The organism is Cypionkella aquatica (genome assembly GCF_030161095.1).
Taxonomy (GTDB): Bacteria; Pseudomonadota; Alphaproteobacteria; order Rhodobacterales; family Rhodobacteraceae; genus Cypionkella; species Cypionkella aquatica.
On sequence record NZ_BSPP01000010.1, the window covers coordinates 1 to 226,144 of the forward strand.

Annotated in this window: 218 protein-coding genes, 5 tRNA genes and 1 pseudogene (1 of these 224 cut by a window edge); 78 read left to right on the forward strand and 146 right to left on the reverse strand. The window is 59.8% G+C overall.

Features of this window, described 5'->3' with window-relative positions:
* Nucleotides 1–261: 261 nt before the first annotated feature.
* Nucleotides 262–335: transfer RNA gene (locus QQJ98_RS12920), tRNA-Gly, on the forward strand.
* A 190-nt stretch (nt 336–525) separates the two neighbouring features.
* On the opposite strand, the gene QQJ98_RS12925 is transcribed toward QQJ98_RS12920, so the two are convergent.
* Nucleotides 526–972, reverse strand: a complete 447-nt coding sequence (locus tag QQJ98_RS12925; RefSeq protein ID WP_284325764.1) for a hypothetical protein — start codon at nt 970–972, stop codon at nt 526–528.
* Nucleotides 973–1,199: 227 nt separating this feature from the next.
* Here QQJ98_RS12925 and QQJ98_RS12930 point away from each other — a divergent pair, with 227 nt between their 5' ends.
* Nucleotides 1,200–1,550 carry a RidA family protein gene (locus tag QQJ98_RS12930; protein ID WP_284325765.1) on the forward strand — a complete coding sequence of 117 codons (351 nt, stop codon included), beginning with the start codon at nt 1,200–1,202 and terminating at the stop codon, nt 1,548–1,550.
* An 81-nt stretch (nt 1,551–1,631) separates the two neighbouring features.
* Here the strand turns inward: QQJ98_RS12930 and pgi are convergent, their stop codons facing one another.
* The 4 genes from pgi to QQJ98_RS12950 all read right to left on the reverse strand — a co-directional run bounded on the left by pgi (nt 1,632) and on the right by QQJ98_RS12950 (nt 6,183).
* Nucleotides 1,632–3,233 (reverse strand): glucose-6-phosphate isomerase, encoded by a 1,602-nt coding sequence (gene pgi / locus QQJ98_RS12935; protein ID WP_284325766.1) that lies wholly within the window; start codon nt 3,231–3,233, stop codon nt 1,632–1,634.
* Nucleotides 3,234–3,248: 15 nt separating this feature from the next.
* On the reverse strand, nt 3,249–3,920 hold the full coding sequence (gene pgl / locus QQJ98_RS12940; RefSeq protein ID WP_284325767.1) for a 6-phosphogluconolactonase: 672 nt from the start codon (nt 3,918–3,920) through the stop codon (nt 3,249–3,251).
* The gene (gene zwf, locus QQJ98_RS12945) at nt 3,917–5,371 is read right to left on the reverse strand and encodes a glucose-6-phosphate dehydrogenase (RefSeq protein WP_284325768.1); all 1,455 of its coding nucleotides are present in this window, start codon (nt 5,369–5,371) and stop codon (nt 3,917–3,919) included. The genes pgl and zwf overlap by 4 nt, the downstream gene beginning before the upstream one ends.
* Before the next feature lie 227 nt (nt 5,372–5,598).
* Nucleotides 5,599–6,183 carry an HNH endonuclease gene (locus tag QQJ98_RS12950; protein WP_284325769.1) on the reverse strand — a complete coding sequence of 195 codons (585 nt, stop codon included), beginning with the start codon at nt 6,181–6,183 and terminating at the stop codon, nt 5,599–5,601.
* A gap of 288 nt (nt 6,184–6,471) precedes the next feature.
* On the opposite strand from QQJ98_RS12950, the gene QQJ98_RS12955 reads away from it, so the two are divergent.
* Nucleotides 6,472–6,933: a lytic transglycosylase domain-containing protein gene (locus QQJ98_RS12955; RefSeq protein WP_284325770.1), complete on the forward strand. Its 462-nt coding sequence runs from the start codon at nt 6,472–6,474 to the stop codon at nt 6,931–6,933.
* Between the two features lie 139 nt (nt 6,934–7,072).
* Here the strand turns inward: QQJ98_RS12955 and QQJ98_RS12960 are convergent, their stop codons facing one another.
* From QQJ98_RS12960 to QQJ98_RS13000, 9 genes are all read right to left on the reverse strand, one after another.
* Nucleotides 7,073–8,605 (reverse strand): trimethylamine methyltransferase family protein, encoded by a 1,533-nt coding sequence (locus tag QQJ98_RS12960; RefSeq protein WP_284325771.1) that lies wholly within the window; start codon nt 8,603–8,605, stop codon nt 7,073–7,075.
* A gap of 117 nt (nt 8,606–8,722) precedes the next feature.
* Nucleotides 8,723–10,360, reverse strand: a complete 1,638-nt coding sequence (locus tag QQJ98_RS12965) for an alpha-D-glucose phosphate-specific phosphoglucomutase (protein ID WP_284325772.1) — start codon at nt 10,358–10,360, stop codon at nt 8,723–8,725.
* Nucleotides 10,357–12,447: a glycogen debranching protein GlgX gene (gene glgX, locus QQJ98_RS12970; protein ID WP_284325773.1), complete on the reverse strand. Its 2,091-nt coding sequence runs from the start codon at nt 12,445–12,447 to the stop codon at nt 10,357–10,359. Before glgX ends, QQJ98_RS12965 begins: the two co-directional genes overlap by 4 nt.
* The gene (gene glgA, locus QQJ98_RS12975) at nt 12,444–13,886 is read right to left on the reverse strand and encodes a glycogen synthase GlgA (protein ID WP_431307819.1); all 1,443 of its coding nucleotides are present in this window, start codon (nt 13,884–13,886) and stop codon (nt 12,444–12,446) included. The genes glgX and glgA overlap by 4 nt, the downstream gene beginning before the upstream one ends.
* A gap of 95 nt (nt 13,887–13,981) precedes the next feature.
* Complete coding sequence (gene glgC, locus QQJ98_RS12980; protein ID WP_284325775.1) at nt 13,982–15,253, reverse strand: glucose-1-phosphate adenylyltransferase; 1,272 nt, start codon at nt 15,251–15,253, stop codon at nt 13,982–13,984.
* 48 nt (nt 15,254–15,301) lie between these two features.
* A complete protein-coding gene (gene glgB / locus QQJ98_RS12985; RefSeq protein WP_284325776.1) occupies nt 15,302–17,482 on the reverse strand; it encodes a 1,4-alpha-glucan branching protein GlgB in 2,181 nt (726 codons plus the stop codon).
* 15 nt (nt 17,483–17,497) lie between these two features.
* Nucleotides 17,498–19,888 (reverse strand): glycogen/starch/alpha-glucan phosphorylase, encoded by a 2,391-nt coding sequence (locus tag QQJ98_RS12990; protein ID WP_284325777.1) that lies wholly within the window; start codon nt 19,886–19,888, stop codon nt 17,498–17,500.
* Nucleotides 19,889–20,331: 443 nt separating this feature from the next.
* Entirely contained in the window at nt 20,332–20,727 is a 396-nt protein-coding gene (gene cueR, locus QQJ98_RS12995; protein ID WP_284325778.1) for a Cu(I)-responsive transcriptional regulator, read from the reverse strand.
* 13 nt (nt 20,728–20,740) lie between these two features.
* Nucleotides 20,741–22,933, reverse strand: coding sequence for a heavy metal translocating P-type ATPase (locus QQJ98_RS13000; RefSeq protein ID WP_284325779.1), 2,193 nt, complete (start codon nt 22,931–22,933; stop codon nt 20,741–20,743).
* Between the two features lie 163 nt (nt 22,934–23,096).
* Here QQJ98_RS13000 and QQJ98_RS13005 point away from each other — a divergent pair, with 163 nt between their 5' ends.
* From QQJ98_RS13005 to QQJ98_RS13015, 3 genes are all read left to right on the forward strand, one after another.
* A complete protein-coding gene (locus QQJ98_RS13005; RefSeq protein WP_284325780.1) occupies nt 23,097–23,303 on the forward strand; it encodes a heavy-metal-associated domain-containing protein in 207 nt (68 codons plus the stop codon).
* A 166-nt stretch (nt 23,304–23,469) separates the two neighbouring features.
* Nucleotides 23,470–23,595, forward strand: a complete 126-nt coding sequence (locus tag QQJ98_RS13010) for a hypothetical protein (RefSeq protein ID WP_284325781.1) — start codon at nt 23,470–23,472, stop codon at nt 23,593–23,595.
* A 74-nt stretch (nt 23,596–23,669) separates the two neighbouring features.
* A complete protein-coding gene (locus tag QQJ98_RS13015) occupies nt 23,670–24,014 on the forward strand; it encodes a TfoX/Sxy family protein (protein WP_284325782.1) in 345 nt (114 codons plus the stop codon).
* 47 nt (nt 24,015–24,061) lie between these two features.
* Here QQJ98_RS13015 and ndk read toward each other — a convergent pair whose 3' ends face one another.
* Nucleotides 24,062–24,484, reverse strand: coding sequence for a nucleoside-diphosphate kinase (gene ndk / locus QQJ98_RS13020; RefSeq protein WP_284325783.1), 423 nt, complete (start codon nt 24,482–24,484; stop codon nt 24,062–24,064).
* A gap of 191 nt (nt 24,485–24,675) precedes the next feature.
* Here ndk and QQJ98_RS13025 point away from each other — a divergent pair, with 191 nt between their 5' ends.
* The 3 genes from QQJ98_RS13025 to QQJ98_RS13035 are packed head-to-tail and all read left to right on the forward strand — an operon-like array spanning nt 24,676 to nt 27,765.
* Nucleotides 24,676–26,523 carry an ABC-F family ATP-binding cassette domain-containing protein gene (locus tag QQJ98_RS13025; RefSeq protein WP_284325784.1) on the forward strand — a complete coding sequence of 616 codons (1,848 nt, stop codon included), beginning with the start codon at nt 24,676–24,678 and terminating at the stop codon, nt 26,521–26,523.
* Between the two features lie 55 nt (nt 26,524–26,578).
* Nucleotides 26,579–27,196 carry a MarC family protein gene (locus tag QQJ98_RS13030; RefSeq protein ID WP_284325785.1) on the forward strand — a complete coding sequence of 206 codons (618 nt, stop codon included), beginning with the start codon at nt 26,579–26,581 and terminating at the stop codon, nt 27,194–27,196.
* Complete coding sequence (locus QQJ98_RS13035; protein WP_284325786.1) at nt 27,193–27,765, forward strand: retropepsin-like aspartic protease family protein; 573 nt, start codon at nt 27,193–27,195, stop codon at nt 27,763–27,765. Before QQJ98_RS13030 ends, QQJ98_RS13035 begins: the two co-directional genes overlap by 4 nt.
* Nucleotides 27,766–27,891: 126 nt before the next feature.
* Here the strand turns inward: QQJ98_RS13035 and QQJ98_RS13040 are convergent, their stop codons facing one another.
* Entirely contained in the window at nt 27,892–28,356 is a 465-nt protein-coding gene (locus tag QQJ98_RS13040) for a DNA polymerase III subunit chi (protein WP_284325787.1), read from the reverse strand.
* Nucleotides 28,357–28,429: 73 nt separating this feature from the next.
* Nucleotides 28,430–29,902, reverse strand: coding sequence for a leucyl aminopeptidase (locus QQJ98_RS13045; protein ID WP_284325788.1), 1,473 nt, complete (start codon nt 29,900–29,902; stop codon nt 28,430–28,432).
* 131 nt (nt 29,903–30,033) lie between these two features.
* On the opposite strand from QQJ98_RS13045, the gene lptF reads away from it, so the two are divergent.
* The 6 genes from lptF to rsmA are packed head-to-tail and all read left to right on the forward strand — an operon-like array spanning nt 30,034 to nt 37,526.
* Nucleotides 30,034–31,179, forward strand: coding sequence for an LPS export ABC transporter permease LptF (lptF, locus tag QQJ98_RS13050; protein ID WP_284325789.1), 1,146 nt, complete (start codon nt 30,034–30,036; stop codon nt 31,177–31,179).
* Nucleotides 31,176–32,261: an LPS export ABC transporter permease LptG gene (gene lptG, locus QQJ98_RS13055; protein ID WP_284325790.1), complete on the forward strand. Its 1,086-nt coding sequence runs from the start codon at nt 31,176–31,178 to the stop codon at nt 32,259–32,261. The genes lptF and lptG overlap by 4 nt, the downstream gene beginning before the upstream one ends.
* The gene (locus QQJ98_RS13060) at nt 32,261–34,405 is read left to right on the forward strand and encodes an LPS-assembly protein LptD (protein WP_284325791.1); all 2,145 of its coding nucleotides are present in this window, start codon (nt 32,261–32,263) and stop codon (nt 34,403–34,405) included. Before lptG ends, QQJ98_RS13060 begins: the two co-directional genes overlap by 1 nt.
* Nucleotides 34,406–34,447: 42 nt before the next feature.
* Complete coding sequence (locus QQJ98_RS13065) at nt 34,448–35,647, forward strand: peptidylprolyl isomerase (RefSeq protein ID WP_284325792.1); 1,200 nt, start codon at nt 34,448–34,450, stop codon at nt 35,645–35,647.
* A gap of 10 nt (nt 35,648–35,657) precedes the next feature.
* Nucleotides 35,658–36,626, forward strand: coding sequence for a 4-hydroxythreonine-4-phosphate dehydrogenase PdxA (gene pdxA, locus QQJ98_RS13070; RefSeq protein WP_284325793.1), 969 nt, complete (start codon nt 35,658–35,660; stop codon nt 36,624–36,626).
* A gap of 57 nt (nt 36,627–36,683) precedes the next feature.
* Nucleotides 36,684–37,526 (forward strand): 16S rRNA (adenine(1518)-N(6)/adenine(1519)-N(6))-dimethyltransferase RsmA, encoded by an 843-nt coding sequence (gene rsmA, locus QQJ98_RS13075; RefSeq protein WP_284325794.1) that lies wholly within the window; start codon nt 36,684–36,686, stop codon nt 37,524–37,526.
* An 83-nt stretch (nt 37,527–37,609) separates the two neighbouring features.
* Here the strand turns inward: rsmA and QQJ98_RS13080 are convergent, their stop codons facing one another.
* The 10 genes and pseudogenes from QQJ98_RS13080 to QQJ98_RS13125 all read right to left on the reverse strand — a co-directional run bounded on the left by QQJ98_RS13080 (nt 37,610) and on the right by QQJ98_RS13125 (nt 46,826).
* A complete protein-coding gene (locus QQJ98_RS13080) occupies nt 37,610–37,939 on the reverse strand; it encodes a hypothetical protein (RefSeq protein WP_284326229.1) in 330 nt (109 codons plus the stop codon).
* A gap of 662 nt (nt 37,940–38,601) precedes the next feature.
* Nucleotides 38,602–38,857 (reverse strand): annotated as a pseudogene (locus QQJ98_RS13085) (DUF4167 domain-containing protein); the annotation flags it as partial.
* Between the two features lie 188 nt (nt 38,858–39,045).
* Entirely contained in the window at nt 39,046–39,897 is an 852-nt protein-coding gene (gene prmC / locus QQJ98_RS13090; RefSeq protein ID WP_284325795.1) for a peptide chain release factor N(5)-glutamine methyltransferase, read from the reverse strand.
* Entirely contained in the window at nt 39,894–40,949 is a 1,056-nt protein-coding gene (prfA, locus tag QQJ98_RS13095; protein WP_284325796.1) for a peptide chain release factor 1, read from the reverse strand. The genes prmC and prfA overlap by 4 nt, the downstream gene beginning before the upstream one ends.
* 77 nt (nt 40,950–41,026) lie before the next feature.
* Nucleotides 41,027–41,626, reverse strand: coding sequence for a CHAP domain-containing protein (locus tag QQJ98_RS13100; protein ID WP_284325797.1), 600 nt, complete (start codon nt 41,624–41,626; stop codon nt 41,027–41,029).
* 255 nt (nt 41,627–41,881) lie between these two features.
* On the reverse strand, nt 41,882–42,328 hold the full coding sequence (locus QQJ98_RS13105; protein ID WP_284325798.1) for a DUF1499 domain-containing protein: 447 nt from the start codon (nt 42,326–42,328) through the stop codon (nt 41,882–41,884).
* An 8-nt stretch (nt 42,329–42,336) separates the two neighbouring features.
* Complete coding sequence (speB, locus tag QQJ98_RS13110) at nt 42,337–43,302, reverse strand: agmatinase (protein WP_284325799.1); 966 nt, start codon at nt 43,300–43,302, stop codon at nt 42,337–42,339.
* A 395-nt stretch (nt 43,303–43,697) separates the two neighbouring features.
* Nucleotides 43,698–45,095 (reverse strand): aminotransferase, encoded by a 1,398-nt coding sequence (locus QQJ98_RS13115; protein ID WP_284325800.1) that lies wholly within the window; start codon nt 45,093–45,095, stop codon nt 43,698–43,700.
* 77 nt (nt 45,096–45,172) lie between these two features.
* Nucleotides 45,173–45,589 carry a DUF6636 domain-containing protein gene (locus tag QQJ98_RS13120; protein WP_284325801.1) on the reverse strand — a complete coding sequence of 139 codons (417 nt, stop codon included), beginning with the start codon at nt 45,587–45,589 and terminating at the stop codon, nt 45,173–45,175.
* 73 nt (nt 45,590–45,662) lie between these two features.
* Nucleotides 45,663–46,826 carry a M20 aminoacylase family protein gene (locus QQJ98_RS13125; RefSeq protein WP_284325802.1) on the reverse strand — a complete coding sequence of 388 codons (1,164 nt, stop codon included), beginning with the start codon at nt 46,824–46,826 and terminating at the stop codon, nt 45,663–45,665.
* 55 nt (nt 46,827–46,881) lie between these two features.
* Between QQJ98_RS13125 and mazG the strand changes: the two genes are divergently transcribed.
* The 4 genes from mazG to QQJ98_RS13145 all read left to right on the forward strand — a co-directional run bounded on the left by mazG (nt 46,882) and on the right by QQJ98_RS13145 (nt 51,246).
* Complete coding sequence (gene mazG / locus QQJ98_RS13130; protein WP_284325803.1) at nt 46,882–47,718, forward strand: nucleoside triphosphate pyrophosphohydrolase; 837 nt, start codon at nt 46,882–46,884, stop codon at nt 47,716–47,718.
* 101 nt (nt 47,719–47,819) lie between these two features.
* A complete protein-coding gene (locus tag QQJ98_RS13135; RefSeq protein WP_284325804.1) occupies nt 47,820–48,827 on the forward strand; it encodes a Fe(3+) ABC transporter substrate-binding protein in 1,008 nt (335 codons plus the stop codon).
* A 152-nt stretch (nt 48,828–48,979) separates the two neighbouring features.
* Complete coding sequence (locus QQJ98_RS13140) at nt 48,980–50,110, forward strand: Hint domain-containing protein (protein WP_284325805.1); 1,131 nt, start codon at nt 48,980–48,982, stop codon at nt 50,108–50,110.
* 188 nt (nt 50,111–50,298) lie between these two features.
* Nucleotides 50,299–51,246: a nucleoside hydrolase gene (locus tag QQJ98_RS13145; RefSeq protein ID WP_284325806.1), complete on the forward strand. Its 948-nt coding sequence runs from the start codon at nt 50,299–50,301 to the stop codon at nt 51,244–51,246.
* A 175-nt stretch (nt 51,247–51,421) separates the two neighbouring features.
* Here the strand turns inward: QQJ98_RS13145 and phoB are convergent, their stop codons facing one another.
* The 7 genes from phoB to QQJ98_RS13180 all read right to left on the reverse strand — a co-directional run bounded on the left by phoB (nt 51,422) and on the right by QQJ98_RS13180 (nt 58,907).
* Nucleotides 51,422–52,108, reverse strand: a complete 687-nt coding sequence (phoB, locus tag QQJ98_RS13150; RefSeq protein WP_431307820.1) for a phosphate regulon transcriptional regulator PhoB — start codon at nt 52,106–52,108, stop codon at nt 51,422–51,424.
* Complete coding sequence (gene phoU, locus QQJ98_RS13155; RefSeq protein ID WP_431307826.1) at nt 52,108–52,812, reverse strand: phosphate signaling complex protein PhoU; 705 nt, start codon at nt 52,810–52,812, stop codon at nt 52,108–52,110. Before phoU ends, phoB begins: the two co-directional genes overlap by 1 nt.
* Before the next feature lie 92 nt (nt 52,813–52,904).
* A complete protein-coding gene (pstB, locus tag QQJ98_RS13160) occupies nt 52,905–53,699 on the reverse strand; it encodes a phosphate ABC transporter ATP-binding protein PstB (RefSeq protein ID WP_284325808.1) in 795 nt (264 codons plus the stop codon).
* A gap of 10 nt (nt 53,700–53,709) precedes the next feature.
* The gene (gene pstA / locus QQJ98_RS13165; RefSeq protein WP_284325809.1) at nt 53,710–55,065 is read right to left on the reverse strand and encodes a phosphate ABC transporter permease PstA; all 1,356 of its coding nucleotides are present in this window, start codon (nt 55,063–55,065) and stop codon (nt 53,710–53,712) included.
* Nucleotides 55,062–56,510, reverse strand: coding sequence for a phosphate ABC transporter permease subunit PstC (pstC, locus tag QQJ98_RS13170; RefSeq protein WP_284325810.1), 1,449 nt, complete (start codon nt 56,508–56,510; stop codon nt 55,062–55,064). Before pstC ends, pstA begins: the two co-directional genes overlap by 4 nt.
* 92 nt (nt 56,511–56,602) lie before the next feature.
* Complete coding sequence (locus QQJ98_RS13175) at nt 56,603–57,658, reverse strand: substrate-binding domain-containing protein (RefSeq protein WP_284325811.1); 1,056 nt, start codon at nt 57,656–57,658, stop codon at nt 56,603–56,605.
* A gap of 220 nt (nt 57,659–57,878) precedes the next feature.
* Nucleotides 57,879–58,907 carry a sensor histidine kinase gene (locus QQJ98_RS13180; protein ID WP_284325812.1) on the reverse strand — a complete coding sequence of 343 codons (1,029 nt, stop codon included), beginning with the start codon at nt 58,905–58,907 and terminating at the stop codon, nt 57,879–57,881.
* A 184-nt stretch (nt 58,908–59,091) separates the two neighbouring features.
* Between QQJ98_RS13180 and QQJ98_RS13185 the strand changes: the two genes are divergently transcribed.
* Nucleotides 59,092–59,451 carry a hypothetical protein gene (locus tag QQJ98_RS13185; RefSeq protein WP_284325813.1) on the forward strand — a complete coding sequence of 120 codons (360 nt, stop codon included), beginning with the start codon at nt 59,092–59,094 and terminating at the stop codon, nt 59,449–59,451.
* 49 nt (nt 59,452–59,500) lie between these two features.
* On the opposite strand, the gene iolB is transcribed toward QQJ98_RS13185, so the two are convergent.
* The 7 genes from iolB to QQJ98_RS13220 form a co-directional block, all read right to left on the reverse strand.
* Nucleotides 59,501–60,316: a 5-deoxy-glucuronate isomerase gene (gene iolB / locus QQJ98_RS13190; RefSeq protein WP_284325814.1), complete on the reverse strand. Its 816-nt coding sequence runs from the start codon at nt 60,314–60,316 to the stop codon at nt 59,501–59,503.
* Between the two features lie 45 nt (nt 60,317–60,361).
* On the reverse strand, nt 60,362–62,185 hold the full coding sequence (gene iolD / locus QQJ98_RS13195; RefSeq protein WP_284325815.1) for a 3D-(3,5/4)-trihydroxycyclohexane-1,2-dione acylhydrolase (decyclizing): 1,824 nt from the start codon (nt 62,183–62,185) through the stop codon (nt 60,362–60,364).
* Nucleotides 62,182–64,095, reverse strand: a complete 1,914-nt coding sequence (locus tag QQJ98_RS13200) for a bifunctional 5-dehydro-2-deoxygluconokinase/5-dehydro-2-deoxyphosphogluconate aldolase (RefSeq protein ID WP_284325816.1) — start codon at nt 64,093–64,095, stop codon at nt 62,182–62,184. Before QQJ98_RS13200 ends, iolD begins: the two co-directional genes overlap by 4 nt.
* A gap of 124 nt (nt 64,096–64,219) precedes the next feature.
* Nucleotides 64,220–65,047 carry a MurR/RpiR family transcriptional regulator gene (locus QQJ98_RS13205; protein WP_284325817.1) on the reverse strand — a complete coding sequence of 276 codons (828 nt, stop codon included), beginning with the start codon at nt 65,045–65,047 and terminating at the stop codon, nt 64,220–64,222.
* 71 nt (nt 65,048–65,118) lie between these two features.
* Nucleotides 65,119–65,622, reverse strand: coding sequence for a pantetheine-phosphate adenylyltransferase (gene coaD, locus QQJ98_RS13210; RefSeq protein ID WP_284325818.1), 504 nt, complete (start codon nt 65,620–65,622; stop codon nt 65,119–65,121).
* Nucleotides 65,623–65,769: 147 nt separating this feature from the next.
* A complete protein-coding gene (locus tag QQJ98_RS13215; RefSeq protein WP_284325819.1) occupies nt 65,770–66,204 on the reverse strand; it encodes a CBS domain-containing protein in 435 nt (144 codons plus the stop codon).
* Nucleotides 66,205–66,256: 52 nt separating this feature from the next.
* Nucleotides 66,257–67,144 (reverse strand): LysR family transcriptional regulator, encoded by an 888-nt coding sequence (locus tag QQJ98_RS13220; RefSeq protein ID WP_284325820.1) that lies wholly within the window; start codon nt 67,142–67,144, stop codon nt 66,257–66,259.
* A 209-nt stretch (nt 67,145–67,353) separates the two neighbouring features.
* Between QQJ98_RS13220 and QQJ98_RS13225 the strand changes: the two genes are divergently transcribed.
* Complete coding sequence (locus tag QQJ98_RS13225; RefSeq protein ID WP_284326212.1) at nt 67,354–68,853, forward strand: CoA-acylating methylmalonate-semialdehyde dehydrogenase; 1,500 nt, start codon at nt 67,354–67,356, stop codon at nt 68,851–68,853.
* A 99-nt stretch (nt 68,854–68,952) separates the two neighbouring features.
* Here QQJ98_RS13225 and QQJ98_RS13230 read toward each other — a convergent pair whose 3' ends face one another.
* Nucleotides 68,953–70,383, reverse strand: coding sequence for an NCS1 family nucleobase:cation symporter-1 (locus QQJ98_RS13230; protein ID WP_284325821.1), 1,431 nt, complete (start codon nt 70,381–70,383; stop codon nt 68,953–68,955).
* A 470-nt stretch (nt 70,384–70,853) separates the two neighbouring features.
* Here QQJ98_RS13230 and QQJ98_RS13235 point away from each other — a divergent pair, with 470 nt between their 5' ends.
* Nucleotides 70,854–71,240 carry a hypothetical protein gene (locus QQJ98_RS13235; protein WP_284325822.1) on the forward strand — a complete coding sequence of 129 codons (387 nt, stop codon included), beginning with the start codon at nt 70,854–70,856 and terminating at the stop codon, nt 71,238–71,240.
* Nucleotides 71,241–71,265: 25 nt separating this feature from the next.
* On the opposite strand, the gene uvrA is transcribed toward QQJ98_RS13235, so the two are convergent.
* The 7 genes from uvrA to QQJ98_RS13270 all read right to left on the reverse strand — a co-directional run bounded on the left by uvrA (nt 71,266) and on the right by QQJ98_RS13270 (nt 83,381).
* Nucleotides 71,266–74,130 (reverse strand): excinuclease ABC subunit UvrA, encoded by a 2,865-nt coding sequence (gene uvrA / locus QQJ98_RS13240; protein ID WP_284325823.1) that lies wholly within the window; start codon nt 74,128–74,130, stop codon nt 71,266–71,268.
* Between the two features lie 92 nt (nt 74,131–74,222).
* A complete protein-coding gene (locus QQJ98_RS13245; RefSeq protein WP_284325824.1) occupies nt 74,223–75,386 on the reverse strand; it encodes an MFS transporter in 1,164 nt (387 codons plus the stop codon).
* Between the two features lie 90 nt (nt 75,387–75,476).
* Complete coding sequence (lpdA, locus tag QQJ98_RS13250) at nt 75,477–76,871, reverse strand: dihydrolipoyl dehydrogenase (protein WP_284325825.1); 1,395 nt, start codon at nt 76,869–76,871, stop codon at nt 75,477–75,479.
* A gap of 75 nt (nt 76,872–76,946) precedes the next feature.
* Complete coding sequence (locus QQJ98_RS13255) at nt 76,947–77,534, reverse strand: DUF924 family protein (RefSeq protein ID WP_284325826.1); 588 nt, start codon at nt 77,532–77,534, stop codon at nt 76,947–76,949.
* 61 nt (nt 77,535–77,595) lie between these two features.
* On the reverse strand, nt 77,596–78,822 hold the full coding sequence (locus QQJ98_RS13260; RefSeq protein ID WP_284325827.1) for an MFS transporter: 1,227 nt from the start codon (nt 78,820–78,822) through the stop codon (nt 77,596–77,598).
* Between the two features lie 99 nt (nt 78,823–78,921).
* Nucleotides 78,922–79,953, reverse strand: coding sequence for a tRNA preQ1(34) S-adenosylmethionine ribosyltransferase-isomerase QueA (gene queA, locus QQJ98_RS13265; RefSeq protein ID WP_284325828.1), 1,032 nt, complete (start codon nt 79,951–79,953; stop codon nt 78,922–78,924).
* Entirely contained in the window at nt 79,950–83,381 is a 3,432-nt protein-coding gene (locus QQJ98_RS13270; RefSeq protein WP_284325829.1) for a YhdP family protein, read from the reverse strand. Before QQJ98_RS13270 ends, queA begins: the two co-directional genes overlap by 4 nt.
* 153 nt (nt 83,382–83,534) lie before the next feature.
* On the opposite strand from QQJ98_RS13270, the gene QQJ98_RS13275 reads away from it, so the two are divergent.
* The 5 genes from QQJ98_RS13275 (at nt 83,535) to QQJ98_RS13295 (ending at nt 88,270) form a co-directional block, all read left to right on the forward strand.
* Nucleotides 83,535–83,996, forward strand: coding sequence for a peroxiredoxin (locus QQJ98_RS13275; protein ID WP_284325830.1), 462 nt, complete (start codon nt 83,535–83,537; stop codon nt 83,994–83,996).
* Nucleotides 83,996–84,805, forward strand: a complete 810-nt coding sequence (locus QQJ98_RS13280; RefSeq protein ID WP_284325831.1) for a ferritin-like domain-containing protein — start codon at nt 83,996–83,998, stop codon at nt 84,803–84,805. The genes QQJ98_RS13275 and QQJ98_RS13280 overlap by 1 nt, the downstream gene beginning before the upstream one ends.
* Before the next feature lie 162 nt (nt 84,806–84,967).
* The gene (locus QQJ98_RS13285; RefSeq protein WP_284325832.1) at nt 84,968–86,296 is read left to right on the forward strand and encodes a M23 family metallopeptidase; all 1,329 of its coding nucleotides are present in this window, start codon (nt 84,968–84,970) and stop codon (nt 86,294–86,296) included.
* Nucleotides 86,286–86,795: a bactofilin family protein gene (locus QQJ98_RS13290; protein ID WP_284325833.1), complete on the forward strand. Its 510-nt coding sequence runs from the start codon at nt 86,286–86,288 to the stop codon at nt 86,793–86,795. Before QQJ98_RS13285 ends, QQJ98_RS13290 begins: the two co-directional genes overlap by 11 nt.
* An 11-nt stretch (nt 86,796–86,806) precedes the next feature.
* Complete coding sequence (locus QQJ98_RS13295) at nt 86,807–88,270, forward strand: MFS transporter (protein WP_284325834.1); 1,464 nt, start codon at nt 86,807–86,809, stop codon at nt 88,268–88,270.
* Nucleotides 88,271–88,273: 3 nt separating this feature from the next.
* Here the strand turns inward: QQJ98_RS13295 and prfB are convergent, their stop codons facing one another.
* The 4 genes from prfB to QQJ98_RS13315 form a co-directional block, all read right to left on the reverse strand.
* Entirely contained in the window at nt 88,274–89,401 is a 1,128-nt protein-coding gene (prfB, locus tag QQJ98_RS13300) for a peptide chain release factor 2 (protein WP_284325835.1), read from the reverse strand.
* A 70-nt stretch (nt 89,402–89,471) separates the two neighbouring features.
* Nucleotides 89,472–92,021, reverse strand: coding sequence for a penicillin-binding protein 1A (locus QQJ98_RS13305; protein WP_284326213.1), 2,550 nt, complete (start codon nt 92,019–92,021; stop codon nt 89,472–89,474).
* A gap of 121 nt (nt 92,022–92,142) precedes the next feature.
* Nucleotides 92,143–93,345: an N-acetylmuramoyl-L-alanine amidase gene (locus QQJ98_RS13310; protein WP_284325836.1), complete on the reverse strand. Its 1,203-nt coding sequence runs from the start codon at nt 93,343–93,345 to the stop codon at nt 92,143–92,145.
* A 37-nt stretch (nt 93,346–93,382) separates the two neighbouring features.
* Nucleotides 93,383–94,525: a pyridoxal phosphate-dependent aminotransferase gene (locus QQJ98_RS13315; protein ID WP_284325837.1), complete on the reverse strand. Its 1,143-nt coding sequence runs from the start codon at nt 94,523–94,525 to the stop codon at nt 93,383–93,385.
* An 89-nt stretch (nt 94,526–94,614) separates the two neighbouring features.
* Here QQJ98_RS13315 and QQJ98_RS13320 point away from each other — a divergent pair, with 89 nt between their 5' ends.
* Nucleotides 94,615–95,361: a DsbA family protein gene (locus tag QQJ98_RS13320; protein ID WP_284325838.1), complete on the forward strand. Its 747-nt coding sequence runs from the start codon at nt 94,615–94,617 to the stop codon at nt 95,359–95,361.
* A gap of 119 nt (nt 95,362–95,480) precedes the next feature.
* Here QQJ98_RS13320 and ispG read toward each other — a convergent pair whose 3' ends face one another.
* The 4 genes from ispG to QQJ98_RS13340 all read right to left on the reverse strand — a co-directional run bounded on the left by ispG (nt 95,481) and on the right by QQJ98_RS13340 (nt 99,799).
* Nucleotides 95,481–96,626, reverse strand: coding sequence for a flavodoxin-dependent (E)-4-hydroxy-3-methylbut-2-enyl-diphosphate synthase (gene ispG / locus QQJ98_RS13325; protein ID WP_284325839.1), 1,146 nt, complete (start codon nt 96,624–96,626; stop codon nt 95,481–95,483).
* A 94-nt stretch (nt 96,627–96,720) separates the two neighbouring features.
* Entirely contained in the window at nt 96,721–97,935 is a 1,215-nt protein-coding gene (locus QQJ98_RS13330) for a helix-turn-helix domain-containing protein (RefSeq protein ID WP_284325840.1), read from the reverse strand.
* A gap of 115 nt (nt 97,936–98,050) precedes the next feature.
* A complete protein-coding gene (gene hemA / locus QQJ98_RS13335) occupies nt 98,051–99,274 on the reverse strand; it encodes a 5-aminolevulinate synthase (protein WP_284325841.1) in 1,224 nt (407 codons plus the stop codon).
* 111 nt (nt 99,275–99,385) lie between these two features.
* Complete coding sequence (locus tag QQJ98_RS13340) at nt 99,386–99,799, reverse strand: hypothetical protein (protein ID WP_284325842.1); 414 nt, start codon at nt 99,797–99,799, stop codon at nt 99,386–99,388.
* 111 nt (nt 99,800–99,910) lie between these two features.
* Between QQJ98_RS13340 and QQJ98_RS13345 the strand changes: the two genes are divergently transcribed.
* The gene (locus QQJ98_RS13345; RefSeq protein ID WP_284325843.1) at nt 99,911–101,281 is read left to right on the forward strand and encodes a M20/M25/M40 family metallo-hydrolase; all 1,371 of its coding nucleotides are present in this window, start codon (nt 99,911–99,913) and stop codon (nt 101,279–101,281) included.
* A 72-nt stretch (nt 101,282–101,353) separates the two neighbouring features.
* On the opposite strand, the gene QQJ98_RS13350 is transcribed toward QQJ98_RS13345, so the two are convergent.
* On the reverse strand, nt 101,354–101,617 hold the full coding sequence (locus tag QQJ98_RS13350) for a DUF1344 domain-containing protein (protein ID WP_284325844.1): 264 nt from the start codon (nt 101,615–101,617) through the stop codon (nt 101,354–101,356).
* A 230-nt stretch (nt 101,618–101,847) separates the two neighbouring features.
* Here QQJ98_RS13350 and QQJ98_RS13355 point away from each other — a divergent pair, with 230 nt between their 5' ends.
* A complete protein-coding gene (locus QQJ98_RS13355) occupies nt 101,848–102,291 on the forward strand; it encodes a GNAT family N-acetyltransferase (RefSeq protein ID WP_284325845.1) in 444 nt (147 codons plus the stop codon).
* Between the two features lie 135 nt (nt 102,292–102,426).
* Here QQJ98_RS13355 and QQJ98_RS13360 read toward each other — a convergent pair.
* From QQJ98_RS13360 to QQJ98_RS13375, 4 genes are all read right to left on the reverse strand, one after another.
* Nucleotides 102,427–102,503, reverse strand: a tRNA-Asp gene (locus QQJ98_RS13360).
* 31 nt (nt 102,504–102,534) lie between these two features.
* Nucleotides 102,535–102,611: transfer RNA gene (locus tag QQJ98_RS13365), tRNA-Asp, on the reverse strand.
* Between the two features lie 97 nt (nt 102,612–102,708).
* Nucleotides 102,709–103,638 (reverse strand): pirin family protein, encoded by a 930-nt coding sequence (locus QQJ98_RS13370; protein WP_284325846.1) that lies wholly within the window; start codon nt 103,636–103,638, stop codon nt 102,709–102,711.
* Between the two features lie 141 nt (nt 103,639–103,779).
* On the reverse strand, nt 103,780–104,916 hold the full coding sequence (locus QQJ98_RS13375) for a phage baseplate protein (protein ID WP_284325847.1): 1,137 nt from the start codon (nt 104,914–104,916) through the stop codon (nt 103,780–103,782).
* A gap of 1,125 nt (nt 104,917–106,041) precedes the next feature.
* Here QQJ98_RS13375 and QQJ98_RS13380 point away from each other — a divergent pair.
* Both QQJ98_RS13380 and QQJ98_RS13385 read left to right on the forward strand, forming a co-directional pair.
* The gene (locus QQJ98_RS13380; protein WP_284325848.1) at nt 106,042–106,971 is read left to right on the forward strand and encodes a calcium-binding protein; all 930 of its coding nucleotides are present in this window, start codon (nt 106,042–106,044) and stop codon (nt 106,969–106,971) included.
* 375 nt (nt 106,972–107,346) lie between these two features.
* Nucleotides 107,347–108,294, forward strand: coding sequence for a hypothetical protein (locus tag QQJ98_RS13385; protein ID WP_284325849.1), 948 nt, complete (start codon nt 107,347–107,349; stop codon nt 108,292–108,294).
* Between the two features lie 227 nt (nt 108,295–108,521).
* Here the strand turns inward: QQJ98_RS13385 and QQJ98_RS13390 are convergent, their stop codons facing one another.
* The 33 genes from QQJ98_RS13390 to QQJ98_RS13550 form a co-directional block, all read right to left on the reverse strand.
* Complete coding sequence (locus tag QQJ98_RS13390; protein ID WP_284325850.1) at nt 108,522–108,815, reverse strand: hypothetical protein; 294 nt, start codon at nt 108,813–108,815, stop codon at nt 108,522–108,524.
* Nucleotides 108,812–109,558, reverse strand: coding sequence for a lysozyme (locus QQJ98_RS13395; protein ID WP_284325851.1), 747 nt, complete (start codon nt 109,556–109,558; stop codon nt 108,812–108,814). The genes QQJ98_RS13390 and QQJ98_RS13395 overlap by 4 nt, the downstream gene beginning before the upstream one ends.
* Nucleotides 109,559–109,636: 78 nt before the next feature.
* Entirely contained in the window at nt 109,637–109,945 is a 309-nt protein-coding gene (locus tag QQJ98_RS13400; RefSeq protein ID WP_284325852.1) for a hypothetical protein, read from the reverse strand.
* Between the two features lie 153 nt (nt 109,946–110,098).
* The gene (locus tag QQJ98_RS13405; RefSeq protein WP_284325853.1) at nt 110,099–113,608 is read right to left on the reverse strand and encodes a hypothetical protein; all 3,510 of its coding nucleotides are present in this window, start codon (nt 113,606–113,608) and stop codon (nt 110,099–110,101) included.
* Between the two features lie 23 nt (nt 113,609–113,631).
* Complete coding sequence (locus QQJ98_RS13410) at nt 113,632–115,665, reverse strand: phage tail protein (RefSeq protein ID WP_284325854.1); 2,034 nt, start codon at nt 115,663–115,665, stop codon at nt 113,632–113,634.
* Nucleotides 115,665–116,051 (reverse strand): hypothetical protein, encoded by a 387-nt coding sequence (locus QQJ98_RS13415; RefSeq protein WP_284325855.1) that lies wholly within the window; start codon nt 116,049–116,051, stop codon nt 115,665–115,667. Before QQJ98_RS13415 ends, QQJ98_RS13410 begins: the two co-directional genes overlap by 1 nt.
* Nucleotides 116,048–116,635, reverse strand: a complete 588-nt coding sequence (locus QQJ98_RS13420) for a hypothetical protein (protein ID WP_284325856.1) — start codon at nt 116,633–116,635, stop codon at nt 116,048–116,050. The genes QQJ98_RS13415 and QQJ98_RS13420 overlap by 4 nt, the downstream gene beginning before the upstream one ends.
* Nucleotides 116,635–117,303 carry a hypothetical protein gene (locus QQJ98_RS13425; protein WP_284325857.1) on the reverse strand — a complete coding sequence of 223 codons (669 nt, stop codon included), beginning with the start codon at nt 117,301–117,303 and terminating at the stop codon, nt 116,635–116,637. The genes QQJ98_RS13420 and QQJ98_RS13425 overlap by 1 nt, the downstream gene beginning before the upstream one ends.
* On the reverse strand, nt 117,303–119,513 hold the full coding sequence (locus QQJ98_RS13430; protein WP_284325858.1) for a hypothetical protein: 2,211 nt from the start codon (nt 119,511–119,513) through the stop codon (nt 117,303–117,305). The genes QQJ98_RS13425 and QQJ98_RS13430 overlap by 1 nt, the downstream gene beginning before the upstream one ends.
* Nucleotides 119,506–120,054 (reverse strand): gene transfer agent family protein, encoded by a 549-nt coding sequence (locus tag QQJ98_RS13435; protein WP_284325859.1) that lies wholly within the window; start codon nt 120,052–120,054, stop codon nt 119,506–119,508. The genes QQJ98_RS13430 and QQJ98_RS13435 overlap by 8 nt, the downstream gene beginning before the upstream one ends.
* Nucleotides 120,054–120,500 carry a phage tail tube protein gene (locus tag QQJ98_RS13440; RefSeq protein ID WP_284325860.1) on the reverse strand — a complete coding sequence of 149 codons (447 nt, stop codon included), beginning with the start codon at nt 120,498–120,500 and terminating at the stop codon, nt 120,054–120,056. The genes QQJ98_RS13435 and QQJ98_RS13440 overlap by 1 nt, the downstream gene beginning before the upstream one ends.
* Nucleotides 120,487–120,672 carry a hypothetical protein gene (locus QQJ98_RS13445; RefSeq protein ID WP_284325861.1) on the reverse strand — a complete coding sequence of 62 codons (186 nt, stop codon included), beginning with the start codon at nt 120,670–120,672 and terminating at the stop codon, nt 120,487–120,489. Before QQJ98_RS13445 ends, QQJ98_RS13440 begins: the two co-directional genes overlap by 14 nt.
* Before the next feature lie 4 nt (nt 120,673–120,676).
* Nucleotides 120,677–121,084: an HK97-gp10 family putative phage morphogenesis protein gene (locus QQJ98_RS13450; RefSeq protein WP_284325862.1), complete on the reverse strand. Its 408-nt coding sequence runs from the start codon at nt 121,082–121,084 to the stop codon at nt 120,677–120,679.
* Nucleotides 121,084–121,488: a DUF3168 domain-containing protein gene (locus tag QQJ98_RS13455; protein ID WP_284325863.1), complete on the reverse strand. Its 405-nt coding sequence runs from the start codon at nt 121,486–121,488 to the stop codon at nt 121,084–121,086. The genes QQJ98_RS13450 and QQJ98_RS13455 overlap by 1 nt, the downstream gene beginning before the upstream one ends.
* Nucleotides 121,485–121,829 (reverse strand): head-tail adaptor protein, encoded by a 345-nt coding sequence (locus QQJ98_RS13460; RefSeq protein WP_284325864.1) that lies wholly within the window; start codon nt 121,827–121,829, stop codon nt 121,485–121,487. The genes QQJ98_RS13455 and QQJ98_RS13460 overlap by 4 nt, the downstream gene beginning before the upstream one ends.
* Entirely contained in the window at nt 121,826–122,389 is a 564-nt protein-coding gene (locus QQJ98_RS13465; RefSeq protein WP_284325865.1) for a head-tail connector protein, read from the reverse strand. The genes QQJ98_RS13460 and QQJ98_RS13465 overlap by 4 nt, the downstream gene beginning before the upstream one ends.
* 64 nt (nt 122,390–122,453) lie before the next feature.
* Complete coding sequence (locus tag QQJ98_RS13470) at nt 122,454–122,915, reverse strand: hypothetical protein (RefSeq protein ID WP_284325866.1); 462 nt, start codon at nt 122,913–122,915, stop codon at nt 122,454–122,456.
* A 60-nt stretch (nt 122,916–122,975) separates the two neighbouring features.
* Nucleotides 122,976–124,265 (reverse strand): phage major capsid protein, encoded by a 1,290-nt coding sequence (locus QQJ98_RS13475; RefSeq protein WP_284325867.1) that lies wholly within the window; start codon nt 124,263–124,265, stop codon nt 122,976–122,978.
* Between the two features lie 84 nt (nt 124,266–124,349).
* The gene (locus QQJ98_RS13480) at nt 124,350–125,270 is read right to left on the reverse strand and encodes a S49 family peptidase (RefSeq protein ID WP_284325868.1); all 921 of its coding nucleotides are present in this window, start codon (nt 125,268–125,270) and stop codon (nt 124,350–124,352) included.
* The gene (locus tag QQJ98_RS13485; RefSeq protein WP_284325869.1) at nt 125,260–126,558 is read right to left on the reverse strand and encodes a phage portal protein; all 1,299 of its coding nucleotides are present in this window, start codon (nt 126,556–126,558) and stop codon (nt 125,260–125,262) included. Before QQJ98_RS13485 ends, QQJ98_RS13480 begins: the two co-directional genes overlap by 11 nt.
* A complete protein-coding gene (locus QQJ98_RS13490; protein ID WP_284325870.1) occupies nt 126,558–128,306 on the reverse strand; it encodes a terminase large subunit in 1,749 nt (582 codons plus the stop codon). The genes QQJ98_RS13485 and QQJ98_RS13490 overlap by 1 nt, the downstream gene beginning before the upstream one ends.
* Nucleotides 128,306–128,800, reverse strand: coding sequence for a hypothetical protein (locus QQJ98_RS13495; protein WP_284325871.1), 495 nt, complete (start codon nt 128,798–128,800; stop codon nt 128,306–128,308). Before QQJ98_RS13495 ends, QQJ98_RS13490 begins: the two co-directional genes overlap by 1 nt.
* Before the next feature lie 96 nt (nt 128,801–128,896).
* Nucleotides 128,897–129,256, reverse strand: a complete 360-nt coding sequence (locus QQJ98_RS13500) for an HNH endonuclease (RefSeq protein ID WP_284325872.1) — start codon at nt 129,254–129,256, stop codon at nt 128,897–128,899.
* Between the two features lie 89 nt (nt 129,257–129,345).
* The gene (locus tag QQJ98_RS13505) at nt 129,346–129,990 is read right to left on the reverse strand and encodes a hypothetical protein (protein WP_284325873.1); all 645 of its coding nucleotides are present in this window, start codon (nt 129,988–129,990) and stop codon (nt 129,346–129,348) included.
* A gap of 432 nt (nt 129,991–130,422) precedes the next feature.
* Nucleotides 130,423–132,270, reverse strand: a complete 1,848-nt coding sequence (locus QQJ98_RS13510) for a phage/plasmid primase, P4 family (RefSeq protein WP_284325874.1) — start codon at nt 132,268–132,270, stop codon at nt 130,423–130,425.
* A 34-nt stretch (nt 132,271–132,304) separates the two neighbouring features.
* Complete coding sequence (locus QQJ98_RS13515) at nt 132,305–132,538, reverse strand: hypothetical protein (RefSeq protein WP_284325875.1); 234 nt, start codon at nt 132,536–132,538, stop codon at nt 132,305–132,307.
* Nucleotides 132,535–133,044 (reverse strand): class I SAM-dependent methyltransferase, encoded by a 510-nt coding sequence (locus QQJ98_RS13520; protein ID WP_284325876.1) that lies wholly within the window; start codon nt 133,042–133,044, stop codon nt 132,535–132,537. The genes QQJ98_RS13515 and QQJ98_RS13520 overlap by 4 nt, the downstream gene beginning before the upstream one ends.
* Complete coding sequence (locus QQJ98_RS13525) at nt 133,037–134,170, reverse strand: DUF7146 domain-containing protein (protein ID WP_284325877.1); 1,134 nt, start codon at nt 134,168–134,170, stop codon at nt 133,037–133,039. Before QQJ98_RS13525 ends, QQJ98_RS13520 begins: the two co-directional genes overlap by 8 nt.
* Nucleotides 134,163–134,456: a hypothetical protein gene (locus QQJ98_RS13530; protein ID WP_284325878.1), complete on the reverse strand. Its 294-nt coding sequence runs from the start codon at nt 134,454–134,456 to the stop codon at nt 134,163–134,165. Before QQJ98_RS13530 ends, QQJ98_RS13525 begins: the two co-directional genes overlap by 8 nt.
* Nucleotides 134,453–135,829, reverse strand: coding sequence for a hypothetical protein (locus tag QQJ98_RS13535; RefSeq protein WP_284325879.1), 1,377 nt, complete (start codon nt 135,827–135,829; stop codon nt 134,453–134,455). The genes QQJ98_RS13530 and QQJ98_RS13535 overlap by 4 nt, the downstream gene beginning before the upstream one ends.
* Before the next feature lie 47 nt (nt 135,830–135,876).
* Nucleotides 135,877–136,908, reverse strand: coding sequence for a helix-turn-helix domain-containing protein (locus QQJ98_RS13540; RefSeq protein WP_284325880.1), 1,032 nt, complete (start codon nt 136,906–136,908; stop codon nt 135,877–135,879).
* Nucleotides 136,909–136,957: 49 nt separating this feature from the next.
* On the reverse strand, nt 136,958–137,305 hold the full coding sequence (locus tag QQJ98_RS13545; RefSeq protein WP_284325881.1) for a hypothetical protein: 348 nt from the start codon (nt 137,303–137,305) through the stop codon (nt 136,958–136,960).
* Nucleotides 137,306–137,659: 354 nt separating this feature from the next.
* Nucleotides 137,660–137,971 carry a hypothetical protein gene (locus QQJ98_RS13550; RefSeq protein ID WP_284325882.1) on the reverse strand — a complete coding sequence of 104 codons (312 nt, stop codon included), beginning with the start codon at nt 137,969–137,971 and terminating at the stop codon, nt 137,660–137,662.
* Between the two features lie 240 nt (nt 137,972–138,211).
* On the opposite strand from QQJ98_RS13550, the gene QQJ98_RS13555 reads away from it, so the two are divergent.
* Nucleotides 138,212–138,502: a hypothetical protein gene (locus QQJ98_RS13555; RefSeq protein ID WP_284325883.1), complete on the forward strand. Its 291-nt coding sequence runs from the start codon at nt 138,212–138,214 to the stop codon at nt 138,500–138,502.
* A 45-nt stretch (nt 138,503–138,547) separates the two neighbouring features.
* Here the strand turns inward: QQJ98_RS13555 and QQJ98_RS13560 are convergent, their stop codons facing one another.
* On the reverse strand, nt 138,548–138,775 hold the full coding sequence (locus tag QQJ98_RS13560) for a helix-turn-helix domain-containing protein (RefSeq protein ID WP_284325884.1): 228 nt from the start codon (nt 138,773–138,775) through the stop codon (nt 138,548–138,550).
* Nucleotides 138,776–138,888: 113 nt separating this feature from the next.
* On the opposite strand from QQJ98_RS13560, the gene QQJ98_RS13565 reads away from it, so the two are divergent.
* Both QQJ98_RS13565 and QQJ98_RS13570 read left to right on the forward strand, forming a co-directional pair.
* Nucleotides 138,889–139,512 carry a helix-turn-helix domain-containing protein gene (locus QQJ98_RS13565; RefSeq protein ID WP_284325885.1) on the forward strand — a complete coding sequence of 208 codons (624 nt, stop codon included), beginning with the start codon at nt 138,889–138,891 and terminating at the stop codon, nt 139,510–139,512.
* 12 nt (nt 139,513–139,524) lie between these two features.
* Nucleotides 139,525–139,812 (forward strand): hypothetical protein, encoded by a 288-nt coding sequence (locus tag QQJ98_RS13570; RefSeq protein ID WP_284325886.1) that lies wholly within the window; start codon nt 139,525–139,527, stop codon nt 139,810–139,812.
* Between the two features lie 195 nt (nt 139,813–140,007).
* Here QQJ98_RS13570 and QQJ98_RS13575 read toward each other — a convergent pair whose 3' ends face one another.
* Nucleotides 140,008–140,649, reverse strand: coding sequence for a hypothetical protein (locus QQJ98_RS13575; RefSeq protein ID WP_284325887.1), 642 nt, complete (start codon nt 140,647–140,649; stop codon nt 140,008–140,010).
* Between the two features lie 250 nt (nt 140,650–140,899).
* Here QQJ98_RS13575 and QQJ98_RS13580 point away from each other — a divergent pair, with 250 nt between their 5' ends.
* From QQJ98_RS13580 to QQJ98_RS13635, 12 genes are all read left to right on the forward strand, one after another.
* On the forward strand, nt 140,900–141,103 hold the full coding sequence (locus QQJ98_RS13580; RefSeq protein WP_284325888.1) for a hypothetical protein: 204 nt from the start codon (nt 140,900–140,902) through the stop codon (nt 141,101–141,103).
* The gene (locus QQJ98_RS13585; RefSeq protein ID WP_284325889.1) at nt 141,100–141,330 is read left to right on the forward strand and encodes a hypothetical protein; all 231 of its coding nucleotides are present in this window, start codon (nt 141,100–141,102) and stop codon (nt 141,328–141,330) included. Before QQJ98_RS13580 ends, QQJ98_RS13585 begins: the two co-directional genes overlap by 4 nt.
* On the forward strand, nt 141,327–141,530 hold the full coding sequence (locus QQJ98_RS13590; RefSeq protein WP_284325890.1) for a hypothetical protein: 204 nt from the start codon (nt 141,327–141,329) through the stop codon (nt 141,528–141,530). The genes QQJ98_RS13585 and QQJ98_RS13590 overlap by 4 nt, the downstream gene beginning before the upstream one ends.
* Before the next feature lie 10 nt (nt 141,531–141,540).
* The gene (locus tag QQJ98_RS13595) at nt 141,541–141,786 is read left to right on the forward strand and encodes a hypothetical protein (protein ID WP_284325891.1); all 246 of its coding nucleotides are present in this window, start codon (nt 141,541–141,543) and stop codon (nt 141,784–141,786) included.
* Nucleotides 141,787–141,842: 56 nt separating this feature from the next.
* Nucleotides 141,843–142,280: a tellurite resistance TerB family protein gene (locus QQJ98_RS13600; protein ID WP_284325892.1), complete on the forward strand. Its 438-nt coding sequence runs from the start codon at nt 141,843–141,845 to the stop codon at nt 142,278–142,280.
* Nucleotides 142,277–142,429, forward strand: a complete 153-nt coding sequence (locus QQJ98_RS13605; RefSeq protein ID WP_284325893.1) for a hypothetical protein — start codon at nt 142,277–142,279, stop codon at nt 142,427–142,429. Before QQJ98_RS13600 ends, QQJ98_RS13605 begins: the two co-directional genes overlap by 4 nt.
* A gap of 58 nt (nt 142,430–142,487) precedes the next feature.
* On the forward strand, nt 142,488–144,374 hold the full coding sequence (locus QQJ98_RS13610) for a ParB/RepB/Spo0J family partition protein (RefSeq protein ID WP_284325894.1): 1,887 nt from the start codon (nt 142,488–142,490) through the stop codon (nt 144,372–144,374).
* Nucleotides 144,371–144,913: an HD domain-containing protein gene (locus tag QQJ98_RS13615; protein ID WP_284325895.1), complete on the forward strand. Its 543-nt coding sequence runs from the start codon at nt 144,371–144,373 to the stop codon at nt 144,911–144,913. Before QQJ98_RS13610 ends, QQJ98_RS13615 begins: the two co-directional genes overlap by 4 nt.
* Nucleotides 144,914–144,915: 2 nt before the next feature.
* Complete coding sequence (locus QQJ98_RS13620) at nt 144,916–145,209, forward strand: Rossmann-fold NAD(P)-binding domain-containing protein (RefSeq protein ID WP_284325896.1); 294 nt, start codon at nt 144,916–144,918, stop codon at nt 145,207–145,209.
* Between the two features lie 236 nt (nt 145,210–145,445).
* Nucleotides 145,446–146,084 (forward strand): hypothetical protein, encoded by a 639-nt coding sequence (locus QQJ98_RS13625; RefSeq protein WP_284325897.1) that lies wholly within the window; start codon nt 145,446–145,448, stop codon nt 146,082–146,084.
* The gene (locus QQJ98_RS13630) at nt 146,084–146,368 is read left to right on the forward strand and encodes a helix-turn-helix transcriptional regulator (protein WP_284325898.1); all 285 of its coding nucleotides are present in this window, start codon (nt 146,084–146,086) and stop codon (nt 146,366–146,368) included. Before QQJ98_RS13625 ends, QQJ98_RS13630 begins: the two co-directional genes overlap by 1 nt.
* 94 nt (nt 146,369–146,462) lie before the next feature.
* Nucleotides 146,463–147,506, forward strand: coding sequence for a tyrosine-type recombinase/integrase (locus tag QQJ98_RS13635; protein WP_284325899.1), 1,044 nt, complete (start codon nt 146,463–146,465; stop codon nt 147,504–147,506).
* A gap of 19 nt (nt 147,507–147,525) precedes the next feature.
* Here the strand turns inward: QQJ98_RS13635 and QQJ98_RS13640 are convergent.
* From QQJ98_RS13640 to tgt, 9 genes are all read right to left on the reverse strand, one after another.
* A tRNA-Val gene (locus QQJ98_RS13640) sits at nt 147,526–147,601 on the reverse strand.
* An 87-nt stretch (nt 147,602–147,688) separates the two neighbouring features.
* Nucleotides 147,689–148,690 carry a 4-hydroxyproline epimerase gene (locus QQJ98_RS13645; protein WP_284325900.1) on the reverse strand — a complete coding sequence of 334 codons (1,002 nt, stop codon included), beginning with the start codon at nt 148,688–148,690 and terminating at the stop codon, nt 147,689–147,691.
* Between the two features lie 74 nt (nt 148,691–148,764).
* Nucleotides 148,765–149,997, reverse strand: a complete 1,233-nt coding sequence (locus QQJ98_RS13650; protein WP_284325901.1) for an NAD(P)/FAD-dependent oxidoreductase — start codon at nt 149,995–149,997, stop codon at nt 148,765–148,767.
* Nucleotides 149,998–150,001: 4 nt separating this feature from the next.
* A complete protein-coding gene (locus QQJ98_RS13655) occupies nt 150,002–150,961 on the reverse strand; it encodes a dihydrodipicolinate synthase family protein (protein ID WP_284325902.1) in 960 nt (319 codons plus the stop codon).
* A gap of 136 nt (nt 150,962–151,097) precedes the next feature.
* Nucleotides 151,098–151,805 carry a GntR family transcriptional regulator gene (locus QQJ98_RS13660; RefSeq protein WP_284325903.1) on the reverse strand — a complete coding sequence of 236 codons (708 nt, stop codon included), beginning with the start codon at nt 151,803–151,805 and terminating at the stop codon, nt 151,098–151,100.
* Nucleotides 151,806–151,906: 101 nt separating this feature from the next.
* Nucleotides 151,907–151,981 (reverse strand) — tRNA-Val (locus tag QQJ98_RS13665).
* A gap of 12 nt (nt 151,982–151,993) precedes the next feature.
* Nucleotides 151,994–152,497 carry an HU family DNA-binding protein gene (locus QQJ98_RS13670; protein ID WP_284325904.1) on the reverse strand — a complete coding sequence of 168 codons (504 nt, stop codon included), beginning with the start codon at nt 152,495–152,497 and terminating at the stop codon, nt 151,994–151,996.
* Between the two features lie 173 nt (nt 152,498–152,670).
* Entirely contained in the window at nt 152,671–155,079 is a 2,409-nt protein-coding gene (lon, locus tag QQJ98_RS13675) for an endopeptidase La (protein WP_284325905.1), read from the reverse strand.
* A gap of 225 nt (nt 155,080–155,304) precedes the next feature.
* On the reverse strand, nt 155,305–156,432 hold the full coding sequence (gene tgt, locus QQJ98_RS13680) for a tRNA guanosine(34) transglycosylase Tgt (protein ID WP_431307821.1): 1,128 nt from the start codon (nt 156,430–156,432) through the stop codon (nt 155,305–155,307).
* A gap of 95 nt (nt 156,433–156,527) precedes the next feature.
* On the opposite strand from tgt, the gene QQJ98_RS13685 reads away from it, so the two are divergent.
* Nucleotides 156,528–157,148 carry a TetR/AcrR family transcriptional regulator gene (locus QQJ98_RS13685; protein WP_284325907.1) on the forward strand — a complete coding sequence of 207 codons (621 nt, stop codon included), beginning with the start codon at nt 156,528–156,530 and terminating at the stop codon, nt 157,146–157,148.
* A 219-nt stretch (nt 157,149–157,367) separates the two neighbouring features.
* Here QQJ98_RS13685 and QQJ98_RS13690 read toward each other — a convergent pair whose 3' ends face one another.
* From QQJ98_RS13690 to QQJ98_RS13715, 6 genes are all read right to left on the reverse strand, one after another.
* On the reverse strand, nt 157,368–158,144 hold the full coding sequence (locus tag QQJ98_RS13690; RefSeq protein WP_284325908.1) for an ABC transporter permease: 777 nt from the start codon (nt 158,142–158,144) through the stop codon (nt 157,368–157,370).
* On the reverse strand, nt 158,144–158,881 hold the full coding sequence (locus QQJ98_RS13695; protein WP_284325909.1) for an ABC transporter permease: 738 nt from the start codon (nt 158,879–158,881) through the stop codon (nt 158,144–158,146). Before QQJ98_RS13695 ends, QQJ98_RS13690 begins: the two co-directional genes overlap by 1 nt.
* The gene (locus QQJ98_RS13700) at nt 158,881–159,645 is read right to left on the reverse strand and encodes a transporter substrate-binding domain-containing protein (RefSeq protein ID WP_284325910.1); all 765 of its coding nucleotides are present in this window, start codon (nt 159,643–159,645) and stop codon (nt 158,881–158,883) included. Before QQJ98_RS13700 ends, QQJ98_RS13695 begins: the two co-directional genes overlap by 1 nt.
* Before the next feature lie 32 nt (nt 159,646–159,677).
* Entirely contained in the window at nt 159,678–160,439 is a 762-nt protein-coding gene (locus QQJ98_RS13705) for an ABC transporter ATP-binding protein (RefSeq protein WP_431307822.1), read from the reverse strand.
* A 169-nt stretch (nt 160,440–160,608) separates the two neighbouring features.
* Nucleotides 160,609–161,727, reverse strand: a complete 1,119-nt coding sequence (gene aroB, locus QQJ98_RS13710) for a 3-dehydroquinate synthase (RefSeq protein ID WP_284325912.1) — start codon at nt 161,725–161,727, stop codon at nt 160,609–160,611.
* 3 nt (nt 161,728–161,730) lie between these two features.
* A complete protein-coding gene (locus tag QQJ98_RS13715; RefSeq protein WP_284325913.1) occupies nt 161,731–162,270 on the reverse strand; it encodes a shikimate kinase in 540 nt (179 codons plus the stop codon).
* 215 nt (nt 162,271–162,485) lie between these two features.
* On the opposite strand from QQJ98_RS13715, the gene QQJ98_RS13720 reads away from it, so the two are divergent.
* From QQJ98_RS13720 to QQJ98_RS13735, 4 genes are read left to right on the forward strand one after another with little or no spacing between them, the layout of a single operon-like run.
* Nucleotides 162,486–162,620: a hypothetical protein gene (locus QQJ98_RS13720; protein ID WP_284325914.1), complete on the forward strand. Its 135-nt coding sequence runs from the start codon at nt 162,486–162,488 to the stop codon at nt 162,618–162,620.
* Nucleotides 162,610–164,247, forward strand: a complete 1,638-nt coding sequence (locus QQJ98_RS13725) for a hypothetical protein (RefSeq protein ID WP_284325915.1) — start codon at nt 162,610–162,612, stop codon at nt 164,245–164,247. The genes QQJ98_RS13720 and QQJ98_RS13725 overlap by 11 nt, the downstream gene beginning before the upstream one ends.
* Complete coding sequence (locus QQJ98_RS13730; protein WP_284325916.1) at nt 164,248–165,219, forward strand: site-specific tyrosine recombinase XerD; 972 nt, start codon at nt 164,248–164,250, stop codon at nt 165,217–165,219. It begins immediately after the preceding gene.
* Nucleotides 165,216–166,475 carry an HlyC/CorC family transporter gene (locus QQJ98_RS13735; RefSeq protein WP_284325917.1) on the forward strand — a complete coding sequence of 420 codons (1,260 nt, stop codon included), beginning with the start codon at nt 165,216–165,218 and terminating at the stop codon, nt 166,473–166,475. The genes QQJ98_RS13730 and QQJ98_RS13735 overlap by 4 nt, the downstream gene beginning before the upstream one ends.
* Before the next feature lie 20 nt (nt 166,476–166,495).
* Here QQJ98_RS13735 and QQJ98_RS13740 read toward each other — a convergent pair whose 3' ends face one another.
* Complete coding sequence (locus QQJ98_RS13740) at nt 166,496–168,052, reverse strand: helicase HerA-like domain-containing protein (protein WP_284325918.1); 1,557 nt, start codon at nt 168,050–168,052, stop codon at nt 166,496–166,498.
* A gap of 567 nt (nt 168,053–168,619) precedes the next feature.
* Here QQJ98_RS13740 and QQJ98_RS13745 point away from each other — a divergent pair.
* Nucleotides 168,620–169,279, forward strand: coding sequence for an invasion associated locus B family protein (locus QQJ98_RS13745; protein ID WP_431307823.1), 660 nt, complete (start codon nt 168,620–168,622; stop codon nt 169,277–169,279).
* 69 nt (nt 169,280–169,348) lie between these two features.
* Here the strand turns inward: QQJ98_RS13745 and QQJ98_RS13750 are convergent, their stop codons facing one another.
* From QQJ98_RS13750 to QQJ98_RS13765, 4 genes are all read right to left on the reverse strand, one after another.
* Nucleotides 169,349–170,560, reverse strand: a complete 1,212-nt coding sequence (locus tag QQJ98_RS13750; RefSeq protein WP_284325919.1) for a beta-ketoacyl-[acyl-carrier-protein] synthase family protein — start codon at nt 170,558–170,560, stop codon at nt 169,349–169,351.
* Entirely contained in the window at nt 170,557–170,838 is a 282-nt protein-coding gene (locus tag QQJ98_RS13755) for an acyl carrier protein (protein WP_431307824.1), read from the reverse strand. Before QQJ98_RS13755 ends, QQJ98_RS13750 begins: the two co-directional genes overlap by 4 nt.
* Nucleotides 170,839–170,872: 34 nt before the next feature.
* Nucleotides 170,873–171,964, reverse strand: coding sequence for a UDP-3-O-(3-hydroxymyristoyl)glucosamine N-acyltransferase (locus QQJ98_RS13760; protein ID WP_284325920.1), 1,092 nt, complete (start codon nt 171,962–171,964; stop codon nt 170,873–170,875).
* Nucleotides 171,965–172,141: 177 nt separating this feature from the next.
* Nucleotides 172,142–173,749, reverse strand: a complete 1,608-nt coding sequence (locus tag QQJ98_RS13765; protein WP_284325921.1) for a L,D-transpeptidase family protein — start codon at nt 173,747–173,749, stop codon at nt 172,142–172,144.
* A 378-nt stretch (nt 173,750–174,127) separates the two neighbouring features.
* Between QQJ98_RS13765 and mepK the strand changes: the two genes are divergently transcribed.
* Nucleotides 174,128–174,697 carry a peptidoglycan L,D-endopeptidase MepK gene (gene mepK / locus QQJ98_RS13770; RefSeq protein WP_284325922.1) on the forward strand — a complete coding sequence of 190 codons (570 nt, stop codon included), beginning with the start codon at nt 174,128–174,130 and terminating at the stop codon, nt 174,695–174,697.
* 126 nt (nt 174,698–174,823) lie between these two features.
* Here the strand turns inward: mepK and QQJ98_RS13775 are convergent, their stop codons facing one another.
* Both QQJ98_RS13775 and QQJ98_RS13780 read right to left on the reverse strand, forming a co-directional pair.
* Complete coding sequence (locus QQJ98_RS13775) at nt 174,824–175,576, reverse strand: RlmE family RNA methyltransferase (protein WP_284325923.1); 753 nt, start codon at nt 175,574–175,576, stop codon at nt 174,824–174,826.
* Complete coding sequence (locus QQJ98_RS13780) at nt 175,573–176,706, reverse strand: Ppx/GppA phosphatase family protein (RefSeq protein WP_284325924.1); 1,134 nt, start codon at nt 176,704–176,706, stop codon at nt 175,573–175,575. Before QQJ98_RS13780 ends, QQJ98_RS13775 begins: the two co-directional genes overlap by 4 nt.
* A 262-nt stretch (nt 176,707–176,968) precedes the next feature.
* Here QQJ98_RS13780 and QQJ98_RS13785 point away from each other — a divergent pair, with 262 nt between their 5' ends.
* The 3 genes from QQJ98_RS13785 to QQJ98_RS13795 are packed head-to-tail and all read left to right on the forward strand — an operon-like array spanning nt 176,969 to nt 179,201.
* A complete protein-coding gene (locus QQJ98_RS13785) occupies nt 176,969–177,271 on the forward strand; it encodes a virulence factor (RefSeq protein WP_284325925.1) in 303 nt (100 codons plus the stop codon).
* A 22-nt stretch (nt 177,272–177,293) separates the two neighbouring features.
* Nucleotides 177,294–178,208 carry a methylenetetrahydrofolate reductase gene (locus QQJ98_RS13790; protein WP_284325926.1) on the forward strand — a complete coding sequence of 305 codons (915 nt, stop codon included), beginning with the start codon at nt 177,294–177,296 and terminating at the stop codon, nt 178,206–178,208.
* 15 nt (nt 178,209–178,223) lie between these two features.
* The gene (locus QQJ98_RS13795; RefSeq protein WP_284325927.1) at nt 178,224–179,201 is read left to right on the forward strand and encodes a methyltetrahydrofolate cobalamin methyltransferase; all 978 of its coding nucleotides are present in this window, start codon (nt 178,224–178,226) and stop codon (nt 179,199–179,201) included.
* Nucleotides 179,202–179,250: 49 nt separating this feature from the next.
* Here the strand turns inward: QQJ98_RS13795 and QQJ98_RS13800 are convergent, their stop codons facing one another.
* The 15 genes from QQJ98_RS13800 to QQJ98_RS13870 all read right to left on the reverse strand — a co-directional run bounded on the left by QQJ98_RS13800 (nt 179,251) and on the right by QQJ98_RS13870 (nt 191,010).
* Nucleotides 179,251–179,454, reverse strand: a complete 204-nt coding sequence (locus QQJ98_RS13800) for a hypothetical protein (RefSeq protein WP_284325928.1) — start codon at nt 179,452–179,454, stop codon at nt 179,251–179,253.
* 4 nt (nt 179,455–179,458) lie between these two features.
* The gene (gene scpB / locus QQJ98_RS13805) at nt 179,459–180,103 is read right to left on the reverse strand and encodes an SMC-Scp complex subunit ScpB (RefSeq protein ID WP_284325929.1); all 645 of its coding nucleotides are present in this window, start codon (nt 180,101–180,103) and stop codon (nt 179,459–179,461) included.
* Nucleotides 180,100–180,897 (reverse strand): segregation and condensation protein A, encoded by a 798-nt coding sequence (locus QQJ98_RS13810; protein WP_284325930.1) that lies wholly within the window; start codon nt 180,895–180,897, stop codon nt 180,100–180,102. The genes scpB and QQJ98_RS13810 overlap by 4 nt, the downstream gene beginning before the upstream one ends.
* Complete coding sequence (locus QQJ98_RS13815) at nt 180,890–181,897, reverse strand: glycoside hydrolase family 3 N-terminal domain-containing protein (protein WP_284325931.1); 1,008 nt, start codon at nt 181,895–181,897, stop codon at nt 180,890–180,892. Before QQJ98_RS13815 ends, QQJ98_RS13810 begins: the two co-directional genes overlap by 8 nt.
* Nucleotides 181,894–182,958 (reverse strand): SPOR domain-containing protein, encoded by a 1,065-nt coding sequence (locus QQJ98_RS13820; RefSeq protein ID WP_284325932.1) that lies wholly within the window; start codon nt 182,956–182,958, stop codon nt 181,894–181,896. The genes QQJ98_RS13815 and QQJ98_RS13820 overlap by 4 nt, the downstream gene beginning before the upstream one ends.
* An 84-nt stretch (nt 182,959–183,042) precedes the next feature.
* On the reverse strand, nt 183,043–184,788 hold the full coding sequence (argS, locus tag QQJ98_RS13825; protein ID WP_284325933.1) for an arginine--tRNA ligase: 1,746 nt from the start codon (nt 184,786–184,788) through the stop codon (nt 183,043–183,045).
* Nucleotides 184,789–184,875: 87 nt separating this feature from the next.
* Nucleotides 184,876–185,304: a holin family protein gene (locus QQJ98_RS13830; RefSeq protein WP_284325934.1), complete on the reverse strand. Its 429-nt coding sequence runs from the start codon at nt 185,302–185,304 to the stop codon at nt 184,876–184,878.
* Between the two features lie 59 nt (nt 185,305–185,363).
* Complete coding sequence (locus tag QQJ98_RS13835; protein WP_284325935.1) at nt 185,364–185,975, reverse strand: holin-associated N-acetylmuramidase; 612 nt, start codon at nt 185,973–185,975, stop codon at nt 185,364–185,366.
* A 71-nt stretch (nt 185,976–186,046) separates the two neighbouring features.
* Nucleotides 186,047–186,490: a cytochrome c maturation protein CcmE gene (gene ccmE, locus QQJ98_RS13840; RefSeq protein WP_284326216.1), complete on the reverse strand. Its 444-nt coding sequence runs from the start codon at nt 186,488–186,490 to the stop codon at nt 186,047–186,049.
* An 18-nt stretch (nt 186,491–186,508) separates the two neighbouring features.
* On the reverse strand, nt 186,509–187,537 hold the full coding sequence (gene argC, locus QQJ98_RS13845) for an N-acetyl-gamma-glutamyl-phosphate reductase (protein WP_284325936.1): 1,029 nt from the start codon (nt 187,535–187,537) through the stop codon (nt 186,509–186,511).
* Nucleotides 187,538–187,597: 60 nt separating this feature from the next.
* On the reverse strand, nt 187,598–188,347 hold the full coding sequence (locus QQJ98_RS13850) for a DUF1684 domain-containing protein (protein WP_284325937.1): 750 nt from the start codon (nt 188,345–188,347) through the stop codon (nt 187,598–187,600).
* A gap of 132 nt (nt 188,348–188,479) precedes the next feature.
* A complete protein-coding gene (locus QQJ98_RS13855; RefSeq protein ID WP_284325938.1) occupies nt 188,480–188,710 on the reverse strand; it encodes a BrnA antitoxin family protein in 231 nt (76 codons plus the stop codon).
* Nucleotides 188,703–188,984, reverse strand: coding sequence for a BrnT family toxin (locus tag QQJ98_RS13860; protein ID WP_284325939.1), 282 nt, complete (start codon nt 188,982–188,984; stop codon nt 188,703–188,705). The genes QQJ98_RS13855 and QQJ98_RS13860 overlap by 8 nt, the downstream gene beginning before the upstream one ends.
* 297 nt (nt 188,985–189,281) lie before the next feature.
* A complete protein-coding gene (gene murI, locus QQJ98_RS13865) occupies nt 189,282–190,094 on the reverse strand; it encodes a glutamate racemase (RefSeq protein ID WP_284325940.1) in 813 nt (270 codons plus the stop codon).
* A gap of 40 nt (nt 190,095–190,134) precedes the next feature.
* Nucleotides 190,135–191,010 (reverse strand): lysophospholipid acyltransferase family protein, encoded by an 876-nt coding sequence (locus QQJ98_RS13870; RefSeq protein WP_284325941.1) that lies wholly within the window; start codon nt 191,008–191,010, stop codon nt 190,135–190,137.
* 201 nt (nt 191,011–191,211) lie between these two features.
* Between QQJ98_RS13870 and QQJ98_RS13875 the strand changes: the two genes are divergently transcribed.
* Nucleotides 191,212–192,105, forward strand: a complete 894-nt coding sequence (locus QQJ98_RS13875) for a LysR family transcriptional regulator (RefSeq protein ID WP_284325942.1) — start codon at nt 191,212–191,214, stop codon at nt 192,103–192,105.
* A 108-nt stretch (nt 192,106–192,213) separates the two neighbouring features.
* Here QQJ98_RS13875 and QQJ98_RS13880 read toward each other — a convergent pair whose 3' ends face one another.
* Nucleotides 192,214–193,020: a hypothetical protein gene (locus tag QQJ98_RS13880; RefSeq protein ID WP_284325943.1), complete on the reverse strand. Its 807-nt coding sequence runs from the start codon at nt 193,018–193,020 to the stop codon at nt 192,214–192,216.
* A gap of 129 nt (nt 193,021–193,149) precedes the next feature.
* Between QQJ98_RS13880 and QQJ98_RS13885 the strand changes: the two genes are divergently transcribed.
* The 6 genes from QQJ98_RS13885 (at nt 193,150) to grxD (ending at nt 197,484) form a co-directional block, all read left to right on the forward strand.
* Entirely contained in the window at nt 193,150–193,362 is a 213-nt protein-coding gene (locus tag QQJ98_RS13885; protein WP_284325944.1) for a hypothetical protein, read from the forward strand.
* A gap of 301 nt (nt 193,363–193,663) precedes the next feature.
* Complete coding sequence (gene purL / locus QQJ98_RS13890) at nt 193,664–195,823, forward strand: phosphoribosylformylglycinamidine synthase subunit PurL (RefSeq protein WP_284325945.1); 2,160 nt, start codon at nt 193,664–193,666, stop codon at nt 195,821–195,823.
* Nucleotides 195,823–196,272, forward strand: coding sequence for a GNAT family N-acetyltransferase (locus QQJ98_RS13895; protein WP_284325946.1), 450 nt, complete (start codon nt 195,823–195,825; stop codon nt 196,270–196,272). The genes purL and QQJ98_RS13895 overlap by 1 nt, the downstream gene beginning before the upstream one ends.
* Entirely contained in the window at nt 196,269–196,751 is a 483-nt protein-coding gene (locus QQJ98_RS13900; protein WP_284325947.1) for a GNAT family N-acetyltransferase, read from the forward strand. Before QQJ98_RS13895 ends, QQJ98_RS13900 begins: the two co-directional genes overlap by 4 nt.
* A 63-nt stretch (nt 196,752–196,814) precedes the next feature.
* Complete coding sequence (locus QQJ98_RS13905) at nt 196,815–197,051, forward strand: BolA/IbaG family iron-sulfur metabolism protein (RefSeq protein ID WP_284325948.1); 237 nt, start codon at nt 196,815–196,817, stop codon at nt 197,049–197,051.
* A gap of 70 nt (nt 197,052–197,121) precedes the next feature.
* Nucleotides 197,122–197,484, forward strand: coding sequence for a Grx4 family monothiol glutaredoxin (grxD, locus tag QQJ98_RS13910; protein ID WP_284325949.1), 363 nt, complete (start codon nt 197,122–197,124; stop codon nt 197,482–197,484).
* Nucleotides 197,485–197,578: 94 nt separating this feature from the next.
* On the opposite strand, the gene QQJ98_RS13915 is transcribed toward grxD, so the two are convergent.
* From QQJ98_RS13915 to QQJ98_RS13925, 3 genes are read right to left on the reverse strand one after another with little or no spacing between them, the layout of a single operon-like run.
* Nucleotides 197,579–197,929 carry an MliC family protein gene (locus QQJ98_RS13915; protein WP_284325950.1) on the reverse strand — a complete coding sequence of 117 codons (351 nt, stop codon included), beginning with the start codon at nt 197,927–197,929 and terminating at the stop codon, nt 197,579–197,581.
* Entirely contained in the window at nt 197,926–198,297 is a 372-nt protein-coding gene (locus QQJ98_RS13920; protein WP_284325951.1) for a cell division protein ZapA, read from the reverse strand. The genes QQJ98_RS13915 and QQJ98_RS13920 overlap by 4 nt, the downstream gene beginning before the upstream one ends.
* Nucleotides 198,290–198,736, reverse strand: a complete 447-nt coding sequence (locus QQJ98_RS13925) for a hypothetical protein (protein WP_284325952.1) — start codon at nt 198,734–198,736, stop codon at nt 198,290–198,292. Before QQJ98_RS13925 ends, QQJ98_RS13920 begins: the two co-directional genes overlap by 8 nt.
* 210 nt (nt 198,737–198,946) lie before the next feature.
* Here QQJ98_RS13925 and tkt point away from each other — a divergent pair, with 210 nt between their 5' ends.
* Nucleotides 198,947–200,962: a transketolase gene (gene tkt / locus QQJ98_RS13930; RefSeq protein ID WP_284325953.1), complete on the forward strand. Its 2,016-nt coding sequence runs from the start codon at nt 198,947–198,949 to the stop codon at nt 200,960–200,962.
* 69 nt (nt 200,963–201,031) lie between these two features.
* On the opposite strand, the gene QQJ98_RS13935 is transcribed toward tkt, so the two are convergent.
* The gene (locus QQJ98_RS13935; protein ID WP_284325954.1) at nt 201,032–202,003 is read right to left on the reverse strand and encodes a DUF808 domain-containing protein; all 972 of its coding nucleotides are present in this window, start codon (nt 202,001–202,003) and stop codon (nt 201,032–201,034) included.
* 190 nt (nt 202,004–202,193) lie between these two features.
* On the opposite strand from QQJ98_RS13935, the gene gap (QQJ98_RS13940) reads away from it, so the two are divergent.
* From gap (QQJ98_RS13940) to QQJ98_RS13955, 4 genes are all read left to right on the forward strand, one after another.
* Complete coding sequence (gap, locus tag QQJ98_RS13940) at nt 202,194–203,192, forward strand: type I glyceraldehyde-3-phosphate dehydrogenase (protein WP_284325955.1); 999 nt, start codon at nt 202,194–202,196, stop codon at nt 203,190–203,192.
* Nucleotides 203,193–203,204: 12 nt separating this feature from the next.
* Entirely contained in the window at nt 203,205–203,348 is a 144-nt protein-coding gene (locus QQJ98_RS13945) for a hypothetical protein (protein ID WP_284325956.1), read from the forward strand.
* A gap of 117 nt (nt 203,349–203,465) precedes the next feature.
* Nucleotides 203,466–204,470, forward strand: a complete 1,005-nt coding sequence (gene gap, locus QQJ98_RS13950) for a type I glyceraldehyde-3-phosphate dehydrogenase (RefSeq protein ID WP_284325957.1) — start codon at nt 203,466–203,468, stop codon at nt 204,468–204,470.
* Between the two features lie 253 nt (nt 204,471–204,723).
* Complete coding sequence (locus tag QQJ98_RS13955) at nt 204,724–204,885, forward strand: DUF1127 domain-containing protein (RefSeq protein ID WP_202905586.1); 162 nt, start codon at nt 204,724–204,726, stop codon at nt 204,883–204,885.
* A 59-nt stretch (nt 204,886–204,944) separates the two neighbouring features.
* Here the strand turns inward: QQJ98_RS13955 and QQJ98_RS13960 are convergent, their stop codons facing one another.
* From QQJ98_RS13960 to QQJ98_RS13970, 3 genes are read right to left on the reverse strand one after another with little or no spacing between them, the layout of a single operon-like run.
* Complete coding sequence (locus QQJ98_RS13960) at nt 204,945–205,466, reverse strand: gamma carbonic anhydrase family protein (protein ID WP_284325958.1); 522 nt, start codon at nt 205,464–205,466, stop codon at nt 204,945–204,947.
* Nucleotides 205,463–206,110 carry a guanylate kinase gene (gene gmk / locus QQJ98_RS13965; RefSeq protein ID WP_284325959.1) on the reverse strand — a complete coding sequence of 216 codons (648 nt, stop codon included), beginning with the start codon at nt 206,108–206,110 and terminating at the stop codon, nt 205,463–205,465. The genes QQJ98_RS13960 and gmk overlap by 4 nt, the downstream gene beginning before the upstream one ends.
* Nucleotides 206,111–206,112: 2 nt before the next feature.
* Complete coding sequence (locus QQJ98_RS13970; protein WP_284325960.1) at nt 206,113–207,012, reverse strand: YicC/YloC family endoribonuclease; 900 nt, start codon at nt 207,010–207,012, stop codon at nt 206,113–206,115.
* A gap of 171 nt (nt 207,013–207,183) precedes the next feature.
* Here QQJ98_RS13970 and QQJ98_RS13975 point away from each other — a divergent pair, with 171 nt between their 5' ends.
* Nucleotides 207,184–207,831, forward strand: coding sequence for a PAS domain-containing protein (locus QQJ98_RS13975; RefSeq protein WP_284325961.1), 648 nt, complete (start codon nt 207,184–207,186; stop codon nt 207,829–207,831).
* 162 nt (nt 207,832–207,993) lie between these two features.
* Here the strand turns inward: QQJ98_RS13975 and QQJ98_RS13980 are convergent, their stop codons facing one another.
* Nucleotides 207,994–209,364 carry a class II 3-deoxy-7-phosphoheptulonate synthase gene (locus QQJ98_RS13980; RefSeq protein WP_284325962.1) on the reverse strand — a complete coding sequence of 457 codons (1,371 nt, stop codon included), beginning with the start codon at nt 209,362–209,364 and terminating at the stop codon, nt 207,994–207,996.
* A 154-nt stretch (nt 209,365–209,518) separates the two neighbouring features.
* Between QQJ98_RS13980 and QQJ98_RS13985 the strand changes: the two genes are divergently transcribed.
* The 7 genes from QQJ98_RS13985 to QQJ98_RS14015 all read left to right on the forward strand — a co-directional run bounded on the left by QQJ98_RS13985 (nt 209,519) and on the right by QQJ98_RS14015 (nt 216,361).
* Entirely contained in the window at nt 209,519–210,544 is a 1,026-nt protein-coding gene (locus tag QQJ98_RS13985) for a GlxA family transcriptional regulator (RefSeq protein WP_284325963.1), read from the forward strand.
* 231 nt (nt 210,545–210,775) lie between these two features.
* On the forward strand, nt 210,776–211,966 hold the full coding sequence (locus QQJ98_RS13990) for an ABC transporter substrate-binding protein (protein ID WP_284325964.1): 1,191 nt from the start codon (nt 210,776–210,778) through the stop codon (nt 211,964–211,966).
* Between the two features lie 224 nt (nt 211,967–212,190).
* Entirely contained in the window at nt 212,191–212,979 is a 789-nt protein-coding gene (locus tag QQJ98_RS13995; protein ID WP_284325965.1) for an ABC transporter ATP-binding protein, read from the forward strand.
* Nucleotides 212,972–213,682 carry an ABC transporter ATP-binding protein gene (locus QQJ98_RS14000; protein WP_284325966.1) on the forward strand — a complete coding sequence of 237 codons (711 nt, stop codon included), beginning with the start codon at nt 212,972–212,974 and terminating at the stop codon, nt 213,680–213,682. The genes QQJ98_RS13995 and QQJ98_RS14000 overlap by 8 nt, the downstream gene beginning before the upstream one ends.
* 9 nt (nt 213,683–213,691) lie before the next feature.
* Nucleotides 213,692–214,045, forward strand: a complete 354-nt coding sequence (locus tag QQJ98_RS14005) for a hypothetical protein (protein ID WP_284325967.1) — start codon at nt 213,692–213,694, stop codon at nt 214,043–214,045.
* A complete protein-coding gene (locus QQJ98_RS14010; RefSeq protein ID WP_284325968.1) occupies nt 214,045–215,049 on the forward strand; it encodes a branched-chain amino acid ABC transporter permease in 1,005 nt (334 codons plus the stop codon). Before QQJ98_RS14005 ends, QQJ98_RS14010 begins: the two co-directional genes overlap by 1 nt.
* A 1-nt stretch (nt 215,050) precedes the next feature.
* The gene (locus QQJ98_RS14015) at nt 215,051–216,361 is read left to right on the forward strand and encodes a branched-chain amino acid ABC transporter permease (RefSeq protein WP_284325969.1); all 1,311 of its coding nucleotides are present in this window, start codon (nt 215,051–215,053) and stop codon (nt 216,359–216,361) included.
* Nucleotides 216,362–216,364: 3 nt separating this feature from the next.
* On the opposite strand, the gene QQJ98_RS14020 is transcribed toward QQJ98_RS14015, so the two are convergent.
* Nucleotides 216,365–217,888, reverse strand: a complete 1,524-nt coding sequence (locus tag QQJ98_RS14020) for an ArnT family glycosyltransferase (RefSeq protein ID WP_284325970.1) — start codon at nt 217,886–217,888, stop codon at nt 216,365–216,367.
* Between the two features lie 171 nt (nt 217,889–218,059).
* On the opposite strand from QQJ98_RS14020, the gene QQJ98_RS14025 reads away from it, so the two are divergent.
* The gene (locus QQJ98_RS14025) at nt 218,060–220,483 is read left to right on the forward strand and encodes a GcvT family protein (protein ID WP_284325971.1); all 2,424 of its coding nucleotides are present in this window, start codon (nt 218,060–218,062) and stop codon (nt 220,481–220,483) included.
* Between the two features lie 130 nt (nt 220,484–220,613).
* Here the strand turns inward: QQJ98_RS14025 and QQJ98_RS14030 are convergent, their stop codons facing one another.
* Both QQJ98_RS14030 and QQJ98_RS14035 read right to left on the reverse strand, forming a co-directional pair.
* Nucleotides 220,614–224,123 carry a Hint domain-containing protein gene (locus QQJ98_RS14030; RefSeq protein WP_284325972.1) on the reverse strand — a complete coding sequence of 1,170 codons (3,510 nt, stop codon included), beginning with the start codon at nt 224,121–224,123 and terminating at the stop codon, nt 220,614–220,616.
* 412 nt (nt 224,124–224,535) lie between these two features.
* Nucleotides 224,536–226,144: the 3' portion of a Hint domain-containing protein gene (locus tag QQJ98_RS14035; protein ID WP_284325973.1), read on the reverse strand. 716 nt of this gene lie beyond the right edge of the window; 1,609 of the gene's 2,325 nt are visible here — the last part of the coding sequence; its start codon lies beyond the right edge, outside the window — the gene reads right to left on this strand; the stop codon is at nt 224,536–224,538.

The window sequence follows — 226,144 nt, forward strand, 5'->3', positions numbered from 1 at the left end:
TCCTTGCTTCCAAAATTACCAAGCAAGGCGTCTACAAATCTAGGGGCTATTCAAGGCCCGTAAGTACAACTTTGTCGCAGGTCAGGCTTGATCCGAATGTAATCGAACGCCATGGACCGGAACGACCTTCGCGACACTTGCTTCCCGCTCACCCTTCTGGTTGGCGAGGTGCAAAGTCCTCATTGAAGGCGTAAATCTGGTAGTAGTTTGGCGCGCGGCGTCTTGCGCTTTCTGTAGTCTGAGGATATTCAGACTGGCAGTGCGGGTGTAGCTCAATGGTAGAGCTTTTGCTTCCCAAGCAAGTGACGAGGGTTCGATTCCCTTCACCCGCTCCAATCCAACACAAACCATTGATAACGCTACGCTATTGCATTGTGATAGCGCATCCGGCTTTGATCACAGCCCAGAAAAAGCGGGCTCTCCATGCCGCCTGCCCCGCCAAATATCCAAGCCAAACATCCCCAACCCACAAAAAAAACCGCGCCCCCTTCAGAGGTCGCCGTTTTAGCTGCACGCAAGCGCGACTTAGAACAACAGTTTGTAGGTGTTGCCTCGGGTATCGGTGGCGGTGCCGGTGCCGCTGGTGGTGCTGGAGCCCATCATGAACTTGCCCTGCACCACGGTGCCATCCTTGCACACCGCATAAATCTCGCCCGGATTGATGCCGCCGACGGATTCGGTCTTGTTGCCCACATTGCCACCCGGGCCACGCAGGCTCAGCGATAGCCCGCGCGAGCGTGACACCACTTTCGGCGCCAAAGCCGACCAAGTGCCGCTGCATTTGGTGCGGTCGGGCAGCCTGAAGCTGAGCGCGCCCGAAGTCCCGTCGCTGGTCTCGGCCGTGGCGTGGATCACCGGTGGCGGTGTCTGCTGCGAAAACGGCCCAGCGGTCGGGTAAAGCTGCATATCGCTGCTAGAGCCGCAAGCGCTTAGGGCCAGAACCGCAACAAGGCTAACAAGGCGCAAGGGCATCGGTCATCTTTCACTGCTTCAATTCGGACAATGCTCGCCTTACGCGATCCTGTGCGTCCACGCAACGCGCCGCAGCAGCAGATCACCCGAATTTGCGCGCCTCGGCACGATCTGGCTTGCCGCCGTAAACCCCGCACACCGTGCCGATTACACCCGCGCGTTTGTGGAACCCTTCCCCTTTGCCGCCAGCTGCGTTAGCAATCGACAGCTTTCAGAAAGGAAATCGAATGACCGAGATCAAACGTATTGGCGCAGGCGCGCGGATGTCCGAGGCGGTGGCCTACAATGGCATCGTCTGGCTGGCTGGCCAAATCGGTACGCCGGGTGCCAGTGTCGCCCAGCAGACCAAGGATTGTCTGGCAGAAGTTGATCGCGTTCTGGCCGAGGCTGGCACCGATAAGACCCGTATCCTGTCCGTCCAGATCTGGCTGGCCGACATTGCCAGCTTTGACGAAATGAATGCGGTTTGGGATGCTTGGGTTCCGGCAGGCAACACTCCGGCGCGTGCCACGGGCGAAGCCAAACTGGCAACGCCAGATTATCTGGTCGAAATCATCGTGACCGCTGCTTTGAAGTGAAACAACAAGGGGGGCTTTCCGCCCCCCTTACCGCCCAAAGGATATTTGCGCACAAAAGATAACCGCAAATCCGCGATGAACTTATACCCGCAGATATTCCACCAAAGCCTGCGTAGAGCCATCCTTGCCGCTGACATCGCCGCCCTCAAGGATCGGCTGCAGTGCAAGCGCCAGCTCTTTGCCCAATTCGACGCCCCATTGATCGAAAGAGTTCAGCCCAAGGATCACGCCTTCGACGAACACCCGATGCTCATAGAGTGCGATGATCTGGCCCAGCACAAACGGCGTAAGCTTCGGATAAACCAAAGTGGTCGAGGGCCGGTTGCCCGGAAACACCCGATGCCGCGCCTGACGTTCCAACTCGTCACCCACTGCACCCTTTTTCTGCATGATTGCGCGGGCCTCATTCAGACTGCGGCCGCGCATCAAAGCCTCGGATTGCGCAAGGCAGTTTGACACCAGCAGCAGGTGCTGATGCGCCAGATCCGGCTCGTGTCCCTGCTTGGCCACCATGAATTCACACGGCACAACCCGGGTGCCTTGGTGGATCAGCTGATAAAACGCATGCTGGCCGTTGGTGCCGGGCTCGCCCCACACCACCGGGCCGGAATGGGTCGGAAGATCCGAGCCATCCATCGCCACCGACTTGCCGTTGCTTTCCATTTCCAGCTGCTGCAAATAGGCAGGCAAGCGGCTAAGCCGTTGATCATAGGGTAGAACCGCGCGGCTGGCATGGCCGCAAACCTGATTGTGCCAGATGCCGACCAAAGCCAGCAACACCGGCATGTTCTGCGCAAACGGCTCGGTCAGGAAATGGTCATCCATTGCGCGGCCACCAGCAAGGAAATCCTCAAACGCTTCCGGCCCGATTGCCAGCATCACCGCGAGACCAATCGGTCCCCAGACCGAATAGCGCCCGCCGACCCAATCTTCAAAGCCGAACACCCGTGTGCTATCAATGCCGAACGCCGCCGTTTTGTCGGCAGCCGTGGACACCGCTGCGAATTGCTTCGCTGGCGTGGTAACTTTCTTCGCCATCCAGGCCCGCGCCGTTTCGGCATTGGTCATGGTTTCAATCGTGGTGAAGGTTTTCGAGGCCACGATCACCAAAGTGGTTTCCGGGTTCAATCCCTTCAGCACGTCCGAAATATGCGCGCCATCGACATTGCTAACGTAATGCACGCGCGGGCCATCGTGGAACGGCGCCAGAGCCAAAGTGACCATCGCCGGGCCCAAGTCTGAACCGCCAATGCCGATATTGACAACATCGGTGATTTTGCCGCCTTGGCCGACGAACTTACCGGTGCGCACTTCGCGGGTGAAAATCGCCATCCGGGCTTTGGTTTTGCGAATCTCGGGCATGACATCAACGCCATCGGTGAACACCTTGGCCTCAATCCCGGCGCGCAACGCGGTATGCAGCACTGCGCGGCCTTCGGTGTCGTTGATTTTCTCGCCGCCAAACATCGCCGCCCGCTTTTCCGCCACGCCCGAGACTTCGGCCAAGGTCAGCAGCATCGCTTTGGTCTGCTCGTCAATATTGGTCTTGGAATAATCAAGACGCGCCGCGCCCGCATCTACGCTGAAAGCCTGCGCCCGTCCGGGTGCCTCAAACAGCGATACAATCGGCCGCCGCGCCACGCTGGTCGCATGATCTCTCAACGCTTGCCATTTTTCCGACATCAGCCACTCCGCTTTCTATTCGGCCCAATGGACCGTTGCATTGTCAAGCACCACCCGGATCGGCGCTTCAAGCGCCGGCAGATGCGCCGCTGCCTCAATCGCCGCGCGCTTTTCAGCGCCGGTGATCAGGATATGAATATTCATCGCCCCGGCCAGAACCGGCACCGTCAGGGTGATGCGCGGCTCGCCCGCAGCCTCGGCCCGCATCGGCATCACCAAGGGCGCATCGGCAGCCATCGCCTCCGCCAACCGGTCAGCGCCCGGAAACAAGCTCGCGGTGTGCATGTCACTGCCCATGCCCAGCAGCAAAACCGTCAGCGGCAGATGCGGCGCGACCCCTTCGGCCAGCGCTCCCAGCACCGATTCCGGCTCGGCCGCTTCAGCGTAAAGCGGCACCAGCATCGCCGCAGCCGCCTTGTTAACCAACAACCGCTCCTTCAGCAGCCGCGTGTTAGAGCGCGGATTGTCCTCGCCCACCCAACGCTCGTCATTCAAGATTACCGAGACATTGGCCCAGTCAAGGTTAACCCCCGACAAAATATCAAAAATAGGCCCCGGCGTCGTGCCCCCCGGCACCGAGAACGAGGCGCGGCCATGCATGCTCAGCGCCTCAGAAAGCTGGCTGGCAATCTTGCCTGCCAGTTCCAGCATCATGAATTCGCGGTCAGGGTAGGATACGAAATTCATCCCTTGATCTCCCGCCAGCGACGCCCATCGCGGTGCATCAACATCAACGCATCCTCTGGCCCGCTTGACCCCGGATCATAGCCCTGCGGCTTGTCGCCCCGCGCTTCCCAGCCTTGGATCAACGGATCTGTCCAGGCCCAAGCAGCCTCTACTTCGTCGCCCCGCATGAACAGGGTCTGATTGCCGCGGATCACATCCATGATCAAGCGCTCATACGCATCCGGCACATCATCGGCCTCATCCCCCAAAGCAGCCGCAAAACTCATGTCCAGCGGCACCTGCATCAGACGCATACCGCCCGGCCCCGGTTCCTTGATCATCACCTGCAATTCCATGCCTTCATTCGGTTGCAGCCGGATCACCAGCACGTTTTCGCGCCAGCCCGAGGCATCGTCAAAGATCGAATGTGGCGGCTCTTTGAAGGTAATCGCGATTTCCGAGGCCCGCGCCCGCAGCCGTTTCCCCGTCCGCAGATAAAACGGCGTGCCCTGCCAGCGCCAGTTCGACACTTTCACCTTCAGCGCGATATAGCTTTCGGTCTTGCTGGAGGGGTCTTCCGAATGTTCGATGTAAGAGCCTTCACCGCCCCCCGCATTATACTGACCGCGCACGATATGTTCGGGCTTCACGGGGTCCAGCGCCCGGATAACTTTCAGCTTTTCGTCGCGCACCGCGTCAGGGTCAAAGTGATAGGGCGGCTCCATCGCAATCAGACACAAAAGCTGCATCATATGGTTCTGCACCATATCTCGCATCGCACCCGACTTGTCGTAATAGGCCCCACGCCCGTCAACCGACACAGTTTCCGCCACGGTAATCTGCACATGATCGACGTATTCAGCCTTCCAGAGCGGCTCGAACAGAATATTGGCGAACCGCACCGCCATCAGATTCTGCACGGTTTCCTTGCCAAGATAATGGTCAATCCGGTAAATCTGCGCTTCGGTGAAATGCTTGGCCAGCACAGCGTTCAACGCCTTGGCCGAGGCCAGATCCCGCCCGAACGGCTTTTCCACCACGATCCGGCTTTGCGCATCTGCGATCTCATTCAGATGCAACCGCTCGGCAATCGCGCCAAACAGGCTGGGCGCAACCGAAAAGTAAAACGCCCGCACCACGCCCTCGCGCATCATCCCGCGCAGTTTGGCCCAGCCACCTTCGCCCGTCGCATCAATCGAGACATAAGCAATCTTTTCAAGGAACTGCGCGATGATCTTCGCATCCTGCCGATCTTTGGGCACGAATTCCTCAATCGCTTCGCCCACCAAAGCCCGGAACGAATCGTCGTTCAGATCGGCACGCGCAGCCCCGATGATCCGGCTGTTTTCCGTCATCTGCCCAGCCATGAAACGGCGATAAAGCCCCGGTAGAATCTTGCGCTTGGCCAGATCGCCGGTGCCGCCAAAGATCACCAGATCAAAAGCATCCACCGGAATGACTCGCGAAACCATTGGCTTACCTCGAAGTTTGGGCCAGATTTGGGCCAGAGCTGCAGTGCGCTGTTAGCGCTAACGACGCTCTTTTAACGCCGCCATCCCCGCAAGTCTAGCACTGCTTCTATGTCAGCCGAAAGCGCTTGCTGCATGGCAGAATAAATCAAACCCTTTCGGCACTGGCCAAATCCACGGTTTGCACGATTGTGCATGGCACAGGCTTGCAAAGCCGACGGCGCGCCGCGTCAAGCATCCAATTCCGCATCCCAATACAGATAATCCATCCAGCTGTCATGCAGATGGTTCGGCGGAAAGCGTCGGCCATGCGCCTGCATCTCATCGGCAGTCGGCATCCGTGGCACTTTCGCCAGATGCAGCCCAGCCTGTTTCAGCGTCCGCGAGCCTTTGCGCAAATTGCAGGGCGAGCATGCCGCCACCACATTCTCCCAACTGGTAACCCCGCCTTTTGATCGCGGCAGCACATGGTCAAAGGTCAGATCGCCCTTGGCTCCGCAATACTGGCAGCAAAACGCGTCACGCAGAAAAAGATTAAAGCGCGTGAAGGCCACGCGCTTTTGGGGTCTTACAAAATCTTTCAACACCACGACCGAAGGTATGCGGAACTCTTGTCGCTGGCTGCGCACCACCTGATCATATTCCGCAAGGATCTGCACCCGGTCCAGCACCGCCGCCTTGATCGCCTCTTGCCAAGGCCACAGCGAAAGCGGGTAATAGCTCAGCGGCCTGAAATCCGCGTTCAGCACCAGCGCCGGAAAATGTTTCAGGCTGGCCGGGTCGCGGGTAAACTGTGTCCTAAAATCGCCATCCATTCCGCAAGAGACTCCGTGTATTAAACAGTCGTCAACAGGCTGTAGTGATCTTTAGCCAACCATATCTGGCGATTTGCGAAGCACAAGCCCAAGATATGCGGCAATCTCGCCTGGCTTGATCACAACAGGATGACAATGCGTGCAATCCGGCCCCACGATCAAGTTTTGGGCGATAAAGGTTTGGGCAATCAGCAACGCCTCTAGCGCATTTCCCGCCTATTGCGGCTCATGGCCCTTCCCACAACCGCCCCGCCCCGCTATCACGCGAAAAACCCAAAGGATGTTCTGATGCAATTGTCGCGCCGCACCCTGCTTTCGCTTGGATTAAGCACCATAGCGCTGGCCGCTTGTGGTGGCCGCAAACCAGAGCCGAAACTGCCGCCCGCATCGGGTGACACGCCACAGATGCACGCGCTGATCGCCAAATGGGCGAAGATACACGAGATCCCCGAAAGCCTGTTGCACCGTCAGATCCGGCGCGAAAGCGGCTATAATGCCGGCGCGCGCAATGGGCCCTATTATGGGCTCTTGCAAATCCACCCGCAAACTGCGGCGACGATGGGTTACAAGGGGCGGCCCGAAGGCTTGCTCGATGCAGAAACCAATCTGCACTACGCTGGCAAATATCTGCGTGGCGCTTGGCTGGTCTCGCGCGGCAATGAGGACCGCGCGATGATGTGGTATGCCAAAGGTTATTACTATGAAGCCAAGCGCATGGGCTTGTTGGATGCGACCGGCCTGCGGGGCTAGGAGGAAAACGCAGCCGTTTTCCGTGCACGATTTCTGTGTCAGAAATCGGTCGCGAGGGGCAGAAGTGTTAATTTTATGTTAAAATGGCAAGGTCAAGCCCTTGTAAAGGCTTGACTTTATTTGGCCCCGAGTTGGGACCTCAATACCAGGCGTCTCCCATCCCGGCCTTTTTCGCAGCCACGAACTCCTGCAAACCCTGGGCAATGCCAGCGTCCAGGCTTGGGGCCTCAAACTCTGCCAGCCGCTTTTTCCACAGCTTGTTCGCCCGATACGCCGCATCATGCGACCCTGCCGCCTCCCACTTTTCAAACGGCTCATTGTCGGACAGATCACTGTCCCAGAACGCGGTTTCATAATGCGCCATCGTGTGCGAGCAGCCAAAGAAATGATTGCCCGGCCCAACCTCTGCAAAGGCGTCAACAGCCAGCTGATCATCGTCGATTTTGACGCCATCCAGATAAGAATGCAGGCTTCCACAAAGGTCCGCATCCAGCATGAATTTCTCGTAAGACATGCTCAGCAAGCCATCAAGGAAGCCCGCCGAATGTAGGATGAAATTCGCCCCGCAATGGATTGCTGCCAGCATCGACATCGTCCCCTCCATCATCGCCTGCGCATCCGGCAGCTTTGAGGTGGTGAAGTTCCCCGAGCAGCGCAACGGCAACCCCAACCGCCGCGCCAACTGCCCGATCACCATGCTGCCGATAGCCGGTTCCGGCGTGCCAAACGTCGGGCTGCCCGACCGCAGACTCATCGAGGACAGAAAGTTGCCGAAAATAACCGGAGCGCCTTTTCTCTCCAACTGCGTCAGCGCACATCCCGCCATCGTCTCAGCCAAAGATTGCGCAATCCCCCCCGCAGACGTCACCGGCCCCATCGCGCCACCAAGGATAAACGGCACAATCACCGCCGCCTGATTTGCCCGCGCATAGGCCCGCAACGCGTTGGTCATGGTGCCGTCCCAGACCAGCGGAGAGTTAACATTGACGTTGCCAAGGATCACGCAATTCTGGTCGACAAAATCGCTGCCAAAGGCAATACGGCCCATCTCGATACTGTCCTCGGCGCGCTCCTCCGAGGTCACCGACCCCATGAACGGACGATCCGACAAGGTCAAATGCGCCATCACCATATCAAGGTGCCGCTTGTTCACCGGAATATCGGTCGGCTCGCAGATCGTGCCGCCAGAGTGGTGGAAATTCGGGCTGGACTGCGCCAGTCTGATAAAATTCTGGAAATCTTCCAAGGTGCCAAACCGCCGCCCACGGTCCAGATCCATCACGAAGGGCGAGCCGTAGGCGGGCGCGAAGACCACGTTTTTGCCGCCGATCCGCACCGAATTGGCCGGGTTGCGGGCATGTTGGGTGAACTCGGACGGGGCGGATTTCAGGATCTCCCGCAACATGCCTGGCTCGAATTTCACCAGCAAGCCGTCTACCTTAGCACCCGCCCGCTTCCAGTGTTCTAGCGCCACGGCATCATCGCGAAACTCGATGCCGGTTTCTGCCAAAATCCGGTCGGCGGCATGTTCCACCTTCAGCAGGTTTTCCTCTGACAGCACATCATACGTTGGGATATTGCGCACGATATAAGGTCGCCCCATACCGCCGCCCTTCTTCGCCCGCTCGACCTGCCGCGCTTGCCGCCCTGATCGCACGCCCTGCACTGTCATCGCTCTCTCCCTCGACACCTGTGTCAAGGATGCGCCGATTGTGGGGCGGGTCGCAGTCAACTCCGACTGTTGAAGGTCAGTTTCCGCCCCTATGCAGCGGAAACCGACATTTGTGCATCAGGTGATGACATCAGGCGCAACGCGGCCCGTAAAGCTTTCGATCTGGGCCAAAGTATGGGCGGCGCGGATTACTGGCGCGAGCGCCATTTGCGGGTCAAGATCAAGCCCATCTGGCCCCGCTGCATAACGCTCCAGATAAAGCCGCAAAGTCGCGCCTTCGGTGCCAGTGCCGGAAAGGCGTAGCACGATGCGGCTACCATCCTCGAACAAAATCCGAACCCCTTGCGCCTTGGAGATCGAGCCGTCGACAGGATCGGTATAGGCGAAATCATCGGCCGCCTGCACGGTCAGGCCTTCAAGCGTTGTGCCGGGAAGCGTGGCCAAAGCGCCGCGCAGCTCAGCCATCATTGCATCGGCTTTGTCAGAGGCTATCGCCTCGAAGTCATGTCGGCTGTAATAGTTGCGGCCAAACTTCGCCCAATGCTCGGCAAGGATCGCTGCAACCGACTGCTTGCGCACGGCAAGGATGTTCAGCCACAATAGGATCGCCCAAAGCCCGTCTTTTTCGCGCACATGGTCCGATCCCGTGCCAAAACTTTCTTCACCGCAGATGGTGGCACGGCCTGCATCCAAGAGGTTTCCGAAAAATTTCCAACCCGTCGGAGTCTCGTACGAGGCAATGCCCAGCGACGCCGCAACCCGGTCCGCAGCAGCGGAAGTTGGCATAGATCGCGCAACACCTTTGAGCCCCGCCTTGTAGCCGGGGGCCAGATGGGCGTTGGCCGCCAGCACCGCGAGACTGTCTGATGGCGAGACATAAGCCCCCGCCCCCACAACCATGTTGCGATCCCCGTCGCCGTCGCTGGCCGCACCGAAATCCGGTGCATTTGGGCCAAACATCTCGTCCATCAGCGCCTTGGCCCAAGTGGGGTTGGGGTCGGGATGCATGCCGCCAAAATCGGGCAACGGTGTTGCATTCACACAGGTTCCAGCCGCAGCGCCAAGGCGTTTTTCAAGGATTTCCACAGCATAGGGCCCGGTGATGGCGCACATACTGTCCATCCGCATCCGAAATCCACCTTTAAACATTGCAGAAATCGCTGGGAAATCGAACAGGCTTTCCATCAGCGCCGCGTAATCAGAAACCGGGTCCACCACATCGACAATCATCTCACCCACCGCGGTGCGGCCAATCTTTGACAGATCAATGTCGGCGGTTTCCAGAATATGATAGGCGGTGATTTCTGTCGTACGTTTGTACATCGCCTCGGTTACGCCTTCTGGCGCGGGTCCGCCATTCGACATATTGAACTTGACGCCGAAATCCTCATTCGGACCGCCGGGATTGTGCGACGCAGACATGATGATGCCGCCATCGGTCTTGTTCAGCCGGATCAGGTGGCTAGCGGCAGGCGTAGACAGCAAAGCCCCCTGCCCGATGATCACCCGATGCGCCCCATTCGCTGCCGCCATCCGCAAGATCACTTGGGCGGCCGTGTCGTTGAAATAGCGCCCGTCACCGCCCAGCACAAAGGTTTTGCCGCGTCCGTCCTGAGTACGGGTGCCCACCACATCAAAAATCGACTGCACGAAATTTTCAAGGTAATGCGGCGCCATGAAAACCGGGGTCTTTTTACGCAGACCGGACGTGCCGGGCTTTTGCCCCGCGATAGGTTTGGTGGAAATAGTGGTCATACGGCACCTCCGGTAAGCAGCGGTTCAAAGACGAAAACAGATTGCGGCGGCATATCAAGCCGCGCGACATGGGGTTCGGGCACAAGCGCCGGTCGCGTGCTGTCCAGCACCAACCGCCATTGCGGCGCCGTTTCGGGCAAGCGCAACGCCGCCTTGCCGCCGCCATTAAACACCAGATACAATGCATCTGCGACATCCGGACCCTCGGCGGCCATGCGCAGCTCTAGTCCGATGCAGCGGAAACTTGGGTCATTCCAATCATTTGGCGTCAGGATTGCCGCATCTGCACGACGCCAAATTGCATCCGGCAGACCATCCGACAACCGTTTTTGCGCATGCAAGAACCGGCGCTGCCGTAACACCGGATGCGCTTTGCGCAGAGCCGTCAATTGGCGCACGAAATCCACCAGTTCGACATCCGCCGAGGCCCAATCAATGCGCGTCAGATCATTATCTTGCGCGTAAGCATTGTTGTTGCCAGCCTGCGAATGGCCCAATTCGTCGCCCGCAAGCAGCATCGGCGTGCCTTGGCTAAGCAGCAGCGTGGCCAGCAGGTTGCGCTTGCGCAGATCACGCGCGGCGCGAATGGTGGGATCAAGGCTTGGCCCTTCGACGCCCATGTTATCGGCGTGATTGTCGTCATGGCCATCGCGGTTTTCCTCGCCATTGGCGAGATTGCGCTTGATGGTATAAGTCACCAGATCTTCCAGCGTGAAACCATCATGCGATGTGATGAAATTCACCGAAGCCGTGGCAGGGCGTCGCGAATGGTCAAACTTATCTGCCGAGCCCATCAGCCGCCGCGAGAATTCAGGTGCAAGGCCCGCGTCATTGCGCCAGAACCGCCGCACACCGTCGCGGTACTTGTCGTTCCATTCCGAAAACGGCGGTGGATAGGCTCCAAGCTGATAGCCACCGGGGCCAATATCCCAAGGCTCGGCAATCAGTTTGACGCGCGCCAGCACCGGATCTTGGCGGATCGCGTCGAAAAAGCCACCCTGCGGATCAAAACCCGCAGGCTCGCGCCCCAATACAGAGCACAGATCAAAGCGGAACCCGTCGATATGCACTTCTTGCACCCAATAGCGCAGTGAATCCATCACCATGCGCAGCACCGCTGGGTTGGTCAGATCAAGCGTATTTCCAGTGCCCGCATCATTTGCATAGTGCCGTCCGCCATGGATCAGGCGGTAATAACTAACATTATCCAAGCCGCGAAACGACAGCGTCGGCCCCCAGGCATCGCCTTCGCCGGTGTGGTTGTAGACTACGTCCAGCACCACTTCGAGCCCGGCGGCATGCAGGGTTTTCACCATCGTCTGCAATTCGCGCAAAGGTGCCGCACCACCATAGCGCTGCTCGGGCGCAAAGAAACCCATTGTCTGATAGCCCCAGTGGTTGCGTAGGCCCTTGGCGACCAGAAAGCGGTCGTCGAAATAGGCCTGCACCGGCAAAAGCTCGATCGTGGTGACGCCAAGGCGCTTGAAATGCTCAATCATCACCGGATGCGCGAGGCCTGCGTAGGTGCCGCGCATCGCCTGCGGAATCGCCGGATGCCGCATGGTCAGCGCTTTGACATGCGCTTCGTAAATGACCGTATCGGCCATTGGCACTTGTGGTGCGCGGTCATTGCCCCAGTGAAAACCGGGGTCCACAACGACCGATTTCGGCACGGCAAAAGCGCTGTCACGCGGATCAAAAGATCCATCACCGCGGGAGGCCCCGATCTTGTAGCCCATCAAAGCATCAGACCAACGCAACCGCCCGGCAAGCCCGCGCGCATAGGGGTCGATCAAAAGCTTGTGCGGGTTAAAGCGTTGACCTTCATCCGGCGCATAGGGTCCAGACGCTCGTAAGCCGTAAAGCTGGCCCGCCGACAAACCCGCCACATGCAGATGCCAGATATCGCCCTCGCGATCCGCGAATTCCAGCCGTGCCTGTTCGCGGCGTCCGTCCGCGGAATATAAGCACAGTTCTAACGCGGTGGCATGCGCGGAAAACACCGCGAAATTTACGCCATCGTCGGTCAACGTGGCCCCCATAGGCCACGGTCGCCCCGCAGATGTCGCGTATCCAGAAAGGCTCACGCCAGCATACCCTCATACAAAGTTGCATAGGCGCTTGCAGAAGCCTCCCATCCGACCGGCTGTTTCATGGCGTTTTTCTGCAGCTGCGCCCAAACGGGCTTATTGCCGTAAAGCTGCACCAATTGCCGCAAAGCCTGACCAAATCCAGTCGCATCAACAGGATGGAACACAACCCCTGTCGCCACGCCTGCCGTCACCGCAGCTGGGCTGGCATGGATCACTGTATCGGCAAGCCCACCCACCAAAGACACAAGTGGCACAGTGCCATAAGCAAGCCCATACATTTGCGTCAGACCACAAGGCTCGAACCGGCTAGGCACCAAAACAGCGTCGCCTGCCGCAAACAAGCGATGACTGTAGGCTTCGTCATAGCCAATGCGCACCGAAACCCGGCCCGGAAACCGCGCTTCAAGCCGGCGCACCGCCGCCTCTAGCGTAGCCTCGCCCGAGCCTAAAATCGCCAATCCCCCCCCGCCCGCGATAAAATCGGGGATGCAAGCCTCCAGCAAATCAATGCCCTTTTGATCGGTCAATCGGCTGACCAGCACAGCCAAAGGCCCTGGCACATCCAAACCCATTTCGGCACAAAATGCCGCGCGATTGGTCGCTTTGCCCTTTAGCGATTTCAGCGTGTAAGGCACGGGTTCCACCTCTGGCGACCACACAGCGGTATCAACACCATTCAAAATGCCAGACACCACCCCCGCCCGCTGCGCCAAAACGCCCTCCATACCCATGCCAAACTCGGGCCGCATCAACTCGGCGGCATAATTTGGCGAAACCGTGGTGATGCGGTCAGCATAGACCAAACCCGCCTTGAGACTGGACAAGCCACCATAATACTCCAAAGCGCCGGGATAAAACTGATCATAGGGCAGCCGCAGATCCGCCAGCGCCTGCGCCGGAGCCCAGCCCTGAAACGCAATATTATGCACGGTCATCACCGACGCCACGCCCCCCGTGCCACCATAGCTCAAATAGGCCGGGGCAAATCCCGATTGCCAGTCGTGGCAGTGCAGGATGTCAGCTTTCCAGCCGTCAATACCATCGCGCGCCATCCGCGCAGCCACCCAGGACAAGGCCGCAAACCGGCGCGCGTTGTCAAACCAATCCCCACCCGGACCCGCATAGGGTCCGCCCTCGCGGTCATAAAGGTGCGGCGCGTCCAGCAGCATCACCTGCAAACCGTCGATCTCACCCGCCATAACGCGCGCATCGCCGCCAAACAGGTTTTGCTCAAACCAAACCTCATCTAATTCCTCAAGACGGGGGCGTAAGCTGCGATAAGCAGGCAATAAAACCCGCATATCCCAACCGACTTTCGCCAATGCCCCCGGGAGCGCTCCAACCACATCCGCCAGACCGCCAGTCTTGATCAGCGGCACACATTCCGACGCCACCGACAACACCCGCCCGCGTATTTCAACCGAGTTCTGCATGATCATCCTCTGTGCTCAAATATCTCAGGGTGAAGACAGGATGGGTGAGGTCTGGAGAGGGTCTAACCCTCTCCAGCCTATCAGCCCTGCGGGCGTCAGGACAATGCCTTCGCCCGAACGTCAAGCATATCCTGCGTGATCAGCACGATGCCAGAATCCGTGCGACGGAACCACTTGGCATCCATCTCGGGATCTTGCCCGACAACCAGCCCGTCCGGGATGATCACGCCGCGATCAATAACGCAGTTCTTCAACTCGGCATTGCGATTGACCACTACCTGCGGCAGCGCCACGACATAATCCAGCGTGCTGAACGAATGGGTGCGACAGCCGGTGAACAGCAGCGAATTGCGCACTTCCGAACCCGAGACGATACAATCCCCCGACACCAGCGACGACACCGCCATCCCACGCCGGGTTTCCTCGTCATGGATGAACTTGGCCGGCGGCAGGATTTCCGAATAGGTCCAGATCGGCCAGCTTTGATCGTAGATGTCGAGCTTCGGCACAAAATCTGTCAGGTCTATATTGGCCTGCCAGAACGCATCGATCGTCCCCACATCACGCCAATAGGGTTCAGTCTCCAACCCAGACTTCACGCAACTGTCGGCAAACTTATGCGCCACGGCCTTGCCGTTTTTCACGATATCAGGGATCAGATCATTGCCGAAATCATGGCTGGAATTGTCATCCGCCATATCGCGGATCAACAGATCACGCAGGAAGGCCCAATCGAAAATATAGATCCCCATTGATGCCAAAGCGTTCTCTGGATCACCGGGGATTGAGGGCGGATCAGCGGGCTTTTCAAGAAACGACGTGATCCTCATGTTCGCATCGACCGCCATGACACCAAATGCCGTGGCCTCCATGCGCGGCACGGTCAGACAGCCGATGGTGACATCCGCTTTGCTGTCAACATGCTGCTGCAACATCACCTCGTAATCCATCTTGTAGATGTGATCACCAGCCAGAACGACGATGTATTTAACGCCATAGGAATCAACGATATCAATGTTTTGCGCCACAGCATCGGCCGTGCCGAGATACCATTTATTTTCATCCACCCGCTGGGACGCCGGCAGAATGTCCAGATATTCGTTACGCTCTGCCCGGAAGAACCCCCAGCCGCGCTGCATGTGGCGGATCAAACTGTGCGCCTTGTACTGCGTCGCAATCGCCATCTTGCGGATGCCGGAATTCAGCGCATTTGACAAAGCAAAGTCGATGATCCGGGTCTTGCCGCCGAAATACACTGCAGGTTTCGCGCGCCGATCGGTCAGCTCTTTCAGCCGAGAGCCGCGCCCCCCGGCCAGAACAAAAGCCATAGCCTGCGATGACAGACGGGCATTGGGTCTTGGTTGCATCGTAGTCCTCCCTTTACGCAGGCTTGCACCCGCTTTTATGCGTTCATCTCAAGCTTGCTTCAGCCAAACCGCCGACAAGGGCGGCAGGTTGACCGAAGCCGAGTGCGCGCGGCCATGATGCGGTATCGCATCTGCCGTAACGCCCCCCAGATTTCCGCGGTTACCTCCTCCGTAAACCGCAGCATCCGTGTTCAAAATCTCAGACCATTGCCCACCCGCAGGCAGGCCAACGCGGTAAGCCCGATCCACCGGGGTCATATTCACCAGCGCCACCACCATCGGATCGCCGGGCTTGCCCTTGCGCAGCCAAGCGTAAACCCCGGCTTCAGCGTCATTGCTTTCGATCCACTCGAAGCCCTCTGGGCGCGTATCATTCACGTGCAGCGCAGGCACATCGCGGTAAACCTTGTTCAGATCACGGACGAGGTTTTGCATGCCCTGATGCGCCGGGATTTCAAGCTGATGCCAATCCAACGATTGATTGTGGTTCCACTCTTTGCCCTGCGCGAACTCGCAGCCCATAAACAACAGCTTTTTGCCCGGATGCGCCCACATGAACCCGTAATAGGCACGCAGATTTGCAAACTTCTGGTCGCCATCGCCCGGCATCTTCTCCAGCATACTGCCTTTGCCGTGCACAACCTCGTCATGGCTGATCGGCAAGATGTAGTTTTCCGACCAAGCGTAGTGCAAACCAAAGGTCATCTGGTGGTGATGGAAGCGGCGATAGATCGGATCTTTGTGCATGTAAGACAGGGTGTCATTCATCCACCCCATGTTCCACTTAAAGCCAAAGCCCAGCCCACCATGGTTCACAGGACGCGATACGCCCGCGAAAGCCGTGCTTTCCTCGGCCACCGTCATCACGCCACCGACCTCACCGTAAGCCGTGATATTCATGGTTTGCAGCACCGCAATCGCTTCGTAATTTTCGCGCCCGCCGTCTTTGTTGGGCACCCACTGGCCTGCCTCGCGGCTGTAGTCCCGGTACAACATAGAGGCCACCGCATCGACGCGCAGCCCATCCATGTGGTATTCTTCTAGCCAATACAGCGCGTTAGAGACAAGATAGTTGGAAACCTCGACCCGGCCATAATTATAGATCAGCGTGTTCCAATCCTGATGGAAACCTTCGCGCGGGTCTTGGTGTTCATACAAAGCCGTGCCGTCAAAGCGGCCCAAACCATGCGCATCGGTCGGAAAATGTCCCGGCACCCAATCCAGCAACACGCCAATGCCGCGCTGATGGGCAACATCCATGAAAGCGCGGAATTCGTTCGGCGTACCGTGCCGGATGGTCGGCGCAAACAGCCCGACAGGCTGATAGCCCCAAGAGCCATCGAACGGATACTCGGAAATCGGCATCAACTCGATATGGGTAAAGCCCATGTCGACGACGTAATCGACGAGCTGTTCTGCAAGCTCGGTGTACGACAACATCCGGTCGCCCGGCGCGCGCTTCCAACTGCCAAGATGTACCTCATACACCGAAATCGGCGCGTCAATTGTCTGCTTTTCGCCGCGCGTCGCCATCCAATCGGCGTCATGCCAAGTCGGATTTTCAATCTGCCGCACGACGCTTGCATTTTTCGGCGCGTGCTCCGATCCGAAACCAACAGGATCGGCCTTCAGCGGCAGCAAGGTCCCGCCCGGCCCACGGATTTCATATTTATAGGCCTCGCCCTCGGCAATGGCGGGCAGGAAAGTCTCCCACACCCCAGTGCCGCCACGACGGCGCATCGGATGGCGGCGGCCATCCCATTGGTTGAAGTTGCCGACCACCGAAACACGTTCTGCATTCGGGGCCCAGACTGCGAAATGCGTACCGGACACGCCCTCATGACTGATCACATGCGCGCCCAGCACTTGCCACAACCGCTTGTGGCTGCCCTCGCCCAGCAGATACTCATCCAACTCGCCCAGAACTGGACCAAAGGCGAAAGGATCTTCACATTCCCATTCTGCGCCATGGCCCTGCCAGCGCAAACGATAGTCCGATTTGCGCGCAAGCTCGGCGACAAACAGTCCCGGCGCGCCGTTGACCGGCGTTGCTTCCACCGGCTTGCCCGCTTTGCCGGGCAAAACGAACAACCGCTCTGCACCGGGATCAAAGCCCAGCACCACCCACTTGCCACCGCGTTTCTGCAACCCCAATACCGAGAAAGGGTCACCATGACGCCCCTCGGCAATCGCACGCGCGGCACCTGGGTCTATAAGCAGATCAGTCATGGCAACCTCTTGATATTAAAGGGCAGATGGGATCGTCCAGACGTCTTTCATATAGCTGCGAATGGTGCGATCCGAACTGAAGAAACCCGAGCGCGCCGTGTTCAATGCCGCCATTTTAATCCAAGCCTGACGATCCGCATAGGCAGTATCCACCTTATCTTGCGCCGCATCGAACGAGTCGAAATCCGCCGCGACAAGGAAATAATCGTGGTGCCAAACCCGGTGTACCAGCCCATGATAGCGGTCCTTCTGATCAGGGCTGAACTGGCCCTCGGCGACGGCCTGCAAGACGTTTTGCAACGCGAGGCTGGCATCAATCGCCTTGCGCGATTGGTCGGGATCTTCACGCCGCTTCATCGCCTCGTCGGTGGTCAGGCCGAACAGGAAGAAGTTCTCGGCACCAACCTCTTGCAAAATCTCAACATTCGCGCCGTCCAGCGTCCCAATCGTTGGCGCACCGTTCATCATAAACTTCATGTTTCCGGTGCCCGATGCTTCCTTGCCGGCTGTCGAGATTTGTTCTGACAGATCGGCCGCAGGCACCAAACGCTCAGCCATGCTGACGTTGTAATTGGCTGGGTAGATCACTTTCAGCAGATCACCAACTTCGGGATCCGCATTAATAACCTGCGCCACATCATTGATAAGATGGATGATTTCCTTAGCAACCGCATAGCCCGGCGCAGATTTGCCACCGAAAATCTTAACGCGTGGCACCCATGTCGCTTTGGGATTCGCCTTGATGCGCTGATAATGCGCGACGGTTTGCAGAATGTTCAGCAGCTGCCGTTTGTATTCGTGGATGCGCTTCACCTGCACGTCAAACAGCGCATCCGGCGAGACTTTGACACCACATTCCTGCGCAATCCAAGCCTCTAGCGCGATTTTATTCGCCCGCTTGGCCGCGTCGAATTTGGCGCGGAAGGCGCTGTCGTCCACCAAAGGCTCAAGCTCTTTCAAGCGATCAAGCTGATCTTCCCAGCCTGCGCCAATCGCTTCGGTGATCAGACCCGACAGAGGGCGGTTGGACATTTTCAACCAACGGCGCGGAGTCACCCCATTGGTTTCATTAATAATCCGACCCGGATGCAGCGCGTCCAACTCGGGGAACAGGTTCTTCTTCACCAAGTCAGAGTGCAGCGCCGAGACGCCATTGACCTTATGCGCCATCACAAACGCAAGCTCGCCCATCCGCACTTCTTGATGCTTGACGATGCCAATGTAATGCGGCGGGCTGAAGGTGCGTCGATGCCAGCTGTCGATCCGTTCGACAATCTGCATATGGCGCGGCAGCGTGTTGCCAAAGGTAAATGTCGCCCACCGCTCCAGAGCCTCGGGCAGCAGCGTATGGTTAGTGTAGCCAAGGCAATCGCGCGCGGTGTCCAGCGCATCGTCAAAGCCCATGCCATTTTCATCGACCAACAGACGGATCAATTCTGGGCCCGCAATCGCAGGATGGGTGTCGTTCATCTGGATTGCCACATGCTTTGGCAAGCTGCGCAGATCAGAATGACGGGTTTTGAAGCGGCGCAGGATATCTTGCAACGCAGCCGAGGTCAGGAAAAACTCTTGTTTCAGGCGCAATTCCTTGCCTTGATATGTGGTGTCATCGGGGTAAAGCACCCGGCTGAGCGTGCGCGCCAAAGCCTCTGGCTCGGCCGCTGCGGCGTAGTCGCCGCGATTGAAACGCTCCAGATCGAATTGCTTTGTTGGTTTTGCCGACCACAAGCGCAGCGTATTTGCCCATTTGCCCTGCCAGCCGATCACCGGCGTATCATAAGCCGACGCCAGCACCGTCTCGCCCGGAACCCAAAACTCTTTGCCGTCCCGCATCTCGACATTGCCCTTGAACGGGATGACATACGCGCTTTCTGGGCGGGCAAATTCCCATGGGTTGGTCTGCGACAGCCAGTCTTCGGGCATCTCAACCTGTTGACCACGCTCAAAACTTTGCCGGAACAGGCCGTGCTCATAGCGGATGCCATAGCCGTAGGCCGGGCAGCCTACCGTTGCCATGCTTTCCATGAAACACGCCGCCAAGCGGCCCAATCCGCCGTTGCCCAAAGCAGCATCAGGCTCGCCTTCGACAAGAGTGTGGAAATCCTGACCCAACTCGCGCATCACCTGCTCAGAGATGTCGCGCAGATCAAGGTTGACGGTGGCATCTTCCAGCAGACGCCCGATCAGAAACTCCATCGACAGGTAGTACACCCGCTTGCGATCCTCGGCCCAGGTCCGGCGGGTCGAGGCAAACCACGGCTCCATAATCCGGTCGCGAATGGCAAACGACAGCGCCATGCGCCAATCATAGCCGCTGGCGTTTGCAGCATCCTTGCCCAGCGTAAAGGTCAGATGCCGCAGCACGTCGGATTTCAGCAGGGCGGGCGTAAAGTTCGTCTCTGTCAAAATGTGTTCCACATCGTATGGTTACTGTTGGCACAAAGCCTATCTCTATCCAAAGTCGGGTCAAGCAAGCACCGCGCCCGTCTCTCAGCACGCCGTCGCAATCCCATTACCCAGTCCGAGTATAAATCTTTCAAACCGCTTTCTTGTTACCGCAAACAATTTCAGAATTCACCATTTTTTTCTAACAACAAGAAAGGCTTTTGCGATCAAACCGCTTTGAGTACAACCAAGTCGCGTGTCAGAAACGCCTCGTACGCTTTGCCAACCGTATTCGGCAGTTGATCTCAATTGCAGCAAAAGCTCTATTTCTGCACAAAACTGCATCACGTTTTGCAAAACCCATCGCACACCGGCCGGTTGCACGGCTCGGTTTTTGCCCAGCACAACCTTGGTCGCTTAAATTTTTGCGCGACAGCAAGAAAACGATGTGCTGACGCTAAAGCTCAGCCAACTGCAGGTTTTGCAAGCCCTGCCAGAATCGGGCAATCTGGGCGCTGATCGCCGTGACAGGCTTGGATCAATTTGGACAAAGTCGCATCCATCGCCCGCAGTTCGTCGATTTTGCTGCGAATCTGCGCCACATGAGTCATCGCAAGTGCCTTGACGTCGCCGCTGGCTCGGCCTTGATCTTCGTAGAGCCCCAGCAATGCCCGACACTCGACAATCGAAAAGCCCAAGGACCGCGCGCGCCCCACAAAAGCCAGCTTGTGCAGATCACTTGCCGAAAAATCGCGGTAGCCGTTTTCGCCCCGCTTGGGATGGATCAAGCCGATGTCCTCGTAATAGCGGATGGTCTTGGCGGGCAGACCGGCGGCCTTTGCAACTTCGGCGATATTCATAGTCTGGCCCAATTCATGGTTTCACTCCGGTAAAACGGCGCAATCTCAGCGCGTTGAACACCACAAACACCGATGACAATGCCATCGCGGCCGCAGCCAGCATCGGGGACAGTTGCGGGCCGCCAAAAGGCACCAACACCCCCGCCGCCACCGGGATTAGGGCGGCGTTGTAGCCGAAGGCCCAAAGCAGATTTTGCCTGATATTTTGCATGGTTGCGCGTGACAGCTGCAAAGCGGTTGCAACGCAGCGCGGGTCTGATGTGATCAGCACTACATCGCCCGCTTCAATCGCCACATCGGTGCCCGAACCCATCGCAAAACCAACCTCTGCCGCGGCCAAAGCAGGCGCGTCATTGATACCATCGCCAACAAACGCAACCCCACTGCCAAAGCGCGCAACCACCGCCGCCTTGCCATCCGGCAGCACGCCTGCGTGAACCTTTGTGATCCCCAACGCCCGCGCCACTGCTTGCGCTGTCGCCTCGGCATCGCCAGTGATCATCGCAACATCTACCCCCGCCGATCGCAGCGCCATGACAGCCGCCGCGGCCTGCGGCTTGATCGGATCCGCCACTGTGATCAGCCCAATCGCGACGTCGCCACGCCCCACAAACAATACACCTTGACCAAGCGCCTGCGCCGCTGCTGCCCGAGCCGAAAGATCACCGTCAATCTGGGCAAACATGCGGGCCGAGCCGACGCTGATCTGCGCGCCCGCCAAACTGGCACGCGCACCCTGCCCCGGCACCGCCTTGAAATCGCTGACGGGTGCCACAAAAACACCCAACCGGGCGGCTTCTGCCACAACAGCCGCGGCAAGTGGATGCTCGGATGCGGCCTCGACTGCGGCGGCCAAGGCCAGCACCTCGGGCCCACCGATCACGGCTTGCACCACAGGTCGCCCAACCGTGAGCGTGCCGGTTTTGTCGAATGCGATCAGCTTGACGCTTTCAAGCCGTTGCAAAGCCTCACCTTTGCGAAACAACACCCCAAGTTCCGCCGCCCGGCCGGTGCCCACAAGGATAGAGACAGGCACCGCCAATCCCATTGCACAGGGGCAGGCGATGATCAGAACCGACACACCTGCCACCAACGCTTGCGCCACGCCCGGCCCAAACGCCAGCCAGAGCAACACCGTCAGCGTGGCCAGCAGCATCACCAGCGGCACGAACCACAATGTGATCTTGTCCACCAGCGCCTGCACAGGCAGCTTGCCGCCCTGCGCCGCTTCCACCATTGCAATGATCCGCGCAAGGACCGTCGCCGCCCCAACCTCGGTAATCTGCATCACCAGCGCGCCAGTGCCATTCACTGTGCCACCCGTCAACCGCGCGCCGGTCTGCTTTTCCTGCCCAATCGCCTCTCCAGTCAGCATGGCTTCATCCACGCTGGAATGGCCCGAAACCACCGTGCCATCGGCCGGGATCCTCTCACCGGGCCGGATTTGCACAAGATCACCGGGCAGCAAGGCAGCAACCTCGACCTCTTGCACACCGCCTTCCATCACCCGGCGCGCGGTCTTTGGCGTCAGCTTGACCAGCCGCGCAATCGCAGCACCAGCCCGACCGCGCGCACGCGCTTCCAACGCCCGGCCCAGCAAGATCAGCACCACAATCACCGCCGCCGCTTCAAAATAAACCGAGCGGGCCGCCTGCGGAAACAGTTCTGGCGCGACAGTCACAAGGCTGGAATAGGCCCAAGCCGCTCCTGCCCCAACGGCCACAAGGCTGTTCATATCTGGCGCGCGGTGCAGCAAGGCAGGCAAGCCTTTAGCAAAAAAGCCATGCCCGGGCCCCAGCAGCACCAGACTGACCAAGACAAACTCGGCCCACCAAAGGGTTTGCAAATCAACCAGCCCGTGCAAGGCCGCATGGAAACCGGGGATGAAATGGCCACCCATTTCCACGATAAAAACCGGCAAGGTCAGGGCGGCGGCCACCCAAACCGCCCGCCACAGCTGGCGCTGTTCGACCAACGGATCATGCGTGGCGGCCTGCGAAAGCGGCTTCGCAGCATAACCCGCCTTGCGCACCGCTGCGGCTAGCGCCTCGACATCCACCATTTCCGATACGGTGATCTCGGCGCGGCGCGTCACAAGATTGGCCACAGCTTGCGTCACTCCCGGTTGCGCTTTCAGCACCCGCTCGACCCGCCCAGTGCAGGCGGCACAAGTCATTCCTTCAACGCTCAGGCTCAGCATATTCATCGCAATCTCCTTCGCCTGATGATATGGGGCTTCCAGCTGCTGGAAGGTCAAGCCCCCGGATAGATTTTCGCCGCGTCTCAATTCTCACACATAAATTTACACCGCCCCCTTGACCTTCCCCTCACCGCAACCCCCATCTTACAGCACAGCAATGGAGCTTAGGATGACACTGATTTCTGTTCCCGATATGAGCTGCGGCCACTGCAAAGCCTCGGTCACCGAGGCACTCACCGCCTTGCCCGGTGCAACTTCCGTCAGCGTCGATCTGACGCTGCGGCGGGTCGAGGTGAAGGGTGCCGCTGATCCCGAATCAATGTTGATTGCCCTGTTGGAAATCGGCTTTCCCGCGCAGATTATCGCGAAAACGTGAGAGCATATCCCTGCCAATCAAGGCAATTTCGCCCAACTTGTATTGCAGGGTACGGCCGACAGGTATAACTGGCCGCAATCCCTCCTTGTTCGGGCCCTATAGTGGTCGCAGGGCGGGTGCAGTCTATCAAACGGCAGAAAGCCAAACCAGCGACCGGAGCAGTCCAATGTCTACCCAAAAGCCCGCCCAACAAAGTGGCGCGCAAACCCCGGCCCCGCAGCAGCAGGGCCAACAAGGCAGCACCACCCAACAGCAAAGCGGCGTTGTGTTCCGCGACTGGGCCTCGATCTAAGCCAACAGCTGAAATCGGATTTTGCAAGACCTGCCGCCAGCCGCTAGGCTTGCTCAAGTGATTTGCAGGACACCATGCCCAAACCGATCTCCAGCATCCCTAACCTTGGCCCCGCATCTGAAGCAGCCTTCGCCAAGGCAGGCATCCTCACCGCAGAACAGCTGCGCGACATCGGCGCAGATGAAGGCTATCGCCGCCTGCTCGATGCCGGCACCACCCCGCATTTCATCGGTTATTACGTGCTGCATATGGCCCTTCAGGGGCGGCCTTGGAATGACTGTAAAGGTGCTGAAAAGCAATCTTTGCGCGCGCGCTTTGACGCCATCAAGGCCGAACGGGTCGGCTCAATAGCACAGGGCCGCTCCGAGTTGGAAGCGGCCCTGCAATTCTTTGGCGTAATCGAGAAACCCCGCGCCTGACCGATGTCTGCCTTTAGAAACGCGGCCCGGAACTTCTCAAACTCCGTTTAGCCAACCAGTTCAAGGCCCGAGAAGAAGAACGAGATCTCGCGTGCAGCCGAAGCTTCGCTGTCCGAACCATGCACCGAATTTTCGCCCATCGACAAAGCGAACTCCTTGCGGATGGTGCCAGCCTCGGCGTTTGCCGGGTTGGTCGCGCCCATCACTTCTCGGTTTTTCGCAATCGCGGATTCGCCTTCCAGCACCTGAACCACAACCGGCTCAGACGCCATGAATTCGCACAGCTCGCCATAGAAACCGCGTGCGGAATGTTCTGCATAGAACGCACCAGCTTGTGCGGGCGACAGATGGATGCGCTTGGATGCGACAACGCGCAGTCCAGCATCTTCAAATTTGGCAACGATTTTGCCGGTCAGGTTGCGCTTGGTTGCATCGGGTTTGATGATCGACAGGGTGCGTTCAACGGCCATTTGGCTCTCCATCAGTAGGGGCGAGATCGCCCGGGAATTCGTCTGCGCGCCTGCTATCACGGGTCCCGCCGCTTGAAAAGCCGTCAAGCGCGCGCCGATCAGCGCCAAATCTACGCAAATCTTGTGCAAACCACGCGACAAGCAGGCTTCCCCGGTTGACGCCGCACCCCCCTTAGGGCAATCCCCGCCGCATGCTTAAAATCGAAGACATCACCTATTCCGTCGAAGGCCGCCCGCTGTTTGAGGGCGCTTCAGCCACGATACCCACCGGCCATAAGGTTGGTCTTGTCGGCCGCAATGGCGTGGGCAAAACCACCTTGTTCCGGCTCATCAAAAAAGAGCTGGCGCTGGAAAGCGGCGATATTTCGATGCCATCGCGCGCTCGTATCGGTGGTGTGGCGCAAGAGGTGCCGTCTTCCTCGACCAGCCTGCTGGATACGGTGCTTGCCGCCGATACCGAGCGTGCGGCTTTGCTGATTGAGGCAGAAACCGCCCACGATCCGCACCGCATTGCAGAAATTCAGCACCGCCTGAACGACATTGACGCATGGTCCGCGGAGGGTCGCGCCTCTAACATCCTGAAAGGCTTAGGCTTTGATGCCGAGGCGCAACTGCGCCCCTGCTCGGATTTCTCGGGCGGCTGGCGGATGCGGGTGGCCCTCGCCGGTGTTCTGTTCGCGCAACCTGACTATCTGTTGCTGGACGAACCCACCAACTATCTCGACCTTGAAGGCGCTTTGTGGCTGGAAAGCTATCTGCAAAAGTACCCCCACACTGTGCTGATCATCAGCCACGACCGCGGCCTGCTGAACCGCGCCGTCACCGGCATTCTGCATCTGGACAACAAAAAGCTGACCTATTGGTCCGGCCCCTATGATCAATTCGCCCGCCAAGTCGCCGAACGACGCGCCGTGCTGCAAGCCGAGGCGCGCAAACAAGCCGACAAGCGCGCGCATCTGCAAGCCTTCGTTGACCGTTTCAAAGCCAAAGCCTCCAAGGCCGCGCAAGCTCAATCCCGCGTGAAAATGCTGGAAAAGATGGAGACGATCACCGCGCCCGAGGATGCGAAAAAGGTCGTGTTCACCTTCCCCGCACCCGAGGAACTTTCGCCGCCGATCATCAATCTGGAAGGTGTGGCCGTCGGCTATGGCGGTCCGCCGATCCTGAAAAAGCTGTCCTTGCGCATTGATCAAGATGACCGCATCGCGCTTTTGGGCCGCAACGGCGAAGGCAAATCGACGCTGTCCAAGTTGCTTGCAGGTAAGCTTCAGCCCGCCGAAGGCAAAATGGTGCAATCCTCCAAGCTGCGCATCGGCTATTTCGCGCAGCATCAGGTGGATGAGTTGATCATTGACGAAACACCGCTGCAACACGTCATGCGCCTGCGCCCAGCCGAGGGCCAACCGCGTCTGCGCGCGCGTCTTGCGGGCTTTGGCCTGATGGCTGACCAAGCCGAAACCGCCGTTGGTCGTTTGTCGGGTGGTCAAAAGGCTCGCCTTTCGCTGCTGCTCGCCACGATCGACGCGCCGCATTTGTTGATCTTGGATGAACCGACCAACCACCTCGACATGGAAAGCCGCGAGGCTTTGGTCGAGGCTTTGACCGAATACTCCGGCGCGGTGGTTCTGGTCAGCCACGATATGCACCTGTTGGGTCTGGTCGCGGATCGCCTGTGGCTGGTCAAAGGCGGCGCAGTCGCCCCCTACACCGAAGATCTTGAGGCTTACCGCCGCCAGCTTTTGGCGGGGGATGAAGAGGCCAAGCCTGTAAAGCCAGTCGAAAAGGTCAAAAAGGTCAGTCAGGATGAAATCAAGGCCCTGCGCTCCGAGGTCAAGAAATCAGAAGAACGGCTTGAAAAGCTGAACGAGATGCGCGACCGACTGGCCAAGAAACTCGCCGATCCCGCGCTTTATGAGGATGCCCGCAAGGGCGAGCTTGACACTTGGAATAAGAAATACGCCGAGGTGATGGAGGCTTTGGACCGCGCCGAAGCGATGTGGGTTTCAGCGCAGGAAAAGCTGGAGGCTGCCAAGGGTTGAGCGCCGGTTCGCAAAACCCCTTGCCCTGACCACGCGGCTGCCCGTAACCTTTGGCATGGACAGCGCTTTTCTGATCACCGCTTTCGCCACTTTGTTCGTGGTGATCGACCCGCCGGGGCTGGTGCCTTTGTTTATCGCTCTTACTCAAGGCATGGAGGCTGGCCACCGTCGCCGGATGGCGCGCAGGGCTTGTGTTATCGCGGCGATTTTGCTGACCCTGTTCGGGTTGATGGGCGAGGCTTTGCTGGGCTTCATCGGTATCTCGATGCCCGCGTTCCGCATTGCGGGCGGGATTTTGCTGTTTCTGACTGCCCTCGATATGCTGTTTGAACGCCGCACTCAGCGGCGTGAGGGGCAGCAGGCGGACCCGGATCACGATCCGTCAGTGTTTCCGCTTTCAACACCTTTGATTGCCGGGCCGGGGGCGATTGCGACGATGATCTTGCTCGTCGGACAATCTGGTCCGGGTTGGGCGGGCACCTTTGCGGTGCTGGCGCTGTTGCTGGTGATGATGGTTGCCACCTATCTGTTCCTGCTCGCCTCGCCGCCGTTGGAGCGGTTGTTGGGGCGGACGGGAACCATTGTGATCACCCGGTTGCTGGGGATGCTGCTGGCTGCGCTTTCGGTGCAGTTTGTGATTGATGGCGTGCGTGGCACTGGGTTGATTGGATGAATGGCGAGGATTTCGGGCGGCTGGCTTATCTGGGGCTGATGCTGGCTGCGGTGGCGGGCTGGATCATGGTCGAGTATCGCCAGCGTTTGGGTCAGGCGATGCGGGTGGCGCTGGCTTGGGGGTTGATCTTTCAGGGCGTGATGGCGGGCTATGGATTATGGAGCGACATCCGCCGCGATATTCTGCCCGAGCAGGTGGTTTCGCCGGGGCGGGTCGAGATTCCGCGGCATCAGGACGGGCATTATTATCTGCGCCTGAAAGTGGACGGGCATGAGATGGAGTTCATGGCCGATACGGGCGCGACCGGGATTGTTTTGTCGGCCGAGGATGCGGCTTCGGTGGGGATTGATCTGGCGGGCCTTGAATATCTGGGTCAGGCCGAGACCGCGAATGGGGTGGTTCGGACGGCGCGGGTATCTTTGGAGAGCGTGGTTTTGGGACCGTTCGAGGATCAGGGCGTCACGGCTTTTGTGAATGAGGCCGCGATGCAGGGTTCGTTGTTGGGGATGGATTATCTGGGACGGTTCTCGATTCAGATCACGGGCGACAGGATGATTTTGACGCGGTGATTTCGGCTGATCTGAATGTGTCCACGCGTGGACACAGGGCCGATTTACAAGAAATCAATGGGTTAGCGGGGGCCCGTTAAGGATTTGTTAAGCTTTTGGCGCTGACAGTGGCGGCTGTCGCCCATCCTAGCGTGCGGCTTTCTCGGTCTTTTTCTCCCACCGTCCCGATTCCTCTGACCAGTATTGCGCCGCAAGTCCTGCAGTGGTCAGCGCCGTCCACAGGCGGCGCGCGCCTGCCAGTGCGACATCATCGGCACCGTCAAACAGCACCCAGACGCGCTGCAGATTGGCAGCCTCGGCTGGTGTTGTCTCGGCCCCGTCCACCAGCATCAAGCCTTCTGCGGCGTTGCCGATGGCACCCTGCCCCAGCAAGATCGGCTGCATCGCGTCATGCGGCCCGCCTGCAAGCCCGTGCGGCAGGAAGCTGTCGTCGCGGTCGGTCCAAAGTGCGGTATCCAAGTTTTGCAGCGCCTCCAGATCGGTGCCGCGCAGCATGACTTTCCAGCCAGCAGACAAAGCCCGCGGCAGAATTGTTGCCATCGTGGCTTGCGGGGTGGAACGGGTCAGATGGTAGAACATCGCCACGCTCATGGCTTTGCCCGCCGCTTTGAAGATGAGTATTTAGAAAAGAGCAACTGGAAGGGCTGGGTCTGGAAGGGTCGCGTCATTTCTCCTCGTACCGATCCCGGATCAAGCGGTTCAGCGCCATCACGCCCCAGCCTGTCGCACCCTTTGGTGCAAGCGTGCTGTCGGTTTTCAGCAACGCCGTGCCTGCGATGTCGAGATGGCACCACGGGGTTTCATCTTTGACGAAGCGGCGCAGGAATTGGGCTGCCGTGATCGAGCCCGCATCGCGGCCGCAAGAATTGACGATATCAGCGACGCGGGATTTCAACTTGTCATCATAGCCTTGGCCCATCGGCATCCGCCATGCGCCTTCGCCTTCTGCGCCTGCGGCTTTCAGGAAAGCGTTGCAGAGCGCGTCATCGTTCGAGAATACGCCGGTATTTTCATGGCCCAAGGCGACGATGACCGCCCCGGTCAGGGTGGCGAGGTTGATCATACCCGTCGGTTTGAAGCGTTCCTGCGCATACCAAAGCACATCAGCCAGCACGAGGCGGCCCTCGGCGTCGGTGTTGATAACCTCGATGGTGACACCTTTCATCGATCGCACCACATCGCCGGGACGTTGGGCGCGACCGTCGGGCATGTTTTCCACGATGCCGACAAGGCCCACGACATTGGCCTTTGCACCGCGCAAGGCAAGTGTGCGCATCACACCCGCGACGGTGCCCGCGCCGCCCATATCCATCGTCATATCCTCCATCCCGCCCGCAGGCTTGATCGAGATACCACCGGTGTCAAACACCACACCTTTGCCCACCAGTGCAAACGGCGGCTGATCTTTCGGACCACCATTCCACTGCATGACGACGACTTTCGACGGGCTTTCCGAGCCTTGACCCACACCCAGCAAAGCGTTCATGCCAAGTTTGGCAAGCTGGTCTTCTTCAAGGATTTCAACCTCTAGCCCCAGTTCCTGCATTGCGGCAAGGCGGGCGGCGAAATCATCTGTGGTCAGGATATTGGCAGGCTCGTTGACCAGATCGCGGGTGAAGAACACGCCCTCGGCAACGGCCGCCATCGGGGCCGCGGCTGCGGCGACGGCTTCGGGGTTTGTCACAGCGATGGTGACGGGACCGGGGGCCTTCGGTTGGCTGGATTTATGCGGGCTGAAATCATAGGCGCGCAGGGCAAGGCCGAACGAGATTTCGGCGGCTTGCGGGTGGTTTTCGGCAATCAGCACAGCGCCTGCCGGGGTCAGCGCGCGGGCCACAGTTGCACCTGCCTTGCGTGCCTCGGCAATCGTTGCGCGGCGTGGCAACTGAATCAGTTGGACCGCGTCGGCGGCAAGCCCGGTGGGAAACGCCAGATCAAGACTTTCGCCGGGTTTCAGCTTGGCTGCCGCCTCGGACGCCATCGCACGCGCCACTGCGCCTTTGGTCAGGGCGTTCAGCTTGCGCGCCGCCGGGCTGGTGGGCTTTTCGGCATCAAACAGCAAGGCGATGCGCCCGGTCTGGGTGGCCAATGCATCAAGGGCGACGGCTTGGAACTGGATGGCGATGGGGTGGGACACCGGGCGTTCTCCGAAATGGGCGCTGTTTCGCGGCAGGCTAGCGAAGCGGGGTTGGGATTGCCAGATACCAGTTTTCCCCGCCGGGGTTTTCCGCTAGGTTCGGGCGCAGTGATTTGGGGCAAGGATGTTCGGTGTCGAGATTCGACCGCTATTTATTATCGCAACTGCTAGCACTTTTCGGGTTTTTCTCGCTAGTGCTGGTGGCGGTCTATTGGGTGAACCGCGCGGTGGGGCTGTTTGACCAGTTGATTGGCGATGGCCAGTCGGCGGTGGTTTTCCTGCAGTTTTCGCTGCTGACCTTGCCGAATGTGATCCGGTTGGTGTTGCCGATTTCGGCCTTTGTCGGGGCGGTTTACGTTGCCAACCGGCTGATGTCGGAATCCGAATTGGTGGTGATGCAGGCGACCGGGTTTTCGGCGTTCCGGCTGGCGCGGCCGGTGTGGTATTTCGGGCTGATCGCCACGGGTATGATGTTGGTGCTGATGCATGTGCTGGTGCCAGCCAGCCGCAGCGCCTTGGCCGAGCGGTCTGAAGCGATCTCGCAAAACGTCTCGGCGCGGTTTTTGAAGGATGGGCAGTTCATTCATCCGTCAGACGGCATCACCTTGTATATCCGCGAGATTGCACCCTCGGGCGAGTTGCTGGACCTGTTTCTGGCAGATGACCGTGATCCTGCGGCGCGCGCGCTATATACCTCGCGCAAGGCGTTGTTCGCGCGCACGGACGACGGGCCAAAGCTGCTGATGGTTGATGGTATGGTGCAACTGCTGGGCACGAAGCGGCAGTTGTCGGTGACGCGGTTTGCGGATTTCACCTATGATATGGCGGGTTTGATCGAGGCTCCGGGTGCGCGCAACCGCAATATGGCAGAGCTTTCGACGCTTGAATTGCTGCAGCCGACGCCCGCGCTGGAGACGGAAGTGAACGAGACCGCGGCCAGTCTGCTGTTTGAGGGCCATAGCCGGATCGGGCAGCCGTTCATGGCGCTGGCTTCGGCGCTGATCGGGTTTTCGTCGTTGCTGCTGGGGGCGTTCAGCCGGTTTGGCTTGTGGCGTCAGGTGGGGGTCGCGGTGGCGTTGCTGCTGGTGGTGCAGGGGATTGCAACCGTGGCGACCAGTGTTGGCGAAAGTGCGCCTCGTGGCTGGATGCTGGCCTATGCTGCACCGCTGATCGGTGTGGCGATTGGCATGTTTGAGTTGTGGTTGACCCAGCGCCCGCGCCGGGTTGGGCCTGCCCAAGCGGCCCCGGATGCGGTATTACCCGAGGGGGCGGCATGACGCTGACGTTTTATATCGCGCGGCGGTTTTTGCAGATGTATCTGCTGGTGTTCAGCGTGTTTGCGGCGATTTTGCTGCTGATCGACGTGATTGATCAGCTGCGCAAGTCTGGGGTGAGCTTGGGCGGCGCGATGTATCTTTCGCTGCTGAATGTGCCGGAAAGCCTGTATCAAATCCTGCCATTGATCATGATTTTGTCAGCGATTGCGCTGTTTTTGGGTCTGGCGCGGTCGTCTGAACTGGTGGTTGTGCGCGCGGCGGGGCGGTCGGGGTTGCAGTTTTTGCTGGCCCCTGTGGTGATGGCCTTGTTGATCGGGGCTGTTGCGGTGGCGGTGTTCAATCCTTTGGTCGCGGCGACCTCGAAAGCCTATGATCGGTTGGCGGCGCAGCGCGGGCAGAATGGCTCGGTCTTGTCGATCTCGGAAGACGGGCTGTGGATGCGGCAGGGCAATGAGGCCGGACAATCGGTGATCAAGGCCGAGCGGAGCAATCCCGCAGCCACCACGTTGCAAGTTGTCACCGTGATCAGCTTTGCCCCCGACGGCACGCCTGTTGAGCGGATTGAGGCCGCGTCTGCAGAGTTGTTGCCCGGAGAATGGCTGCTGAAGGGTGCGAAACGCTGGTCTTTGACCGATCAAAACCCCGAGCTTTCCGCGCAGGCGGCGGCTGCAGACATTCGTCTTCCGACCGATTTGACACAAGACCGCTTACGCGCGGGGTTTGCAGAACCGTCAGCTGTGGCGTTTTGGGCGCTGCCCTCGTATATCAAGGCGTTAGAGCGGGCTGGCTTTTCGGCGCGCAATTATCAGGTGTGGATGCAGATGGAGCTGGCCTTGCCAGTCTTGCTTGCGGCGATGGTGCTGATTGCAGCGGGCTTCACCATGCGCCACGCCCGCTTTGGCAAAACCGGACAGATGGTGCTGCTGGCATTGCTGGGCGGCTTTCTGATCTTCTTTTTGCGCAATTTCGCGCAGGTTCTGGGCCAGAATGGCCAGATCCCGGTGCTGCTAGCCGCGTGGAGCCCACCCATCGCTGCAACCTTTCTGGCGCTTGGTCTGCTGCTACATCTGGAGGATGGCTGATGTTTCGCCTCCTGAGTTTGCTTGTCGCCTTGGGTTTTGCCCTGCCCGCTTTGGCGCAGGATAAGGCCACTTTGGTGGCGGATGCCTTGCAGATCAAAGACAATTCAACCCTGATTGCCAGCGGCCATGTCGAGATTTTCTATCAAGGCCAAAAGCTGACCGCGCAAAGCGTCACCTATGATCAGGCGGCGGATCGTTTGCTGATCGCAGGCCCGATTGTGCTGACCGATGGCAAAGGGGCGGTGATCTTGGCCAATCAGGCCGAGATGGACGCCGATCTGACCCAAGGTGTGCTGACATCGGCGCGGTTGGTTTTGCAGCAACAGTTGCAGATGGCCGCCGCCGAAATCCGGCGCGTGGATGGCCGCTATACGTCGCTGCAGCGGGTGGTGGCCTCGTCTTGCAAGGTCTGCGCGGGCAGTTCTGTGCCGCTGTGGGAAATTCGCGCCCGCCGCGTGGTGCATGATCAGGCCGAGCAACAGCTGTATTTCGATCACGCGCAGTTCCGTCTGGGCCGGCTGCCGGTGATGTATATTCCGCGGCTGCGGATTCCTGACCCAAGCCTGAAACGCGCCTCGGGCTTTTTGCTGCCGGTGTTGAAAAACAACTCTAACTTCGGCACCGGGCTGTTGCTGCCGTATTTCATCAAAATGGGTGATAGCCGCGATCTGACGGTCACGCCGTTCTTTACCACGGATGGCTCTCGCACGGTCAATCTGCGCTACCGTGAAGCCTTTACCACCGGTTTTCTTGAGGTTTCGGGCGGCGTCTCACGCGATCAGCTGATGCCGGGCGAGACGCGCGGCTACGTTCTGGGCACCGGCGCATTTGTGCTACCGCGCGGCTTCAAGCTGGATCTTCGCGTCGAGGCGGTCAGCGATCCGGCTTATATTCTGGATTACGACTACCCAACCGCTGACCGTCTGGAAAGCCGGGTTGAGGTCAGCCGCACCCGCCGCAACGAATATATCTCGGGCCGGCTGATCGCGTTTCACTCGATCCGTGACGGCGAAGACAATGCCACCCTGCCATCGCGCATCGGCGATCTGACCTATCATCGCCGCTTTACCTTGGGCAGCTTGGGCGGTGAAGGCGGGTTCGAGTTTCAGTTGCATGGCCACGAGCGCACCTCGAATGATGCGTTGAACGACGTCAATATGGATGGCATCGCCGATGGCCGCGACATGCAGCGCCTGTCGCTGCGGGCGGATTGGCGCAAGAATATCCTGCTGGACAATGGCATGGAAGCCGCCGTGCTGGGTGAGGCCGCCGCAGATTTCTACCTGATCGGGCAAGATGCAGAATACGATGGCAGCAAGACGCGTCTGCATGGGGCACTGGGCGCTGAATTGCGCTGGCCTTGGGTGAAGTCGCAGGCCAATGGCGTTTCCCAAGTGATTGAACCTGTGGTGCAATTGGTGTTGGCCTCGCGCTCTGGCACCTCGATCCCGAACGAGGACTCGGCGCTGGTTGAATTTGACGAAACCAACCTTTTCGACCTGAGCCGTTTTCCGGGCGCGGATGCTGTTGAAAATGGCACGCGGGCGAATTTGGGCGTCAGCTATCTGCGGCTGGACCCCAATGGCTGGACCTTGGGGGTGACGGTGGGCCGGGTGCTGCGAACCGAAGATCTGGGCCAGTTCAGCACCGCATCGGGTCTGAGCGGCGTCAGCTCTGACTGGATGGCGGCTTGGCAGCTGGAAATGGCCGGGCTTAATCTGACCAACCGGCTGGTGTTCGACGATCAGTTCAACATGACCAAGGCCGAGGTGCAGTTGGCCTATACCGGCGATCGGTTCAACGTGGTGACAGGCTATGTGCATACCGAGGCAGATCGGTTTGAAGACAGTGCGACGCTGATCTCGGACCCAATTTCCGAGCTTACCTTGGCCACTGGCGTCAAGCTGACCGACAATTGGAGCGGGCGCGTCGCCAGCCGTTATGATTTTGAGGCCGAGCGTGCCGCCAAGGCAGGCTTGGGGCTGACCTATCGCAACGAATGTTTGCTGGTCGATCTTTCTCTCTCGCGTCGGTTCACGTCCTCGACTAGTGTGAAGCCGACCACGGATTTCGGGCTTTCGGTGGAACTTCTGGGCTTTGGCGGCAGTTCTGCGCCGGGGCCCGCGCGCCAGTGTCGGCGCTAGACTGCAGAACTGAGCATAATAAACGGACGGCGGCGGGTGATCATGGTGCGACCGGTAAATAGACTGATGGCTTTGGCGGTAGTGGCGCTGGTTGGCTTTGGTGCCCCCGTGGCGGCCGGGCCGTTTTCGCCGATAAAGATCGTCAATGATCAGGCGATCACGCAATTCGAATTTGATCAGCGCGTGTTGTTCATGACGCTGTTGCGCCAACCCGGCGATCTGCAAAAAGCCGCGATGGATACGTTGATCGACGACCGCTTGCGGATGTCGGCGGCCAAGCAGTTCGGCGTCAAGATGAGCCCCGAGCAGTTGAAAGCCGGGATGGACGAATTCGCCTCGCGCGCCAATCTGACCGCCGAGAAATTCGTCGAGATCATTGGCCAGAATGGGGTGCAGCCGGAAACCTTCCGCGATTTCGTGGAATCCGGGCTGGTGTGGCGCGAGATTGTGCGCGGCAAATTCGCAGCCGGGGTGTCGATCTCGGAGACTCAGATCGACCGGGCCCTGGCGAATGGCCGGCCCATGGCGGCGTTGCAGGTCAAACTGTCTGAAATCGTGATCTCTGCAAAGGGTGCGGGCCGGGATGCGGCGTTGCAGCGGGCCGACAAGCTGCGGCTGCAACTGCGCGGTGGCGTGGATTTCGCAACTTTGGCGCGGCAGAATTCCAGTGCAGCCTCGGCTGGGCGCGGTGGCGCGCTGGATTGGATGCTGCTGACCGAGCTGAAACCGGATGCGGCGAAGGCCGTGCGCGCCCTTGCGCCGGGTCAGGTCTCGGCCCCGGTTGTGCTGGATGATCAGGTGGTGATCTATCAGTTGCAGGAGCAAAAACAGGAGATGGTGCAGCCTTCCGGTGCCATCGTTGTGGACTACGCGACGTTTCTGGTGCCGGACGATGGCGTATCGGCTGCCAAGGTGCGTGGGCAAGTGGACAGCTGCAATGATCTTTATGCGGTCGCAAAGGGGCTTCCGGCGGAGCGTTTGACGCGGCAGACAGTGGCGCAAAACCAACTGCCGAAAGATGTCGCGGGCGCCTTGTCGCTGCTGGATGCGGGCGAATCCTCAACCGCGATCACCCGGGGCGGTTGGCGGGTGTTTCTGATGCTGTGCCGTCGTGGCCCGCCGGAAACCGAACAACCGAGCCGGGATGAGGTCAGGCTGCAGCTGACCAACCAGATTTTGGGTGCTCAGGCCGATATCTATCTGGAAGAGCTCCGCACCGAAGCGATGATCCGCACGCCATGAGCCTGCCCGCATGACCTTACCTGTCGCGCTGACCTGCGGAGATCCATCAGGGGTTGGCCCAGAACTGGCGCTGGCGGCCCGCAAGGTTCTGGGCGACGCCGTGCCGTTTTTCTGGATCGGCGATCCGCTGCACTTGGGCGCTGCCGCGTATCAGGAAATCGCCACGCCCGCAGAGGTAGCCACTGTCGCGTGGGATCTGTTGCCCGTGTTGCCGCACCGCTTTGCTGGCCCCGCCCTGCCCGGCCAACCCGCACCTGAAAATGCCGCTGGGGTGATTGCGGTGATCGAGCGCGCGGTGGCCTTGGTGCAATCGGGCCAAGCCTCGGCAGTGTGCACCGCACCGATCCATAAAAAGGTGCTGAAAGACGGCGCGGGCTTTGCCTTTCCCGGCCATACCGAATTTCTGGCGCATCTTGCAGGGGTTGACCGGGTGGTGATGATGCTCGCCTCACCGATGTTGCGGGTGGTGCCGGTGACGATCCATATTGCGGTCGCTGATGTGCCGACCGCATTGACCGATCAGCTGTTGGAAGCCACCATCCGCATCACCGACGCAGGGCTGCGGCAGGACTTTGGCGTCGCACAACCCCGCTTGGCCGTCGCGGGCCTGAACCCGCATGCAGGCGAAGGCGGCGCGATGGGGATGGAAGAAATCACCCTGATCACCCCACTGCTGGAGAGGTTACGGGCCGAGGGCTTTGATCTGCGCGGGCCAGCCTCTGCCGATACGATGTTTCATCCCCGCGCGCGCGAAAGCTATGATGCGGCGATCTGCATGTATCACGACCAAGCCCTGATCCCGATCAAGACGCTGGATTTCGACGGCGGGGTGAATGTGACGTTGGGGCTGCCGTTTGTGCGCACCTCGCCAGATCATGGCACGGCCTATGACATCGCGGGCAAGGGTTTGGCGCGGCCAGACAGTTTGATCGCCGCGCTGCGGATGGCGCATGAGATGGCAGCCGCCCGCTTGCGGTAGACCGCTGGGGCCAGCCCCAGACCCCGGGATATTTAAGAACAGATGAAAGGGCTTTTTGTGAGCACGATTGACGGATTGCCACCTTTGCGAGAGGTGATCAAGGCGCATGATCTGGTGGCGAAAAAGCAGTTGGGGCAGAATTTTCTGCTCGATCTGAACCTGACGGCGAAGATTGCACGGCTGGCGGGCGATCTGTCAGCGTGCGACGTGTTGGAGGTTGGCCCCGGCCCCGGTGGCCTGACGCGCGGGCTGCTGGTCGAGGGCGCACGACGGGTTTTGGCGGTGGAGAAAGACCCGCGCTGCGTGCCTGCGTTGGAAGAGATTGGCGCGGTTTATCCCGGGCGGTTGCAGGTTATCAACGCCGATGCGATGGAAGTGGATGTACTGGGGCATCTGAATGCACCGGTGCGGGTGGTGGCGAACCTTCCGTATAATGTCGGCACCGAGCTGTTGATCCGGTGGCTGACGCCGAAAATCTGGCCGCCATTCTGGCAGAGCCTGACCTTGATGTTTCAGAAAGAAGTGGCCGAGCGGATCGTGGCGAAGCCGCGCAGCGATCACTATGGGCGGCTGGCCTTGTTGGTGGGCTGGCGGTGTGATGCAAAGATCGTGATGCATCTGCCGCCAGAGGCGTTCACGCCCGCGCCCAAGGTCCATTCGGCGGTGGTGCATCTGACCAGGCTGGAGGCCCCGCGATTTGCCGCCGATGAGACGGTGCTGAACCGCATCACCACGATGGCCTTTGGGCAGCGCCGCAAGATGCTACGCTCCAGCCTGAAGGGCATGGGGCCGGCAATAGAGGCGCAGTTGGAGGCGGCGGGGATACCGCCAACCGCGCGCGCCGAAGAGATAGAGTTGGAGCGGTTTTGTGCTTTGGCGCGGATTGTCGCCGCGGGATAAACGGTTGTGTTGCAGCATCTGACAGCAAAAAGCCCGCGTGATGCGGGCTTTTTGTTTGGCTTGATCTGGCTACGGAGCCAGGCTTATTCGGCGGCTTCGGTTTTATCCGAAGGTCCATCCGCTGCGCCATCCGTGCTTTGTGCCGCGGGCTTTTTGCGCGGGGCACGCGTGGTTTTCGGGGCGGCTTCAAAGCCCGGCAAAACCTCGGCAACCGGCTTTGGCGCGCGCGGGGCACGGGTTTTCACCGGGGCAGCGGCGGCGGCTTCGACTTGGGCAACCAAAGCTGCGGGCGATTCAAAGCGGGGTGCTTCTGCGCGGGGGGGTGCAGCAACCGGAGGCTCAGCGCGTGGGGCTTCAGAGCGTGGTGCTTCGGTGCGTGGTGCTTCGGCCGCCGGTTCTTCGCGGCTGGTCACAAAACGAGGCGCTTCACTGCGTGGTTGTTCGTGGCGAGGCTGTTCGTTTCGTGGTTGTTCAGTGCGTGGCTGATCATTGCGCGGCTGATCGCTTGGCGCAGCGTCATTGCGGGGCTGAGACTGGCGCTGTTGATCGTGGCGGGGCTGGCGCTGCTCACGGTTTTTATCATCGCGCGGGCGATTTTCCTGACGATTGTTGTCTTGGCGGCGCGGCTGGTTGTTGTCGCGCGGCTGATTGTTGTCGCGCTGCTGGTTGTTGTCGCGCTGTTGGTTGTTGTCACGCTGCTGATTGTTGTCGCGCTGCTGATTGTTGTCGCGCTGTTGGTTGTTGTCGCGACGATAATTGTCCTGCCGCGGCTGTTGGCGGTTGGCCTCTGGCAGATCGACGAGGGTATGCTCGTCTTCGTCGACCACATTGAAACCGCTGGTATAAGGCTGATCCGCGTCAGAGGCGTCGTTACGCTCGGGGCGGTAATCGCCGCGCTCATTGCGGTACTCTGGCCGATCACGGTTGGCGTTTTGGCCGCCGTTCTGAGCGTTGTTGTTCTGGCCGTTGTTGCCATTCTGGCCGTTGCCACCATTTTGACTGGTGTTGCCAGACTGAGTGGTGTTGCCGGACTGGCCGTTTTGGCCGCCCTGATACTGCTGACGGCTTTCCTGTTCGGCAGCCATCTCGCGCGTGGCTTCGGCCAGCATGCGGGTGTAATGTTCAGCGTGTTGGCTGAAATTCTCGGCAGCCACACGGTCGTTCGAGCGCTGTGCGTCGCCCGCCAGCATCTGATATTTCTCGATGATCTGTTGCGGCGTGCCGCGCACTTTGCCTTCGGGGCCAGAGCTGTCGAAGACGCGGTTGATGATATTGCCGAGGGTGCGCGGGCGATTCGTCTTTGAACGCGAACGGGACTTGGAAGAGCGCATCTTGTCCTTTGATCCAGATAGTCCGGTGGTATGCGCCTGATCCTGTCAGGATCGTCTGCCCTATCGGGGCATGGCAGCAATGACCGGGTTTGCGCGGGTCAGTGCCGAATTGCACCGAATGTCGCGTGGAATTGAATAATCACAGGGGGGGGCTTCTGACAAGGAGATTCTTGTGAGAATCCTCCAAATCAGCCGCAATCAGCGCCACCTTGCGGCTTTTCGCCGCAAACAACGCGGTCGCGGCCGTCAAGGTCTTGGAGGGTGCGGATGTTGATCAACCCCTGTGCGGCCAAGAGCGTGGTGACCGCATGGGCTTGGGTCGGGCCGATCTCGAGGATCAGGCGCCCCCCTGCCAGCAGCCGCGCCGGGGCTTGGGCAGCGATGGCGCGATAGGCATCAAGGCCGTCGCCGCCGGGGGTGAGGGCCGCGTGAGGCTCCCACTGCAGAACGTCGGGGGAAAGGTTTGGCATCTCGGATGCGGCGATGTAGGGCGGGTTTGAGGTGATCAGATCAAAGCGGCCCGAGATGCCTTTCAGCCAATCCGATTGCAGGAATTTCGCGCGGGTGGCGAGGTTCAACGCAGTGGCATTTTCTTGCGCGACGGCAAGCGCTTTGGCGGAGAGGTCACTGCCAACGCCGCTTGCCATCGGCATATCGCCAAGGCAGGACAGCAGGATACAGCCAGTGCCGGTGCCAAGATCCAGCAGTTTGAGGAACGGGCGCGACAGGGCTTCAGCCACCAGAATTTCGGTCTCGGGGCGGGGGTCGAGGGTGTCTTTGGTGACTTTGAAGCTGCGGCCCCAGAACTGCCGCTGCCCGGTGATTTGCGACACCGGCTGATGATTGCTGCGGGCGGTGATGGCTGCATCAAAGGCGGCTTGCGCGGCAATGCTCAAGCCATCGGGGAGATGCAGGGTCAGGCGGTCTGGCGCGATGCCCATTGCGTGCGCCAGCAAAAGGCGCGCGTCGCGGGGGGCGTTTTCGATGCCTGCGGCGGTCAAGCGCGGGATCGCCAAGCGCAGGGCATTTTGCGCCGTCATGCCTCCATCTCGGCCAGTTTGCTGGCTTGATCGTGGGCGACCAGCGCATCGACGACTTCGATCAGATCGCCCTGCATGATCTGGCCCAAGGAATACAGCGTCAGGTTGATGCGGTGGTCGGTCATCCGGCCTTGCGGGAAGTTATAGGTGCGGATGCGTTCTGAGCGATCCCCCGAGCCGACCTGAGATTTGCGTTCCGCCGCGCGGGCGTCATCGACGCGGGCGCGTTCCAGATCGAACAGGCGGGCGCGCAGCACCTGCATGGCAATTTCCTTGTTGCGGTGCTGCGATTTCTGCGCGGAGACCACTATCATCCCGGTGGGAATATGGGTGATCCGCACGGCGCTGTCGGTGGTGTTCACGTGCTGACCACCAGCCCCGGAGGCGCGCATGGTGTCGATGCGGATATCAGAGGCTGGGATCACCAGATCGACCTCTTCGGCCTCGGGCAACACGGCGACAGTGGCGGCAGAGGTATGCACCCTGCCCTGCGCCTCGGTTTCCGGCACACGCTGGACGCGGTGCACGCCGGATTCAAACTTCAGTTTGGCGAACACACCTTCGCCCGCGATATGCACCTGCACATCCTTGATGCCGCCAAGTTCCGAGTCCTGCTGTTCCAGCACTTCAAAGGTCCAGCCCATTTTCTCGGCAAAGCGCTGATACATCCGCAGAAGGTCGGCAGCGAAAAGCGCGGCCTCATCCCCCCCGGTGCCGGGGCGTATTTCAAGGATGGCGGGGCGGGCGTCGGCAGCATCTTTTGGCAAAAGTGCGATTTGCAGCCGCGATTCCATCTCGGGGATACGGGCTTTCAGCGCGGGCATCTCATCCTCCGCCAAAGCCTTCATTTCGGGATCGGCAAGCATGATCTCGGCCTCGGCCAGATCGTCCAAAGCGCGGCGATAGGCCACGATCTCATCCGCGACGGGCTTTAGATCGGAATATTCGCGCGACAAGGTGGCGATTTCAGCCGGCGATGCGCCTGCGTTCAGCTTTGCTTCGAGAAACTCGAAACGCTGGGTGATCTGGGCGAGTTTTTCTAACGGAACCATGCCAGCGGTTTGGCCAATCGCGCGGCTGCGGTCAAGAGGCTGCCGTCACGAGGATGCGGCCAAGAGGCATGGGCGCCTTACGGCGTGGTGGCCAGCAGCGTGGCTTGGGTCGGCGCGTTCCAGATGAAGCCATCAATCGGATAGGCACGGCCCAAGGTATCGCCGACGCTGGCAACCTTGACCACAGACCAATCGTTCTTGGGCGAGACATCCACAACGGTCATGCCCAAGGAAATCTGGCTGGGCTTCCAATTGGCATGGTCGATCAGAATTTCGCGGTCAGATACCACTTCAGAGACAACCGCAACATGGCCCTTTGGCAGCTTGCGGGTTGAGGAAAACGCCATCACAGCGCCCTCAACTGGCGCATGGCCGCGTTGGAACTTGCCTTTTGCCTGATCCCACCAAGTGCCCGCATTGCCCTTGATCTCGACCCCACTGGCATCGCGCGCAAACGGCACGCACCAGACCTTTTGGCCCTTTGCGCGCTTGGCTTTTGCGTTGCCGATGGCTTTTGAGACGAAATTCGGGTTCAGGCCGGGTTCAAGCAGATCAGGGCGGGATGAAAGCATGGTGACTTCCGAGTTGGTCGGCACGCAGGCGGCTGTCAGGGCCAGGATGCCACACAAAGCGGCAAAGCGTGGCACTGCGGCCAAATCGAGGAAGTTTACAGCCATGTTCTGTCCCAAGTCTTTTTGTTTTGCTTTGCCGCGGCGCGTCTTGGTTGATCCAAGCTCACGCTGCACTGCGGCGGACATTCACCGATCCGTGTCAAAGATCAACAAACTGAAATATGGCTTGGCGGTAATCCGCCGCTCAATTCAGCAGATCTGGCAAGAAATGGTCAAAAACGGCCAGTTTTGGCGGCTTTGCGGCTGATATGGGCTGTGCGATGAGCGCTTTTTTTGGGCGGTGGAGGGAACCAGTGCGCGCTAGCGCGGGCCAAGCGCCGCGATCCAGCCCGAGATTCGCGCCGCGTTGACGCCGAAATCGCCTTTGCCAAAGCGCTGGCGGCCATAGAGGGTGATGCCGTCTGGCGTGGCTTCGGCGGTGGTGTAATCGGGAAAGCCCCAGAACAAAGAGCGGGTTTGCCAAGTGATCCGCCCCGTCTCTGCGCTGCCCGCGATGCGGACGGTGCGCGGGGTGGCGAGCGCGGCGCTGTCAAGGGCGGCCAGCATGGCTTGGGTCTGATCGGGGGCTGCAATCAGATCGGTGTAAGCTCCGTTTGGCACTGGGCTGATCTTGTCGGGACTGGGGGTGGCAAGGGCCGCCGGGCGCGGAGCAAGCGCTACGTGCCACTGCGCCGGATCGCTGGGAGACAACCGGATGAAGGCCATGACCCCCGCCAAAGCAACCAAGACTATGATGGCGAAGGTCATGATTTTCCTCATCTTTGTGTTTTGGCCCAGTGGTAAAGGCAGATCAGCTCATACCCCACATGCGCGCCCGCGATGGCGGTGGCGCCTGTGGTATCATAGGGGGGCGAGACTTCGACAATATCGCCGCCGACCATGTTGATGCCCGCCAGATCGCGCAGGATGGCTGCGGCTTGCCAGCTGTGCAGGCCGCCCCACACTGGGGTGCCTGTGCCCGGGGCGACAGATGGGTCAAGCGCGTCGATGTCGAAGGTGAGGTAGGTCTGATGATCGGCCACAATGTCTTTGATGCGGGCGACCGTGGCCGATGTGCCGCTTTCATGCACCCAGCGCGCGTCGATGACGTTGAAGCCAAGGTAGTCTTCGGTGGTGGTGCGGATGCCGATTTGCACCGAGCGCGCGGGGTCGACATAGCCCTGTTTGACCGCCTTATACATCATCGTGCCGTGGTCGATCCTGCTCATGTCGTCATCGGGCCACAGGTCTGAATGGGCGTCGAAATGGATCACTGAAAGCGGCCCGAATTTCTCCGCATAGGCGCGCAGGATCGGCAAAGTGATATAGTGATCGCCACCCAAAGTGATGCTGCCCGCACCTGCGGCGAGGATTTTGGCGATATGCGCGGTCAGCGTGTCCGGGAAAGCGCTGGTCTTGGCATAATCAAACGCGCAATCGCCGTAGTCGATAATATTCATATCTTCCAGCGGGTTGGTTGGCCAACCATAGGGCGGGTCATAGGGCTGCAAACTGCTGGCCTCGCGGATCGCACGGGGCCCGAAGCGGGTGCCTGTGCGGTGGGTCACCGCCTGATCAAAGGCGACGCCGGTGATGGCAAGATCCACCCCGGTGAGGTCTTTGGTATAAGTGCGGCGCAGGAAGCTGGTTGCCCCCGAGAACGCATTCTCAAAGGCATAGCCGCGCTGGGTGGTGCGGGTGAAAGCAGTGTCGATTTCGGATTTGGCGTCTTCTAGGGCCATGATAAACTCGCGGATAAACGCGCTTGCGTCTTTCCCCCGAAGGGCCGGAGACGCGCGGATCCGGGGGTGCAGAGGAAGCCAGCCGCAGGATGTTGTCAAGTCTGATACGGCGGCTTTGGCGGGGCTGTCGAACCCTCCGGGGGGAGTATTTCAAAAAGAGCAAATCGGGGCGCGGGGCGGTGTTGTGCCAAAACGCGGCGAATCAACGGTTAATCGGCTGATTTTCCAGCGGAATCGCTGTCTGGAAAACGGCCATAAACCGTATGGAAAGCGGCCATACTTTTTGCGGGCTTTGGCGGGATTAAGCGGGCGGGCGGTGGGTGTGGGTCTAACCCGCCAGGCGGAGTATTCAGATTGCCCTGAATACTCTGCGCGACGTTGTGCTGCCGTTTCGGTCAGCCCAGACGATGCCCTTCGCGCACCAGATCGTCGCTGACGCGGCGGATGGCGGTTTCGAGCGTATCTACGACAAAATCAACTTCTGCTTCGGTGATGATCAAGGGCGGCGACATCACATTCAGATGGCCGATCGGGCGCACCAGCAGGCCGAGGGATTCGCAGACATCCGAGATGCGTTTGCTTTCATTCACCTCATCGGGCAGCAGCTCTTTGGTGGCTTTATTGGCGACGTTTTCCACGCAAAGCATAAGGCCCTGCCCGCGCACATTGCCAACCAGCGGCAGATCGGCGAGCGTTTGCAGACGGGTGTTGAAATAGGCGCCGACGCGGGCTGCATTGGCCAGCAGGCCCTCGCGGTCGAGAATCTCGATGTTTTTGAGCGCGCAGGCGCAGGAAACCGGATGGCCGGAATAGGTCAGGCCGGTGGTGAACCAGCGATGACCGCCGCTGGCCATCGCGTCCCAGATGCGGTCAGACAAGATCAAAGCGCCCAACGGCAGGTAGCCCGAGGTCAGGCCTTTGGCGCAGGTGATCATATCGGGCTGCACGCCGAACGCATCTTCCGAGGCGAACCAATGGCCGATCCGGCCAAAGGCGGTCACCACCTCGTCCGCAATGAACAGGATGTCGTGGCGCTGGCAGACCTCCCACATCCGGCGCAGATAACCTTGGGGGGGCACGATGATGCCGCCCGAGGCCTGAATCGGTTCTGCGATAAAGCCGCCGATGCGGTCGGCACCGACTTTGGCGATCAGGGCTTCAAATTCCGCGATCAGGTCATCGCAGAATTGCGCTTCGGTCATATGGTCGGGGCGGCGGTAGGGGTTGGGGCAAGACAGATGGTGGATGCCTTCGGTCTTGTAGCGGAATTCCTCGATCCGGTCGCCGTTGCGCTTGCCGACCGATTGGGTCAGGTAGGTCGAGCCGTGGTAAGAGTTTTCCCGCGCCACGATGTCGGTTTTATCAGGGTTGCCGCGCGCGTGGTGGTAATAGCTGACCACACGCACCGCCGTATCGACCGCCGTAGAGCCGCCGGTGGTGAAATGCACGCGGTTCAGATCACCGGGGGCCAGTTCAGCCAGTTTGGCGGCAAGGCGGGCGGCGGGATCATTGGTCATGTCAACAAAGTGGTTGGCGAAGGCCAGACGTTCGGCCTGTTCGGCAATCGCATCGGCCATTTCCCGACGACCCAAGCCGATATTGGTGCACCACATGCCGCCTACGGCGTCGAAATACTCGCGCCCCTGTTCATCCCAGAGTTTCGCCCCCTGCCCGCGTGCGATCACCAAAGAGCCGGCTTTCTCGAACGGCCCGAAGTTTGCCCAAGGGTGCAGGACATGGGCGCGGTCCATCTCAAACGCAGAGGTGTTCGGCAGGCTTGCGGGGGCATTCATTTTGAATCTCCAGTCAATATGATTTGGCCAACATAGCCAAAGCCCATAAAAATGCCAGAGGGTATTTGATCAAAAGTTTAGAACAGGCTTTGCTTTGCTTTCGACAGCTTGAAGCCATGCCCGCCGGGGTTCGTACATTCCATGCCGGATTTTTCAGAGGTGCAGGTGAACGGGCCAAGCGTGATCGACTTGCCATACCCCAACTCGACGCCGCCGGGATCGGCAACGGCATCCGAGACGCATGCCAGATAGCCTTTGCCGCCCGCGTCGACGGCAAAGCTGCTGCCCCAGTCAAATTCGCAATCCGCCGGGGCTTTGCGGTAGGTGGGGGTCAGTGACGCCATATCGCAGCGCACTTGCGCGTAATCGCCGGTCGAGATCGCGCATTGGATATTGCCCGAGGGCGAATGAAAGGCGAGGTAATCGTCGGCACAGGCCGGGGCTGCGATAAACGGGGCTGCGAGCAAAGTGAGGGCAAAGGTGAGGCGGTTCATAATGGCTCCTGTCATATCAATGGCAGCAGCTTAGCGCAGCCGGGGGCGGCTGCGCTAGAAAGTTATGCGGCGATCAGGCCAAGGGTTGCGCGCGTTCAACCAGACGCGCGAAGAACGACGCACCGATTGGGGCGGCTTCGTCGTTGAAATCATAGGCTGCGTGGTGCAGGCCAGCGCCCGGCCCGGTGCCCATGAACAGATAGGCGCCTTTGCGGGCTTCGAGCATGTAAGAGAAATCTTCCGAGCCCATTTCACGCACGGAATTGCCGTTCACCGAGGTTTCGCCAACGACTTCGGCGGCGACTTCGGTGGCGAAAGCGGCTTGCTCTGCGTGGTTGATGGTGGCGGGATAGCCCCAGTCATAGTCGATGCGGGCCTGCACACCGTAAGCGGCCGCATGACCTTCGACGATCTCATAGAAGCGCTTTTTCAGCAGGGCGCGGACTTCGGGTTTGAAGCAGCGGATGGTGGCGGCGAACATCGCCTCTTCGGGGATGATGTTGGAAGCGGTGCCAGAGTTCACCATCGTCACCGACAAAACCGCCTCGTCCAAAGCATAGATGTTGCGCGGGATGATGGTCTGGATTGCCGAGATCATGCCGACCAAAGCCACAATCGGATCAATGGTTTCATGCGGGGTGGCGCCATGGCCGCCCTTGCCGGTGAGATAGACATAGGCGGTATCGACGCTTGCCATCAGCGCGCCGGGGGTCGTCAGGAAATGCCCAAAGGGCACGTTCGGCGCGTTGTGGATGCCGTAGACCTGTTCGACAGCAAAGCGGTCCATCACGCCCTCGTTCACCATCACCATGCCGCCCGCGCCGTCTTCCTCGGCGGGTTGGAACATCAGCGCCACGCGGCCCTTGAAGCGGCGGGTTTCGGCCAGATATTTCGCCGCCCCCAGCAGCATGGTCACATGGCCATCATGGCCGCAGGCGTGCATCTTGCCGGGGATGGTCGAGGCGTATTCGGCCCCGGTGATTTCCTGAATAGGCAACGCATCCATATCGGCGCGCAGGCCGATGGTCGGGCCATCTCCCTGTCCGTTGATGATGGCGACGATGCCGGTCTTGGCGATGCCGGGGTGAATCTCATCAACGCCGATTTCGCGCAAACGCTCGACGATATAAGCAGCGGTGTTGTGGCAATCGAAAGACAGCTCTGGATTCGCGTGCAAATGCCTGCGCCAGCCCTTCATTTCCTCGGCATAAGCGGCGATACGGTTGAGGACGGGCATGCGGGACTCCTGATTTGCTAGCCTTTGATCAAATCTTATCTGGAAGGGATCGGCAATGCCCCTGCCCCATTCTGACGACCGCTCCGATCAACTTGTGCGTGATCCTGATGGCGGCATCGCGCGGCTTTTGGAGATCATGCGGCGGCTGCGCGATCCGGTTTCGGGCTGCCCGTGGGATATCGAGCAGGATTTCGCCAGCATCGTGCCCTATACGATCGAGGAAGCCCATGAGGTAGCGGACGCAGTCGCGCGGCAGGCTTGGGATGAATTGCCGGGCGAATTGGGCGACCTTTTGTTGCAGGTGGTGTTTCATGCCCAGATGGCGACCGATCAGGGGATCTTTGGATTTCAGGACGTGGTTCGGGCGATTTCTGACAAGATGATCGCGCGGCATCCGCATGTGTTTGGCACCGAATCCCGCGACAAATCGTCCGAACAGCAGACGCTGGATTGGGAGAAGATCAAGGCCGCTGAACGCGGTGGCCAGACAGCCCGCGTGCTGGACGGTGTGGCTTTGGGTCTGCCGGGGCTGACCCGCGCGGTGAAACTGCAAAAGCGCGCGGCGCGGGTGGGGTTTGACTGGCCTTCCACCGATGAGGTGGTTGCCAAAATCGCCGAAGAAGCCGCCGAACTGGTCGAGGCGCGCGATCAGTTGACCCAAGCGGAAGTCACTGAAGAATTTGGCGATTTGCTGTTTGTGATGGCCAATCTAGCGCGGCATCTTAAGGTTGACCCAGAAGCTGCCTTGCGTGCGGCCAATGCCAAATTCAGCCGCCGCTTTGCTCGGATTGAGGATTGGCTGGCAGAGGCGGGACGCAGCCCTGCTGACAGCGATCTGGCGGAAATGGATGCGTTGTGGAATCGCGCCAAGGCCGAGGAAAAATCGCGCTAGGCGGCGGGTGGCGCAGCGGTCAAAGCTATTTACTCAGGTATTGACGCATCAGGCCGCATCGGCTTTAAGCGCGCCTAGATACCTGACAAAAGGACTCAACCATGAAGCTGCGTTTCAGCCTTTTTGCGCTTGCACTGGCCAGCACTGCCCTGCCCGCACTGGCCGAGGAAGTGAACATTTATTCGCACCGCCAACCCGAGCTGATCCAGCCGCTGATCGACGCGTTCAGCAAGGAAACCGGCATCACGGTGAATATCGCCTTTGTTGACAAGGGCATGGCGGAACGTCTGGTGGCCGAGGGCGACCGCTCACCCGCCGATCTGATCCTGACGGTGGACATCGCGCGACTGATGGAAGTGGTGAACGCAGGCGTCACCCAGCCCGTCGACTCGGCAGTGCTGGAGAAAAACATCCCCGCCGAATACCGCGATCCGGGCAAGCAATGGTTCGGCCTGACCGCACGGGCGCGGATTGTCTATGCCTCGAAAGAGCGCGTGGCTGATGGCGAAATCACCACCTATGAAGATCTGGTCAACCCGAAGTGGAAGGGCCGGATCTGCACGCGCTCGGGCACCAATGACTATAATGTGGCGCTGACCGGGGCCATTCTTGCGCATCACGACGCGGCCTATACCAAGACCTGGCTTGAAGGTCTGAAGGCCAATCTGGCGCGCAAACCCAATGGCGGCGACCGCGATCAGGTCAAGGCGATCTGGGCTGGGGAATGTGATATTGCTATCGGCAACACCTATTATCTGGGTCAGATGCTGAACGATCCCGAGCAGAAAGAATGGGCAGACTCGGTGCGCCCGGTGTTTGCGGTGTTTGAAGGCGGCGGCACCCATATGAACATCTCGGGGGTGGCGATGACCAAATCGGCGCCGAACCATGATGCCGCGCTGAAGCTGATGGAATGGCTGTCGTCAGACGAAGCCCAGCATATCTATGCCGAAACCAACTACGAATTCCCGATCGAGGCTGGGGTCGAACGCTCGGCCTTGGTGCAAAGCTGGGGCAGCTTTACGCCAGACAGTCTGACGCTGGCCGAGGTCGCCGCCGCGCGCCCCGAAGCGTTGAAGCTGATCGAAGAAGTCGATTTCGACAACTGATCCGCTGATCACCGATAGAAGTTTGCGAAGGTCGCCGTGGCTTTCGCAAACTTCCAACACTTTTCTGTCAAATTCTTCACCTAGAGCAAGCAGTGCGACCTGTTGCTTGTTTTGAGTGTGCCGAAATGAAATTCGGCTTGGTGGAGTGTGTGATGGCTGTATTTAGCTTCAGTGTGATTTCAAACGATGACATCGGCCTGTCCCCGAACAACTTTTCGGAGGGGACTTTTACCGTCGGCGGTGCGCCGCGCATGATGACGGTGGCGGATGATGACGGCATCCTCGACGATGAAAGCAGCGAAGACGGGCTGAGTCATTCTGACTATCAGACCAACGCTGAAACGTTTGACCCGAGCGGGCAATTGTTGGGGCAGGATATCGATGGCTTGGGCGCATCCGGGCATATCGTGCAATCGGTCTATAAATTCACCATCTATAACGCCAGCACCGGACAGACTGGCACCGCCTATATGCTGCGGATCTACAACGGATCTGATCCCGCGACCTTTATGGATGATTGGGGCGGCGGGCAGCTGGGCCCCTATTACTACGCCTTTGATATTCCCGTTGCTGCAGGTGACAGCATCACGCTGAGCAACGGCGATTGGCGTGGGCAGGCGCAATATGATGCGCTGGTCAATGGCGTGCCGTGTTTTGTCGCAGGAACGCTGATTGCGACGCCCGATGGCGAAAGGGCCGTTGAAACGCTGGGCGTGGGTGATCTGGTTTTCACACAAGATGCGGGCGCACAGCCGATTGCATGGTGCAGCGCGCGCTATCTGGATGCGCGCGACTTGGGCTTGCATCCGGGATTGCGGCCTGTGCGGATCGCGGCGGGTGCCTTGGGCGCCGGGGTGCCGCAGCGCGATCTGTTGGTCTCGCCGCAGCACCGCATTCTTGTTGCCTCGGACACCACGCACCGCGTCAGTGGCGCGCGCGAGGTGCTTGTCGCGGCCAAGCATTTGCTGGGCCTGCCGGGCATCAGCGTCGATCTGCAGGCGCAGGATGTGACCTATGTGCATTTCTTGTGTCCGGCGCATCAGGTGGTTTTCGCCCAAGGTGCTGCCACTGAATCGATGCTGCCCGGCGCGCAGGCTTTGCGCAGCCTGTCGCCGCAAGCGCGCGCCGAGGTGTTGGCGCTGTTCCCCGAATTGGGCTTTGGCGCAGATGCCACCCCGCAGGGCCCGGTGCCAGCCCGGCCCTGTCTGAATGGTCGCCACAGTCGCAATCTGGCCGCCCGGCACCACCGCAGCGGGAAGTCGCTGGTGCAAAGCGCCGGATAGTCGGACGCGGGCCATGGTCGCGTCCGCTTGAAGTGTCGAGATTGATCGAAAAGCTCAATTTCGATGACTGATCGGATACGGCGATTGAAATAGACATGGATTTGGTCGCGCGCGCGGCCTTTTCTTTTTTGACCATATGGACAAGGCGCGGGGAATACAGTTGTGTATCTGCAAAAATGGAGCAGAATATGGCAAACTCGGCGCGCAAAATCATCATCGACACGGATCCGGGCCAAGATGATGCGTTCGCCATCATGCTGGCTCTGGGCAGCCCCGAAGATATCGAGGTGCTGGGTCTGGTGGCTGTGGCGGGCAACGTGCCGCTGGCTTTGACGCAGAAAAACACCCGGATGATCTGCGAACTGGCGGGGCGGCCGGATCTGAAGGTTTTCGCTGGCTGTGATCGCCCGTTGAAACGCAAGCTGGTCACGGCCGAGCATGTGCATGGCAAAAGCGGTCTTGATGGTCCGGTGTTGGCGGATCCGGTGATGCCGCTGCAAGAACAGCATGGCGTGGATTTCATCATCGAAACCCTGCGGCGCGAGCCTGCGGGGACGGTGACCCTGTGTCCTTTAGGTCCGCTGACCAATATTGCGCAGGCATTTTTGCAGGCGCCGGATGTGGTGGCGCGGGTGCAGGAAATCGTGCTGATGGGCGGCGGTTATTTTGAGGGCGGCAACATCACTCCGGCGGCGGAGTTCAATATCTATGTGGACCCCGAAGCCGCCGAGATCGTGTTCCGCGCGGGCGTGCCTTTGGTGGTGATGCCGCTGGATGTGACCCATAAGGTGCTGACAACCAAGGCGCGGGTCGATGGGTTTCGGGCGATGGGCACCGAGGTGGGCCGGGTTGCGGCGGAATGGGCGGATTTCTTCGAGCGGTTTGATGTGGCGAAATATGGCTCTGAGGGCGGGCCTTTGCATGATCCGACCGTGGTGGCCTATTTGATCAAGCCCGAGCTGTTCAAGGGGCGGCTGATCAATGTCGAGATTGAGACCGGCTCTGAGCTGACCTTGGGGATGACCGTTGCGGATTGGTGGGGCGTGACTGAGCGCGCGAAAAACGCGTTTTTCGTCGGCGATGTCGATGCGCAGGGCTTCTTTGATCTGCTGACCGAGCGGCTGGCGCGGCTTTGATTTCGGCGGTCCCAACTCGGGACCGTTTTGAGGCGTGCGAAATCAATGACTTATCAGGCAGCGTTTAGAGATTTTTAACGTTTCTGCGGATTGATGGTCAGGGACCGGGGGCCAGCCCCCGGACCCCCGGAATATTTATGCCATTGTGAAAGCGCCAGAGGCGGCAGCGCTTGGATCAGCCGAGTGCGTAGCCTGCACCGCGCACGGTGCGCAGCGGGTCTTCGCCGCCGAAGGTGCAGAGCGATTTGCGCAGGCGGCCGATGTGGACATCGACGGTGCGGGTATCAACGTAGATGTCGCGGCCCCAGACCCGGTCGAGCAGGCTTTCGCGCGAGAATACGCGGCCCGGTTTTTCCATGAAGGTCGCAAGCAAGCGAAATTCGGTGGGGCCGAGCTTCAGCACCTTGTCGCCGCGATAGACGCGGTGGGTTTCGGTATCAAGGCGGATGTCGCCCCATTCCAGCAGCAGGCCAGCGGTGGCGGGACGCACGCGGCGCAGTTGCGCGCGCAAGCGGGCCATCAACTCGACCACCGAATAAGGTTTGATCACGTAATCATCCGCGCCCGTTTCCAGACCGCGCACCTTATCGACCTCTTCCGAGCGGGCCGACAGCATGATGATCGGGATGCCACGAGTTTCGGGACGGGCTTTCAGGCGGCGGCAGACCTCGATGCCAGAGACATGCGGCATCATCCAATCCAGCAGGATCAGATCAGGGGCCTCTTCGGTGATCAACGCAAGCGCGTCTTCACCATTGTCGGCGGTGCGCACCTCGAAGCCTTCGGCCTCGAGGTTATAGGACAGGACGGCGCGCTGGGCGGGCTCGTCCTCGACCAGCAGCACCGAAGGACGCGGTGCCATCAGGCATCCCCCCCGGCGAGTTCGGCTTTTGGGCGGGCCTCATCCGGCAACGCACCAGTGGTGAGGTAGATCACCTGTTCGGCAATCGTCGTGGCATGATCGCCGACACGCTCGATATTCTTGGCGATGAAATGCAGGTGCATGCAGGCCGAGATGTTGCGGGTGTCTTCCATCATATGGGTGAGGAATTCCCGGAACAAAGCGTTATACATCTGATCGACTTCTTCATCGCGCAGACGCACTTCGGCGGCAAGGCCCGCATCGCGCGACACGAAAGCATCCAAAGCATCTTTGAGCAGCAAGCCAACCTGCCGCGCCATGCGGCGGATGGAACCTGCGGCACCGGGGATCGGGGTCATCGCGTTCAAAACCAGCGCGCGTTTGGCAAGGTTTTTGGCGTAATCACCGCAACGCTCTAGGCTGGAGGCGATTTTCATCACCGTCAGCACCGTGCGCAGGTCGGTGGCGATAGGCGCCCGCATGGCGATCAGGCGGGCACATTCGGTGTTGATCATCTCTTCCAGGGCGTCGATGGCCTTATCGCCTTGGCGGACCTGTTCGGCCAAAGATTCATCTTGGGTGTCCAAAGCCTTGGCGGCATCGGACAGGGCGGCTTCGACAAGCCCGCCCATCTTCATGATCATGGCTTGCACCGCTTCAAGATCACGGTCGAAGGCGCGGGCGATATGTTCGTTCAGCATGATTGTTCCTCAGCGGATTGCGTTAAATTGCATCGAAATTCGCCCAAAGACCGGGCGTATTTCGATCAGATTTGAGCGTATGCAACGCATTCCGCTTAACCAATCCGGCCAGAGATATAGGATTCCGTGCGGGGATCTTTCGGATTGGTGAAGATCTGCCCGGTCTCGCCGAATTCCACCAGATTGCCGAGGTGGAAGAAGGCAGTGCGTTGGCTGACACGCGCGGCTTGCTGCATCGAGTGGGTGACGATCACCACCGAGAATTGGCTGCGCAACTCGTCGATCAACTCTTCGACTTGCGCGGTGGCGATCGGGTCGAGCGCCGAGCAAGGCTCGTCCATCAGCAAAACCTCGGGCGAGGTGGCGATGGCGCGGGCGATGCACAGACGCTGCTGTTGGCCGCCGGAAAGACCGGTGCCGGGGGCGTTGAGGCGGTCTTGCACCTCGTTCCACAAAGCGGCTTTGCGCAGGCAGGATTCAACGATTGCGTCGAGTTCGGCCTTGTTGCGGGTCAGGCCGTGGATTTTCGGACCGTAAGCCACGTTGTCGTAGATCGACTTCGGGAACGGGTTCGGTTTCTGGAACACCATGCCGATGCGGGCGCGTAGTTGCACCGGATCGACGCGGGGATCGTAGATGCTTTCGCCTTCCAGCGTGATCGAGCCTTCGACGCGGCACGACGGGATGGTGTCGTTCATCCGGTTCAAGCAGCGCAGGAAAGTGGATTTGCCACAACCCGATGGGCCGATGAAGGCGGTCACGGTTTTGTCCATGATATCAACATCAACGTCTTTGATGGCATGGTTCGTGCCGTAGTAAACTTGCGCCTTGCGGGCCTCAATCTTGATGGTCTGGGTGTCCACGCGGGTCTCCAATCTTTGGTCTTTCATTGTGGCCTCCTTACCAGCGGCGTTCAAATTTACGGCGGAAGTAGATCGCCACGGCGTTCATCGCGATCAGGAAGACCAGAAGCACGATGATGGCACCCGATGCGCGTTCGACAAAGCCGGGGTCGCCGCGTTGAGTCCAGTTGTAGATTTGCACAGGCAGGGCCGAGGCCGGGTCGAACAGCCCCTCGGGCGGGGCGCCGGGGAAGTCGCGCACGAAGGCGACCATGCCGATCAGCAAGAGCGGGGCGGTTTCACCAAGCGCCTGTGCAAGGCCGATGATGGTGCCGGTGAGGATACCGGGCATCGCCAGCGGCAGCACATGGTGGGTGATGGTTTGCAGGCGGGACGCACCAACGCCCAAGGCGGCGTCACGGATGCTGGGGGGCACGGCTTTGAGCGCTGCGCGGGTGGGGATGATGATGCGCGGCAGGGTCATCAGGGTCAGCACGAGGCCGCCGACGATGGGGGCTGATTGCGGCAGGCCTGCGAAGTTGATGAAGATCGACAGGCCGAGGATGCCGTAAACAATCGAGGGAACGGCGGCGAGGTTGGCGATGTTCACCTCGATCAGATCGGTGATTTTGTTCTTCGGCGCAAATTCCTCAAGATAAACCGAGGCTGCGACGCCGATGGGGAGGGCCAGCACCAGAACCACGAGCATCATGTAGATCGAGCCCATGATGGCGACGCCAAGGCCTGCGGCCTCGGGGCGTTTGTCAGAGGCATCGGGCATGGTCAGAAAGCCGGGGTTGACCTGCATAGACAGCACGCCTGCCGTCTTCAGCTTGTCGGCCAGGGCCAGTTGTTCGGGCGAGGTGTTCTTGTCCAGCGCCGCAGATTCCATCGTCACCCGGCCCTTGTAATAGCCGTCGATGCGGCCCGAGGCGAGGACGGTCACCTGAACGGTGGTGCCGATCAGCGCGGGGTCTGCCAGCACGCGGTTGCGCAGGGTGGCGGGCGATTCCTCGGAGATCATCTTGGCAAGGTCTTTTGGCTTGATCGCACCGATATCAATGCCTTTGGCGGCGATTTCGGCCTGCAAGGCAGAGGCCAGCAGCTTGCCATAGGCAATGGTGGTGGCTTTCGCCAGATCGGCGGGATCGCGTTTGCCGCCCTTGTCAAGCAGGGCCGCATCCAGCGTCACCGGCATGGTGATGAAACTTTGCTTGAACGCAGGCAGGCCGTTGCCGAAAATCGAGATCAGCAGCCAGACCAGTGCCAGCAGCGCCAGCACGATGGCCGAAAGACCGTATGCACGGAAGCGTTTTTCGGTGGCGTTGCGGGCTTTGGTGCGTGGGTCTTGCACCAGCAGTGACGCGCGGGTGTCATGATGCGCGCGCGGGTTCAGCGGGGCTGAGGCGGTCATTCGTATTGCTCCCGGTATTTACGCACAATCACCAGGGCGACGATGTTCAACGCCAAGGTCAGGCAGAACAATGTCAGACCCAAAGCGAAGGCGACCAAGGTTTCAGGGCTGGCGAATTCGGTATCGCCGGTAAGCTGGCTGACGATTTTCACGGTTACGGTCGTCATCGCTTCAAACGGGTTCAACGACAGTTGGGCGGCGGCCCCTGCCCCCATCACCACGATCATCGTCTCGCCAATCGCGCGGGAGGCTGCCAGCAGCACGGCACCGACGATGCCCGGAAGAGCTGCAGGCACCACGACTTGCTTGATGGTTTCGGAAGGTGTGGCGCCAAGGCCAAGCGAGCCATCGCGCAACGATTGCGGCACGGCGTTGATGATGTCGTCGGACAAAGAGGACACGAAGGGGATCACCATGATGCCCATGACCAAGCCAGCCGTCATCACCGAGGAAGAAGAATTGCCGAGGCCCAGAGGCTGCGCGAAGTAGTCACGCAACAACGGGCCCACGGTGACAAGCGCGAACAGGCCGTAAACGATGGTCGGAATACCGGCAAGGATCTCAATTGCGGGCTTGACCCAGGCGCGGGTCGCCTTGCTGGCATATTCGGCCAGATAGATCGCCGACATCAGGCCGATTGGCACCGCCACCACCAAGGCGATGGCCGAGACATAAAGTGTGCCCCAGAGCAGCGGCAGGATGCCCAAGGACGAGCCGCCGCCGAATTTTGGCGTCCATGTCGCCGAGAACAGGAAATCCGAAATCGGGTAAAGCTGAAAGAAGTGGATCGATTCAAACAGCAAGGATGCCACGATGCCTACGGTTGTCAGCACGGCGACCAGCGACGAGCCAATCAGCAGCCACATCGCGAATTGCTCGGTGGCGTTGCGGGCGCGGTATTCGGGGTTGATCCGGCTAAGACCAAAGGCCAGACCCGCAACCGCCAGCACCAAGGCGGCAATGGTCATCGCCAGCCGCGAGGTTTTGCCCGCATCGCGCAAAGCGGCAGTGGCGGCAAGGGTGGACGGCGTAGGTTCAGTTTCCAGCACCACACCTGCGCCGTTCAGCGCAGTTTTCAAAGCGCTCGGGCTGGCCAGCAGCGGCGTTACATCCTCGCCGCGCGCGGCCAGCATGTTCAGACCAGCGGCCACGCGGCGGACATCGGCCATCACCAGTTGGGCCGATTTGCCTGCAGGAAGCTCTGCCGGATTGATCAGGCTGATGGCTTTGTTTTCCAGAAACAGCGGTTGCGCCAACAGCCATGCGGCGATCAGAAAGAACGCGGGCACTGCGGTCAGCAAAGCGGTGATACGGCCATAGAACGGCGGCAGCGAATGAAGCTTGCGAATGTCGCCTTCGACTTGTGAGACGGCCTTGCGGCGGCCCAGCACATAGCCCGCGACGGCGAGGACAAGGAGGATAATCGAGAGGAGGCCGAGGCTCATGGGGTTCCTGCCAATGAGAGGGGTCGCCGGGAAGAGGAAGCGAGGGCGGAGAAGAACGGCGCGGGGTGCCCCGCGCCGTTCTGATCGGATGCTTAGTTCAGCGGAGCCATGACGGTTTCAGCCTCGACAGCCGCTTGGGTCGCTGCCAGTTCAGGATCGGGAACCAGACCGTAATCTGCCAACACGCCGCCCGGGCCAGCCATATCGTCCGACACGAAGAACGAGACGTATTCTTTCAGGCCGGGGATCACGCCGATATGGGCTTTCTTGACGTAGAAGTAGAGCGGACGCGACACCGGGTATTCGCCTTTCGAGATCGTCTCGACCGACGGCACGATGCCGTTGACGGTAGCAACTTTCAGCTTGTCGGTGTTGTTTTCGTAGAACGACAGACCAAACACGCCGATGGCGTTCTTGTTGGCCGCGATACGGCTAAGCGTTTCGGTATAGTCACCGTCGATGTCCACCGAAGCGCCATCGGTACGGGTGGTGAAGCAAGCGGCCTCGGCCTCTTTCTTTTTGGCAGCATCGTCAGCACCGGTCGAAGCGGCCAGCAGCAGATCGTAAGCGCCGTTGGTTTTGCAACCTTCCAGCAGAACCTTAGTGTCGAACACTTCACGGGTGCCGTGCTTGGTGCCCGGAATGAAGGTCAGGATGTCTTGCGCCGGCAGAGCCGCGTTGGCGTCAGCCCAGGTCTTGGCGGTGTTATCGACCAGCGCGCCGTCTTTAGCGACTTTGGCACCAATGGCGTTGAACACGTCAACCGGGGTCAGCACGAAATCCGGGCCGTTGATGTCCGAGGCAAATACGATGCCATCGTAACCGATGCGCACTTCCATGATGTCGGTGACGCCATTGGTTTTGCACAGATCAACGTCAGACTGGGTGATATGCGAAGAAGAGTTCGCGATGTCGATGGTGCTTTCGCCCACGCCTTCGCAAAGCTTCTTACGGCCAGCGCCCGAACCACCGCCTTCAACAACCGGGGTTTTGAAATCGCCGTTTTCGCCGAAAGCCTCGGCCACGATGGTGGCGTAGGGCAGCACGGTGGACGAGCCTGCGATTTGCAGCTGGTCACGCGCCGAAGCGATCACGGTGGAAGCTGCGAGGATGGCCACAGCCGAAGGGATCAGTTTGATCAGAGACATTATGCTCTCCAGTTAATTCCCGAGGGCGGCCCGGATGGCTTGCCCTTCGCCGCTCCGTCTAGGCGGGTTATTCTATGGTTTTGCGACAGTTTTGTAACAGTAATATGACAGCAGAGGTCAGAGCAGGGCGATTGGCCTGAAACGGCAGGTTTGTGGCAGTCGCGGAGCCTCCGGCGGGGATATTTGGGCCAGTCTGAACGCCGTTGTCGTGCAAAGATGCCTAACGTGGCTCGTAGGGCAGCAGCACCGAGAATCGGCTGCCTTTGCCTTTTTTGCTTTCAATGATCAGGCGGCCGCGGTGGCGGTTGACGATATGTTTGACGATCGCCAGACCCAGACCCGTGCCGCCTTTCTCACGCGAGCGGTGGCCGTCGACGCGGTAAAACCGCTCGGTCAGACGCGGAATGTGGAACGGGTCGATGCCCTCACCCTGATCGGTGACGCTGATGCGCAGCTGTTGGCCACGCGGGCCTTGCTCGGGCGCAAGCGCCAGTTGCACCTCGGCCCCCGCCGGACTGCCGTATTTCACCGCATTCTCGACCAGATTGGTCAGCACTTGGGTCATCTGGTCATGGTCGGCGCGGATCAGCAGCGGCTGATCGGCACCTTGCAGCTTTATCGTCACCCGCGCCGCCTCGGCGACCGGGCGCAGGCTGACGGTGACAGAGCGCAAAAGCCCCGCGATATCAATATCTTCGGACGGCAGCACCCGCTCTTCGGATTCGACCCGGCTGAGGTGCAGCAAATCGCGCACCAGACGGTTCATCCGCTCGGCCTCTGACGCCATGATGACCAAAAACCGCTCTCGTGCCGGGGCGTCATTGCGGGCCGGGCCGCGCAGGGTTTCGATAAATCCCAGCAAAGCCGTCAGCGGCGTGCGCAGTTCATGGCTGACATTGGCAACAAAGTCGCGGCGCATCTGGTCCATCTGCTCCCACGCCGAGCGATCCTCAAAGGCGCAAAGCACGCCCTGCGGCACCGGGCTGACAGAGACTTCGTAGATGCTGTCTTGCGCGGCGGCAGGCAACGTCAAGCGCACGCGGCCCGGCTTTGCCTGCTGCGCGGCCGCTGAAATTGCCTGCAAAAGCTCGGGGTTGCGGAAGCTGAGCGCGTGGTGGCGATCCAGCATGGCCGTGCCAAACAGCGCGATTGCCGGGGCATTGGCTTGGCTGATCCTCTCATCCGGGGCGATCAGCAGCACCGGCAGCGGCAGCCCGTTCAACAATGCCTGCGTTGCTGCATGGTCCATCGCGGCACTCCTATCCTGTTGCATCTTTCTAGCGTAAGTCATCTTATCAGACCAGTTCGTGCTTGCTCACCAAGACGTGAATAAACTATTGTAGCGGGAGTTTAACGAGAAACATTCGCGCAAAGAGTGTGACAGCAGCGCATCCTGAGGGTGTGGAGTCTTGCCGTGTGTGTAGGAGGCAGCGATGCAGCCCAATTCAGCGCCCAGCGACGGGACTGTGCCGCCGCGGCACCGGATTCTCTACCTTGCAAACGGGGGTAATCTGCCGATTTCGCAAGACGGCTTGATCTTTACCCTGCCCTTCGTGCAACTGACCGAGGATGAATTGGCCCGCATCGCCCCTGATTTGGTGGTGTTTCCGCTTTTCACAGCCACGCTGGATGCCACGATTGTTCTGACAAAGCTGAACGCGCTGGGCTATCGCGGCCGCTGCTTGATTCTGACGCCGCGCCTGCCAAAGCCGAAACTGATCGAGACAGAGTTGCGCGCCTATAGCGGAGCAATCCAGCTGGAGTTGCTGCCGATCGACACGCCGCTGGAATAGCCGCCTGCCCCGCGATTTCAGAGGGTCACAGGTTTGGCCAGCGCCACTCTTAGGCACCCACCGTGTCGCGCTGATAGATCCAGTCATGGGCGGGATCATTCTGAAAACGCCAATAGCGGCGCGGCCCTGCCATCACGTTCAGATAATACATCTCGTAGCCATAGGGCGCACCGCAGGGATGGTGGCCCTTTGGCACCAAGGTCACGTCGTGATTCTGCACAGCCATGGTTTCATCCAAGGAGCCATCTTCGGTATAGACGCGCTGGATGCCAAAGCCTTGGGCGGGGTTCAGACGCATGTAATAGGTTTCTTCCAGATAGGTCATCCGGGGGAAGTCATCTTCATCATGGCGGTGGCTGGGATAGGACGACCAATTGCCCTGCGGGGTGAACACTTCGGTCACCAGCAGGCTGTCGGCGACATCCAATCCTTCCATCGCTATGTTGTTGACAAAGCGGGTGTTTGCCCCGGTGCCGCGCTGCGTCAGCGCAATACCAGCCGGGCCGATCTGCGCCGCCTTATAGCCGGATTTCCCCGGTGCAGTGCAAATCGCCAAGGTACAAGCGGTGGTGGCTGTCGCAGACCATGCGCTGTCATTCGGCAGGTACAGACAATGCGGCGGCGTCTTTTCAAACACATCCATCCGGTCGCCCAGGATGCCCCAATCCTGCCCGGCGGCGGTGATGGCAGCTTTGCCTTCCACCACGACCAAGATCACTTCTGTGCTGCCGGTGACTTCGGCGGCAGTCTCGCCGGGTTGCAACCGATAGAGGCCAAAGCCGACATAGCCCCAGCCCGCGCTTTGCGGCGTGATGTCATGCACCTTGCCAGAAGTGCCAGTCGGCTTGCGCAAAAGATCGGGCATATCGTCCTCGTGTTTGACTTCGGTGCGGGCTTGGGCGGCTTGGGCTTAGTTGACAAGCCGTTGCAGCTTTAGCTTTTGCTCGTAATGCGCGCGGGCGTCGTTGACCTCGGTGCGCGTGGAAACCGCTGGCACGCCGACATCCCACCAAGTGCCACCCGCTTCGGTGCCGGGCCAAGGATCGGTGTCAATGACGATCACTTGCGGGATTTTCGCACCTTTGGCGGCTGTCAGCGCGTCCTCAAGTTCAGCAATCGTCGTCACTTTCACCGCATGGGCCCCCATCGCGGCGGCATGGGCGGTAAAGTCGATGTGGCTGGGGTTTACGTGATAGCTTTGGTCGAGCAGATTGTTAAATCCTGCCCCGCCAGTGCCCTTTTGCAGCCGGTTGATGCAGCCATAGCCACGGTTGTCGGTGATCACCACGGTAAACGCCACGCCCATCATCACGGCGGTCGCAAGTTCCGAGTTCGCCATCATGTAGCTGCCATCGCCGAGCATGCAGATCACATCGGCGTCGGGCCGCGCCATTTTGATGCCCATGGCGCCTGCGATCTCATAACCCATGCAGGAAAAGCCGTATTCCATGTGATAGCCGCCCGAGGGCGCATCCCAAATCTTGTGCAACTCGCCCGGCATTGTGCCTGCAGCTGACATCACCACGGTCGATTTCAGCGCCCTGCGCTGCACGGCACCAATCACCTGCATATCGGTCGGAAGCGCGTTAGTGGTGGGCGCGGCTTTCACCGCAGCCGTGGCGGCGGCCCAATCAGCTTGCAGGCCGGGGATGGCGGGCCATTTCTGCGATCCCAAAGCACGGCCAAGGGCTTGCAGCGCGATCTTCGCATCTGAGGTTAGGTTCAGCGCGCCATGTTTGTAGGAATCATAGGCCGCGACGTTGATCGACAGAATCCGACGGTTCGGGTTCTTGAACAGCGACCAGCTTCCTGTGGTGAAATCCTGAAACCGGGTGCCAAGCCCGATCACCAGATCAGCATTTTCGCAAACGGTGTTGGCGCTGGCAGCCCCCGTCACGCCGACCGGGCCAAAATTCAGCGCGTGGTCGAAATCGAGGCTGGATTTGCCCGCTTGGGTTTCGACAACGGGGATGTTGTGTGCGGTGGCAAATGCCGCCAAAGCGGCCTCAGCCCCCGAATAAATCACACCGCCCCCGGCGACGATCACCGGAGATTTCGCGGATTGAATGGCGGTGATGGCCTCGGCCAATTCATCGGCATCAGCTTCGGGACGGCGGATTTTCCAGACCTTCGGGGTGAAGAAAGATTCGGGATAATCAAAGGCTTCGGCCTGCACATCCTGACAGAAGGCCAGACATACAGGGCCGCAATCGGCCGGATCGGTCATCACCCTGAAGGCGCGCGGCAGGGCTGTCAACAGATGTTCCGGGCGGCTGATGCGGTCGAAATAGCGGCTGACCGGGCGGAAGCAATCATTGGCAGAGATGGTGCCATCGTTGAAATCTTCCAACTGTTGCAGCACCGGATCGGGCGCGCGGTTGGCGAAGACATCGCCCGGAATGATCAACAAAGGCAAGCGGTTGGCGAAAGCCACGCCTGCCGCCGTCACCACATTCAACGCCCCCGGCCCGATCGAGGTGGTCACAGCCATCGCACGGCGGCGCTTTTGGGCCTTGGCATAGGCGATGGCGGCATGCGCCATGGTCTGTTCGTTATGGCCGCGCCAAGTCGGGAACGTGTCCTTGGCGCCATGCAAAGCCTCGCCAATCCCGGCCACGTTGCCATGGCCAAAGATCGCCCAGATGCCTTCGATAAACCGCTCGCCATCTTCGGTCATCTGCACGGAAAGCCAGCGGACCATGGCTTGGGCGGCGGTGAGACGAATTGTGTTCATGCTTTTGCTCCTGCGCGGGCCCCAGTGCGGGCGGCGTCCCAGATGCCGCAGAGGCGGCGGAAATTTTCGGCCATTGTGGCGACTGCGGTGGCATCGTCAATCTTACCTGCGATCCATTGGCGGCCAACATCGGCGTGAATGGTACGCCCGACCGCAAAGCCTTTGACCAGCGGGAAATCGGCGGCAAGCTTGAAGGACGAGGCCAGCTCAGCCTCGGATTGCCCCAAGCCCAAGATCACGATGCCTTGGGTATGCGCGTCGCGGCTGGTGATGGCGTCACAGGTGGCTTGCCATGCCTCAACGGTCTGCATCGGCTCTAGCTTCCACCAATCGGGGTAAATGCCAATGTCATAAAAGCGGCTGATCAGCTTGGCGTTGGTGTGATCGTCGACTGGACCAACCTTGGAGGGAATGATTTCCAGCAGCATTTCCAGGCGGTTACGACGGCAAGCGTGGAACAGACGGGTGATCACGGCTTCCTGTTCGGCCTGCATTTCGGGCTGGTCATCGGGGTGGCAGAAGCACAGCACCTTGACCACATCTTCCAAAGCCCATTCCGACAGACCGCCGAAATCGGGGCCGATTTCAGGTTCCAATGTCAGCGGGCGCGAGCCGGGCCATTCCACCGGGCGCCCAATCCACAGACCCTGACCCGAAGCTTTGTGCAGCGCGGATTTGCCAAGGCGGTTGTCGCAGAGCAGGCCGTAGCCCTCACGGCCTTGGGAAACCGCCACTGTAGCTTCCAGACACAACTCTTTGAAACGACCAATATTTTCGGGATTGGCCCCGGGAATTTCTTCCAATTGCGAGCGGTGATCATAGGCAAAGGCCCGCACTTCGGTCCATTGCTTGCGGCGGTTGGTGGACCAGTGAATTTGCTCGAGCTCGGCATCCTTGCGCAGGGCCGGGGTTTTGACACCGCGACTCAAGAAGAAATTCAGCTCTGCCAAGCTGGGATAGGCCGGGGTGCAGCCGTGGCGCGACACCGCAAAAGCCCCGCAGGCATTGGCGTATTTCAGCGCAACCGGCCAGGATTCGTCATCCAGCCACCCCTTGGTCAGCCCCGACATGAAACCATCGCCCGCGCCAAGCACGTTGAACACCTCAATCGGGAAACCGGGGCCGGTCTGGCCTTGATCAAGGCTATCGGGGATCGCACCTTCAAAGGCGGCGGCACCGGCGGCACCGCGCTTGCAAACCAAAGTGGCGTTGGACACTGCGCGCACGGCCTTTAGGGCGGTGATGGTGTCAGTGCTGCCGCCTGCGATGTGAAATTCTTCTTCGGTGCCGACGATCAGATCGAAATAATGCAAGTGGGATTGCAGTTTAGCGGTGACAGCGGCGGATTCGATGAAGCGGCTTTCCCCATCGCCATGGCCGGCAAGACCCCAGAGGTTCGGGCGATAGTCGATGTCCAAAGCGGTTTTGGCACCGTGCTTGCGGGCGAGTTTCAGCGCCTTCAACACCGCAGCTTCGGTATTGGCATGCGACAAATGCGTGCCAGTGACAATCAGCGAGCGGGTTTCGGCGATGAAACTCTCGTCAATGTCATCCTCGCAAAGCGCCATATCAGCACAGTTTTCGCGGTAGAAAATCAGCGGAAATTGCGTCTCATCGCGGATGCCAAGGATCACCAAAGCGGTCAGACGGCTGGGGTCGGTCTTCACGCCGCGCACATCGACGCCTTCGCGGGCCAGTTCCTCGCGGATGAATCGCCCCATATGTTCGTCGCCAACGCGGGTGATCAGCGACGATTTCAGCCCCAGACGCGCGGTGCCCGCGGCGATATTGGTGGGCGATCCGCCGATATATTTCTGGAAACTGGCCATATCTTCCAGCCGCCCGCCAATCTGCGCGCCGTAAAGATCGACCGAGGACCGGCCAATGGTGATGGTGTCGAGCGTTTTCATGGCAGGCTCCTCCGAGGGTGGACGGCGCGTCGAGACTCAGCCGCGCTGGCGTTTTGGAATAATTATTCCATTTTTACGCCAAGCAAAAGGCTTTTCTTTGCCAAAGGCGTTTTCTTTGATAGCGCTAACCGCGCGCGGATCCGACAGCAACCGCCAAGGCAATTGCCAAAGCTAAAGTAGCAGAAAGTGAGCGGAACGCGCCGAAATCGACCTCTGGCACCGTCAAAATCGCATCGCCAACGCGGGCCAGCGGGCTGGTGATGCGGTCGGTCAGCGCAACCACCTTGAGCCCGCGCGCGCGCGCGTCTTGGGCAAGAGAGATGGTTTCCTCGGAATAGGGTGCGAAGGTGATCGCCAGAACGGCATCACCGGGGCGCAGGGCGTGGCGATGATCCAGCTTGCCAGTGCCTTCATGCAACATGGCTGGAACCGCCATTTTATCAAACACATAGGCAAGATAGCTGGCCACTGGAAACGCCCGGCGCAGACCGATGATATGCACGGTGTCAGCGGCCGACAGCAAAGCCACCGCCTGCGCCAAGGCGACCTCATCCGCCGATTTGGCCAAAGCCTCCAGCGACAAACGGCCCGCCTCGATGAATTCGCCCAGCAGCGCCGAGGGGGTGCCCGCGCCGCCCTGTTTCAGATTTTCCAATCGGGTGGAATAATCCGGGAAGCCGGGGGAATAGGCGTCGCGGAACAGCTTTTGCATTTCCGAAAAGCCGGAATATCCCAGAATCTGGCAAAACCGCATCAACGCCGAGGGCGGCACATCGGCCCCGGCAGCAAGTTCGGCGACGGTTGAGACCGCAATACGGTCGAGATTAGCGGCGATATGATCCGCACATTGACGCAAGCGCCGCGGCAGCCCGTCGGTTATCGCGGCGAGACGCTCACGGAATTCTTCAATCGTGGCGGGCGCGGTCAGAGTGGCGGTATCAACGGCGGTCATATATCTGCGATCATTCTGGACTTTTGCGGCGGTTGTCGCAGCCTAGCCATGTGGAACAAACATTCCAACCCTTATTTCACGGGCTTGGGGTAGCGGCGGGCCAAAGCCTCGGCCACCGGGGGGGTGACGAATTTCGAGATATCGCCCCCCAGCCGCGCGATTTCTTTCACCAGCTTTGAGGCAATCGCCTGCCTGCGGGCGTCGGCCATCAGGAACACGGTTTCCACCGAAGCATCCATCGCGCGGTTCATGCCAACCATCTGAAATTCGTACTCAAAATCGGCAACGGCGCGCAGGCCGCGCACAATTACCGAAGCGCCCACATCCCGCGCGCAGTCGATCAGCAGATTTTCAAACGGATGCACGACGATCTCGCCACCCGTCTTGGCAAGGATGCCCGCACATTCCTCTTTCACCATCGCAACGCGCTCTTCCAGCGTGAAGGCCGGGCCTTTGCCATCATTGATCGCCACGCCAATCACCAGCCGATCCACCAGCGCCATCGCGCGCTGGATGATATCGACATGGCCCAAAGTGATGGGATCGAACGTGCCGGGGTAAAGGCCGATGCGCATGGAATTTCCTCGCCTAAGTCCCCGACACGCAACAATATTGCATGTCGGGATGCAAGCGGATTTCTGGCACGCAACAATATTGCATATCGGGATCCAAGCGGATTTCTGGCACGCAACAATATTGCATGTGGGGGTGCAAGCGGAGTCCTAGAACCCCTTGATCATGCCTTCAAGCGCGTCTTTCTCCATATGCAGCTCGGCCAAGCGGGCTTTGACCACGTCGCCGATGGAAATCAAACCGATCAATTCGTCGGCCTCAAGCACCGGAATATGGCGAAAACGGCCATCCGTCATCTTTTGCAGCACGTCATTGGCGTTTTCAGAACGGCCACAGGCGATGACTTTGGCGGTCATGATGGTGTCCACGCTGTCGTTCAGGCAAGTTGCGCCGCGACGGCCAATTTCGCGCACGATGTCACGCTCTGAGACGATTCCGGCAAGTTTTTTGCCATCGGGCGAGATCACCACGGCCCCGATGCGGCGCGCAGACAGCACCTCGGCCACGCGGCTGATGCTGGTGCCTGCGGGCAAGGTCACAACGCCGTCGTCGGATTTCGATTTCAGGATTTGGCTGACAAGCATGAAGATTCCTCCTTATCTGTCAGGGCTAGCGTTGGGCCTTGGTAAGATTCTGTCAAGGAAATGCTTCAAGTCTTTGCATTTCTTTCTTCACCTCTAGCATAAGTTGTGTGGCGAAGCGGTTCAGCCGCTCTACCCGGCCATCATCGGCGTGGCGGATCAGCCAGAAGGCGCGGGTCAGATGAATTTGATCGGGGATGATGCGGGCCAGTTCGGGGGCGGCGGGCAGTGCGAAGTCGTGGACCACGCCAATCCCTGCCCCGTGACGCAGGAAGTTCAGTTGCACCGAGACAGAGTTCGAGGCCAGAGGCGGTGCCGAAGCGCCGATTTCGGTGAGATAATCCAGTTCCTTGTCGAAGATCATGTCGGGGATATAGCCGACGAGGCGGTGCGATTTCAGGTCTTGCGGGGTTTGGATGGGTGGGTGTGCGGCAAGGTAATCACGGCTGGCGGCGAGGTGCAGGTGGTAATCGGTCAGCTTTTGCACGGTCAGGCGGCCTGCCTCGGGGCGCGAGACTGCGATGGCCATATCGGCCTCGCGTTTTGACAGGTTGAAGACGCGCGGCAGGGCTACGATCTGCACCTCGAGCCCCGGATTGGCGTCGCAAATGCGCGCGATGACTTGCGGCAGCAGGTAGTTGGCGCAGCCATCGGGGGCACCGATGCGGATTTGCCCGGTCAGGCCTTCGGGGCCAGAAAGCGCCTCGGATGCGCCGTCGATGGCGGCTTCGGTGCGGATGGCATGGGTTAAAAGCCGGGTGCCTTGCTCGGTCAGGCTGTAGCCGTGTTGGGTTTTGGCGAACAGGCGGGCGTCGATTGCGTCCTCTAGCCGGGCGATGCGGCGGCCAACGGTGGCGGGGTCGATCTTGAGCCTGCGCCCTGCCCCGGACAGGCTTTCGCTGCGCGCGACGGCCAAGAATACCCGCAAATCGTCCCAATCCATCGCCTTGACCTCTCTGCGCTGTTTGTCCCCGCTGGGACACACTTGTATGTTTCGCCGCTTTTTTCCGGGTATTTCCACATCATCTTGTGGTTTTTCGCAAAAGCCCTGAAAATCGACCTTTGCAAAAACGCAAAACATGTTTGAAATATTGCCTATATATTCCGCAATTTCGCAAGGCTATTGTGGTGGCAACTTATGGGAGAGCTATGATGAAAGAGATCGGTCACTGGATCAACGGCAAGCTGGTTGCGGGCACTTCGGGCAAGTTTGCCGATGTGTTCAACCCGGCAACGGGCGAAGTGCAGGCGCGGGTGGCTTTGGCCTCCAAGGCGGAACTGGATGCTGCCACCGCTGACGCCGCAAAAGCGCAGGTCAAATGGGGTGCCACCAACCCGCAGCGCCGCGCGCGGGTGATGATGGCGATGGTTGGCCTGCTGAACCGCGATATGGACAAGCTGGCGGAAGCGCTGTCGTCCGAGCATGGCAAGACCATCCCGGACGCCAAGGGTGACATTCAGCGCGGTCTGGAAGTGATCGAGTTTTGCATTGGTGCGCCGCATCTGTTGAAGGGCGAGTTCACCGATTCTGCTGGCCCCGGCATTGACATGTATTCGATGCGCCAGCCGATTGGCGTGGCGGCGGGGATCACCCCGTTCAACTTTCCGGCGATGATCCCGATGTGGAAAATGGGCCCGGCGCTGGCATGTGGTAACGCGTTCATCCTGAAGCCGTCCGAGCGTGCGCCGACGGTGCCGTTGATGCTGGCGGCGCTGATGAAAGAGGCTGGTCTGCCCGATGGCGTGATGCAGGTGATCAACGGCGACAAGGAATCGGTCGACGCGATCTTGGATAATGAGACGATTTCGGGCGTGGGCTTTGTCGGCTCCACCCCGATCGCGCAGTATATCTATGCGCGCGGCACCGCGAACGGCAAGCGCGTGCAGTGCTTTGGCGGTGCCAAGAACCACATGATCATCATGCCGGATGCCGACCTTGATCAGGCGGCTGATGCGCTGGTGGGTGCTGGCTATGGCGCGGCTGGCGAGCGTTGCATGGCGATTTCGGTGGCGGTTCCGGTGGGCGAGAAAACCGCCGATGCGCTGGTGGCCAAGCTGATCCCGCGGATCGAAAAGCTGAAAGTCGGCCCCTATACTGCTGGCAATGATGTCGACTACGGCCCGGTTGTGACCGGGGCTGCCAAGGCCAACATCATGAAGCTGATTGAATCCGGTGTCGCATCGGGGGCTGAACTGGTGGTCGATGGCCGCGATTTCAAATTGCAGGGCTATGAAGATGGCTTCTTCGTCGGGCCGCATCTGTTCGACAAAGTGACGACCGATATGGAGATTTACCGCAAGGAAATCTTTGGCCCCGTGCTGTCGGTAGTGCGGGCTACGACTTATGAAGAAGCGCTTGGCATGGCGATGGACCATGAATACGGCAACGGCACCGCGATCTATACCCGCGACGGCGACACCGCGCGCGACTTTGCGGCGCGGATTAATGTGGGGATGATCGGCATCAACGTACCGATCCCGGTGCCTTTGGCGTATCATACCTTCGGCGGCTGGAAGAAATCCTCGTTTGGCGATTTGAACCAGCACGGGCCGGACAGCTTCCGCTTTTACACCCGCACCAAGACGATCACGGCGCGCTGGCCGTCGGGGATCAAAGAAGGCGGCGAGTTCAACTTCAAGCAGATGGAGTGATCTGCGTCTGGTGGAACCGGGGGCACTTTGCCCCCCGGACCCCCAGAGGATATTTTTACAGAGAGGATGGGGAGGCGCGTTGGTGCCTCCCCATTTTCATTACTTCGCGCCCATCCGCAGGACGTAATAGACCGCCCCGCCGATGCCGACACCGAAGAACCAGCCGTATGTGCCCCACCATGCGGGCAGGATGGTGGTGAAGGTCGGCAGGATCGACGAGAACACCATGCCGATGGCAAGGGCCACGAAGGCCTTGATGTGCCAGCCGCCCTCAAACCGGAACTCGCCGTTCTCTTGGTAGAGCGCGTTGACGTCCAGCTTGCCGTGGCGGATCAGGTAGTAATCGACCATCATGATGCCGAAAATCGGACCCATGGTAGAGCCGATGAAGTTGACGAAATGCGCGGCACCTGTCTCCCACGGGGCCCAAGGGTAGAGGATCAGCGCGATGCCCGCCGCGATATAGCCGCCGCGTTTGAAGCTGATGTGGCGGGGGAAGACGTTGGCGAAATCGAACGCAGGCGAGACGAAGTTCGCCACCACGTTGATGCCCAAGGTGGCGACGGCGAAGGTCAGCGCGGCCAAGGCGGCAAGGAACCAGCTGTCGAATTTGGCGCTGATTTGCTCGGGGTGCAGCAGCACTTCGCCATAGACGGTGAAGGCGGCGGTGGTTGTGATGCCTGCGACGAGGCAGAAGGCCAGCAGGTTGATCGGCAGGCCCCATAGGTTGCCTTTGCGCAGGGCGGACTCGCTGGTGGCGTAGCGCGAGAAGTCACAGAAGTTCAGATAAAGCGCTGCGAAATAGGTGATCCAAGTTGCCGCGACCGCGGCAAGGGCTGCGGGTGATCCTGGCACGCCGGGGACGCCCGCATCAGCGGTGGCTTTCAGCAGAACGTCTTGCGGGATTTCTGCGCCGAACGAGAAGGTTCCGGCTTTGATCACCAGATAGATCGCCAGCATCAGCATCGCGATCCAGACCGCCGGGCCTGCCCAATCCTGAAACTTGCGCACGGTTTCCATGCCGCTTTGGATGATCAGCAGTTGCAGGCACCAGACGACAAAGAAGCAGATCACCTCTAGTGTCGAATGGCCAAGCATCTGGCTGGTCTGGTGAAACTCCAACATGCCGGGGCTACGGATCAGCAGGGCGACGATCGCACCCGAGGCCGCCGAAGTTTGCGCGCCATACCAAAAACAGGCGACGATGGCCCGCACCAGCGCGGGTGCATTGGCGCCAAAAGTGCCGAAGCTGGCCCGCGCCAGCACCGGGAACGGCACGCCGGTGCGCACGCCTGCGTTGCCGACCATGCTCATCAGCACAAAGATCACCAGTGACCCTGCCCCGATGGCGATGACGAAATTCAGGAAACTGCCGCAGAGCAGAAACAGGCTGGCGGCAAGGTAATAGCCCCAAAGGCTGTGAACGTCCGAGGTCCAGACGTTGAAAATCGAAAAAGCGCCCCATTTTCGCTCGGTAGCGGGCGCCAGATCCTCGTTGTGAAGCGAGGGTGACGGGTTGGTCAATTGCATCGTGCTGTCCCTATCCTATGGCGCAGATACGCTTTATCGGACGCGAAAGCGCCCGGCGTTGCTTGCGAAACCGTGATGGCCCTGTGTGGGCCTGTTTTGGTTTACCGCCTTGCGCGGTGGCAGGCGGTCGCGGGCCCGGTCTTTTGCCGGTTCAATCCCGCGCACAACCTGCGCCTGATGCGCTTGCCGCACAATCACGTTAATCTCAAATGCACCTTTCGGGAAAAATTGAAAATGTTTCGGGCAAGCCGGATGAATTGCCGCGATTTTGGGCGAAAATGAAAGTGCTGCGCAAAGCGGCCCCGCAGGTATTTTCGGCCTTACGTCGGAAGTTCACCCAAAGATTGTGTGCTGGTCACGCGTCAGGCTATGGCACCTGTGCCTGTGCCAAGGGAACCGGACGGCCGAAGCGACGTTAAACCTTTGCCGTCATCCGATGTGTCATCGGAGACTTATACAGGATTCCGCCGATGAACATGATCAAAGCGCTCTGCATTCCTCTGACCATTCTGGCGCTGGCTTCCAGCCCTGCTTTGGCAGATGGCAAAGGCAACGGAAACAAAAAGCATAAAAAGCATCACACAACGCAGTCTTGCCCGCCCGGTCTGGCGAAGAAATCACCTGCTTGCATCCCACCCGGTCAGGCCAAGAAAATGGGCCACGATCACGACGACGGCGACCATGTGATCTACTACCGCGTCGGAGATGTGGTGCGCGATGACTGCCGCATCGTGCCGTACACCGGGTACAAATCTTTGCCGGACGGCACCTATTGCCGCTATGAAGACCGTTTGCTGCGGATTGACCCAGAATCCCGCGCGGTTCTGACGATCCTACAGGTTCTGGCAAACAATTAAGGTTGGTTCACTGAAATCCGCCTGCTTACTCTGCCGCCGCCCGGCGTGGGGTAAGCAGGTCTTTGAGATAATGCCCGGTATGGCTGGCCTCGGTCTTGGCGATGGTTTCCGGCGTGCCGACTGCAACGATCTGGCCGCCACCGTCGCCACCCTCTGGGCCGATGTCGATCACCCAATCGGCGGTTTTCACCACATCAAGGTTGTGTTCGATCACCACCACAGTGTTGCCCTGCTCGACCAACTCATGCAGCACTTCAAGCAGCTTGCGCACGTCTTCAAAGTGCAGGCCGGTGGTGGGTTCATCAAGGATATACAGCGTGCGGCCGGTGGCGCGGCGGGAGAGTTCCTTTGACAGCTTGACGCGCTGCGCCTCGCCCCCCGAAAGCGTCGTCGCCTGCTGGCCGACCTTGATATAGCCCAGACCGACCTGACACAAAGCGTCCATCTTTTCGCGGATGCTTGGCACGGCTTGGAAAAAGCCTTGTGCATCTTCACATGTCATATCAAGAACATCGGCTATGCTCTTGTTTTTGAATTTAACTTCCAAAGTCTCGCGGTTATAGCGCGCGCCTTTGCAGGTTTCACAGGTGACGTAAACATCGGGCAGGAAGTTCATCTCAATCTTCAAAACGCCATCGCCCTGGCACGCCTCGCACCGCCCGCCCTTGACGTTGAAACTGAAACGACCGGGCAGATAGCCGCGCGCCTTGGCTTCTGGCAGGCCCGCAAACCAATCGCGGATCGGGGTAAACGCGCCAGTATAGGTGGCGGGGTTCGAGCGCGGGGTGCGGCCAATCGCGCGCTGGTCGATGTCGATCACCTTATCAAGATGCTCAAAACCCTTGATCGTCTCGCAGGGTGCAGGCGTTTCATGCGCGCCGTTCAACCGGGTGGCGGCGGTTTTGAACAGGGTTTCGATGGTCAGCGTCGATTTGCCCCCCCCGGAAACGCCGGTCACGCAAACGAACATGCCCAGCGGAAATTCGGCGGTGACATTCTTCAGGTTATTGCCAGTCGCGTTCACAACGGTCAATTTCTTGCCGCTGCCTTTGCGCCGGGTTTTCGGCACTTTGATCTCGCGTGCGCCAGAAAGATACTGTCCCGTCAAGCTGTTAGGGTCAGCGGCCACTTCTGCCGGGGTGCCGTGGCTGACCACGGCACCGCCATGCACACCGGCACCCGGCCCCATGTCAAAGACGTAATCAGCCTCGCGGATGGCGTCTTCGTCGTGCTCGACCACCAGCACGGTATTGCCCGCATCGCGCAGGTTTTTCAGCGTTGTCAGCAAGCGGTCATTGTCGCGCTGATGCAGGCCGATGCTGGGCTCATCCAGCACATAAAGCACCCCGGTCAGGCCGGAACCGATTTGGCTCGCAAGCCTGATCCGCTGCGACTCGCCGCCCGAAAGCGTGCCTGCGTTGCGGCTGAGGGTCAGGTAGTTCAGCCCGACGTTTACCAAGAACCCAAGCCGCTCCCGGATTTCCTTCAGGATCGCTTTGGCAATTTCGTTCTTTTGCTTGGTCAGATGTTCGGGGGCCGCAGAAATCCACGCATGCGCTTCGGAAATCGACATCTGCACCACTTGGCCCGCGTGCAGGCCACCGATTTTCACCGCCAGAGCCTCGGGCTTCAGACGATAACCGCCGCAAGCGCCGCAGGGGCGGTTGTTCTGGAAACGCTCCATCTCCTCGCGGCTCCACGAGCTGTCAGTCTCGCGGTAACGGCGTTCCATATTGGGGATCACGCCTTCAAACACGCGGGAAACCTGGTAAATCCGGCCACCTTCGTCGTAGCGGAACGGGATCTCTTCGCCGCCAGAGCCGCGCAGAAACACCTGCTTCACATTCTCGGGCAGGTCTTTCCATTTCGCTTTCTTATCAAAAGCATAGTGCTTGGAAATCGCGTCGATGGTCTGGGTGAAATACGGGCTTTTCGATTTCGACCACGGGGCAATCGCCCCCCCAAGCAAGGTTAACGACTGATCCGGCACCACAAGGCGTTCGTCGAAAAACAACTCCATCCCCAAGCCATCACAGACCGGGCAAGCGCCGTAAGGGGCGTTGAACGAGAACAAGCGCGGCTCAATTTCGGCGATGGTGAAACCGCTGACCGGGCAGGCGAATTTCTCGGAATAGGTGATGCGGGCGGGCTCGCCTTCGCCCTCGGCTGGGGCGGTTTCGATCACGGCGATGCCGTCGGCAAGGTTCAACGCGGTGCGGAAGCTGTCGGCCAGCCGGGTTTCCAAGCCTTCGCGCACGACGATACGGTCCACCACAACGTCGATGTTGTGGCGGAATTTCTTGTCCAGAACGGGCGGCTCTTCCAGTTCATAGAATTCGCCGTTTACCTTGACGCGCTGGAAGCCCTGCTTGCGCAGTTCGATAAATTCTTTCTTATATTCGCCCTTGCGATCCCGGATGATTGGGGCCAGCAGATAGGCGCGGCTGCCCTCGGGCATCGCCATCACCGCATCAACCATATCCTGCACCTGCATCGCGGTGATCGGAAGACCCGTGGCCGGGCTGAACGGCGTGCCGACGCGGGCGAACAGCAAGCGCAGGTAGTCGTAAATTTCCGTCACCGTGCCGACGGTCGAGCGCGGGTTTTTCGAGGTGGTCTTCTGCTCGATCGAGATCGCAGGCGACAGGCCGCTGATGTGATCAACGTCAGGTTTGCCAGCCATATCAAGGAATTGCCGCGCATAGGCCGACAGGCTTTCGACATACCGCCGCTGGCCTTCGGCATAGATCGTGTCGAAGGCGAGGCTGGATTTGCCCGACCCCGACAGCCCGGTGATCACCACGAACTGATCGCGCGGAATATCCACATCGACGTTCTTCAGGTTATGCTCGCGCGCGCCGCGCACCTCGATGAACTTTTGCTCAGCCATGACCCACTCCATGCGACGCCGTATAGATAGGGCGAATGGCGCGCGACGCCAACCGGAAAATGTGAACGAAGTGTGAACGTAGGCGAAATGCGTTAAGCTTGGGTGGCGCGACGGCGCGCGGCCCAGGCATGCAGCGCGATTCCCAAGCTCGAAAACGCGATCAGGAACAAAGTCAGGCCTGAAACTCCGGTCTGCGCCAAGATCAGCGCCAGCATCGGCGTGCCAGTGGTGGTGCCCAGATTGCCCAGTTGCGCAATCGCCCCGGCCGCACGGGCGCGGTCCGGCACAGCGGCGTTCAACTGCGGGATTGCGGCAAAACTCGCGCCCTGCACGGTGCCCATGGCTGCGGCGACCGCGCAGGCAAAAACCGCCTGCCACATGCCCTGCCCCCAGACCAGCCAAAGGCCCAGACTTGCCACGATCACGCAGGCAAAACCGGCTTGCACCAGACGCACCGCCGACATCCGCCCCAACAACCAAACGCCCAGAGTCAGAGAGATCATGATAGAAACCAGTGGCATAGCAACTGCGGCGACCTGCCCCCATTGCGCACCGATCGCGCCGGGCAGCAGCGTCAACATCGCCACATAGGTCACGGTATAGCAGACAAAACCCAAAGCCGGGGCGGCGATGCGGGGAGAGCGGTAGGTTTCAATATGCTGGGCGATGATGCCGGTAAAGGCAGAGCCGGGTGCGCGCGCAGCGTCAGTTGGCATCAGCACCACCAGCAGGCACAAGCAGAACACCAGCCAAGCCGAATGCGCCTGAAACAGCGCGCCGATGCCGTGGCTTGCCACCAAATCCGGGCCAAACAGCGCCAGCACCGTGAAAGTCACGCCAAAAAAGCTGCCCCACAACGTCATCACCAAGGGCTGAAAGCGCAGATTGGCGGTGGCAGCGATGGCGGTCGGGCCGACGACGACGATGGCCAAATGCGACAGACCTTCGGGCACCCTGCTGGCCAGCATCCAGCCAAATGGCGGCAAAGTCGATTGCAACAGGCTGACCACAGCGCCCAAAGCCAGTGCCGCCAACATCACCCGCTTTGGCCCCAGCCGCGACACCAACATCCCCGCCGTTGTGCCAAAGATCAGTCCAATGATGCCGATAATCGACACCATAAAGCCGATGCCCACCCCACCATGGCCAGCATATTGCACGCCAAGCTGTTGATAAATAACCGACATCTTGCCAAATTGTGCAGCAGCACCAAGCCCGGCCGCCCAAATGGCCAAAGCCGTCAGCACATTGCGCATCCGGTCATCCTCTCTGCACAAATATCCTCGGGGGGTGAGGCCGCAGGCCGAGGGGGCGTGAGCGCCCCCTGATTTTTCTCAAAAATCGCCTTACATATGCAGGACGCGACCGTAGGCATCCAGCACCGATTCGTGCATCATTTCCGACAGGGTGGGATGCGGGAAGACGGTGTTCATCAGGTCTTCTTCGGTGGTTTCAAGCCCGCGCGCGATCACATAACCTTGGATCAGCTCGGTCACTTCGGCGCCAATCATATGCGCGCCCAGCATCTCGCCGGTTTTGGCGTCGAAGATGGTCTTGATGAAGCCCTCGGCCTCGCCCAAAGCAATCGCCTTGCCGTTGCCGATGAAGGGGAAACGGCCGACTTTCACCGTGAACCCAGCCTCTTTCGCCTTTGCTTCGGTCAGACCGACGCTGGCCACTTGTGGATGGCAATAGGTGCAGCCGGCTATGGAGTTTGGCTTGATCGGGTGCGGATGACCGCCCGCGATCAGCTCTGCCACCATGACGCCTTCATGGCTGGCCTTGTGCGCCAGCCACGGTGCGCCCGCGATGTCGCCGATGGCATAAAGCCCCTCAATCCCGGTGCGGCAGAATTCATCGGTGACAACATGGGTACGGTCAATTTTGACGCCCAAAGCTTCCAGCCCAAGATTTTCGATATTGCCGACAATGCCCACGGCGGAAATCACGGTGTCAAATTCTTGCGTGGTGGTTTTGCCATCGGCTTCCAGATGCGCCACCACTTTGCCGGGGCTGCGATCGAGTTTTTTTACCGTGGTTTTTTCGAGGATCTTCATGCCTTGCTTGACGAAGGCTTTCTTGGCAAAGGCCGAGACTTCGGCATCTTCCACTGGCAGCACGCGGTCCATCACTTCGACCACGGTGGTATCCGCGCCCAGAGTGTTGAAAAAGCTGGCAAATTCGATGCCAATTGCGCCAGACCCAATCACCAGCAGCTTTTTCGGCATGCGTTTGGGTTGCAAGGCGTGGCGGTATGTCCAGACCAGATCGCCGTCGGCCTCAAGCCCCGGCAATTCGCGGGCGCGCGCGCCGGTGGCAAGAATGATAGATTTCGCGGTCAGATCCTCGGTCGTCTTCTCGGACTTGACCGAGACTTTGCCTTTGGCAGGCAGCGTCGCCGTGCCCATGAACACGGTGATCTTGTTCTTTTTCATCAGATGGCCAATGCCACCCGAAAGCTGTTTTGCCACCCCGCGCGAACGCGCCACAACCGCGTTCAGGTCGAAATCCGCACCGGTGACCGACAGGCCAAATTCTTTGGCGCGGTGCATCAGGTGGAACACTTCAGCCGAGCGCAGCAGCGCTTTGGTCGGGATACAGCCCCAGTTCAGGCAGATGCCGCCAAGGTTTTCACGCTCTACAATGGCGACTTTTTGCCCCAGCTGCGCCGCACGGATGGCGGCGACATAGCCCCCCGGTCCCGAGCCGATTACGATCACGTCAAAATTCTGAGCAGCCATCTTTCCCTCCCTCGAAAAAGTAGTTTGCCATTAAACTATTTCCAAAATTGCAGCAACCGTAGCCACGCCGGGGGCCTATGCGCTGGGTGCATGGCTGTCACGTAGGGCGTTGACGATGGTGCCATAGCCGCCGGCTGCCAGATATTCGGCCTCGGCTGCGGTGGATTCGCGCCCCAAAGCTGCGTTGCGGGTCGGAAAGCGGCCATAGCGGGCGATGATTTCCCGATGCGCCCGCGCGTGCAGCGCCATGTCGGGGTCAGAGGCCAGACGTTCGGTCAGCAAAGCCACGGCGGTGTCCTGATCGGCGGGATTTTCCGAATGTTCAAATGGCATGTAGAAAAATTGCCGCTCGGGTTCGGGGGCATCCATATCCCAACCCTCGGCCACGGCTTTCTTTGCGGCGGCAAGGGCTTGGGCATCGGTGGCAAAGGCTTTTGCAGTGTCGCGGTGCATGTTGCGTGACAGCTGATCGCACAGGATCAGATAGGCCAAAGTGCCGACGGTGCCTTCGACCCAATGCTCCAGCCCGCCATCGGCGGCGGCGGCCCAGATTTCGCTGAAACGGTCGCGGATGGTTGCGTCAAGTTCGGCTTCGCCGGAATACCAGCCATCGGGGCCAACTTCGCCCAGCCAGAAATCAAGAATCTCAATCGGGTCGGACATCGGCACCTCCTATTGGCAGCGTGGCAGGTTCATCAGGCCACCGCAACCGCTTTGGGCGGCGTCAGCGGCGCGTTTCTTCCTGCAAGACCGCATCTATGGTCAGTGCCGAAGCAGTGGGCGTCAGGCCCGCATAGGTGTTGGTCTGCACCGGGGCGACGCGTTTGGTCATCCGATAAGCCGCATAGCCCGCAAGCGCCGCGAAAAAGCCGCCGATGATCAGGAAATAGCCTTTCGGGCCGATTACCCCCATCAGCCAACCCGCAAGCAAGGGGCCAAAAATCGCGCCAAAGCCGTTCAGAAAGATCAGACCGGCGGAAGCACCTGGCATTTCCTCTTTGCTGAGATAGTCGTTGGTATGGGCAATCAGCAGCGAATACAAAGGGTTGATGATACCGCCCAGCAGGGCTGCCACGACGACCTCTAGCACGAAGGGCAATGGCGCGGCAGCGGCTACGGCCATCACCACGGCCCCGGCGGTGGACATCCACAAGATCAGCACGCGGCGGTCGGCGCGGTCGGACAGCCAGCCGACAGGATATTGCAGCACAAGCCCGCCGACATACATCGCGGCGACAAAGATTGCGATTTCACCAATGCTCATCCCCGCCATGGCACCGTAGACGGCGGCCATGCCGAACATCGCGGCAAACACGCCACCGGTCAGCAGCATGCCTGCGCAACCCAAGGGCGAGGTGCGGAACAATTGCTTGAAGCTCATCGCTTTGATGGTGTCGAAGGTCGGCGCGGGCGTGTCGGCCAAAAGGATCGGCATGAAGGCCAGCGACACCAGCACGGATGGAATGATGAACAGGCCAAAGCCGCTGGGATCGCCCATCGCAAGCAGGCCCTGCGATGCGATGATGCCAAGCATCTGCACGATCATATAGGCCGACAGGGCTTGGCCACGGGTTTCATTGCTGGCGGTGTTGTTCAGCCAGCTTTCGGCGGTGACATATATCCCCGAGAAACAAAAGCCGATCAGCACCCGCATCACCGCCCAAGCCTGCCAATCCAACATCAGCGGATACAGCACCAGCACTGCGGAAATCATCGACCCCATCGCCGAGAACACCCGCACATGGCCGACGCGGCGGATCATCTCGGGTGCCAAGCGTGACCCACCCAAGAAGCCCAGAAAATAGGCCGACATCACCACAGAAAGCTCGAACGTGCCAAAGCCTTCCAACTGGCCCCGGATGCCCAGAAGCGAGCCCTGCACGCCGTTGCCGACCATCAGCAGCATGACGCCCAGCAGCAAGGGCCAGGATTGGGCGAGGACTTTTAACATTCAGGGCTCCGGTTCAGGCGGCAAGCTAGCATGATATAGCTTGCTGGATCATTTATTTGCGACAGGTTTATGCGGTTTAGGCTGGAGTTTGACCTGCCGCTACGGGATCAGCAGCGACGCGTCGCCATAGGAAAAGAACCGATAGCGCTCTGTCACCGCATGGGCATAGATCCGGTCCATCCGCGCCTTGCCCATCAGGGCGGACACCAGCATCAGCAGGGTGGATTTCGGCAGATGAAAGTTGGTCATCAAGGCGTCGGTCACGCGGAATTTGTAGCCGGGATAGATGAAGATATCGGTGGTGCCTTCCCAAGCCGCGAGTTGACCCGACACCGCCGCAGATTCGATCAGCCGCAATGCGGTGGTGCCCACCGGGATCACCCTGCCCCCGGCGGCTTTGGTGGCATTGATCTCGGCAGCAGCGATGGCGCTGACATGGCCCCATTCTGCGTGCATCTTGTGGGTGGTGACATCCTCGACCTTGACTGGCAGGAAGGTGCCAGCGCCGACATGCAGGGTGACTTCGGTGAAATCGACACCCTTGGCGGCTAGCGCTGCCAGCAGTTCCGCGTCGAAATGCAAAGACGCGGTGGGTGCTGCGACTGCGCCGGCATGGCGGGCGAACACGGTCTGGTAATCGGTGTTGTCCTGCGCGTCGGCTGCGCGTTTGGCGGCAATGTAAGGCGGCAGTGGCATCGCGCCAGCGGCGTTCAAAGCGGCGTCAAAATCATCGCCGGTCAGGTTAAATTCCAGCCGCAGATCGGTTTCGGATTTGGCGGAAACGGTGGCCGAAAGCTGATCGGAGAACCGGATCACCTCGCCGACGTGAACCTTGCGCAGCGGTTTGGCCAAAGCCCGCCAGCCTTGGGCCTGCGGTTCCAGCAGGGTGATTTCGACCTTGGCCACAGCCTCGCCACGCGTGCGCGTGCCAAACAGCCGCGCCGGGATCACGCGGGTGTTGTTCAGCACCAGCCGATCACCGCGGCGAAAAATCCCGATCAGATCAGAGACATGCAGATCGCGGATGCTGTCGCCTTCGGCCAGCAGCAGCCGGGCTGCGGTGCGCGGACGCGCGGGCCTTGTGGCGATCAGCGCCTCGGGCAGGTCAAAGTCGAAATCCGACAGATTCATCCGCCATTTCCTTTCTTGCTGGTTCCGATCACCGGCGGCGGGCTGCGGAAAATCTCGCGGAACATGCCGGGGGTCAGGATCGACAGCGGGTTGACGCTGACCTGTGGATTGGCGCCAGTGCCCTTTAATTCGTAATTGAAGCCGAACACGCCCTCGCCCTGCCGGGTCAGCAGCGAGCCTATGCCATTGAGCATATAGATCGGTGAAATCGTGCCCTGCATGAACAACTCGGCGGTGGAGCTTTTATAGACCCCCGCCATCGACACGCCCAAAGATGCGCCAATGGCAGACCCCTGATGCACCTGCACCGCGTTGGGGGTCAAAAGGAAATTGGCCTCGACATCGCTGAACAACAGCCCCTCGCCGTTCAGTTGCTCGAGAATCCCGATGACGGAAATCGCGTTCAACAGCTCGGCCAGAACATTGGTGTTCAGCACCCGCAGCGTGGTCATCTTGACGATGCCATCATAGCTGCCAGCCTCGGGACGCGGTTGCAAGGTGACATCCAGCGCCCCGCCGCGCCCCGAGGCAAAGATGCCCGCAGCCGCCATCACCGCGCCCGCATCATCGGACAACAGCCGCACGGCGGTGCCATTGCGCGCGGGCACCACGGTGCCTTTGATCTGCGCCTTGCCGTTGATGCCCGCGATGAAATTGCCGTTCAAGCCGCCCGAAAGCGAGAAGTCGCCGCGGAAATTCGTCAGATTGATGGATTGCGCCACCCGCAGGCTGTTCAGCCGCAGATCCAGCGGGCTGCCCGCAGATTTGCCGCTGGATTTGCGTTTCGAGGCCGCTGGCATCCGCCGCATATCGACAGAGCCGCCAGTGACCGCCAGACCCACCGCCTTGCCGTTGCCCCTGCCGCGAATTTCGACCGGCGCATCCAGCCACTCGCCCAAGCGGACCCGGTCAAACCGCGCCACATCCAGACCACCGCCCGGCTTCATAGTGACCGAACCCGTCGTATCAAGACCGCTGGCCTTGAGGGTGATGCTTTCGACCAGTGGCGGCTTGCCAAGGCGCACTTCGGCGCTGAGCTGGCCTGTGGCGCCCGGCGGTTTTGCCCAACCCACTTCGGGGATCGCTAGGCCGATATTGGCCAGATCAGACACCAAGGACAAATGCCCCGGCTGTCCGCGCACAAGGTCAATCTTGACCTGCCCGCGCCCCTGCCCCGACACCATGCCATCGGGCAGACCAAGGCCGAACTCTGAGGCGGTTTTCTGTGACAGCGTGACAGAGCCTTCGATCCGCGCTTTGCCTTTTTGATCCAGCGCGAAGCCTTGGCTGTAGGTGACATTGAACGGCACCGCACCGATTTGACCTGCCCCCGCGATGACAAGGCCCGTGGTATCAGCCGAGACGGCAAGGCTGTCGGCGGTGATCTTGCGCCCCGGCACCACGGTCTCTGACGAAAACGCCGTAACCGTGCCCGCGACCTTATAGGTCACATCCTTGAGCGCGATTTTCTTTTGCAGCGGCAGGGTCAGACGGGTTTCAATCGCCGCAATGCCCTGCCCCAAAGTCACCGGCTGATCGGCCTTTGACATGAAGTGAAACGGTGGCTGATCCAGCAGCGACAAGGCGGCGGTGAGGCTGGAGCGGGTTTTCAGCGTGATCTCTGCCTTGGCGGGTTTTTGCGTCACATCCGGGATCGCGAAAACCGAGCCTGCAACATTGATCTGCCCGCCTTCGGGCGGCGTCACCGTGCCGTTTGACAACACCATCGTATAGGTTTGCCCATCCACCGAAGCATAGCCATCGCCCGATTTGATCGGCGGCAGGGTTGCCACAAACACCACATCGGCATCTTTGAAATTATAGCCCAGATGCAAGCGCGGTGCTGCCCCCGGCTCGATCCGCAGGGCGGCGCGCACATCGGTCAACGAACCGCTGAGCACGTTTTTCGCCACCCAAAGCCGGGTGTTGGGCAAGAGTTTGATCGGCCATAAAGCAACAAGGCGATCATGCTGGATCTCATTCAGCACCAGATCAATCGCCGCGCGCCAGCCGTTCTGATCGGCCCCAACCTTGCCCGAGGCAGTCAGCCGACGCCCTGCTTCGCTTAGCGCCAACTGGCCAAGCTCCAGCGTGAACGGCTTTAGCCGCATCCGCATATCCATCGCGCCGTGGCTGAATTCGACGGGCTCTTGAAACAGGCCGTCGGGGTCGAACATGACTTGGTTGAAATCCAGCTGGATCAGATAGGCGTCTGGCAATTCGCTGCTGAGCGGGCCGATGATGCGGCTGCCATCAGCGCGGGTCAGATAGCTGTGACCGCTGGCTTTCATCCGCAGGGTGGAGCTTTGCACCGAAAGATCTGTCAGATCCATCCGGCCCTGTTTGGGATCGAAATGCAGCGCCATATTGGCACTGTCAAAATCGACCGGCTGCGCCTCGGGGCTGGGCTGCAAAGCACCTGCGCCAAAGCCAAGCGAGGCGTCAAGGGCAGCGATGCCATCGCCGCGCAGGGTGGTGTGAATCTCGCCCGAAATCGGCGCATCGACCAGCCCGGCCCAAGCGAAAGGGGCCGCCATCAGCGCCACATCCTTGGCGGCGACGCCCTCGATCTGTGCCGAAATCCGCGCCTGATCGTCATTTTTCTGCGACACAATCGTCAGCACCGCCCGCGCCGGGGTCGAGCCGCCGATCAGCGACAGGCTGACCTCGGCGGCAACTTCAGCGGCGCGGTTTTCCAGCCGCAAACGGCCATCGCCAAGATCAAACTGCCGCCCCGAGGCGTTGTCTTGCAAGGTCAGGGTCAGCGCCTCGGCTTCCAGCGTCAGCAGGCTGGCGGCAGCGGGGCTGGCAAAGGCCGCGTCGATGCGGTCAAACAACTCTGGCAGGCTGCGGATTTTGGGTTGCAGACCACCGCCGCCCAGGGACAGATCAAAATTGCCGTCGCGGTCACGGATCACTTGCAGATGCGCGCCGACGATCTTCAGGCTGCGGGCGCGGAACTGGCCGCGCAGCAAAGCGCCGGGATCAAGCGTCAGGCGCAAATCTGGCAGCGTCAGCAGCGCCTGATTGTTGGCTTTCAGCAGCCGCAGATCATCCAGCCGCAGCCGTGGCACCCAATCGCCGTCCACAGTGATCTCGACCCCGCCAATCGCAATCGCGGCGTCTGGCATGGCTTTAGAAATCGCGGCATTGGCGCGTTGTTCGATCTCGGCCACCACCCAGACCGGCATCGGGATCGGTTTGCCCGACAAAGCAAAGATGCCCAAGATCGCGCCGAACACGAAAATCAGGCAGAACAGTCGCCCTCCAAGGCCGGTGCGGTGGCGCTTGCGGGTTTTGGCTGTGATGGATTCGGCGTCAGCCTTTGGCGTCAGCGGTGATGCAGATTCTGGCCGAGCTTCTGGGCCAGCAACTGGCGAAGCATCAGGCGAAATGCCTCTCGCCTCGTTCTCCACATCGCTCGCCATATCTGCCGTAGCCTTTCCAAATGCCCGGCGTATTCCGCCGTTGTCGTCCGTTGCCCAAAGGCCCGCCCGACACTCTGCGCGGGCTTGCCTTTATCTTTGCCCAAAGGCAACTAGATCGCAAAGGGTTGATCCCCAAAAGGCAAGGAGCCGCGCATGATCGAAATTGGCCAAATCGCCCCAGATTTCACCCTGCCGCGCGATGGCGGTGGCAGTGTCACGCTTTCCAAGTTGCGCCCCAGCCGGGTGGTTCTGCTGACCTATGGCGGCGATGGCACGCCCACCTGCACCAATGAAGTGATGGATTTCAACGGCTTGGCCGATGAGTTTGCCAAGGCGGGCTGCGTTTTGCTGGGGCTGTCCAAAGACAGTGCGGCGAAACACGATAAATTCATCGCAAAAATGGGCATTACCTTTCCGCTGGCCTCGGATGCGGGCGGACATGTGATGGAAGATTGGGGCGCTTTTGGCGAGAAATTGTTTTTCGGCAAGCTGGTGCAAGGGGTGCTGCGCACAACTTTTCTGATTGATGGGGCGGGCAAGGTCGAACATCTCTGGAAGGTTGATAAGGTCAAAGGCCATGCGGCGGCGGTGCTTGCGCATGTGCAGGGGCTGTGATGCTGTCATTGGCTGAAATGGCGGTGGCAGTGCTGACCACGGCGGATGGCCGTGCCAAGGCCGCCTTGTCGCACCAACACGCCGCAAGCTGGCGGGCGGCACGGGCGGCGGGTGCGCCTTTGGCGATCGGGCAAGCCGCACCACCCTTGCGCCCTGCCCGCCCTGACAAGCCCGACCTTTTGGACCCGCGCGAAGTGCCGCGACGCCGCCCCGGATCTGCGCAAGGGCGCGTCGCCTTGCTGCATGCGGTGGCACATATCGAGTTGAACGCGGTCGATCTGCATTGGGACATCATCGCGCGCTTTACAGACACACCGATGCCCTTGGGTTTTTACGACGACTGGGTGCAGGCGGCGGATGACGAATCCAAGCATTTCAACCTGCTGTGCGATTGTCTGGAGGCGATGGGCAGCCATTATGGCGCTTTGCCCGCACATGCCTTCATGTGGCAAGCCGCCGAAGATACCGCCGCTGATTTGCTGGGCCGATTGGCCGTGGTGCCGATGGTGCTGGAGGCGCGGGGTTTGGATGTTACCCCCGGCATGATCGCGCTGTTTCAGCAGGCCAAGGAAACTCAGGCTTTGGCCGCGCTGAACACGATTTATGCCGAGGAAGTCGCGCATGTGGCTTACGGTTCCAAATGGTTCAACTGGCTGTGCGGGCGCGCGGGCGACGATCCGAAAGAGGTGTTTCACCATTTGGTGCGCAAGTATTTCCACGGCAATCTGAAGCCGCCGTTCAATGCAGAAAAGCGCGCCGAGGCCGGGCTTCCGCCCGATTTCTACTGGCCCTTGGTGGAACAGGCCTGAAACCTTTCGGCGGAATCTTGCCGATACTGGCAGGTTTCCGCCCCGGTTTGCGCGGCACTGGTCAAATTTGTTGCGACCGCCCCGACCGCTGGCTAATCAGTCACAGGCCCGAAACTTGGGCAATCCCGCGCGCCTGCGCCTGATGAACCGGAATATGCCCCCGTGCTGACACGCCTTTCTTATCGGATTCACACCACGCTAGAGCGGCACTTGCCCGAACAGCGGCTGTTTTTGAAATCTGATACTGAAACGCGCTTTATCCGGCTGCGGTCCAGCACGCAGGCGATTGCCTTGGTGTTTGGCGCGCTGGCGCTGGCCTGGACGATTCTGGCGACGGCAATTTTGCTGCTCGATTCGATTTCGGCAGGCACATCGCGCCAGCAAGTCGCGCGCCAGCAAGCACTGTATGAACAGCGGCTGAATGATCTGTCCGCCGACCGCGATCTGCGCGCGGATGAAGCGGCCTCGTCGCAGGGGCGGTTCAACCTAGCTCTTGCACAAGTGTCCCAGATGCAGGCGCGGCTGCTCGCCTCGGAAGATCGGCGGCGCGAGCTGGAAACCGGCATCGACGTGATCCAGAACACCCTGCGCGGCGTGATCAAGGAACGCGATTCTGTGCGCGCGCAGCTGGCGTCCTTGTCCGATGCCCCCGCCGCAGGCCGCACCGAAGAAGAAAAACTGGCAGATGCCGATGCCACGCTGGAAATGATGACCGCCAGCTTGGGTGCAACCGCGCAACAGCGCGATGTGATGCAGACCCAAGCGGTGAAAGCGGATGAGCGGACGGCGAAAGTCACCCAAGAAAAACAACAGCTTGAAGCCCGCAATGATGCGATTTTTGAACAGCTTGAACAGGCGCTGACCGTATCGGTTGAACCTTTGGACAAGATGTTCCGCGAGGCGGGCCAGTCGCCCGAAAAACTGTTGTCCGAGGTGCGCAAGGGCTATAGCGGCCAAGGCGGACCGCTGACGCCGATCTCGCTTTCAACTTCGGGGATGGCGCCTTCGGCAGACGAGCAGCGCGCCAATGCTATCCTAAAAAGCCTTGATAACATGAACATGTACCGCATCGCCGCGTTCAAAGCGCCGTTCGGGATGCCGGTAAAAACAGCCGTGCGCTATACGTCGGGCTTTGGCGGGCGCAATGATCCTTTGGGCCGTGGGTTTCGCCGCCACGAGGGACAGGATATGGCCGGCGATTACGGCACGCCGATCTATAGCACCGCTGACGGGGTTGTGACCTATGCTGGCTGGGAAAACGGCTATGGTCGTCTGGTCAAGATCCAACATGCGTTTGGTATCGAAACCCGCTATGGGCATATGTCACAGATCCGTGCCGAAGTCGGTCAAAAGGTATCGCGCGGCGACCAGATCGGTGATATGGGCAACTCGGGCCGCTCGACTGGCACACATCTTCACTACGAGATCCGTATCGGCGGATCCGCGATAAATCCGATGACTTTTATAAAGGCAGCGAAAAATGTTTTCTAAGAGCCGCATCAACGAACCGGGCCCCAAGGCTGGCGAGACCGATAAACCAAAAGCCCCGGAGGCCCCTGTGAGCAAACCCTCGATGGAATTTACCCCCTCGGCCCCGAAGGGCAAAGTGGCGGCTTCGGTGCTGTCGGCCGATCTGACCGTGGTGGGCAATCTGCGCACGACTGGCGATATTCAGGTTGAAGGCACGGTTGAGGGCGACATCCGCGCGCATCTGCTGACCGTGGGCGAAACCGCGACCATCCGTGGCGAGATCGTCGCCGATGATATCGTGGTCAATGGCCGGGTGATTGGCCGGGTGCGCGGTCTGAAAGTGCGCCTGACCTCGACCGCCAAGGTTGAGGGTGACATCATCCACAAAACCATCGCAATTGAATCGGGCGCGCATTTTGAAGGCTCGGTGCAGCGGCAGGATGATCCGCTGTCAACGGGGCGCACGGCGGCTCCGGCCAGCCGGATCGTGCAGGCTCCGGCCTCCAGCGAAGAGTCCTAAGTCTCGCACAAATGTCCGAGATGGAAATGACAGCGCGGGCATCGGGGGAAACCTTGGTGCCCGTTGCTATTTGCGCCCCCGAACACCGCCGCGCCATCCTTTGGGCGGCGATATTGGCATCATCCATGGGGTTTATCGACTCGTCGGTGACCGCCAATGCACTGCCAGCGATGCGGGCGTCTTTGGGTGCGTCACTGCATGAGGCGCAATGGTTCAGCGGCATTTATCTGCTGGCGCTGACCGCGCTGATCCTTGTGGGCGGGGCGTTGGGGGATCGCTTTGGCACTGCGCGCGGCTTTGGGCTTGGGATCGTGCTGTTTGTGATCAGCTCGCTGGGGTGCGCTTTGGCGTTCAGCCCCGAGGCCATGATCATCGCGCGCGGCCTGCAAGGCGTGGCTGCGGCGTTGATGGTGCCCGGATCAATGGCAATCATTGGCCGCGCCTTTCCGCGCGAGGAACGCGGCGCTGCTTTGGGGCTGTGGGCAGCGGCATCCATCGCCACGGCATCCGCAGGGCCGATCTTGGCGGGCCTTTGTTTGATGGTTGATCCTGTGGCGGGATGGCGTTGGATTTTCGTGCTGAACTTGCCGCTGGGGGGCGTGTCGTTGTGGTTGCTGGTGCGGTTTGCGCTGGCCGACACCGGCCGCCCCGGAGTGCCGATTGACTACATCGGGGCTGGGCTGGCGACGGTGGGCTTTGGGCTGGTGGCCTACGGACTCAGCGCTGAAACTGGCGAATCTTTGCTGCTGATGGCGGTGGGTTTCGCCGTGCTTGCTGGTTTCTTCGCGTGGGAGGCCCGCTGCCCTGCCCCGATGATACGGTTGAGCATGTTCCGGGTGCGCCGGTTTTCGACGATCAACCTTGCGACCTTTCTTTTGTATTTTGCGGTGACCGGGATCGGGTTTTACCTGCCGATGACCGCCGTTTCCGCTTGGGGTGCTGATGCACTAGAGATGGCGGCGGCGTTTCTGCCCGGCGCGGTGATGATCGCAACCCTGTCAACGCGGATGGGCAAGCTGGCGGATCGGTTTGGCCCGGCGCGGTTTCTGGTCAGCGGTGCAGTGCTGGTGGCGATTGCGCAAGTAGGCTTGGCTGTCACTGCGCATGAGGCGTTGTATTGGACCCGCGCGGTGCCTTTGATGTGGCTGTCAGGCTTTGGCATGGCGCTGCTGGTCGCCCCTTTGACGACGGTGGTGATGACCTCGGCCAGCGATGCCGACCAAGGCGCGGCCTCTGGGATCAACAATGCGGTGGCGCGGGCGGCAAGCCTTTTGGCGGTGGCGCTGATGGGGCGGATGGCGGCGGCGGGTTATGGCCAAATCACCACAGATGCGCCGGGGTTTGGCGTGATCGCCAGTGGCGCTGCGCATGTGGCGGCCACCGGGGTGGGATTTGCCCATATCGCGGCGCTGGCGGCGGTGGCCGCACTGGCATCGGCATTGGTGTCGGCTTGGGGGCTTAGGCAGCCACGCTGACGATCAATCCTCGGCGTTGGCCTCGGCACGGGATTTCCCCGCCACATCCATCGCCAATGTCGCCGCCATGAATTTATCCAGATCGCCGTCGAGCACGCCACCAGTGTCGCTGGTTTCATGCCCGGTGCGCAGGTCTTTCACCATCTGATAAGGCTGCAAAACATAGGACCGGATCTGGTTGCCCCAGCCCGCATCGCCCTTGGCATCGTGCTGCGCGTTGATGCTTGCATTGCGGCGGTCCAGTTCCACCTGATACAGCCGCGAGCGCAACGCGTTCATACAGGCTTCGCGGTTCTGGTGTTGCGATTTCATCGAAGATGTCACCACGATATTGGTCGGCAAGTGGGTGATCCGCACTGCCGAGTCGGTGGTGTTGACGTGCTGGCCACCTGCCCCGGACGAACGGTAAGTGTCGATGCGGATATCGCGGTCGGGGATGTCGATCTCGATATTGTCGTCGACCACAGGGTAAACCCACACGGAGGCAAAAGAGGTCTGGCGTTTGTCTGCCGAGCCATAGGGGCTGATCCGCACCAGACGATGCACGCCGGATTCCGATTTCAGCCAGCCATAGGCGTTCAGGCCAGAAATCTTGTATCCCGCTGATTTGATACCGGTTTCATCGCCCGCGGATTCCGCCTGCAATTCAACCTTGTAGCCCTTTTTCTCGGCCCACCGCACATACATCCGGGCCAGCATCGACGCCCAATCGCAAGATTCCGTGCCGCCCGCGCCTGCGTTGATCTCAAGGAACGTGTCATTGCCATCAGCCTCGCCGTTCAGCAAAGCCTCCAGTTCCTTGGCGCCCGACAATTCCACCAGCGCTTTGAGCGCCTCTTCGGCCTCGGTGATGATTTCTTCGTCATTTTCGGATTCGCCCAACTCGATCAATTCGACATTGTCGCGCAACCCGCTTTCGATCAGCTTGTAGGTCGAGATCTGCTCGATCAGACCCTGCCGTTCGCGCATCAGCTTTTGCGCCTTGGCCGGATCGTTCCACAGATCGGGTGCCTCGATCATCGCGTCGAATTCTTCCAACCGATGCGCAGCCGTCTCCCAATCCATGCGCTGGCCCAAAAGCCGCAAGGATTTGGTGATGGCATCGACATTGTATTGCGTCTCGGTGCGCATGGGCGAAGTCCTTAACAGATCGGTATGTGGCGGCGGTGATAGCGTGCTGGGCGCGGCGCGGCAAGCGTCGCTAATACAGCCCGCCCGAGGAAAGCGTGCCGAAATTCGCCTTCTTCGGCACCGATTTCTGCTGGCCGTCCGATGTGGTGACGGTATCGCTGCCGCCGCCATCGCTTTCCCCATTGGCAAAAAGCGGCAGGTTCGAGCCCATCGCAAAGCCGCCGTCGATCACCTCGCCCAAGGCGAACAGAGGCAATTCACCCTCGCGGAAATATTCGGCGACCACGTTCGATCCGCTGGCTTCTGGCCCAAGCAGCGCACCGGTAAAGCGGTCGATGTTCTGGAAATAGCCCCCCGGCGGCACTTTGAACTTGGTACCGCCCCGGCGCTTGACCACCTCTTTCATGAATTCCTGAAAGATCGGCACGCATAAGGTGCCGCCAAATGCCCCCGGCCCCAGACTGCGTGGCTGATCAAAGCCCATGTAGCAGCCCGCGACGGTGTTCGAGGTGTAGCCTACGAACCAGACATCCTTGGCGTCATTGGTCGTACCGGTCTTGCCCGCCACCGGAACCGGCAGCTTGACCCCGGTGCCCGAGCCGCGCTGAATAACCCCCTCCATCATCGAGGTCAGCTGATAGGCGGTGATCGCATCCATCACCCGCTCGCGGTTGCTGTCGATGGTGACGCCTTCGCCCTTCGGCAAGCGCGGCGCATTGCAATCTTCGCATTTGCGCTGATCGTGGCGATAGATCGTCTTGCCATAGCGGTCTTGCACGCGGTCAACCAAGGTCGGCTCGACCCGCTCGCCACCATTGGCGAACATCGCATAGGCGGCGACCATCTTGTAAAGCGTGGTTTCCTGCGCGCCCAAAGCGTTGGCAAGGAACGGCTGCATCGGTTTGTAGACGCCGAATTTCTCGGCATAGCTGGCGACCAGCGGCATGCCGATTTCCTGCGCGATCCGAATGGTCATCAGGTTCCGCGATTGCTCGATCCCGGTCCGCATCGGGGTCGGGCCGTAGAATTTGTTGGTCGAGTTTTTCGGCGTCCACAGACCTTGCGGGGTTTCCACCTCGATTGGCGCATCGACGATGATAGTGGCGGGAGTGAACCCTGAATCGAGCGCCGCAGCATAGACAAACGGCTTGAAGCTAGAGCCGGGTTGCCGCGTCGCTTGTGTGGCGCGGTTGAACACCGAGGCCTGATAGCTGAAACCGCCCTGCATCGCCATCACACGGCCAGTGTTCACGTCCATCGCCATGAAGCCGCCCTGCACTTCCGGCACCTGCCGCAGCGACCAGCGCAGAAATTCTCCGGTTTTGTCGTCGGTGACTTGCCGCACCATCACCACATCGCCAACATCGACCAGATCGGCAGGCACCCGCGCCTTCTTGCCCAGCTTGCCGCCCTCAAGACGCTTGCGCGCCCACGTCACATCATTGGCAGGGATTTCTTGCGTGCCATCAATGCCCTCAATCCCGATTTCGGCGGTGGTTTCGCCCAAAGACAGCACCACAGCAACATGCCAGCCCGTCACGTCGCGCGGCATGTCCTTGACCTCGGACAGCGCCTTGCGCCACGCAGCCTCATCGCTCAAAGCTTCGGTCGCTATGGTCTTGCCAGTGCCGCGCCAGACGCCTTGGTTGCGATCATATTTCTCTAGGCCACGACGCAAAGCGGTGGCGGCGATTTCCTGCAATTCGGGGTCTGCGGTGGCGCGGATCGACAGCCCGCCGCCGAAAAACTCTTCCTCGCCAAAGGTGCCCGACAACTGACGGCGAATTTCGTCGGTGAAGTAATCACGCGGAGGCAGGGCCTCGCGGAAGGCCGGATAATCGCCGTTCTGCACAGATTTCAGCGGTTCGGCGCGCGCCTCGGTATAGGTGGGCTCGTCGATATAGCCGTTCTGGAACATCTCATTCAGCACGTAGTTGCGCCGCGCTGTCAGCCGTTCCTTCTGCGTCACCGGGTTGTAATCGCTGGGCGCTTTCGGCATCGAGGCCAAAGTGGCAGCCTCGGCGGGCGACAACTGATCCAGTGATTTGTTGAAATAGGTCTGCGCGGCGGCGGCCACGCCATAAGAGTTCTGCCCGAGAAAAATCTCGTTCATATACAGCTCAAGGATCTTGTCCTTCGACAAGGTCTGCTCCAACCGCGAAGCCAGAATCAACTCCTTGACCTTGCGTTCGACTGAGCGCGAGCCATCCAACAAAAAGTTCTTCATCACCTGCTGGGTGATGGTCGATGCGCCACGGGTGTTCTTGCCGCGCGATTTGATCGCATCCCATGCCGCCGAGATCATGCCCTGCACGTCATAGCCCTTGTGGGTATAGAAATGCTTGTCCTCGGCAGAGATGAACGCATCGCGCACCAGCACCGGAATGTCCTCTATCGGCACGAACAGGCGGCGTTCTTTGGCGAATTCATCGACGATCTTGCCCTCGCCGGAATAAATCCGGCTGATCGTCGGCGGAGAGTATTGCGCAAGACTGTCATGGCTGGGCAGGTCCGCCGAATACATCCAGAACACCGCACCCAGCGTTAAAGCGCCGAACAACAGCCCGAGCGTGACCGTCGTGAAAATGCCCCCGAAGAAAGAGCCGATAAACCTGAGCACGCTTGTCATTCCCGCCATCGCGCCAGACCCGTTGCCCGCGCACGCGCGCTTATACACGCGGGCGCGGGCAAAGGTCAAAACACTAGGCTGCGATTTTTGGCCTTGCGCGAACTGCCGCCCGCTATTTCAACGGCAGGGCCTGCAATCCGGCATCCTGCTTTGCCCAAGCCTTCAAGGCCCCGGTGATGGCTTCGGCCATTTTCGCCCGCCACCCGGCATCGTTCAGCCGTTTCAGATCACGCTCTGACGACAAAAACCCCAATTCCAGCAAGATCGAAGGAATATCCGCCGATTTCAACACCGAGAAACTGGCCTGCTGGCGTGGATGACGGTGCATTTTCAACCCCTGCGCCTTGATCGAGGTTTCCAGCGCCATGGCCAGCCGCTCGGTGCGCGGGCTGGTATCGGTGCGCGCCATATCCAGCAGAACCTCGGCCACCAAATCATCGGCCTGCGCCAGATCAACGCCGGCCAGCAGATCATCGCGGTCGTGGCGTTCGGCCAAAGCGGCCGACGCCGCATCGCTGGCATCCGCCGCCAGCGTATAGACCGTCGCCCCCACCGCGTCGCCTTCGGCAATCGCATCGGCATGCAGCGAGATGAACACATCCGCCCCAGCCTGATGCGCAATCGAGATCCGGGTTTCCAGCGGCACGAACACATCTTCTTCGCGGGTCATCACCACGGCGAAACCACCGTCGCGCAGCAACACCTCTTTCAACTCACGCGCAAATTTAAGCACCAGCGATTTCTCGTTCTGCCCATCGCTTTCGGCACCCGGATCAATGCCGCCATGGCCGGGGTCCAACACAACCACCAGCTTGCCTGATTTTTTAGGCATGGCTGGCAGTTGAACTGCTTGCGGCGAGGTCCAATCGGCAGGCTCTGGCAAAGCGGCAAGGGCGGCAAACTGCTGCGGCTCAACAGGCTGCAGCCGCAGATGCACGCCTACACCCGCCTCGGTGCGCATCTCGGCAGAGGCCACCGCCATCGGCTCTGCCAGTTCCAACACCAGCCTCGACCAGCCTGGGCGAAACACCCCTGCCCGCATGGCAACCAGCTTGTCGCTTGCAACAGCGACATCGCTCAGACCCGTCCAATCGACCTCGCGAAAATCCACCAGCAGCCGGGCAGGATCATCCAACACCCGCACCCGCCACGGCACCGCTTGCGACAGACCCAGATCAATCTGCAAATCCGCACCCGCATCCGTGATGGACGAGGCCCCGGCATCCAGCCGCGCCAGACCCGACAATTCCTGCGCCCGCAGCGGCACAGCGACCAGCAGGCAGATCGCTAAAACAAGATTAAAAAGCGCTTTCATACTGGCCAAAATATTCCCGCCGGAGGCAAAACCCAACTCACCTTTGCGCCATATAGTCATGCAACCGCGCCAGACCTTCCACAATATCCGCCGTCGCGCGCGCATAAGAAAATCGCAAAGTCTGCCCGCCGCGCACCGGGTCGAAATCCAACCCCGGCGTCACCGCCACCCCGGCCTTGTGCAGAATATCCCGTGCAAAGGCCAAACTGTCGGTGGTGAAATCGCTGACATCGGCGTAGATATAAAACGCCCCATCGGGTGGCGCGATCTTGTCAAATCCCGCCAACGGCAGCCCTGCCAGCATCAGCCGCCGGTTCTCGGCATAAACTGCGCGATTGGCCTCCATCTCGTCTATGCAATCCAGTGCCGCGAGCGCCGCCACTTGGCTTGCATGCGGCGGGCAGATGAACATGTTCTGCGCCAGACGCTCCACCGTGCGCACATGGTCCTGCGGCACCACCATCCAGCCAACCCGCCAGCCGGTCATGCTGAAGTACTTGGAAAAGCTATTGATCACATAGACATCGTCGCTGATCTCCAGCGCCGAATGGGCGGGATCGCCATAGTGCAGGCCGTGGTAAATCTCGTCCGAGACAAAGCTGATCCTGTTCTGATGCGCATATTCGATCAGATCCGTCAAAGCCTGCTTTGACAGCATGGTGCCCGACGGATTGCCGGGCGATGCGACGATCAGCCCCTGCATGTCAACGCCCGCGAGATCCGCAGGCACCGGCTGCAAGCGGTTGCGGGCTTGGGTGGCGATGCCCACCGGCTGCAACGACAAGGCCTTCAAGATCTGGCGATAAGACGGATAGCCGGGCTCGCCCAGTGCCACACGATCCCCCGCCTCAAACAATGCCGTAAAGGCCAACAGGAAGGCCCCCGACGATCCGGCGGTGACAATCACCCGCGAAGGGTCAAGGCTCACCCCATACCAACGCTGATACAAAGCCGCGATCCCGGCGCGCAGTTCGGGCAGCCCCAGCGCCACCGTATAGCCCAAAGCCTCGGTCTGCAGCCGCGCCGACAGTGCCGCAATCGCGCATGTCGGCGCTGGTGTTGAGGGCTGGCCAACCTCCATGTGGATGATCCGGCGCCCGGTCGCCTCAAGCGCCGCCGCGTCGCGCACCATATCCATCACAATGAAGGGATCAACCTGACCCCGGCTTGATCTATCCATCGCCCTGCCCCTATTGTTGCGGCCAATAGTCCCGCCTAAAAGGCGTTCGTCAACCCCGGCCGAATTTCGGCCCAGACCGAGGTTCCCCGATGCGCCTGCCCGTTCTCGCTGCCCTGCTGACCTGCGCCTTAGCCCTGCCCGCCACCGCCGCTGGTTTGGAAGACATGACCCCAGCCGAGCGTCTGGCCTTCCGCGCCGAGGTGAAAGCCTTTCTGCTGGAAAATCCCGAAGTGCTGGTCGAGGCGATGGATGTGCTGCAAGACCGTCAGGCGAAAGCCGAAGTCGCCAATGACAAACAGCTGGTGATCGACCACAAGGCTGATCTGTTCGCTGACAAAGCATCGTGGGTCGGCGGCAACCCGGATGGCGACATCACTGTGGTCGAATTTATGGATTACCGCTGCGGCTATTGCCGCAAAGCCTATCAAGAGGTCGAGGATCTGGTGAAAGCCGACGGCAATATCCGCCTCGTGCTGAAGGAATATCCGATCCTGGGCGAAGATTCGGTCACCTCTGCCCGCTTTGCCATCGCTGTGCTGCAACTGCATGGCAATGACGCCTACAAGAAAGCCCATGACGCGCTGATCACCCTGCGCGGCACGCCGGATGCCGAAACTCTGGGCCGCCTTGCCACCGATCTGGGCCTTGAGTCGCAGCCCGTGCTGGCCAAGATGGGCTCGGATGAGGTCACTGCCGTGATCGCGCAGAACCAACAGCTGGGCGATAAAATGGCGATCAGCGGCACCCCGACCTTCGTGATCGACGGCCAGATTCTGCGCGGCTATGTGCCATTGGAAGGCATGCAGCAGATCGTGGCGTCTGAGCGTAAAAGCTAAGCCCTTAAAACTTATCTGAAATTGTTATCCTCTGTGGGAAAATATCCCACAGAGCAGCCGCCTTGAACATGCAGCGCAGGGAGTGAAACCTTGGCGCGCCAGCGGCCACCAGTGCAGCCTTAAACAGCTAGAGCCGCTTCTGCCCCAGCAGCCTCAATTTCAGCCGCCTCAATCTCGGCGGCTTTTTTCTCGACCAACTCGACAATATGATCGACCATGCCTTCGTTGCCCAGCTTGTGATGCTGCTTGCCTGCCAGATACACCATCCCCGACCCTGCCCCACCGCCGGTAAAGCCAATATCGGTCATCAGCGCCTCACCCGGCCCGTTCACCACGCAGCCGATGATCGACAGGCTGAGCGACGTGGTGATATGCGCCAAACGGTCCTCCAGTGCCGACACCGTCTTGATCACGTCAAAGCCCTGCCGTGCGCAAGACGGGCAAGAGATGATCGTGACACCGCGATGGCGCAGGCCAAGCGATTTCAAAATCTCGAAACCAACTTTGACCTCCTCGACCGGATCGGCAGACAGGCTGACCCGGATGGTATCGCCAATGCCAAACCACAACAGACTGCCCAGCCCAATCGCCGATTTCACCGTGCCAGACACCAGCCCCCCGGCCTCGGTGATGCCCAGATGGATCGGGGCATCGGTGGCCAGCGCCAATTGCTGATACGCCGCCGCCGCCATGAACACATCCGAGGCTTTGACCGAGATTTTGTATTCGTGAAAATCGTTATCCTGCAACAGCTTGATATGATCCAAACCGCTTTCCACCATCGCATCCGGGCAAGGCTCGCCATATTTCTCCAGCAGATGCCGCTCAAGCGAGCCTGCATTGACGCCAATACGGATCGAACAGCCGTGATCCTTGGCGGCGCGCACCACTTCGGCCACGCGCTTGGCATCACCGATATTGCCGGGATTGATGCGCAGACAGGCGGCGCCCGCCTCGGCGGCCTCAATCGCGCGTTTGTAGTGGAAATGAATGTCAGCGACGATCGGCACCGGGCTTTCACGCACGATTTCGCGCAAAGCAAAGGTGCTTTCCTGATCGGGGGTCGAGACCCGGACAATATCGGCACCCGCCACCGCACAGCGCTGAATTTGCTCAAGTGTTGCCGCCACATCGGTGGTCAATGTGTTGGTCATGGTCTGCACCGAAATCGGCGCATCCCCCCCCACCAAGACCTTGCCGACCCGGATTTGCCGCGACACCCGCCGCTCGATATTGCGCCAAGGGCGGATCGGATTATGGGACATCACAGCTTCCTCTCAGTTGCGCACAAGATAGACGTGCAAAAGCCCCGGAGCAACCGTCCGGGGCCATCTGCCGCATCAACTTTTCACATAGCGCTTATTCGGACGGCACCGCAGGCGCAGCCGGCAGGCCCGCATCGGCGACATTGATAAACTGCGCCAAATCGGCATCGCCGGTCAGATCAGCGGTTTGATAGCCGGTGGTCAGTGCATCGGCAGACAAAGCGACATTCTTGATGACCTGCGCACCGGGGGCCGCCGGGCCGTAAGTGGTGCCGTTGACCACGAAATAGATCGACCCAGAATTGCCCGAGCGCAGCACAGCTGCCTGTTGCAACGGCGGCACCGCGTAACGCTCGCCCGCATCAAGGATTTTCTCGAACAGCACCGTGCCATCAGCCGCCGACACCCGCACCCAGGACGGGCGCACGGCCAGAACTTCGACACCGGGCTTCGCCGCCGCAACAACTTGCACCGTGTCGTCAATCGCTTGTTGCATCGGATCCGCAGGCACAGCCGCAGCCCCTGCATCTGCCGTCAACACGCCACCCGCGCTGCGCGGATTGATGGTGCCAATCGGGCCATCACGCGCCGTCAACACCGGAGCGTCCAGCGCCTCGCGCTGATACAAACGATCCAGCTGATCGCTGCCGCCGCTTATATCTGCTTCTGCATCCGCCATCTGATCAGGCTCGGGTGCTGCTTTCACCCCGGCCAGCGGGTCAAGCTCTGCCACAACCACCGGGGCTTGTTCCACCGGCGCAAGCTGCACGCGCTGCACTTCCTGCAAAACCGACCAGCCACCATAGCCAAGCGCGCCAATCAGCGCGACCAACACCGCCAGCGAACCAATCGCACCGGGTTCAACCCGCGCAAACAGGCTTTCACTGCGCGGCATGAACGCCGAGTTGATCTCACCAAATCCTTCGCGGCCCTCTTGCGCCACCTGACGCGCCCGCAGAGCCGTCATCGACACCGAAGAGGCCGCAGCCGACATGCCGTGCGCCACTTCAAAACCCGCCTCGCGGCAGAATTTCGCAAAGGCCCAATCCGGGTCCATGCCCAGATAGCGCGCGTAAGACCGCACATTGCCCGCAATGAAACCGGGGGTTTCAAACGCCGTCACATCAGCGTTTTCAATGGCAGCGATATAGGTGGCCTTGATCTTCAACTCGCGCTGAATATCCAGCAGCGACTTGCCCAGCGTGGCGCGCTCGCCCCGCATCAGGTCGCCCAAGCGCAGTTCAAAATCGTCAAAGCCCTTCGGCTTGTCCAATTCAGCTGCCGGAGTTTTCACTCTCCGCCCGATCATGCGCTGAGCCCCATTTCTGCCCCGATATTCCTGCCACCCTTCAGGGCGACTCATGTTTTGTCTATTGGGCAAAACCTAGCACGCGGCAAGCGATTCTGCATGTGCAGAAAGACATTTACGCCACAGCTTCGGCACGATTCAGCGCACACTGCCCCCAAAGCGCGTCCATTGCCTTCACAACTGCGTCAATTGCCTGCGAATCATGCACCGGTGAAGGCGTAAACCGCAGCCGTTCAGTGCCGCGCGGCACGGTGGGGAAGTTGATCGGCTGCACATAAATGCCAAATTGCTCTAGCAGCATGTCGGACAGCATCTTGCAATGGATGGGGTTGCCGACATGCACAGGCACAATATGCGTGCCATTGTCGATGATCGGCAGGCCCAAACCGCGCAGCCGCAGCTTCAGGACACGGGCTGCATCTTGCTGGGCATCGCGCAGGTGTTGCGCCCCCTTCAGATACCGCACCGAGGCCGCAGCACCCGCCGCCACAGCAGGCGGCAGCGAGGTGGTAAAGATGAACCCCGGCGCATAGGAACGCACCGCATCGACCATCTTCGCACTTGCAGCAATATAGCCGCCAAACACGCCGTAAGCCTTGGCCAAAGTGCCGTTGATAATGTCGATCCGACCCATCAAGCCATCACGCTCCGCCACCCCTGCACCGCGCGGACCATACATGCCCACGGCATGCACCTCGTCAATGTAAGTCAGCGCGCCAAACTCTTCTGCCAGATCGCAGATCGCCTTGATCGGGCCGAAATCGCCATCCATCGAATAGATCGACTCGAACGCAATCAGCTTCGGGATGCTGGGGTCATCCGCCGCCAGCAATTCGCGCAAATGCGCCACGTCATTATGCCGGAAAATCCGCTTGGCCCCACCATTGCGCCGCACGCCTTCAATCATCGAGGCATGGTTCAACGCATCCGAATAGATGATCAGGCCGGGGAACAGTTTCGGCAACGTCGACAGCGTCGCATCATTGGCAATATAGGCGCTGGTGAACACCAAGGCCGCCTCTTTACCGTGCAGATCGGCCAATTCGGCCTCTAGCTGATTGTGATACACCGTAGTGCCCGAGATATTGCGCGTGCCACCAGACCCGGCACCCGTCGCATCCAGCGCCTCGTGCATAGCTGCCAAAACCACCGGGTGCTGGCCCATGCCAAGGTAGTCATTGCCGCACCAGACGGTGATATCGGCCTCGGACCCATCGGCTTTGCGCCAGACCGCATGCGGATAAGCCCCCTTGCGGCGCTCGATGTCGATGAAGGTGCGGTAGCGGCCTTCGTCATGCAAACGGCCAATCGCGGTATCAAGGGCGGCATCATAATTCATCATCTTCTCCATCACCTCGCCGCCCTGCTTAAACAAGTGGCGACAAGATGCCTTGATGTGCGTCAAATCGGCATGCCGCGAAAGACGGCATTTTGCCGCTGCATAAGCTGATCAGGCCTTTGGCGCAATCTCTAGCACCAGCACGCAAGCGGCCTCGCCCTTGCGCAGCTTATCGCAAGCCGCCAGCGCATCCTTGGCTGCGGTTTCGGCATCAACCAACCCGCCCAAAGCCTGCGCCGAAGCCGCAGGTGCGCCTTCTGGCAAAAAGCCATCATCCGGCGATACCGCCAAAGCGGCAAAACCCTTGCTGGCATCGGGGACAAACAGGCCGAGCGCATCGGTATTGGTCATCACCACCCGCAAGGTCGCAAGCTCGGTTTCCGTCAGGAACGGTTGCAGATGCAGCGTGATGCTGGACCCGCCCAGCTGCGCCACTTCGGTTTTCACCGCATCCGCCTGCGCCAGCGTGGCCAGCCCCAAAGCCAGCACCCCGCCCATGATAGATTTGCCCAAAATCGCCGTCATCCTGCATCTCCGTCCATCAGACCGCTGCCTGTTTAGCCCAAGCCGCCGCCTCTGGACAGTCCCCCCGGTCCTGTTAGGCTTGCCCCCGCCGATAAAATTAAGGAGAGCCCGATGACACTGGACGCCGTCTTGTCCCGCATCGACACCGATCTGCCAGAGGCGCTGGATCGCCTGCTGGAGCTTTTGCGCATCCCGTCGATTTCCACCGACCCCGCCTACAAGGCAGATTGCGCCCGCGCCGCCGACTGGCTGGTCGAGGATCTGAAATCCTTGGGGTTTGAGGCCGCATCCCGCCCCACTCCCGGCCATCCGATGGTGGTGGCCCATGGCGGATCAGGCGACAAACATCTGCTGTTCTACGGCCACTACGACGTGCAGCCGGTCGATCCGCTGACCCTGTGGGACCGCGACCCGTTTGACCCGCAGGTGCAAGACACCGCCAAGGGAAAGGTGATCCGCGGCCGGGGCTCGTCCGATGACAAAGGCCAACTGATGACCTTTCTTGAGGCCTGCCGCGCTTGGAAAGCCGTGCATGGCACCCTGCCCTGCAAGCTGACAATTTTCCTTGAGGGCGAAGAGGAATCCGGCTCGCCATCGCTGATCCCCTTCATGCAAGCCAATGCGGCCGAGTTGAAAGCCGACATCGCGCTGATCTGCGACACTGGCCTGTTCGACGACAGCACCCCTGCCATCACCACCATGCTGCGGGGGCTGCTGGGCGAAGAGATGACCATTCACGCCGCATCCAAAGACCTGCACTCGGGCTCTTACGGTGGGGCTGCCGCGAACCCGATCAAGATCCTTGCCAAGATCCTCGGCAATCTCAGCGATGCGCAGGGCCATATCACCATTCCGCATTTCTACGATGGCGTGGCCGAACTGCCCGACACCATCCGCGCGCAGTGGCAAAGCCTGTCGTTTGATCACGCGAAATTCTTGGGCGATGTCGGCCTGTCCATCCCGATTGGCGAGCAAGACCGCACACCCTTGGAAATGCTGTGGTCACGCCCGACGGCGGAAATCAACGGCATCTGGGGCGGCTATACCGGCGACGGCTTCAAAACCGTGTTGCCGGCGCAGGCGCATGCCAAAGTGTCGTTCCGTCTGGTGGGCGATCAAGATGCCGACGCCATCCGCGACAACTTCCGCGCTTGGGTCGAAGCACAATTGCCCGCCGATTGCCGGGTGGAATGGAAAAGCCACGGCGGTGGCGGTGCCAGTGTGATGGCGATTGACGATCCGGCGTTCGAGGCTGCCCGGCTGGCCTTGGGCGCGGAATGGGGCAAACCCGCCGCCTATATCGGCTGCGGTGGCTCGATCCCGATTGCGGGTTATTTCAAAACCTATCTGGATATGGATGCCATGCTGATCGGCTTTGGCCGCGACGATGATCAGATCCACTCGCCGAACGAGAAATACGATCTCGAATGTTTCCACAAAGGCACGCGGTCTTGGGCGCGCATCCTTGCCAAACTGGCCTGAAAGCCGAAGCCACACAAGGAAACGGGGGCCAGCAGGCCCCCGAACCCCCGCCTTGCGGCGAATCCCGACGGGTCAGCTTTTCAAAAGGCTCACGCCCGAAGCCTCATGGATCTGGCCTTTCAGATCCCAAACAACCGCCACCTTCGATCCGACCTTCAGCCCAGGATCCGTGAACCCCTTTGGCAGCCTATAGGCGGTGCCATCCGCCAAGGTTATGGTATGGGTCTTCATGTCCAACGATTTGATCACCCCATCCGTGGTGGTGGGCGCCGCCATCGCCAGCGTGGCCGAGCCGATGGACAAAACAATAGCTGCCGGAAGCATGTAAGCACGCATCTGCGTCACTCCGAATTTTGGACCGGGGGCGCACCCCATCGGCCAAGCGTTGAAACCGTCTTGGTCTGTCGCGTCGGCAGAGCATCTCCACCCGGCAGATCCCGGCTTCACGGGCTTTATACACCCGCAAAAACAAAAGGAAATCCGGGGCCACCGCCTTGTGAACAGCCGTGAAAACTGCGAGATTCCCCGGCAATCCCCCTCAGTTCCCTGCACCGGAAGGCCCTGAAATGTCGCTTCAAATCCGCAACGCCACCGCTCAGGACGAAACCGCATGGCGCAAGCTGTGGGCGCAGTATCTGGAATTCTACAATGTCGATCTGGCGCCCGAGATCACGACAAACACCTGGGCGCGCGCGCATGACCCGGCCAGCCCGATGCGAATCCGCATTGCCATTGAAGCCGACACCGTTCTGGGATTCGCCGTGCACCTGCATCACCCGTCCACTTGGGTGATGGGCGAAGATTGCTACCTTGAAGATCTGTTCGTAAGCTCCGATGCGCGCGGCAAAGGCGTCGGTCGTGCGCTGATCGAAGACCTTCAAACCCTCGCCAAAGCCAACGGCTGGCACCGCCTCTATTGGCACACCGACGAGGGCAACAAGACCGCCCGCAGCCTTTACGACAGCTTCACCCCCAGCGATGGCCATGTACGCTACCGCCTGAAACTGTAAGCAAACCCGCTAAAATTTAGCTAAAATTTGCTTTCACATTGGCGCAAATATTCTGGGGTATGGGGCAAAGCCCCATGCACGCTGATACCGCGTGCCATCGCCACCAAATCGCAATGTTAGGGAAAATCAGTGAAATGGCGCGGTGGACGGGGCTCGAACCCGCGACCCCCGGCGTGACAGGCCGGTACTCTAACCAACTGAGCTACCACCGCGCATTTTCACATCCAGACAACCCGAGGCAAGTGGCGCGGTGGACGGGGCTCGAACCCGCGACCCCCGGCGTGACAGGCCGGTACTCTAACCAACTGAGCTACCACCGCCGCCTTGCCCCCGGTTCCCCGAGGCACCCAATCTCTTGGGTGTGCCGGGGTATTACGCAAGGGGCCAAGCGGCGTCAAGCAGGTTCCTACAGCTTTTTCAATGATCTGGTGCCGGGATGAATTCATCATGGTCCGCAGGTGGCAGTTTGAAGCGCCCATGCGCCCAATCGCCCGACCGCCACGCCTCTTTTGCGGCCTCGATCCGCTCTTTCGACGAGGCGACAAAGTTCCACCAGATATGGCGCGGCCCGTCCATCGTGGCCCCGCCCAAAAGCATGATCCGCGCGCCCTGCGGCCCTGCTTTGACCGAGATGCCGTCGCCGGGGCGGAACACCAGCATCGCCCCCACGCCATGCACCTGCCCGCCCTGTGAAACCTCGCCCGCCAGCACGTAAACACCGCGATCTTCATGCTCATCCGGCAGCGGCAAAGACGCCCCCGGCGCAAGCGTCGCATCGGCATAGAACGTCTCGGACGACAGCGACAGCGGCACTTTCGCCCCCCAGGCCGTGCCCAGAATCAGCCGCACCACCTTGCCCTCGGCCTCCAGCACCGGCAGCGCATCAGCGCCCAAGTTGTGAAACGTCGCGGGCGCATCCTCTTGCGCCTTCGACAAGGCAAGCCAAGTTTGCAGGCCAAACAAAGTCTGCGGCAAAGCCCCGTCCGAGCGTTCAGAATGGGTAATCCCATGCCCTGCCTGCATCAGATTGACCTCTCCCGGCGTGATCCAGGCGTCGGTGCCCAGAGAATCACGGTGATGCATGCGGCCCTTCAGCAGGTAAGTGACCGTCGAGAGTCCTATATGCGGATGCGGGCGCACATCGACCCCCTTGCCGGTGATGAACTCGGCAGGTCCCATCTGATCAAAGAAAATGAATGGCCCCACCATCTGCCGCTGCGCCGAAGGCAATGCGCGGCGCACCTCAAAGCCGCCCAGATCGCGGGCACGCGGAATGATCACCGCTTCAATCGCATCCACCTGATCGCCAATCGGGATCTGTGCATCCAGTAGGGGATTCCAGCTCATCTTCGCCTCCATCTTTGTTGGGATTAAGATAGGGACAAAATTGACCTACGCAAACAGGCACAACCGCGCGCCCGCTGTGCATGATCACACAACAGCCCCCTGCCCGCGCTGAATCTGCGCGTATGACGGCGTCAAGCCGACCTAAGGTTTATTGGTGTCAAGGTAGTAGATACGCGCCCTGTGTGCGTCTGCGTTGCCAGATGACATAGCCAATGCAAGCCGCGTAACGCCTTGATCACGCATCCAAAACAAACCCTCTGGCTCGTTCTTCTTCCCCGTGCCATCCTCAAGCGAAACGGTATTGCCAACCGTGAAATCCAGCTTCGCCGAAACCAAGTCACCCAGCATGCTGTATTTTGCGATCCGGTTATCGATGCCGTTTTTACCAAAACCCGTCACCACATAGATATAGCTTCCGTCGCTGGCGAGCGCTTGCACCGGTTGATCGGCGTCAAGAATTTCGCTGCCAATGGTGAACTCGCTCAGATGAAACCCCGTCGCATAATCCCCCGCCCCCCCGTTCACGAGCGCTTCAAGATCAAACACGCGGATAATGCTTGTGTCTGATTTGGACCCAGTTTGTTTTACGACCAGATAGCGCCCGTCAAGCGACACCGCAGGGGTTGATGACCCGTCGCCAGCCGCGCGATCAAACAGTTTGAACCGTTGATAATCGCCGATCAGCAATCCGCGCGCGCCATCCTCGGTCACCGAAAAACGCACCGCATAGTCTGCCGCCGACTTCACATCAGCATTTGCAGAGGTCCAAAACCTTGGCGACCCGCTGATGTAATCAACGGTAAGCCCCTGATGCCCAAGCAGGTCTGACGGTTCACTGAACCGACTTGCCGTTTGTTTTTTATCCCCGCTCAAGTCGAACTTGTTGATGACCATAGACTTGCCAGCAGTGTTTTGCTGCATCGTGTAGAGGGCATTGGTTTCTTCAATCGCCACGGCCCCCTGCAACACCCGCCCGGCACCATCACCTGCCCGCGTCAAGTCAAAGCGATTGCGCGCAGCGCTTTCCTCAGTCGCTTTGGCGAAGTTGATTGCCGGTTCCCCGGCCGCAGAGGCCTGCAAGGATAAATCAACGTCTTTCTTTTGCTGATCGCCAGCTCCGTTCACGGTATCCGTCGCCGGATCGGCAACCTGCCCCCCGCCCAGACCAGTGCTGTCAGAGGTTGCAAGCGATTTGCCCGGGATCGACCACCCAGAAAGCACTCCCACGCCGACAACTGCGCCTAAGCAAACTATCACAATCAAAGATGCCTTAATCATGATCAATCCGTTTTATGATGTCGTGAGCCGATCAGGAGACGCCCTGCAAGGCCAAACAGTCACGGTTTAACTCAGATGCGCGGCACATGGTTCCGAGTGCGATCCAGACCATCGGCAGCGGTGAGATGGACAAGCCATCTCGCCAACCCAGCAAAATTCCCAAAATTTTCGGCAAAAGAAATCAACACCCTCGGTCCATAGAACCGCGGAGTGTTTTGTAAATCTGCGCCAAATTCGTTAAAAATGGTGGGTCGTGACGGGCTCGAACCGCCGACATTCTCGGTGTAAACGAGACAGAAGCACCCTTAAATGATTGTGCTTTAAGGAAATGCCGTTCCCACTTCTGGTCGAAAATCGGGCCATTATACCGTGAACAAAAAGAGAATTTGGGAACAGCTTAAATGCTAGTGGGCTTTCCAAACGCGGGCCGAATATCTGCGGGAAGAATGATCGTGCCTTGCGGCCTGCCCCTTCGCCCGCAGGCGCGACAGACCATGCGATCAAACACCCAATTGTGAATGTTGAGGCCAGAAGCATCGAGCCAGCGCTCAGGGATATCCTTCGCGTCAAGCAAAGAATAGTGGCCGCAGATACAAGTGACGTAAAGGTGGTGACGCGATTCCATGATGAGAACATAGGCGGAACATATCGCCTTGCAAAATCACAATGCCCACCGAAAGTCATTTCCCGCCCGGCAAAAATCTGTGGAACCGTTCGCCCTTGATCCTGCTTGACCAATGTAGACTGTCATCTGGAGGAGAAAAAAGATGGACACTGCCTTCATTGTGCCACTGCTAGCGCTGTTCACGCTTCTGGCCGTTTGTGTTTTTGCAATGATCAGTAAGGCCAGTATAGAGCGGCGTCGGCATGATCCCAGTGCGCCAAAGTCGTCTCTTGCCAAAGACGGGCCAACTGGCGACCCGGTCGCATATGATGAATGAACTGCTTTTGTTGTAACCGCTTCGTCACGCGCCAGTCTCGGCGCGTGCGGCGATCTTGGCAGCTGGTTAAGTAAACCAATGCGCATGAAGCAGAGTGTTGACGTTGGTGAATCTGTTACCGTGAAAAAAGCTTGCCAAAATCCTGCAAGGTAGTCTCTCCTATCACCCACAACAGGAGATCATCATGGGCCGCCAAATCACACTCACGCAAGGCAACGACACCTTCAACCAGTCTGCCGTGAGCGATAATAGTGCGTTACAAATCTTCGGGCTGGGGGGCAATGATACCATCGTCCTAGACCGCACAGATGACCTCGGCGGCAGCAACCGCGTCGATGCCGGCGCTGGCAATGATGGTGTGGTCAATCGGAAAGAATTCGGCAACGTGATCCTTCTGGGCGAAGGCAACGATACCTACGTTGGGCTCGGCTTTGGTTCGTTTGACACAGACCGGCTTGATCAAGTCTTTGGCGGCATCGGCGCAGATACGTTCGCGGTGCAAACCTTCAAAAGCCAGTATTTTGGCGAGACGGGCAATGATCTGTTCCATTCAGTTGGCCGGTCAAATACGTTTCACGGTGGCACCGGGCAAGACACTATCAGCTACCTTCCGCGCAGTGATGAGACAACCAGCGGCGTAACCGTGGACCTTTTGGCGGGCCTTACTCAGACCAGCGCCACTCGGCAAGAGCGGTTGATCTCGATCGAGCACGTCATAGGCTCGAGCAACAACGACGAAATCTTCGGCAGCAACGTCGCCAACCGGCTTACAGGTGGCTTCGGCTTTGATCTGCTGACTGGGCGCGGTGGGGCGGACCAGTTTATCTTCAAATCCGCTGCGGATTGCCGGATTTCGGCAACTCAGGCGGATATCATCATAGATTTCAGCCGCGCCGACAACGACAAAGTCAACTTACTCACCATCGACGCCAACGTGCATGTTGCTGGCAATCAAGCGTTTAACTTCGTTACGACAGGATTCACCCGCAATGCTGGCGAGTTGCGCTTTGATGGCGACTTTGTGCTGGGCGATCTGAATGGCGACGGTCGGGCCGATTTCCGCATTTTGATGAACGAGATCAGCACCATGCAGGCGAGCGATTTTGTTCTGTAGAACAATGCTGCGCATTTTATAGCTCCAGCGGAATTGATAGGAGCGTGACCAACGCCCGCAATTGGTTGCCGCAGGCGCGATGCGCTGCGCGATCTTCGCCCTATTTCAGCTCGATCCGCTGATCATCCATCGCACCTGACAGCGGCACCGGGGCCGCGAATGGAACCAGCAGCGAGGGCGGCGTTGCGGGGCTTGGCAAATCAGAACTTGTTGAGCCGCAAGACGCGAGAAGCAAGCAGACAGTAGGTATGAGTAGCAGATTGAGCACGAGCCAAGCACTCGCTCAGCGAAAAGGAGTGACATCGACGCCACTAATCGAGAAGCTAGCTGGAATGGGAATCGATAAAAGGAGGTGAACGCCCGCAATGAGCTCACTTGTGGAGAAATCACTGCGGCGTTCTTATTGCTATGCCTAAAATCGACTGGATTGTTGCAATGGCAGCTACTGTACTTCTCTTGGGTTTCTTGGCGTGGAGCTTACCGAAATTAGCTGAATATCACAATAACAACGATCAACAGTATCAGACAGTTGCCAATCAGAAAGGCAGCGAGCCACCCAGTTACAACTGCAATATCCTCAGCGCCCCTCTTAGCATTAACTGCAGCCCTGTGCCCCCCGACGGCACAGACAATACTGACTATACCGCACAATATGATCTGAACGCACAACAAGATATGGCGCTGGCGGCGTTTGGGGTCATCATCGCAACTGTCATAGGATCGGGAATCTCTGGAGTTACGATTTTCTTTGTCTTTCGAACACTTCTGGAAACCCGAACGACTAATGAAATCACTCGAAAATTCTACGAATTGGAATCTAGACCCTTCCTGTCTATTGAACTTGTAGACGGCGAACAATTCCGAATTATAAACGGGCAGCTGGGCAAAGATCGCGACGGAGAGTTCCAAGAGCAGGAACTGCTTTGCAGACTTGTAAATGGCGGAAGAACTGTAGCCATTGCCAAAAAGTTCCTCCGCCGGTGGGAGGTGAAACGCGCAGGAAACGACCCGAGCGAGTTGAGCAATTCCTTTATCGCAGACAATGAACTCGTCGCCAAAGAGATCAATGTCCCGGTCGGGCCCAACGCACCTTCTGCCCCTATCATTACCGGTAGTACTAGAGGCGAAATGAGTTCTAAAGTTACGACAGGCGATTGGCTCTACTTCTACGGCTTCCTTGAATTCAGCGACCCCGGTGAACAGTTCAGAGGGCGTATCGGATTTTGTTTCGTCTATGATATCCGCGACCCAACTCGAGGCATTTACGTGGCTTTGCCAACAGAAAACGCCAAATACTGGTACTACGAAGAACTTCAGGATTGAGCTTAATATTTTGTTCACTTCATACATCCAATCCGCTTGTTGTAATTGTTGTGTGCGACCGGACTGACCAATCGGCCAACGCCCGCATCTGATTCCCACAGGCCCGCAGCGCAGCGCGATCCTGGCCCCATTTCAGTTCGATCTGCTGATCATCCATCGCCCCTGACAGCGGCACCGGATCCGCACATGGAACCAGCAGCGAGGGCGGCGGCGCCGGGCTTGGCGCATCAGAACTTATTGAGCCGCAAGACGCGAGAAGCAGGCAGACAAGCAGGGCTTTGCACGGGTTCAGCACGGGCCAGATCCTCCAGTTCGCGATTTTGCACCCGCACCGCCTGTTCGGCGGCCAGGCGCTTGGCTTCGGCGGCATTGGCTTTGGTGATGGCTACCAGCGTCTCGGCCTGTGCCTCGGCAAGCGCGGCGACGTGGCGAGCCTCACAGGCCGAGACCCCCATGCGATAGCCCTGCACCCCTGCCACAGCTGCGAGGGCTAGAGCCGCGATGATCAGCCAGGGTTTCACGGCGACACGCCGTGCATGCACAGCGCCCACTCATCGGCGCGGCGCAGCACCAGCCCGCGCACCACGCGCTTGCCTGCCTTATCAAACCAGGTCAGCGCATCGCAGGCCCCCGCAACCTGCCCCGCATTGAGACGCCGCACCGCGGTGCTTTTCCCCGCCGCGCCGATGCCGATGTTATAGGTCAGCGATGTGAAGGCAGCATCGCGCCGAGGCGGCAGCCGGTGATCAATCGTGGCCACCGTGAAGTACCGATGCAACGCGCGCCGATACTCGGCCACCTCGGCGCGCAGCAGCGCGTTGCACTCGGCCAGCGTTTTCCGCATCCCCATCACCACGCCCCGCGTGGATCCTGCGCAGATCGTCGGCACCCCAACGATGTCGAGATAGGCCACCAGCACCATCCCTTCGCGCGCGCCGATGAATGGCAGGGCGATAGCCATGGTCTCGGCCTCGGTCGCGGGCTTGGCCTGCGCGGCGACAATCGACAGCAACACGATCAGAACAGTCACACCGGCAATGCGCAGCGCGTTGACCAGACCTGATCCCTTTTGCACGGTCATCCGACCGATGATGCCAAACAGCAGCAGTCCGACGCCGATCCACCACATCACGTAAGGGTCCGCCTCATAGCCCCAAATCCCAAACGCCAGCTCGGGCAAGATCAGGGCGGCGAGTCCCAGCACCTGCGCCCAAAAGCTATAGGCCAAAATCATGACGCGACCCGCGCCGTCGATCATCCGCATGACGTTCTCCATGTAAAAAAGCCCGCCAGAAGCGGGGTGTGTTGATTGCGAAAAGTGGAAAGAAGTCAGATCAGCGCATCACTTGCGCGGCTGCATTTTGTCCAGCTGCGCCTCGATCCGGTTGATCCCGTTCTGAATGGATCGCAGATCGCTGGACTGTGTGGCCTGCGCGATTTCCACCGCGCGCAACCGCGCTTCTTGTTGCGTCATCTGCTGGTCGCGGTTGAAGGTCTTTGCCGCGATCGAGGTTTCAATCACTGCAATTTTCTCGGCCAGAATGGCCTGCTGGCTCACAACCGTATTCCAGGCTGTAAGCGCAGCGGCAGCAATCAGACCAATCGTGATCAGGTTGCCCAGCGTGATGCGGGGGTCATATTCTAGGCGCATCAGATCACCGCCAGCAGCGCCGCGATGATCGCCATCAAGATCGGGCCCAGCAGTAACCCCACCCAGTCCTTAACTACCACGATTGCCAAGCCCTTCATTTTGCGTCCCTCACAGCTGATTTTGTTTGTTTGGTTTTGATTGTAGGCGCGCGGATCAGCCGCTGATGCGCCAATCTGTTCCGTTGCTACGGACCCAAAGGATGTTGGAGCCACCACCAGCAACGACGCTGTTGAACGTGGTGGCGTTTGCATCTAAAACTAGCAAGAACCGCCCCCGATTGGTCGAGGCAGCCGGCAGGTTTGCAACAGTCAAGATGCTGGATACCGATTGTCGAACCGAGCCTCTGTCATCATGCTGCACCCAAGTCGCCTCGGTATAGCTTCCCGCCCCCTGCGCATATGCTGGCGTAGGCAAGACCGCACCAGCCACCTGCGTCACCTCATAGTTAACCGATACCGCATCCGTATCGGCATACATCATCCGCATGGTGCCGCCCGTTGATGTGTGGCCCAGATCAAGCTTAAACGACCCGACCACACGGACGCCGCCCAGCACGTTAGCAAACCGCCAACCTGCGCCGCCCACAATACTGCGCGTGATGAAGTGGGGCTCATTGATGAACTCAACTCGCCCTCCAATAAGCTGTGCAAAGCGGCGGTTATCACCCTCGATCCAGCTTTCGTAGCGCCCGCCGTCGATGCGAACTTTCTGATTGCACGTACTGAACGCCAACGCATTGGCGTAGCCGATGTTAGGTCCGCAGCGTACATCGACCCCGATCAGGTCAAGATCGGCGCGAAGTGTTGCATCCTCGGCATCTGGTTTATGCAAGGGAGATCGGGTTTCCCCTCCCCGGACAATATTGCAACCCTTTGCCCATGGCGTAGTAACAAGGGCGGCATCGTAACCAGCACCAACCAGCATATCTTGTACCACGGTATCGCGGCCTCGGAACTGGTATGCCTTGGTCTGCCCGCCGCTGCCCAGGGTGGTTTGCTGCGACGAGCAACGCACAAAGCGGGTGCGCCTAGCACCTTCATGGTCATCCCAATCCGCGTTGGCACAGTCGGTAGCAAAGCCGTCGATTACCAGCGCATCGCGCGTTGGGCCAAACTCATAAATATCAGTGCTGCCTGCAGTGACGGTATTGTACCCAGTTGTGAACGCGTGTCTTGCGCGGCGAGCCTTTATTTTCCAAGTGTTGCGCGCACCATTTCGATCAAGCCCGCCATACAAAAGATCGTTGTAATCCCCGGTAAGGACGAAATCACCATCGACGCTAAATTTACCCTCGATACAGCCATATGCCGTAAATGGCCCAGAAGCGGCACCATTGTACTCGATCTCAACATCTGGCCTATAGTGCGGCCCGACATAGAGCAGCCCACCGTTGGTGCGCCCGCCTTTTACCTTCAGACCTTTGACGCTGACCTTATATTTTGGAAGCCGCGCAACCCGAATATTCGTGACATAGTTCGAGAAGAACTCAAGGCGGCCAGTTGCATAGATAGTGTTGCCTGAAATGTGCGAGATTACGAAATCCTCGCCGAAGCGGGCCGAATATCCAACCCGACAGTCAGGGTCCACGTCATCCGAAACAATCCGCATCACGTCGCCCACCGCATAGGCTGCACCATTTGCGACAGCCATCGCAGTGGCCCGAGAGGTCACGCCTTGAATGGCGATGTTCACGGTGGTTAGAGCCGAGACGGCTTGAATGTTGTCGTAGGCGTTGCCAATGGTCCAAAGACCCGTGGTGGTGCTGTCTCGCCGCCCCGGCCCAACAAACTCCACATCCACATGCTGTGATGTCGTGGTCATGGATGCGCAAAGCCAATCGACCGGAACATCAATAATAACCTTGCGGCCAGCGGCATAGGTGATTGCAGCAGTCAAAGCTGCGGCGTTGCTGGCTGCAGTACCAAACGTGGCGCTGAAACCAAACATCGCAGCGTTAACTTCGCGGGTCAAATACGGTACAAAAGCCGCCCCGAACTCTGTCACGATTGCCGTCACCCGACGCGCACTTTCGGCGGTGATGGCATCGCGGATTTGCTGCGGCACGGGCGTTGTGCCGGTGAAAGTCATATAGGTGAGCGTGCTGGGAATATCCTGCGCCTCAAACCGATCGAACGTCACCAGCGGAGATCCGTTGATCCGATAGGTTTTCAGCCCCCGGTTTGCGACGACCGGGTTATTCGGGTCCGGGCGCGGCCAGCTTTTCGGCTCGACCGAATGCCGCAGTTGCTCATGGCCCGCCAAAAACACCTGGCTCAAGCCGCCCAAAGGGTTGTTCCAAAGAGAGGTGATCCTGCCCAGCCCCGCGCCCATGTTGCACGAAAACTGATAGCCTTGGTCGCGCGCATGATCGGCAGGCGCGAAGATCCTGACATTGGCAGGGGTGGCTTGGCTGAGATTCAGGACCGCCGCCATACCGCCCGCTGAGACAACTTCGGTGCGCACGCCGTCAACCTCGAACACCACCGGCACGCCCGCGATGGTGGTGCCAATCGTCAAGGGCTGGGCGCTGGTATCGCTGGGGTCTACCGTCAGATCACAGACATGGCCAAACAACCGGCCCTTCCACACCAGCGCGCCGATGGCATCAGCTGCCACATCGACTGCCGCAGACGTGACCCCAGCCGACGCGTTGAGATACATGTCAGCGCCGCGATAGCCGCGCTCGACCAGATCAGCCCCGCCGAAATGCACCTGCTGACCAACATCCGCACCAGTCAGCTTGAGGCCCGCCGCCGTGGACAGGTAGACGCCGGGGTAAAGGCCCGAGTCGACAATCTTGGCCTTTTCGGCATTGGCGCGAAACGCCGTGCCGCCATCCGCTTGCGTGACGTCCTCGCAAAAGATGATCTGCCCGCCGCGCTTAAACCACGGTGCGGCCTTTACCGCGCCGATGAATTGCGGATAGCGCACCTGCGACAGCGTCGAGATCGGGGCCAGATCATATTCATTGGCGCCCTGCCCCATGAATACAACGTCAGCGCCTGTCACCTCTGGCCAGATTGCCTGTATTTGCGCCAGTGCGGCATTGGCTTTGGCGTTGGCCGCGATCCAGTTTGCCCCCAGCGATGGCTCAGCGTCGGTTGGCGGCACCCAAGTGCCGATCCCAGACCCTGGCACTGCATGCAGGATGCCAACCACCGGGCGCTGCCGCTCTTTGGCCAGTTTGTGGCAGGCATGAAACAGCGAGTTGTTGACCAACCCCGGCGCGGTGTTGAACGGCAGTGCGCCCAATGCGGCCTGCACCAAAGTTGTACCGTTGTAGGCCAGCACGTTGCCGGGGCTGATACCCGTCTTGACGCCAGTGGTGGCCGCATCATTGCCAAGGCCGTTGGATTGATCCAGCCAGACCACCAGCAGCGGCGGCGGCGAATACCACAACCCATCACGTTGCACCTTGAAATCCGCATGCGGCGGCTCGGATGCGCGCAGGGCGTAGCCTGCCAGATCACTCAAGGCTCCCGTTGATGCTTCCGCCAGCCCAATGATGCTGTTCAACGCATCGCGCATGTCCTTTTTGCGCGGATTGTGGATGCCAGACGCCGGATCACCAATCGGCGCGGGATGCCCGACAGGCTCATTCGGCAAGCCGTCACCCGTATAGCGGACAAAATCGCGCAATGCGCGGTCAACGACCTCGGCCATTTATTTCTCCAAGTTTCAGATTGTTAGATGGTCTGGCTGACAGGCCCGGTGGGCGTGATCTGCTCGATGCCAGAAGCGTTGATCGTGACGGCCCAATAATACCAAGTGCCCGCGCCGGGGGTGTCCACCAGCGCCTGCGGCTGGCCTGCGATACCAGCCACCGTTCCAAGGATCGATGCTGCGCCAAACGACGCCGAAGACCCGCGATAGATCCGCGTGCGGTAATAGCCGGAAACGCCGTTGACCCAATCTAGCGTGATGTCAGGGGCAGAGTACGACAGCGTCAGACTTGCGGCAGCGCTCGGCGGCGTCGGGTTGGAAATCACCGTGATCGTCTCAATCGCAGTATAGATATCCTCGCCCACCCAAGATGCCCGCACCTGATAGGTCAGGCCGCTGGACACCACCGCCGAGGCCCCGCGCAGATTGCCAACCCCGACAACCATTGGCTCCCATTCGGTTACGCCCACCCGGCGATACTCAAGGTATAGCTGGACACCCTCATAATCCGGCTCATCGACCACGGCCTCAATGCGCGCGGCGTTCTGCCCCGATGCCAGCGCCACGACATCTTGCGTCAGCACCAATCCGGTCGGCGCAAATGTCGCCGCACCGGGCACTGCCAGCGCCGACAGCGGCGGGGGCGGCGTGCCCTCTTGGGCGGCAGGATTCCAAGGATAAGCGTTGACGATGCTGGCGATGCTGATTTCACAAACCCGGTCGGCAACGGAATAGCTGTGCGACAGCACCTCAAACACCGCATCGCCAATCCCCGGCAAGGCTGGGTTGACGATCCTGATGACGTGCTTGCCCTTGCCTTTGGGGTAGCGCGCCTTCAGGCCGACCAGATTGGTGCGGATCGTCCCGGTCCAATCGCGGATGCTTGACGCCCGGTACAGATACATCAGGCGGCGCATTTGCGATGGCGAAGGGCAAAGATCAACGGCCAGAGTTTCAACGCGCTCTGGCTGCGTCAGCAGCGCGGTTTCGTCCAGCAGTTCTTCGGCCTCGGCCTCCTGAAACCGATGCAGGGGCGAAGTGTATTTGCCCTTCAGAACATTGAAATCGGTGAATTCGTCAAAGCCATCGGCCAGCTGCATCGCCAGAATGTCAGCCGCCCCGATAGTCACGTCCGGGTCTTCCCAGCTGCCGCCAAGGATGCCGCACTTGCCCTCAGCTGTCATATAAAGCTGCGCGTCTGCGGTGGCCAAGATGCGCTGCATCACCTCTTTCGGCGCATCTTCCAGCGTGTAGTAGCCGCCCAGCCGATACCGCTTCTCAGAGCCACCCGCCTTCAAAGGCACGTCCTGATCGCAGACAGCGGTGAACTGCGCAAAACTTGCCAGATCAACAGACTCCATCGGGATGCGGTAGCCATCTGGATGCGTCAGAAAATCCAGCGCCGCAGGCCCGGTCAGATCGCTGTAAGCCGTAACGCCCGTGCGCGGGTCCATCACCTGCGAAAGCTTGGCCACCATCTGCACCGAAGTCTCTGCTTGGCGCGGAAACCGCTTCGACAGCTTGGCGATCTTCGGTGCCTTCATCACCACGAAATAGCTGGCCTGCCCGGTCAGCTTGTGCGCTGTCGTCCACATCGACGGAAACGCCGCCCGCGCCTCGGCGTAGTCGCCGCCATCGCCAGACAGAATGGCATAGATCCACATGTAGCCATCAGCGCTGCCCGAGGTGACAGCGCCGCCCGACAGCGTGACAACCTCGCCATCCACCTCAAACCGCACCACCTCAGAAATCGCGCCGTGGTGCGCCGAGGTGATCTGATACAGCCGCTTGCTTTTCGCCTCGCGCAGCACCTTGACGCCGCCCAGCATGTATTCGCCATAACCACGCACGCGCGGCGCTGTGGCCTGCGCAATGCTGGCCTGCACCTGGATCGTGGGTGCCTTTGGGCCAAGCGCCTTTGACACCTCACTCCACAGTAGCGATTTGCCAACCGAGATCAGGGCGGCAGAAAGCGCTGGCGACAGGCCGAAGATCGTGATCGCGCCAGTAAACCCTGCCGAGGCGAGGCCTGCTGTGATCAGCGTAAAAATAGCCATCAGTCCCTCACCCACGCCATTTCAACCGCCCGATACCCCAGCCGCGACAGATCCGGCCCAGCCACGCCGGTGGACAGCCGCACCCGCGCCTCATGCGACTTGGCCCACGCCTCAAAAGCGCGCAGAAGACGCAGCCCGCTGCGATCCGTCGCAAACCAACCATGTTCACAGGCAATCGGCTCGGGGTTGATCACGCTGCGCTCGATCGACGCCGCAAGAAATCCGCCCTCAGTCACCAGCACAAGCGCATCCGGCCGCAGGATGAGCGACATCAGCACAGCCTGCGCATGCGCGCGATCCACCGCCTGCGGGATGCCGGATGCCTCGATCAATCGCTCCACCAGATCGGTGATACGGGGGATGTCGCAAGCTGTTGCAGGCCTCATATCCAGCGGGTCTCATAGTTGGTGTACAGCGCCACCCGCTCATAACCCTTGTCGCCGGGGTGCCGTGCCTGTTGATCGCGATCAGTCCAAAGCCCACGCGGCGGTGCGTTGCGCCGGGCCCATAGGCCTTCGCATTGCAGACTGACCATGCTGCTTTTCGTTCCCTCGGCGCTGAATGACATTGGCCCCATCGTGCCGGTGAACAACGCCATCGGCGATGCAAGCGGTTGCCACGGCTGCCCGCCATCCTGCGGCACAACGGCGAACAGCTGCGAATAGACAATCACCTGCCTGCCACGCACCGCAGCCCTTGCATTCAGCAACAGTTCGATCATCTCTGTGGTTGCCGCCATGCTGAACGTCACCGGATCAGCGCTCATCTGATAGTCAGATGTCAGATCGCTGATACCGATCACATCGCCGGTCCCCTGCCACAGATGCCCCGCATGCTGCAGATCGCCAAAGCCTGCCCACCAGCGTTTCGCGCCGGTCGTAAAATCCATCCAGCACAGCACCGCTTCGGCAATGTCGCCATTGCGCAGCAGCTCATCAGGGATGGCCAGCAGATCGTCACGCGCGCCCATCAGATTGCTTCGCGAAAATTGAGCGTGACAGATTGAAGTCGCGTCATGCGTTCGTCATAGCCGCCATCGCCCTCATCAGACCGCTGCATCAGGCAGGCCGGATGATCCAACACCAACGCCGCGCCCGATGCCGCCGCTTTGCGCAAAGGTGGCTGAAATTGCACCCAACAATCCGAGCCATCGATCCAGACCAGTTGGGCCTCATAAAGCCCCTCGCCTATCGAAAAGCGCTGACCGGGACGCAATCCGGTGGTGTTGGAATTCACAACCTTGATCTGTGTCGCCCGAAGGGCAGCAGCTGCGCCCAGCACCATCATCGGCACGGGGGCATTCTCAAATCCGAAGTGCTCAAACGTCTCTGCGCCGCTTAAATGCGCAATGCCACCGCGGGCAATGCCATGCCCATCCCGATCAACTGGGCGGTAACGCCCAACCGCTGGAACAAGCGTACGGCCGAGATTGCCCTCCATCCCCGCCATGAAAGCCTGAAACGCCAAATGCGACGCCTCGCCCTTCAACGCAAAGGTGATCTGTGCGGTCCAGTGCGCGGAAAGCGAAGCGACGGTCGTAACAGCGCCAGACAAACCCTCTTGCGACTCGCGCGACTGGCCAGACAGGCGGAATCGCCCCGCTTGATCTAGAAGAAGGTGCGGAAATGTGACGCGCATCAGCGCTTCCTCTTGCTGTGATTGTCCATGATATCCGGCACGGATTTAAGACCCTGCTGGACCGCACCACCCGCGATCACCTTGACCCGCGCCATAATATGGCCGTCATCTGTCAACATCAGATCGCCGCCGATCACCCTCACCGCGCCACCGCCCTGCCCTTTGGTGTGGTCAACGACAGTCTCGCGCGGGTGCAGGATCGCCGGGAAACCGCCCTTACCGTCAACGCCACCCGAGCGAGCGCCGTTTCCGGTATACCCGCCACCATCATACGATGCAGCGGTACTGCCACCCAGCACCCCAGCGTTCAGTCCGCCCAAGCCACCAACCGCACCGCCATTTGCACCGTTAAGTAATGCCATCAGGCCCTGTTTAATGCCTGACTTTGCAAGGTCCAACGCGATCCCCTTGAAAACAGAGGCCAGCCCTTCGCGCAGTTTTTTTCCGTTGACCAGCGCCTGCGACATGGCATCTGAAATGCCGTCGATCCCCTGCTCAAACCGCTGCTGCGAAATCTTTTGCGTTTCCAACTGCAGCGTCAGATCAGCGACATCCTGCGCCTGCGCCTTGATCTCCTCGCGCAAGGTTTTTGACGATCCGGCTTGCTTCTTATCAAGATCAACACCCGCCTTTTTGGCGGCATCCAGCATCGCCCACTCGGCGCGCAGCGCGGCAACCTCTTGCGTGCTGCGACCCAGCAAGTCGATTTCGCGCTGGATGCGCTGAAGGTCGGCCTCACCCTTGTCCATCGCGGAAACGGGCGCTTTCTTGCTACCACCACCACCTTTTTTACTGGTGTCCCTATGTACGACAGGTGTGTCAGGGGCGGCTGCGCGGGTGTCAGCGTACAGTCCGTAAGCGCCCGCGAGCTTGAAATCAGCAGCTTGCTTGGCGTTGCTGACGGTTGCCGCTGGCCCGCCAAGTGCGTTTTTCAATCCAACAGCTTGTGCCAGCCAATCAACCAACGACTTCACACTGGAGATTGCCCCATCCATCCAAGAGCCGCCCGGCGCACTAGATGCGAGCGAGGCCGCTGTGGTAGCTGCATCCGCCATCGACACTTTAAGGTCATCAGCGGCGTCGGCAGCTTCGTATAGCGCAAGCTGTGCCGCGTTGACCTGCTGGGCATATTCTGACGTGGCCAGCGATGTGCCCTGTATGGCTGCTGTAACCCCTCCGAGAGCATCAGCTTGAGCCCGGATTCCATCAGCTTCACTGAATTCCTTAACTGCATCTCCCAATTGCACGAGTTTGTCTCTTGAAAGCCCTACACTCGCTTCAAACGCAGCAATAGCTTCCTGCGTTTTCTGGATTTGATCAGCGACATCAAAGCCAGCGATTTGCGGATCTAGGGCTTCATACTTGGCCAGCTTATCCATCAGGATCTGGACTTGCTCGCCAACTTGAACATATTCCGAGCCAAGGGCAGTGACAGCGGTTTTAGCGGTTGCATCGGCACTGCTCAAGGCCAGCTTCTGCTGCGCAACCAGTGCCTCCAACACCGATGCTGTCAATTCGCCATACTGGGCGCGCAGATCTGCAATCGATACGCCCGTGACATCCCGCAGCGTCTGCGTCGAATCTCCGAGATCTGAAAGTGCGTCCTGCACCTCTTTGGCGCTGCCGCCAACACCGTCAAAAGCTGAAACCAGCATGGGCAGCGCCACCCCAGCCAACAGACCCGCCGCAGCGCCCGCAGCGCCAAACGCCAAGCCAAGGTCTGGCAACTGGATAGCCAGTGCCTGCACAAAGTTGCCAGATGCCATAGTCTGCTGACCAACCTGCGACAACTGCATCATCGCCATGCGCATGTGATTGCCGCCCGTCAGGGCTTTATCGCCAACATCCACAAGCTGTTTTCCTGTGGACATGTACTGTTTGTTCAGCCGATCGACGGCCGCACCATGCTGACCTGCTGTGATCGCCCCGACTTTCCAAGCCCTGTTGATCTGGTTCAGCTCATCTTCATAGCGCTTCGAAGCCGCAAACAGTGGGTCATATTTGGCGCGCAGCGCATCCATTTCCCTGCCGATGGCGTTGGCAGACGCTTCCGCGCTGCCAGTCACCTTTTTATTCATGCCACCTAGTCGGCCTTCGATCTGATTGGAAAACTTGTCGGCTGCCGCATAGCCTGCCTTCATCTGGTTTTCGAATTTGGCAAGCGACGCCTCCATCCGAACCAGCAAAGTTTGTTCATCAGATTTAGCCATTCAGGGCCTCGGGTTCGTATTTGGCGAGGATTTCGTTAAACTCTTCCTCGCTCAGGAATTCCGCCTTGCGGCTGGACGCGGCATTGAAACCCCGGATCAGGTTGACGAAATCGGCAAACGGCAAGGCCCGCAGATCCTGCGGCGACATGTGGAAAGTCTGGCAAATCTGCACAACCTCCGAGAATTTGAACGGTGCAGGCTCGGGGTCAGGCTCAGATGCAGCCTCCGGCTCAATGCCCACCATCACAGCTGATAGGATATCCACCGCCAAGGTCGCATGGCGCAGATAGGGGCTGGCATCAAACTGATCATGCAGCAGCTTATTGGCCTCCGCCAACCCCATCCCACCCCCGATCAAGGCAAGCCGGATCGTGTGACGAATATCGGCAGCAGCAAATAGCCCCCGCGTCAGCCGCTGAAACAACAAGCCCACAGCGACGGGCGTTTTGCCATCGCCGCAAGCCTGCTCCAGATCCATCACGCCGCCGAAGTTCAGCGCAAACTCACGCTCGCGTCCCGCCCATTCCCGAACGATCCGCATCAGGTGGCATCCGTCCAAACGCGCTGCCCAGCCCCGGTGATCGAGGCGGTAAACTGGACCTTGCCCGAACCTTCTTTGACCAGTTCCAGTTCGCTCAGGATCGCAGGAACAACCCAGAAACCACCGCTGTTCGCAGCGGATTCGTCAAGCAGAACCTTGATGTTCTTCTCAGAACCATCATCCGCCCAGCCCCGCCAAGTCGGCCAAGCTTGGGTGGTCACCATGCCGGAAATCGACACGGCGGTGTCCTGCGATTCCAGATGCCGGGTGATCACCGCGGGCAAATCCAGCGGGTCATCGCAATCCAACACCGTGGCTTCACCCAGATTGTTGGTGAGCTTGATGTTGTAGTTGTTCGCGCCGCAGGTGTGCGCAAAGGCTTCGGTCGGGGTCGCCCCGTTGCCGAGTTGCACAATCAGCCGCGTGGTCTGCTTACCGGTTCCCATCTATCACTCTCCTTGTAGCCGCTTTTGGCGCACCGATCCGTTCGGCGACCTTCTTCTCGAGCAGCGCCTCGCCAATCTTGGCGGGCACTGAAACTTCGCTGCCTGCCGTAAAATGCAGACTCAACGCGCTCGACACTCGGTGCGGCGCATCAATCAAAATTCGCAATTTCATCGGCTTACCCTTCGCGGATTGCCTTGTTCATGGCGCGGGTGATGGCGGTTTTCACACCCCTGCGTTTTGCCCGCCATGATGGGTAAAAGAATGGGTTTGCAGCCATATCCTTGGTTCCAAACTCTTGGAACAAAGCGTGGAAGCTTTCCTTAGTCCCGCCCGCATAAATCGTGATGCGAAGCGTCCCGTAGTCATTGTTGCCCACCCTGCCGACAGCCAGTGAGCCTTTGGGCGCATCGCCCCAGGTCCAGCCGATACTGCGGAGCAAGTCGCCTTTATCCTTCGGCACCAGACGCCGCATCATTTCGCAAACCTGTTCGGCGCTCTTTTCCATCTGCGCCATGGTCGCTTCGCGGACCCGCTTCGGGATTGCATCAAACCGAGATTTGAGCCGAGCCAGACCTTGAACCATCAGGCTTCCTCCGCCTCGATCTCAAGCGCCACGACACCATGGGTCACGCCGGTGGCCGGGTCTGGCAAAACGCGGGCAATGATTACCCGCATCACCAGGACGGCGCCAGCGCCGAGGTCGATGGGATAGAGATGAAGCGCCTTGCGCACCGCATCTACGATTAACTTGGCCTCGCGCTGGCCATCCGTGGCTTTGGACCATGCGTCAATCTGCAGCGAATGGGTCTGACCTTCTATGCAAAGAATGTCGTCTGGCACCTGATCGGAGGGGCCGAAGCTGATGTATGGCCAGACGGAATCCTTATCAGGCGCATCATAGACCCGCTGACCCACGAGTGCAGTCACACTGATAGCTGAGGTCAACCGTTCAAAGATTGCTGTCTGAATATCGGTGGAAATGCTCACACTGGCACCCCACCTTCGACCGTCACCTCGAAAAATGCGCGATCATCCGTCGGTATAATGGCACGCACCACGTAGGATTTACCCGTTTCAATGTCCCGCGCGACCCAATCGGTATCCAAAAGCGCCGAGTCTTGCGACTGACCAATCACGAAGACGGCAGGCTGCCGTCCAGCCAAACGCGCAGAAATCACCGTCTCGCCGCCCCGCAACCAGATCACCTTCGCCCACGCCTGAAACTGCTCCGCCCAAGAGGTTTGCGACCCCCCCATGCCATTAGGAGCGCGAACTGGCGCATCAAAGGCCACCAGAGTGTTCAGATCGCCCGTATGATGGCGCGTCATACCGAAAACACATGTGGCAAAAGCGAACCCTGCACCGAAACCGGCAGGCCGAATGCATCCTCACCCCCACCGCCATTGCGATTGAGATAGAGGTGATCCAGAGTCCGCAGGATCGCGCTGATTGCCCATGCCGGCACATCTGCCGCAGCACCATAGCCGACAACAATGTCAATTTTCACACTGTCGAAGTGACTCTGGGTAGATGGCCAACTCAGACCGTAGGCGGGCGTGATCAGATTGGGTTGGCGGGATTTAACCAAGCTGTAAGTGTCGGATGCCAATTCCTTTTCCGAACCAGCAGTATCGATATAAGCAATCTTGGCAATTTCCAGCACGGGTCCGATCGGAATTTCAACGATGCCGCAGAACCGATCCAGCGTCATCTGCACGCTCTGCTCAACCAGACGGCGGCGTAAAAAGGCTTCAACCAGAGCCGTTGCAGATTGGATCATGTCGCCGATAGTGGCATTCTCGTAGGCGTGCCGGATGCGCAGATGTGCTTTGCCTTTATCCAAGGTCACCGGATATTCAGCTGGGGGCGTGATCGTCTGTAAAGTCATCGGCCTCATCCACCCACAACAGAAAAAGGCACCGCCATCACAGCGATGCCTCAAAGTTCACAAATCAGGCGACGATGACGATTTCGTCGACGCTGGCAGCATCATAGGCAGAGGCGGGGCCATAGCGGCAGTCAAAGCCCAGCACCAACGCACTGGCACCAGAGGTCGCCGTCGCAATCGTCATCGACAACCGCACATGGGTGAAGTTGTTGTTGGCATCCAGATCTTCGGCATACAGCGAGACCAGCGCCTGTTTGCTGTCATCAGAACCCGCCTTGGTCAGTTGGGTGATGGCGCTGCCCACCACATCCTTGGCCCCAGCGCCGGCCGCATCTGTTGCCTGTTCAAATTTGGCATCTAGCGTGGCGGATGCACCCAAGGTGCCCGCCATGATGATGGCCATCACCTGCTGGAAATTCGCCATCGCGATCCAGCCGCTGGTATAGGTGGCGGCGGCTTTTGCGGCTGGGTCGATGACCCCAACCACGGCGGCGCGATGCGGCGCCGGAACGGTTTTCTGTACCATGGTTTCAGTCTCCACATTTGGGAAAGGAAAAACCCCGCAGCCAAGGCTACGGAGTCAGGATCAGGCGCGGTCGGCCAATGCCACGAAATGCGACTTCGTGGCCGAGCCATTGGCTGGGGTGACTGGGGCGGACAGGTGCGGTTGACCGCCGTATCGGAAAATCCACCGGAACGCTTGGGTGTTGTAGTCAAAGTACAGGTGGATCGACGATGCAAACTGCACCCCAGCAGACCGGCGGGCAGCGTAATACCCCTTCGGCGAGATGAACTGCAGATCGCCCAAGTCGCCCAACGTCTTGGCGTGTTCGGTCAGCATGACAGGCGCACCAAGCAGGAAGCCACCGGGGGCATCAACAAGGCCATTCGGCGGCAGCCAGACGGGCTTATCACCAATCACCAAGCCCATCAGCTCTGGCAGGCAATCGCTGTTTGCCAACCAGATCGGCTTGTCACCGGGGATACGCTGCAACCGCGAAAACATCTTCATGACGTTCTTGGCCACGATCGTATCTGCTGCCTGCGACCCTTCCTTCGGGACAGTGACCAGAGCCCCGGACTTCATCCAGCCCAGTGGTTGGCCGGCACCGCTGCCGTAGATGATGGCGTCGTTCTTTTTCCACGAAATAGCCTGAGCAGCCTTGGTGGTCAGGCGATTGGCCAGCCGAGGCGCATCTTCCAACAGCTCCTCGGTGACGTTAGCCATCACATAAAGTTCCTCCAACGGAACTGAACGCGGCTGGGTGGCAAGCTTGCTGGGCGTCATCGGATCGCCTTCAGCACGCCAGAACGCCCGGATGCCCGTGCCGCCCCAAGGTGTGGTTTCATCGGCGGTCAGTTTGACCTCACGGGCCGAAGTCGGCTCTTCGTCGATCAGCGGGCCAAATTCGTCCATCGTCGTGACGATTTCCCAGATCGCATCACGATATTGCGGGGGCAGTTCATAACCTTCGCCCGTTGCCGCGCCGCCCTGGTGGGGGCTGGCGGGGGCAGCCATAAGTCGCGCATCAACTGCTCCGCCCCGGCCCATCGCAGCGGCAACATTGCCGTGAACGGCCTTTGCAAACTCGGCCATGTCCTTGAATCCGCCAGTCGCTGCCGGGTCCAGATCGTTGACCGTGTTCGCGCCATAGGTGCCAGTGGGCAGCGCCTCGATATGGCGACGACGCTCAGCCATCTTCTCGGCGGCAGTGATTTCGGCGTTCTTGGCCTCAATCTGCGCCTCGATGGCGGAATAGCGGGTTTCTTCCTCGGCGGTCAGATCCCGATTGGCGGCACTGGCCGCATCGAGGATTTTGGTGGCGTCCCCTTTCAGGGCCGCGAGATGCTTGCGCAGCTCGGCCAGTTTATTCATCGCAAACTCCTATGATACCCGGTTGGATGACATGCCTCGACAGCGCGCCGGGTGCGCGCCGCATCGGTGACCAAAGGTCGTGGTTCAGATCAGCGCCAAACGGCGGCGCTCGATGTCTGCGCGGCGGCGGCGCTGACCCGTGGCGCTGCCCGAGAGCCGCGCTAAGGTTTCGTCAAAGGTGGCAACGCGGTCTGCCATCCCGAGGCGCACGGCCTCATGCGCGGGATAGGTCCGCCCACCGCCAAAATGCTGTTCAGCAGATACCGGATCAGCCCGCACAACCGAGACCGGAACACCCCGCGCCACAGCGACATCAGAGGTGAACATCTCATAGAAGTACCGCACCTCGGCTTGCAGGGCAGCCCGTGCATCTGCGCCCAAAGGCTCAAACGGATTGCCTTCGACCTTGCGCGGCCCTTCCGAAATAAAGGTGCGCACGATGCCTTCGGCCTTCAACATTTCGCTGACATCATCGTGCATCATGTAAACACCGATCGAACCGACACTGCCCGAAGGCGTGACCACGATCTCATCAGCAGCGCTGGCAAGCCAGTAGGCTGCCGAAGCCGCCATTGTGTTGACATGGGCGATGATCGGACGATCTGCGCGCTTGGCCGCGCGGATCAGCGCGGCAGTTTCGGGCACCAGATCAACCATGCCGCCGCCGCTGTCCACTTCGATCAGGATGGCCGAAGCCTCTAGATCGCCAGCAGCCTCGCGGAATGCCGCCTGAAACTGCTCCATCGACGTGCCGCCAGACATCTCCATCATCATATTGGCGCGCGGCATGATCGTTCCATGCAAGCGCAGCACATGCAGGTTTTTGCTGCCCACCCGCAAAGCCTGCCCCAGGCTGCGGGCGGCGATTGCCCCTTCAAACTCCGCACGCGGCTGGCCAGCGGCCCGGAGTTCCAGAACTGCGAGTATCTGTTCAGCTTTGCGTGGCTCGATAAACCAGGCGGACTGCGAAACACCGCGCAGGATGCGGGCGATTTTATGCGGCATTTTGGATCACCTTCAAATGCGGGCGTCCGCCATTCTCGGCAACGCTTTGGCGCAGGAATTCGATGGCCTTTTGCGTGCCATCCCGGTTGCTGGCGGGTGCGCCAACAGCCGTCATATTCATCGGCTCGATATAGCGATCGCCAGCTGGGCCAATCCCGTTCATCCGCTCAAGCCGACAAATCGCATTGACGCTCAGCCAGCCCCACTGGCGACCAATGGCATAGGCCTCATACCGCGCCTTCAGATCGCCGCGCAGCAAGCTGGCGACGTTGAATTCGAAGATGTAGGCGGGATCTGCGATGAAGGTCTTGTGAAACGAGGTTTCGATCAGCTTCAGCCAAGGCAACAGCGTGTCAGTGACAAATTCCAAGCCCTGATGCTCGATGTTTGAATGCGTGGCGCGGTCGAGGATACCCACCTTATGCGGCGGAATCCGCCACAACCGGGTGATATCCAGCCACAATTCCTTGCGGGTTTCCAGAAACTGCGCCTGTTCGTTGTTATGGGCCAGCTGGTGCGGCTCCATCCCATATTCGATCACCGCTGGTTTATGTCGGTTCTTCCCGCCCGCCCATTTTGCCCATGCCCCAAGGAAGTTCTTCTTCGATGCCTCATCAGCAAAGTTGCCCTTGTGCTTGAAGATCAGCGGCGGGGTCGCATCATTGGCGAAAAAGCTGTTGGCGTAGCGCAAAAGCCCCAAGGCCGCGCCAATGGTCTCAGTGCCATCATCAAGGATCGGGGACCGACCATGCACATAGTCCTGCACGGGCGGCAGTGGAATGTACCAAACCTCTTCATCCAGCAGAATGCGCTCTGCCCGCCCAGGTTCGCGCACCTTAAACCGCGTGCCGCGATCTGGCAGCGCCTCAACCGAGAAATGCTGCGGTTCAATCCGCCACAGCTGCTCGCCGCGGGATGTGAGAACGCGCTCAGCCAGAAACCGCCCTTCCGATGCCAGATCATCGACCATGTTGTTGATGAAATCATAGGACGTGTCGCGCGGATTCGGATTGTTCAGCAGCAGCCCAGCCGGGTGATTGTCCACCCAGTCGCGCTTGTCCGCATCGACACGGCGGAAAATGCCGTGCGACAAGCCGCCAATGCTTGTCGCGAGAACCTGAAGGCAGTCGCGCACCACCGGCACCTTTCGGGCGCGGTCGACGGTCACCTCGACACCCGCGATCGACATGCGACCACCCACCGAAAACCAGCGGTCCTCGGCAGGATCGCGCGAGATTGGGGCCCCAGTATCTGCACGATTGCGGTTCATCGAAAACGGCCAGACCATCAGGCAACCTCATAATCGGATGGGATACTGATGCTGCCCTGTTGTGCGACAGGGTTCAGAAACATCAGCATTGCCGCGTTGAAAACCGCCATCAGCGGGTCGATCTTGGCCGAACCTGCCGCCTGTTTGGTGACCAAATAGTTAGAACCTTTCAGTTCCTGCTTGGCGTTGCCCACCGCCCAGCCCATGATCCCCTGCCCCGCATGCAGCAGTTTCTTGGCTTCCAGCTTCAGCGGCAGGGTCGAAATCGCGCTTTGCAGCCGCCAGCCTTGCCCCACTGCCTGCACCAATGGGTCACACATGTTCTGTGCGGCCAGTGCATCGATCAGCAAAGCAACCCCGGCGCTGTCGAGGCCGATGCCTGATTGTTCTGGCAGCAATCCGCTATCCAGCACCTGGGCACAGATCTCAGCAGCCTGCGCGGCCTGATCCTCGCCCGTCTGGACAATTACGAGATCGCCTTCGTTCACGAAATCCTGCAGCCGTTCAGCGATCTCCTTGCGCTGCGTCAAAACGGTAGGGCGGGCCCAGCTCTTCGTCCACAGCAGCCACACCTTATCGCCTTTGCGCCGCCCAATCACCGCCAGCGAGGCCAAGTCATCCGCGCCACCCCAGTCGATGCCAATGGTTGCCACTTCGCAATCGCGCAGCAGCTTTGCCAGCGACAATTCCGGCAACGCACAGGCCAGCCAATGCCGTGCGCCAGACCAGCCATCGAGGTTCAAACCAAGGCCGATCTGGATATTCAGATGCTGCGATGCCCAGCGGGCCTCTTCTTCCGGGCCTTTCTGTTGTGCCTGCTCATAGTCCGGGATCAAACGCGCCAAGGTGATCGATCGCTCAAGGTTTGGCAGAACTTGCGGCCACAACTTCACATCGCGCCACGGTTTGTCAGGGTGGCCCTGCACCTCCACCGGAAATTCGTAAAGCACCGGCAGCATCCGACCGCCCGGCGGGATCTTCCCGTCACGAATGCCGCGCGCAACCTCCAACTCCGCCTTGAACACGCCCGAAGGGACGGTTTCAGACTGCGTGGTGATGATGACCAACAAACTTTCGTCATTGGTGATCATGCCGCCCCGGATCTGGCCGATAACACGGCTCGCATGGTGCGATTCCGCCATCACATGCAGCTCATCGAGGATCGCAAAAGCCGGAATTGACCCGGTCACCACTTTCGGATCAAAGGATTTGATCTTCAGTTTGGCGTTCATCGCCACACCAGTTTGCTCATCGACGTGCAGATCGATGATCGTTTTCTTGTGTTCGATGACCTTGAAGCGGCGGTTCAGATACTCATCCGCCTCGATCATCGCCACGGCCTGCGAAAAACACTTGTCCGCGACCTCTTGCGTGGGCCCGATGATCACCCCGTCGATGTTCGGACGGCGGTTCATCAGCAGCGCCACGATGCCGAGGGCGGCGGAATTCGTGGTTTTCGAGTTCTTCTTCGGCACCAACACGAAGACTTCGCCAATGCGCCGCACCATCATCTTTTGGCCTGGCTGGCGGGGGTCATCGACAAACTCGACCGTCCCGAAGGCCGCGCGGATGATGTCACGGAACCATTCTCCCGAGACTTCCCCCATCGTGGGCTGACCAGGGATATCCGGCACCACCAACTTGTTGAAAAACCCAACCGCGACTTCGGCTTCCACGCTATCGATCGGCAAGCTTGCGATAGGGGTCTCGCCACGCTTCAGCTTTTCGCGCCAATCAAGGCACGCAAGGTTCAGCGGGTCGGCCATCAGTTGTCCCTTACCTGCCGGCGGTTCATCAGGTCGCCCCAATCATCCGGCACTTTTTGCGCTGCATCCAAGGCAGCCTGTTTCTTCCCGACTGGCGCGGCCTTGGGTTCGACAGCTTTTGCCTCGCCTGCCCCAGGTTCTTTTGCCCGAGGGGCCTTTGGCGCGCGGGCGACGATACGGGATTGCAGTTCGCGCACCGAGGGAATGTGGCCTTCCCGCGCCCGCTGCTGCAAAACGTCCAGCAACATGCCTTCTAGTTTCAGAGCCCCGTTTTTCAGCTCACCCGAAAAATGTTTGCGCAACGTGTCCGGGTCGATACCCATATCCGCCGCAATGGCCTCATGCGACCAACCGGCAGCGGCGCGAACCTCCACAAACCGCTGATTTTCCTCACTTTTGGCATAAGAGGGACGCCCGCGACGTTCGCGCAAAGGCTTAACCGCCTCGCCGAACAGATCAAAATCGCCCCCGTCGCCAGATTTCGATGCTTCCACCAGAAAAAAATCTCTCACTGAGGGGGACGCGGGTCTAGCCGGGAGAGGGGGTGCAGCTTTTGCACCCCCCCCCACCCTCCGACTTCCCTCATCCCGTCAACGGTTAGCCCGTTCCTGCCGCTGCTTGTGCATGTCGTGGCAGGGCTTGCAGAGGCACTGCAGGTTTTTCTCATCCCAGAACATCTGTTCATCACCGTGGTGCTGCAGCTTGTGGTCAACGACCATGGCATACTTCGCATCACTTATCAGACCACATCCCGGCCATTGGCAGGTGTAGTTGTCCCGCTCTTTGATCCGCTTGGCCACCGCCTGCCAGCGCGCGGTCTTATACCACTTGCGCCATTCTTGCGTCGCATCGCGCAAGCGATCCCTGCCCTGCTCACCCACAGTGATGAGGGGAGCAAGGCGTCGAGGTGCAGGCTGCAATCGGCTGGGCATCTGGCGGAGCCTTGCCATGTGCCACCCCCCAAATGCAAACGACCGGAGGGTTTCCCATCCGGTCGGTATTCGTCTCGCTGGCAATCTGACAAGGGGGGCTCTTTTTGTCAAGCGGCCTTCTCAGGGTCGATCAGCCAAGGTGATGGTTCGGGCAGGCTTTGGGTGAGTAGGATATGGCGCAGCACACCTGGCAAGGACAATTCATTGCGCAGATGACGCAAGGCCAGCCGCCAATCCCAATAGCGCCGCTGCACCATGGCGATCTGTTGAGCGGTGGGCACATAGGTGACGGGGCAGGCCCGGACTTCGAACAGCGCCTGCCTGCCGCGCTTGCCTGCCACCTCAACCTTCTCCACCACCACCGTGCCAGCATAGCGACCATGCTGGTTTTCGTAGGACCAGGAGCACGGCACACAGCGCGGCGTCATGTCGATATCCCAATCAGGCTCCATCCCGGCCCTCGCCAGCGCCGCTATAGCAGCTGCCATCGGCTTGCCACCCAAGGCGGCAGGCAGGGTTGACAGTACGATGGCGATTGTCTCGGCATCACTCGCGGGCCGACTGGACCCACCGCCGTCGATCTGACAGCCCAAGGCCCCGCGCAGCATCATCAGCCAGATCGTCGACATGCCGGGGCGTGCACCTTGAGGTGATAGTTCATCGAAGTCGAGTTGGGCATGTTCGGTGCCGAAAGCCCATTCCAGCGCTGACTTGATCGACATCTCACGTTTTGCCGCCCGTGGCTTTTTCATTCTACTGCCCCTTATCTAGATTTAGTGCTTTTCAATTTCGAATTATCTACTCGTTGATTTCTCAACTTCTTCAGGGAGGGGATGGAGGGGATAAAGAGAAAATGGGAGAGGATAACTGAGAGGATGCAGAAATAGAAAATATTGCATAATCAACGACATAAAGGCAGCGCGGCGGGGATGGAGGGGATGGAGGGGATATTTTCCAGTCACACATAGAGGCCAGACACCAACCCCCATACCCCCTATTCGCGCGCACACATGCGAGCGGGCCACAATTATCGTCTCCATCCCCTCCATCCCCGCCCAACGTCGCATAACCCACTGATCCGGCGTCATATACCCCCGACCCTGACGCCCCAAAACATCCTCCCCCGATGCGGGCTATCCCCTCCATCCCCTCCGATTTCTTCCCAAATGGGGTACGGGGCGGCGTCATATGTCGTCACCGTAGCGAGAGCCGCTGCCGTCAGGGTCAGATGCCTTCGTGACGTTGATGGCGTGGCCTTGAGCGTTTTTCGGCGCGTTCTCCCATTCCCGCCTGAACAGGTCAGTCAGGCGCAAACCATCATAGCCATTGAATCGCCCTGTCTCACGTGCGGTGAACTGCTTACCGGTCTTGCGGGATCGCCATCGCCGCGAATGATCCTTCATCGCCAGCGAGATCGTGCGCTCTTTGTAAGGCGTCTCGCCCATCTGCATCTGCCAATAGGTGAAGCACTGCATCAGCTCGCGCGACGATATGCTGTCGCTGCCATCGCCGGTGACGATGCAGTTGGTGTCAAGGAATTTGCCATAAGGATCAGCATCGGCGCGTAGGGTATCTGTGGCATTGACCACTTGGTCCGGCGGGGCCAAACCACCCTCGAGGTAATATCGCGCACCTTCGACCATCCAATTCAGGATACCCGGGCCTTCGTCCAACAAGCTTTTAACAAGCGTGTCGTAAGGTATCTTCTCGGCCTTCGGAATTTGCACATCAAACGGCACGATCATCAGTCGCCGCCATATCCCGTCATCCATGCCGCGAATGTCGGGGGCATGGTTGCCCGCGATCGTAAGCTTGAATATCGGGGTAACTTCGAAGAACTTCTCATTGAGATCGCGCACCAGGATGGGTTCGCCGCCCGTCAACTGCTTGATCAGGCCTTCCTGCCACTGCACCCCCTTTTCAGGCTCTGAGGTGCGCACCATGCGCGCACCGACAATGTTGATCAGGTCGGGGGTGGCATCGCCCCCTGACCGCCTGTTTTGCCCGGTCAAACTCTCAATTTTCGCGGTGGCCGCATAGCTGCCCAGAAGCCGCGCCATAACTTCCATCAGGACCGACTTGCCGTTGGCACCCATACCGTAGAAGAACGCCAAGGCCTGCTCATTGGTTATGCCCAGCATGGAATAGCCGAACCAACGTTGCAGGAAACGCTGCATATCGGGATCCGGCATGATCCTGTCTAGAAAAGCGGTGAAGATCGGGCAAAGCGCCGTGGTGTCGTAGGCGACCGTCATGATCTTCGTCATGCGCAACGCGCGATCTGGCGGCAGATCCTGGACATCGACCAAGGGAAACGTTCCCGATCGAGGCGTGACAACAAATCGCAGCACCCCACTTTGGGTGTTAATATCCAGCGGCCGGGTATCGAGATCTTCGACCCTTACCGCTAACGGCACCTCAGCTTCGGTCAGGGCTGCTTTGATTTTTGCGGTGTTGCCCGAGGATCGCGCGAAGGTGCGATGGGCCGTGCGCATTTTCGACAGCGACTCTTTCAACCGTTTGATCGCAGCGATCTGCATGTCGATTTGAAATATCTGCTCGGCGACATCAGCAGGCAACTTTCCGTCTTCGTCGCGCTGCGCCTCAAGCGTTTTGATCTGTTGCCGCAGGTCACGTTCACGAGCCAGTTGCTCCATATCCCGTTCCGGCAAAACTAGATATGGCACCTCGCCCAGCACCAGCTCCGAAAGGTTCTGCGCCTTGGTTCGGGTGGCGATCATATCAGGATCGACACCCCAGACACGATCATCCCAAACATGCCAACCGACGCGCGGCACTGACATGAGATTCTCACCATAGTGCAACACCAGGCGACGGCTGTTACCCAAATCGTTGATGGCGAAGGTCGACGCGAGCTTGAGCTTTTCGGGGTCAAACTCATCGGTTTGTTCCGGCGTCAGATCGGGCTCCATGCCCTCATAGGGGTCGCCATCCTCGCCATGCCATGCCTCTGCCTCGGGGTGCGGGGTCATGCCTTCGGGCAGATCGACGTCTTGCACGTCTTCCAACACGCGGCGCACGGATTCAAGGTTTGGCTCGCTCATCTCACATCTCTTGTGCTTGGCGGACGGCGGCTTCGAGCGCGCGCACATCCGCATCGTAAAAACGCGCCCAAGGGCCGGGTTTGCCCGGCACGGGCTTTTTGCCATCAGGAAGCCGCGACCAGAGCCTGCGATACAGCGCCAACCAATTCGGCAGATCGGCCAGCGGCACAGTTTGCGACCAGGTGCCACCCGCCATGGAGGCGGTGCGGGTGGTGGCATCGAGGGTGATGGTCATGGCTGGCATGCGCCGGCCGGCTTCATGAAGACGATCCAATGGGATTTGGCCGTCTTACCGCAGCGGTTGCCGAAAAGCGGCTTTTCCGGGGTCAGCGCCAACAGTTCAGCAACCCTGACATCCTCCTCATTCCACTTAAAAATCAGGGTGCCATTGGGTTTCAGAACCCGGAAACACTGTGCGAATCCGGCCTGAATATCACCCCGCCAATCAGCCCCGAGGCGTCCATATTTCTTTGCCAACCACCCTGACTTTCCGGCTTTGATCAGGTGCGGCGGATCAAAAACCACGAGGTGAAAGGTGTCGTCGGCAAACGGCAGACGCCTGAAATCCATCTCCAAATCTGGGGAAATCACCAAATCGCGGCGGCCGCCTTTGCTGGAACTGTCCGTCAGCGAATGGGTTTCAGACCGAATATCGCCAAAGACAGCACGTTGATCTGATCGGTCAAACCAGAACATTTTGCTACCGCAGCAGGGATCGAGGACTGAGCCGAAATCACTCATCGCCATCCCCATCCAACAAAACGTCATTCAGATCCTTGCCATCCGGGCAGGCGACAATCTGGCCGCGCAGGCCGGGGCGATTGACCATCGCGCGGCGGATGCCTGCCTCAAGCTTGGCTTGCGTGTCGCGCGGGTCGGAATCGCCGTCTTTCACGAAGATCAGCCGATCCACCCAGGGCGGCGGCAGAAAGGCTTCGGCATCTTCCAGATCGGGGATGCCGGCGTATTTAAGCCCTCTGCCGGTGATGCGCTGGCCCGACATGTTGCCCAGATCGACCCCCGCCCAATAATGCGCACCGGGATAGGCATCAGCTATCAGGGCCGAAAGTGTGGTCTCGATACCCTCGGCCATCACCAGCGTGCGGTTGTTGGCAGCGCCATTGTGCAAGCGGATGGCGCCGCCCTTCTTGGCACCATAGCCTTTCTTGCGCTTCAGGGGCTCACCCGTCACCGGATCGGGGATGCGGGCTTTGCCCTGCGGTTGATCCAGATCGAACCAAGTGCGGTGGACAGCGCAGAACCGGTCATTCATGCCTTGCACCGCCGCCAGCATCGCTGGGCCACGGTAAATCTCAATCCACTGGTTTCGGCTGCCCCGATCAGGGTTTGGCAGCATGTAGGGCAAAGCCGGGTGAAACCGCAGACACACGGGCAACTTAGGGAACAGATCGCGAGTGATCCCGCGCAGGGCGAGATAATCCCGCACCGGGCTATCCTCGGCAGGCCTGCCCGCTTCCCAGATCTCGCGCCCCTCGCGGACAGCTTTGTCGTGATAGGCCTTCGCCTCACGCTCTTTGCGCGCCTTGTTCTCTGCATCACGCGCCGCGCGCTTGGCAATCTCGGCCTCGGACAGCTGCTGTTTCGGCCCGCAGATCCATTCCAATGCACCGATGAAATCCAGACCCATGATGAACTGCACCAAGCCGATCTCATCTCCCTTGCCGCCACACTGCCGGCAGAGGAACTGTGACTTGCGGGTGTTGATCGAAAACCGATCGGTGCCGCCGCAATTCGGGCAAGGCCCGGTCCATTCGACACCGCCCCGTTTTAGCCCGGTGATATCCAGCTGCTGCATGATCGCAGCCATGCCCTTGCGCTTGGCGTCAGCTATCCGGTGGTCATCCATAAATGTCCCGCCGATCCAGACCCACCGGAGCGGGCCGCAGCACCGTCGCAATCGCCGCCCGCAAGGCACGGGCAAGGCTGACCATGTGTTCATCATCCCGGCGCCGAGTTGGCAAATCGCGTAGAATGGCGCGGGCGCAGGCCAGCACATCGGCATATTCCGCACCCGCCGCTTCTAACCGTTGCACCAACTTTCGTGCGCGATCGCCTGACAGCGCATCGGTGATGGTCTCTTGTGCAACGGCAGTCGCCTCGAACAGCACGCCGATTTCACCGCGAGATTTCATGCGGCCACCTGCGCCGGCTGCGCGGACCCTTGCCCAGTAAGCCCAAGCTGCATCAGATATCGCGATACACTGGCTTTCCGCAGCCCGGTTGCCGCCATGATCTCGGCATAGGTTTTGCCAGCAGTGCGCAAAGCCGCAATCTGCGCCATCATATCTTTGACCCGATCGGTCGTGCCGGGCAGATCGCGACCCGCCCAAGGGTTGACATAGCCACGCGGCAAATCCAGCCCGAGCGCCTTCAGGTGCCGCGAAACAGCATTCCGGTGAAGCCCGGTCGCGCGCCCAATCTCGGCGCGGTCAGCACCTTCTGCATGCAGCTTTGCAATCGCGGCGCGGTGGGTGTCGAAAGCATCCTTAATCACACCATGTAAGCCGCGCGCGGGGATCATGGTGCATCTGCCCAGTACGAACAAATCGCGCGATATGGTCTCTTTGCTGACCTCAAACCGCTGCACCAGCTGGGCGACCGTAACTTGTGTGAGATCCATCGCCGCGATGTCAGCCCGCCGCTTATCCCGCACCGCCAGCCGCGCGACGGGTGACAGGCGCACGCCGGCCATCTGTTTCCAGTTCGGTGGGCGCGGCCACGCCAGACCCAGCACTTCGATATCGCGGCGCAATTGGGTAATCGTGCGCCCAATGCGCAGACTGTAGGCGTCTAGATCAGCCCGCGTCAGATCACGCCCCAAGCCGTCAATCATCGCCTGCAGCGCAGCCAACCGCAGCTTCGCAGCTGAGGGCGCGCGGATGGTTTCGACCTTGACCTTGCGGACACGTGGCGGCTTGATTACCGGCAACACCGCCCTTGCCACAGCTTTGCGCGGCACCGCGGCTTTAGGCGCGGGTTTGACTTTTCTCGCATGGCCAAACGGCATCTGCAATTCAGTGCGCGCGATCAAACGCACCTGCCCAATGCTCAAACCCATCTCGGCAGCAACGCCATCTGCACCATAGCCCTGCGCGATCAAGGCTCGCATCCGGCTATTGCGCTGTTCATTGCTGATGGCATGTAGAAGGCAGGGGTTCGCGATCAGCTTCAGCGCGGTGCGATCCTGATGGATAATCGAGGACTCGACCTCCAAAGCCTCAGCAATCGCGGCATCATGCAGACCTTCAGCATGCAGGCGTGCCACTTGCAGCCGCCGTTCAACGACCTTGGGGCTGGTGATGTAGTTCCGTTTCGACGCCGCACGCTGCTTGCGCCACGAGTCCCGAGATTCCTCGCGGTAAACCAGTTGCGACCCATCCCACACCGGATGGGCTACACTCGACATACCGCGTGGGATGATCTGCACCGCGTCTTGCGCCACGGGCATGCCATAGCGCGCCGCCACATCCGCCGCGACCTGCGCGGCATAAGATTGATCCGTCATAACTGCCCCCGTCATTTGCGTTTGAACTGCGATCTTCCGCCGCGTGATCAGGCGGCTTTTGCGCCAGCCCGCAGGATTTTCACCCGCTCGCGCAGGATCCGCACCAGCTTCTCTTGTCCGTCGATCTGCATATGTCCGCGATCGTTGCGGATGCAGGCGGTCAGGGCGGCATAGCGGTCCTTGATCAGCTTCGAGTCGACATCGAGGTCGAGCGCCAGCTGATCCACCTTCACGCCGCGCGCAAAAGCTTCGACCATCTCAAGATCGAGTTCGGCATCCCAGCCCTTTGGAAAACCGAGCGCCTTGACGTGATCCCAGATCGGCGAGCGGATCATGGGCAGATTTTCAGCGGCTTGTTCTGGGGCTGTGGCAGGCGATTGCCCACTCACCGCCCCAGACTGCACAGGGTCATGCTCCGCAGGGTGAAGCTGCTGCAGTCCTCCCTGATCTCCGCCCGGCTTCTGAATTTTTGAGGTGGTGGCGCGCTGATCTGCAGCCTGCCCTGCGAGGGCGACCACCGCCTTGCGCGCTTCGGTAGGCTGCGCACTGGCCACGGAAGATTTCACGGGCGCAGCTTCAACCTGCCGCTTTTTGAAATAGTAAATGTGCGACCCTATAATGCTCGGATGGCGACGGAGGCTGGCCGAGATTTCGGCGTTGCTCGCACCCTTCAGGAACATATCTTCGATCTGGCGCTTTTCAGCTTCAGTCACCGGGCCAGATACCAGATCAAGTTCGGAGGATTGCTGCTTGACCTGCAGCGCTTCAACGGTCGCACATGCTTCTGGAAGGCCGACCCGCGTTTCAAGTGCATCCACTAACGCGTTGTGCGCGGCATCTTCGACAGTCTCGCTTGGGTGCAGGATCACCGGAAAATCCGTCACCGCCTCAAACAACACCACCTCCGCCACCGGGCCCATCGACAGGATCGGCTCCACCGTAATCACTGACGCATCCCCGGTCAGGCAGATCAGCGGTTCAAACCCACCCTCGGCGAGCGCGTCACTGGCGTTGCCAATCACCCGCAACTTGCCCTGCAATGCCTTCAGATCATCGCGGTTCATCTTTGTCAGATCCATCTTAACCCCCTGAAACATCAACCTGCGCAGCGGGCAGGCACCGCAGGCGCTATGCCCAGAAAATCCACAGCGGCGTGCCAACAAACAGCAGCAGCGAGAGAGACAAGGTCAGAAGCGCGCGACGATTATGGCGCCGCGCCCTGTCCAACACGCCGTGGCATTGGGTCACCCACGCCTCACGCTCAACTTTCAGCAGGCGGGCAACCTCTTCACGCGCATCGATAAACCCGCCGCCATCGAGGTGGTGCGCAAGGCGTCGCGCGAGCAGCGGAGAGATATGAAGGATGATCGGATCATCTGTCGAATGCACAGCTGCAGCGGTCCGCAACGAGCGCGCGACCTGCCCCATGTCCGGGTCTTGTCCCGTCGAGAAGTGCAACACTCCATCTTCAATCATGCTGCCCGGCCTGAATTTGACGCTGCGCTGCTGCGCGGGAGGAGGTGCGCAGCAGCGCAGCTGGCCGCGTGGTGGGAGGAGGCCCCCATGCGGATGCAATAAAATGCGGCGCGGGCTGGCAGGCCCGCACCAGTCTTCTGATCGCCCGAGACAGGTCGGTTGATCAGGCGCGAAACGGCTCCCCGAGCCGCCCGCTTAAACTTGTTCTGAAAAGACGCGGGCAACCGACTAAAGCCAGCCGCCCGCAGGTCCAACAGGGAAACACGGGAGGCACACTTGACGGGCCGCCCCGCCTCCCCGGTGAGACGCCGATCAGTGGCAGGGTAAATCACTGTGCCCAGTGTGCTTTGGGGATCACGCATCGCGTCCCCCATCCAAATCAAACTCTTCCGGCCACCATTGCTGGGCCCGGAACACCGCCCAGCCTTCCGGGCAGGTATCGCCGTTCAGCCAGTTCAGCCCGGTCATGTCGGTGACCTGAAACTGCCGGGCCACCGCGTTGGCCGACCCGCACTTGCGCATCACCAATGCCGACCACCAGACCTGAAAGTTCGGGCGCTGCGCCATCGCCGGATGCACCGAAACCCGCCGATGCGCAGCATGACCCCGCCCACGACCGCCGACTGGGGCCAGCTGGCCGCGACCAAATCCATTTGCCAAAGACATTTGGGGCCGAACCTCGGCAGATGGAGCAGACGAAAACACAAGGAAAGGGCGGCGCAATGGCATCAGATCACCACAACAGAAGGGATATAGTTGAGCGGAGGCAGGTTCCCTGCCCCGCCGACAGGCGCAGGCTGCAAGGCCGAGGCGGGCGAGATCTGCGCGCGGCTTGCAGGCCGAGATTGCAAAACCCCGGCCTGCGCTTCACCATGGCAGTCACCACAACAACCCATGGAGAATAAGATGGAAGTCACTCGCATCGGGCCGATCAGCCTGACCCGCTTTGATGAATCACCTGAGCCGTTCGATCCAGATGCCGCGATGCGCCCGGGCTTCGTGCTGGCGCACATCGACGTTGAGGCGACGGATGACATCGACGATGGGTCATTGACGTTTGAGTTCAAAACGCGGTTGCCCATCACGAACGCCTCCGAGCTTGCTGTTGCAGTTCTTGAACGGCAAGCCTTGCTGCATCTCGCACAAGAGCTGCGCGTGATCGTTGCCGCGCTTGACGCAGCCACAGCAGAGGCTTGAACGGCAGGCGAAGCAGCATGATTGCCAGCGATTTGATGGTGCCGATCATGCTGCGGCATCCTTGTTTTCGAGCGTCGAAGCTTCAGCAGCCTCTGGCACCCATGAGGTGGCTGGAACGGCACCCTGAGTGAGCCGCTCAATGCGAACTGCAACATCCAGACCAGGTTGCCGATTTCCGTTCAGCAAATCCGACAGATAGGATTTGCTCACGCCAATCCGCTTTGCCCAGATCGTGCGGGTTTCCCCTGAATTTATGATGATTTGTGCCAACATAAGGACGTTCTCTCACAGCGAACATTGCGCCGTCAAGCGCAAAGTTCGCACATGGCGAAATGTTCGCTTACCGCTGATCGACAGGGCGAAGGGTTCGCTAGGATAATGCACCTATGAAGCTCTCCCTTACTGCCGCGTTAAAACGGAACAAAATGTCCCAAACTGCCCTCGCTGACGCTGTTGGCGTGGGCAAAGGCTTTATGTCAGAAATCATATCGGGCAAGAAAAACCCGTCGATGGAGACGCTATCCAAAATCATGGAGGTGCTTAATGCGACCCCATCGGAGATCATGCCGGGGCAAGCAGGGCTAACCGCAACGATCAGTTTAGAAGTGCCTTCAGACCACAGTGAGCCTGCATCACGCGGTTTCTCCGAAAATCAGGCCAAGCCATGGCAGGGAAATGGCACTGAGGGGCAACTCAACCTCGACGGACTTACCCTTAGTATTAGACATCCCGTCCACTACGAGCTTGTCAGGCCATCGCCGTCACTTAGCCTGCTGGCAGGTGATGTGCTTTTGGTGGATCTCGGCACACCGCCAGAAGCTGGCGATCTTATCCTTATTGGACTCATTGACCAGACAGGCACCAATGCGGCGACATTGGTGCGGCGATATATCCCACCCTTTGCTGTCACAGCCGATCCAAACGAACCGCAGCCATATGTTGAGTTGGAGAAAGACGGCCTTGCATCATGGCGCGGCACGATAAAGTCGATGTTTCGCCCCAAAATGTAGAGGAATGATTGCATGGATAAGAACATGAAGAGCGGCTTAGCGATCGCCGTAGGGGTCGCCCTGATCGGCGGTGGCTATTGGTTGGTTCGGTCGCAGCAGGCCGCGGCCGCCTATGCGGATGCGGTTGGTCTATGTAAAATTGATGCTGGCGCAGGGTCAGCCAAGATCAAAGCGTTGGATGCCATCTATGGAGACAGCGCCCAACCGAGGGCGCTGCGCTTTGATTTATCGATGTGCAACCTCGACAGTTCGGTAAACGACCTGAACAAGCTCAATGCACAGATCAAAGCACTTAATTAAGCTAATCCACGATCAGAACTGTTGCTTAAATCAAGGAAATCGAAAATGCCCAACAGCGAAAATACAGCCCGCCCTATTCCCGCACAACAATCTACAAAGAACTACACCCCGTCAGCGCCACCTCAAAGCAACCACACGCCTTCCACTGGCAGTGGCGAACAACGTCCCAGCCCACCGCCACCCGGCAACAAGTGATCAACTCAGGACGCGCCTATATTTGATCCGAAGTATTTGTTCTTTCGGAACATAGGTTATTTGTGCACCCCAGAAAGCATCGGCTTGGCTCTCTACCGGCTCCCATATGGTGGCACCTGTAGGGCCATCTCTGCCAGTATGGGTGGCGTAAATCAATAAATCACCAGCCGCGCCGAACACGCACGGGCCATTTGGCAGCCCCACAAACTTAGACAGATCATCACAGAACAATGCGGTTCCATCCGCCAATGTCACCATAATCTGCCTGCCGTGAACTCTTTCCCCCACGGCACTGATAGCACCCCAAGCAGACGGGAGATCATCCGAAAGACTCGCCCGGCTACCGCGCAGAACTCTGGTCAACCATGGACCGCCTACCCTGCGCCAAGCCACACCAAGCAGTGCCGACACCAAAAAACCCAGCGCCGAGGCACTTAGTATTTCCACCCCACCGTAGATGCGCGCCGCTAGGTAGGTAAATAGGCCCCAGAAGCCATAAAGCATAACCCGAAATAGCTGATCCAATGCCTGATGATGCTCGCGCAATCCTACATGGGCAATAAAATAGCCTGCGTAGCCCGCCGCAAAGGTCAGCACGGTAGTCCAAGGCGCTGAGCTTAAGGATAGAAATTCTTCCGTCATTTGCTCCACTCCGATTTGCGTGCCGATTAGGGCACTATGACTAATATATTCCGCATGGAATAGCCGAACTGAGATGACGGCTCGTTAAGACAGCGCTCGCTGCCAACGCAACACCGATGATTCCTCGCCCGTATGTTCGCACCGATTCGTACACGACATTACGTATGTTCGCTAGTGGTGAACTTTTGGCTTGACTTCAATGTTCGCCACATGCGAACTGTTCTCCATCGACAACCCGATGGAGGCCCCCTTGTCCGCGAACATCCCCACTGAACCGCTCTCACCCCTTGCAGCCCGCTGCGCCCGCCATATCGTCAGCCATCCCGAGCGCCACCTGCACCTGCCCGCCCGCGCCCGCGAAGCGCTCTACGCCCGCCAGTGGCAAGTACTCCACCAAGCCCGCCGCCAACCCACCTTCCGCCTGATCACCGGCGGCGAAGGCGGTGCGGCATGAGCACGGGTTTCAAAGTTGGCAAAACCTACGACATCGACCACAGCCGCAAGGGCTGTCTTACCGTCAAAATCCTCAGCCTCAACGATGAATGGGCAAACTCTGAACTCATCTCCGGCAGAGCCAAGATGATGACTCAAGGTGCCCCGCAAGCTGGCGAAACGCTGACATTCAGGATCGAGCTGGTGCGCATCATCCGAGAAGTCACGGCAGAAGGCGGTGACGCATGATCGACCTCAAGCCACCGCAAGCCCTGATCAACCGGGCCAACCGCCGCGCCGAACTGCGCGCCCGCTTCCAGATCGCCCGCAGCTTCACTGCCGCCGCCATCCTCGTGGCCCTCGCCATCAGCGGCTACGGCATGCTGCTGCACGTCACCGCCGCGCTGCCCGCCCTGCTGGCCGAAGCCGCCGCCCAGAGCGCAGGATGATGAGGCTCCGATGGTCGATCACACGCTCTGCGGCAACTGCGAACCTTGCGACGCCTGCGCCCTGCGGCGCGAAAGCTTGGCCCCGCAAAGCAACGGCTACGGCCAGATCACCGACCATCGCCACATCTATGTCGAATGCAATCACTGTGGCGGTCACGGCCTAAAGCCAATCCCGCCTGCCGAAATCATCCGCCGCACCTGCGAAGAAGCCCGCCGCCTCTACTGGCCCGCCTTAGATCGCAGGTCGCAGGCATAACCCACCCCGCGCGCTGTCGGGTCTCGCAGCGCAACCCTCAACCGATAGGAAAACCTATGTTCGGAAAACTCAAAGAAAAGCTGACAGGCGGCGCTGCCCGCATGAACGGCAAGACAGACCTGCTTGAAGGCATCTGCGCGGCCTGCGTCATGGTCGGCGCTGCCGATGGCGATTTCTCCGACGATGAAGCGCAGGTCGCGCTGGACCGTCTACTGAACCACGAAACCATCTCGGTTGCGTTCTCCACCGCACAGATCGAGCAGGCGTTCGACAAGCAGGCCAAGCGCGCGAAATCCGGCATGTCGGGCCGCATCGCCCTGACCCGCGAAGTCGAGGATGTGAAAAAGAAATCCACCAATGAAGACATGGAAATGCTCTTCATGATCGCCATCGATGTGGCCGGTGCAGATGGCAGCATTGGCGACAAGGAAGCGGCGGCGCTGAACAAGATCGGCACCATCATCGGCCTGTCCCTCGCGCGGTATCTCGAATGAAGCCGCTGACCATCTGGGCCATTGGCCTGCTGGTTACGTTCGGCGTGATCGTGGCGCAGATGGTCCTGCCCTTCGCCTTCGATTTCGTCAGCACCCTCGGCGTCTTCGGTGCCGGCGTCTACGTCGGCGGGCAGAGCAAAGCCGCCTGACCATTTTCTGCCAGCCCCCGATTGGGCTGGCATCACAATGGCCAAGGAGACCCTGCCAATGAAAGAACCTCCCAGAAACCCGTCGATGATGATCCCGCTTTCGGATCTCTATGTGCATGCGCTCAATGCCCGCACCGAGCCACCGCCCGAGGATATCGCGGCACTGGCCGATAGCATTGCCGAACTTGGCCTTCTGCAAAACCTCGCAGGCTTTGCAGATACGCTCAACCCAGAGCAAACTTCGGGCAAAGTCGGCATCGTCGCGGGTGGCCGTCGCTTGCGCGCGATCCTGCTGCTGGCAGCGCGCGAAGGCCGCGACCCGGCCACCACAACTGTTCCGGTCCGCGTGACCCTGCAGAAAGACGAAGCCCGCCTATGGGCCAGCGCCGAGAACACCGCGCGTCAAGCCCTCCACCCAGCAGATGAAGTTCGCGCCTACGCCCGCATGGAAGCGGCCGGTGCCGACATAACCAAGATCGCCCGCGCCTTCGCCGTGCGCGATCAGCATGTGCGCCAACGCCTGCGCCTGGCACAACTGCCTGAACGGGCGCTGATGGCCATGCGGCTGGGCGAGATCAGCCTTGATCAGGCCGCAGCCCTGACCAGCGCCCGCAGCGATGAAGCGCTGATGGCGGAACTGAATCGCATCACCACGTCAAACTGGTCGACCAGCGCCGCTGACATCCGAAACAAACTCGCCGCCGACAGCATCCGGGCAGATGACCGCCGGGCGATATATGTCGGGCTGCAGGCCTACCGTGACGCGGGCGGTCAGATGCTCGAAGATCTGTTCACTGATCGCGTTCGGCTGCTGGATGAACCGCTGCTCGAAAGCCTCTTCACCACCAAACTTGCCGAGGCCGCAGCGGGCGAACAATCCACCGGCTGGAAATGGGTGCAACATTGGACCAGCGCCCACCCGGATTGGAACGCCGGCCGCGACATGCAGCCCATCAAACGCGTGCCCGGCGAACTGCCCGACGGTGATATCGAAGATCTCGATCGACTGTCTGACATGGCAGAGCAAGGCGATCTGTCCGACGATGATCAGGCCCGGTTCGAATATCTGTCTGCACGAGCCGAAGGTGACTACAGCGACGAAGACATCGCCACCTCTGGCCTCTGGCTCTACGTCGATCACCACGGCGCCCTGTGCACCTATGGCCCCTACCGTCGCGCCCAGGATGACCCCAACCGCGAATCTGCAGGCGATGATGAAGCCGAAGGCGGCACCGCAACCAGCGCCAAGCCCGAAAGCCGCGCCCTGTCCGCCAGCTTGCTCGAAGACCTGAAGCGCATCCGCTTGGCCGACCTACAACTGCACGCCGGTGAACGGGCCGAGCTGATGCTGGATCTGCTGGCCTACAAGCTGTCAGGCGAACTGATGCCCTATTCGTCGCCGATCCACTTTACGGCTAACCCTCAGACGATTGAGCCCGAAAAGTCTGAAGGTTTCGCACCTCCTCATCACCTGCTGGCACTCGACAATGCCCAACACGCTACCATAAGCCGCATGTCACCCGATGGCTTCACTGCCTTCCGCGCCTTGGGCAAAAAGCACCGCAACGATGTTCTGGCCCGCGGCCTCGCACGGCTGATCGGTGACAACGATCTTGGCCCGATGCTGGCAGACATCACCGGCAGCGCAGTGCGCGAGATCTGGACACCCACAGCCAGCGCTTATTTCGGCCGGCTGCCGGTTTCGGTGATGGATGAAATCTGGTGCACCCTTGTGCCAGATGAACGTACCCCAGATCACGCCACCTTCCGCGCCCAAAAGAAGGCCGAAAAGGCCCAGATGCTGCACAAGCTGTTCAACAACGCCGACTTCCGCGAAGCCATCGGCTTCTCGCGCGAACAAAACACCCGCATCGACCAGTGGCTGCCGGCTGAACTGCAATGGCCCGCCGTCGAGATCGCCACCCCCGAGGAGCAAGCAGCATGACCGGAATCCATCACATCGTTGGGCCAACCATCCTGCTGCGCTCTGGCCGCTATTTCGACTTCGAAGCGCCCGAGGAAACCCCAGTCACGATCGAGGATGTCGCCCACGGTCTGTCGCACATCTGTCGCTTCACAGGGCAGTGCCACACCTTCTATTCGGTTGCCGAGCATTCCATCCTGTGCAGCTACCGCGTGCCGGCCGAGCATGCCTTTGCGGCCCTGATGCACGATGCGGCAGAGGCGGTGATGGGCGATGTCTCGCGCCCTCTGAAAAGCCTGCTGCCAGATTACAAGAAGATCGAGCGCCGGGTCGAGCGCGCCGTTCTCGCCCAGTTCGGCCTATCCGCCGACTGCAATGATCATGTCAAAGCAGCGGATATGGAGATGCTGGCGCATGAACAGCGCCTCTGCATGCTGAATGATCACCCTTGGCCCGGCATCGCCGCGACGGGTGAACCACCAAATATCCAATACCTAAGCCCGCCAGAGGCTTACGCGAATTTCCTCATCCGGTTTCACATCCTCTCAGGGAAGGTTTGATCATGGCTGAGCCAAACGATCTGATCATCTTCACCGACGAAGAGGGCTACCCATGGGCGGCATTTGTTTGGGGTGCGGCCATCTCGCAAGAGGTGGCCGCGCTGATCACGATCGAGGCCGTCGAAGACGCAACCGGCTATACCGAAGCCGGGCTCGCTGAGCTGGGCTGTTCGTGGCCGCCCAATGTCCAGCCTTACTGGCTCAAAGCGCTTGACGATGAAACCTATCAGATCTGCGCTGAGTCGGACGATGGCGCGCAGCGCATCACCGGCCACCGCTTCTATCCGCAGGGCTGAAGATCATGGGAACAAGGTTCAATCCATCGTTCGCTACCTGGGCAGCGGCGATCTTGGCTTCAGGGCGAATTTATGACCCACGGCCCAAACCCGGACGCCCCCTGACGGCTGCGATAGCCAGCCCAAAACGAGCGACCAAAGATCGCACCAAGATCAAAGCGGCCCGTAAACAGAATACTTCCCGCAAGACAGGGGGCCGTTAAATGACCGACAGACCCATTCTGTTCTCAGCCCCGATGGTGCGCGCCCTGCTGGCCGGGAGAAAAACCCAGACACGACGGATCGTCAAAGGTGTTGGCAACGATAACTGCTTACCCCTCAAGTCTCCGACCAAAACGAAAATGGGCATCAGCACCCATGTTATTGACGCGCCGGAACACCCCCACCTCTTGCCAGTCCGCGCTGCGGTGGGCGACCGCCTTTGGGTTCGAGAGGCCCACGCCATGCTGCCCCGCTTGGCTTATCGCATGAGCATAGGCACAGGCACGATTGACCAGCGCGAACACCCGACAGATGGGTATAGCGCGGCAGTTTTCCGCGAGGGTTTCGACAGATCGGGCCGTCTACAATGGCGGCCGTCAATCCACATGCCCCGCTGGGCCAGCCGCTGCACCCTGACCGTTACCGATGTGCGGGTGCAGCAGTTGCAAGACATCAGTGCTGGCGATTCCATAGAGGAAGGCGTGGAGTGTGCAACATGTGTGGTGATGGGCAAAAGCGCCTGCAATCGCAAAGGCTGCTTTGCAAGCATCGCGGCATATCGCGAGCTTTGGAACGCGATCAACGGCGAATCCGCATGGGATAAAAACCCTTGGGTCGCCGCCTACAGTTTCACCGTCCATCAGGGCAACATTGATCAGTTGGTGGCAGCATAATGGGCCAGCACCCCCGCGCCACGATCGTTAACTTGCCGCAGCAAAGCGATGCCGTGCCGCGCCTGATCGGCTATGTCTCAATTAGCACACTGTGTGAGCTGCTGGATGCCAGCGAGGCGACAATCCGCGATTGGGTCAAACTCGGATACATCCCCAAACCCAAGCGCATCCCGAGTGGCACGCTGCGCTGGAAATGGGCCGAGATCGAGAAATCACTGGACGGAATCAGATCAGGCACCGCAGATGATGACGATCCGATCTTGAGGGCAAGCCGTGGCGGCTGATTTACGGCTAGAAGATTACGTCATCCGAAAGCAGCGCGGCGGCTATCGGGAGTATTTTTATTTCCGCGTCGTGCGCGATGGCAAAGAGACCCGCATGCCACTCCCGCATCCATTCTCGGCCGAGTATCGCGCCGCCTATGACGCTGCCTATCAGTCGGTGTTCGGCATGGCCCCCAATGCTCTCGACAGCCCTACCGGCGTGGCCGAGCTGGTGCGCCAACATCGCCTGAGCGAAAAATATAAACGCCTGCCCGCGGCCTCTAAATCCGGCCGCAATCTGGCGCTGGATCTGATGTCCGATCGCTGGGGCAAATTCGAAGCCTCAGCCATTCGCCCAATCCATGTGCAAGCGCTGTACGACAGCCTGTCAGATCGCCCCGCCACCGCAAACCGCCGCCTCGATGACATCAGCAGCGTGTTTGGCTGGGGCCGCACGCGCGGCTTTGCCGATGTGAACCCGTGCCGCAAGATCGAGCGCGTCGAAAGCGAAGGATCCTACGAACCGTGGCCAGAGGCAGATCTCGCCACGCTGATCGAGAACGGCAAGCCTGAGATCGTCAAGGTGGTGCTGGCTGCCGTCTACACCAGCCAGCGCCGCGGCGACGTGCTGCTGCGCCTACAGGATCACACCGTCGATGGTGGCGTGTGGTATCTGTCGCAAGGCAAGACAGGCACAGCGGTGCCAGTGCCGCTGCATCCGGTGGTGCTGGCCATCATCGACATCGAGCGCGCCGCGCGCCGCAAAGCTGCCATTGTGGACCCCAAGCGCCCGCTGCTGACAAATTCGCGCGGCAAGCCTTGGACACCGTCAGGATTCGGCGCGTCCTGGACCAAAGAGCTGATCCGACTGAAGCTGCGCCCCGCGACAGTGGCGGAATATGCTGAAGGTGCTTTTCAGCCCACCTTCCACGGCCTGCGCCATACAAACGCGACGATGATCGCCAATGCTGTAGCGCGAAACCCCGACATATTTGGCGGCATTGACCGGGTGAAATCTATGCTCGGCCACCTCTCCGAGAGGATGGCAAAACATTACACACGGCGAGCAAAAGGCGAACACATGAACGCCGCTACCATGCTTCTGATTCCAGAAATTGGGAACACGCCAGCTTGGATTGGGAACACAGAGCCCGATTGATCCGCTAAGTCATTGAAAATGGTGGGTCGTGACGGGCTCGAACCGCCGACATTCTCGGTGTAAACGAGACGCTCTACCAACTGAGCTAACAACCCACGCCGTCGCTATAGACAATGGTTTGGCGCAGCACAAGTCCCCAATGCCAAGGGTTTACCCAAATTACGACGCCCCGCACCGATAGGCTACTTCACCACAAAACCATGCGCGAAAGGGTCGCGGTCGTCGATGAAGATGGTGTTATAGCCGGTCATCCGCGCCCAGCCAGCAACAGATGGAATGATCGCCGCGCGGCCCGCGACCGAGGTTGCAGCCTCGACCCGGCCGTTGAACAGACTGCCAATGATCGATTCGTGGACAAATTCATCGCCGACCGACAGCCGCCCCTTCGCGGCCAATTGTGCCATCCGCGCAGAAGTGCCCGTGCCACAGGGGCTGCGATCAATCGCTTTGTCGCCATAAAACACTGCGTTGCGGGCATGCGCGCCCGCCACCGTCGCGGCCCCGGTCCACAGGATGTGGCTTAGCCCAGTGATTGCCGCATGTTCGGGATGCACAAACTGATATTTCTCATTCAAAGCCGCCCGCAGTTTTGGCGACCAGCCAATCAACTGCCCCGCGGTATGATCTGCAATGTCGCGGAAATTCTTTTGCGGATCGACGATGGCATAGAAATTGCCGCCATAAGCCACATCCACCACGATCTCACCCAGACCCTCAACCTCGGCCGTCAGACCTTCGGCAAAAAGGAAGCCCGGCACATTGGTCAGCCGCACCTCCTCAACAAAGCGGCCCTCTTGACGATAGCTGATATCCACCTTGCCCGCAGGCGCGTCGATCGACAGCTGACCGGGGCTGCGAGGCGTGATCAACCCGTTTTCAATCCCCATGGTGATGGTGCCAATCGTGCCATGACCGCACATCGGCAAACACCCCGAGGTTTCAATGAACAACACCGCCACATCGCAATCGGGCCGTGTCGGCGGATACAGGATGCTGCCCGACATCATGTCATGCCCGCGCGGCTCGAACATCAGCCCGGTGCGGATCCAGTCAAATTCACGCAGAAAATGCGCGCGCTTTTCCAGCATATTGGCCCCGTGCAGCACGGGTGCGCCGCCCGAAACCAAGCGCACCGGATTGCCGCAGGTGTGCCCGTCAATGCAGGAAAATGTGTGGCTGGCCATGGCGTAACCTTTCTTTGGCGCGTATTGTGGGGCGTGAATTTATGGGCGCAGGCCCAGACAAAAGCGGCCCCAGACTAAAATCGTTGCGGGTTGAACGGGGCAAGATTGATCGCAGCAGCCTGCCCAGTCAGCAGATCAGCCACCAGACGCGCAGTGCCCACACTTTGCGTCAGCCCCAAATGGCCATGCCCAAACGCATAAACCACCCGCGCCGTCGCCCGAGCGCGGCCAATCGCAGGCAGGCTGTCGGGCAAAGATGGCCGAAACCCCATCCACTGCACCCCGCCCTCGGGCTTTAGCCCCGGCAGGAAGGCTTTGGCCTTTTGCAGCATCGCATCCGCGCGTTTGTAATTCGGCGGCAGCTTCAGCCCGCCCAACTCTACCGCGCCACCAACCCGCAGCCCGGTCGAGAGGCGGCTGATCACAAAACCATGGCCGCCAAAGGTCAACTGGCAGCGCAGATCAAACGCATCAGCTGGCAGCGTGGTGTTATAGCCGCGCTCGGTTTCCAGCGGAATCCTCTCGCCCAGACTGCGGGCGATCAGATGCGAAAACGCCCCCGCCGCCAGCACCACCTGCCCCGCGCGGATCGGATCGGCCCCGGCACAGATCACGCTGACACCATCGGAATCGTGTTGAAGGGCGACGACATCGGCCTGCAAAATCGTCCCACCGTTGGCGCGAAACCGCTCGGCCAAGGCAGTCGTGTACAGCTTTGGATCGGCAATCGAATACCAGCCGGGGGTAAAGGTGCCATGGGTAAAGCGCGGCGCCAGCCCCGGCTGCAACGCCGCCATCTCGGTCGCGTTCATATGCTGAAACGCGATACCATGCGCAGCCCGCGCAGCCCACCCTGGCAGAGCGGCCCGCATCTCAGCCTCGCCCTCATACACCTGCAAATTGCCGCGCTTTTCCAGCATCGAACGCGTGCCAGTGGCGGCCAGAAACGGCTCCAACTCGGCCTTGGACAGATCCATCAACGCAGTCTGCGCGGCGGTCGAGGCCGCAACCGCCCCCGGTGCGCAAGCCCGCCAGAACCGATACATCCACGGCGCAATCTGCAGCGCATAAGCCGGAGGCACCGATAACGGCCCCAGTGGGTCCAGCAGCCATTTCGGGGCCTTGCGCAATATGCCGGGCGAGGCGAGCGGCAGAATATCCGTGAAGGCAAACGCCCCGGCATTGCCCGCCGAGGCCCCCGCCGCCGGGCCAATCCGGTCGATCACCGTCACCTGCATCCCGCGCGCCTGCGCCGCAAGCGCCGCCGAAAGCCCGATCACGCCCGCGCCGATGACGACCACGCTCATGCGCTTAGGCCGCGTATTTCAGCGCCTGTGGTTGCTTGGCCCAATCGGCATACCAAGCGTCGAACAACGCCAGCTGCGCTTCGATAAAGCCAGCCTGCGCCGGGGTCAAAGCATCGCCTTCGTTGAAATGCACCTTGTAGGTGGCGTCACCCTTAATCACCAGCATGTGCTTGAAGAACAACACCAAATCTGGCCCCGCATCAACTTTCGACAGCACCTGCATCGCGGTATCCAACTCGAACGCCAAGCGCCGCGCTTCGGCATCGCCCGCCACCGCCGCTTTGCACAACGCCGTCAGATGCAACACTTCACGCGGCAAGACATTGCCGATCCCGGTGATCGCGCCATCGGCATTGCAGTTGACATAGCCATGATAGACGGCCGTATCGACGCCGATCATCAGCTTGATATCGGGGTTGCCGCTGGTGATCATCTCGCCCGCATAGGACAGATCATCATAGCCGCCAAATTCCTTAAAGCCGACCAGATTGGGATGCTCGGCCCGGATCTGGAAGAACAGATCGGCCTTGGTCGAATAGCCGTAATAGGGGCTGTTGTAGATCACGGCAGGCAGCTTTGGCGCCGCCGCCAGCACCGTCTTGAAATGCAGCTTTTGCGCCGCAGGCACCGTGCCGCGCGACAACAGGCGCGGAATGACCATCAGCCCATGCGCGCCGACCTTCTGCGCATGTGCCGCCAATGCCGCCGCCGTCGCCGTGTTCACAGCCCCGGTGCCGACAACAACCTTGATGCCCGCCTGCACCAGACGCTCCACACCTTCCATCCGCTGCTCGGTGGTCAGCAACGGCCAATCCCCCATCGAGCCGCAATAAACCACCGCCGACATGCCAAGCCCGACCAGCTCGCGGGCCTTCTCGACCAGCTTGTCGAAATCGGGGCTACGGTCGGCTTTGCATGGGGTCATCAAGGCGGGAATGGTGCCCGAGAAAATGCTGGGATTCATCGAAGTCTCCATAAGACAAGGGGGGCCAACTTGGGGGCGAATCTGGATCTGATACCCCAAGCATATCTCTTGTATTTTATTTGTCGACAAATATTTTCAGCGCGAAAAGCCGCGACACACCCCTGCCCCGCAAGCCCTAAAGCTCAATATCTTGCCGCTGATCCCGCGCGATCATATCGCGGATTTGCTGCACGATCTGATCGGCGTGATGCTTGGCCAAACGATCACAAAGCCCAATGTCCCGCGCCGCCACCGCCGCGATGATCGCTTCATGCTCTGTGATATAGGGATGCGGCAGACGGCTCTCGAAGGTCGGATAATAATACACCCGGAGGATCCGCCGCCCCTCATCCAGCAGGCGCGAGAACAGCTGCAGATAGTAACCGTTGCGCCCGGCCTCGGCGATCGCCACATGGAAATCGCGGTTGCAAGCGATCATCGCCAGCGCATCGCCCGACTGCACAGCACCAGCAAACACCGCCTGCGCCGCGCGGATCCGTGCCAGATCGCCCGCATCGTGAAATTCGGCCGCAAGCCGCGTCGTCACCCTGTACATCAGCGTCAGCGCGTCGAAAAACCCGTTCAGATTGGCAAAGTCGATGTTTGCCACCACCGTCGAGCGGTTTGGCAGCGTGGTCACCAGCCCTTCACCCTCCAGTCGCACCAAAGCCTCGCGGATCGGCGTGCGCGACATCGCAAAGCGATCCGCCAAAGCCACCTCATCGACCGGGCTACCGGGGGGCAGCGTCAGATCCAGTATCTCATCGCGCAGCGTCTCGTATACCAGCCGGACGCCAGAGCCGCGCTTGCGTTCGGGCGCAGGCGTTTCAGCCGTATCACTCATTGCTGCGTCCTTTTTCTGCATGGGCCAAAGTTGGGCCCCGCCCATCCAAACACGCAAAAACCCCTCGGTTACAAGGGGTTCTTACGTATTTGCGGCAATGATGGTGGGAGATAAGGGATTTGAACCCCTGACATCGTCGATGTGAACGACGCGCTCTACCACTGAGCTAATCTCCCGTAGGCGGCGTATTAGCTGGCTTCGCTGGCCTCTGCAAGGGCTTCGCTTGCATTTTTACCGGGCTTCTTTTCGCCACCGCGACGTAGTTTCAGCGTCATCATCTGGCCCGAAGCATCGGCCTTCTGATTGGCAATGCGGATCTTGCCGAACGGCGGCAGGTTCATCACCTCGCCTGCCTCAAGCGCGCGGCCAAGCGCGGCCAAAGTCGCTTCGACAATCGCGCGCACGTCTTTTTTATTGTGATCCGAGGCCGCAGCCACCCGATCGATCAGGTCTTTCACCTTCATTTGCGCGACGATTTTCACCGCATCACCAGCCTCGGCACCCGCGATCTCAACGACCTTGTTCATAACGACTTCTTTCGGTTCGGCGCTTTCGGGCGCGACTTTGGTGGCGGTTTTCGCAACATAAGCCTTGCGTGGCGCGGGGCTTTTCGCGGCAGGCTTTGCCGCCGCTTTCGGGGTGGTTTTTGGCGCAGCGCTGCTGGACTTTGCCGCTGCGGGTTTCGTGGCCATTCAAGTCTCCCATTGGTTCTTGGCATTGGTTCTTATTTGGAAACGAGCTTAGAAGATAATTTCTTAACAGAAAACAAATACCTGCGCCTTGCCCTTAAAACCATGGCGCATGGGGTGAAAAATGCACAAAGGCGCGAGGTTCCCCCCGCGCCTTTGCCCAAATTTCAAACGCCTTAATGTGCCAGCGATGCCGCGGGGTTGCCCGCCGCCAAAGCCCGCGCAGCGGCTGCGGCTTCTTCGGCGGCTTCGTCCCATTCCACCGCTTCGGGTTGCCGCACCAAAGCCTGCTTCAGCACGTCGCGCACATTGGTCACCGGGATAATCTGCAGGCCCGCTTTGACGTTATCGGGAATCTCGATCAGGTCTTTTTCATTCTCAGCCGGAATGAACACTGTCTTGATCCCGCCCCGCAAAGCCGCGAGCAGTTTTTCCTTCAAGCCGCCAATCGGCAAGGCATTGCCGCGCAGGGTGACTTCGCCCGTCATCGCAATATCCTTGCGCACCGGGATGCCGGTGATCACCGACACGATCGAGGTCACCATTGCCAGACCCGCCGACGGCCCGTCTTTCGGCGTAGCCCCCTCTGGGACGTGGACGTGAATATCCATCGTCTCAAACTTCGGCGGCTTCACACCCAATTCAGGGCTGATCGAGCGCACGAACGACGCCGCTGCTTCGATGGACTCCTTCATCACATCGCCCAGCTTGCCGGTGGTCTTCATCCGACCCTTACCGGGCAGGCGCAACGCTTCGATCTGCAACAGATCGCCGCCCACGGATGTCCAGGCCAGACCCGTCACCACGCCGACCTGATCGGTTTGTTCCGCCAGACCATAGTGATAGCGTTTGACGCCCAGATAGCCTTCCAGCTTGTCTTCCGTCACCTCAACCACCTTGGCGGTTTTCTTGACGATCTCGGTCACAGCTTTCCGCGCCAGTTTGGCGATCTCGCGTTCCAGATTCCGCACGCCCGCTTCACGGGTATAGGTGCGGATCATCTCGGTCAGCGCCCCATCCGTCACGCTGAACTCGCCCTTTTTCAAGGCATGGCCCGCGATCTGCTTCGGCACCAAATGGCCCTTGGCGATCTCACGCTTTTCGTCTTCGGTGTAACCCGACAGCGGGATGATCTCCATCCGGTCCAACAGCGGCCCCGGCATGTTGTAGCTGTTGGCCGTGGTGATGAACATCACGTTGGACAGGTCGTATTCGACCTCCATGTAGTGATCGACGAAGGTAGCATTTTGTTCCGGGTCCAGCACCTCCAACATTGCAGACGCCGGATCACCCCGGAAATCCTGCCCCATCTTGTCGATCTCATCCAGCAAGATCAGCGGGTTGGTGGTTTTCGCCTTCTTCAGCGCCTGAATGATCTTACCGGGCATCGAACCGATATAGGTCCGACGGTGACCGCGAATTTCAGACTCGTCGCGCACGCCACCCAGAGAAATGCGGATGAACTCACGCCCCGTCGCCTTGGCCACAGACCGCCCCAGCGAGGTCTTACCAACCCCCGGAGGACCAACAAGGCACAGGATCGGCCCCTTCAGCTTGGTCGAGCGCGCCTGCACCGCCAGATATTCAACGATGCGTTCCTTGACCTTTTCCAGCCCGTAGTGATCGGCGTCCAGCACCTTTTGCGCTGCACCCAGATCTTTCTTGACGCGGGAAGACACCCCCCACGGCACCGACAACAGCCAGTCCAGATAGTTGCGCACCACGGTCGCTTCCGCAGACATCGGCGACATGTTCTTCAGCTTTTTCAGCTCGGCCTCGGCCTTGTCCCGCGCCTCTTTCGAGAATTTGGTGGCCTTCACCCGCGCTTCCAACTCGGCCAATTCGTTCTGGCCGTCTTCTCCATCGCCAAGTTCCTTCTGAATGGCCTTCATCTGCTCATTCAGATAATACTCGCGCTGGGTGCGCTCCATCTGAGACTTCACCCGGGTCTTGATCTTTTTCTCAACCTGCAGAACCGACATCTCGCCCTGCATCTGGCCGTAGACCTTCTCCAGCCGCTCGGCCACGTCGAGGGTTTCCAGCAGATCCTGCTTCAGCCCCACATCAACGCCCAAATGTCCCGCCACAAGGTCGGCCAAACGCGCAGGCTCGCGGGTTTCCGAAACGGCTGACAAAGCCTCTTCGGGGATGTTTTTCTTGATCTTGGCATAGCGCTCGAATTCTTCGGCCACCATCCGCACCATCGCATCGGCGGCTTCGGTGTCACCCGGCAGCTCTGCCAAACGCTCTGCCCGCGCTTCAAAGAAGCTGGGGTTCTCGATGAATTCGGTGATCTTGACCCGCGCCTTGCCCTCAACCAGCACCTTCACGGTGCCATCGGGCAGCTTCAACAGCTGCAGCACATTGGCCAAAACGCCAATCTGGTAAATCCCATCGGTCGCCGGATCATCGACAGAAGGGTCAATCTGCGATGACAGCAAAATCTGCTTGTCATCCGCCATCACTTCTTCCAACGCCCGCACCGATTTTTCGCGGCCAACAAACAGTGGCACGATCATATGCGGGAACACCACGATGTCGCGCAGCGGCAATACCGGGTAGCTCGTGGCGAAAGTATCAGTCATATCGCGTTCCTTATCTGGCAGGAAAGCCGTGGCCCCGGTGATCGGCAGCGCGTTGGGCTTTCCCCTCGGAGTTTGTATTTGGGAGTGGTCAAGCCGCCTGTCAACCACCGCATCTGGTGTAATCATGAACCCGTGTTCAGGCCGGGGCAAGGGCAGATTGGCTAAGATTGAGCCTGCGATTTTAACTTCTGCACCCGATGGCGGGCCCGGCGTGGCAGGCCCGGCTCAGATCGGCTCTATATCGCCCATCGCGCGCTGCGCATGAAACTGCGCCACAAACGCCGCCAGTCGCCCCTGCGCAATCGCATCGCGCAGACCCTGCATCAGCACCTGATAATAATGCAGGTTGTGCCAGGTCAGCAGCATGCTTGCGATAATCTCTTGCGCGCGGAACACATGGTGCAGATAGGCGCGGCTGTAATTGGCACAGCAGGGGCAAGTGCAGCCTTCTTCCAAAGGCCGCGGGTCATCCATATGCCGCGCATTCTTAATATTGACCTGACCGCGCGCGGTCCAGCCCTGCCCCGTCCGCCCCGAGCGTGACGGCAACACGCAATCCATCATATCAATGCCACGCTCTACCGCCCCGACAATATCATCCGGCTTGCCAACCCCCATCAGATAACGCGGTTTATCGGCAGGCAAAAACCCCGGCGCATAATCCAGCACGCCAAACATCGCCTCTTGGCCCTCACCCACCGCAAGCCCACCCACCGCATAGCCGTCAAAGCCAATCGCCGTCAGTGCCTTGGCAGATTCCTCGCGCAGATCGCGGGTCACGCCGCCCTGCATGATGCCAAACAACGCATGTCCGGGCCGATCGCCAAAGGCATCACGCGACCGCTGCGCCCACCGCATCGACAGCGCCATCGACTTTGCCACCTCGGCATCCGTCGCAGGCAATGCTGGACATTCATCGAAACACATCACGATGTCCGACCCCAGCAGCTTCTGAATCTCCATGCTGCGCTCTGGCGAAAGCATGTGCTTAGAGCCGTCAATATGGCTGGAAAACCGCACGCCCTCTTCGGTCAGCTTGCGCAAAGCCGAAAGGCTCATCACCTGAAAACCGCCCGAATCCGTCAGAATCGGCCGCTGCCAATTCATGAACTTGTGCAGGCCACCCAGATTGGCGATGCGCTCGGCGGTCGGGCGCAGCATCAGATGATAGGTGTTGCCCAGCAGAATATCCGCCCCCGTCGCGCGCACCGACTCCGGCAGCATCGCCTTCACCGTGGCCGCGGTGCCGACCGGCATGAAGGCAGGCGTGCGAATATCGCCGCGCGGCGTGCGGATCACCCCGGTGCGGGAAAGCCCATCGGTCGCCTGCACATCAAAGCCGAATTTTGTCATCACTGTTCCCTCTAAGCGTTGCCCTTCTGCGGGAATAAAGGCAGAAAGTGAAGGGGGAAGCGCGCTGCGTTGCTCTGTGCCCGTGGAAAGAACATATGTCCGACAAGCCGGTTGCCACCAAATCCATCACCCGCCTCAGCGCCGAAACCCGCCGCAAACATATTGCCGAAGCCGCGCTGCGTGCCTTGCAAGCCAATGGCCACGCTGGCCTGACCGCCCGCAAAGTGGCCGCCGAAGCTGGCCTGTCGCTGGGTCATCTGACCTACCACTACAAAGACATGGCACAGGTGCTGGCCGCCGCCTTCCGCCTCGCCGCCGATCAGGTGCAAGAGGCGGGCCGCATCGCCCTGATCCAACCCGGCGGCACCCCGTCAGAACGCCTCGACCGCTTCCTGCGCGCAGGCTTCACCACCGATCTGATGACGCCCGCGCATTTGCGCCTGAAGGTCGATCTGTGGTCCGCAGCCCTGACCCATTCTGAACTCGCCTCGATTGAACGCGCTTTATACGACAGCCACCGCGATGCCTTGGAGCGTCTGCTTGACCGCATGGCCGCAGGCTACGCCTTCGAGCGTATCCCCGCCGTCGCCGATCTGATCATGGCGACGCTGGATGGCCTCTGGCTCGACTGGCTGCGCCGGGGGGATGAGCTGGCGGTGAAAAACGGCCTCGACGGCTGCGTATTGTTCGCAAGACTGCGCCTTGGCGGCAACTGAACCAAAACGAATTTCAAGCGCGAAATTCAGCGCGCACCCCACCCAAATCCCGCTAAAAATTATCTAAAATTTGCTTTCAGACTGGTAAAAATACTCCCGCCGGAGGCATCCGACATCAAAGCCAGACCGACGGCCCGAAATCTTAACAAATCATGAACAACCCACCGATAATCCATTGATTTTCCGTAACAGCTCCCCCTGTCCACGCGTGGACACACATCACGCCACCTTGCTCGGGAACCGGCTTTCAAACCATTTGAACAGCAAAACAATCACCCCGGTGATGATCATATAGGTCAGCGCCAGCAGCAAAAGCGGCTCATAAATCACCAAAGTATCGCGCCGCACCCGCCCCGCCACGTCATAAATCTCCATGATCGTGATGGTCGAAATCAGCGGCGTCGCCTTCAGCTGCAAAATCGTCTCGCCGCCAATCGTCGGCAAGACCCTCTGGATCGCCTGCGGCAACCAGATCCGCCGGAAAATCGTGAAGCGCGGCATCCCCATCGCCCGCGCAGCCTCCAGCTGACCATGCGCCACCGATTTGAACGCGCCGCGCAAAACCTCGCCCTCATAGCCCGCCACCGACAATGACAGCGCCAGCACCGCATAGGGCCAGGCTTGCCGCAAGATCGGCCACATCGCAGAATCCCTGATCCACGGGATCGACGGAAACAACGACCCGATGCCGTAATACAGCAGCCAGATCTGCATCAAAAGCGGCGTGCCCCGGATCACCGAGCAAAACACCCGCGCGGGCCAAGCAAGCCACCGCGGCCCCGCCGCCTGCGCAAACCCAATCGGGATCGCCAGCGCAAAGCCGATCACCATCGTCACCACCAGCATCCAGATCGTCTGCCACAAACCGCGCAGCATCATCCACTGGTACTTCGGATTGGCCAGCCAATCCCACTGCAAACTATAGGCACACCAAGCCACGAACCCCGCCGCAATCAGGATCATCACCACCCGGCGCAATTTAAGAAACTCGCGCATCAGCCCCTCTGCTCGCGTTGGCCACGGCGGGCGGTTTTCTCAAGCCGCCCGAACAGCAGGATCGAAATCAGCGAGATCAGCAGATACAGCGCCATCGCCGCACCATAAAACGTAAAGAACGCCTTTGTGGTGGCCGAGGCCTGAAACGTCGCCTTGGTCAGCTCGGTAAAACCGATCACCGCCAGCAAAGCCGTGTCCTTGGTGGCATTCAGCCACAGATTCCCCAAACCCGGGATCGCATTCGCGGTCATAAGCGGCAAGGTGATCCGCCGCGCCAGCAGCACCGGCGACATCCCCATCGCCCGCGCAGCCTCGATCTGCCCCTGCGGCACCGCAAGGATAGAGCCGCGCAAAACCTCGATCTGATAAGCGCCCTGCACCACCGCCAGCACGATCACGCCCGTGATGAACTGCGGCAGGTTGATCCGCTCGTATCCCATGCCGATCAGCACTTGGTTCAGCAGCGCGGGGACCGCGTAATACAGGATCAGGATCAACACCAATTCGGGCACAGCGCGCACGATTGTCGTGTAGACGGCGAGCAGGTCTTTCGTGACCGGCCCACCGTAAAGCTTGCCGAACGCACCCGCAACGCCGATGCAAAAGCCAAGAAAATAAGCACCAAGGGCGATCAGCAACGAATTGCCAAAGCCCCAAAGCAAGGTTGCCCCCCAACCGCAATCGCCAAAGCCAAGCAGGGTCAGGCTGGAAAGTTCGGCAGGAGGGGGGCAGGTCATCAGTTTGCAGGGCCGTAGATGTCGATGCTGAAGTATTTCTTGGTGATGGCATCATATTCGCCATCCGCCCGCACGTCTGCGATTGCTTTGTTCAGCGTCTCTTTCAGCGGATCACCCTTGCGCAGACCAAAGCCTACGCCACGGCCCAAAATCGCCGGATCATCGGCGACATTGCCGACATTCTCGCAGCAGGCACCGGGTGCAGTGGCCAGAAAATCGGCGACAACGATCGAATCCGCGACAACCGCATCAATCCGGCCCGCCGCGAGATCCTGATAGGATTCGTCCGAAGTCTGATAGCTTTTCAGCTCGGAATCCGGGAAATGCGCCTGAACATAGGCCTCTTGAATGGTCGAGACCTGCACGCCGATGATCTTGCCGTTCAGCCCCTCGGCGGTCGGCAGGATGCCCGCACCCTTGGTCGCCATCACAGCCGTCGGGGTGTTGTAATATTTGTCGGTGAAATCAATCGCCTTCTCGCGCTCTTCATTGATCGACATCGACGACATGATCACGTCAATCTGGCCAGCGTTCAGCGCAGGAATGATGCCATCCCAAGCGGTCGGCGTGATCACGCAATCCAGCGCCGCTTTCTTGCAAACCGCCCCAAGGAAATCAATTTCCCAGCCAACCCAGTTGCCCGAAGCATCGGGCGAGGTGAACGGAGGATAGGGTTCAGCCGCAACGCCGATCTTCAGCGGTGCGGCAAGGGCTGCGGTTCCAAACAGAATGGAAGCGGTTGCAGCAATGATAATTTTCTTCATGGCATCCTCACAGGTTGGTTTAAGGAACCGGGTTAACCCACGGTTTTCAGGAACTGTTTCAGGCGATCAGATTTCGGAGCCCCAAACACTTCAGACGGCGGGCCTTGCTCTTCGATCAGCCCGTTGTGCAAATAGATCACATGGCTTGCGACCTCGCGCGCGAATTTCATCTCATGCGTGACCAGCACCATGGTGCGGCCTTCGTCTGCCAGCCCGCGGATCACCTGCAACACCTCGCCCACCAGTTCGGGGTCCAAAGCCGAGGTCGGCTCGTCAAACAGCATCGCGCGGGGTTCCATGCACAAAGCCCGCGCAATCGCCGCGCGTTGTTGCTGGCCGCCTGACATAAAGGCCGGATAGGCCCCGGCTTTCTCGGCCAAGCCCACCCGAGCCAGCAATTTGTGCGCCCGCGCCTCGGCCTCGGCCCGCGACAGTTTCAGCACATGCACCGGCACTTCGATCAGGTTTTCCAGCACAGTCTTGTGGGTCCACAGATTGAAGTTCTGAAACACCATCCCCAGACTTTGCCGCAGCCGTTCCAGCTGCCGGCGATCCGACGGGGTGCCATCGGGGCGCATCGCCACGGCCTCTCCGCCAATTTCAATCGTGCCAGCACTGGGAGTTTCCAGAAAATTCACGCAGCGCAGCATGGTCGATTTGCCCGACCCCGAGCCGCCGATAATTGCCACCACATCGCCTTCGCGCGCAGTCAATGAAACACCCTTCAACACCTCATGGGTGCCAAAGGATTTGTGCAGACCCGCAACGCGGATGGCAATTGGCTTTTCGGCCATAGTTCCCTTTATCGGCATGTGCTTCCTGCCGTTATGATTTCAGCCATCAAAAGCGCCACACCCGAATTGTGCAAGCGAATAATTCAAACGCGCTGCAGCGCAACTGCGCAAATTCCGCCGCATCTGCCACAAAATCGGGCGAACGGGCATAGATTCATCGCACAACAGCTTAGCGCCGCACAGCCAGCGCATCCGCCAGCACCGCGCGCACCAGATCGGGCGGCACATCTTCGGCGACAAACGCCTCACCAATGCCGCGCGCCAGAATGAAGCGCAGCTTGCCGTCGATGACCTTTTTATCTTGCCCCATCAGCGCCAGCAGCGCATCCGGCCCCGGCAGATCACCCGAGATATCGGCCAGATCGGTTTTCATCCCCATGGCTTTCAGATGCGCCCGCACCCGGCTGGGGGCTTCTTGCGCGCACAGCCCAAGCCGCTGCGAAAGTTCAAACGCCAAAGCGCAGCCGATGGCGACGCCTTCGCCATGCAGCAGGCGATCCGAATAGCCTGTCGCCTTCTCTAGGGCATGGCAGAAGGTATGGCCCAAATTCAACAAGGCGCGCTCGCCTTCCTCGGTCTCATCACGGCTGACGATCCCGGCTTTCATCTCGACCGCGCGCGTCACCGCATATTGCCGCAAAGCTGCATCGCCACGCGCCATCGCCGGGGCATTGACCTCCAGCCAGTCGTAGAACGCAGCGTCACCCAGCAGCCCGTATTTCACCACCTCGCCATAGCCCGCAAGGAAATCACGCGGCGCAAGCGTGCTCAACACATCAATATCGGCCAACACCAGACTGGGCTGATGAAACGCGCCAACCAGATTTTTGCCCTGCGGCGTGTTGATCCCGGTCTTGCCACCAACCGAGCTGTCAACCTGCGCCAGCAGCGTCGTCGGGATCTGCACAAACCGCACCCCGCGCCGCAGCACAGCCGAGGCAAAACCCACCAGATCGCCGACCACACCGCCGCCAAACGCCACCACGACATCGCGGCGCTCAATTTTCTGCTCCAGCAGCCATTCGACAGAACGCGCAAACTGTTCCCACGCTTTCGAGCTTTCGCCCGGCGGGATCGTCAGCGCCGTCATTGTGATGCCTTCGGTTTCAAACGCCTTGGCCAGATCCATCAAATGCCGGGCGGCGACGGTATCATCGGTGATCACCGCGACTTTCTTGCGGTGCAGCAACGGCGCGATCTGACGGCCCGCCTGCGCAATCAGACCTTGACCGATGCGCACATCATAGCTGCGCGATCCAAGATCGACATTGACCACATTCAGGCTCATTCTTCAGGTCCTTTCCAGCACATCGGCACGGGTCGCCAAGGCGTCAACCACCCGCTGCGCCATATCCTCGACCGACAAATCCGCCGAGGAATCGACCAACAGATCGGCCATCTGGTAGAAGGGAAGCCGGGCGTCGTAAAGCCCGCGCAGGGTTTCGCGCGGGTTAGAGGTGCGCAGCAATGGCCGCGTCGTCTTGTGCCGCACCCGCTGCCAGAGCAATTCCAGATCAGCACGCAACCAGACCGAGATCCCCGCCTCGTGGATCAGTTTGCGATTGGCCTCGGCCAGATACGCACCGCCCCCGGTAGACAGGATACAGGGCGCGCCGCGCAACAGCCGCGCAATCACCTCGGTTTCGCGGGCACGAAAGAACGCCTCGCCGTCGCGCGCAAAGATTTCGGCGATGCTGCGATCGGCGGCCCGGACGATTTCTTCATCCGAATCAACAAAGGGCACCGCCAGCGCGCGCGCCAGTGCGGTTCCCACGGCGGTCTTGCCCGCCCCCATCATTCCCACCATCACCACAGTTTTTTTCAGCGTCACTGTCTTCTTCCCCGAGGCTGGCTGGATGCTGTCAGCCTTGACATTCAACCTTAAGGTGGCGCATCGCCGCCCAAGGCAAATCTTTCTTCCCTGAATGGCGTGAACTCGGCGCAAATGCCATATATAATCTGCAGGGTGCTGGTTCGCGAACCGGCACGGGCACAATCAACATAACCCTCGGGCAAACCGGGGGCAGCAGTAAAGGCGAAGCGGGCATGGGGCGTCTGATCAAGGTTTTGGTGGTTTTGGCGGTGCTTGGCTTTGTGGGTCTGACGGGCTACGCTTATCTGGTGGATCTGTCTCCGATCCAGTCAGAAGTGAAATTGCCGGTGACCCTGAATGTTGACTAGATCTGCCGCAGGCTGTGTGCTTGCGGGCCTGATGATGTCACTGCCACAGTTGGCCTTGGCCGAGCGTAAGCCGCTGTCCGCGATCAACTGGCTGTCGCAATCGGTGAAAACCCCGACGCCAAAGGGCGGGCTGGCACCACTGCAACCATCCGAACCCCTGTCGGACCAAACACGCGCACCTGCTATCCTGAACGGCTCGCAGGCCAACCTGCCCCCCGTCGCGAACGAGCCCAAAGTCACCACCGACGCGCTGCCCGATGCAGTGGCGACCACGGTGCTGGGTGGCACCTCGCTGGATGCGGTGGGTTTGCTTCCGCCCGTTGTGACCGGATTTCCGCATGATCTTTGGGGCATCGGCCACAGCGCTGAAATTGCGGCAGCCATTGCGCAGGCGGGTCAGGGCGATGTGCCCGCGCTGCAATCCCTGCTGCGCACCCTGCTGCTGGCCGAGGCCGAGGCACCAGCCGATTCGCAAGGTTCGGGCGAGTTGCTGATCGCACGGATCGACAAATTGCTGGTGATGGGCGCGCTGGATCAGGCCGCAGCGCTGATCGAGGCCGCTGGCCCTGACAGCTCTCCCGAATTGTTCCGCCGCAGCTTTGATGTGGCTTTGCTGACAGGGGCCGAGGATCACGCCTGCGAGGTGTTGAAATCCGCGCCCGGTCTGGCACCAACCTTGACGACGCGGGTGTTTTGTCTGGCCCGCGCCGGGGATTGGAACGCCGCCGCTTTGACTTTGCGCACCGCACAGGCCTTGGGAAACATCAGCGCCGATGAAGACGCTTTGCTGTCGCGCTTCCTTGATCCTGAAGAGTTCGACGGCACCCCGATACCCCCCGCGCCCAAGCCGATCACGCCATTGGTCTGGCGCATCTATGATGCCTTGGGCGAACCTCTGCCCACCGCCACCCTGCCCCCGGCCTTTGCCCATGTGGATCTGTCCGACCACGCGGGATGGAAAGCTCAGATCGAGGCTGCCGAGCGGTTGTCGCGTGCGGGCGCGATCACCCCGAACCTGCTGCTGGGTTTTTACACCGACCGCGCCCCCGCAGCCTCGGGCGGGGTGTGGGACCGCGCTGATGCGTTTCAACGCTTTGATGCAGCGCTCAGCAAAGGGGACGTGGCCGCGGTCGAGCAGCGCCTGCCGCTGGCCTATGCCCGCATGAAGGATGTCGAGGTCGAGGTGCCATTCGCCACCCTGTTCGCGGTGCCACTGTCAAAGCTGCATCTGACAGGCGATGCCGCCCGGATCAGCTATGAGATCGGTCTGCTGTCGCCCGAATACGAACGCCTTGCCAAATCCCCCGACGCAGGGTCCGATGCACGCAGCCTGTTCATGGCGGGGCTTGCGGCGGGTTCAGTCAAAGGCCTGCTTGCCCCCGACAGCATGGCCCGCGCCATTGCCCCTGCCTTCACCGATCCACAGCTGCCCGCCGACATTGCCGAGCTGATCGCACAAAAACGGGTGGGCGAGGCGATGCTGGCCGCGATCATCCGCATCGAAAGTGGTCTGACCGGTGAATTGGTCAAAGTCACCGAGGGCCTGTCGGTCCTGCGCAAACTTGGGCTTGAAGATGTCGCCCGCCGCACCGCTCTGCAACTGATGCTGCTGGAGCGGCGCGGATAAATGCCTGCCCCTGCCAGTTCAGCCGCGCCAAGCCATCCCGACAGTTGGATCTCCAGCTATCTCGCCGCCGCTGCCGCTGATCTGGGGGCTGCGCGCAACACGCAGCTGGCCTATGGCCGGGATCTGAAAGATTTCGCCGAATGGCTTTCACGCCATGGCAGCAACTTTGCAACAGCCAGCCGCGCGCAAGTCGAAGATTATCTGATCTTTTGCGACGCGCAGGGTCTGTCGAAAGCCACGCGCGCACGGCGGTTGTCGGCGATCCGTCAGCTGTACCGCTTTGCTCTTGAAGAAGGCTGGCGTGAAGATCACCCGGCCCTGCGCATCAAAGGCCCCGGTGCCAGCCAACGCCTGCCCGGCACGCTGTCCCTGCCCGAGGTCGAGCGTCTGCTGGACGCCGCGCGCCGCAAGGGCCGCTCGGAACCGGAACGCTTGCGCAATTGCGCGCTGATCGAGCTGTTGTATGCCACCGGCATGCGTGTGTCCGAACTGGTCGGCCTGCCGGTGGCAGCCGTGCGCGGCGACCCCAAGATGATCCTTGTCAAAGGCAAGGGCGACAAGGAACGCATGGTGCCTTTGTCGCCGCCCGCGCGTGCCGCTGTCAAAGACTGGCTGCACGAACGTGATGCCCAGGACGATGCCGCCCGCAAGCTGGGCAAGCCGCCCTCAAAGCAGCTTTTCCCCGGCCCCGGCGCTGACGGCCATCTGACCCGGCAGCATTTCTATCTGCTGATCAAGGACATCGCGGTGCAGGGCGGCGTTGATCCCAGCACGGTTACACCGCACACCCTGCGCCACGCTTTCGCCACCCATCTGCTGGCAGGTGGCGCCGATCTGCGGGTGATCCAGACGCTTTTGGGCCATGCCGATGTCGCCACGACCGAGATTTACACCCATGTATTGGATGAAGATCTGCGACGTCTGGTGCTGACGCATCACCCGCTGGCCAGCCCCCCAAAGACAAAGTCATGATGCATCACCTGTGGATATACGCGCTGATCCTTGCCCTGCTGGTCCTTGCGGCTTTGCTGGCCTGCGTGATCGCAGCGCTCCAACATCTGCCACATGGCCGCACCGCACCGATGCTTGCCCCAGCCCTGAAACTTGCGGCGCGCGGCGATCTGGGTCTTACCGCGCTGCGGCTCGGCCATAGCCTGACAGCGCTTGCCGCCCTTGCTGGCCTGATGTGGCAGGCACGCGGCTGGAGCGGCTTTGACTTCGCCTGCCTCAGCTTTGCGGCCGGTATCGCGCTTGCGCTGCTCGGTCGTATCATCCCCGCCGCAATCGGCACCGCCGCCGCCGAAGCCAGCCTGATGCGGTTGGGCCTGCTTGGCCTGATCGCGGCTTGGCTGTTCACCCCGCTTGCCAGCCTGATGCAGCTTTTGAAACGCGCCGCCCTGCGCGGCTTTGGGCTGACCTTCGATCTGGCCGATCAACGTGATGCCTTGCGTGACGACATTGCAGGGGCCATCGCCTTGGGCCATTCCGGCGGTGCGATGCAAAAAGAGGCCCGCGACCGCTTGCTAGGCGCGCTGGATCTGTCTGACCGCGCGGTTGAAGAAATCATGCGTCACCGCCGCCAGATCGAAATGATAAACGCCGATGATCCGCCCGATGCCATCATCACCAAAATGCTGGCCTCGCCACATTCACGCTTGCCAGTCTATCGCGACGAGACCGAAAACATTCTGGGCGTTGTCCACACAAAAGACCTGCTGCGCGAATTTGACCGCCTGCTGCGCGGCGAAGCCCCAGAAGGCGTCGAGGCGCTGGATATTCTCAAAGTCGCCAAGAAGCCCTATTTCATCCCCAACACCACCAGCCTTGATGAACAAATGCGCGAGTTTCTCAAGCGCCGCACGCATTTTGCCTTGGTCGTCGATGAATATGGCGCGCTGCTGGGCCTGATCACGCTCGAAGATATTCTGGAAGAAATCGTTGGCGACATCACCGATGAATTCGATGTCGTCGCCCGTGATTCCGGGCTGAAACGCGATGCCAATGGCGATTATGTGATCGACGGTGCCATGACGATCCGCGATTTGAACCGTGCCACCGACTGGGGCCTGCCCGATGCCGAGGCCAACACCGTCGCAGGTCTGGTGATTCACGAGGCCCAGATGATCCCACTAGAAGGTCAGGTCTTCCACTTCCACGGCTTTCGCATCGAAATCGCCGCCCGCCGCGAAAACCGCATCACGCAGGTCAAACTGCGCCCCGTGCGGTAACCTTGCGGGCGGGATCTGCCTTAACGGCTGCGGAACAGTGACCCCAAGACCCCGCGAATAACCGCCTGCCCGGATTTTGACCCCAAACTTCTGGCAAAACTTTTGGCAAACGCCTCGCCAATGGAATCAGACCGCGAACCGCTGGTTTTCTTTGGGGCTGCCGCCTCGCGCGCGGTGCCGCCGTCATAGCGGCGGGCGTTGCGGAACTCTCGGTTCTCTTCAGCCTCGGGGGCCGCTTGCCGCGACGGGGCCTCGGCGGCCTCTGCCTCTTTGGCCGCATGATCAGCGCGGGCGCGCAGCCGCTCATAGGCGCTGTCACGGTCCACCACCTTGTCATATTTCGCCCCCATCCCCGAGGCCGCAATAAGGTGCGCGCGCAAGGCAGGCTCGATCGGCCCAAGCTGTGATGCAGGCGGGCGCACCAAAGTCCGCTCTGCCACGCCGGGAATACCCTTGGCCTCTAGAAACGACGTCACCGCTTCGCCAGTGCCGACATCGCGGATCGCATCTTCAATCGCAAATCGCGGGTTCGGGCGATAGGTTTCGGCGGCAAGCTTCAGATCTTTCTGATCTTTCGCCGTGAAAGCCCGCAACGCATGCTGCACCCGGTTGCCCAGCTGGCCCAGAATCATATCAGGCACATCGGCCGGATTTTGCGTGATGAAATACACCCCGACACCCTTAGAGCGGATCAGCCGCGCCACCTGTTCCACCTTGGACACCAACGCCTTGGGCGCATCAGTGAACAAAAGATGCGCCTCGTCAAAGAAGAACACCAGCTTGGGCTTATCCTGATCGCCGACCTCGGGCAGGTTCTCAAACAGCTCGGACAGCAGCCACAGCAGGAACGTCGCATACAGCCGCGGCGCATTCATCAGCTTTTCTGCCGCAAGAATGTTGATCATGCCTTGGCCATTGGCATCGCAACGCATCAGATCGGCCAGCTCTAGCGCAGGCTCGCCAAACATCTGCGCAGCACCCTGGTTCTCCAACACCAGCAACCGGCGCTGAATAGCTCCAACCGAGGTCGGCGACACCAAGCCAAACCGCCCCGAAATCTCGGACGCATGTTCCGCCACGAAAGCCAGCAGCGCCTGCAAGTCCTTCAGATCCAGCAGCGGCAGCTGTTCTTCATCCGCCAACCGGAAGGCGACGTTCAAAACGCCCTCTTGCGGCTCGGTCAGCTCCAGCAGGCGCGACAGCAGCAGCGGGCCCATCTCGGCAACCGTGGCCCGGATCGGATGGCCCTTTTCGGCGAACATATCCCAGAACGTCACCGGAAAGGCGCGGTATTGCACATCATAGCCGATGGTGGCGGCACGCTTCAGAAAGCCGTCATGCATCTTGCTGCTGGCCGATCCCGCAGCCCCCAGCCCAGACAGATCACCCTTCACATCGGCCATGAACACCGGCACGCCTTCGGCAGAAAAGCCTTCTGCCAGCACCTGCAAGGTCACGGTCTTGCCGGTGCCCGTAGCGCCTGCGATCAGGCCGTGACGATTGCCGTATTTCAAAAGCATGTTCTGCGGCACACCATAAGCTTCACCGCCGCCGCCCACGAAAATCGTCTCGCTCATACCGCAAACCCTTTGCCTGTTGCCGCGCGCCGCTGCGGCGTTCAGGGTCAAAATACATTGTTAACCTGTCTGTGCCAGTGTTGTTGTTGCCGAACCTGCACAGATGCGCGTGGTCCGGGCTTCCTCCCTGTCTGACTGCCGCGCCGCAAACCGGCGCGGTTTTTTTTGGCGCAAGGCTGGTCAAGGTGGCGGGCGTTACAATTCCTGTTGACGCGGATTTGAAAGCGCCGTAGCGTCTGCAACACAAGTCGGCCAGTCCGACAGGGAGAATAAAAAGACGTTGAAAAAGGGTCGGCTGTCCGGCCCTTTTTCCTTTTCAGCCATAGGCTTGCGCTGCAAAGCTGATAGGCCTGCGCAACTTTGGCAGCTTTAGACCACACGCGAAGACGTGATGTTTTTACCGCTGACTTCCCAAGCGCGCCATGCTATTTGCCAGCCAAATATCACCCCCGGCCACCGCTTTGGCCTCAGGCAGACCCCAAAAGACCCCATGCGCGCCAGTTCAGGCGCTCAGATCACAAAACCTGTCCGGCGTTTGTCGGGCACTTCATGAAGAAAGAGACAGTGATGTCGATGACTGCCCTGCACCGCACCCTTGCACTTTCGCTTGGTCTGGCTTTTGCCGCCTCGACTTTGCCGGTTTTCGCCCAAGAAGCTGCCCCGGCCGAGGGCACCACCGTCGATACCACGGCTCCTGCAGCAGATACGCTGAACATGGGCACCGAAACGAACACCCCGCCCCCACCGCTGACCCAAGCTGACGCGGCCGAGGGTCAGATCTATCAGCTGGCGACCTTCGACGATTGGTCGCAGCGCTGCACCAAGATGAAAGACGGCTCTGACCCGTGCGAGCTTTATCAGCTGCTGAAAGACGGCGAAGGCACCAATGTGGCCGAAATCAGCATGTTCGCCCTGCCGGCTGGTGGCAAAGCGGCGGCTGGCGCGACGATCATCGCCCCGCTAGAGACTCTGCTGACCGCCAATCTGGTGGTGGGCATTGATGCGGCCAAGCCGAAAGTCTACCCGTTCACCTTCTGCGCCCAACTGGGTTGCGTCGCGCGGATCGGCTTTACCGCTGACGAAGTGGCTCAGTTCAAAAAGGGCACCAAGGCGACCATCACCATCGTGCCCGCCGCAGCCCCTGATCAAAAGGTTGAACTGGCCGTGACGCTGAAAGGCTTCACCGCAGGCTATGACGCCGTTGCAGCCACGATGCCGAAGAAGTAAGTTTTCCACAGAATAACGACAAAAGCCCGCCCTGATCCGGCGGGCTTTTTCATGGGCAACAGTCGCCCCTCAAGCCGCCTTGCGCAGCACCAGCACCGCGTTCAAGCCGCCAAAAGCAAAGGCGTTCGACATCACCACATCAACCGCCGCCTGCCGGGCCTGATTGGGCACCACATCCAGCGGACACTCCGGGTCTGCGACCTCGTAGCCGATCGTCGGCGCGATCACCCCCTGCTGCAATGCCATCAGGCAGGCCAGCAATTCCACCGCTCCGGTGCCGCCAATCAAATGGCCATGCATGGATTTGGTGGACGAGATCATCACCCGTTCTGCCGCAGCGCCGAACACCTGCGCAATCGCCGCACATTCGGTCTTGTCATTCGCCGCAGTGCCAGTGCCATGCGCATTGATATAGCCCACCGCATCCGGCGCGACTTTCGCATCGCGCAGCGCCAGCCTGATCGCGCGGGCAGCACCCTCTTGCGATGGCATCACAATGTCAGACGCATCCGATGTCATCGCAAAACCAATCACTTCTGCCAGAATTTCGGCCCCGCGTGCGCGCGCATGGTCCAATTCCTCAAACACAAACACCGCCGCCCCCTCGCCCTGCACCATGCCGCTGCGGTTCAGACTGAACGGACGGCAGGCGGTCTGCGACATCACGCGCAACCCCTCCCACGCCTTGATACCGCCAAAGCACAGCATCGATTCTGATCCGCCGGTGACCATCACCTTAGCCCCACCACCGCGGATCGCCTGAAACGCCAGGCCCATCGCATGGTTAGAGCTTGCACAGGCGGTGGAGACGCTGAAACTCGGCCCCCGCAGCCCGAACTGCATCGCCACATGGCTTGCCGCCGCCGAATTCATCAGGCGCGGCACCACAAACGGATGCACCCGGTTTTTATCCTCGGCATAAACCGCGCGGTAGCTGTCATCCCAAGTGTTGACGCCACCCGCCGCCGTGCCAAGCACCACGCCGCTGTCATCGCCCAGATCACCGTCAAACTGCAGTCCCGATTGCGAAATCGCCTGCGTTGCCGCCGTCAGCGTGAACTGCGTGAACCGATCATAAAGCGTGATCTGCTGGCGTGAGAACCGCGCCTCGGCATCCCAATCGCGCACCTGCCCGCCAATCTGCACGCCCAGCCGATCAAGGTCGCGCACATCCAAAGCGCCAATGCCACAGCGCCCTTCGGCAAAAGCCGCATAGGTCGCCGCCACATCGCAGGCCAGCGCGTTGACTGTGCCCGCCCCGGTGATAACAACCCGCCTCATGCAGCTTTCTGGGCAATCAGCCCTTCCACCGCCGCCACGATCGACGCCACCGATCCCAGATCGAACGGGCTTTCCGACGGCTCGTTGGCGTTGAATGGCACCGAGATATCAAACGCCTCTTCAATGGCAAAGATCGTCTCGACCAGCCCAAGGCTATCAATGCCCAGACTGTCCAGCGATTGCCCGGGCGTCACATCGGCCACATCCAGCACCGCTTGTTCGGCGATAATCGCGATAACCTGGGCCTCAACACTGATCACTTGGCTTTGCATGTTCATCGGATGGTTTCCTTGCGCATCATGTCCGCACCACTTACTCCGCGTCAGGTAACAAAGATGTGGCCTTCTCCAACGCCGCCACCCGTCCCGCCAGCCGAGGCAAACGTCGCAGCGCCTTTTGCATCTCGACATGGGTTTCCATCTTGACCGCAGGATAGCCCAAAAGCACGCGGCCCGCAGGGGCATTGGTGAAAATTTTCGTAGCCCCCCCGGCGATCACATCATCGCCGACAAAGATGTTGTCATTCACCCCGCATTGTCCGCCCAACACCACCCGATCGCCAATCTTGGCCGAGCCCGCAATCCCAACCTGCCCGCACAGCAAGCAATCGCGCCCGACCTGCACGTTATGCCCTATATGCACAAGGTTATCGAGCTTTGTGCCCGCGCCAATCACAGTGTCGCGGATGGTGCCGCGATCAATCGCAACATTCGCGCCCAACTCGACATCATCGCCCAAGGTGACAGCCCCCAGCGAATGTATCCGCGTCCAGCTTTGCGCGCGAATTTCATCACGTTTTCCAAGGCTTGCGCGGATTTCTTCAACCCCGGATTTCTCGGGCGTCACAAAGGAAAACCCATCCGCCCCAACCACAGCGCCCGGCTGGCAGATAAACCGATGCCCAATCTTGACGCGAGCGCCGATCCGCGCGCCCTGCAAGATCAATGCATCGTCACCGATCACAGCGCCCTCGGCAATCGAGACATGGCTGGCAATCCGCGCCTTTGCCCCAATCCGCACATCCGCGCCGATAACCACAAACGGCCCAATCGCAGCACCGTCCCCGATCACGGCTGACGCGTCAACCAAAGCCATAGGATGCACACCCGGCGCAATCGCAGGCCCCGGATCCAACAGCACCGACAGCCCCGCCATCGCAAGCCGCCCCCGCGGTGCAAAAATCACCGCTTTCAGCCCCAAGGCCCGCCAATCCGCCCCCGGCCACAGCATCGCCGCCTGCGCGCGCCCCTCTGCAAGGCCGCCCGCATAGCGCGGATCCATCGCCAAAGCCAAATCCTGCGGCCCCGCCGTTGCAGGCTCGGATGCGCGGGCCACGATCAGGTCAAGATCGCCCTCGGCCTCGGCGCCAAGCGCCTGCGCTATGTCACGGATCGAATGGGCCATTTTATCCTCCGGCGGTTTGCGGAAGGTGTAACGTGGATAAGTGGTAGCGTGAACCACCAATATCACTACCGATAGAGACTTGTCCCAGCGGGGACAGATTCCACGATCACAACCAACGGGCATTTGTCCCCGCGGGGACAGAAATTGCTGTGAACGACGCTTGCGCGGGCCGTCAGATCAGCCCTGCACTTGCGGCAATTCTACCCCTGCGTCGCGCAATGCCTCGAACAATTCCGCATCGCGCCCGTAGATATCGCGGCGATACGACATGCCCGTTTTGGTTGGCCAAGCGGTGTAATACACCAGATGCACTGGCACCGGCACATCCAGCGAGACCGCGCTTTCATTGCTGCTGTCCAGATGCTCTTGGAACAGCCCTTTGGGATCCGCGCTTTGTTTGCCCAGCAGCGTATAGGCAAAATCAAACGGATCGCCCAACCGGATGCAGCCATGGCTGAAGGCGCGCACTTCATTGGCAAACAGCGCCTTGGCGGGCGTGTCGTGCAGATAGATATTGTATTGGTTGGGGAACATGAATTTCACCTTGCCCAACGCATTGCCATCCGAAGGCGGCTGACGCAGCCCGAACGGGAAACTGGACGCGCTATAGGCCGCGAAATTCACCGATCCGCGCGGCACCACCCGGCCCTTGCCGTCAATCACCTGCAAATGCCCGACGGCATTGCGGTTGCGCTGCAGCATCGGCAAATATTCCCGCACGATGATCGAGCGCGGCACCCCCCAACTGGGGTTGATCACCATATATTCCATCTCATCCGAAAATTCCGGCGTGCGCATATCTGGGCTGCTTTTGCCCACCACAGCACGGGTCTGGAAAGTCACCGCGCCATCATCAATGATCTTGGCGGTGAAATCGGCCTGATTGACCCAGATATGCCGCTTGCCCAGATCGGTATGCGCCATCCAGCGCATCCGCTCCAACGCGACGGTCACCGATTGCAAGCGCGCAGCAGGCGGCGTGTTCAGCGCCTCGATTGTCGAATCTCCGGCCACGCCATCAGCGGCCAATCCTTGATCCAGCTGATAGCGCTGCACCGCCCGCTGCATCTGCCCGTCATAGCTGGCGGTGGCCGAGCGGCCCATATAGCCAAGCTCGATCAGCCGATTGCGCAGCGCAACCACAGCATCGCCGCTGTCACCGGGGGCAAGTTTGCTGGCCGAAATCCCGATCATCGATGGTGCTTCGCGCTCCAGACGCAGCTTTTCCTTCATCAGCCGCGCATATTCCGGGCTTTCGGGCAGCAGTGACGCCAGATAGGCCTCTGGCGACGCGCTTGCCAGCAAGCCTGCCAGCAACACCGCCGGATCAGGGCGCAAAATCTCGCGCACAATGGTGGGATCAATCTTTTTAGGCGTCAGCGCACCGGAACTGACATCGCGCGCATAAGACAGATAGGCCAGCGTCATCGCCACTTCCAGCCGACCCCGGTCGCCTTCCGTCACCGCCGCTTTCGCAAGCCCGATCAACGCCGCCGGATCATAGCGGGTGACAGGCAAGCCCTGCGCCGCCGCCGTTGACAGCGCCATGATCAACGCATGCCGCCGCGCCTGATCCTGCGGGCCAGTCCAGATCGGCTGGAACCCATGCTCGCGGTAAAACGTCGCCACAGCCTCATTCTGCGCCGAGGCTTCGGCCAAAGACCGCGTGAAGGCATCGGTTTGCGCCATAACCGGCGCGGACCACGTCAAAGCCAATGTCAGCGCCGTGGTGGCTGTCAGGTTGCGGATAACTCCGCAGGCGCGCGCGGAAAGACTGATATGCACGATGATTCCCATTGCTAGGGCGCGTCCTGCTGCGCAAGACTGACCCAGTCGCGTCTGATAGTGTTTTACTTAGAAAAGCTTGGGTGAAATCTGCGGAACTGTAAACTCGCCTTAACCCTTCGGCCTGCATCTGGGTCGCTACTTCCTGCGCGATTGTCGCATATTCGCCACGAATATGGCAGTTGCGGAAATCCCCACTTGGTTCCCTCAAATTCAGCAATTTTTTGCCTATTGCCGTCAGACTGGGATTCGGCGGCCAATCTGTTCTTTGGCTTCACCGCAAGCTGTGTCATAACGACTGGGCACTTGGGGATGAAGTGACGAACAGAACCGCAACTTCAGGCGGTCAAAGACCAGCGATCGGGACAGGCGCAAAGAATGGCGAATATGAACTTGAACGGGATCACGCGGCGCGGGCTGCTTGGCGTTTTCGCGGCAACTGCCGTGGTTGCAGCCCCGACATACTCCAATGCTTTCGGCCTTTTGAAGGGCGCAGGCGACATACGACGGATCCGGATGTATTCCGGCCGCACCGGGGAAAGCATCGACACGATCTACTGGGTCGAGGGCGAATACATTCCCGAAGTGACCAAAGAAATCAATCACTTCATGCGCGACTGGCGCTCTGACGAAGTTGTGGGTATGGACCCGCGCAATTATGACATCATCGCAGCCGCCCACCGTCTGCTGGATGTCCGCGAGCCTTACATGTTGCTGTCAGGCTATCGCAGCCCTTCCACCAATGCGATGTTGCGCTCGCACTCGCGCGGTGTTGCAAAACACTCGCTGCACATGAAGGGCATGGCCGCAGATCTGCGGTTGAAGTCGCGCTCGGTGGGCCAGATGGCAAAAGCCGCAGAGGCATGTTCGGCGGGCGGCGTGGGCCATTATTACGGCTCCAACTTCGTGCACATGGATTGCGGCCCCGTGCGCAGCTGGGGTGGCTAAGGCGGCTTTTCGCCAAGGTTACAGCCAAGTTTAAGCAAAAAGGCGCCCATCGCGGCGCCTTTTGTTTTTAGCAGATGTGCAAAAGCGGCAGCAGCGTTTCCAAACCGCGGACAATCCTATCCGCGCTTAATCCTGATCATCAGACATCGGCGCAAACGATCCGGTCAGCGTCGATTTGCCCCGGAAGCCTTGCGCCACCACGAATTTCTCGGAACTATCCGCCCTGCTGGCGGGCGGCTTGACGTTGGCGACTTTGTTGAACGACTTTTTCAGCTGCGTTTGCATCTCGGCTTCCGCGCCACCGGCCAGCACCTTGGCAACAAAAGTGCCACCCTCTTCCAGCACGTCAAAGGCAAATGCCAAAGCCGCCTCGATCAGCGCAATGATCCGCAGGTGGTCGGTGCCCTTATGCCCCGAGGCCGAGGCCGCCATATCCGACATCACCACATCAGCCTTGCCGCCCAGCCAGCCCTTGACCAGCGCATCTGCTTCCTCTGACAGAAAATCCAACTGATGGATCTGCGCGCCTGCAATGCCTTCAATTTCCTGCAAATCGACGCCCAAAACGGTGCCGATCGGCTTTTTCGGATTATCGCCTTGGGCGTTGACCCGCTTGACCGCCACCTGACACCAACCGCCCGGCGCGCAGCCAAGGTCAACCACACGCGCCCCCGGCACGAGGAAATTGTATTTATCGTCCAGCTCTAGGATCTTGTAAGCCGCACGCCCGCGATAGCCCTCTTTCTTGGCCCGGATCACGTAAGGATCGTTCAACTGCCGCTCAAGCCACAGCGTCGAGGACAGCTTGCGCCCCTTGGCGGTTTTGACGCGCACGCGCAGATCGCGCTGACCCCGGCCTGATGTATTCTTTTCAGTCATTCAAAAGGCCCGTCCTCTAACACGCCATCGGCGCTCATCTGTGCATATAGAAGCCCTTCGCGCAAACCACGGTCTGCGACAGAAAGGCGATCTGTTGGCCATATCCGCATCAGCGCCTGAAGGATAGCCGCGCCGGACATGATCAGCGTATGTCTGTCACGCCCGATCCGCGGATCAGTGCGCCGCCCTTCCGGGCCAAGCGTCAGATACTCCCGAATAACGCTGTCGATTTGATCCGAGGTCATCTGCAGCCCATCAACCTTGGTGCGATCATAGCGCCGCAATCCCAGATAGCTGGCCGCCACCGTGGTCACCGTTCCCGAAGTGCCGATGATCTGAAAGCCTTCGCGCTTTTGCGCCGCAGCATAAGGGCTGAAAGAGGCCAGATTCTCTTCAAAAAACCAACTCATCAGTGCAAAGCGCGCGGCATCATCCTCGACATCCTGAAACTGATCCTTCAGGGTCGCCACCCCCAGCGGCACCGAGATCCAATCCACCACCTTTGCCCCGGCAGGGTCAGCCTGAAAGCCGCGGTGCAGCCGCATGATCGAACGCGGCCGATCTTCCGGCGTCACCCCCGACAAATCAATCCACACCAGTTCGGTCGATCCCCCGCCGATATCAACCACCAACAACTGCTCGGTCGAGCGGTTCACCAAAGGCGCGCAAGAGATCACCGCAAGCCGCGCTTCTTCCTCGGCCGGAATGATCTCAACAATCAGCCCGGTTTCCCGCCGCACCTGCCGCATGAATTCCTTTGAATTGCGGGCCCGGCGACACGCTTCGGTCGCCACAAACCGCATGCGTGTGACGCCATGCTGTTCGATCTTTTTCTGACAGATCCGCAACGCCTGCATCGTGCGCCCCATCGAGGCACGACCAAGCCTGCCCGAGGCTTCCAGCCCCGCGCCCAGTTGGACAGTCTTAGAAAAGCTGTCCACAACCACAAACTGACTGCCCCGTGGTTGGGCAATCAACATGCGGCACGCATTTGTGCCCAAGTCCACGGCAGCATAAAGCCCCTTGGAACCCAGGCCGGGGGGGGCCGACGGGTCAGTTTCACGGAAAGCAGCCTGTGCCTCAACCGCTGTTTGCATCGCGTCCGCCCCCAAGGGACGCTCGGGCGCCATAATCGCCCTCCATAGGTGGTTGCGCTAAAGGTAGACCCGTTGGCGGCAAGTGGCAAGCGCCCTCCCCCAAGCCTGTGCAGACGGCGGGCCTTGGGTTCATAGAGATGATGAAAACTTCTCCATTTACGAGCACTGGCCGCATGATTGGTTTGCAGCTAGCTACGGGCATGGTCGCTGCCAGCATGCGCCATGTCGAAAACCGACCCTGACTGTCGCATGGGCGCGCTTAGAACGGGTGAGAATTGGGTGGAAGGAATCAACAATGCCAGACGTAATCGTGGTGTTTTGGCGCGACATTCCGGCTCAGGTGATTGTGGGCAAGGGACGCGCTGCGTCGAAGGTGCAATTGCCCGAGCGCTTTGAGCAGGCAATTGACCGTTGTGCGATGAAAATTGGTGCCAAGGACGCGGATGCCTATTTGGGGGAATGGCGCAAGGCCGCACCCTATGCGGTGGACGGCGAGGCCGCCGACGTCGCAGCGTCCGAGGCCGCAAAACTGGATGCCACCTATGACACAGAGCGCCTGAAAGCGCTGATCAACGCCGAGGGCTGGGCGCAAGCCTGACCGCATCTAAGGGGAGGCCCGCGTGGCACTTAGTTTTTTCCGCAAAGACACCAAACCAGCCGCCAACACCGACGCGAATGAGGCCTTTCTGAAAGGCTATTCGATTGAAGTGATGCCGCGCACCGCTGAAAAGGTCGAAGACTTCCGCGCTTTGCTGCCAAAAGGCACGCGCGTCTATATCGCCCATATTGAGGGCACCCCGATTGAAGACATGGTCGCCACCGCCAAGCGGATCGCGGGCGAAGGCTTTGACGTGATGCCGCATTTCCCGGCGCGGATCATCCACGACAAGGCGACCTTGGCCGACTGGATCAAGCGCTATCAGACCGAAGCGGGCGTCAAGCAGGCTCTGCTGCTGGGCGGCGGTGTGAATACTCCGGCAGGGGATTTCGACAGCTCGATGCAGTTGATCGAAACCGGGTTGTTTGACGGGTTTGATCGTCTGCATGTCGCTGGCCACCCCGAGGGCAACAAGGACATCGACAAGGACGGCGGCGATGCCATCGTCTTGGCTGCGTTGAAGTGGAAGCAGGCGTTTTCCGAGCGGTCTGATGCCAAGATGGCGATTGCGACGCAGTTCTGCTTTGAAGCCGATCCGGTGATCGCCTGGGCCAATCGGCTGGCCGATGCTGGCGTGCATCTGCCGATCCACATTGGCGTCGCAGGCCCTGCCAAGCTGCAAACCCTGATCAAATTCGCAATCTCTTGCGGTGTTGGCGCATCGCTGCGCGTGCTGCAAAAACGTGCTATGGATGTGACGAAACTGCTTTTGCCTTACGAGCCGACAGAATTTATCGCGGGCCTTGCCGCGCACAAAGCGGCAAATCCGGCTTTTGGCATCGAGCAAGTTCACTTTTTCCCGCTGGGCGGCATTAAGACCAATGCGGCTTGGGTTACCGAAAATGGCGGCGCCGCTGGCGTGCCTGCAAATGCTTAAAGAGAAGGTTTAAGAATGACCCGTACTGTTATAGAATCCAAAACGAAAACTGTAATTATCGGCTTTGACGAGCCGTTCTGCGTGATCGGTGAACGTATCAACCCGACGGGCCGCAAAAAGCTGGCGGCCGAGTTGGAAGCTGGCAATTTTGAAACCGTTCTCAGGGATGCACTGGAACAGGTCGCTTGCGGTGCAACCGTGCTGGACGTGAACTCGGGTGCCGTGTTCACCAACAAAATGGCTGAAGATCCGCGCTATGCCGACAACAACTTTGTCGAACCGCCGCTGATGCGAGAATTGATCCTGCAAATCCAAGCGATTGTGGATGTGCCTTTGTGCATCGACAGCTCGGTTCCCGGCGCATTGGAAGCGGGTCTGAAGGCCTGCGAAGGTCGCCCGTTGTTGAACTCGGTGACGGGTGAGGAAGATCGTCTGGAACTGGTTTTGCCGCTGGTCAAGAAATACAACGTGCCGGTTGTGGCTATTTCCAACGACGACACCGGCATCAGCCAAGACCCCGATGTGCGTTTTGCGGTTGCCAAAAAGATCGTCGAGCGCGCTGCCGATTTCGGTATTCCCGCGCATGACATCGTGGTTGATCCCTTGGTGATGCCAGTGGGCGCAATGGGCTCGGCTGGCCAACAAGTGTTCGCTTTGGTGCGCCGTCTGCGCGAAGAATTGGGCGTCAACACCACTTGCGGCGCGTCAAACATCTCGTTCGGTCTGCCGCATCGTCACGGCATCAACGCCGCCTTCTTGCCGATGGCGATTGGCGCGGGCATGACCAGCGCCATCATGAACCCAGTGCGTCTGCCCGAGATGGAGGCGATCCGCGCCGCCAACTTCCTGATGAACCACGACGCAAATGGCGGCGAATGGATCCGTTTCGCCAAGGTGCTGGAGGCTGTCGAGGCTGGGGCGACCTTTGCCGAGGCATCTGCTGCGGCCACGGCTGCGACCTCGGGGCGTCGTGGCGGGCGTCGCGCGCGCTAAACCTTTGCTATAGATCCAAAAGGCCCGCCAAACCGGCGGGCCTTTTGTTTTAGCGGATGCGCCGCATCAGTTTCGCGGCTTGCCTTGCGCGCTTGCTCATATCTTTGCCAGCGCGCGCTTGTTCGCGCTCTGCCGGGGTCATCTGGTCAGGGGATTTGCCGCGCCCCGCCGCATAATCTATACCCTTATTCACGCCAATATTGACCAAACGGCCCAGAAACCTGTTCAAAATCATCTGAATGATACGGTCCATCGGCCTAATCCTCAAAAAGTTCGCTTTGCCCGGTGCTGGGCTGTTGGTCTTCATCTTCAGATGGGATTGAAAGTGCGCCCGGCAAGGGGCGGCTGTCCAGCAAACCAGCGGCACGCAGCTCTTTCAGCCCCGGCAGATCCCGGGCTGATTCCAGCCCGAAATGGTCAAGGAAGTGATCGGTCACCACAAAAGTCACTGGCCTGCCCGGCGTCATCCGCCGCCGCCCCAGCCTGATCCAATCGAGTTCCAACAGCTGATCCACCGTGCCCCGGCTGACCGCAACACCGCGGATTTCCTCGATCTCTGCCCGGGTGACCGGCTGATGATAGGCGACGATTGCCAGCGTCTCAATCGCCGCGCGCGACAGTTTGCGCTGCTCGGCGCTTTCCTTTTGCATCAGATGCCCCAAATCGGCGGCTGTGCGAAAGGCGTAGGCATCCCCGACTTTCACCAAATTCACCCCCCGCCCCTCATAGCGGCGACGCAAGGTCAACAGGGCTTCAGCCGGATCGCAACCATGCGGCATGCGCTTGATCAACTCGGCAAGTGTGACGGTTTCGGTGGCCGCGAACAGGATGGCTTCCACCATCCGCTCTTGCTCGCCCATCGGCGGCGCTTCAAAGAGGCTTTTTTCGATCGGATCGCTCATGACTCAAGCCTGCGGATCATCAACGGGGCGAATACCTCGCCCTGCTTGATTTGCACCTGACCGCGTTTGGCCATCTCCAAAATCGCGGCAAAATGCGCCGCAGTGGCAGATCTGCGGCGGGCGGGAGATACCTCCCAGCCTTCGGGCATGAAGCTGTTCAGATCAGACCATTCCCCGGCGTAGCCCAGCAAACCACGCATGCGTTCCAGCGCATCTTCCATCGTGTAGACATCTTTGCGATCAAAGGCATAGGGGCGAAAATCATCGCGGGTGCGGATGCGGGCATAGGCGCGCATAAGATCCAGAAGATTGGCGGTATAGCTGACGCTGACGTGACGCGTGACAGTCTCGGGGGCCCCGCGGGCGAAAAAATCGCGGCCCAGTTGGTCGCGCGCCATCAACCGGGCCGCGGATTCGCGCATCGCGGCCAGACGTTCAAGCTGAAACGCCAGATGCGCGGCAAGATCCTCGGCGGATGGCCCCGCTTCGCCCGGTTCTGGCGGAAGCAACAGGCGTGATTTCAGAAACGCCAGCCAAGCCGCCATCACCAGATAATCGGCGGCAAGTTCGATCCGCAAAGCAGCCGCGCGCTCCACAAAGACCAGATATTGCTCGGCGAGTTGCAGCACGGAAATCTTGCGCAGATCGACCTTTTGGGTGCGCGAGAGCATCAGCAAAAGATCCAAAGGCCCTTCAAAGCCATCGACATCAATGATCAGTGCTTCCGAGGCCAGCCGTTCCGCTGCGGGCACCCGTTCGGGCGCTGTCCAATCATCGCTTTCCGGATTAGCCATCAACACCCTCGCCCAGCAGAGCCGAGAATTCGGCCTTCAGCGCGGCGATGTCAACGGATTTTGCCGGGCGACGCTGCGCAAGTGCAGCTTTCGCGCGCGCGCGGGCGGCGTCGGTCATGCTGCCTGCGGCTGCGGCAACCTCAAGCATTTCGGCCATTTCACCTTTGCAATGCAAGGCAATGTCACAGCCCGCCGCCATGGAACGGGCGGTGCGTTCGCCCAGCGTGCCTTTGAGCGCCTGCATGTTCAGATCGTCGGTCATCAAAAGCCCGCCAAATCCGATCTCATTGCGGATCACCTCGATCATTTTCGGCGATTGCGTCGCAGGCAAATGATCATATGCGGCAAAGATGATATGCGCAGTCATCGCCATCGGCAGATCAGCCAGCGCCCGAAACGGCGCGAAATCTGTCGCGGCCAGAGTGGCGCGGTCGGTGGTGACGGTCGGCAGATCAAGATGGGTATCGCTGACAGATCGACCATGCCCCGGCATGTGCTTGACCACCGGCAGCACACCGATTTCAAGATGGGCGTCGGCCACGGCACGAGCTATTTTCGTTACAGTTTCAACGTCTTGACCATAGCAGCGGTTGCGCAGGAACGGGTGGGTTTCAGGGCCACCAATATCGGCCACAGGGGCGCAATTGGCATCAATGCCCACTGCGCGCAATTCGGCTGCAATCACCATAGAACGCAGCGCCATAGCTTGCGTGGCATGTGCACCCGCCTTATCGACGGTGTCGAGTGGTGGTGCCCATTCGGCCCAATGCGGCGCGCGCAGACGTTGGACGCGCCCGCCTTCTTGATCAACCAGCACCGGCGCATCGCGGCCAACGCTGTCGCGCAGATCGGCGGTCAGCCGGGTGATTTGCGCAGGGGTGTCGATATTGCGCGCAAACACGATGAAGCCAAGCGGATCATAATCGCGGAAGAAATCACGCTCGCGCGCGGTCAGGCTCAGGCCTGCGCAGCCGAAAATCGCCGCCCCAGCGCCGATCATTTTTGTGCAACCGGGATGCACGAGGCATTTTGTGCCAGCAGCGTCGCGCAGAATTGACGCGCAACGTCTTCATCTGCAAAACCATGCGCACGCAGGCGATAAAAGGTGCGACCGCCGCTTTGCGCCGATTGCACGACCATGGCCTTGCCGGCCAAAAGGTCGGTAAAATTGGCCTGGAGCTTAGCCCATTCGGCCCGCGCGCTGGCCTCGTCATCAAACGCGCCAAGCTGCACAAGCCGGGTGCCAGCCGCGATGGTGCTCGGGTCAATTTCGGCAACGCCAGCAGTTGCGGCGGGCACCTGTTCGGTTTCAACAGCGGCAGGTTCGTCCGTTACGGCAACCGTATCGGCGGGTGCAGCATCTGCAACGGCGGTCTGTTTTGCAGGGCGTGATTTCGGACGGATCGAGGTTGCGGTATCTGCAGCAGCCGTTTCAACCGGCGCGGAATCCGCTTCGCTGCCTTCAGCCAAAGCCGCCGCAAGGGCCGCTGCAACAGCATCCTCTTGCGTTGCGGGTAAGGGTTGCTCCACCGCGAGATCGCTTGCCGCCGCCATCGGATCGGACGGTATGGTTTCTGCCGTGACCACAACCGGGGCAATTTCCACCGGGGCAAGGCGAGGTTCAGCGGTCAGGCTATCTGCCGGGGCCACGATGCCACCAAGCGCCGCGCTGGCTTCTGGCAAGGGCGCAAGCTCTGCGGTGCCCGCCTGATCTTCAGCGGTCAAAACTGCCTCACGCGGGGCGAGAAGCAGTTTTTCGGGCAGCGGCAACGCGGTTCCGGCCGCGGCGACGGCATTGACTGACAGCCCCTGATGCATCGCCACATCACCGCCGGGATTGTCTGGTGCGATCCGCAACGGGCCTTCAAGTGCGCGCACCACAGGGATGCCAGAGACATCGCGCACCGCCAGTTTATAGCCCCAGACACCCAGCCCGACCACCAATGCAAGAGAGCAAACCGCCCCCGCGATGTTGACGATTGTCAGCGCACGACCCGTCAGCGGGCCCGCACTATGCCCAGCATAACCGCCGTCGAAGTCATCGAAATCCACGTCCGCCATGTTTTGCCTCGCGTGCAAGGGCGATACATGCCACCCCTGCTTGTTATTTTGCCCGTTCCGGTTGGGCAGGTAAGAATTTGGCACTTACCGCATTTCCTCTACCGGAGTGACGCCAAGGATACCAAGGCCCGCTGAAATCACAACGCCTGTGGCACGCGCGAGGGCGATTTTTGCCGCAGATGTTGCCGCATTGCCGTCTTGGACAAAGCGCAAGCTCGGATCATCGTTGCCCTTGTTCCACAACGCATGGAATTCCGAGGCCAACTCATACAGGTAAAACGCGATGCGGTGCGGCTCGTTGCCCTTTGCGGCGATCTCGACCAGGCGCGGCCATTCGGCGAGTTTTTGCGCCATTTGAATCTCGGCCGGGTGACTAAGGATTGCCAGATCAGCCTTTGCCAGCGCTGCATCACCGCAGTCAATGCCAGCCTCGCGCGATTTGCGCAGCACCGAGTTGATCCGGGCATTGGCGTATTGCACATAGAACACCGGGTTGTCTTTCGACTGCTCCAGCACCTTTGCGAAATCGAAATCAAGGGTCACATCGTTCTTGCGCGTCAACATCATAAAACGGGTCACATCGGCGCCCGCCTGTTCGACCACATCGCGCAAGGTCACAAACGTCCCTGCCCGCTTTGACATCTTGAACGGCTCGCCGTTTTTATACAGCTTGACCAGTTGCACCAGCTTGATATCCAACGGAACTTTGCCACCCGACAGGGCCGAGACCGCAGCCTTCATCCGCTTGACATAGCCGCCGTGATCAGCACCGAAAATGTCGATCAGCTCGTCAAAGCCGCGCTGCACCTTGTTGTAATGATAGGCGATATCGGGGGCGAAATAGGTCCAGGCGCCGTCCGATTTCATCACCGGGCGATCTACGTCATCGCCATGCGCGGTGGAGCGGAACAGGGTCTGCACCCGAGGCTCCCAATCATCCAGCGTTTTTCCCTTTGGCGGCTCCAGCGTGCCTTCATAGATCAGGCCCATATCGCGCAGAGCTTGAATGGCAGCCTCAATCTGCCCGGTGCCATAGAGCGCCTTTTCCGAGGAATACACATCCATCTTAACGTTCAACGCCGCCAGATCGCCGCGAATTTCGTCCATCATCAACTCGGATGCGATTTCGCGGATGTCGGCCAGCCAAACCTCTTCGCCCTTATCCAGCAAAGACGCGCCATATTTCGCCTTCAAAGCCTCGCCGACCGGTATCAGATAATCGCCGGGATAAAGACCTTCGCGGATTTCAGGCTCCAGCCCGTTGGCCTCGCGGTACCGCTCATAGGCCGAGCGCGCCAGCACATCGACCTGCGCGCCGCCGTCGTTGATGTAATATTCGCGGGTGACGTTCCAACCGGCAAAGTCCAGCAGCCGCGCCAAGGCATCGCCTACCACCGCACCGCGCACATGGCCGACATGCATCGGCCCGGTGGGGTTGGCCGAGACGAATTCGACGTTGACCTTGCGGCCCCCGCCCATCATCGAGCGCCCAAATTCTAGTCCCTCGGTCAGCGCCGCTTTCACCACGCCCTGCCACACATTCGCCGCCAGACGCAGGTTTAAAAAACCCGGTCCTGCCACTTCAACACCCGTCACACGCGCATCCAGTGACAGCTTGGCTGCAAGCGCTTCGGCAATCGCGCGGGGCTGCATGCCCGCCGGTTTGGCCAGCACCATCGCCGCATTGGTCGCCATATCACCGTGCGACGGATCGCGCGGCGGCTCGACCGCAACTGCTGCAAAGTCCAACCCGGACGGCAACGCCCCCTCGGCCACCAAAGCCGTCAGGCTATCGGTCACAAGAGTGCGGATTTCGGCAAAGAGGTTCATTTGATCAATTCCTGTCTCGTTGCTGTGGGCATGCCAGAGCCAGCAAGACAGGTCAAGGACGGCCCCGGTTTTGGGCCGTCCTAGCGGTCAGTTTTGGCCAGATCGCCAGTCATCCAAGGCAGAATTGGCCTCCGATGCCGCAGCCAAAGCCGTGGGCGCCGCGGTCAGACCCGGCGGCATGCTGACCGGGCGGTTGCGAAAGTAATGCGTCTCGCGCGCGCCAAAGTAGAATGCCACCACCGCCCCCAGCAGCCACCAAAGCGGCTCTGGCACGGCGTTCAAGCCGACCATGCGCAGGGCAAAATCCGGCGGATCAACCATCGCATAGACGAACAATCCGATCGTGCCAAAGGCCAGCAGCGGGCGCGGCAGGCGGTTCAAACCATTAACCAGCCGATCAAACCAACTGCCCGAGGCATTGACGAATTCATCGCCAAATTGCTCTAGCGCTGCTGCTTGCGCCTGCGCGGACAACTCCATCCGCTTGGTGGCCGATGCCACAAACACCTCGGCCACGCCCTAGGCGGCATCGCCCAAAGCCGTGACTGCCCCCGGCGCGTTCAAAATATTGCCAATCAGCCCCATGCTGCCACCCTCGCCTGATGTTGCGCTTCGGTCAGTCGATATTTCGCCGCCATGAATTCTTCTGCCCGCGTGATCCACCCCCCCTTTCCGCCATCCCGCCTGCGGGCATATTTGCGGCTGGCGGGGCGGGCATCCGCCAAGCCGTAATAGTAGTTCCTGCGCGCGATCGCATAGGCATCAGCGATATGGCTGGGGGCAGCCTCGGCGGCCATTTGGGCGGCACGAATGGTCTGCGGACCGATCTGACCATCGGCGTCGCAGGGGAAGCCCATGCTGGTCAGTAAACGCTGCAACACCTTGACCGCATTGGCTCCGGCATTGACATACATATCAAAGACAGAAGGCTGCAATGCTTCTGGCAAAGCGCCGATCCCGGTTCGGTGGTGGTAATGTTCGACATAGATATCAACGGCTTGTGCAGGGGTCAGCGCACGCACATCAGCCACATCAATACGGGTATCGCGCGTCACATCAATGCCCAAGCGGCGCAGAGTGTTCAGGATAACACCATATTTGGTGGCTCCGCCCGGATCATCGGGGTCGTTTACAAAACCACCCTCACGCGCGACAATTTCCACCGCCAGATCTTGCACCGATTTCATCGCATCTCCCCTTGGCTAGACAGGGGCAATGGTGGCGCGAACGGGTTAATCTGTTGAAACTGCGGCGCGCGCTAGTCCTTTGGTGCGACGTAAACGCCCTGAGCTTTTAGCGCGTCGACGACCTCTTTCGGCATGTAATTCTCATCATGCTTGGCAAGGATTTCCGATGCAACAAAGGTATCGCCCTGCATCGAGCCTGTGCCCACCATGCCCGCATCTTCCTCAAACAAATCAGGCAAAACTCCGGTGTATTTCACCGGAACCGAATGGTTGGTATCGGTGACGCTAAAGCTGATCGTCTCACCCTGCCCACGCTGCAAGGTGCCCTTTTCGACCAAGCCGCCGATGCGGAAAACTTCGCCCGCGCGCGGCGGATCGCTTAGAACCTGACTGGGCGAGCGGAAAAAGTTAATCCCATCACGCATCGCATAGCCGATCAGCGCGGTTGAGGCCGCAAGCAACACAAACGCAAACAGGATCAACTGCACACGACGGCGTTTCTTCAAGCTTTTCAACCCAGCCATATCAGCCCCTTACGGGAACATCGGTGCCAAGGTCAGCCCCGCTGTTTCCTCTATCCCCAGCATCAGATTGGCGTTCTGTATCGCCTGCCCCGACGAGCCTTTGGTCAGGTTGTCCAAAACCGCAACCACGACGGCGCGGCCCGCAATCCGGTCTGCAATCACGCCGATATGACAGTAGTTAGAACCGGCAATGTCGCGCGTCGAGGGGAGTGCGCCAAAGGGTAGCACCTGCAGGAACGGCTCGGTCGCGTAGGCATCGGTCAAAGTCTGGTGGATCACGCGCGCGTCGCCCTGCACATAGGTTGTCGCCAGAATCCCGCGGTTCATCGGCAGCAAGTGCGGCGAGAATTGGATATGGACCGGGCGGCCCGCGAGTTTGCTGAACTCTTGATCAAACTCACCCAGATGGCGATGCTTGCCGCCCATCGAATAGGTATGGGTTCCGCCGGAAAGCTCGGCGTGCAGCAGGTTTTCCTTCAGACTGCGCCCTGCCCCCGACACCCCCGCCTTGAGATCAATCAGGATGTTATCCAGATCAATCACCCCCGCTGAAATCAGCGGACGTAAGGCATATTGCCCGGTGGCCGCATTGCAGCCGGTGCCAGCCACCAGCCTCGCGTCGCGGATGTCATCGCGGTAGAACTCGGTCAAACCATAGACCGCTTCTTTTTGCAGATCGGTCGCGGTGTGGGGTTGGCCGTACCATTTTTCATATTCGGCCGGATCGCGCAGCCGGAAATCTGCCGACAAATCGACGATCTTCAGATCGCGCGGCAGGGCTGAAACCACAACCTGCGTGGTGGCATGCGGCAGCGCGCAGAAGCAAAGATCAATGCCGGAAAAGTCGATCTCGTCGATCTTTTGCAGGCGCGGCAGATCGAGGTGGCGCAGGAAAGGGAACACCTCGGCCATCGCCATGCCCGCTTTGCGGTCAGCCGAAAGCGCCACGATTTTCATATCGGGATGGGTGGCGATCAGGCGGACAAGCTCTGCGCCCGTGTAGCCAGATGCTCCGAGAATGGCGATGCGATGGGTCATGGCGGCCTCTGATTTTGGTGGCGCAGATGTGGCGGCTGAGGGGGGCAGATGCAAGTGAAATTATGGTGTCAGGCGCTCGCCCGCCTCGATGCGAAACGGCAGGATATTTTCGCGCGGCGGCAGCGGGCAGATCGCGAAATCGGTGAAGCCGCAGGGGGGCGTGAAGGCGCGGTTGAAATCGAGGGTGATCTCTGTGTCGGTGGCATCCTCGCCGATCAGGAAGCGTGAGGCGGGGTAGGTTTCGCGTCCGCTCGTCTGGTCACGGATCACGAACATCGGCTTGCCGTCTTTCCAGTGTGTGGCCAGCAGGGTGATGGCGTGGCCGTCATGGGTGAAATGGGCGGTGTGGGTCAGGCTGACGGTTGTGGTGGCACCGCCCTTCTGGTCGATGGATTGGGCGACGGGGGTGGGTAGGGCATGCCAGCGGGCGCGGATGATCAGGGTTTCGTTGGTGGGGAAGTAAAGGAGGGTGGCTTTCCGTGGCAAGGTCAGGTCGCGGACGCGCAGGGCTGGGGTGCCGTCAACGGTGTGGAGTTCGAGGAGGAGGGTTCCGGCGCGCAGTTGGGGGAAGCCGCCGGGGGCGGGTTGGAACGGGAGCGGGGCGGCGTTGGGGGGGGTCAGGGTTTGGGCGGTGGGGTCGATCAGACCAAGATGGGCGGGGCCGGTGGAGAGTTGGATTTGGTTGTCGGGGGCGGTGCCTACCGTTTGGGGGCCGGGATTAAGGTCTACCCGGTCGGTGAGGTTCAGCCAGCCGTCCTCGGCTTGCAGGGCTTCAAGACGGGCGGCGCGGTGTTGGTCTAGGGGGAGCATTTTTTGGGGCCTTTTGGGGTGGTCCCAACTCGGGACCTATTTTTGTTGTTTGTATTCAAGGGGGTGGGGCAGTGGATTTAAGGGTTTGTTAAGGTTTGCGCCGCTTGTGGAAGGTGCGTGAGATCACGCACCCTACAGACCTGCGGCTTTGCGCAGGGCGTCGTTCATACGGCTTTGCCAGCCGGGGCCGCTGGATTTGAAGGCTTCCAGCACCTCGGGGTCAAGGCGCAGGGTGGTGGAGATTTTGGGCGTGGCGGATTTTGGGCGGCCACGCTGGACGCGGGCTGCGGCGAATTTGGCAGCCCAGTAGGGGGTGGTCATATCAGGCAGATCGTCATCCGGCTCTGAGGCAGGATCAATCACCAAAACCTTGCTCGATGCTGAACTTGGCAATTTCACGGTCATTTGCTTTCCTCATACTAATGATGCGCCTCACGCCGCCCCTTGGTGTCCATGCCACAAACATCATCCGGCCGTTCATATATCCAACTGTTACAAACCGAACTTCGCCGTAGTCCATGCGATCATCTTTAACGGTGAGAATCTCAGTTTCAAAGATTGCGCTTGCTGCGGCCATGTCCAAACCCCGTTTGAGCAGGGTCGCGTCGCGTTTGGCGGGGTCGTATTCTATCTGCATTTAATGTAGCTACATAAATTCGGAAGTGCAAGGGCGACACTTGGTCTCTGTAGCAACCGGCAGGATGGTTAAGACGGGGTAAATTTTCAGGCAGGATGATGAATTTTGCAGAACCGCGAAATTGATCTGAACGCTTTTGGGAGGACTGCCACCGTCGCGTGATACCGCCAATCCGATCCGAGGATTGATCGTTCGGAACGCTCCGCGGGGAGTATTTGGGCCAATGTGAAATTGGAGATTTGTGAGGTGGTTGGGTGGAGCCCCACCCTACCGGGGCGGGAATTTGGGGCCGAGGGGTCACGCCGCCTCGAACACCACCTTCTTGCGCAGGAATTGCGTGGCTTTGTTGGAGACGGAGGCCGCGTCGCCGGTGGTGATGAATTTGCTTTGCGTGCCCTGCCCCAGCATTTCCGGGCGGCGGGTGAGGTAGTCGGCGAGGGATTCGGCGACGAGGTTGGCTTGGGAATAGACTTTGACTTCCGGCCCCAAGGCTTCGGCGAAGGTTTTTTCCATCAGCGGGTAGTGGGTGCAGCCCAGAACGGCGGCTTGTGGGTGGGGCATGCGGCGTTTCAGGGCCTCGACATGGCTGCGCACAAGGGCTTCGGCGAGGATTTCGTCGCCTTGCTCGATGGCATCAACAACGCCGCCGCAGGGTTGGGCTTCGACATCGACACCGATGGCGCGGAACGCGAGTTCGCGTTGGAAGGCGCGGGAGGCGACTGTGGCGGGGGTGGCGAACAGGGCGACGTGTTTGACGCTGACTTCGCGCGGCGGGGAGTTGTCGCCCCATTGGCGTTCGGTGAGGGCCTCGATCAGCGGCACGAACACACCAAGGACGCGCTTTTCGGGCGGCAGCCAAGTTTCCTGCATGCGTTTCAGGGCGGCTGCCGAGGCGGTATTGCAGGCGAGGATCACCAGATCGCAACCCTCGGCCCAGAGGCGTTCGACCGCCGCACAGGTCAGATTGAAGATGTCGTCATGGGTGCGCACACCGTAGGGGGCATGGGCGTTGTCGCCGAAATAGACAAAAGGGGTGGTGGGGAGGCGCTTTTGCAGCGCGTCCAGCACTGTCAGCCCGCCGATGCCGGAATCAAAAACGCCTACTGCCATGTTGCCCCCCTGCCCGTTTTCGCAGTCTTGAGGCTGCGGTTTAGCGGGATTTGTATTTCGCCTCGAACTCGTAGCCCAAAGCATAGGAGGGAATGTTCTGCTGCGAAAGGGCGTAGGTGGCTTGACGCAGGGTTTCCATCATCGCGGTGGGGTCGGATTTCAGCGATTGGAGGGTGGCGGTGGGAATGGGCTGACCAATGGCCAGACGGACAGGGGTGTCGGTGCGGGATTTGAACTCTTTCAGCAACATGGCGAGACGCAGGTTGGAATGGACGCGCGAGGCGAGTTGGAACAGGCGTGAATTGTGACCCTCGAAATAGATCGGCACCACGGTTGCGTTGGATTTGGCGATCATTTTGGCGGTAAAATTGCGCCAAGAGGGGTCCATCGGGCGGGAAAATGGTTTGCGTGAGGTCGAGACGGTGCCACCGGGAAAAATGCCAATGGCACCGCCCTCGGAAAGGTATTCAAGGGCTGTGGCGCGGGTTTGCAGGTTGATGCGGGTGGCTTCCTTGGTCTCATCGAACGAAATCGGCAGCAGGACTTTGTTCAAAGCCTCGGCCCGGCGGAACACGGCGTTGGAGAGTATACGGAAATCGCCGCGGGTTGCGTCAAGGATATGGCCCAGCATCAGGCCATCAAGGATGCCATAGGGGTGGTTGGCGATCAGCACCAACGGGCCACTGCGCGGGATATTGGCAAGCGCGCCTGCGATCAGATCCAGCGACAGGCCATAGCGATCGGGCATCACTTGCCAGAATGAGCGGCCTTGCGCGATGTCATCCTCGTACCCCGAGGCGCGGGCGATCAGGCTGCGGCGGCCCGAGACGTTTTCCAGCACACGGATCAGCGCGCGGCCGGGTTTGGTGCGGGCCGATGTGGCGTAAGAGATGTCGCGGCTGATGTTGGTTTGCATCTGGGGGCCTCGGGTGTTGCGCGGGCGGAATGGCAGCTTTGATGCAGGGTAATGGCTGTGCGTGACGCTTAAATGACGGGCGCGCGGGATAATCTTGTCAAGAAGTGGGAAAAATTACCGAAATGCCCCGTTTACAGGGCGGATTTTGTGCATAGATAAGCAGGCTTATGGTATCATACGCGAAATAATTCTGAGGGACCGATGGACTGGGACAAGCTGCGCATTTTTCATGCGGTTGCCGAAAAGGGCAGCCTCACTCATGCGGGTGATGTTCTGCATCTGTCGCAATCGGCGGTCAGTCGGCAGATCCGGGCGCTGGAGGAGAGCCTTTCGGTGACGCTGTTCCACCGCCATGCGCGGGGGTTGATCCTGACGGAACAGGGCGAGTTGCTGTATGATGCGACGCAAGCGATGGTCAAACGGCTGGATGCGACGGCGGCGCGGATCCGCGATTCCGAGGATGAGGTGTTTGGCGAGTTGCGGGTGACGACGACGACAGGGTTTGGGACGTTGTGGTTGGCGCCGCGGTTGCCCGCGCTGTACAAGAAATACCCCAGTCTGAAGATTGATCTGATGCTGGAAGAGCGTGTGCTTGATCTGCCGATGCGCGAGGCGGATGTGGCCATTCGGATGAAGGAGCCGTCGCAGGCCGATCTGATCCGCAAGCGGTTGATGAACATTCGGATGCGGCTTTATGCGACGCCGGAGTATCTGGCCGAGCATGGCACGCCTGCGACGATTGATGATTTCACCCAGCATCGCTTGATTTGTCAGCATGCGGGCACGGCGCAGGTGGCGGCGGGGGCCAATCTGGTGGCGGATCTGATGGCGCATGATATTCCGTCCACCCTGACGGTGAACAACTATTTCGGGGTGCTGCAGGGGGTCTTGAACCATCTGGGCATCGGGGTGCTGCCGGATTATCTGACCGAGGATTTCCCGCATCTGGTGCGGGTGCTGCCCGAGACGGAATCGACAGAAGTGCCGGTGTTTCTGGCCTACCCCGAGGAGTTGCGACATTCCAAGCGAGTCTCGGCCTTCCGGGATTTCGTGCAGGAAGAGATTTTCGCGTTTCGTAAACGGCAGCAGTTGTAGGCTGGGGTGTGTCCACGCGTGGACAGGCTTGCCGTTTTATAGAAATCAAGGGGTTATCGCTCGTCATTCACACGCTGTTAATCATTGCGACATGCCGCCGCACGGCGTTCAGGGCGCTGCGCGTGCTGGTTTTCGCCAGACGATGCCAGAGCGTTGCGCTGGATCGGAGCGACGCAGTTCACGGATAAGGTCGTTTCGCGCAATACGATTTGTGAATCGGAAGACTCCATCCACCTCAAGCATCTCAGCAACGTATGGGGCGCTAAGATCAATCTCGATCTTGTGGGTTTCTTGCGCCATGCCGCCAATAAGGGCGATGGCGACTGAAAACAGCGCGGCCTCACCCCGGCTTGTTTCGCGCTGTCGAAGCGCCGAGATCTGTTGCTGCATCTTGCTCATTGCAACCGAAAGCGCCTGATCGAGGCTGTCCGTAGTGATTGGCGCGACGTTCGTCTGCCCTGAGGTGAGATCGCGCGATCTCAGTTGTGGATGGCGCAAGGAGTCCGCCAGCGCTTTAAGTTCCGCTGGCTGCCAGATTTGAGCAAGCGTTGCAGAAGTGTTCCTTTCAAGGCGTTTGAAGGGTGGCTCGCCTGTGGACTCCATAACCAACGCGGTAAACCGCTTTTGATCGACCACAGTCACAGCCCGCGCGGCCAACACGGCAGAGAGTTTGCTGGCGTAGGCATCCGCCCACATTTTGCTTAGGGTAGTCTTGAAATCGGCATCGTTGACATAATGCGCGACGATCTCATTCGCATCAGTCTGAGGCGAGGCCAAAGCTGGCTGTGCCGCCACGATCCAAAGTCCGCAGCACATCAAAGCTACAAAAAATCGCACCGTCTCACCTAACCATCCATTCTTTGCCCCTTTAAGCAGGAGAGTGTGGTGGAAATATGAGTAAGTGTTCTGTGACACGTCTTGCGCCCAAATCACCGCCAAAAACTGACCATCCGGTCAAAGCTATGCGCCGCGTGCATGACGGCATTGCTGCATTTGCAGTCTGATCATTATTGAGGCAAAGCGCGCATAGGTATACACACCGCCATGAAGCAGCGGTTGAGTTCGCTCTTGCTGCTTCATACCTCCCTGTTGGACTTGGCCGAGCGAAAGCTCGGCCTTTTTTTTCATTCTGGCTGGATTTTTGTTAACTGCCCGTTAGCGCGGCAGTTTTTTCTGGCGGGCGCGCAAGAAGGTGGCGTTGGCGGGATGGCGGGCCAGAGCTATGGCGCGGGCATCGGCAAGGTTCGGTTCCGGTGATTCCCGGGCGCGGGGTGCAGCTTTGTGCAGATGCCGCGGTGAGGTTGGTTGCAGGTGAAGATCAACCGCAAGGTGGTTTGGGGTCGCTTGTGCCTTGTGCGGCGCGGGCGCAGCATCCGCATGCAGCACCAGATCGCCACACGCGCGGGTGCTGTGGTTTTGCGGGGCACGTTTTTTTTTCCAAAGGGTCGAAATTCTCAGGGAATTTGTGGCGCGGATGCCTTTGCGCTTCCCCTTGGCGGGGGTTTGGCTTATGTCGCGCGCAAGGAAATCCGCTGCCAAAACCGATGAGGATGCGATCATGACCGACCCCGTAATCACCCCCGATCTGATCGCTAAACATGGCATGAAGCCGGATGAGTATGCGCGGCTGCTGGAGATCATCGGGCGGGAGCCCACGTTCACCGAGCTGGGGATTTTCAGCGCGATGTGGAATGAGCACTGTTCGTATAAATCCTCGAAACGCTGGTTGCGCACTTTGCCGACGACGGGGCCGCAGGTGATCTGTGGGCCGGGGGAAAATGCGGGCGTGGTCGATATTGGCGACGGGCAGGCGGTGATCTTCAAGATGGAGTCGCATAACCACCCGTCTTACATCGAGCCGCATCAGGGCGCTGCCACGGGGGTCGGTGGGATCTTGCGCGACGTGTTCACCATGGGCGCGCGCCCGATTGCGGCGATGAACTCGCTGTCGTTCGGGGTGCCGTCGCATCCGAAAACCGCCTATCTGGTCAAGGGCGTGGTCGAGGGCGTGGGGTCTTATGGCAATGCGTTTGGTGTGCCGACCGTGGGCGGCGAGGTGCGCTTTCACAAATCGTATAACGGCAACTGTCTGGTGAATGCGTTTGCCGCAGGGTTGGCGGATGCGGATAAGATTTTCTACTCGGTGGCTTCTGGTGTGGGGATGCCGGTGGTTTACTTGGGGGCCAAGACCGGGCGCGATGGCGTGGGCGGTGCGACGATGGCGAGCGCCGAGTTTGACGATACGATCGAGGAAAAACGCCCGACCGTGCAGGTTGGCGACCCCTTCACCGAAAAGCGGCTGTTGGAGGCGTGTCTGGAGCTGATGGCCTCGGGTGCGGTGATTTCCATTCAGGATATGGGGGCGGCGGGGCTGACTTGCTCGGCTGTGGAAATGGGCGACAAGGGCGGTTTGGGGATAAAGCTGCAATTGGATGACGTGCCGCAGCGCGAAACCAACATGACGGCCTATGAGATGATGCTGTCTGAGAGCCAAGAGCGGATGCTGATGGTTCTGAAGCCGGAACTTGAGGATGTGGCGCGGGCGATTTTCGTGAAATGGGATCTGGATTTTGCGATTGTCGGTGAGACGATCCCGGAAGATCGTTTTCTGATCCTGCATGGCAATGAGGTGAAGGCCGATCTGCCCTTGTCGAAACTGTCGTCGAGCGCGCCGGAATATGATCGGCCCTGGGTGGAAACGCCGGCGGCTTTGCCGTTGGGGGATGTGCCGAGCATTGGCGCGATTGCGGGGCTGCGGGCGCTGATCGGCTCGCCGAACTATGCGCAAAAGGCTTGGGTTTACGAGCAGTATGACAGCATGGTTGGGGCGGATACGGTGGTGGCTCCGGGGGCTGGTGCGGGTGTGGTGCGGGTGCATGGCACGGGCAAGGCGCTGGCGTTCACGTCCGATGTGACGCCGCGCTATGTCAAGGCGAACCCGTTTGAGGGCGGCAAGCAGGCGGTGGCGGAAGCTTATCGCAACCTGATCGCTGTGGGGGCCAAGCCTTTGGCCACGACGGATAACCTGAACTTTGGCAACCCGGAAAAGCCCGAAATCATGGGGCAGATGGTGGGGGCGATCAAGGGCATTGGGGCTGCGGTTGCGGCGCTGGATATGCCGATCGTGTCGGGCAACGTGTCTTTGTATAATGAGACGGATGGCTCGGGCATTTTGCCGACGCCGACGATTGGCGCGGTGGGGATTTTGGCCTCGCTGGACGCGTTGATCGCGGGGCGCCCTGTGGCGGGTGACTTGGCGCTGGTGGTGGGTGAGACGTTTGGGCATCTGGGCCAGTCTGCACTGTTGGCCGAGGCATTTGGGATTGAGGCGGGCGATGCGCCTGCGGTTGATCTGGATGCCGAGAAGCGCAGTGGTGATTTCATTCTGGCCAACCGCAAGGCGCTGCGGGCTTGCACCGATTTGGCCGATGGGGGCCTTGCCTTGGCGGCGTTTGAGATGGCAGAGGGCGCAGGTTTGGGGCTGTCGCTGATCGCGGGCGATGTGGCCACCCTGTTTGGCGAGGATCAGGCGCGCTATCTGGTGGCGGTGGATGAAGCCGGGGCTGCAACGCTGGAAGCGGCGGCGTTGCTGGGCGGTGTCGAGGTTGTGCGCGTTGGCCGCTTTGGTGGCGATGTGGTGGATTTCGGCGGCGACAAGGCCAGCTTGGCCGAGCTGTCGGCGCTGTATCGTGGCGCGTTTGAGAAAGCCGTCGGCTGATGCTGCAGGCCGCCACGGCGCAAGACATTGCCGTGATCGAGGCACTTTGGCTGGCCGAGGAGCGCTACATTGATCCGCCCGAACCGCTTCAGATTGCAGCGGCGGCCAATGAGGGGCTGCTCTTTGTGTGGCAGTTCGAAGGTCGAGTTGCGGGATTTGCCGCGCTGAAACGCTGGCATCCGGGCGTGTTCAGTTTGGCTGCGGTCGTCTCGACAGTGCCCGGACAAGGGCGCGCCTTGGTGCGGGCAGTGCAGGCGCAGGTGTTTACAGCGCTGGACGGCCATCGGCTTGGGTTGGATACGACCTATGACAATGCGAGGGCGCTGCATCTGTTCGAAATCTGCGGGTTCATCCGCGAAGGCGTGATGCGGGAGTGCTGGCAGCGACCGGATGGAGAATGGGCAGATTGCATCTTTATGGCCATCCTTGCACGGGACTGGCAGCTGTGAAACTGCGCCCTGCCCTGCCCACCGATTTCGGCTTTATCCGCAGCCTCGCGGGGCGCGCCGAATATGCGCCTTTCATCACCGATGATGATGAAACCAAACTTGCAAGCTATCTCAGCGACCCCGCAGCGCTACTGCTGATCTGGCACGACGATCACGGCCCGCGCGGCTTTGCGTTATACGGCGTGCCGCAGGATGGTTCGGGTGTGGTCGAATTGCGCAGGCTGGCGCTGGACTTGGCTGGGCGCGGCGAGGGGCAGGCGTTTTTGCGCGCCATGATCAGCTATGCTTTTGCCGATCTGGCGGCGCAACGGCTGTGGCTGGATGCCTCGGGTGAAAATTTGCGGGCGCAGGCGGCTTATGTGCGGGCGGGGTTTGTGCTGGAGGGGCGGTTGCGCGGCCATTGGTATCGGCCTGCGTTGGGGCGGGTGGTTGATCTGATGCTCTATGGCATGCTGCGGAGTGAGTGGCAGCGGGGCTGATTGGCCCCTTGCAGCGCCCCTGCCCCAAGCTTACATTTGGCGCAAGATATTCAGGAGTGCAGAATGGCCATCGAAGCCCATGAAATTGAAGCCTTGATCCGCGCGGCGTTTCCGCAGGCGAAGATTACCGTGCAGGGCGACGACGGCGCGCATTTCTCGGCCGAGGTGATTGATGCCAGCTTTAAGGGCATGAACCGCGTGCAACAACAGCGCGCGGTCTATGCCAGTTTGAAGGGCAAGATGGATGGGCCGTCAGGGGCGCTGCATGCATTGGCGCTGACGACGAAGGCGTTGGAATAAGAATGAAGTAGGCTTGCTTTCGGGCAATCCGGGCCGTTGAAATCGGCAAACCGCAATAAGGATGGCGCATATGACCGCTTTGGATACGATCAAAGACACTGTGACGAAGAACGACGTGGTGCTGTTCATGAAGGGCAGCAAGATGATGCCGCAATGCGGGTTCTCGTCGAAGGTGGCGGGAATTTTGAATTACCTTGGTGTTGATTATACCGATGTGAACGTGCTGGCGGATGCAGAAGTGCGGCAAGGCATCAAGGAATTTTCGGATTGGCCAACGATTCCGCAGCTTTACGTCAAGGGCGAGTTTGTCGGCGGCTGCGATATTGCCATCGAGATGACTTTGTCGGGCGAGTTGGATGCGTTGTTTGAGGCCAATGGCGTGGCCTATGACAAGGCGGCGGCGGATAAAATCCGCGAGGCCAACGCTGGTTGAAGGGGTTGAGCGGGGGCCAGCCCCCGCGCCCCCGGGATATTTAGGAACAGATGAAAGCAAATTTTAATCAAATGCCGTAGACTTCGGCGTTTGATTATTGCTGTTTGCACTTGGCGTGCAGGATGGATTCTGCGCCGCCTTTGGTGCCGTCTTTCCAGAACAACGTGCCCTCGTCGCCCTTGGTCCACCAGACATAGTTGGAGCCATCTGACGGCCAGCCGTAGCGATTGCCCGAGGCGGATTGCTCCGCGATCAGATTGAAGTTTTCGCCCTTGAGGGTCAGCTTCAGATTTCCGTCGGTGCCCAGCAGGGTCGCAATTTTGGTGCCATCGGCGCAGAGATATTGCACGGCATTCGGATCACTTGCGTCAGAAGCGGCGGGCGGCGGGGTTTCGGGCGTGCAAGCCGCAAGCAAACCCAGCAGCAGGACGCATGTGCGGATCATTGCAGACGTTCCTCGACCGAAGCGGCCATAGCCTCGGCGCGGGCGGCGATTTCTTCCAGCGTTTCGCGCAGACCGGGTGGGACGACGGCGACTTCAAGCTTTTCACGCTCGGGCTGCGGGCGGGATTCGATCTCGGCCAATTTCAATTTGAGCTGGCGGTTTTCATCCTCGACCGCAGCGGCTTTGTCAGCGAGCATCAGCCCGGCCATCAACAGTATGCGGGTTTCGGGCAAGCGGCCCATTTGGGCGACCAGAGGGGCTGCCTCGGCATCAAGCATGGCGGCGGCGCCGCGCAGAAAATGTTCTTCGCCGGGTTGGCAAGACACGGTGAAGCTGCGGCCACCGATGGCAATTTCCAGATCAGGCATTGGCGGCGGCCTCTTCTATCAGCGGGTTCAGGGCGGCGATGATCTCTGAAAGCTCTTCAGCTTCGGACGCGCGGGCGGCGCGCAGGGCGTCGAGTTCGGATTGCAGGGATTGATTGATGTATTCGGGTTCGATCACGCTGTTTTCGGCAAGATCGCGCAACTCGGAAAGCTCTGCGGTGAGGGCTGCGATTTGGGCGGTGAGGGCGGCTTTCTCGGCCTCGTCCTTCAGGTGCACGGCGCGCAGGCGTTCTTGCAGCTGCGCGTTGAGCATGCGTTCTTCATCGAGTTTTTCGCTCAGCGCCGCGAAATCGCTTTCGGGCAGCATGGCTGTCGGGTTGTCGGAGGGCATCGGCACGGCAGCGCTGAGGCTTTCGACGCCGCGCCCGATGCGCTCAAGCGCGGCGGTGATGCGCCGTTCCAGTTCGGTGATGTCCTGCATGGGTCTTACGCCCTTTCTGTATCTTAGGTGCTGGCCCTGCCCCATCGCTGCGCGCGAATCAGCAAAGTCTGCGTCAAGCCTGATCTTAGCCGCTTGGTGCGGGGCCGTCTTGTCTTTTGCGTCCAAGGCCTTGCGGGGCGCGCTTGATCTTGCCGCAAGGGCTGTTATGCAGCTTTCAGCCCACCCAATCTTATGAACAGGACATCAGCCTTGGATATCCAGACGCTTCGCACCGCCCACCCTGACCACTGGATGCGCGCGGCCGCCATCCGCACTTTAACGTTGGACGCCGTCGCCGCCGCCAATTCCGGCCATTCTGGTATGCCGATGGGCATGGCGGATGTTGCAACCGTGCTGTTCGAGCGGCACCTGAAGTTCGATCCGAAAGCGCCGCGTTGGGCGGACCGCGATCGGTTCATTCTGTCGGCGGGCCATGGCTCGATGCTGATCTACTCGCTGCTGTATCTCACGGGCTATGCCGATGTGACGATCGAGCAGATCAAGAATTTCCGGCAATGGGGCGCGATTACGGCGGGCCATCCGGAATATGGCCATGTCTCGGGCGTGGAGACCACCACCGGGCCGCTGGGTCAGGGTATTGCCAATTCGGTTGGCTTTGCGATTGCCGAGGAGAATCTGCGGGCGCGTTGGGGATCCAAGGTGCAGGATCACTACACTTATGTGATCGCGGGCGATGGCTGCTTGATGGAAGGCGTTTCGCAGGAAGCCATTGCACTGGCGGGCAAGCAGCAGCTGAGCCGCCTGATCGTGATGTGGGACAACAACGGCATCACCATTGATGGCAAAGTGTCGATGTCGGATGTGACGGATCAGCGGGCGCGGTTTGCGGCAAGCGGCTGGAACGTGCTGCATTGCGACGGGCATGATCCGGTGGATATTGACCGGGCTTTGACGGCCGCGAAGAAATCGGACAAACCCACCTTGATTGATTGCAAGACCCATATCGCGTTGGGTCACGCGGCGCAGGATACCTCGAAGGGCCATGGCGCTTTGACCGATCCGGCCCAGATGAAAGCCGTCAAAGAGCTTTACGGCTGGACTTCGGAGCCTTTCGTGATCCCGGCGGCGATCAAGGCGCAGTGGGAGGCGTTTGGCGTGCGCGGTGGTGAGGCGCGTGCGGCTTGGGAGGCGCGGATGGCGGCTTTGTCGCCCGCCAAGCAGGCTGAATTCGCGCGGATTTTTGCGGGCGATGTGCCAGCAAAGCTGCCTGCGATCATTCGCGGTGTGAAGAAGGCGGCGACTGAGGCTGGCGCGAAACTGGCGACTCGTTCGGCGTCCGAAAAGGTGTTGCAAGCGGTCAACCCGGTGTTGCCGGAAACCATCGGCGGCTCGGCCGATTTGACCGGATCGAACAACACCAAAACTGCCGATCTGGGCGTGTTCGGGGTTGAGGATCGCAAGGGCCGTTATGTCTATTACGGCATCCGTGAGCATGGCATGGCCTCGGCTATGAACGGCATGGCGCTGCATGGTGGTGTGCGGCCCTATTCCGGCACATTTATGTGCTTCACCGATTATGCGCGGCCTGCGATGCGTCTGTCTGCGCTGATGGGTGTGCCGGTGGTTTATGTGATGACGCATGATTCCATCGGTTTGGGCGAAGATGGCCCGACGCACCAGCCGGTGGAGCATCTGGCGATTTCGCGGGCTACTCCCAACACTTACGTCTTCCGCCCTGCCGATCTGGTTGAGACTGCTGAGGCTTGGGAGATTGCGTTTACCTCGAAGAAAACCCCTTCGGTGCTGGCGCTGAGCCGTCAGAATCTGCCGACGGTGCGCAAGACCCATACCAACACCAACATGACCGCCAAAGGCGCTTATGTGCTGGAAGAAGCTGTCGGCAAGCGTCAGGTCATTCTGATGGCGACGGGTTCGGAAGTGGAAATCGCGCTGAAGGCGCGTGATCTGCTGCAAGCCGAAGGTATTGGCACGCGGGTTGTGTCGATGCCGTCGATGGAGCTGTTTGCAGCGCAGGACGAGGCCTATCGCCGCAAGGTGCTGCCGCCCGGACCGGTGCGGGTGGCGATTGAAGCCGGTGTGCGTCAGGGCTGGGATCGCTGGTTGCTGGGCGAGCGTGGCCGCGATGGCAAAGCCGATTTCGTCGGCATGTCGAGCTTTGGCGCCTCTGCCCCGATGGAGCGTTTGTACAAAGAGTTCGGGATCACGGCGGAAAATGCTGTGGCGAAGGTTAAAGCGATGCTTTGATCCGATGGCGGGCGGTGGGGGAAAAATCCCCACCCTACCCTGCTTGATTTTGGTTCGATTGGGCCGCGCTTAATGCGCGGCCTTTTTCGTTCCAGTGATCGCGGCATAGACGGGGATGATGATGCGGGTGGCAATCGGGATCAAAAGCAGGCCCAACGCCAATCCGATCACACCGTCACAGGCTGCCGTCACTGCCCATTCGACCAGACCTGAAGCTTGTGGAATTGCCTGCCCCGCTGCAACCGCCCAATGGTGGATGGTGCCATAGGGTTCATGCACACCCAACACATCCAGCCCGTGCGTGATGATATTGCCGCCAACCCACAGCATGGCGAGGGTGCCGACGGTGGAGAGAAAGCTCATCAGTTTTGGCATCGCGGTGACAAGACCGCGACCAAAGGCGCGTGCGGCGGCGGTTTTGCGGTTTGCCGCCATATGCAGGCCGATATCATCCATCTTCACGATCAGCGCCACAGCGCCATAAACCGCAACGGTGATCATTGCGCCGACGATGGCGAGGGTGATCGCATCCATCCAGAAGCCGCTATCCGGGATTGCGGCGAGCGAGATCGTCATGATCTCGGCCGACAGGATGAAATCGGTCTTGATCGCACCTGCGACCTTTTCCTCCTCCAGCCGGGCCGGGTCTTTGGTGTCGAAATCGGCCTCGACCGCGTGATCCTTATGCGGCACCAGAGCGTGATAGACCTTTTCTGCGCCCTCGAAGCACAAATAGGCGCCGCCGAACATCAGCAGGGGCGTGATCACCTGCGGCAGAAAGCTGTCCAGCGCCAGAAGCGCGGGCAGCAGGATGATCAGCTTGTTTTTCAACGAGCCTTTGGCAATGCGGTAGATGATCGGCAACTCGCGCTTGGCCTCAAAGCCGTGGACATATTTCGGCGTCACGGCGGCATCGTCGATCACCACGCCGGCGGCTTTCGCCCCCGCCTTGGCCGCAGCCCCCGCGATATCGTCGATGGAAGCCGCAGCTACCTTGGCGATGGCCGCCACGTCATCCAGAAGTGCCAGTAGTCCGCTCATGCCTGCCTCATCGCTGTTTAGACATCTTATGTAGTTGCTGCACATGCAAAAGGCAAAGGTGCAGGCCTGTTAGCGCGAACAGGTCATGTTTGCGATAACATGTTGAATTTACGTCGTTTTTAAGCTTTTCGTCAGCTTGCAGCTTGCCTATAGAGATCGGCACGACGGATCGAACCAAGGGGCGCTGCGCATGATTACCATTGGCATCAACGGATTTGGCCGTATTGGCCGTTGCACTTTGGCGCATATCGCGGAATCGGCGCGCAATGATGTGCAGGTGGTGGCGATCAATGCGACCGGGCCGATTGAGACCAACGCGCATCTGCTGAAATACGATTCGGTGCATGGACGTTTTCCGGGCGTGGTCAAAGTATCCGGCAATGAGTTGGACTTGGGGCGCGGGCCGATACGGGTGATGAGCACCTATAATCCGGCAGAGCTGGATTGGGATGGCGTTGATGTGGTGCTGGAATGTACCGGGCAATTCAACGAGCGCGAGAAAGCGGCGGTGCATTTGGGGCGTGGGGCCAAGCGTGTGCTGGTCTCGGCTCCGGCCAAGCGGGCGGATATGACGGTGGTTTACGGCGTCAACCATCGCGCCCTTACGGCGGATCATCATGTGGTCTCGAACGCATCTTGCACGACGAATTGTCTGGCCCCGTTGGCCAAGGTTCTGAACGATAGCATTGGCATTGAAAGCGGGATCATGACGACGATCCACAGCTATACCGGCGATCAGCCGACGCTGGATCGCCGCCATAAGGATCTGTACCGCGCACGGGCTGCGTCAATGGCGATGATCCCGACCTCGACCGGGGCGGGTAAGGCGATTGGCGAGGTGCTGCCGGAATTGGCCGGGCTGTTGGATGGCAGTTCGATCCGGGTGCCAACGCCAAATGTTTCTGCGGTGGATCTGACGTTTATCGCCAAGAAATCGGTGACGGTGGCAGAGGTCAATGAGATCGTGCGCGAGGCGGCGGCGGGCTATATGGGTATGGTGATGGCCTATGATCCCGAACCCAAGGTATCAATCGACTTCAATCATACCCCACATTCGTCTATCTTCGCCCCAGACCAGACCAAAGTGGTGGGGCGCTCTGTCCGCGTTCTAGCCTGGTATGACAATGAATGGGGCTTTTCCTGCCGTATGGCCGATGTGGCCGGGGTGATGGGACGGCTGCTGCAGTAAAGCGGAGATGCCGTGACCGACCGTATTGCTTTGGTGCTTGCCCTGTTGATTGCGGCTGCGATCGGGGTGGATGTGGTGTTCAACGGCGGCGTGGCCTGTCTGTTTTTGCTGCGCAAGTTGCTTGATCTGGTTCAATATGTGATGATCTGGCGCTAAGCTTCGCCTTTGTCGTTGATTGTCACGCCAGTTTCGTGATGTTAGCGCTAGCATCCAGCGCGTGAGTCGCGCCGTTTCCATCGCGCGCCTGTCGCGCAGCTTTCAGGAGGGTATCTCATGGCCGTAAAAGTCGCCATCAACGGATTTGGCCGGATTGGCCGTAACGTGCTGCGCGCGATTGTCGAATCGGGGCGCACCGATATCGAAGTCATCGCGATCAATGATCTGGGCCCGGTGGAAACCAACGCGCATTTGCTGCGCTTTGATTCGGTGCATGGCCGCTTTCCGCAAGTTGTGACCACCACGGCAGACACGATTGACGTGGGCCGCGGCCCGATCCGCGTCACCGCTTTGCGCAACCCGGCAGAACTGCCTTGGGGCGATGTGGATGTTGTTCTGGAATGCACCGGGATTTTCACCAGCAAAGAGAAGTGCAAGGCGCATCTTGAAAACGGTGCCAAGCGCGTGTTGATCTCGGCCCCCGGCGAAGATGCCGACAAGACCATCGTTTATGGTGTGAACCATGACACGCTGACCTCGGCCGATCTGGTGGTGTCGAACGCATCCTGCACGACGAATTGCTTGTCGCCCGTTGCTTTTGTGCTGAACAAGCTGATTGGCATTGAAAAAGGCATGATGACGACGATCCACAGCTATACCGGCGATCAGCCGACGCTGGATACGATGCACAAGGATCTGTATCGCGGTCGCGCAGCGGCTTTGAGCATGATCCCGACCTCGACCGGGGCTGCCAAGGCGGTGGGTCTGGTGCTGCCCGAGTTGAAGGGCCGTCTGGACGGCTTTGCGATCCGTGTGCCGACGCCGAACGTTTCCGTGGTGGATCTGAAATTCATCGCCAAGCGCACGACTTCGGTGGATGAGATCAACGCGGCGATCAAGGAGGCTGCGACTTCGGGGCCGCTTAAGGGCATCTTGGGCTATACCGAGTTCAAGAATGTTTCATCCGATTTCAACCATGATCCACATTCGTCGGTGTTCCACATGGATCAGACCAAGGTGATGGATGGCACATTCTGCTCGATCCTGTCTTGGTATGACAATGAATGGGGCTTCTCTAACCGCATGGCGGATACCGCTGTCGCAATGGGTAAGCTGATCTGAGGCTGGTGTAGGGCGGAATTCGCGCGAATTCCGTGCACGATTTCTGAGAGAAATCGGTTTGGGGGTGCCTTTGGGCGCCCCTTTTTCATTCAAGTCCGGTTTAGCTACGGCAGAATTGCGGCAGCTATGCACTGCGCGCAATGCCGCACCGCAGCATTGGCAGTTGTTGGCGCTAACGGTTTTCCTATATCTTGATCATGCGAGAGGGACAAAGCCATCCGGGCCTAGTCATCGCAGAGGAAAAGGAAACACGATGAAATCGCTTATTGCTCAACTGCGCACCGCTGCCGAGAAACACGCCCTGTATCGTCGCACCCGTGACGAAATTGCCGGGATGCCGCGCCGTGTCGCACTCGACCTGGGCATTTTCCCCGAGGATGCAGAACGCATCGCCCGCAAGGCTGTCTGGGGTTAAGCCTGCTGGTTGTCGCACGCCAAAATCTACGACGTCGCGGGGGCCAGTTGGCCCCCTTTTTATTTGAGCAATGTCAAACCCTTGGCAAAGCGTCGCGCGTTGGCTTGGTAGCTTTCGGCAGATTTGATCAGCCGGGCCTGCGCCTCGGCATCCAACTGGCGGATCACTTTGCCGGGTGCCCCCATCACCAAGGATCCGTCGGGGATTTCCTTGCCTTCGGTGATCAATGCCCCTGCCCCAATCAGGCAACCTCTGCCGATCTTGGCACCGTTCAGGATGGTGGCACCCATGCCGATCAGGCTGCCCTCGCCGATGGTACAGCCGTGCAGCATGGCTTTGTGGCCAATGGTGCAATTGGGCCCTATCACCAGCGGATAGCCCATATCGGTGTGCAGAACCGCGTTTTCCTGAATGTTAGAGCCCCGACCAACAAGGATTTCTTCATTGTCGCCGCGCAAGACCGCGCCGAACCAGACGTTGGCATCGGCGTTCAGGGTGATCTTGCCGATCAGCACGGCGGTATCGGCCACCCAAGCCGAAGGGTCGATCTGCGGGGCGATACCGTCCAGAGCATAGATCATCGGGCTTCAAACTCGCGGTTCAGGTTACGGACAAAATCAGACAGGTCTGGTTGGCGGTCACGCTTCAGGCGTTCTGCTTGAAGAATAGCCGTCAACTCGTTGAAAGAATGATCAATATCGTGATTTATGATGACGTAGTCATATTCCGCCCAATGGCTGATCTCGTCGCGGGATTTTGCCATCCTGCCAGCGATGATCTCGTCACTGTCTTGCGCGCGGCCCCGCAGGCGCGATTCCAGTTCGGCGATTGAGGGCGGCAGGATGAAGATCGACACCACATCGCGGCCCAGTGAAGAGTTGCGGATCTGTTGACCGCCCTGCCAATCGATGTCGAACAACGTGTCGCGGCCTGCCAGCATTGCGGCCTCGACCGGGGCTTTGGGCGAGCCGTAGAAATTGCCGAACACCTCGGCATGTTCCAGCATGTCGCCGGTGCGGATCAGGGTTTTGAAATCGTCATGGCTGCGGAAATAATATTCGCGGCCATCTTCTTCGCCGGGGCGGGGTTTGCGGGTGGTGGCAGAGACCGAAAAGCGGATGCTCGGGTCCCACGCCATCAGCTTGCGCGCAAGGGTGGATTTACCTGCGCCCGAGGGCGAGGACAAGATCAGCAAAAGGCCGCGTCGGCTAAGGGTTTGGGCCATGATTATTCCACGTTTTGAACCTGTTCGCGCATTTGGTCTATCACGGTCTTCAGGTCAAGCCCGATGCGGGTCAGGCCAAGGCTTTGCGATTTGGAACAGAGTGTATTCGCCTCGCGCATGAATTCCTGCATCAGGAAATCGAATTTGCGACCAACTTGGCCGGTATCGGTCAGCAGGGAGCGGGCGGCGTCGATATGGGCGCGCAGGCGGTCGAGTTCTTCGGTGACATCATTTTTCACCGCGATCAGGGCCAGCTCCTGCGCAAGGCGGGTCTCATCGACGGCTTCGGCATTGGCCAGAACCTTGGCCAAAGCGTCGCGCAAGCTGGTGGCGGCGCCATCGCGACGGGCGGCGGCCTCGGTCGCGGCGGCGGCGGTGAGGTCAGTGATGCGGGCGAGTTGCGCGGCTATCACGGCGTTCAGCGCGGCACCTTCGGCGGCGCGCATGGCGTGGAAATCCTGCAGAAGCGCGGGCAGATCGGCCAACAGAGCACTGCGGATCGGCGCAGGGTCGGTATCGGCGGCGGCGGTATCGAGCACACCACGCACCGATAGAACATCGGCAGAGGTGGGTTGCGCCAGTGTGACACCCGCAGCCATCGCGGCGTCCTCGATTTGGCCAAGGGCGCGCAGCACGGCGGCAAGGCTCGCGGCGTTCAGGTGCAGTGGCTCTGACGCATCCGTGGCACCGTCGCGGCTGAGTTTCAGCGTCAGGCTGACATTTCCGCGCTGCAGGCTTTGTGACAGCGCTGTGCGCACGGCGGCCTCCAGCCCTTCGACCCAATCGGGCAGTCGCAAGCGCAGATCGAGCCCCTTGCCGTTGACCGAGCGGATGTCCCAGGCCCAATTGTGGCCCGCCCCCTGCCCCTTGCGCGCAGCAAAACCTGTCATCGAAACCGTCATCGCTTCTCCTGTCTTGCGGCCCGCTGGCGGCGCGCGGCATTTACCATTTGTTCAGATTCTGCGCGAAAACTGCGGCGACTGGTGTATATTAACTTATCAGTAAGCAATCTTGAGTTGTGCAGCCGCGCAAGTCTGGGTTGTTGTGCAGCCAAGGTTGGTGGAGGGCCTACGATGTTAACTTTCTTTGGTAAACGCCCGCAAGGCAAGGGTGGCGATAGCGCTTTGGAGGCGACTGCCGCTTTGCAGGTGGTGCGCGGCTATTGGGAGGCTTTGCGCAGCTCTGGCGGCTTGCCAAGCCGTGCGCAGCTGGATCCGCGAGGCATGGCGGATTGTCTGGACAAGGTGTTTCTGATCGAGCAGATCGCGCCGGGGCTGGCGCGGTTTCGGTTGGCGGGGATGCTGCTGAATGATCTGATGGGGATGGATCTGCGCGGCATGCCGCTGTCGGCCTTGTTTGAACCGGTGGCGCGGACACGGATGGCACAAGAGTTGGATCAGGTGTTTCAGGCGCAGGCTATTCTGCAGATTGGCTTGGAAGCCGAGCGGTCGATTGGCCGCCCGGCGTTATCGGGGCAGATGTTGCTGTTGCCGCTGGCTGGCGTGGCCGACGCTCCGAAAGTGGCATTGGGATGCTTGACGACAGAGGGGACAATCGGGCGGCAGCCGCGACGGTTTGCACTTTCTGGCGTGGTGCGGGAAGCACTGGCGGGGGCCGGGTTGCGGGTGGTGACTGAGGTTGCGGCGACAGCGCTGGATGAGCCTGCGCCGCCGCGCACCTTTGGGCGGGCCGACTTGCGGTTGGTGAGTTCGCGGACATGACAGGAAGGGGGCTGTCTGCCCCCTCGGCCTTTGGCCTCACCCCCGAGGATATTTTGGCCAATGTGAAATGTTAAGCGGGGATAAGCTGTTAAGGCTTGGTGATATGCAAAACGGGCGGGGAATGGTGTCCCCGCCCGTTTGAATCGCTGTGGCGGTCGCGGCTTAGAGGGCGACGCGGCGGGCGGCTTCGCGTTGTGCCGAAAGTTCTTCCGATACAAGGAACGCCAGTTCCAGCGATTGGCTGGCATTCAGGCGCGGATCGCACGCGGTGTGGTAGCGGTCGGCCAGGTTTTCATCCGACACGGCGCGCAAGCCACCGGTACATTCGGTGACGTCTTGACCGGTCATCTCGAAATGCACGCCGCCGGGCACGGTGCCTTCGGCTTTGTGGATCTGGAAGAATTCACGGACTTCGCGCAGCACCGATTCAAAGGGACGGGTCTTGTAGCCCGAGGCCGCTTTGATGGTGTTGCCATGCATCGGATCGCAAGACCAGACGACGTTGGCGCCTTCTTCCTGCACTGCTTTGATCAGGCGCGGCAGGTTTTCACCGACTTTGCCCGCGCCAAAGCGCGCGATCAGGGTCAGACGGCCTGCCTCATTCGCCGGGTTCAGCTTGGCCATCAGCACCTTGAGGTCATCCGCCGTGGTGGTCGGGCCGCATTTCAACCCGATTGGGTTCAGCACGCCGCGCGCAAATTCGACATGCGCGCCGTCGGGTTGACGGGTGCGGTCGCCGATCCAGATCATGTGACCCGAGCCTGCCACGTTCTGGCCAGTGATGCTGTCGACGCGGCAAAGCGCTTCTTCGTATTCCAAGAGCAGCGACTCGTGGCTGGTGTAGAAATCGACCGAGGCCAGTGACGGCGCAGTTTCCGAGGTGATGCCAGCCGCATTCATGAAATCGAGCGCATCAGAAATGCGGTTCGACAGCTCGCGGTAACGCTCGGCCTTGTCATGCTCGGCAAAGCCAAGGGTCCAGGAGTGGACGCGGTGTATGTCAGCAAAACCGCCCGTCGAGAAGGCGCGCAGCAGGTTCAGGCTGGCAGCCGCTTGGGTATAGGCTTGCAGCATCCGCGCGGGATCCGGGCGACGTGCCTCAACTGTGGCTTCAAAGCCGTTGATGATGTCACCCCGGTAGGACGGGTATTCCACGCCGCCAATCATCTCGGTATTGGCCGAGCGCGGCTTGGCGAATTGCCCTGCCATGCGGCCCACCTTGATCACCGGCACTTTCGCGCCATAGGTCAGCACCACCGCCATTTGCAGCATGACGCGGAAGGTGTCGCGAATGTTGTCGGCCGAGAATTCGGCGAAGCTTTCGGCGCAATCGCCACCCTGCAGCAAGAAGGCCTTACCCTCACCTGCCAAAGCCAGTTGCTTCTTCAGCTTGCGCGCCTCGCCTGCGAAAACCAGCGGGGGATATGCGGCCAGTTGCGCCTCAACCGAATTGAGAGCTGCGGTGTCTGGATAATCGGGCATTTGCACGCGCGGTTTTGCGCGCCAATCCGACTTTTTCCAACCCTTGGTCATGGGAGTTCCCCCTCCGTTAGCGATACCGGGGCTGATATAGAAAAAATATGGAGGAATGCAAAGAGCGAAAGCCTGTGAATGTGCTGTGATCGCCCTTGCGGAAGGCGGTTTTTCCTGTTTCCTTGCACCGAAACCGACACAAACAGGTCGCAACATGCCCGCCCCTTCGCGCAAAGCCACCCAAGTTGAAAAAGAAGACGCGCCACGGCGGTTTGTTTTTCTACTGCTGGACAAGTTCACCATGATCAATTTCGCGGGGGCGATTGAGCCTTTGCGACTGGCCAATCATGTGATGGGCTTTCCGATTTACACTTGGGCGTTGGCGGGTGAAGGCGGGATTGAGAAGACCTGCTCGAACGGGGCGACGTTCAAGTTGGACTTCGGGCTGGACGAGGTCGACCGCGAAGATACCATTCTGGTTTGTGGCGGGATCGAGATTCAAAAGACCACCTCAAAGCCCGTGATCGGCTGGCTGCGGCGCGAAGCGCGGCGTGGCGTGGCGATTGGCGGGCTTTGCACCGGGGCCTATGCTTTGGCAAAGGCGGGTCTGCTGGATGGCAAGAAAGCGACAATCCACTGGGAGAACCAAGACGGGTTCGCCGAGGAGTTTGAAGAGGTCAAGCTGACCAAATCGGTGTTCGTGATGGATGGCAACCGCTGGTCCACGGCGGGGGGAATTTCGTCGATTGATCTGATGCTGCGGATCATCGCGTCGGATCATGGCGAGGATCTGGCGAATAACGTGGCCGATCTGATGATCTATTCCACCATCCGCACCGATCAGGACACGCAACGGCTGTCGATCCCGACGCGGATCGGGGTGCGGCATCCGAAGCTGAGCCAGGTTATCCAGATGATGGAAAACGCCATCGAAGATCCGCGGAGCCCGGCCGATCTGGCGGAAGATGTCGGCATGTCGACCCGGCAGTTAGAGCGGTTGTTCCGCCGCTATCTGAACCGCTCACCGAAGCGGTATTACATGGAATTGCGGCTGCAAAAGGCGCGCAATCTGCTGATGCAGACCGATATGAGCGTGATCAATGTGGCCTTGGCCTGCGGCTTTGCCAGCCCGTCGCATTTCTCAAAATGCTACCGCAGCCATTACAACACAACGCCCTACCGCGAGCGCGGCACCCAAGGGATGCCCAGCCCCGGCATTGGGGTGCGTTTGTCGATTTGAGCTTTGGTCAGCCAGACGCGGCAAGCCCGATTTAAGGGCAAACGCTGGGATATTCAGCACAGGCATTACTTTAAGCTTGAAATGATGCTTGGCTGTAATTAGCCTGCTTGCAACCTGCCGCACCTAAAGCTGATGTGTCGGAAGAAAATCTTGTCTTTTAAGACGCTTTTCTTTTGAAGAACGCCGCTCTAGGCTCGACCGCAGGATTACGATCCAACATGGGAGATAACAATGAAAAAACTGCTTTTGGCCACGGCGGCAACCGCCCTTATGGCTGGTGCTGCTTCGGCGGAAGATGTGAAGATCGGCGTGCTGATCGGCTTTACCGGGCCAATCGAATCGTTGACCGGCCATATGGCCAATGCGGCTGAACTGGCGATGTCGGAAGCAAACGCTTCGGGCAAAGCGCTGAACGGCTGGAACTTTGTTTCGGTGCGTGCAGATGACACTTGCGGCGACTCGGCCGCCGGCACTGCTGCGGCAGAGCGCATCGTGACCGCGGACGGCGTTAAAGGCATCATGGGCGGCGATTGCTCAGGTGTGACCGGCGCTATCTTGCAGAACGTCGCACGTCCGAACGGCATCGTGATGGTTTCGCCTTCGGCAACCTCGCCTGCTTTGTCGACCGCTGAAGATGATGGTCTGTTCTTCCGCACTGCACCTTCGGATGCGCGCGAAGGCGAAGTCATGGCGGAAATTCTGGGCGAGCATGGCGTGAAATCCATCGCCTTGACCTATTCCAACACCGACTACGGCAAGGGTCTGGCTGAGGCAATCTCGGCATCCTTCATCGCCAAGGGCGGCACCGTGACGATCAACATCCCGCATGAAGACGGCAAGGCTGATTACTCGGCTGAAGTGGCGTCTTTGGCAGCGGCTGGTGGTGATCTGCTGGTGGTTGCGGGCTACCTTGACCAAGGCGGCAAGGGCATCATCCAGGGTTCGCTGGATGCAGGCGCTTTCACCAAGTTCGGTCTGCCGGGCGGTATGGTCGGCGATAACCTTCCGAAAAACATCGGCCCTGCACTCGATGGCTCCTACGGCCAAGTTGCACAGTCTGACAGCCCCGGTGCTGCGATCCTGATCGAAATGGGCAAAACCAATTCGGCCCCGTTCGATGCGACCTCGCCCTACGCGCCAGAATCGTATGACGCAGCGGCGCTGATCATGTTGGCGATGCAGGCGGCAAATTCCACCGACTCCAAAGTCTACAAAGACAAGATGATGGAGATCGCCAACGCTCCGGGTGAGAAGATCCTGCCCGGCGAAATCGGCAAGGCGTTGGAGCTGATCGCGGCTGGCAAAGACATCGACTATGAAGGTGCGTCTGGCGTCGAGCTGATTGGTAACGGCGAAAGCGCTGGCCGTTACAAAGAGTTTGAGATCAAGGACGGCAAATACGAAACCATCAAGTTCCGTTGAGTTGAACTGAACGATCAGGCACGGCCCGGGGTTTACGCCTCGGGCCGTTGCTGTAAAAGGCACAGCCGCATGGGGCCCGTGCAAAAGTGAATGACAGCATGGCTTGCCTTGCAAAGCAAAACGACCGCATGGACAGCCATGCAAACTAAGCCCGCATGGGAAGCCATGCAAACCAAGCACGCCCGCATGGGGTTCCATGACAAGAGGCGGGGACAGGGGAAAATATGATCGTTGTCGAAGACCTTCACAGGCATTTCGGTGGCTTTAGGGCCGTTGACGGGGCCTCGCTTGAGATCAAGGCCGGATCGATCACCGGGTTGATCGGTCCGAATGGCGCGGGCAAAACCACATTGTTCAACGTGATCGCGGGTCGGTTGTCGCCAACCAGCGGACGGGTGAAGATGGCGGGTGAAGATATTACCGGCCTGCCGCCGCATGAATTGTTCGGCAAGGGTCTGCTGCGCACGTTTCAGATTGCGCATGAATTCGGCAGCATGACGGTGCGGGAAAACCTGATGATGGTGCCTGCGAACCAAACAGGCGAGTCGCTGTGGAACGCCTGCTTCCGCCGGGGCGCTGTTGCCGCCGAAGAACGCCGCATCCGCGAGAAAGCCGATGAGGTGCTGGAGTTTCTGACCATCACGCATCTGGCTGATCAGCGGGCGGCCAATATCTCGGGCGGGCAGAAAAAGCTGCTGGAGCTGGGCCGCACGATGATGGTCGATGCCAAGATGGTCTTTCTGGATGAGGTCGGCGCGGGTGTGAACCGCACGCTGTTGAACACCATCGGCGATGCGATCGTGCGGCTGAATAAGGAGCGCGGCTATACGTTCTGCGTCATTGAACATGACATGGATTTCATCGCCCGCATCTGCAACCCGGTGATCTGTATGGCCGAGGGCAAGGTGCTGGCGCAGGGGACGGTTGACGAAGTGAAGAACAACGAAAAGGTCATCGAGGCCTATCTCGGCACCGGGTTGAAAAACAAGGTGAAGGAGGCCGCGCATGGCTGAACCCTTCCTGATTGGCGAGAATATGACCGGCGGTTACGGCGCGGTCGATATTCTGCACAACTGTACGATTGCCGTTGAGCGCGGCCAGATTGCGGTGATCGTCGGCCCGAATGGTGCGGGCAAATCGACTGCGATGAAGGCGGTGTTTGGCATGCTCAACCTGCGCGGTGGCCGGGTGATGTTGGACGGTGAGGATATCAGCAAGCTTTCCCCGCAGGCCCGTGTGCACAGGGGCATGGGGTTTGTGCCGCAGACCAGCAACATTTTCACCAGCATGACGGTGGAGGAAAACCTTGAAATGGGGGCGTTCATCCGCACCGATGACATCAAGGGCACTATGGCGCAGATTTACGATCTGTTCCCGATCCTGAAGCAAAAACGCTATCAGGCGGCGGGAGAGCTTTCGGGCGGGCAGCGCCAGCAGGTCGCCGTGGGGCGCGCGCTGATGACGCAGCCCAAGGTTCTGATGCTGGACGAGCCGACTGCTGGTGTGTCGCCGATTGTGATGGACGAATTGTTCGACCGTATTATTGAGGTCGCCCGCACCGGGATTTCTATTCTGATGGTCGAACAGAACGCCCGCCAAGCGCTTGATATTGCCGACAAAGGCTATGTTCTGGTGCAGGGTGCCAACCGCTTTACCGACACGGGGCAGGCTTTGCTTGCGGATCCCGAAGTCCGTCGTTCGTTCCTGGGGGGCTGAGAGATGCGCATGATTTTAACCTTGATCGCGGCGCTGTTGCCCGCGCCGGCTATGGCTGCTGAATTGTGGTGTATGCCCGATACTTTGTGCAATGCCAAAGGCAAGTGCCATGCAACGACAGATGAGGAATCTTCGATCCGGCTGCACAATCTGGCAGCCAAGAAAACCACGATGCGCAGCCATGCCGAGACGATCCCGATGAAGCGGCAAAAGGCTGGCAGCGCTTTGGAGTGGCGCGGCACCAATGAGAGCGGCGGGCGCGAGTATGTGATCTGGTCGAAGACCAGCAACGCCTTCACTTACACAGTCAGCGCAACCGATGGCGCGGTGTGGAAATCCTCTGGCGTGTGTGAGGTGCAGTGATGGATATTCTTAACGCGCTTGTGGCTTTTTTGAACTTTGTCGTGGTGCCGGGCTTTTCCTATGGCAGCCAGCTTGCGCTGGGGGCCTTGGGGCTGACTTTGGTGTTCGGCATTCTGCGGTTTTCCAACTTTGCCCATGGCGATACCATGGCTTTCGGCACGATGTGGGTGATCCTGATCACTTGGTGGCTGCAAGGCATGGGCATCGCTGCGGGGCCCTTGCCGACGGCGCTGCTGGCCCTGCCCTTTGGCATCGCTATCACTTGCGCCTTTGTGCTGGGGACCGACCGGGTGGTGTATCGGTTCTATCGCAAGAAAAAGGCGGCTTCGATCATTCTGGTGATTGTGTCTACCGGCGTCATGTTCATCACCAACGGCCTGACGCGCATGATCATCGGGCCAGAGGAGCAAAGCTTTGCCGATGGCGCGCGGTTTGTGATGACGGCGCAGCAATTCAAGGACATGACCGGGCTGCAAGAGGGCTTGGCAATCAAATCAACAACCGCGATCACGGTGGTGATGGCAGGCGTCTGCGTGGCTCTGCTGTTCTGGTTCCTGCAGAAAACCCGCACCGGCAAGTCGATGCGGGCGTTTTCGGATAACGAGGATCTGGCGCTGCTGTCGGGGATCAACCCTGAGCGCGTGGTGATGGTGACGTGGCTGATCGCCACGGCTTTGGCGGTGATCGCGGGCACGCTTTACGGCATCGACAAGTCGTTCCGCCCGTTCATCTATTTCCAACTGTTGCTGCCGATTGCGGCGGCAGCGGTGGTTGGCGGCCTTGGCAACCCGCTGGGCGCGATTGCGGGCGGGTTCATCATCGCGTTTTCCGAAGTGTTTGTAACATATGCCTGGAAAAAAGTGGTGCTGTATCTGGTGTCGGTCGATCTGGCACCGACGCAACTTTTGCAACTTTTGTCCACTGATTACAAATTCGCGGTCAGCTTCTCGATCCTGATCATCGTGCTGCTGTTCATGCCGACCGGCATCTTTAAGGGGAAATGACATGGTGGGACATCTGAAGAACCGCAATGTGCTGATGTTTGCCGGGGTCGGTTTGCTGTTCGTGCTGACGGGCGTGTTGCAAAGTTGGAACCTGAGCCTGCAAATTCTGAATATTGGCATCCTCTCGGCGATCATGGCGTTGGGTGTGAACATGCAATGGGGCTATGCCGGGCTGTTTTCGACCGGGATCATGGGCTCGGTCGCCTTGGGTGGTCTGGCGGTGGTGGTGGTTTCTGCCCAGCCAGTGCCAGAGGCTTGGGCGGCGGGTGGCCCCCGCTTGTTGCTAAGCCTTGCGTTTGGGCTGGCGGTGATTGCAGCGGCGGTGACGGCCTATCGGCGGATGTCGGGACGGGTGCGCAACTGGACGGTGGCTGCGATTTTGGTTGCTGGCTTTTTCGCCTATCGCGCGATCTATGATCCGGCGGTGACGGCGATTGAGGCGTTCAATCCGGCAATTTACGGCAATATTGGCGGCTTTGGTCTGCCGTCGCTGCTGTCTTGGCCAGTTGGGGCTTTGTTTGCAGGCGTTGCGGCTTGGGCAATTGGCAAGGTCGCTTTGGGTTTGCGCAGCGATTACCTTGCAATTGCGACGCTGGGGATTGCTGAAATCGTCCTCGCCGTGATGAAGAATGAGGATTGGCTGTCGCGCGGAGTGAAAAACCTGATTGGCCTGCCACGGCCTTGGCCGGTGCCTTACGAGGTAGATTTGCAAAAATCACCAGAGTTCATCGGCTGGGCGCAGAATTGGGGATTTGATCTGATCACCTCTTCCACCATCTTCGTCAAGCTGTTGTATATGCTGATCTTTGGCATCGTGCTGTTGGCACTGATCTGGATTTCCGAGCGGATGTTGAACAGCCCTTGGGGCCGTATGATGCGGGCGATCCGTGACAATGAAGTCTCGGCATCGGCGATGGGCAAGAATGTCACCGCACGGCATTTGCAAATTTTCATCATCGGCTCGGCTGTTGTCGGGATGGCGGGTGCGATGCTGACCTCGATGGAGGGGCAGCTGACGCCGGGCAACTACTCGCCGTTGCGGTTCACGTTTTTGATCTGGGTTATGGTGATTGTCGGCGGGTCGGGCAACAACTGGGGTGCGGTGCTGGGCGGCTTGCTGCTGGGCTGGCTGTGGTTGATTGTCGAAAACGCAGGGCCGGTGTTCATGGGTTATGTGACCATGCCGCTGCCCGCAGGTGCGCTGAAGGCGCATCTGATTGACGCAGCCCCGCATTTGCGCTTGGTGACGTTGGGCGCGGTGTTGCTGCTGGTTCTCAGATTTAGCCCGAAGGGCCTGATCCCCGAAAAATAGCGGTTAGTTCACAAGGCTGGCGGGCCAAATCCCCCAATCTTGCGCAAAGAAATGGAAAACCTGCTGCGGCTTGGCCGTTAGCGGGTTTTCTTTTACCCGGCCGAAGATCATGCCATTCGGGTGGGCTGCGACCCAAGTTTGCAGGCTGGGGAGGTCTGGAGTCAGCGCGACCGGGGTTGTCAGGCGGGCGAGGAAGTTGATCTCGGCGTTGTATTCATTGTTGATCACGGCAAGGCCATCCGCTTCGTGCGGGGCGAGGGTGTTGGCAAGGCTTTGGCCGTCATAGGCAGCGTAAAGCCCGGTGGTTGCAATGATCGCATGGATGCCAAGGGCCACACCTGCGCCCGCCAGCAGATGGCCGGGGATGCGCGGCAAGCGCCAGATTGCCAGCGCAAGCATGACACAAAGCGCGGCAAAGGCAGTCAGTGGCCAGAATGGTGCCAGTTGCGCCAGATCGCCCTTGGCCGGGATCAGACCCAGACCAAGCGCCCCTGCCCCGGCGGCGATCAGCAGCAGTGGTGCCCATGCGAGGCTGCCAGATTTCGCGCGGATCGAGGCTTGGGCGAACAGCAGCGCCACGGCCGGGTAGGCGGGCAGCAAGTAATGCGCTTGCTTGCCGGAAATCAACGAGAACAGGATCAGGGTCGATGCGGCCCAGATCGTGCAAAGCCTGATGGCCGGGTCGCTCCAAGTGCCTTTAAAGCCGGACCAGAGCCGGATCGACCAACCCCACGGGAACAGCTGCAGCGGCAGCAGGGCCGCAAGAAACCAAATCGGGCGATCGTGCGCCATACCGCCTGCGACGCGGGCGGCGGATTGGCTCCACAAAAGTTCGGTGCGGAATTCTGGCGTAGCGGTGACCAGCGTGGGCACCAACCACAGCGCGATCAGGGCGAACGCAATCAGCAAAGCGCCCGCGAAGCCTTTGGCGATTTGGGTGGGTTTGGGCGGGTTTGGCGCCCAGTAGGGCATGGTCAGCAACGCCGGCATCAGATGCACAAGGATCACCGGGCCCTTGGCATAGACCCCAAAGGCGAGCGCGAGACCGAACAACGGCCAGCCGCCCCTGCCCTGCCCAATGCGCCACAAAGCCGCGATACCGCCAAGCACGCCGAGGGCCAGAAGCGCGTCGAACATGGTGGCAGAGCCGTAGATCAGGAAAATCGGAAAGCCTGACAGGATCAGGGCCGCGCGAAGCCCCAAATTTTCAGCGGGCCAAAGGCGGCGGCCGATCATCGCGGTGCCTGCAACCATGCCGACAGCACAGGCGGGGCCGACGAGGCGGGCGGCGAATTCGCTGACCCCGGTGACCAGCCAGACTAGGTTAATCATTGCGAACAACAGCGGGGTTTTATGGCTATACATCGCGCCGTTCTTGGTCAGATGCACCGGATCGCCGGACAGATACATCTCATAGGCCACGGACAGATAGCGGGTCTCGTCAATCGGCAGCAACGGGCGCATCGCCACAAGGGTTATCAAAACCACCGCCACGCCAATCAGGATTGGCCAAAGTTTACCCAGCATCTGCGCCTCCGTTGCCTCGCCCCTTGCTACTATGATCGGCGCTTGCGGTCCATCGCAGCGGATGTGCGTTTTGCGACCTATTTTGTCGCACGCGGGGCGGTGATTTGTGCCGGAGATCCTATTTTGGCGCAAAAGGGGCCGCGGCCCTGCGCTTGCAAAAGGATTCCCCCTATGAAAACCCATACCCGCGTTGTTGTGATTGGCGGCGGCGTTGTTGGCTGTTCGGTGCTGTATCATTTGACCAAACTCGGCTGGTCGGATGTGATGCTGATCGAGCGGTCTGAACTGACAAGCGGTTCGACCTGGCACGCGGCGGGCGGCTTTCACACCCTGAACGGCGACACCAATATGGCGGCGCTGCAGGGCTATACCATCCGGCTTTACAAAGAGCTTGAGGCGATCACCGGGATGTCGTGTGGCTTGCACCATGTCGGCGGGATTACCTTGGCCGACAATCAAGAACGGTTTGATCAGCTGGTCGCCGAGCGTGCAAAGCACCGATACATGGGGCTGGATACGGAAATCCTCGGGCCAGAAGAGATCAAGAAATTCACTTCGGGCATGGTCAATCTGGAAGGCATCGTCGGGGCTTTGTATGATCCGCTGGACGGGCATTTGGACCCGTCGGGCACCACTCACGCCTATGCCAAAGCGGCGCGGATGGGCGGGGCGGAAATCGTCTTGCACAACCGCGTGCTGGAAACCAACCCGACCGCCGAGGGCTGGGAAGTTGTGACCGAAAAGGGCACGGTTTACTGCGAGCATCTGGTGAACGCGGGCGGGCTTTGGGCGCGGGAAATTGGCGCGATGGCGGGGGTTTATCTGCCGCTGCTTCCGATGGCACACCAATATCTGGTGACGGATGATATCCCCGAGATCATGGAGATCCTGAAATCCGGCAATGAATTCCCGCATGTGATGGATCCGGGTGGCGAGTCGTATCTGCGGCAGGAAGGTCGCGGCCTGTGCATCGGGTTCTATGAAAAGCCGTGTGAGCCGTGGTCACTGGATGGCACCCCGTGGAATTTCGGCCATGAGTTGCTGAACGAACAATTTGATAAGATTGAAGATTCGGTGAACTTCGCTTACCGGCGCTTCCCGGTGCTCGAGCGCACGGGCGTCAAGCGCGTGATCCACGGCCCGTTCACCTTTGCCCCCGATGGCAACCCGCTGATCGGGCCAGTGCAGGGTTTGAAGAACTACTGGTCGGCCTGCGCGGTGATGGCGGGCTTTAGCCAAGGCGGCGGCATGGGTCTGGCGCTGGCGCAATGGATGATCGAGGGCGAGGTCGAGCGTGACCCCCGCGGCTTTGATGTATCGCGTTTCGGCACTTGGACCACGCCGGGTTATACCGTGCCGAAGGTGATCGAGAACTATCAGATGCGCTTCTCGGTCGGCTATCCGAACGAGGAACGCCCGGCAGCGCGCCCGTTCCGCACCACACCGATGTATGACACCAACAATGCTTTGCGCGCGGTTTGGGGCCAGCAGTATGGGTTGGAAGTTGTCAACTATTACGCCTTGCCCGGTGAGCCTGTGTATGAGACCCCGACCTTCAAACGCTCGAACGCGTGGGAAGCGACCCGTCAGGAAGTGATGGCGGTGCGCGAGGGTGTCGGCATCAACGAGTTGCAGAACTTCGGCAAGTATATCGTCAAGGGCAAGAACGCCCGCGCCTGGCTGGACAGGATCATGGCGGGGTCGATCCCGAAAGTGGGCCGCCTGAGCCTGACGCCGATGCTGGCCAATTCTGGCAAGATCATCGGCGATTTCACGGTCTCTTGCCTGTCGGAAACCGAGTTCCAATTGACCGCCAGCTATGGCGCGCAGGGCTGGCATTACCGCTGGTTCGAGCAGAACGCGATGGACGGTGTGACGGTGGAGAATGTCTCGGATGCGTGCACGGGCTTCCAGATTGCCGGGCCGAATGCGCGAGAATTGCTGAGCCGTGTGACGCGGACGGATGTTTCGGGTGCTGCGTTCAAGTTCATGGATGTAAAGCGGATGACGGTGGGAATGGCGAATTGCATCGTGCAACGCGTCAGCTACACCGCCGATCTGGGCTATGAGATTTTCTGCGACCATATGTCGGTGCGGCACTTGTGGGATACTTTGAACGCAGCGGGCGCTGATCTGGGGCTGCGGGCGTTCGGGATGCGGGCAATGATGAGCCTGCGTCTGGACAAGTGGTTTGGCTCGTGGGGGCGTGAGTTCAGCCCTGATTACACACCGTGCGAGACCGGCTTGGATCGGTTTATCCGCTGGAACAAGGACGCGGATTGGATCGGCAAGGCGGCAGCCTCCGCCGAAAAAGCTTCGGGGCCAAAGCGCAAGCTGGTCTCGTTCATCGTCGATGCCAAGGACGCCGATGTGGTGGCATGGGAGCCGATCTGGCTAGACGGTGCGGTGGTTGGTTTCTGTACCAGTGGCGGGTTCAGCCATTTTACCGGGAAATCGGTGGCACAGGGCTTCTTGCCTGCTGACAAAGTGACCGACGGCTTGGAATGTGAAATCGAAATCCTGGGCGAGCGTCGGCGGGCTGTAGTGCATCTTGCACCGCTGTTCGACGGTGATGGCGCGCGGATGCGGGGCTGAACACCGCTGAGCCTATGAAAAACGCCGGCCCCCAAAGGCCGGCGTTTTTCAGTGCTGCGGCAGCTGCGACCGGAATGACGGCGACACAAAGCCTTGCCGCCCTCGAAACGCGGCATTGATCAAACGACAGCTAAGCCGCCATCAATATCCGGGCTTCTTTCGCCTTCAGCGTCATCCGCGCCGCCGGGTATCTGCCGCCATCGGTCAGTTCGGGGAACAGTGCCAACACTTCGTCGCGTTGTGCCGCGTGCAAACCCGCCAGACTATGCGCGCCTGGTTGGAAACTTTCGCTCCACGCGCCATCCGCGCAGATCACCTGATGTATGTCGAACATGAAATGGATGTAGCTGACCTGCCCCGGTTTTACTCGAGTGATCCCGGGGGTGCCAACCAGATTGGTTGCCGCCACCAGCACTTCATGCTCGCCAAAGAACAACTCTGCGCGGGCATTGCTGATCAGCATGCGGTGCTGCGGGCTGACGCGCATATCCCGCTCTGGCAGACCAGCGCCAAGCGCGCCCGCTGCAATCTGCACCGGGTTGAACTGCGGAGACACCGCCAATTCGGCCGCCGAAAGATCACGCCGCCCGACCCAACGGATTGGCTGAAAGCTGTTGTCACGGGTCAAAATTCGATCACCGATCCGCAGATCCTCGACCGCGATTTTGCCGTGATCGGTCAGCACCATGGTTCCGGGGGTAAAGCAGGCAATCACCTTTTCGATATTGCTGAAGTTCATCGATCCGGTAACTGCGCCAGTGCCATCAAGGAACTGCACCGTGCCGCTTTGCGGGTTCATCGGATCGTAGATGATATTGGTGTTGCGGAAGCCGTAACCGCTCAGGTCGATCACGTCATAGTCGGCGCCGCCATCCACGACATCGCCCGCGGTGACAAAGAATGTGTCCTGACCGTCGCCACCGTACAGGCTGTCCGCCCCCACACCGCCGTCGAGCGTGTCATTGCCCGCGCCGCCGAACAGCTGATCGGTGCCGATACCGCCGAACAAGGCGTCGGTGCCCAAGCCGCCCGCCAGAGTGTCATTGCCCGCACCACCCGACATCGAGTCGTTGCCCGCCCCGCCATCGACGGAATCATTGCCCGCACCGCCGGTGACAGTGTCGTTGCCCGAGCCAAGCTGGAACCGCTCCACCTCGGTAAAGCTGGTGGTCGAGGTGCCGTCGGTGATCGTGCCAGCCTCGGCACCGGTCAGGTTCAGCGTGGTATTGGCGGTGATCGCCGAAGCGTCAAGGATATCGCCGTTGGTCTCTCCGGCCTCGCCGCCGGTGATGGTGTCATTGCCGAAAGTGCCGGTCAGCTGGAAAGTGTCGTCGCCGTCCCCACCCTGCAAAACGTCATTGCCCACACCGCCGTCAAGCGTATCGTTGCCCGCGCCGCCGAACAGCTGATCATTGCCGATACCGCCGAACAAGGCGTCGGTGCCCAAGCCGCCCGCCAGAGTGTCATTGCCCGCACCACCCGACATCGAGTCGTTGCCCGCCCCGCCATCGACGGAATCATTGCCCGCACCGCCGGTGACAGTGTCGTTGCCCGAGCCAAGCTGGAACCGCTCCACCTCGGTAAAGCTGGTGGTCGAGGTGCCGTCGGTGATCGTGCCAGCCTCGGCACCGGTCAGGTTCAGCGTGGTATTGGCGGTGATCGCCGAAGCGTCAAGGATATCGCCGTTGGTCTCTCCGGCCTCGCCGCCGGTGATGGTGTCATTGCCGAAAGTGCCGGTCAGCTGGAAAGTGTCGTCGCCGTCCCCACCCTGCAAAACGTCATTGCCCACACCGCCGTCAAGCGTATCGTTGCCCGCGCCGCCGAACAGCTGATCATTGCCGATACCGCCGAACAAGGCGTCGGTGCCCAAGCCGCCCGCCAGAGTGTCATTGCCCGCACCACCCGACATCGAGTCGTTGCCCGCCCCGCCATCGACGGAATCATTGCCCGCACCGCCGGTGACAGTGTCGTTGCCCGAGCCAAGTTGGAACCGCTCTACCTCGGTAAAGCTGGTGGTCGAGGTGCCGTCGGTGATCGTTCCAGCCTCGGCTCCGGTCAGGTTCAGCGTGGTGTTGGCGGTGATCGCCGAAGCGTCAAGGATATCGCCGTTGGTCTCTCCGGCCTCGCCACCGGTGATGGTGTCATTGCCGAAGGTGCCGGTCAGCTGGAAAGTGTCGTCGCCGTCCCCACCCTGCAAAACGTCATTGCCCACACCGCCGTCAAGCGTATCGTTGCCCGCGCCGCCCAGCAGTTGGTCATTATCGGCGCCACCAAACAAGCTGTCATTGCCTGCATCGCCTGAGACGTAGTCGTTGCCCGCGCTGCCATAGATCGTGTCGTTGTCATTGCCGCCATACAGGCTGTCACCGCCGGCCCGACCGTCGATAAGGTCGTTGCCTGCCCCCCCGAAGATGACCGAGGTGTAAGCATCGCCTACAACAGTTGATTCGCCATCCGCACCGGTCAGCGTGTCGTTGAAAGCAGACCCTATAATGCCGTCGACACCGCCCGCCAGACTGTCGCCACCGGCGTCACCGCCACTGACAATGTTGGTGGCTAAGTTGACATTGACCCCTGCGCCAGAGGCGCTGTAATCGACGTAATCTTGCCCAGCACCACCGTCGATGGTGTCATTGCCAAGACCACCGATAAACGTGTCGCTGCCATTACCGCCAAACAGCAGGTTGCTGTCCGCACCGCCCGACAGGACGTCGTTGCCATCGCCACCATACAGTTGATCATTGCCAGCGTCGCCTGCCAGCACGTCGTTGTCCGCGCCGCCATAAAGGGAATCGTTGCCAATGCCGCCAAACAGCGAATCATTGCCTGCATCGCCGCCCAGAGAATCGTTGCCATCTTCGCCATAAAGCGTGTCGTCACCCGCGTCGCCTTGCAGAGTGTCATCGCCAACGCCGCCGTAAAGCTGGTCATTGCCGTCACCGCCAGACACGGTGTCATTGCCCAATGCCGCAAAGACCGTGTCATTGCCCGCGCCTGCACGGATGTTATCGCCATTGGTGTTGGCGGCCGACGTGCCATCGCTGTTATCAACCCGGTCGGAGCCATTGGCGACCTGCTCGGTGTAGCTGCCATTAATCAGATCATTGCCAGCGGTGCCATCGACAAAGCCGTCATCAAAGGCTGTCACCGTACGATCAGAGCCGAAGTTCACGTTGTTGAATGTGGTTGCTGTCCCGAATACGATCGAAGTGATCGGCTTGGCTTCATATCTCGCGGTGTCACCATCGCTGACGGCCAAACTTTCGGGCATCAGGAACAGACGGCCATCGGTGGTTTGCACCAAAACGGCCGTTACGGTTGCGGTGGTGCCATCCGCGTAATTCAGTGTTGCGTTGTAAATCGCGGTGCCGTCGTAGGTCAGCGTATAGGCAGTGCCACCAATGTTGGTCGACAGCGTTGCGTTTTCGACGTTGTTGTTGGTTTCCAGAGAAGCGGCATCCGCGCCCCCGGTAAAGTTTCCAGCGGTGATCGATACCTTGTTGGCAGACAGCGGCGCGGTCGAAGAGCCCCAAGTGGTGTTCTGAAAAGCGGCATAGCCTTCGTTGTTGCTGTTGCCTTCAGTTGGGTCCAGCTGACTGGTCGAAGTCCCCAGATAAATGCCATAATACGTCGTTGCCATTCGTTACGCCTCCACACAAAAGCACAGATGCAGGCGCACCGTCGCAATCAGCACATAATCTTTTATCAACTGCTCACACATTTTGTTCCGTTTGCCCCGCGTCGTGCACGAGTCTATGCCCGGCGATCTGTCCAAAAATATGGAGGAACTGCGGTTTCGTGCCGCAAGACTGTGGCAAATCATGGCGATACAGCCAAAGGCGGACACAATTCGGGCACGATCCTCAGCATGGATTCCTGCCCCGATTGTCGGTGACGCCAACTAATCAGAGGTAAATTTTTTGCGGCAAAGACGCGGCTTGCGCGTCAAAAATCGCGAAAAATCGACGGAACATCAAATCAAAAAAGGGGAGCTTGCGCCCCCCTTTCCCGGTCATCGGAGCCAAAGAGGCACCAATGCGCTGCATAACTTTTTACTTCACCAGAAGCATGGCCTCGTGGCGCTTCAATGTGCGGCGGGCTGCCGAGTAACCTTCACGTCCTGCTTCGGTTTTCAGTTCGGGGAACAGATCGAAAATCTCGCCACGCTGTGCGTTGCCCATGCCTTTCAGCGTGTAATCCCCGGGCTGGAAGCTTTCGGTCCACGCGCCATTCGACAGCACAACTTCGTGGCGGTCAAACATGAAGTGGATGTAGCTTGCGCCCACCGCATTCACGGCATCAATGCCCTTGCCCGCGACCAGATGCTTGGCCGAGACCAGCACCTCGTGTTCGTCGAAATAGAGCGCGGTGCGGTCATTGGCGACCAGAACGCGGTGGTTCGGCGATACCATCATGTCACGCTCGGGCAGACCATTGCCAAGGCTGCCCTGACGGATCAGCACCGGCTTCAGATGCGGATTTGCCGCCAGATCGTGCCACCCCATATCCTTGCGACCAGTCCAGCGGATCTCTTGAATACCGTTGTCACGGGTGATGACGCGATCACCGGCTTTCAGCAGTTCTACCGGAATTTCACCACGCGGCGTCGCGATCAGAGTGCCGGGCGTAAAGCAGGGAATGACATTCTCGATATTCTGGAAGGTCAGGGTGTTGACGACATTACCATCGGCATCGAAGAAATCGACGGTGCCATTTTCGGCATTGTTCGGGTCGTAATTGATATGGAGCGGGCCCGAGCCTGTCAGATCCAGCGTATCGTAGTCATCGCCTTGCTCATTTCCGTCGATGACATCGCCGTAGCCTTCGCCGTTCGCGCCGACGATGAACAAATCGCGATCCGCACCGCCTGAAAGCGTGTCGGCACCTTGGCCGCCGATCAAGGTGTCATTGCCCAGACCGCCCGTGATCACATCATTATCAATGCCGCCGTCGAGGTAATCACTGCCTTGGCCGCCGTCGATGGTGTCGTCATCGTCCATGCCATAGATGGTGTCATTACCCAGACCGCCCTCGATGTAATCATTGCCGTTGAGCGGCAGCAGATCACCGTCGACATCGGGAATGTTCACCGCATCCGGCACGCCGGGGCCATAGCCGCCGTAGATCAGATCATCGCCCTGACCGCCGTAGATTTCATCAGCACCCTCGGCACCAATGATGGTGTCGTTGCCCTGATTGCCCTCGATGGTGTCATTGTCGATACCAGCGTCGATGTAATCGTTGCCGCCACCACCATGGATCGAGTCCGCATCGTCGCCGGTGTAGATCGTGTCATCGCCTGCACCGCCGTAAACGGTATCAAGATCGTTAAGCGGCGTGGCATCCGACGGATACAGCCCCGGGTAACCTTGATCCGGCAAAGCTGCCGCACCACCGCCACGGGTGTCGATGACATCATTGCCGCCGCCGCCATAGGCCAGATCGCTGCCGTCGCCGCCATAAAGCGTGTCAGTGCCAGAGCCGCCAAGCAAGGTATCGTCACCGACGCCGCCGTAAACCAGATCATCGCCGCGGCTGGCTTCGACGCTGTCATCACCCAGACCGGCGTAAACGGTGTCATTGCCATCGCCTGCACGCACACGGTCGTCATTCGGGCCATCATTGCTCAGAATAGCGTCGTTGTTATCAATGCGGTCGCCA

What these genes read in the sequence shown, in the direction of transcription:
- QQJ98_RS12925 (WP_284325764.1), bottom strand. Translation starts at nt 972, where the DNA reads ATGCCCTTGCGCCTTGTTAGCCTTGTTGCGGTTCTGGCCCTAAGCGCT.
- QQJ98_RS12930 (WP_284325765.1), top strand. Translation starts at nt 1,200, where the DNA reads ATGACCGAGATCAAACGTATTGGCGCAGGCGCGCGGATGTCCGAGGCG.
- pgi (WP_284325766.1), bottom strand. Translation starts at nt 3,233, where the DNA reads ATGTCGGAAAAATGGCAAGCGTTGAGAGATCATGCGACCAGCGTGGCG.
- pgl (WP_284325767.1), bottom strand. Translation starts at nt 3,920, where the DNA reads ATGAATTTCGTATCCTACCCTGACCGCGAATTCATGATGCTGGAACTG.
- zwf (WP_284325768.1), bottom strand. Translation starts at nt 5,371, where the DNA reads ATGGTTTCGCGAGTCATTCCGGTGGATGCTTTTGATCTGGTGATCTTT.
- QQJ98_RS12950 (WP_284325769.1), bottom strand. Translation starts at nt 6,183, where the DNA reads ATGGATGGCGATTTTAGGACACAGTTTACCCGCGACCCGGCCAGCCTG.
- QQJ98_RS12955 (WP_284325770.1), top strand. Translation starts at nt 6,472, where the DNA reads ATGCAATTGTCGCGCCGCACCCTGCTTTCGCTTGGATTAAGCACCATA.
- QQJ98_RS12960 (WP_284325771.1), bottom strand. Translation starts at nt 8,605, where the DNA reads ATGACAGTGCAGGGCGTGCGATCAGGGCGGCAAGCGCGGCAGGTCGAG.
- QQJ98_RS12965 (WP_284325772.1), bottom strand. Translation starts at nt 10,360, where the DNA reads ATGACCACTATTTCCACCAAACCTATCGCGGGGCAAAAGCCCGGCACG.
- glgA (WP_431307819.1), bottom strand. Translation starts at nt 13,886, where the DNA reads ATGCAGAACTCGGTTGAAATACGCGGGCGGGTGTTGTCGGTGGCGTCG.
- glgC (WP_284325775.1), bottom strand. Translation starts at nt 15,253, where the DNA reads ATGCAACCAAGACCCAATGCCCGTCTGTCATCGCAGGCTATGGCTTTT.
- glgB (WP_284325776.1), bottom strand. Translation starts at nt 17,482, where the DNA reads ATGACTGATCTGCTTATAGACCCAGGTGCCGCGCGTGCGATTGCCGAG.
- cueR (WP_284325778.1), bottom strand. Translation starts at nt 20,727, where the DNA reads ATGAATATCGCCGAAGTTGCAAAGGCCGCCGGTCTGCCCGCCAAGACC.
- QQJ98_RS13000 (WP_284325779.1), bottom strand. Translation starts at nt 22,933, where the DNA reads ATGAATATGCTGAGCCTGAGCGTTGAAGGAATGACTTGTGCCGCCTGC.
- QQJ98_RS13005 (WP_284325780.1), top strand. Translation starts at nt 23,097, where the DNA reads ATGACACTGATTTCTGTTCCCGATATGAGCTGCGGCCACTGCAAAGCC.
- QQJ98_RS13010 (WP_284325781.1), top strand. Translation starts at nt 23,470, where the DNA reads ATGTCTACCCAAAAGCCCGCCCAACAAAGTGGCGCGCAAACCCCGGCC.
- QQJ98_RS13015 (WP_284325782.1), top strand. Translation starts at nt 23,670, where the DNA reads ATGCCCAAACCGATCTCCAGCATCCCTAACCTTGGCCCCGCATCTGAA.
- ndk (WP_284325783.1), bottom strand. Translation starts at nt 24,484, where the DNA reads ATGGCCGTTGAACGCACCCTGTCGATCATCAAACCCGATGCAACCAAG.
- QQJ98_RS13025 (WP_284325784.1), top strand. Translation starts at nt 24,676, where the DNA reads ATGCTTAAAATCGAAGACATCACCTATTCCGTCGAAGGCCGCCCGCTG.
- QQJ98_RS13030 (WP_284325785.1), top strand. Translation starts at nt 26,579, where the DNA reads ATGGACAGCGCTTTTCTGATCACCGCTTTCGCCACTTTGTTCGTGGTG.
- QQJ98_RS13035 (WP_284325786.1), top strand. Translation starts at nt 27,193, where the DNA reads ATGAATGGCGAGGATTTCGGGCGGCTGGCTTATCTGGGGCTGATGCTG.
- QQJ98_RS13040 (WP_284325787.1), bottom strand. Translation starts at nt 28,356, where the DNA reads ATGAGCGTGGCGATGTTCTACCATCTGACCCGTTCCACCCCGCAAGCC.
- lptG (WP_284325790.1), top strand. Translation starts at nt 31,176, where the DNA reads ATGACGCTGACGTTTTATATCGCGCGGCGGTTTTTGCAGATGTATCTG.
- QQJ98_RS13060 (WP_284325791.1), top strand. Translation starts at nt 32,261, where the DNA reads ATGTTTCGCCTCCTGAGTTTGCTTGTCGCCTTGGGTTTTGCCCTGCCC.
- QQJ98_RS13065 (WP_284325792.1), top strand. Translation starts at nt 34,448, where the DNA reads ATGGTGCGACCGGTAAATAGACTGATGGCTTTGGCGGTAGTGGCGCTG.
- pdxA (WP_284325793.1), top strand. Translation starts at nt 35,658, where the DNA reads ATGACCTTACCTGTCGCGCTGACCTGCGGAGATCCATCAGGGGTTGGC.
- prmC (WP_284325795.1), bottom strand. Translation starts at nt 39,897, where the DNA reads ATGACGGCGCAAAATGCCCTGCGCTTGGCGATCCCGCGCTTGACCGCC.
- prfA (WP_284325796.1), bottom strand. Translation starts at nt 40,949, where the DNA reads ATGGTTCCGTTAGAAAAACTCGCCCAGATCACCCAGCGTTTCGAGTTT.
- QQJ98_RS13100 (WP_284325797.1), bottom strand. Translation starts at nt 41,626, where the DNA reads ATGGCTGTAAACTTCCTCGATTTGGCCGCAGTGCCACGCTTTGCCGCT.
- QQJ98_RS13105 (WP_284325798.1), bottom strand. Translation starts at nt 42,328, where the DNA reads ATGACCTTCGCCATCATAGTCTTGGTTGCTTTGGCGGGGGTCATGGCC.
- speB (WP_284325799.1), bottom strand. Translation starts at nt 43,302, where the DNA reads ATGGCCCTAGAAGACGCCAAATCCGAAATCGACACTGCTTTCACCCGC.
- QQJ98_RS13115 (WP_284325800.1), bottom strand. Translation starts at nt 45,095, where the DNA reads ATGAATGCCCCCGCAAGCCTGCCGAACACCTCTGCGTTTGAGATGGAC.
- QQJ98_RS13120 (WP_284325801.1), bottom strand. Translation starts at nt 45,589, where the DNA reads ATGAACCGCCTCACCTTTGCCCTCACTTTGCTCGCAGCCCCGTTTATC.
- QQJ98_RS13125 (WP_284325802.1), bottom strand. Translation starts at nt 46,826, where the DNA reads ATGCCCGTCCTCAACCGTATCGCCGCTTATGCCGAGGAAATGAAGGGC.
- mazG (WP_284325803.1), top strand. Translation starts at nt 46,882, where the DNA reads ATGCCCCTGCCCCATTCTGACGACCGCTCCGATCAACTTGTGCGTGAT.
- QQJ98_RS13135 (WP_284325804.1), top strand. Translation starts at nt 47,820, where the DNA reads ATGAAGCTGCGTTTCAGCCTTTTTGCGCTTGCACTGGCCAGCACTGCC.
- QQJ98_RS13140 (WP_284325805.1), top strand. Translation starts at nt 48,980, where the DNA reads ATGGCTGTATTTAGCTTCAGTGTGATTTCAAACGATGACATCGGCCTG.
- QQJ98_RS13145 (WP_284325806.1), top strand. Translation starts at nt 50,299, where the DNA reads ATGGCAAACTCGGCGCGCAAAATCATCATCGACACGGATCCGGGCCAA.
- phoB (WP_431307820.1), bottom strand. Translation starts at nt 52,108, where the DNA reads ATGGCACCGCGTCCTTCGGTGCTGCTGGTCGAGGACGAGCCCGCCCAG.
- pstB (WP_284325808.1), bottom strand. Translation starts at nt 53,699, where the DNA reads ATGAAAGACCAAAGATTGGAGACCCGCGTGGACACCCAGACCATCAAG.
- pstA (WP_284325809.1), bottom strand. Translation starts at nt 55,065, where the DNA reads ATGACCGCCTCAGCCCCGCTGAACCCGCGCGCGCATCATGACACCCGC.
- pstC (WP_284325810.1), bottom strand. Translation starts at nt 56,510, where the DNA reads ATGAGCCTCGGCCTCCTCTCGATTATCCTCCTTGTCCTCGCCGTCGCG.
- QQJ98_RS13175 (WP_284325811.1), bottom strand. Translation starts at nt 57,658, where the DNA reads ATGTCTCTGATCAAACTGATCCCTTCGGCTGTGGCCATCCTCGCAGCT.
- QQJ98_RS13180 (WP_284325812.1), bottom strand. Translation starts at nt 58,907, where the DNA reads ATGGACCATGCAGCAACGCAGGCATTGTTGAACGGGCTGCCGCTGCCG.
- QQJ98_RS13185 (WP_284325813.1), top strand. Translation starts at nt 59,092, where the DNA reads ATGCAGCCCAATTCAGCGCCCAGCGACGGGACTGTGCCGCCGCGGCAC.
- iolB (WP_284325814.1), bottom strand. Translation starts at nt 60,316, where the DNA reads ATGCCCGATCTTTTGCGCAAGCCGACTGGCACTTCTGGCAAGGTGCAT.
- iolD (WP_284325815.1), bottom strand. Translation starts at nt 62,185, where the DNA reads ATGAACACAATTCGTCTCACCGCCGCCCAAGCCATGGTCCGCTGGCTT.
- QQJ98_RS13200 (WP_284325816.1), bottom strand. Translation starts at nt 64,095, where the DNA reads ATGAAAACGCTCGACACCATCACCATTGGCCGGTCCTCGGTCGATCTT.
- QQJ98_RS13205 (WP_284325817.1), bottom strand. Translation starts at nt 65,047, where the DNA reads ATGACCGCCGTTGATACCGCCACTCTGACCGCGCCCGCCACGATTGAA.
- coaD (WP_284325818.1), bottom strand. Translation starts at nt 65,622, where the DNA reads ATGCGCATCGGCCTTTACCCCGGCACGTTCGATCCCATCACTTTGGGC.
- QQJ98_RS13215 (WP_284325819.1), bottom strand. Translation starts at nt 66,204, where the DNA reads ATGCTTGTCAGCCAAATCCTGAAATCGAAATCCGACGACGGCGTTGTG.
- QQJ98_RS13220 (WP_284325820.1), bottom strand. Translation starts at nt 67,144, where the DNA reads ATGGATTGGGACGATTTGCGGGTATTCTTGGCCGTCGCGCGCAGCGAA.
- QQJ98_RS13225 (WP_284326212.1), top strand. Translation starts at nt 67,354, where the DNA reads ATGAAAGAGATCGGTCACTGGATCAACGGCAAGCTGGTTGCGGGCACT.
- QQJ98_RS13230 (WP_284325821.1), bottom strand. Translation starts at nt 70,383, where the DNA reads ATGCAATTGACCAACCCGTCACCCTCGCTTCACAACGAGGATCTGGCG.
- QQJ98_RS13235 (WP_284325822.1), top strand. Translation starts at nt 70,854, where the DNA reads ATGAACATGATCAAAGCGCTCTGCATTCCTCTGACCATTCTGGCGCTG.
- uvrA (WP_284325823.1), bottom strand. Translation starts at nt 74,130, where the DNA reads ATGGCTGAGCAAAAGTTCATCGAGGTGCGCGGCGCGCGCGAGCATAAC.
- QQJ98_RS13245 (WP_284325824.1), bottom strand. Translation starts at nt 75,386, where the DNA reads ATGCGCAATGTGCTGACGGCTTTGGCCATTTGGGCGGCCGGGCTTGGT.
- lpdA (WP_284325825.1), bottom strand. Translation starts at nt 76,871, where the DNA reads ATGGCTGCTCAGAATTTTGACGTGATCGTAATCGGCTCGGGACCGGGG.
- QQJ98_RS13255 (WP_284325826.1), bottom strand. Translation starts at nt 77,534, where the DNA reads ATGTCCGACCCGATTGAGATTCTTGATTTCTGGCTGGGCGAAGTTGGC.
- QQJ98_RS13260 (WP_284325827.1), bottom strand. Translation starts at nt 78,822, where the DNA reads ATGTTAAAAGTCCTCGCCCAATCCTGGCCCTTGCTGCTGGGCGTCATG.
- queA (WP_284325828.1), bottom strand. Translation starts at nt 79,953, where the DNA reads ATGAATCTGTCGGATTTCGACTTTGACCTGCCCGAGGCGCTGATCGCC.
- QQJ98_RS13270 (WP_284325829.1), bottom strand. Translation starts at nt 83,381, where the DNA reads ATGGCGAGCGATGTGGAGAACGAGGCGAGAGGCATTTCGCCTGATGCT.
- QQJ98_RS13275 (WP_284325830.1), top strand. Translation starts at nt 83,535, where the DNA reads ATGATCGAAATTGGCCAAATCGCCCCAGATTTCACCCTGCCGCGCGAT.
- QQJ98_RS13280 (WP_284325831.1), top strand. Translation starts at nt 83,996, where the DNA reads ATGCTGTCATTGGCTGAAATGGCGGTGGCAGTGCTGACCACGGCGGAT.
- QQJ98_RS13290 (WP_284325833.1), top strand. Translation starts at nt 86,286, where the DNA reads ATGTTTTCTAAGAGCCGCATCAACGAACCGGGCCCCAAGGCTGGCGAG.
- QQJ98_RS13295 (WP_284325834.1), top strand. Translation starts at nt 86,807, where the DNA reads ATGTCCGAGATGGAAATGACAGCGCGGGCATCGGGGGAAACCTTGGTG.
- prfB (WP_284325835.1), bottom strand. Translation starts at nt 89,401, where the DNA reads ATGCGCACCGAGACGCAATACAATGTCGATGCCATCACCAAATCCTTG.
- QQJ98_RS13310 (WP_284325836.1), bottom strand. Translation starts at nt 93,345, where the DNA reads ATGAAAGCGCTTTTTAATCTTGTTTTAGCGATCTGCCTGCTGGTCGCT.
- QQJ98_RS13315 (WP_284325837.1), bottom strand. Translation starts at nt 94,525, where the DNA reads ATGGATAGATCAAGCCGGGGTCAGGTTGATCCCTTCATTGTGATGGAT.
- QQJ98_RS13320 (WP_284325838.1), top strand. Translation starts at nt 94,615, where the DNA reads ATGCGCCTGCCCGTTCTCGCTGCCCTGCTGACCTGCGCCTTAGCCCTG.
- ispG (WP_284325839.1), bottom strand. Translation starts at nt 96,626, where the DNA reads ATGTCCCATAATCCGATCCGCCCTTGGCGCAATATCGAGCGGCGGGTG.
- QQJ98_RS13330 (WP_284325840.1), bottom strand. Translation starts at nt 97,935, where the DNA reads ATGATCGGGCGGAGAGTGAAAACTCCGGCAGCTGAATTGGACAAGCCG.
- hemA (WP_284325841.1), bottom strand. Translation starts at nt 99,274, where the DNA reads ATGAATTATGATGCCGCCCTTGATACCGCGATTGGCCGTTTGCATGAC.
- QQJ98_RS13340 (WP_284325842.1), bottom strand. Translation starts at nt 99,799, where the DNA reads ATGACGGCGATTTTGGGCAAATCTATCATGGGCGGGGTGCTGGCTTTG.
- QQJ98_RS13345 (WP_284325843.1), top strand. Translation starts at nt 99,911, where the DNA reads ATGACACTGGACGCCGTCTTGTCCCGCATCGACACCGATCTGCCAGAG.
- QQJ98_RS13350 (WP_284325844.1), bottom strand. Translation starts at nt 101,617, where the DNA reads ATGCGTGCTTACATGCTTCCGGCAGCTATTGTTTTGTCCATCGGCTCG.
- QQJ98_RS13355 (WP_284325845.1), top strand. Translation starts at nt 101,848, where the DNA reads ATGTCGCTTCAAATCCGCAACGCCACCGCTCAGGACGAAACCGCATGG.
- QQJ98_RS13370 (WP_284325846.1), bottom strand. Translation starts at nt 103,638, where the DNA reads ATGAGCTGGAATCCCCTACTGGATGCACAGATCCCGATTGGCGATCAG.
- QQJ98_RS13375 (WP_284325847.1), bottom strand. Translation starts at nt 104,916, where the DNA reads ATGATTAAGGCATCTTTGATTGTGATAGTTTGCTTAGGCGCAGTTGTC.
- QQJ98_RS13380 (WP_284325848.1), top strand. Translation starts at nt 106,042, where the DNA reads ATGGGCCGCCAAATCACACTCACGCAAGGCAACGACACCTTCAACCAG.
- QQJ98_RS13395 (WP_284325851.1), bottom strand. Translation starts at nt 109,558, where the DNA reads ATGCGGATGATCGACGGCGCGGGTCGCGTCATGATTTTGGCCTATAGC.
- QQJ98_RS13400 (WP_284325852.1), bottom strand. Translation starts at nt 109,945, where the DNA reads ATGCGCCTAGAATATGACCCCCGCATCACGCTGGGCAACCTGATCACG.
- QQJ98_RS13405 (WP_284325853.1), bottom strand. Translation starts at nt 113,608, where the DNA reads ATGGCCGAGGTCGTTGACCGCGCATTGCGCGATTTTGTCCGCTATACG.
- QQJ98_RS13410 (WP_284325854.1), bottom strand. Translation starts at nt 115,665, where the DNA reads ATGGCTATTTTTACGCTGATCACAGCAGGCCTCGCCTCGGCAGGGTTT.
- QQJ98_RS13415 (WP_284325855.1), bottom strand. Translation starts at nt 116,051, where the DNA reads ATGAGGCCTGCAACAGCTTGCGACATCCCCCGTATCACCGATCTGGTG.
- QQJ98_RS13420 (WP_284325856.1), bottom strand. Translation starts at nt 116,635, where the DNA reads ATGGGCGCGCGTGACGATCTGCTGGCCATCCCTGATGAGCTGCTGCGC.
- QQJ98_RS13425 (WP_284325857.1), bottom strand. Translation starts at nt 117,303, where the DNA reads ATGCGCGTCACATTTCCGCACCTTCTTCTAGATCAAGCGGGGCGATTC.
- QQJ98_RS13430 (WP_284325858.1), bottom strand. Translation starts at nt 119,513, where the DNA reads ATGGCTAAATCTGATGAACAAACTTTGCTGGTTCGGATGGAGGCGTCG.
- QQJ98_RS13435 (WP_284325859.1), bottom strand. Translation starts at nt 120,054, where the DNA reads ATGCGGATCGTTCGGGAATGGGCGGGACGCGAGCGTGAGTTTGCGCTG.
- QQJ98_RS13440 (WP_284325860.1), bottom strand. Translation starts at nt 120,500, where the DNA reads ATGGGAACCGGTAAGCAGACCACGCGGCTGATTGTGCAACTCGGCAAC.
- QQJ98_RS13445 (WP_284325861.1), bottom strand. Translation starts at nt 120,672, where the DNA reads ATGAAATTGCGAATTTTGATTGATGCGCCGCACCGAGTGTCGAGCGCG.
- QQJ98_RS13450 (WP_284325862.1), bottom strand. Translation starts at nt 121,084, where the DNA reads ATGGTTCAAGGTCTGGCTCGGCTCAAATCTCGGTTTGATGCAATCCCG.
- QQJ98_RS13460 (WP_284325864.1), bottom strand. Translation starts at nt 121,829, where the DNA reads ATGACGCGCCATCATACGGGCGATCTGAACACTCTGGTGGCCTTTGAT.
- QQJ98_RS13465 (WP_284325865.1), bottom strand. Translation starts at nt 122,389, where the DNA reads ATGACTTTACAGACGATCACGCCCCCAGCTGAATATCCGGTGACCTTG.
- QQJ98_RS13470 (WP_284325866.1), bottom strand. Translation starts at nt 122,915, where the DNA reads ATGGTACAGAAAACCGTTCCGGCGCCGCATCGCGCCGCCGTGGTTGGG.
- QQJ98_RS13475 (WP_284325867.1), bottom strand. Translation starts at nt 124,265, where the DNA reads ATGAATAAACTGGCCGAGCTGCGCAAGCATCTCGCGGCCCTGAAAGGG.
- QQJ98_RS13480 (WP_284325868.1), bottom strand. Translation starts at nt 125,270, where the DNA reads ATGCCGCATAAAATCGCCCGCATCCTGCGCGGTGTTTCGCAGTCCGCC.
- QQJ98_RS13485 (WP_284325869.1), bottom strand. Translation starts at nt 126,558, where the DNA reads ATGGTCTGGCCGTTTTCGATGAACCGCAATCGTGCAGATACTGGGGCC.
- QQJ98_RS13490 (WP_284325870.1), bottom strand. Translation starts at nt 128,306, where the DNA reads ATGGCCGACCCGCTGAACCTTGCGTGCCTTGATTGGCGCGAAAAGCTG.
- QQJ98_RS13500 (WP_284325872.1), bottom strand. Translation starts at nt 129,256, where the DNA reads ATGGCAAGGCTCCGCCAGATGCCCAGCCGATTGCAGCCTGCACCTCGA.
- QQJ98_RS13505 (WP_284325873.1), bottom strand. Translation starts at nt 129,990, where the DNA reads ATGAAAAAGCCACGGGCGGCAAAACGTGAGATGTCGATCAAGTCAGCG.
- QQJ98_RS13515 (WP_284325875.1), bottom strand. Translation starts at nt 132,538, where the DNA reads ATGACCATCACCCTCGATGCCACCACCCGCACCGCCTCCATGGCGGGT.
- QQJ98_RS13520 (WP_284325876.1), bottom strand. Translation starts at nt 133,044, where the DNA reads ATGAGTGATTTCGGCTCAGTCCTCGATCCCTGCTGCGGTAGCAAAATG.
- QQJ98_RS13525 (WP_284325877.1), bottom strand. Translation starts at nt 134,170, where the DNA reads ATGGATGACCACCGGATAGCTGACGCCAAGCGCAAGGGCATGGCTGCG.
- QQJ98_RS13530 (WP_284325878.1), bottom strand. Translation starts at nt 134,456, where the DNA reads ATGAAATCTCGCGGTGAAATCGGCGTGCTGTTCGAGGCGACTGCCGTT.
- QQJ98_RS13535 (WP_284325879.1), bottom strand. Translation starts at nt 135,829, where the DNA reads ATGACGGATCAATCTTATGCCGCGCAGGTCGCGGCGGATGTGGCGGCG.
- QQJ98_RS13540 (WP_284325880.1), bottom strand. Translation starts at nt 136,908, where the DNA reads ATGGATCTGACAAAGATGAACCGCGATGATCTGAAGGCATTGCAGGGC.
- QQJ98_RS13545 (WP_284325881.1), bottom strand. Translation starts at nt 137,305, where the DNA reads ATGATTGAAGATGGAGTGTTGCACTTCTCGACGGGACAAGACCCGGAC.
- QQJ98_RS13550 (WP_284325882.1), bottom strand. Translation starts at nt 137,971, where the DNA reads ATGTCTTTGGCAAATGGATTTGGTCGCGGCCAGCTGGCCCCAGTCGGC.
- QQJ98_RS13555 (WP_284325883.1), top strand. Translation starts at nt 138,212, where the DNA reads ATGGAAGTCACTCGCATCGGGCCGATCAGCCTGACCCGCTTTGATGAA.
- QQJ98_RS13560 (WP_284325884.1), bottom strand. Translation starts at nt 138,775, where the DNA reads ATGTTGGCACAAATCATCATAAATTCAGGGGAAACCCGCACGATCTGG.
- QQJ98_RS13565 (WP_284325885.1), top strand. Translation starts at nt 138,889, where the DNA reads ATGAAGCTCTCCCTTACTGCCGCGTTAAAACGGAACAAAATGTCCCAA.
- QQJ98_RS13570 (WP_284325886.1), top strand. Translation starts at nt 139,525, where the DNA reads ATGGATAAGAACATGAAGAGCGGCTTAGCGATCGCCGTAGGGGTCGCC.
- QQJ98_RS13575 (WP_284325887.1), bottom strand. Translation starts at nt 140,649, where the DNA reads ATGACGGAAGAATTTCTATCCTTAAGCTCAGCGCCTTGGACTACCGTG.
- QQJ98_RS13585 (WP_284325889.1), top strand. Translation starts at nt 141,100, where the DNA reads ATGAGCACGGGTTTCAAAGTTGGCAAAACCTACGACATCGACCACAGC.
- QQJ98_RS13590 (WP_284325890.1), top strand. Translation starts at nt 141,327, where the DNA reads ATGATCGACCTCAAGCCACCGCAAGCCCTGATCAACCGGGCCAACCGC.
- QQJ98_RS13595 (WP_284325891.1), top strand. Translation starts at nt 141,541, where the DNA reads ATGGTCGATCACACGCTCTGCGGCAACTGCGAACCTTGCGACGCCTGC.
- QQJ98_RS13600 (WP_284325892.1), top strand. Translation starts at nt 141,843, where the DNA reads ATGTTCGGAAAACTCAAAGAAAAGCTGACAGGCGGCGCTGCCCGCATG.
- QQJ98_RS13605 (WP_284325893.1), top strand. Translation starts at nt 142,277, where the DNA reads ATGAAGCCGCTGACCATCTGGGCCATTGGCCTGCTGGTTACGTTCGGC.
- QQJ98_RS13610 (WP_284325894.1), top strand. Translation starts at nt 142,488, where the DNA reads ATGAAAGAACCTCCCAGAAACCCGTCGATGATGATCCCGCTTTCGGAT.
- QQJ98_RS13615 (WP_284325895.1), top strand. Translation starts at nt 144,371, where the DNA reads ATGACCGGAATCCATCACATCGTTGGGCCAACCATCCTGCTGCGCTCT.
- QQJ98_RS13620 (WP_284325896.1), top strand. Translation starts at nt 144,916, where the DNA reads ATGGCTGAGCCAAACGATCTGATCATCTTCACCGACGAAGAGGGCTAC.
- QQJ98_RS13625 (WP_284325897.1), top strand. Translation starts at nt 145,446, where the DNA reads ATGGTGCGCGCCCTGCTGGCCGGGAGAAAAACCCAGACACGACGGATC.
- QQJ98_RS13630 (WP_284325898.1), top strand. Translation starts at nt 146,084, where the DNA reads ATGGGCCAGCACCCCCGCGCCACGATCGTTAACTTGCCGCAGCAAAGC.
- QQJ98_RS13635 (WP_284325899.1), top strand. Translation starts at nt 146,463, where the DNA reads ATGCCACTCCCGCATCCATTCTCGGCCGAGTATCGCGCCGCCTATGAC.
- QQJ98_RS13645 (WP_284325900.1), bottom strand. Translation starts at nt 148,690, where the DNA reads ATGGCCAGCCACACATTTTCCTGCATTGACGGGCACACCTGCGGCAAT.
- QQJ98_RS13650 (WP_284325901.1), bottom strand. Translation starts at nt 149,997, where the DNA reads ATGAGCGTGGTCGTCATCGGCGCGGGCGTGATCGGGCTTTCGGCGGCG.
- QQJ98_RS13655 (WP_284325902.1), bottom strand. Translation starts at nt 150,961, where the DNA reads ATGAATCCCAGCATTTTCTCGGGCACCATTCCCGCCTTGATGACCCCA.
- QQJ98_RS13660 (WP_284325903.1), bottom strand. Translation starts at nt 151,805, where the DNA reads ATGAGTGATACGGCTGAAACGCCTGCGCCCGAACGCAAGCGCGGCTCT.
- QQJ98_RS13670 (WP_284325904.1), bottom strand. Translation starts at nt 152,497, where the DNA reads ATGGCCACGAAACCCGCAGCGGCAAAGTCCAGCAGCGCTGCGCCAAAA.
- lon (WP_284325905.1), bottom strand. Translation starts at nt 155,079, where the DNA reads ATGACTGATACTTTCGCCACGAGCTACCCGGTATTGCCGCTGCGCGAC.
- tgt (WP_431307821.1), bottom strand. Translation starts at nt 156,432, where the DNA reads ATGACAAAATTCGGCTTTGATGTGCAGGCGACCGATGGGCTTTCCCGC.
- QQJ98_RS13685 (WP_284325907.1), top strand. Translation starts at nt 156,528, where the DNA reads ATGTCCGACAAGCCGGTTGCCACCAAATCCATCACCCGCCTCAGCGCC.
- QQJ98_RS13690 (WP_284325908.1), bottom strand. Translation starts at nt 158,144, where the DNA reads ATGCGCGAGTTTCTTAAATTGCGCCGGGTGGTGATGATCCTGATTGCG.
- QQJ98_RS13695 (WP_284325909.1), bottom strand. Translation starts at nt 158,881, where the DNA reads ATGACCTGCCCCCCTCCTGCCGAACTTTCCAGCCTGACCCTGCTTGGC.
- QQJ98_RS13700 (WP_284325910.1), bottom strand. Translation starts at nt 159,645, where the DNA reads ATGAAGAAAATTATCATTGCTGCAACCGCTTCCATTCTGTTTGGAACC.
- QQJ98_RS13705 (WP_431307822.1), bottom strand. Translation starts at nt 160,439, where the DNA reads ATGGCCGAAAAGCCAATTGCCATCCGCGTTGCGGGTCTGCACAAATCC.
- aroB (WP_284325912.1), bottom strand. Translation starts at nt 161,727, where the DNA reads ATGAGCCTGAATGTGGTCAATGTCGATCTTGGATCGCGCAGCTATGAT.
- QQJ98_RS13720 (WP_284325914.1), top strand. Translation starts at nt 162,486, where the DNA reads ATGGGGCGTCTGATCAAGGTTTTGGTGGTTTTGGCGGTGCTTGGCTTT.
- QQJ98_RS13725 (WP_284325915.1), top strand. Translation starts at nt 162,610, where the DNA reads ATGTTGACTAGATCTGCCGCAGGCTGTGTGCTTGCGGGCCTGATGATG.
- QQJ98_RS13730 (WP_284325916.1), top strand. Translation starts at nt 164,248, where the DNA reads ATGCCTGCCCCTGCCAGTTCAGCCGCGCCAAGCCATCCCGACAGTTGG.
- QQJ98_RS13735 (WP_284325917.1), top strand. Translation starts at nt 165,216, where the DNA reads ATGATGCATCACCTGTGGATATACGCGCTGATCCTTGCCCTGCTGGTC.
- QQJ98_RS13740 (WP_284325918.1), bottom strand. Translation starts at nt 168,052, where the DNA reads ATGAGCGAGACGATTTTCGTGGGCGGCGGCGGTGAAGCTTATGGTGTG.
- QQJ98_RS13745 (WP_431307823.1), top strand. Translation starts at nt 168,620, where the DNA reads ATGTCGATGACTGCCCTGCACCGCACCCTTGCACTTTCGCTTGGTCTG.
- QQJ98_RS13750 (WP_284325919.1), bottom strand. Translation starts at nt 170,560, where the DNA reads ATGAGGCGGGTTGTTATCACCGGGGCGGGCACAGTCAACGCGCTGGCC.
- QQJ98_RS13755 (WP_431307824.1), bottom strand. Translation starts at nt 170,838, where the DNA reads ATGAACATGCAAAGCCAAGTGATCAGTGTTGAGGCCCAGGTTATCGCG.
- QQJ98_RS13760 (WP_284325920.1), bottom strand. Translation starts at nt 171,964, where the DNA reads ATGGCCCATTCGATCCGTGACATAGCGCAGGCGCTTGGCGCCGAGGCC.
- mepK (WP_284325922.1), top strand. Translation starts at nt 174,128, where the DNA reads ATGGCGAATATGAACTTGAACGGGATCACGCGGCGCGGGCTGCTTGGC.
- QQJ98_RS13775 (WP_284325923.1), bottom strand. Translation starts at nt 175,576, where the DNA reads ATGACTGAAAAGAATACATCAGGCCGGGGTCAGCGCGATCTGCGCGTG.
- QQJ98_RS13780 (WP_284325924.1), bottom strand. Translation starts at nt 176,706, where the DNA reads ATGGCGCCCGAGCGTCCCTTGGGGGCGGACGCGATGCAAACAGCGGTT.
- QQJ98_RS13785 (WP_284325925.1), top strand. Translation starts at nt 176,969, where the DNA reads ATGCCAGACGTAATCGTGGTGTTTTGGCGCGACATTCCGGCTCAGGTG.
- QQJ98_RS13795 (WP_284325927.1), top strand. Translation starts at nt 178,224, where the DNA reads ATGACCCGTACTGTTATAGAATCCAAAACGAAAACTGTAATTATCGGC.
- QQJ98_RS13800 (WP_284325928.1), bottom strand. Translation starts at nt 179,454, where the DNA reads ATGGACCGTATCATTCAGATGATTTTGAACAGGTTTCTGGGCCGTTTG.
- scpB (WP_284325929.1), bottom strand. Translation starts at nt 180,103, where the DNA reads ATGAGCGATCCGATCGAAAAAAGCCTCTTTGAAGCGCCGCCGATGGGC.
- QQJ98_RS13810 (WP_284325930.1), bottom strand. Translation starts at nt 180,897, where the DNA reads ATGGCTAATCCGGAAAGCGATGATTGGACAGCGCCCGAACGGGTGCCC.
- QQJ98_RS13815 (WP_284325931.1), bottom strand. Translation starts at nt 181,897, where the DNA reads ATGATCGGCGCTGGGGCGGCGATTTTCGGCTGCGCAGGCCTGAGCCTG.
- QQJ98_RS13820 (WP_284325932.1), bottom strand. Translation starts at nt 182,958, where the DNA reads ATGGCGGACGTGGATTTCGATGACTTCGACGGCGGTTATGCTGGGCAT.
- argS (WP_284325933.1), bottom strand. Translation starts at nt 184,788, where the DNA reads ATGAACCTCTTTGCCGAAATCCGCACTCTTGTGACCGATAGCCTGACG.
- QQJ98_RS13835 (WP_284325935.1), bottom strand. Translation starts at nt 185,975, where the DNA reads ATGAAATCGGTGCAAGATCTGGCGGTGGAAATTGTCGCGCGTGAGGGT.
- argC (WP_284325936.1), bottom strand. Translation starts at nt 187,537, where the DNA reads ATGACCCATCGCATCGCCATTCTCGGAGCATCTGGCTACACGGGCGCA.
- QQJ98_RS13850 (WP_284325937.1), bottom strand. Translation starts at nt 188,347, where the DNA reads ATGCTCCCCCTAGACCAACACCGCGCCGCCCGTCTTGAAGCCCTGCAA.
- QQJ98_RS13860 (WP_284325939.1), bottom strand. Translation starts at nt 188,984, where the DNA reads ATGCAGATAGAATACGACCCCGCCAAACGCGACGCGACCCTGCTCAAA.
- murI (WP_284325940.1), bottom strand. Translation starts at nt 190,094, where the DNA reads ATGGCAGTAGGCGTTTTTGATTCCGGCATCGGCGGGCTGACAGTGCTG.
- QQJ98_RS13870 (WP_284325941.1), bottom strand. Translation starts at nt 191,010, where the DNA reads ATGCAAACCAACATCAGCCGCGACATCTCTTACGCCACATCGGCCCGC.
- QQJ98_RS13875 (WP_284325942.1), top strand. Translation starts at nt 191,212, where the DNA reads ATGGACTGGGACAAGCTGCGCATTTTTCATGCGGTTGCCGAAAAGGGC.
- QQJ98_RS13885 (WP_284325944.1), top strand. Translation starts at nt 193,150, where the DNA reads ATGAAGCAGCGGTTGAGTTCGCTCTTGCTGCTTCATACCTCCCTGTTG.
- purL (WP_284325945.1), top strand. Translation starts at nt 193,664, where the DNA reads ATGACCGACCCCGTAATCACCCCCGATCTGATCGCTAAACATGGCATG.
- QQJ98_RS13895 (WP_284325946.1), top strand. Translation starts at nt 195,823, where the DNA reads ATGCTGCAGGCCGCCACGGCGCAAGACATTGCCGTGATCGAGGCACTT.
- QQJ98_RS13905 (WP_284325948.1), top strand. Translation starts at nt 196,815, where the DNA reads ATGGCCATCGAAGCCCATGAAATTGAAGCCTTGATCCGCGCGGCGTTT.
- grxD (WP_284325949.1), top strand. Translation starts at nt 197,122, where the DNA reads ATGACCGCTTTGGATACGATCAAAGACACTGTGACGAAGAACGACGTG.
- QQJ98_RS13915 (WP_284325950.1), bottom strand. Translation starts at nt 197,929, where the DNA reads ATGATCCGCACATGCGTCCTGCTGCTGGGTTTGCTTGCGGCTTGCACG.
- QQJ98_RS13920 (WP_284325951.1), bottom strand. Translation starts at nt 198,297, where the DNA reads ATGCCTGATCTGGAAATTGCCATCGGTGGCCGCAGCTTCACCGTGTCT.
- QQJ98_RS13925 (WP_284325952.1), bottom strand. Translation starts at nt 198,736, where the DNA reads ATGCAGGACATCACCGAACTGGAACGGCGCATCACCGCCGCGCTTGAG.
- QQJ98_RS13935 (WP_284325954.1), bottom strand. Translation starts at nt 202,003, where the DNA reads ATGAGCGGACTACTGGCACTTCTGGATGACGTGGCGGCCATCGCCAAG.
- gap (WP_284325955.1), top strand. Translation starts at nt 202,194, where the DNA reads ATGATTACCATTGGCATCAACGGATTTGGCCGTATTGGCCGTTGCACT.
- gap (WP_284325957.1), top strand. Translation starts at nt 203,466, where the DNA reads ATGGCCGTAAAAGTCGCCATCAACGGATTTGGCCGGATTGGCCGTAAC.
- QQJ98_RS13955 (WP_202905586.1), top strand. Translation starts at nt 204,724, where the DNA reads ATGAAATCGCTTATTGCTCAACTGCGCACCGCTGCCGAGAAACACGCC.
- QQJ98_RS13960 (WP_284325958.1), bottom strand. Translation starts at nt 205,466, where the DNA reads ATGATCTATGCTCTGGACGGTATCGCCCCGCAGATCGACCCTTCGGCT.
- gmk (WP_284325959.1), bottom strand. Translation starts at nt 206,110, where the DNA reads ATGGCCCAAACCCTTAGCCGACGCGGCCTTTTGCTGATCTTGTCCTCG.
- QQJ98_RS13970 (WP_284325960.1), bottom strand. Translation starts at nt 207,012, where the DNA reads ATGACGGTTTCGATGACAGGTTTTGCTGCGCGCAAGGGGCAGGGGGCG.
- QQJ98_RS13975 (WP_284325961.1), top strand. Translation starts at nt 207,184, where the DNA reads ATGTTAACTTTCTTTGGTAAACGCCCGCAAGGCAAGGGTGGCGATAGC.
- QQJ98_RS13980 (WP_284325962.1), bottom strand. Translation starts at nt 209,364, where the DNA reads ATGACCAAGGGTTGGAAAAAGTCGGATTGGCGCGCAAAACCGCGCGTG.
- QQJ98_RS13985 (WP_284325963.1), top strand. Translation starts at nt 209,519, where the DNA reads ATGCCCGCCCCTTCGCGCAAAGCCACCCAAGTTGAAAAAGAAGACGCG.
- QQJ98_RS13990 (WP_284325964.1), top strand. Translation starts at nt 210,776, where the DNA reads ATGAAAAAACTGCTTTTGGCCACGGCGGCAACCGCCCTTATGGCTGGT.
- QQJ98_RS13995 (WP_284325965.1), top strand. Translation starts at nt 212,191, where the DNA reads ATGATCGTTGTCGAAGACCTTCACAGGCATTTCGGTGGCTTTAGGGCC.
- QQJ98_RS14000 (WP_284325966.1), top strand. Translation starts at nt 212,972, where the DNA reads ATGGCTGAACCCTTCCTGATTGGCGAGAATATGACCGGCGGTTACGGC.
- QQJ98_RS14005 (WP_284325967.1), top strand. Translation starts at nt 213,692, where the DNA reads ATGATTTTAACCTTGATCGCGGCGCTGTTGCCCGCGCCGGCTATGGCT.
- QQJ98_RS14010 (WP_284325968.1), top strand. Translation starts at nt 214,045, where the DNA reads ATGGATATTCTTAACGCGCTTGTGGCTTTTTTGAACTTTGTCGTGGTG.
- QQJ98_RS14015 (WP_284325969.1), top strand. Translation starts at nt 215,051, where the DNA reads ATGGTGGGACATCTGAAGAACCGCAATGTGCTGATGTTTGCCGGGGTC.
- QQJ98_RS14020 (WP_284325970.1), bottom strand. Translation starts at nt 217,888, where the DNA reads ATGCTGGGTAAACTTTGGCCAATCCTGATTGGCGTGGCGGTGGTTTTG.
- QQJ98_RS14025 (WP_284325971.1), top strand. Translation starts at nt 218,060, where the DNA reads ATGAAAACCCATACCCGCGTTGTTGTGATTGGCGGCGGCGTTGTTGGC.
- QQJ98_RS14030 (WP_284325972.1), bottom strand. Translation starts at nt 224,123, where the DNA reads ATGGCAACGACGTATTATGGCATTTATCTGGGGACTTCGACCAGTCAG.